The following is a 225035-nucleotide window of genomic DNA, read 5'->3' as shown; positions in this document are numbered from 1 at the left end:
TCGGGCAGATTTTCGGCCTGCCGCTGACCATGTTCCTGTTCGCTGCACTGGGCGTGATCATGACCGCCGCGTCGGTGAAGCTGGTGGGCGTCAGCGTCTCCGACCCGGTGACCCTGATCGGGCATATCCAGAGCCCGGTGTGGGTGGCGGTGGCGATGGCGTTGATCATCGTTGCCACACTGTCGACCAACACGGCAGCGAATATTGTCTCGCCCACCAACGACTTCCAGAACATCGCCCCCAAGCTGATCAACCGCACCACGGCGGTGATTCTGACTGGCCTGGTGGGGTTGGCGCTGATGGCCCATGAACTGCTGAAAAAGCTTGGCCTGATTGTTTCCGATGTCAGCCTGGAAACCGTGTATTCCAACTGGTTGCTCGGCTATTCGAGCCTGTTGGGGCCGATTGCCGGGATCATGGTGGTGGACTATTTCCTGATCCGCCGCCAGCAACTGGACCTGGCGGGGCTGTACCGCGATGACGTGTACCCGGCGTGGAATGTGGCGGGATTTATCGCGTTTGGCGTGCCGGTGGTGCTGACCCTGTTGTCGCTGGGTAGCGATGCGTTCAGTTGGTTCTACAGCTACGGCTGGTTCACTGGGTCGGCGTTGGGCGGGTTGTTGTATTACGGCCTGTGCAGCAAGCGTAAAACCAGTCCGGTCGCTGCCAAGACATCCCTGTAAGCGATGTGGAATGCAATCAACTGTGGGAGCGGGCTTGCTCGCGAATGCGCTGTATCAGTCAATACATCCATCACTGACCCACCGCCTTCGCGAGCAAGCCCGCTCCCACAGTTGGACCGCGTCAATCATAAGAAATATTGCCTGAGGAGATCACTATGAACGCTGCCATCGACGTTCTGCAATCCACCCATCAGCACGTCAACCGCGACCGCCTGTGGCAGTCGCTGATGGACCTCGCCAAGCTTGGCGCTACCCCCCAAGGGCGGTGTCTGCCGCCTGGCCCTGACCGACCTCGATCGCCAGGCCCGCGATCTGTTTGTGCAGTGGTGCGAGGCGGCGGGTTGCACCGTAACGGTGGATGGGGTGGGCAATATCTTCGCCCGTCGCCCGGGGCGCAACCCGGCGTTGGCACCGGTAATGACGGGCAGTCATATCGACACCCAGCCGACGGGTGGCAAGTTCGATGGCTGCTTTGGCGTATTGGCGGGCGTCGAGGTGTTGCGCACGCTCAACGACCTGAAGATTGAAACCGAAGCGCCGCTGGAGGTGGTGGTGTGGACCAACGAAGAGGGCTCGCGCTTCCCGCCATGCATGATGGGTTCCGGGGTATTTGCCGAGAAATTCACCCTGGCAGATACCCTGGCCAAGACCGACGCCGAGGGCATTACCGTGGGCGATGCGTTGAATGCGATTGGCTATGCGGGCACCCGGCGGGTCAGCGGGCATAAGGTGGGGGCTTACTTCGAAGCCCATATCGAACAAGGCCCGATCCTTGAAGATGAACGCAAAACCATCGGCGTGGTGCTGGGGGCACTCGGCCAGAAATGGTTCGACCTGACCCTGCGCGGCGTCGAGGCCCATGCCGGGCCGACGCCGATGCACCTGCGCAAGGACGCCCTGGTCGGTGCCTCGGCGGTGGTTGCTGCGGTCAATGCTGCTGCCCTCGGCCATCAACCCCATGCCTGTGGCACGGTGGGTTGCCTGCAAGCCTATCCTGGCTCGCGCAATGTGATTCCTGGCGAAGTGCGCATGACCCTGGACTTCCGGCATCTGGAACCGGCGCGCCTGGACTCGATGATTGCTCAGGTGCGCAAGGTGATTGACGACACCTGCGCCAAGCATGGCCTGACCTTCGAGATGGTGCCGACTGCCGATTTCCCACCGCTGTATTTCGACAAGGGCTGTGTCGATGCCGTGCGAGAGGCGGCCACGGGTCTAGGCCTGTCAAACATGGATATCGTCAGTGGCGCTGGGCACGATGCAATCTTCGTCGCCGAATTGGGACCGGCGGGGATGATATTTGTGCCGTGTGAGGGCGGGATCAGCCATAACGAAATCGAAAATGCGGCACCCGATGACCTGGCGGCAGGGTGCGCGGTGTTGCTGCGGGCGATGCTGGCTGCCTCGGCAACGGTCGCCCGCAAGCAGGTGGCGTAGATCGGTCGGAGCCGGCTTGCCGGCTCTTGGCTTTGCTCAGGCGTGATGCGCGACAGGCTTGTGGGCTTTGGCCCGTATAGCGGTCTTTGACTGCGGGTGATGATGCCGGCGCGTCACGCGCAACACCCCCCACAACATGGCGCCGGCTACGGCCAGCCAGCCCAGTACCAGCAGGAAAATCGTGGTTGTCAGGCTCATGAGTGCCTCCTTTTGCCCTATACAGGGCACACACTGTCTTTGCAATGGACAGTCTAGCTGCCTCCCGGTTGCGTGCTATTGACCAATGGTCGTGTGCGTCCAACTTGTTTGCTCTATGCCGGGCTTTTTACTGCTGTCCAAGGCTATACCGGCGTCCAAGAGCACCCTATGATCAACGCCCCAGCCCGCAGATGATCAAGAGAGTGAAGAAGTTGCGTTTACGGTCGAACCTCAAAAAAACCTTGCTGGTGGCTGCCTGCATCCTCGGAGTGGCCGCATGTGCCGGGCATCCCACACCTTCGAAAATCCAAGGCCTGCCCGAGCGCGTAGAGCTCAACGGTGTGCCGGCGTTTCGTGGCGACACCTACCAGGGTGGCCCGGCGGCCTTGGCCAGCATGCTGTCGCAACAAGGCATTGTGATTACACCGGGCTTGCTGGATAAACCCTTGCACCTGCCGGGCGGTGAAGCCGACCTTGAGCGCAACATGCAGGGACTGGCGCGTGAGTACGGGATGCTGGTGTACCCGCTGGATGCCAAGCTGACGGCGCTGTTGGCGCAGGTGGCGGCGGGGTACCCGGTGATGGTGCGGATCACCGAGGGCTCGACACTGTGGGCTGAGCCGCGTTATGCGGTACTGGTGGGTTTCAACCAACAAAACAGTACGGTGCTGTTGCGAGTGGCAAGGGATCGGCGGCGCCCGGTGGCCTTCAGTGATTTTGAGTCCACCTGGAAAAGCGCCGGGCAGTGGGCGGTGTTGGTCCAGCGCCCGAGCCAGTTGCCGGCCAGCCTGGATGCGGGGCGCTGGCAGCAGGCCGCCAACGCCACCGCCCAGGCCGGCCAGGAACAGGCGGCAGCCCAGGCCCTGAAGGTCATGGCCCAAAGGCAGAAGCAGCCATAAAGCAAACGGCGCCCGAGGGCGCCGTTTTTTATGCCTGCCAGTCGCGCATCAATGGGACTGGGCGACCCCGGTCTGGCGCGCCTTGAGGTTCTTGTCGGCCTTGTATTGCAGAGCAACGTCCGGCACCGAGCCGCTCTTGCCGGTTTCAATCCACTTGCGAATACGGCTGGCATCGGCAAAGTGTGTGAACTTGCCAAACGCATCGAGGATCACCAGCGATACCGGACGATTGCCCATGCTCGTCACCAGCACTAGGCAGTGACCGGCCTGGTTGGTGAAGCCGGTCTTGGTCAGCTTGATATCCCAGTTGGCGCGGTTGACCAGGTGATCGGTGTTGGAAAAGCCCAGGGTGTAGCTGGGCTTGCGGAACGACACGGTTTTTTCTTTGGTGGTGCTCAATTGCGTGAGCAGCGGGTATTTGTGTGCGGCCTGCACCAGCTTGCTCAAGTCGCGGGCGGTGGACACGTTATGGATCGACAGGCCGGTGGGCTCGACATAACGGGTACTGGTCATGCCCAGGGCCTTGGCCTTGGCGTTCATCGCGGCAATAAACGCTGCATAGCCACCCGGATAGTGGTGGGCCAGGCTGGCGGCAGCACGGTTTTCCGAGGACATCAGGGTGATCAGCAACATCTCCTTGCGCGGCATCTCGCTGTTGAGCTTGACCCGTGAGAACACGCCTTTCATTTCCGGGGTGTCGCTGATGTTGATGGAGATGTACTCGTCCATATTCTGCTTGGCGTCCAGCACCACCATGCCAGTCATCAATTTGGTGACGGACGCGATCGGCACGACTACGTCGGGGTTGCTGGCGTAGATCACCTTGTTGGTTTGCAAGTCCACCAGCATCGCGCTGCCCGAGGCGATGTGCAGTTGCGAGGTGTCCCGAGGGGCCAGGGTGGTTTCACTGGCGTTGGCGACAGTGCCTGCGAGTACGAAGAACAGGCTGACGAGAGAAAGACGAATATTCACGCGGATGAACTCGCTAAAAGGTAGGAAAATACCGGGTGCGACCGGCTTTGTGAAAAAAGACGTTACATATTATTAGTATGGATCAGAAACTGATAGAGAGCCTTTACATAAAGGCTATAAGCCGATGATTGGTTGGGCTTGTAGCGATTTTTTACCCCTCTCCCAGGACAGTTAGAACTCTTCGCGGGAGTAGGGCGTGAATACCGGGCGCTCGACGAGTCCCGATCGCGCATCCTGATCCCGCAAGACCCGGGCCGTCATGGTCGTGTTGCGTTTTAGTTGCGTGTCTACCTCGCCGGTTGGCGTGATTCGTTGATAGAAGTGAAGATCTTTTCGAGTTGGTTGTCAGGGAGAGAGGTAATGGCCAGTAAAAAGCTTGAAGCGTTCCGCGAGTGGTTCACGCCGCGTAAGCGGTTATGGGCAGGGGGCGCTTTGCTTGTCAGTGGGGTATTCGGGCCACTGTTCTATCCAAGCCTAAATGGTTATTGGGGTTGCTTGATTGGTCCCGGGGTCATATTTCTCGGCAGCACATGGAATCCCGAAGTTCACGATAAGCGTTGAGCCCCAATGGCCGTCTGGCGCTGTTCAGTGATATGGGGTATTGGTGGCGACCGGCATTGAGCCGGATCCAGGAGAATGCTAAGTAGGGCAGTTCGAAAAGGAGATTTTTATGTCCCTGATGGATCTTGATTTGATCGCGAAGGCCTTGCCTCAAGCTTGGACGTCCACCGTTCTAGGACAGGTAGGCGGCTCCAATATCAAAGTTCTGCGCATGGATGAAATGTCCGTTGAGGCAGAGGTGCATGATTACACTGAGGGCTTGTTGGTCATCTCAGGGCAACTCTTGCTGGGCGTCGGTGGTGAGTCCGTGCGCGTGGGAGAAGGGCAGATCTATCTTGCTCAAGCAGGTGTTGCGCATTCGGTTTTATCTGGAAGCTATGGGACGCTGGTCATCATTGATGTTTGAGGGATGCAGGTGCTCGGTATTGCCCGGACTCGTCAAGCCCAAGATGCACGTTAAAAACTGTGAAATGCTCTACTGAAACCAGGCGCAAGCTCTAAAAAACACAAAAAGCGATTTTTATGTGTGTCTAGTCCTGAAATAGGTTTACACCTGTTTCAGTCTCAAAACGCCCGATGCACCGCATCGGGCGTTTTGTATTTCAGGGACAGGTGTGGCCGTTCCCCGTTGTAGATCAGCACCGATTCATCCACCATTTTCACTGCTTCCGCCAGGTTTTTAGGGCGGCACAGCAAAAGCTCGGTCTTCAAGATCCCGTTTATCCTTTCTGCCAGAGCATTCTGGTAGCAGTCATATCCGTCGGTCATTGAGCATCTAACGTTATGGCTAGCGTGCAAGCGCTGGTAAAGCTCGGAGCAGTATTGGGCGCCACGGTCTGAGTGATGGATCAGTGGCAGCTTGCTTCGACGTTTGCTAATTGCTTTTTCCATCGCTTTGATCACCGACTCGGTATGCAAGCTCTCATGCACATGATGGCCTACGATCTTGCGCGAGTAAGCGTCTGTCACGAGGCTCACGTAGGCGACGCTTTCCTGTGTCGGCAGGTAGGTTATATCTGCGACCCAGACATGCTCGGGCCTGCTGGCAACGATTTGTCCTGGACCCTCTTTGAGCAAATTCGGATGGCGGCGAAAACGGTGATGGCTGTCCGTCGTTTTGTGGTAAGCCCGTTTGCGCACCACCAGTTCTCGAGCGTTGCGCAAGATGCTAAACAGGCGGTCTCTACCGACCCGCACTGGCGCGCCAACTTCGACGCTCATCAGGTAATGCAGCTTGCGCGTGCCTATCCTGGGCTGGCGGCGGCGCTTTTCAAGAACAAAGTCCATGACCTCTTGATCTTGACGAGTCCTTGCGTCAAAAGCTCGATTACGTTGGTAATACGCTTGGCGCGAAATGCCCATGAACAGGCAAGCCCTGGTGATGCTCAGGTCTTGGATTTGCCCTTGCGAGAGGACTTGCCGGGTCGCTTTTTTTACGACGCAAACACCGTAGTCATTCTTCAGAACATTCACGACGGCTTCGAAGAATTGCGCCTTCTGATTGCTTAGCGCCAGCTGTTCTTCGAGCTCTTTGATCCGCTGCTCGGGTGTCAGCGGGAGGGTTTGCTCGGTCATGGACCTGCTCCTCGGCTCTCGAATTGAGGCGCCTTGGCTCCAGTCCTGCCGGCCATGCTTGCGTAGCCAGACCAGTACCGTGGACCGGCCCTGAATGCCGTAGCGCCGTTGAGCCTCTTTATAACTCAACTCGCCCTTTTTCGACCTGGTCTACGACCGATAATTTAAAGGCTAGCGTGTAGTCACGCTGGCTCCGCCTTTGCCCGAATCCATTGGTTCCTCCTGAAGATAGGTCAGAAGGTGTAAACCTTATTCAGGACGGGACAGTGTGCAGTAAAAAGCCCCGCTATAAGGCAGGGCTTGTTCGGTGCAACGGATTATTAGCTGTGCAGGGTTTCGGCTGCGTACAAGGTGTTTTCCAGCAGGCAGGCACGGGTCATCGGGCCTACGCCACCCGGCACCGGGGTAATCCAGCCGGCACGGGGCAGGGCGGTTTCGTACACCACGTCGCCTACCAGCTTGCCGTCTTCCTGACGGTTGATGCCAACGTCGATCACGATGGCGCCTTCCTTGATCCACTCACCCTTGACCAGGCCCGGCTTACCGGCGGCGACCACGACCAGGTCGGCACGACCGACGTGGCCTGCCAGGTCCTTGGTGAAGCGGTGGGTGACCGTCACGGTGCAGCCGGCCAGCAGCAACTCCATGGCCATTGGGCGACCGACAATGTTGGATGCACCGACTACCACCGCATCCAGGCCATACAGATCGACGCCGGTGCTTTCCAGCAGGGTCATGATGCCCTTTGGCGTGCAGGGGCGCAGCAGGGGGATGCGCTGGGCCAGGCGGCCAACGTTATAAGGGTGGAAACCATCGACGTCCTTGTCGGGGCGGATGCGCTCCAGCAACAGGGAGGCATCCAGATGCTCCGGCAGCGGCAATTGCAGCAAGATGCCGTCGATGTTCGGATCGTCGTTGAGGCCGTCGATCAGGTCGGTGAGGGCCTGTTGGGTGGTGTCGGAAGGCAAGTCGTAGGCCTTGGAAATAAAGCCGACCTCTTCACAGTCTTTACGCTTGTGCGAGACATAAACCTGGGAGGCAGGATCGCTGCCGACCAGGATCACCGCGAGCCCCGGCGTGCGCAGGCCCCTGCTGGCGACGCTCGGCGACACGTTTGGCGATCTGCTGGCGCAGGCTGGCGGCGATTGATTTGCCGTCGATAAGTTGTGCAGTCATTACGCGTGATTAACCATCGAGAGGGGAGGAAAAGTGCGCGCATTCTCGCACGCCAGGACGTGAGGGCAAAGGCGCTTGGTCTGCAAATTCCCCTAACCCCTTAAATAAAATGAATTTTTTTTAAAAAAGATTTGACGGCCCCTGGGGGGCGTCTATACTATTCGTCGCACTTGTCGGGCACAGCCTAGCACTGGTTAAGAAGGTCGAGCGCAATAGTTGTTTTGTTGTGTGAGGCTGGAAGCATTTAGTTTGTAGTCCTCCAAGAGTACAGATTAATCAGGCGCCCGTAGCTCAGCTGGATAGAGCATCCGCCTTCTAAGCGGATGGTCGCAGGTTCGAGTCCTGCCGGGTGCGCCATTAGGCAGCTTTGGCACAAGTAGCGCAAGATGGTGGGCGTAGCTCAGTTGGTAGAGCACGGGATTGTGACTCCCGTTGTCGAGGGTTCGATCCCCTTCGTCCACCCCATATTTGAAAAGGCGCCAGATTTAATCGTCTGGCGCCTTTGTTTTAAAAGCTTCAAGCCGCGGATGTGGTGGAATTGGTAGACACACTGGATTTAGGTTCCAGCGCCGCGAGGCGTAAGAGTTCGAGTCTCTTCATCCGCACCAAATACAGCGTCACCCTTGCCATGGGCTAGGTTGGTGCTTAACAAAGAAGGCGATTGGCTTCTTTGTCACGCAATATGGTGGGCGTAGCTCAGTTGGTAGAGCACGGGATTGTGACTCCCGTTGTCGAGGGTTCGATCCCCTTCGTCCACCCCATATTCCGAAAGGCGCCAGATTTAACAGTCTGGCGCCTTTTTTTGTTTTAGCGGTTTGCGTATTCGGCGACTGCAGGTTTTGGGTCGCAGGGGTGGGGCGTTTCGTCGTATTTTTTGTTTCTCGATGATGCCGTGCTACCCGTCGGCCTTGTGTGCAAGGCCGGCAGCCAGGGAGATGGTTGGTGACTTCTTCTATATATAGAAGGGTTGGCACAGAGCCCTGGCGTGATTGGCTGTATTTGTCACTGGGGCGAGGAGCATTCGTGCATTCGTACCTGTAAAATGCCTGCTGTTTTTTAACCCGTTTTCAGTAGGGTGACTTCTTGAGTTTGACCCACTAGAATGCATGCCCTTGATTCTTGGGTCGGAAACGGCCGGCTAACGTCTGTGCAACGAGGAATATCCATGCAAGTTTCTGTTGAAAATACTACTGCTATCGAGCGCCGCATGAGCATCACCGTGCCGGCAGAGCGCATCGAGACTGCGGTCAACAAGCGTCTGCAGCAGACTGCCCAGAAGGCCAAGATCGCTGGTTTCCGTCCAGGCAAAGTGCCGATGAGCGAAATCAAGCGCCGTTTTGGTGCTGACGCGCGTCAAGATGCCGTAGGCGACGTGATCCAGGCTTCCTTCTATGAAGCTGTTGTCGAGCAAAAGCTGAACCCGGCTGGTTCGCCTTCCATCGAGCCTAAGTCCCTGGAAGCTGGCAAGGACCTGGAATACGTTGCCGTATTCGAAGTGTTCCCAGAGTTCACCGTCGCTGGTTTCGAAGGTATCGAAATCGAGCGCCTGAGCGCCGAAGTGGCTGATGCCGACCTGGACAACATGCTGGAAATCCTGCGCAAGCAGAACACTCGTTTTGAAGTGGCCGATCGCGCTGCCCAGAACGAAGACCAGCTGAACATCGATTTCGTGGGCAAGGTTGACGGCGAAGTCTTCGCTGGCGGCTCGGCCAAGGGTACCCAGCTGGTTCTGGGTTCCAACCGCATGATCCCGGGCTTCGAAGACGGCCTGGTTGGCGCTAAAGCTGGCGAAGAGCGCGTTCTGAACCTGACTTTCCCTGCTGACTACCAGAACCTGGACCTGGCTGGCAAAGCCGCCGAGTTCACCGTGACGGTCAACAGCGTTTCCGAGCCTAAGCTGCCAGAGCTGAACGAAGAGTTCTTCGCCCAGTTCGGTATCAAGGAAACCGGTATCGAAGGTTTCCGCGCCGAAGTTCGCAAGAATATGGAGCGTGAGCTGCGCCAGGCCATCAAGTCCAAGGTCAAGAACCAGGTCATGGACGGTCTGCTGGCTGCCAACCCTATCGAAGTGCCTAAGGCTCTGCTGTCCAACGAAGTGGATCGCCTGCGTGTACAAGCTGTTCAGCAGTTTGGTGGCAACATCAAGCCTGACCAACTGCCGGCCGAGCTGTTCGAAGAGCAAGCCAAGCGTCGCGTCGTGCTGGGCCTGATCGTGGCTGAAGTGGTCAAGCAATTCGACCTCAAGCCTGACGAAGACCGCGTTCGCGAAATGATCCAGGAAATGGCTTCGGCCTACCAGGAGCCTGAGCAGGTTGTGGCTTGGTACTACAAGAATGACCAGCAACTGAACGAAGTCCGTTCGGTTGTGCTGGAAGAACAAGTTGTGGATACTGTTCTGCAGAAGGCTAAGGTGACCGACAAAGCGGTCTCTTACGAAGAAGCAGTCAAGCCGGCTGAAGCAGCACAAGCCGACTGATTGTCCAACTCGTTTGAAAATACACCCATAAGCCAGCCTCGCGCTGGCTTATGCGTATTCAAGACATGACTATTTGGGAGTAACTGCAGAGCATGTTCCGTAATTCGTATATTCAGCAGAACTCTGATATCCAGGCCGCAGGCGGCCTGGTCCCGATGGTTGTCGAGCAATCTGCTCGTGGCGAACGCGCCTATGACATCTACTCGCGCCTGCTCAAGGAGCGAGTGATCTTTCTGGTTGGTCCGGTAGAGGACTACATGGCCAACCTGATCTGTGCGCAACTGCTGTTCCTTGAAGCGGAAAACCCGGACAAGGACATCCATCTCTACATCAACTCCCCAGGCGGTTCGGTGACAGCGGGCATGTCGATCTACGACACCATGCAGTTCATCAAGCCGAACGTATCCACCACTTGCATTGGCCAGGCCTGCAGCATGGGTGCATTCCTGCTGACAGCGGGTGCCGAAGGCAAGCGTTTCTGCCTGCCTAACTCGCGTGTGATGATTCACCAGCCATTGGGCGGTTTCCAGGGCCAGGCGTCGGACATCGAAATCCACGCCAAGGAAATCCTGTTTATCCGTGAGCGTCTCAACACGCTGATGGCCAAGCACAGCGGGCACACCCTGGAAGAAATCGAGCGTGATACTAACCGCGACAACTTCATGAGTGCCGAGGCCGCGCGTAAATACGGGCTGATCGACGCCGTGATCGACAAGCGCCCCGCTTAATATAAGCCGCTCAAAATAGGGCTGGTCGGCATGTCCGACCACTGGCGGGCTTGAAAAAGCCCGCATAAGCCTTCATCTTGTGTTGCAAGCCTATCGGATTTGGATCGAACGAATGACTGACACCCGCAACGGCGAGGACAACGGCAAGCTGCTCTATTGCTCCTTCTGTGGCAAAAGCCAGCATGAAGTGCGCAAATTGATTGCCGGCCCCTCGGTCTTTATCTGCGACGAGTGCGTCGACTTGTGCAATGACATCATCCGTGAGGAGGTGCAGGAAGCACAGGCCGAAAGCAGCGCGCATAAATTGCCTTCGCCTAAAGAAATCAGCGGCATCCTTGACCAGTACGTGATTGGTCAAGAGCGTGCAAAGAAGGTTCTGGCCGTAGCGGTGTACAACCACTACAAGCGCTTGAACCAGCGTGACAAGAAAGGTGACGAGGTCGAACTCGGCAAGAGCAACATCTTGCTGATCGGTCCTACAGGCTCGGGTAAAACCCTGCTTGCAGAAACCCTCGCTCGCCTGCTGAACGTTCCGTTCACCATCGCCGACGCCACCACCCTCACCGAGGCTGGCTACGTGGGTGAAGACGTCGAGAACATCATTCAGAAACTGCTGCAGAAGTGCGACTACGACGTAGAGAAGGCCCAGATGGGTATTGTCTATATCGATGAAATCGACAAGATTTCGCGCAAGTCCGACAACCCGTCGATCACCCGGGACGTTTCCGGTGAGGGCGTGCAGCAAGCCCTGCTGAAGCTGATTGAAGGCACGGTCGCCTCCGTACCGCCCCAAGGTGGTCGCAAGCATCCGCAGCAGGAATTCCTGCAGGTTGATACGCGTAACATCCTGTTTATCTGTGGCGGTGCGTTCTCCGGCCTGGAAAAGGTTATTCAAAACCGTTCCACCCGTGGCGGCATCGGTTTCAGTGCAGAAGTGCGCAGTAAGGAAGAAGGCAAGAAGGTGGGCGAGTCCCTGCGTGAAGTCGAGCCTGACGATCTGGTCAAGTTCGGTCTGATCCCGGAATTCGTTGGTCGTCTGCCGGTCCTGGCCACGTTGGACGAGCTGGATGAGGCTGCTCTGATTCAGATCCTCACCGAGCCGAAGAACGCCCTGACCAAGCAATACGCCAAGCTCTTCGAAATGGAAGGTGTAGACCTCGAGTTCCGTGCCGACGCGCTTAAATCGGTGGCCAAGCGGGCACTGGAGCGCAAGACTGGCGCACGCGGTCTGCGTTCGATCCTTGAAGGCGTGTTGCTCGACACCATGTACGAAATCCCCTCGCAGTCCGAGGTGAGTAAAGTGGTGATCGACGAAAGCGTTATAGAAGGTAAGTCCAAGCCACTGTATATCTACGAAAACAGTGAGCCGGCTGCCAAGGCTGCGCCAGACGCGTAAGCGTTTCGCAGTTTTGGTACAAACAAGGGGCCTCTAGGGGCCCCTTTGTTTTTCATAAGAATTTTTACTGTGTGTAACTGCCAGCATTGAGCTTGTTTTTTTTACACGCAGCCCCCATCTTGGTTTCAAGCTTACTTTCATCTGTCATAGAGGCGAAATCATGAAGACAACCATTGAATTGCCTCTCCTGCCATTGCGTGATGTGGTTGTGTATCCGCACATGGTTATCCCGCTGTTCGTGGGGCGCGAGAAGTCTATCGAAGCCCTCGAGGCCGCGATGACGGGCGACAAGCAGATCCTGCTGTTGGCCCAGAGAAATCCGGCTGACGACGATCCAGGCGAAGACGCCCTGTATCGCGTCGGCACCATTGCCACCGTTCTGCAATTGCTCAAGCTGCCGGATGGCACCGTCAAGGTGCTTGTCGAAGGTGAGCAGCGCGGTGCGGTCGAGCGCTTCATGGAGGTGGATGGCCACCTGCGTGCAGAAGTGGCGTTGATCGACGAAGTCGATGCGCCTGAGCGCGAATCCGAAGTCTTTGTGCGTAGCCTGCTGTCCCAGTTCGAGCAATACGTGCAACTGGGCAAGAAAGTCCCGGCTGAGGTCCTGTCCTCCCTCAATAGCATTGATGAGCCTAGCCGCCTGGTCGACACCATGGCCGCGCACATGGCGCTGAAGATCGAGCAGAAGCAGGACATCCTCGAAATCATCGACCTGTCGACCCGGGTCGAGCACGTCCTGGCGCTGCTGGATGCCGAGATCGACCTGCTGCAGGTCGAGAAGCGCATTCGCGGTCGCGTCAAGAAACAGATGGAGCGCAGCCAGCGCGAGTACTACCTGAATGAGCAGATGAAGGCCATTCAGAAAGAACTCGGCGACAGCGAAGAAGGCCACAACGAAATCGAAGAGCTGAAAAAGCGCATCGATGCCGCCGGCCTGCCAAAAGACGCGTTGACCAAAGCCACCGCCGAGCTGAACAAGCTCAAGCAAATGTCGCCAATGTCGGCCGAAGCCACTGTGGTTCGTTCCTACATCGACTGGCTGGTGCAGGTGCCGTGGAAAGCCCAGACCAAGGTGCGCCTGGACCTGGCGCGTGCCGAAGATATCCTCGACGCCGATCACTACGGCCTGGAGGAGGTCAAGGAACGCATCCTCGAATACCTCGCCGTGCAGAAGCGCGTGAAGAAGATTCGGGGCCCGGTGTTGTGCCTGGTAGGTCCTCCTGGCGTGGGTAAAACCTCGCTGGCTGAGTCGATCGCCAATGCCACAAACCGTAAATTTGTGCGCATGGCCCTTGGTGGTGTGCGTGATGAAGCGGAAATCCGCGGTCATCGCCGGACTTACATCGGTTCGATGCCGGGAAGATTGATTCAAAAAATGACAAAGGTTGGGGTGCGCAACCCGCTGTTCCTGCTCGATGAAATCGACAAAATGGGCAGCGATATGCGCGGCGATCCGGCGTCGGCTTTGCTGGAAGTGCTCGACCCCGAACAGAATCACAATTTCAACGACCATTACCTGGAAGTCGACTACGACCTGTCCGACGTAATGTTCCTGTGCACCTCCAACTCGATGAATATCCCTCCAGCCCTGCTGGACCGGATGGAGGTGATTCGTCTGCCGGGTTACACCGAAGACGAGAAGATCAATATCGCCGTCAAGTACCTCGCGCCCAAGCAGATTTCGGCCAACGGCCTGAAAAAGGGCGAGATCGAATTTGACGTCGAGTCGATCCGCGACATCATTCGTTACTACACCCGTGAGGCTGGTGTACGGGGCCTTGAGCGCCAGTTGGCGAAGATCTGCCGCAAAGCGGTCAAGGAACATGCCCTGGAAAAACGCTTCTCCGTGAAAGTCACGGCCGATGCCCTTGAGCACTTCCTGGGCGTGCGTAAATTCCGCTACGGCCTGGCCGAGCAGCAGGACCAGGTAGGGCAGGTGACTGGCCTGGCGTGGACTCAGGTCGGCGGCGAGTTGCTGACTATCGAAGCTGCGGTGATCCCGGGCAAGGGGCAACTGATCAAGACCGGTTCTTTGGGTGACGTGATGGTCGAATCCATCACCGCCGCGCAGACCGTGGTGCGCAGCCGCGCCCGCAGCCTGGGAATCCCCCTGGACTTCCATGAGAAGCACGACACCCACATCCACATGCCAGAAGGGGCTACCCCCAAAGACGGCCCTAGCGCTGGCGTAGGCATGTGCACGGCCCTGGTATCGGCCCTGACCGGCATTCCGGTGCGTGCCGATGTGGCCATGACCGGCGAAATTACCCTGCGTGGCCAAGTATTGGCCATTGGCGGCCTGAAGGAAAAACTGCTGGCTGCACACCGTGGTGGTATCAAGACGGTGATCATTCCGGAAGAGAATGTTCGCGACTTGAAGGAAATTCCTGACAATATTAAGCAGGATCTGCAGATTAAACCGGTTAAATGGATTGACGAGGTCCTGCAAATTGCGCTGCAATACGCGCCGGAGCCCTTGCCGGATGTGGCTCCCGAGATAGTCGCGAAGGACGAAAAACGCGAGACTGACTCTAAGGAAAGAATTAGCACGCATTAATACGTTTAAGCCTGGTGGCTTCCTTGACAGCTTTTTAGAGCCCTTGTTATAAAGCGGCTCTTATAAGTGCCTGTAGGCCATTCAGCACTGGTTTTTGCTTTCACCAAAAAACTTAGAATCATACTCAATAGATATAAGGGGACTTAAGAGTGAACAAGTCGGAACTGATTGATGCTATCGCCGCATCTGCTGATATCCCGAAAGCTGCTGCTGGCCGTGCGCTGGACGCAGTAATCGAATCCGTCACTGGCGCTCTCAAGGCCGGCGACTCCGTGGTACTGGTAGGTTTCGGTACTTTCTCTGTGACCGATCGCCCAGCTCGCACTGGTCGTAACCCACAGACTGGCAAAGCACTGCAAATCGCTGCTGCCAAGAAACCCGGTTTCAAAGCCGGTAAAGCCCTGAAAGAAGCCGTCAACTAAGCTTCGCTCAAGCCTTTGCCTATCCGGGCTGGACGCAGGTGTCTGGCCTGGCAGCGGAGCGGCAACTGACCCGAATATCCATCGGGTCGCTACGCCGGGGGGCGGGTTCAATACCCGTCCGTTCCGCCCGTTACGAGAAGGCGCATCCTCGGATGCGCCTTTCTTCTATCCGGATTCTACCCACGCTCCACGGTTGCCTAATTTTGAAGTTCAACCGTTTCTGGGGGACGCATGCTGCAGAATATCAGGGACAATTCACAAGGCTGGATTGCCAAGACCATTATCGGGCTCATCGTTGTATTGATGGCTTTCACCGGTATCGAGGCCATTTTTCCAGGCCACGACCAACAGCCAGGACGCGGCCAAGGTCAATGGTGAAGAAATCAGTCAAAACGAGTTGAGCCAGGCCGTCGACATGCAACGTCGGCAGCTGATGCAACAACTGGGCAAGGACTTCGACTCGTCCTTGCTGGATGAAAAAATGCTGCGCGAAGCGGCCCTCAAGGGCTTGATCGACCGCAAGCTGTTGCTGCAAGGCGCGGCTGATTCGAAGTTCTCCTTCTCGGAAGCTGCACTGGACCAAGTGATCCTGCAGACTCCGGAGTTCCAGGAAGACGGCAAGTTCAGCGCTGAGCGCTTCGACCAGGTGATCCGTCAACTGGGCTACAGCCGTATGCAGTTCCGTCAGATGCTGACCCAGGAAATGCTGATTGGCCAACTGCGCGCAGGCATTGCCGGCAGCGGTTTTGTCACCGATCAGGAAGTGCTGAACTTCGCGCGTCTGGAAAAACAGACCCGTGATTTCGCCACCGTCAGCATCAAGGCCGACCCGGCAGCCGTGAAACTTACTGACGACGAGGTCAAGGCTTACTACGACCAGCACGCCAAGGAGTTCATGACCCCGGACCAGGTCGTCATCGACTACCTGGAGCTGAAGAAGGCTTCGTTCTTTGATCAGGTAACGGTCAAGGACGATGAACTGCAGGCCCTGTACGAGAAAGAAACCGCCAACCTCGCTGAACAGCGTCGTGCCGCGCACATTCTGATCGAAGTCAACGACAAGGTCACCGAGGCGCAAGCCAAGGCCAAGATCGAAGAAGTCCAGGCGCGTCTGGCCAAGGGCGAGAGTTTCGAGGCCCTGGCCAAGGAGTTCTCCCAGGATCCAGGTTCGGCCAACAGTGGCGGCGATCTGGGTTTCGCCGGCCCTGGTGTCTACGATCCTGAGTTTGAAAGCGCCCTGTATGCCTTGAACAAGGACCAGGTCTCGGCACCGGTACGTTCCAGCTTCGGCTGGCACCTGATCAAGTTGCTGGGGGTTGAAGCGCCAGAAGTGCCTTCGTTCGCCAGCCTCAAAGACAAACTGACCCGCGAGCTGAAGACCCAGCAAGTGGAGCAGCGCTTCGTCGAGGCGACCAAGCAACTGGAAGATGCGGCTTTCGAAGCTTCCGACCTGGCCCAGCCAGCTTCGGACCTGAAGCTGACCGTACACACCTCCGCGCCGTTTGGCCGTGAAGGTGGCGAAGGCATCGCGGCCAATCGTGCTGTGATCCAGGCAGCTTTCAGCCCTGAAGTGCTGGATGAGGGTGCCAACAGCACCGCCATCGAGCTGGATCCGGAAACCATCGTCGTCCTGCGCGCCAAGGAGCACCGCAAGCCGGAGCAACTGCCGCTGGAAAGCGTGGCGACTGCCATCCGTGGCCAACTGACCAAGGAGCGTGCAAGCGCTGCGGCGAAGACTCATGCTGATGAGCTGATTGCCAACCTGCGTGACGGCAAGCTCGCGTTGGACCAGGCGGTTGCTGGCCAGGCCTGGAAAGTCACCGAAGCCGCTACCCGCGCACAGGAAGGCGTCGACCCGGCTGTATTGCAGGCATTGTTCCGTATGCCCAAGCCAGTGGCGAAAGACAAACCGACCTTTGCCGACGTGACCCTGCGTGATGGCAGCTTGATGATCGTGCGCTTGAACAGCGTCAACGAAGGGGCTGCGCCTACCGATGAAGAGAAGGAGCAATATCGTCGCTTCCTCGCTTCGCGGGTTGGCCAGCAGGACTTCGCTGCGTTCCGCAAGGAGCTGGAAGCCAAGGCTGATATCAAACGCTTCTGATGGTGTGATACTGCTTCAAAAAAAGACCCCGGCCTGAAAGTCGGGGTCTTTTTTTGCCTGCTCCTCAGCCCCGCCAAGCTTATGTAGGAGCGAGCTTGCTCGCGAAGAGCCCGAGAGCGCCGCGTATACCCAGCAAGCCCTCTTTATCGTTAACGTCTTTCGCGAGCAAGCTCGCTCCTACCTGATTGGGCGCTTCGGGTCTGTAAGGTTGCGATCAATGCCAACATGGCCAAACCAGCGACCGCCCAGGGAAACGACATCACGCCCCATCCCTGAAGCAGTACGCCGCCCAGTAGCCCGCCGCCGGCAATCCCCAGGTTCCATACCGTTACCAGCATTGACTGGGCGGCATCCGCCGAGTCCCCCGCCGATTTGGCCAGGGCGGTTTGCAGCAAGGCCGGCAAGCCGCCAAATGCCAGGCCCCAGACGGCCACTGACAGGTAGATGACTTCGGTAGAGGCGCTCCACAGTCCCAAGGCCAAGGCCGCAGCGGCAAACATCGCGCAACTGATCACCAGCAAGGCCGGTAGCAGGCGGTCAATCAACAGGCCGACGACCCAGATGCCCATCAGCGCGGCCAGGCCAAATACCAGCAACACCTGGTCAATGTCGGCGGTAAGTCCGGCGGGCATCAGAAACGGCGCGATATACGTGTACAGAATGTTATGGGCTAGCACGTAGGTAAAGGTCACCCACAACGTCGGACGCACCCCGCGCAAGTGTAAGACCTGACGTAAGCCCAGGCGTTGTTGCGCCCTTTGTCCGGCGAAGTCCGGTACCTGCCAGCGCACCCACACCAGTAGCAGCACGGTTAGCCCAGTCATGATGGCAAAGCTCAAGCGCCAGCCTACCACCGTGCCAAGAAACGTTCCGGCAGGCACGCCAAGGGACAACGCCAGCGGCGCGCCTAGCATTGCCACGGCAATCGCCCGGCCTTGCAGGTGCGGTGCCACCATGCGGCTGGCATATCCGGCCAGCAGTGCCCAGAGCAAGCCGGCGAACACTCCAGCCAGCAGCCGCGCGATGAGGGTCAGCCAATACAGGTCCGATAGCGCCGTGACACTGTTGACCAGCGCAAAGCCGCCGATCGCTATCAGCAGCAAGGGGCGGCGGCGCCAGCCACGGGTGGCGATCGTCAGGGGAATGGCCGCCAGCAACGAGCCAAGGGCATACACCGTGACGAGTTGGCCGACCAGCGCCTCGGAAACGCCCAGGCCGGCGCTTATCTGTGGCAGCAGGCCTGCTGGCATTGCTTCAGTGAGGATGGTGATGAAACCGGCGGTAGCCAGCGCGAGCAAGCCTGCCATGGGCAGTCGTTCACGCTGGCTGGGCAGGCATTGCGGTGTACTGCAGTCATTCATGTGGCTCGGCTCCGTATTCAAGGTATCAGGACATCGGGGCAGAGTAGGGGGCTGAACCCTTTGGAAAAATGGGCTAAGGTTCCGAACTTAGCGGACGTTCATGTCCGTAATCAGCAGGAAGGGACAATGGACAGCCTGGGCAGTATTTCGGTGTTTGTGCAGGTCGCGGAAACCCGCAGCTTTACTCAGGCCGGTCGCGTGCTGGGGGTGTCTTCCTCGGCCGTGGGCAAAAGCATTGCGCGCATGGAGCAGCGCCTGGGTGTTCGGCTGTTTCACCGCAGCACCCGCAGTATCACGCTGACGGCCGAGGGCGCGCTGTTTCTCGAGCGTTCGCGGCGCATCCTGGCCGAGGTTGAAGCGGCGGAGCAGGAATTGACTGAGGCGGCGGCCACGCCCCGTGGCAAATTGCGCGTCAGCTTGCCGCAAGTGCGGGGCCTGTTGATGCCGGTGCTGACCGAATTCATGCGCGCCTATCCAGAGATTGAACTGGATGTGGACTTCTCCGACCGCATGGTGGATGTAATCGAGGAAGGCTTCGACGCCGTAGTGCGCACCGGCAAGCCTGAGGATTCCCGGCTCACGGCTCGGCTTCTGGGGCACTATCGGTTGGTGCTGGTGGGATCGCCACAGTACTTCGCCCTGCACGGCACACCGGCTTGTCCTGCGGATCTGAACCACCACGCCTGCCTGCGCCACAAGTTCTGCGCCACCGGCAAGCTGGAAGCCTGGCCACTGCGCCATCTGCCGGGTGAACCCGAGCCGGTGTTGCGCGCTCCGCTGGTCAGTACCACCATCGAGTCCCTGAGCCATGTGGTGCATGAGGGGCTGGGGATCGCCTGCCTGCCGGACTTCATGGTCCGCGAATCCGTCGAGCAGGGCCGTTTGCAGCGGGTGCTGGACGACTACCTGGAGCACCGCGGCAGTTTCTGGATGCTCTGGCCGTCGAGCCGGCATGCCTCGGCCAAGCTGCGGGTGTTTGTCGACCATATGAGCGTCAGGCTTTTTCCCGCATCACGCGTCGAGCCGGTCGCTGGCGTTTTACCGACAGGAATTCGCGCGCGCACCCCGTGATCTGTTGCACAATACCGCCCTGACCGTTTTACTCAGGATGATCAATGTCGACTTCATTTCACTTGCGTGGCCTTGCGCTTGCGCTGGTGCTGGCAGGCGCCACGGGCTGCTCGTCGCCCAAGACCGCTATCTACGAACATGAGAACTTCGACGACTCCGGTACGTTTTCGCGCAATTACCCGGTCAGCGATATCGCGGCCTGCGAAGCGGCACGCCGGGCGTTGCTCAGCCAGGGCTACATCATCACCAGCAGCGACCCGAAGCTGGTGAGCGGTAACAAAAGTTTCCAGCAGACCGGTGAGACCCATCTGCAGATCAGTTTCAACGTGGTATGTGCCGAAGACGGCAGCGGCGAGCATCATGCGACCATGTTTGCCAATGCCCTGCAGGATCGCTACGCGTTGAAGAAGGTCAACAACTCCGCCAGCCTTGGGGTGGGTGTGCTCGGTTCGGTATCGATGCCGATTGGCTCCACCGACGACTCGATGGTCAAGGTGGCCAGCGAGACGGTCAGCTCGCCGAAGTTCTATGAGCGCTACTTTGCCTTGGTGGATGTGTTCCTGCCCCAGGAAGTGAAGGCCGCCGAGCACATTCCAGAAGCGCCCAAGGCTGACCTCGGTGTGCCGGAACCCAAGCCCGCGCCTGCGGTGGACAAGGTAGAAGCGCCGCAAGATGTGCCGACCACGCCTGTTGCACCGGCGGTCTCGGAACCGCTTGCACCACCAGTGGAGGCGGTGCCGATTACCCCACAGCCCGCGCCGCAGGAAGTGCCCGCGCCGACGACGCCTGCGTTGCCCGCGCCAACAGAGGTGATCCCAGCGTTGCCGGCCACCGGCCAATAACCCGGCCCCTTGAGTTCGGGGCGTTAAATCCATTGCTGGCTGCTACGTTTAATCTTGAAGTGCAGGAACGTCATGACCCTGTCTTTTTTTGGTCATGACGGCACTTTAGGCTGGTATTGCAGGTCATTTAAGCCACCTGCTTTGATTAAACAAGGAGTCGACGATGGACGATTATCAAGAAGAGTTGCTGGAGTACCAGGCCTTTGAACTGGACCCTCTGGACCCGGCCGATGACGCCACCGAACTCTAGGCAGGCGTCAGGCGGAATGCCGCTGACTGCGGCGAAATTCCCCTGGGGTCTGGCTGTTCCAGCGCTTGAAGGCCCGTTGAAAGGCTTCCGCTGAGGCAAAACCCAGTAGATAGGCGATTTCCCCAAACGCCAGTTCCGTATCGCGAATGTAGGTCATGGCCAGGTCGCGGCGGGTGTCGTTGAGAATCGCGCGAAACTGTGTGCCTTCCTCGGCCAGTTTGCGGCGCAAGGTCCACGTCGGCAGTTTCAGGCGCGCCGCCACTTCTTCCAGGTCGGGTTCCCGGCCGCCATTGAGCATCGGCCCCAGTAAGCGGGTGATGCGCTCGCGCAGGCTGCGGGTGCGGGTCAGTTGTTCCAATTCCCTTTCACACAGTTGCAATAGCAAGTGCCAGGTACTTGGGCAGTGCTGCGGGTTGCGCAGGGCCAGGCTGTGTTGGCTCAAGCGCAGTTGATTGAGCTCGGCGCCGAACTGGATCGGGCAATCGCCCAGCACGCTGTAGCTTGCACTGTAGTCCGGTGCGGCGAATTCGATCTCGATCCGTTCGGCCACTACCGGCTGCTGGCACAAGGTTGCCATCTGCTGCAGCCAACCGGCGAGAATCGAGTCCACGACAAAGCGGTTATAGGCGTTATAGGGGCTGATGGAATAGAACCGTAGCCAGGCGCCCCCGGCGTCTTCATGAAAGCTGGACTGGCCACGGTAGTTGGCACCGTACAGGGCCTCGAAACGCGTCATCGTGCGTGCGGCTTCGCGTACGTTGGGCGCCTGGGCGGCGGTGACACCGGCCAGGCCGAGTTGATTCATGCGGCTCAGTTGGCCCATGCGCAGACCCAGGCCGGGATCGCCGGTCAACTGGATGGCTGCGTAGCCCAGGCGCATATAGCGCGGGATTGACAGGCGCGCACCGGGTTCACTCAAGCGTGCCGGGTCCAGGCCGTACTGCAACAGCAGTGGCTGCGGGTCCAGGCCATGGCTGAGGACCGCGTCGGCGAGGGTGTGCACGATGCCCACTGATAAGTCACCGAGGCGCATCGGTGCCGGTTTCATGGGTTTACAGCCACACGTTCAGCAAGCGCGCACCACGCGCGTTGCCGTCGGCGAAGACTTGCCCTTGGGTACTGAGAAAACTCTGGCCGCTGGTGCCCTGGTCCCAGAACTGCCCGCGCATAAATACGCTCATGCCCGCACCGGCCAGGCTGATGGGGGCCTGGCTGATCAGGCTCAGGCGATGCCAGGCTTCGCCTTCGCTGAGTTCTTCGGGCTTGAGGCTGACTTCCGGCGGCGTGGATACGCTTTTGAAACCGCGCCATGGCTTGTCCCAGGTATCCCGGCCAATCACCAGGGCCGGTACCGCCACCAGTTGCGCGCCTTGTTCGTTGAGCTTGCGGTAGTTGTCCGGATACCAGCTGTCGCTGCCAATGAGGATGCCCAGGCGGCCGGCCGGGGTGTCGATTACGCTGATGGCGTTTTCGTCTCCAGGGGCGATAAAGCCGCGCTCATCGAAGATCGGGTAGAGCTGGCGCTGAGGTTGGCCCAGGGGCAGGCCGTCGCGGTCGAACACCAGGCTGGTGTTGTACAGCGCGCCATGGCCGACCTGCAATTGGCCCTGGCTGATGCTGGGGTTGGGCAGGGCGATGGAACCGGCCACCAGCGTCACCCCGAACTCCTTGGCCAGGCCGCCAAACAGCACTTGGTAATCGCGGGCCATGGCGGGCGCCTTCATGCGCAGGTACGCATCGTCGATACGGTTGTCGCCCTGGGCGCTGATCAGTGCGCGCATAAACAGCAACGGATTGCTGGCCGAAAACCAGTTCATCGCCTCCTTGAGACTGGTGGCCTGGTACAGCTCGTTCTTTTCGCCACTGACCATCAACCAGGTGCCGACATGTTCCGGCAGCACCACAATGGTTTTGTCATTGATCAGCCCCATGTCTCGCGCATTGCGCAGGTAGGCCGAGAGCTTCAGGTGTAAGCGCTCCAGGCTCTGGTAGTCGGCGGGGAACAGCTCCGGCTGGATACCCAGCAGATTGCCGTGATCGGCGGGGACGCCCTCGTTCACGGCCAGGTTGATCCGCAGGTCCGACAGGTAATGCCCCACAGGGCGCTCCTGGGTCCAGACCAGATAGGCGGAAACGGCGGCGACCAAGGCCATGGTGAGGGTCAAAGCAAATAATTTACGCATGGGGGAACAGACAACAGGCCGTATGCAGGGTTCGCCTCTAGGGTAGGGCGCGTCGCCACGCTTGCCAAGGGGCGTTGCGCATTTGGATCAATAACTTGTCAGTTACAGTCATTGAGCGGTGGGGGTATGGCTCTTAGTCTGTGGGACATAAACCGATGGCCGGCCATTCGAGCCTGCCACGTCCCGTGATGATCCGTTGTGGAGCTGTACCATGACCGCTGCTGCCTACCCGCACCTGCTGGCCCCGTTGGACCTGGGTTTTACCACCTTGCGCAATCGCACCCTGATGGGGTCGATGCACACCGGCCTTGAAGAGAAACCCGGTGGCTTCGAGCGCATGGCCGCGTATTTCGCCGAGCGTGCCCGTGGCGGCGTAGGCCTGATGGTTACCGGCGGCATTGGCCCGAACGATGAAGGCGGGGTGTATTCCGGGGCCGCCAAGCTGACCACCGAAGCCGAAGCGCTCAAGCACAAGATCGTGACCCAGGCGGTGCATGAGGCGGGCGGCAAGATCTGCATGCAGATCCTTCACGCCGGGCGTTATGCCTACAGCCCCAAGCAGGTTGCGCCAAGCGCGATCCAGGCGCCGATCAACCCATTCAAGCCCAAGGAGCTGGACGAGGAAGGCATCGAGAAGCAGATCAGTGACTTTGTGACCTGTTCGCTACTGGCCCAGGTCGCCGAGTACGATGGCGTCGAAATCATGGGCTCGGAAGGTTATTTCATTAACCAGTTCCTCGCCGCCCACACCAACCATCGCACTGACCGCTGGGGCGGCGCCTACGAAAACCGCATGCGCCTGCCGGTGGAAATCGTGCGCCGGGTGCGCGAAGCCGTGGGGCCGAACTTCATCATTATCTTCCGCCTGTCGATGCTCGACCTGGTCGAAGGCGGCAGCACCTGGGAAGAAATTGTCCAGTTGGCCAAGGCCATCGAGCAGGCGGGCGCGACGATTATCAATACCGGCATCGGCTGGCACGAAGCGCGTATCCCGACCATCGCCACCAAAGTGCCGCGGGGCGCGTTCAGTAAGGTCACGGCCAAGCTGCGCGGCGCGGTGCAGATTCCGTTGATCACCACCAACCGTATCAACACCCCGGAAGTCGCCGAGCAGATCCTCGCTGAAGGCGATGCCGATATGGTGTCCATGGCCCGGCCGTTCCTCGCCGACCCGGAGTTCGTCAACAAGGCCGCCGCTGGCCGTGCCGACGAAATCAACACCTGCATCGGCTGCAACCAGGCCTGCCTGGACCATACCTTCGGCGGTAAGTTGACCACCTGCCTGGTCAACCCCCGCGCCTGCTACGAGACCGAGCTCAATTACCTGCCGGTCAAGCAGATCAAGAAAGTCGCGGTGGTCGGCGCCGGCCCTGCGGGCCTGGCGGCTGCCACCGTGGCCGCCGAGCGTGGGCATCAGGTGACCTTGTTCGATTCCGCCAGCGAGATCGGCGGCCAGTTCAATATCGCCAAGCGCGTGCCGGGCAAGGAAGAGTTCTTCGAAACCCTGCGTTATTTCAAGCGCAAGTTGCAGACCACCCACGTCGAGCTGTGCCTCAACACCCGCGTGGACGTCGAGCAACTGGTGGCGGGCGGTTATGACGAGGTAATCCTGGCCACCGGTATCGCGCCCCGTACCCCGGCGATCCCGGGCGTCGAGAACCCCAAGGTGTTGAGTTACCTGGACGTGATCCTCGAACGCAAGCCGGTGGGCAAGCGTGTAGCGGTGATTGGCGCCGGCGGCATCGGTTTCGACGTGTCGGAGTTCCTGGTACACCAAGGCGTGTCCACCAGCCTGGATCGCGAGGCGTTCTGGAAAGAATGGGGCATCGACACCCAACTGCAAGCCCGTGGCGGTGTGGCCGGGATCAAGCCCGAGCGCCACGCGCCGGCCCGAGAAGTGTTCCTGCTGCAGCGCAAGACTTCCAAGGTCGGCGACGGCCTGGGCAAGACCACTGGCTGGATCCACCGTACCGGCCTGAAGAACAAGCAGGTGCAGATGCTCAATAGTGTCGAGTACCTGAAGATCGACGATGAAGGTCTGCATATCCGTGTCGGTGCCGAGGGCGAGCCCCAAGTGCTGGCGGTGGACAACATCGTCATCTGCGCCGGCCAGGACCCGCTGCGCGAACTGCAGGACGGCCTGGTCGCCGCTGGCCAGAACGTGCACCTGATTGGCGGTGCCGACGTGGCTGCCGAGCTGGACGCCAAGCGCGCCATCAACCAGGGCTCGCGCCTCGCTGCCGAGCTGTAAGACCTGGGAAGGGGCGGTGTTAAACTACCGCCCCTTTTTTATGCAGACATGCCCTGATGGGTCCTTTCGATTGGCTTCCCCACGCGTCCCTTGAACCCTTGCAGCTGGATTGGCTGAACGGGGTCGAGGTGGCTGTGCTGCGCCTGGACCTGATTGATCCACTGATCAGCGGCAACAAGTGGTTCAAGCTCACCGGGCACTTGGCCCAGGCGCGACAGGCCGGCGCTACAGGGATCATCAGCCTCGGCGGGGCCTACTCCAATCACCTGCATGCTCTGGCGGCGGCCGGTAAACGTTTTGATTTCCCGAGCGTCGGCCTGTTGCGCGGGCATCCCCAAGACACCCCCACGGTTCTGGACCTCAAAGCCTTTGGCATGCAACTGTATTGGCTGGGCTATGGCGGTTACCGCGCACGCCATGAGCCGGACTTCTGGTTGCCTTGGCGCGAGCGATATCCGCACCTGCATCCCGTGCCCGAAGGCGGCGGTGGGATGACGGGGGCGTTGGGCTGTGGGGTGCTGGTCGAGCAGGTGCGCATGCAGTTGCACACCCTGGGTTGGGCCGATTACGACGCCTGGTGGCTGGCAGCAGGCACTGGTACCACCCTGGCGGGTCTGGTCCTGGCGGAGGCGGGTGCCCATCCGGTGTATGGGGCAATGGCGGTGCCAGATGATCACGGTGTCGCGCAGAACGTGCGGGCCATCGTGCAGGGCGGGTATGAGCTGCTGGATGCCAGCCGTGGTGGTTTTGCCAAGGTCGACCCGCAATTGCTGGCTTTTATCGACACCACCGGGCAAACCAGTGGCTTGCCCCTGGAACCGCTCTATACCGGCAAGGCGCTGTTGGCGCTCAAACAACAGATCGAGGCCGGGGTTTTTGCCCCCGGCACTCGCCTGATCTTTGTGCACACCGGCGGCCTGCAAGGGCGCCGGGGTTTAGTGGATTAACGCTTGGGCAACATGCGCAATACGGTGTTATCACGCATGAAATAGTGGTGGTACAGACCCGCCGCCGCATGCAAACCGATCAGCCAGTATCCAATGGTGCCGCCCAGCACGTGCCAGCCTTCGATCTGCTTGGCCAGCTCTTTGTTCTCGCCGATCAACGGTGGCAACTCCAGCCCGTAGAACCACACCGAATGCCCTTCGGCACTGACGATCAGCCAGCCGAAGATCGGCATGCCGATCATGAACACATACAGCGCCACGTGCATCAGCGTCGCCAGTAAGGTTTGCCATTGCGGCGGGGCCGGCAGGATTTTCGGTGCCGCGCCCAGGCTTCGCGCGAACAGGCGCAGCCAGACCAGTACAAACACGGTCAGGCCGAACATGAAGTGCATTTCCTTGATCAGGGTGCGGCCGCCGCTACCCTTGGGGAAAATCCCGCGAAACTCAATGGTGGTGTAGACCAGCACCAGCAGCACTAGCATCAGCCAGTGCAGGGCAATGGACATGGTGCTGTAACGGGACTCGCTGTTTTTCCACGGCATCGCGTCTTTCCTCACTCATCAGGGGCAAACCTCCGTTCTTTGGCGACGGAGTCCCTTTAGCCTAAACCTGTTATGCAAGGTTTGCCCGAGTGAGGGGCGATGTATTGACGTCGATCAGGCGCTTTGTGGCATTTCACCACGGCCCAGGCGCTGATTGATGTCGGCGATCACGCCGGGCAGGTCGGTGATGGTGTCGATCAGGTAGTGCGGGCGCGAGCCGGCGAACAGCGTTTCGATGCGCTTGCGCTCGCTGGCCAGTGTCGCCGCGTCCAGGGCGCGGAACTGCTCGTAGGTCAGGCCCAGGGCGTTACCCGAGCAGGTCAGCGCCACCGTCCACATCCCGGCGCGGCGGCCTTCGAGGATGCCCGGCACGGTATCGTCGATCTTCACGCAGGCCGCCACGTCATCGATGCCCAGGGCGATCACGTTGGCCAGAGCCTGGGCGGGCCATGGGCGACCGTTGGGCACTTCGTCGGTGGCTACGACGTGGTCGGCGATGTAGCCGTTGGTGGCCGCCAGTTCGACCACTTTGTCCATCACTTGCTTGGGGTAGCCGGAGCAGGAACCGATCTTGATCCCCTGCGCACGCAGTGCGGCGATGGTCTCCAGGGCGCCGGGAATCAGTGCTGAGTGTTCGGCGATTTTCTCGATCTGCAACGGCATGAAGCGTTCGTAGATGGCGGTCACGTCATCGTCGGTCGGCGTGCGGCCGAAGGCTTTGCGATAGCGCTCGGCTACTTGCGGCTGATCACACAGGGTGCGGATGTGGTCCCACTTGCCCATGCCCATCGGGCCACGGGCTTCTTCGATGGAAACCTGTACGTCGAACTCGGCAAACGCCTCGACAAAAATCTGTGTGGGGGCGAAAGAGCCGAAGTCGACCACGGTGCCGGCCCAGTCAAGGATGGCGGCCTGCAGGGTGTTGGGGTTCTGATACTTCATGGTGAAAATCCTATAGGTAATGGGGCGTACGTTGTAGGAGCGAGCGTGCTCGCGAAAAACCTCGGGGCGCCGCTACCAACCAGGCCGCCCGCGTTATCGTTAACGATCTTCGCGAGCAAGCTCGCTCCTACAATTGGAATGGGGTGGGTTAGATATCGAGCACTTCCATCTCTTGCAGCGCCTGGGCAATCGCCGCCACTGCCGCTTGCATTTCGGCTTGGTTGACATGGCCGATGCAGCCGACGCGGAAGGTTTCGACCTGGGTCAATTTGCCCGGATACAGAATGAAACCCTTGGCCTTGACCCGCTCGTAGAAGTCCTTGAACTGGTAGCGCGGATCGCTCGGCGCGTGGAAGGTGACGATGATCGGCGCCTGGATCGCGGCGGGCAGGAAACTGCGCAGGCCCAGGTCGGCCATACCGTCCAGTAGTGTCTGGCAGTTGGCGGCATAGCGCTGATGGCGCGCCGGCAGACCGCCTTCTTCGTTGTATTGCAGCAGCGCTTCATGCAGGGCGGCCACTACGTGGGTCGGCGGGGTAAAGCGCCATTGCCCGGTCTTGGCCATGTAGGCGTGCTGGTCAAACAAATCCATGGCCAGGGAATGGCTATTGCCCTGGGCAGCGGCCAGTGCCTCTTTTTTCGCGAACACAAAACCCATGCCCGGCACGCCTTCCAGGCATTTGCCGGACGCGGCGATCAGTGCGTCGAACGGCACCTGGGCGGCGTCGATGGGCAGTGCGCCAAAGGAGCTCATGGCGTCGATAATCAAACGCTTGCCATGGCGCTGGATGACCTGGGCGATCTCCGGCAGCGGGTTGAGGATGCCGGTGCTGGTTTCGCAGTGGATCAGCGCGACATGGGTGATGCTGCTGTCAGCCTGTAACAGCCGATCGACATCGGCGGCGGTGGTGGGCTGGTCTTCGGCGGTTTCGAAGGTACTGAACGGTCGGCCCAGCACTTCGCAGATCTTCGCCAGGCGCTTGCCGTAGGCGCCGTTGATCAGCACCAGCACTTTGCCATCTCGAGGCACCAGGGTGCCGATGGCGGCTTCGACGGCGAATGTGCCGCTACCTTGCAGGGGCACGCAGTGATGGCTGTCGCCACCGTTGATGATCGCCAGCAGTTGCTCGCAGAGGCTGGCGGTCAGTTGGTTGAAGCGGTCATCCCACGAACCCCAGTCAACCATCATGGCCTGGCGGGTGCGGGCCGAGGTGGTCAAGGGCCCCGGTGTGAGCAGGATCGGCGCGGCAGTACTCATTCTCATGTCCTCGCAAAGCAGTGGGATGAAGCTACGGGACATAAATTGCAGTTTGGCTTGTCATCAATCAAATTGTTTGTTGTTATGCCAGCCATCAGTGAGGCCGATAGCTATGAATCTTTTTCAACTCCGCGCATTTGACGCCGTGGCCCGGGACGGCAGTTTTACCCGTGCCGCCGCGCGCCTGTTTATCAGCCAGCCGGCGGTGACCGGGCATATCAAGGCGCTGGAAGAGCACTACCAGATCACCTTGCTGCGGCGTACCGCGCGGCGCGTCGAGTTGACGGAGGAGGGCATCAAGCTGGCGGCCATCACCCGCAGTATCTTCGGCCAGGTGGATGAAGCGCAGGCCCTGCTGGAGGCCAACCGCCAATTGCTCACCGGGCGCCTGGAAGTGGCGGCGGATGGGCCGCATATGGTCATGCCCATGCTGGCAAAGCTGCGTGCGCGGTACCCGGGGATTACCGTCAACCTGCGCTTGGGCAATGCCCAGGAAACCCTGGCTGCGCTGTTGTCCGAGCATGCGGATGTGGCGGTATTGACTGAAGTGGAACCGCGCAAGGGCATGCATCTGCAACCCTTGAGCGAGTCGCGTATCTGCGCCTTGGTACCGGCTGGCCACCCGTGGCTGGCAGAGCCTGCGGGTATCCGCCTGGAGCAGTTGGACCAGGTGATCATGGTGCTGCGCGAGCCCAGTTCCATCACCCGCCGTACCTTCGACGACGCCTGTGCCAAGGCCAGTGTGCAGCCCAGGGTCTTGCTGGAACTGGACAGTCGCGAAGCGGTGACAGAAGCGGTGGCCGCCGAGCTGGGAGTGGGTGTGGTGTCTTCGGTGGAAGTCAGCCGGGACCCGCGGGTGCATGCGATTCCCATCCGGGGCGATGGACTGCTGAATCACCATATGCTCGGGTGCATGGAGCGGCGCCGGGAGTTGCGTTTGATTCAGGCGTTTTTCGAGCTGGCTTCCCATTGACCTGACGATGGGACAGGTACGCGTGTTGTGGCAAGAGGGCTTTTTGTGGCGAGGGGGCTTGCCCCGGTACAAACCGGGGACATCGTTTACATTTCTAACCGGGGACATGGTTTACAGGTTAATACGCATGGTCAGGAGGTATCTGATCATGCCCTGGAACCAAGAGTCCCCCCATGAACCAACGAATCAAACTGGTCGCTGACTGGCTTTCTGGCAACTACACGAAAACCCAGTTGGCACACCGATTCAATGTGAGTCGGCCTACCGTCGATAAATGGATTGCCCGGCATGACGGCGATTTGAAGTCGTTGTCCGAGCTCTCCCGACGACCTCATAACAGTCCAAACAAAACCGACGATGAGATCTTGGCCCGCGTGGTGGCCATGAAGGAAGCCCACGATAAATGGGGGCCGAAGAAGCTTCTCGAGCTATTGCGAATCGAGGATCCAACCATCACCTGGCCTGCCCCCCAGCACGGCAGGGCAATGGCTTGATCGGCTTGGATTGGTCAGCAAACGGCGCTTCAAGCGTCGACACGGCACTTCCCACGCCCCCAATGCGAGAAGCCAACGAGCCCAACAAGACGTGGTGTGCTGACTACAAAGGGCAGTTCAAGATGCTTAACGGGCAGATGTGCTTTCCTTTGACCGTGACTGACCACGCATCGCGCCTGATTCTGGCGTGCAGGGCCCACCCCAAGATCATGACACAGCCTGTAAAACAGGCATTTGAGAGGCTTTTTTCAGGAATACGGCATGCCGCAAGTCATTCGTTCTGACAACGGTGTTCCATTTGCCTCTCCTGGTCTGGCAAGAATGTCTACATTGGCGGTTTGGTGGATCCGTCTGGGCATCTACCCCGAGCGAATCATGCCTGGAAGACCCGCGCAGAACGGTCGCCACGAGCGAATGCACCGCAGCTTGAAATTCGAGTTGCCTTTAGGACGCGACTTGCTTGAGCAACAGCTGTTGCTGGAGCATTTCAGGAATGAATTCAATTATATACGACCACACGAAGCGCTCGGCATGAAACGTCCGGGAGAGTTGTATGTGCCATCTACTCGGCCTTACCCCGGATGCTTACCCGCCGTGGAATATCCGGCAGACATGCAGGTTCGAAGTGTCAGACAGGACGGCTCTATCTTGTGGAAGAACAAGCTGATATTTGTCAGCGAGGCTTTATCTGGAGAACGGATAGGGCTTAAAGAGGCTGAAGAGGATGTTTGGGATCTGTACCTATGTGACTATCCCTTAGGCAGACTTGGACGCGGCAAGAGCCGCATCCAAGCTTCAAATGTGTAAACGATGTCCCCGGTTTCAGATGTAAAGGATGTCTACGGTTCTACACCCCCGTTGGGCTGCGCAGCAGCCCCAAACCCTGGCGCTGCGGTCTATCTGATAAAACGCGGCGGTCTTATTGGGGCTGCTGCGCAGCCCAACGGGGGACGAGCCCCCTCGCCACACAGTTCAGTGATCAAGTATCCAGGCTCTCGCGGACAATCTCCAGAAAGGTCGCCACCACCCGTCGCGAGCTCTGTTCCTTCAGGCACACCAGCGTTTCCTTCATGCGCTGGGTGCAGTCGCGGATCGGCATGGCGTACACCCGCGAGTCTGCGCCGAATTCCGAGGCCGAGACCACGCCCACGCCAATCCCCACCACCACCGCTTCACGGGCGGCCTCGCGGCCTTCCACCTGTATCGCCGGGCGGATCCGCAGCCCGGCCTGGTGCATCTCGCGCTCCAGGGTCTGACGGGTCACCGAACCGGTTTCCCGCAGGACCAGAGGCGTGTCGTCCAGGTCCGCCAGGTCAATGGATTCGCGCCCGGCCCATGGATGGTTACGTGCCACAAAGGCCAGCATCGGGTCATCGCGCAGCGGGATCGAAAGCAGCCGCTCGTCGTCCACGTCACGCCCCACCAGCGCCAGGTCAGCCTGGTAGTTGTACAGGCGGTACAGTGCATCGTCGGTGTTGCCGGTCTCAATCTTCACCGTAATCCCTGGGTAGCGTTCGCAAAACCGCGCGATCTGCGGCAGCACGTGCACTGGCGCGTCCACGGCCAGGGTCAGGCTGCCTGTCTGCAGGGCCTTGGAATCCTGCAGCAATTCCTCGGCTTCGGCAGCAATCACAAACAGGCGCTGGGTGATACTCAGCAGGCGCTCCCCCAGATCGGTCAGGCGCACGGAGCGCTTGTTGCGATGGAACAGCAGCACTCCGAAACGCTCTTCGAGTTTGCGCACCTGGTCGGAAATGGCCGGTTGCGTGAGGAACAGCCGCTCCGCCGCCAGAGTAAAGCTGCCGTGGACCGCCACCGCATGGAACGCTTTGAGTTGGGCATGGGAAACCGACATGGCATGACCTCTTACAAGCTGAGCTTATATTTGAAATACGATAAATCGATTTTACCTATTAGTCAGCCATTGCTTTGATAGCCCTCAGTCGCCGTAGGTTGAGTCCTACAACTTCGGCGATCATGGGTCGTTGCGTGCAACCTTGCAGGACTCATCTGACCAGTACCGGCGCCCTGCGACCCGGTACTGCAGTGCAAAACAATAAAAACACAGGCAATTGCTTTTCGATTCTGCCGGCACACTCACACCTGAGGTCAGAACCACCATGAATATCCCTATGGGTAGTATCAAGCGTTGGCGCGTGCAGATTTTCGCCATCACCTGGCTGGCCTATGCCGCCTTCTATTTCACCCGCAAAGCGTTTTCCGTGGCCAAGTTGGGGATCGTTGACGACCCGAACTTCCCGCTGGACAAGATGATGATGGCCAATCTGGATGGCCTGTACTTGGCGGCGTATGCCGTTGGCCAGTTCACCTGGGGCATGCTCGCCGACCGTTTCGGCCCTAGGGTGGTGGTGTTGGGGGGGTTGGTGATTTCCGCGGCCGCCGCGCTGGTAATGGGTACGTTTGCCACCTTGCCGATCTTTGTCACGTGCATGTTGATCCAGGGCCTGGCGCAGTCCACCGGCTGGTCGGGACTGTGCAAGAACCTCGGCAGTTTCTTCCCGGCGCAACAGCGCGGGCGGGTGCTGGGGTTGTGGAGCTCGTGCTATGCGTTTGGCGGGTTGGTGGCGTCACCGTTTGCCGGTTGGTGGGCCTATACCCTGATCGGCACCTGGCACGCGGCCTTTATTTCCAGTGCCGCAGTGGTGGCGTTGGTGGCAGTACTGTTTTTCATCTTCCAGCGCAATACGCCACAGGACGTCGGCCTGCCGGAAGTCGAACCTGAGCCGGCAATGAGCGCCGAGGAGCAGGCGGCGGCCAAGAAAATCAGCATCCTTGAGCCGTTGCGCGAAATCTTGCGCAACCGCACGGTGCTGACCTTGGGCCTGGCGTACTTCCTGTTGAAACCGGCCCGTTACGCGATCCTGTTGTGGGGCCCGGTCATCGTCTATGAGCAGATGCCCTCGGTGGGCAAGGTTGGCGCGGCCATTGTGCCGACGGCGTTCGAGCTGGCGGGGTTGCTGGGGCCGATCATGATTGGCCTGGCGTCCGACAAACTGTTCGGCGCCCGGCGCATGCCGGCCTGCGTGCTCAGCCTGTTGGCGCTGACGGTGTCGCTGGCGCTGTTCATGGGGGCATTGCATACCGGCAGCGTGCTGTTGGTGATGGCCTTGCTGTTTGTCATGGGCCTGACCCTGTACGGGCCGGACTCGATGATCAGCAGTACGGCGGCGATCGACTTCGGCACGGCCAAGGCTGGGGCGACGGCGGCGGGTTTCGTCAACGGCTGCGGTTCGGTGGGGGCGATTCTCGGTGGCCTGTTGCCGGGCTATTTCGATACGGTGACGGTGTTTATCGTGTTCGCCGGCGCCGCGTTGTTTTCCTCGTTGGTGCTGATGCCCTATTGGAACGCCCGGCCTGCGGTTTTGGCGCAAGTGGGCGACTTTGTGCCGGATCGTTCAGTGGCGATCAAACCCCTGCGCACCTGAGGCACCTGCAACGCTGGCCGGTTTTTTGGTGGAACGAAGGGTTCTTGCCCTATAAACTCTGCGGCCAAAGCGCCGGCCAGTAGACGTCTCGGCGCCACGGATATCAAGAGAGTGAGTCATGGGCGCACAGTGGAAGGTTAAACATAAAGAAGCGGCATCCAATGCCAAGGGCAAGATCTTCGGCAAGCTGGTGAAAGAGATCACCATTGCCGCCCGCAACGGTGCTGATACCGCAACCAACGCCCACCTGCGTCTGGTGGTCGAGCAGGCCAAAAAGGCCTCGATGCCCAAGGAAACCCTGGAGCGCGCGATCAAGAAAGGCGCGGGCCTGCTGGGCGAGACCGTGCAGTACCATCGTGTGACTTACGAAGGGTTCGCCCCGCACCAGGTACCGTTGATCGTCGAATGCGTGACCGACAACATCAACCGCACCGTGGCGGAAATCCGCGTGGCATTTCGCAAGGGGCAACTGGGGGCTTCGGGCTCGGTGGCTTGGGACTTCAACCATGTAGGGCTGATCGAGGCCTCCCCGGATACCCCGGATGCCGACCCGGAAATGGCCGCCATCGAAGCCGGCGCCCAGGACTTTGAAGAAGGTGAAGAAGAGGGCACGACCCTGTTCATTACCGAGACCACGGACCTGGATGCGGTACAGAAAGCCTTGCCGGAGCAGGGGTTTACCGTGTTGTCGGCCAAGTTGGGCTACATCTCGAAAAACCCGGTCAGCGGTTTGAGCGACGAGCAGATGGCGGAAGTCGAAGCCTTCCTCGAAGGCCTGGACAACCATGACGACGTGCAGGATATGTTCGTCGGCCTGGCAGGCTGATACCGGCCTGGAACCACGGGCGCGGGCTTGTGTGGGAGCGGGCTTGCCCGCGATAGCGGTGTGACTGACCGACTGCTATCGCGGGCAAGCCCGCTCCCACATTTGCATGGCGTTTCAGAGTGAGGACAGCAGTGCCTCGATCTCTTGGAACGCCGGACGCGCCAGCACCTGCGGCTGGCAGCAGCTGCCGCGCAGCGCCTCCAGCACTTGGCGCTGTTCATCGCTCAACCCGCTATCAATGCGCTCCAGCAACTCCCCCAGCAACACCCCCGAACGCCCGCACTTCAATGCGCTGCAACGCCCTGGTCTCCAAGGTGTCGGCGGTGGCATGGAATGACGCCGCGCCAAAATCCCCGAGCAAACAATCGCCCTCGGCATTCCACAGGATATTGTGGCCATACAGGTCGCCATGGGTAATGCCGTGCCGGTGCAGGTGCGCGGCCACGGAGGCGATGCCGCGTGCCATGCGCAACGCCACTTCAAGGCTGAAACGGGTGGCAGGGTCGTAGACGTCCCGGGTGCAGGACGCCAGGCTGGGCAGGTCGGCGAGGTTGCGGTAGCTCGGGTCGATCAGGTCCATCACCAGGGCGGCCTGCTCAGTGGGGTGGCCGATCACGCGGCCTTGCACCTTGATCAGGTTGGGATGCAGCCCGGCGGCAATGCAGGCCTGCATTTCGTGCAGCGGCGAACCGTCGCTGGTGATGGTGCCCTTATAGAGTTTGACGGCGACAGGCGCGTTTGACGCTTGCCTGAACGCCTTGCGAATCACGCCTGAAGCGCCTTCGCCCAATACTTCGGCCAGTTGCAGTTCAGCCCAGGGAATGTTCGGCGTCGCGTCATCATTGGCCACTTGCACCGCGCTTTCTACCGGGTTGCCGGCATAGGCCAGCCAGGTCAGGCGCGGTAGCGTCAGCAGCCATTGCGGCAATTGCGTCAAGCGGTTGGAGGCGATGCGCAGTAGCTCGAGGTTATGGCATTGGGCCAAGCTCGCTGGCAGTTGCTCCAGGCGGTTGCCCGCCAGCATGAGCTTCTGTAGCAGGGGCCGCTCACCGAGTGCGTCCGGCAACTGGCTGATGCGGTTATCGGTGAGGATCAACCAGCGCAACTGCGACGGCAGCGCGGCGGCGGGCACGTGCTCGATCTGGTTGGCCTTGAAGCCGACCATGCTCAATTGCTGGCACTGGCCCAGGCATGCCGGCAGTTCGGTGAAGGCGTTGTCCGAGCAAAACAGCACACGCAGGTGGGGCAGGCGGTGCAAGTCGTCCGGCAGGCTGCTCAGGGCGTTGCCGCTCAGATTGAGGATTTCCAGGGAATCGGCCAGGTCGAAGATTTCCCGGGGGAACTGCGTCAGGCCGCAGGACAGATCCAGGCGCTTGATGCCAGCCAGTTGGCCAGCCTTGAGTTGGGCAAGGGTATCCATGAACAGCTTCGGTCACTCGACAAGGGCAAAGGCGCTCATGATAGCGATTTGAGCGCCGGCGAGCTGACTTGTTGTAACTGGCTGGGCCTGAGGGTGTAGCCCTGCTGCCGGGCCTTGTCCGCGAAGAGCCGGTGAATGGCTTGCGTCGCGGGTGTGGTAATCGGCTGTGCTCAGGGAGACGCCAGCCAGCAATGGATGTTCCATTCGTAGGAAAAATAAATCCTGTGAATGGCCTCGTTCCCTATCGTTTGTAGCCTCTCGCAAGTCTGTAATGTCGTGTCAGTTCCTCAATCAAGCGCCCCGACTGCCCGATCACTGTGGGCAGGAGCCAGATGAGGAGTGAGCCCATGATGTCGGCAACAGCAACGAGTAGCGGTTTTGTCAGTACCCAGGCGTTAGGTCATTTGCCCTCCCTGCAACGCGATACCCTCCAGGCCTGGGGATGCGGTGCGGTCAATCCACTGCCTTACACCTATATACACCAGGCTTTTGAAGCGCACGCGGCGGCAGCACCCGAGGGGATAGCCGCCCGCTGGCTAGACCAGAGCATCAGCTATCGGCAGTTGAATCGCCAAGCCAATCGGCTGGCGGCGCACCTGATCGAACAGGGGGTGGTGCCGGGCGACAGTGTGGCGCTGTTTGTCGAGCGGTCGATCCCCATGCTGGTGGGGATGCTCGCGGTGTTGAAAGTCGGCGCTGCATATGTGCCCCAGGACGCCAGAATTACCCCGCCGGCCCAATTGGCGATGATCCTTGAGTCGTTGTCGAGCAAGGTTGTGCTGACATTGTCGGGGTTCAAGGATCGACTGCCGCTGGCCGCCGATCAGCCGTGTGTGTGCCTGGATGAGTTTCTCGTGCAGGCACCGTGGCTGGTAGAGGAAGCGGACCCAAACGTCGCGGTGACCCGCCCCGGCGACTTGTGTTTTGTGCTGTTTACCTCTGGCACCACGGGACGGCCCAACGGGGTGCGGGTGACCCATCGCAATGTGTGCAACGTGCTGCTGACGGCGCCGGGAAACCTGGGCATTAGGCCGGGCATGATCGTCGGGCAGATTCTCAACATTGCATTCGACATGGCCGCCTGGGAAATTCTTGGCTGCCTGGCCCACGGCGCAACGTTGCATATCCGCACCCAGGATATCGGGCAGACCGCGCGCCTTTGCCACGTGCTGATCGCAACGCCGTCAATCCTTGGCACCCTTGACCCCCAGCAGTGCCCCGACCTTGAGACGGTAGCAGTGGCGGGCGAGCCGTGCCCACAGGCACTGGCGGACCGATGGGCGGCCCATTGCGTGTTCTACAACGGCTGCGGGCCCACCGAAACCACCATCGTCAACACGCTGCACCGGCATACGCCGGGGGCACCCTTGACCATCGGCACGCCTACGCCCAACAACACCGTGTATGTGCTGGATGAACACGGGCGTGCGTGCGCGCCAGGGGAGGTCGGTGAGATGTGGGCCGGGGGCGACGGGGTGACGGCGGGGTATCTGAACAACCCGCTGTTGACTGCGCAACGCTATCGCCCTGATCCGTTCCTGGGGGGCGGGCCGGATGATGTTTCGTACACGGGACCTGGGACGCTGGACGGGCAGCGGGGCACTGGAGCATCTGGGGCGAGTTGATGATCAGGTCAAAGTGCGTGGTTTTCGCGTGGAGTTGGATGCGGTTTCAACCACCTTGGAGGCGTGTGGTTCGTGTAGTCGGGCGGTGGCACTGAAGTTCGACAGTCAGCACCTTGTGGCGTTTGTGACGCCGGCCAGTGCGAATGTTCCGGCCGCCAGGCAGTACTGCGCGCAGCGCTTGGCGTACTACTGCGTTCCCGCGTTGATCTTTGCTGTGGAGAATCTGCCGCTGACGGCGCGCGGCAAGATCGACAAGACCCTTCTGCTGCAATGGGCTCGTGACAGCGTCGAGGGGCAGCAACTCGCCCGGCAAGAGGGTGGTCGCCCATGATTGACCGGCTGATGGAAACGCCATTGCCTGCGCGGCCTGGCGGGTGGAGACGCTGGTCTGGCGCGCCGTTGTTTTCCCATTACAACCGGCTGGTGGCGCTGGTGTTCGTCGCCAACGGCGGGTTTGCGCTGGCCTGCCTGGAGCTGCCAGGGGTGGATGTGCAGGTGGTGTCGCGGCTGGTGATGCTCAACCTGGCCCTGGCGATCCTGGTGCGCCAGCAGTACGTGATCAACGGGTTGTTCTGGCTGGCGACGCGGATCCCCGTGACGTGGCCGCTGTGCATCCGTCGCCATGCGGCCAAGGTCTATCACCTTGGGGGGCTGCACAGCGGCGGCGCGGTGGCGGCGACGTTGTGGTTTGCGGTGCTGGTCGGCAGCCAGGGGTGGCGTTACCTGCAACAGCCGCACAGCGTTTCGGCGGCATGGTTGCTGGTCAGTGGCGCATTGTTCGGCATCTTGGTGCTGATGGTGGTGATGGCGCAGCCGTGGATTCGCGGTCGCTTCCATAACGGCTTCGAGCGCGTGCATCGGTTTGCAGGTTGGGCGGCCTTGTTGCTGTTCTGGGCGCAAACGCTGCTGGCGTTACCCCAGAGCAGCCTGCTGCATGCAGTGGAGTTCTGGGTGTTGCTCCTGCTGAGCCTGAGTATTGCCCTGCCTTGGTTGCGCCTGAGCAGGGTGGCGGTCAGTCATCACCGACCTTCCGACCATGCGGTAGTGACCCGCCTGTTACACACCACGCCGTTTGCCGGCTCGTCCACTGCAATCAGTCTGCAGCCACTGCTGGAGTGGCATTCGTTCGCCAATATTCCCACTCCGGGCCAGCCGGGCTTTCGCCTGATTATTTCCCGAGCCGGGGATTGGACGGGGCGCTATATCGACCGCTTGCCGTCGCATGTGTGGGTCAAGGGGATTACTATCGCGGGCGTGGCCAACGTCGAGACCTTGTTCAAGTCAGTGGTGTACATCGCCACAGGGAGTGGTATCGGCCCGGTGATGCCGCATTTGCTGGCGGCGCAGGTGCCGATCCAGTTGGTGTGGTCTACCCGCAGCCCCGCCAAGACCTATGGCGCGGCATTGGTAGAGGAAATTGTGCGGGCACAACCCGACGCCGTGATCTGGGACACCGATGTGCGGGGCAAGCCTGACCTTGTGCAGTTGGCCTACGCTGCCGTGCAAGCGGTAGGGGCCGAAGCGGTGATCTGCATCGCCAACCAGGCGTTGACCCGCCGGGTGGTTCAAGAGATGGAAGCCCGGGGCATACCGGCTTACGGCGCGATCTGGGATTCCTGAGCAACGGTTTGGCACGAACAGAGGCGCGGGATGAATCCGAGCAATACCGCCATCTGGTACTTGTTCTGAAAACGCCTACAGCCTCTGGGGATTGCGATTTTGGCGATGGTGATCGAGCGTCTGCCGGTGTTGTGGCATTTGGCGGCGGCGTTGCTTCATGGCTGGGTGCGTCGTGATGACGTGTTACACAGCATGTTCGGCAAAGGCTGAGCACCGAGGGTAAACCGCCAGTAAACCAGGGCCAACAGGTTGATGGCGGCGCCCAGGGCGCACACGCCGAGCCAGCCGGCCCAGGCGTACATCATCGTGGCCAAGACCGAGCCCAGGGCGCTGCCTGCCGAATAGAACAGCATGTAGGCGGCCACCAGCCTGCTCTGGGCGTCGGGGCGCACGCTATAGATCAGGCTTTGGCTGGTGACATGCACGGCTTGCAGGCCGAGGTCGAAGGTAATGACGCCGAGCAATAACGCCCATAACGAGGACTGGGTGAAGGCGATGGCCAGCCACGACAGCAGCATCAGCAGCAGGGCGGCGCCGCTGGTCCATTGGGCCAGGCCGCGGTCGGCCAGGCGTCCGGCATGGGCCGCGCCCAGCGCGCCGGCGGCACCGGCAAGGCCGAACAGGCCGATCTGGGTGTGGGACAACGACAATGGCGGAGTGCTCAACGCCAACACCAAAGGCGTCCAGAGCACGGTGCCAGCGGCAAACGTCAGCAACGCCAGCACCGCACGATCTCGCAGGACTTTTTCCTCGCGCAAAAGGCGCAACACCGAGCCTAGCAACTGCCCATAGGAGCCCGGCGTGCGAGGCTGTTCGGCGGCAGGCAAGATACGCCAGAGCAATAGCGCCATCAGCAACGTCAAGCCGGCCGACAACAGGTACACCGAGCGCCAGCCGGCCAGGTCCGCCATGATCCCGGATACCGTGCGCGCCAGCAGCAGGCCGACCACGATGCCACTGGTCACCAGGCCTACCACATGCCCCCGTTGCTCGGGCCGCGCCAGGTTGGCGGCATAGGCCACCAACACCTGGGCCACCACGGCGAGCAGGCCCGTCAGCAGCAGGCCAGCCAGGAACCACGAGCTGCTGCTGGACAGCGCGACCAGCAATACCGCGCAGGTCGAGAGCAGCAACTGGCAGACAATCAAGTAGCGGCGATTGAGCAGGTCTCCCAACGGCACCAGCAATAACAGGCCGACGCCATAACCGACCTGGGTCAGGCTGATCACGATGCCGACGGTGGCGGGGTCCATGGAAAACGTCATGGCCATGGCATCGAGCAGGGGTTGGGCGTAATAGACATTCGCTACCGACAAACCACAGGCAATGGCAAACAGCAGCACGACCGCGCCACTCAAGGGGGATTTTGGCATATTGGATGCTCGTTATGGTTTTGAAATGAAACCAGTTGTACGGTAGGTATTCCGGTTTTATATTGCAACTACATTTCTGTCAGGCAGGCGTTACCCATGGTCAAACTCACCCGCTTTGAAAGTGCCGAATGCCCGGTGGCGCGCTCACTGGAGGCCATTGGCGATGGTTGGGCGCTGTTGATCATTCGCGATGCATTCGATGGCATCCGCCGTTTTGGCGAGTTCCAGCGCAGCCTGGGGATGGCCAAGAACATTCTGTCGGCGCGCCTGCGCGACCTGGTGGCCCACGGGATTCTCGAGGTCGTCCCGGCCTCCGATGGCAGCGCTTATCAGGAGTATGTGTTGACGGAAAAGGGCAGGGGGCTGTTTGCCGTGATCATTGGGTTGCGGCAGTGGGGCGAGGGTTTTTTCTATGCCGAAGGCGAGGCGCATTCGGTGATGCTGGACCGGGAGCACGGCCAGCCCCTGCAGCCCTTGCAGGTACGTGCAGCGGATGGCCGGGTACTCGAGCCGCAGGAATGCCTGCGGGTGTCAGCGCAACCCGGGGGCTGAATCGGCCCCCCCGGGTTGGCCAGGATCAGCGCAGTACGTCGACTATATCCGCCACGCTGCTCAGCACGTCCTTGCCCAGTTGCAGTGAGCGTTTGCCGGACCAGCCGGTATGAGGGTCGGGCGCATCGTCATTGTCCTTGAACGGCATTTCCAGGGTCAGGGACAGGCAATCGAACTGCTCGCCCACGCTGTTGCAGGCCAGGGTCATATTGGCCTGGCCTGGCAAGTCGCGGGTGTAGCCATGGGTGGTCTGGAAGTCGCGGGTCAGCTCGCTCAAGTGGCTGCGAAAGTGTTTTTCCAGGGCCTCGATACGCGGCGTATAGCCGGGGTTACCTTCACAACCTGCGGTGAACACGTAGGGAATTTCCTCGTCGCCGTGGATATCCAGGAACAGGTCGACGCCGTATTTTTCCATTTGCTGTTGGACGAACAGCACTTCCGGGCTCTGCTCCTGGCTTGCGCTTTGCCAGGCGCGATTAAGGTCCTGGCCCATGGCGTTGGTGCGCAGATGGCCGTGGAACGCACCATCCGGGTTCATGTTCGGCACCAGGTAGAGGTCGGCGGCGGCCAGCAGTTTTTTCAGCTCGTCATCACCGTCCTGTTGCAGGCGCTCGATGATGCCTTCCATAAACCACTCGGCCATGTGCTCACCGGGGTGCTGCTGGGCGATGATCCACACTTTGCGCTGCCCCGCGCCGCCCTTGCCACGGCGTAGCAGGGGAATATCACGGCCCTCGACGCTCTTGCCGGTCGCCAGCAATTGGGTGCCCGCGCGGTTCAGCGCCCGGTCGATCAACCAGGCGTGACGCTCGCGGCTGTAGGGTTCGAAGTAGGCGAGCCAGGCGTGCTTTTGCTCGGTCTTGAATTCGATGTGCAAGGTTTCGCCATCAAAGCGTGTAGGCACGCGGAACCAGTTGATATGGTCGTAGGACGCCACGGCGTTGTAGCCGCTCCAGGCATGTTTGTAGGAGGACTGACCGGCGTTGCTCAAGCGAAAGGTATGGGTATGACCAATGTGCATACCTTCGGCCTTGAAGTGGAACCATTGGAAGTGCTGGCTACGGGTATCGGGTTTGATCGCCAGTAACAGTTGATGGGCATCGCGGGTGTCGAGCACCTGGATATTGCCGCTGTCGAAATCGCTGGTGATTTTAATGGAGGTCAAGGCCACGGTCATAGTCTGGTTGCCTGAATATGAGAGATGTGACAGGCAGTTTACACAGGGGCGGGGTAAAGTTTGGGACGCAAATTGTTGCGAAAAAGGAGGGGGCGTCGTCCATGACGCAGCAGCAGCTTAGAGTCTATGAGATTGATTCTCAAGTGCTAATTTGGAAAGAACCGGGCCAGAGCGCTTTCTCGGCTTTCTTTCGCTGATGGTCTTTTGCTACCATGCGCGCCATCAAGCAACACACAGTCTTCATTAGCCTGAAGCCACGCCAGAATAACTGGCAAAAAAAAGACCCGGCCAAAGAGCCGGGTCAAAAACCGTGATTAGCCTGATGAGGAGATATTCCAAGAGTCCGACCTAAGGTCTCTTGGTCTATCGACTGATCTCGCGACCAGCTGCTTGCAATAATAATCATTATCATTTGCAAGTCAAATGTTTTTATCTGCCTGATAGAAATATTTTTCCTTCTGTTCCTGCACACCCGTCTGGTTACGAGGTTTTCCCGTCTGCCAGTTGCAGTGGACGCTCCAGCATGGCCTTGGCCATATCAATTAGATACACCACCGAAAACGCCAGGTCCCGGGTGCCTCCCAGCTTATTGTTCGCCAGCTCATACGCGATGGCGGCGGCGCTGCGCAGCAGGTCCGACGCGTGGATCAGGGCTTCCTCGCTGCTGACCGTGGGATTGGCCTCGAACCAGGTTTCATCGTCCGGTGTCGGGCCTGGATCTTCTTTCAAGTAGTAGTCCAGCGCACGACGGGCTGCGTCGCTGCCCTGTAAAAATTTTATTTCATCATTATCAGGTGTACCGGGCAGGTGATCCGGAGGTGTGGTCATGAGATCTGCGCTCTGGGTGGGAAGGTGAAGAGGTAAGCGTGATAATAATACGATCTGTATTTATGTCATTTGATTGATTACTACAAACTGTTTATTGTCGTCATCAATACACCCGGTATTGTCTGCCCCATGGATAAATGGATAGCGTTGGTCAAAGCCAACATGAAGGCCCGCAAGGTCACGCAGAATCAACTGGCGGCACGCATGGGCATGTCCCAGGGCGGCATTGGCCATTGGCTGGGCAAGCGCCGGGTACCGAGCCTCGCCGATATGAACCGGGTGCTCGAAGAGCTGGGCCTGGGTTATCTGGAAGCAGCGCTGGTGATCCGCGAGAAGGGTGACGGCCCGGGCGAAGATGAAGCCGCGCCGGCCCTTCAATACAACCCGTATTTTCGCTACCCGGTAAAAGACTGGAAACAGCCTTGCCAGGTCCACGAACAACGTCCGGCCTACGGTCCTGCGCGTTTTCAGGCGAGTGACTACGACGCCGACGGCGAGGCGTTCTGGCTCCAGGTGAGCGGCGATGCAATGACCGCGCCCAGCGGGCCAAGCATCGCCGACGGCATGATGATCCTGGTGGACCCGGCCCTCGACGCCGAGCCCGGCAAACTGGTGGTGGCCCAATGGGCGGGCAGCAGCCAGGCGACGTTTCGCAAGCTGCTGGAGGAAAGCGGCCAGCGTTATCTGGTGCCGCTCAACCCGACCTACCCAAAGGCATTGCTCACCGATGACTGCCGGATCATCGGCGTAGTGGTCCAGGCCACGGTGAAGTTCTAGGGCTGGGCCTCCAGTTCCACCAATGCACTCCCTTCACCGACCATTTCACCTTCCTGGCAATACAACGCCTTGACCACGCCGTTATGGGGCGCACGGATGCTGTGCTCCATCTTCATCGCTTCGAGCACCACCAATTGCGTGCCGGCCTCAACCGTCTGGCCGACTTCCACCAGCACCCGCACGATGCTGCCGTTCATCGGCGCAGTAAGGCCACCCTGATGCGCCTGCCCGGCATCGACGGCGGCGATCGGATCAAACAGCGTCACGCTGCGCATTTCACCCTGCCAGCGCAGGAACAGCGTCTGGCCATGGCGCACCGCCAGATGCGAGCGGCGTATGCCGGCGTCTTCGATCCACAGGTGTTCGTCCCGCAGTTGCGGCGCAGTGGTGGTTTGCAACGTCACCAGGCGGTCCTGGCCGTCGCAGCTCAAATGCAGTGACGTCTCGGCAGGCAGGCCTGTGCGAAAGCCCAGCGCCGCAGCCCACGGCGAGGCGGGGTCGTCGTTGCGCAGCCGAGGCAGTTGGCTTTGCATAAAGGCATGGCCGGCGGCCTGCCAGAACTCATCGCTCAACGCGCTGGCGACAGGCAGCAGTTGTTCCTGATAACGCGGGATAAACCCGGTATCCAACTGCGCCGCAGCGAACGCGGGATGGCCGATGATGCGCCGCAAAAAGCCCAGGTTGGTCTTCAAGCCGCCGACCGCAAACTCGTCCAGCATGCTCAAAAGGCGCAGGCGCGCTTGTTCGCGGTCCTCGCCCCAGGCGATCAGCTTGCCGAGCATCGGGTCGTAGAAGGGTGATACGTCGTCGCCTTGCTCGACGCCGCTGTCCACCCGGCGTCCCGGGCCTGGTGCCGACTCGCGGTACAGCGCCAGATGCCCGGTGGCCGGTAAAAAGTCATGGCTCGGGTCTTCGGCATACAGCCGCACTTCGATGGCGTGGCCGCGCAACGGCACTTGCTCCTGGGTCATCGGCAGCGGCTCACCTTGAGCCACGCGAATTTGCCAGGCCACCAAGTCCAGGCCGGTGATGGCCTCGGTTACCGGGTGTTCCACCTGCAAACGGGTGTTCATCTCCATGAAGAAGAACTCGCCGCGCGCATCCAGCAGGAACTCCACGGTGCCGGCGCCGACATAGCCAATCGCCTGGGCCGCGCGTACCGCCGCCTCACCCATGGCCTGGCGCAGGGCCGGGCTGAGACCGGGCGCCGGGGCTTCTTCGACGACCTTTTGGTGGCGACGCTGGATCGAGCAGTCGCGCTCATTGAGGTACAGGCAATTGCCATGCTGGTCGGCAAATACCTGGATCTCCACGTGGCGCGGCTTGATCAGGTATTTCTCCACCAACATCTGCGCGTTGCCAAACGACGACAGCGCTTCACGCTGGGCCGAGGCCAGGGCTTCGGCCAGTTGGCTTTCGTCCTCGACCACTTTCATGCCTTTGCCGCCGCCGCCAGCGGTGGCCTTGAGCAGCACCGGGTAGCCAATGCGCGCGGCGGCCTGGCGGAAGGTTTCCAGATCCTGCCCGGCACCGTGGTAACCCGGTACCAGCGGCACGCCGGCGGTTTCCATCAGCGCCTTGGCCGCGGATTTGCTGCCCATGGCATCAATGGCCGAAGCAGGCGGGCCGAGGAAAATCAGCCCGGCGTCTTCAATTGCCCGCGCAAAGCCCGGGTTTTCGGAAAGAAAGCCATAGCCAGGATGAATCGCCTGGGCGCCGCTGGCTTTGGCGGCGGCAATCAATTTGTCGATCTGCAGGTAGCTGTCGGCGGCCTTGCTGCCGCCCAGGTCCACGCGGATATCGGCTTCGCGGCTATGGCGCGCATCGCGGTCCGTGGCGCTATGCACGGCAACGGTGGTCATGCCCAAAGCTTTGGCCGTGCGCATGACCCGGCAGGCGATTTCGCCACGGTTGGCCACCAGCACGCAGGTAATCAACGGTGAACTCATGAACGATGCTCCTGGGACTGCCAGCTGGGTGCACGCTTTTGCAAAAACGCGCGCAAGCCTTCCTGGCCCTCGGCGCTGACGCGGATGCGTGAGATGGCGTTTTCGCAGTAACGGCGCAAGGCCGGGGTGAGCGCGCCGTTGCCGACTTCACGCAGCAGGTCCTTGCTGGCGCGCATGGCGGCCGGGCTGTTGAGCAGCAGATTGGCGGTCCACTGCTCGACCTGTTGATTCAGCTCATCGAGGGGATAGCTTTGCGCCAATAGCCCGATCGCCTGCGCCTGCTGGCCGTCGAAGCGTTCTGCGGTCAGGGCATAACGCCGGGCCGCGCGCTCGCCAATCGCCTGCACCACAAACGGGCTGATGACCGCCGGTGCGAGACCGATGCGCACTTCCGACAGACAGAACTGCGCGTCATCGGCGCCAATGGCCATGTCGCAGCAACTGATCAGGCCCAGGGCACCGCCATACGCTGCGCCCTGGACCACGGCCAGGGTCGGGATTTTCAGCTTGGCCAGGTTGTACATCAACTCCGCCAGCTCGCGGGCGTCGTCAAGGTTGGTGTGGTAATCCAGCTCGGCCGACTGCTGCATCCAGGCCAGGTCCGCGCCGGCGCTGAAATGCTTGCCGCGCCCGCGTACCACCAGAAAGCGCAGGGACGCATCGGCCTGTACCTGATCCAGGGCAATGATCAGCTCACGGATCATTTCGGCATTGAACGCGTTGTTTTTCTCTTCCCGGCTCAACCACAGCGTGGCAAAGCCACGGGGGTCGTTCACCAGTTCAACGGTGTTGAAATCGCTCATGGGTGCAGCTCCAATTACATGCGGAACACGCCGAAGCGGCTCGGCTCGATGGGGGCATTCAGTGCGGCGGACAAGGCCAGGGCCAGCACGTCACGGGTCTGCAAAGGGTCGATGACACCGTCATCCCACAGGCGGGCGCTGGAGTAGTAGGGGTGGCCCTGGGTTTCATACTGGTCGAGGATCGGCTGCTTGATCTGCGCTTCTTCCTCGGCGCTGAACCCCTGACCACTGCGTTCGGCTTGTTCGCGCTTGACCTGCACCAGCACGCCGGCCGCCTGTTCGGCACCCATCACGCCAATGCGTGCGTTGGGCCACATCCACAAAAAGCGCGGGTCGTAGGCCCGTCCGCACATCCCGTAGTTACCGGCACCAAAGCTGCCACCGATGATCACTGTGAATTTCGGTACCTTGGCACAGGCCACGGCGGTGACCAGCTTGGCGCCGTGCTTGGCGATGCCGCCGGCTTCGTATTTCTGCCCGACCATAAAGCCGGTGATGTTCTGCAAGAACAGCAGGGGAATCCCGCGCTGGCAGGCCAGCTCGATAAAGTGCGCGCCTTTTTGCGCAGCTTCGGCGAAGAGGATGCCGTTATTGCCAAGGATCGCGATGGGATAGCCATGCAAATGGGCAAACCCGCAGACCAGCGTGGTGCCGAACAGCGCCTTGAATTCATCGAAGACCGAGCCGTCCACCAGTCGCGCAATCACTTCGCGCACATCGAACGGTTGCTTGGCGTCGGCCGGGATCACCCCGTACAACTCGTCGCTGGCATACAACGGCGCGACCGGCGTGCGTTGTTGCAACTGCCCCTGTTTGCGCCAATTGAGGTTGGCGACGCTACGGCGGGCCAGGGCCAGGGCGTGTTCGTCGCTGTCGGCGTAATGGTCGGCCACCCCGGAGATCTTGCAGTGCACATCGGCACCGCCAAGGTCTTCGGCGCTGACCACTTCGCCCGTGGCGGCCTTCACCAGTGGCGGGCCGGCGAGGAAGATGGTCGCCTGCTGGCGCACCATGATCGCTTCGTCGGCCATCGCTGGCACATAGGCACCACCGGCGGTGCAGGAGCCCATGACCACGGCAATTTGCGGGATGCCTTGGGCACTCATGTTGGCCTGGTTGAAGAAGATCCGCCCAAAGTGCTCGCGGTCGGGAAACACTTCATCCTGGCGCGGCAGGTTGGCGCCGCCGGAATCCACCAGGTAGATGCACGGTAGGCGATTCTGTTCGGCGATGGTTTGTGCGCGCAGGTGTTTTTTCACGGTCAGCGGGTAATAGGAACCGCCTTTTACCGTGGCGTCGTTGGCGACGATCATGCATTCCACGCCTTCGACCCGGCCGATCCCGGCGATCACGCCAGCAGCCGGTACGTCTTCACCATAGACCTGATACGCCGCCAGTTGGCTGAGCTCAAGGAACGCCGAGCCTGGGTCAAGCAGGCGGTTGATGCGCTCGCGCGGTAACAGCTTGCCCCGGGACGTGTGGCGCTCCTGGGCCTTGCTGCCGCCGCCTTGCTGGACCTGGGCGAGCAGGGTGTGCAGGGCGTCGACCTGTTTGAGCATTGCCGCGCTATTGGCGGCAAATTCAGCCGAACGCGGATTGAGTTGGGTGTGCAGGGTGGCCATGGTGCACTCCCTCAGCGGGTTTCGTTGAACAGTTCGCGACCAATCAACATGCGCCGGATCTCACTGGTGCCCGCGCCGATTTCATACAGCTTGGCATCGCGCAGCAGGCGGCCGGCCGGGAATTCATTGATATAGCCATTGCCGCCGAGAATCTGGATTGCATCGAGGGCCATCTGCGTGGCGCGTTCGGCGCTGTACAGAATCACCCCGGCCGCGTCCTTGCGTGTGGTTTCGCCGCGCTCGCAGGCTTGGGCAACCGCGTACAGGTAGGCACGGCTGGCGTTGAGCTGGGTGTACATGTCGGCGACCTTGCCCTGGATCAGTTGGAACTCGCCGATGCTCTGGCCGAACTGTTTGCGGTCGTGGATATACGGCACGATCAGGTCCATGCAGGCCTGCATGATCCCGGTAGGGCCGCCGGAGAGCACCACGCGCTCGTAGTCCAGGCCGCTCATCAGCACTTTGACCCCGCCATTGAGCGCGCCGAGGATGTTTTCTTCGGGCACTTCGACGTCATCGAAAAACAGCTCGCAGGTGTTGGAGCCGCGCATGCCCAGCTTGTCGAACTTGTTGCTGCGGCTGAAGCCTTTCGAGTCGCGCTCGACGATAAACGCGGTGATGCCATGGGCGCCTTTTTCCAGGTCGGTCTTGGCGTAGATTACGTAGGTGTGGGCATCGGGACCGTTGGTGATCCAGGTCTTGCTGCCGTTGAGCACATACACGCTGCCGCGCTTGTCGGCGCGCAGCTTCATCGAGACCACATCCGAGCCGGCATTGGGCTCGCTCATGGCCAGGGCGCCAATGTGCTCGCCGCTGATCAGCTTGGGCAGGTACTTGAGCTTTTGCTCGTGGCTGCCGTTGCGGTTGATCTGGTTGACGCACAGGTTGGAGTGCGCGCCGTAGGACAGCGCCACCGAGGCCGAGCCACGGCTGATCTCTTCCATGGCCACCACGTGGGCCAGGTAACCCAGGCCGGCACCGCCGTATTCTTCCGGCACGGTGATGCCCAGCAGGCCCATGTCACCGAACTTGCGCCACATATCCACGGGGAACAGGTTGTCGATATCGATCTGTGCTGCCCGGGGCGCCAGCTCCTTGGCCACGAAGGCCTGCACCTGGTCGCGCAGCATGTCGATGGTTTCACCGAGGGCGAAGTTCAGGGTCGGGTAACTCATGGAGGGGCACCTATAAACATTATTGTTGTGGGGCTGGCGACGCCATTGGGCGATCACCTTTACGTTAACGTAAACTTGCGTTGCATGACTGTCAATCGTAGCTTACGTTAACGTCAAGCTCGCGCCTGACCGGCGCACCGTCCACCTACAAAAAAGACAATAGGGGTCGTCATGGATCAACCGAATCAGAGCTACAGCCGTGGCCCACAGAACAAGGCCCTGCTGGCCATGACCATTGGCCAGGCCTTTGACCGCACGGTGGCGCGGTACCCGGAGGGCGAGGCTCTGGTGGTGCGCCATCAGCAGTTGCGCTACACCTGGCAGCAATTGGCCGAAGCCGTGGACCTGCATGCCCGCGCTCTGCTGGCCCTGGGTTTGCAGATCGGGGATCGTCTCGGCATCTGGGCGCCGAACTGCGCCGAGTGGTGCATTAGCCAGGTGGCCAGTGCCAAGCTCGGGGTGATCCTGGTCAACATCAATCCGGCCTACCGCAGTAGCGAGTTGGAATACGTACTCAAGCAATCGGGCTGCCAGTGGTTGATCTGTGCCGGTTCGTTCAAATCCTCCGACTACCACGGGATGCTGCAGGCGCTGGTACCGGAACTGGCGGAGCAGGGCATCGGCCAATTGCGCTGCGAGCTGTTACCCGAGCTGCGCGGGGTAATCAGCCTGGATGCGCGACCGCCCTCGGGGTTCCTGCCCTGGTTGCAATTGTCGGCCCTGGGTACGGGCATTCCCCCGCAACAGCTGCATCACCGCGAGGCCAGCCTGCACTTCGATCAACCCGTCAACATCCAGTACACCTCCGGCACCACGGGCTTCCCCAAGGGCGCCACCCTCAGTCACCACAACATCCTCAACAACGGCTACATGGTCGGCGAAAGCCTGGGCCTGACCGCCCAGGACCGCCTGGTGATCCCCGTGCCGCTCTACCATTGCTTTGGCATGGTCATGGGCAACCTGGGCTGCATCACCCATGGCACGACCATGATCTATCCCAATGACGGTTTCGACCCGCTGCTGACCCTGGCCGCCGTGGCCGAAGAGCGTGCCACTGGCCTATACGGCGTACCCACGATGTTTATCGCGGTGCTCGATCATCCGCAGCGCGGTACGTTCGACCTGTCGACCCTGCGCACCGGGATCATGGCCGGCTCCACCTGCCCGATCGAGGTGATGCGCCGGGTGATCAGCGACCTGCATATGAGTGAGGTACAAATCGCCTACGGCATGACCGAGACCAGCCCGGTGTCGCTGCAGACCGGGGCCGATGACGACCTGGAGCGGCGCGTGACCACCGTCGGGCGCACCCAGCCCCAGTTGGAAAGCAAGATCATCGACGAAGCCGGCAACACCGTAGCGCGCGGGCAGATCGGCGAGCTGTGCACCCGTGGCTACAGCGTGATGCTCGGCTACTGGAACAACCCCGAGGGCACCCGCGAAGCCATCGACGAGGCGGGCTGGATGCATACGGGCGACCTGGCGAGCATGGATGAGCAGGGTTACGTGTGCATCGCCGGGCGCAACAAAGACATGATCATTCGCGGCGGCGAGAACGTGTACCCACGGGAGCTGGAGGAGTTCTTCTTCACCCACCCGGCGGTGGCCGATGTGCAGATTATCGGCATCCCCGATGAGCGTTACGGCGAAGAGATCGTGGCCTGGATCAAGTTTCATCCGGGGCAGGTCGCCAACGAACTGGAGTTGCAAACCTGGTGCAAGGGGCGCATTGCGCACTTCAAGACGCCGAAGCATTTCCGGTTTGTTGAAGAGTTTCCGATGACAGTGACCGGCAAGGTCCAGAAGTTTCGTATGCGCGAGATCACGATCGAGCAACTGCGTAGCGAAACCTGAGGCCTGGCCCAAACCTGATGTGGGGCCTGGCTTGTGTGGGAGCGGGCTTGCTCGCGATAGCGGAGTATCAGTCAAGTATTTATCAACTGACCCACCGCTTTCGCGAGCAAGCCCGCTCCCCACAGGGGATAGAGGGTGATTCACAAAATTCATTTCACCCAGGCAGCACAAAGGGGAGCCGAAGCTCCCCCTTTAATTTGTTGTTACGTGCTCTTTTTTTTATTATTGAGGGGCGGTCTATTGTTGTTTTTGGCAACCGTGGCCCTTTACCGCTGTTTTGGCGACCCCCATCCGGGGTCAAGAGCAAACGTATTTTTTTGAGCGCTGATCTGCTTCTTCGCATGCGATCCAACCAGTGGGTAGCTACCTTGGGGTAGTTTTATTGTTCTCTGCCCGGTTGCGAGTGGCGGCTTGCGCCGTACCCTGCGAAGCACATCTTCTCCAAAAAAATCTGTTAGCTGCGTCTCTGCCGTGTTGTTTTTGTTATGTCAGAGTCGGTACGTCTTATTTTTTATTAGGTTTGGCGCTTTTTTATTCTTGTTATGCCATAGAGATAGCAGAAGCCGTGCCAACTTTTGAAAGTCCTTTAAAATCAATGGCTTGATTTTTAAGTAGGAAATTTACTTCAGAGAATGCGACAAAATATGTTCCCGTGTTACCCGATGTGTAGCCGTGAGGTAACACATCGTCACGGTTACGCTACTCAACTGGCGCTACGGGCCCTGGCCACGCGTGAGCCGGTGGCGCGGCCGAGGACCGTACAGATCTGCTGGCCCGCCGCCACCAGCTTGTCCATGTCGATACCGGTCTCGATGCCCAGGCCATTTAGCAGGTACAGCACATCCTCAGTGGCCACGTTACCGCTGGCGCCCTTGGCGTAGGGGCAGCCGCCGAGGCCGGCGATAGAGCTGTCGAACACCGCGATACCTTCCAGCAGGCTGGCATACAGGTTGGCGATGGCCTGCCCGTAGGTGTCATGGAAATGCCCGGCGAGCTTTGCCCGTGGCACGTCCTTGCCCACCACCTCAAACATACGGCGCGTGGCGCCGGCGGTGCCGGTGCCGATGGTGTCGCCCAAAGACACCTCGTAGCAGCCCATGGCATACAGCTCTCGGGCCACGGCGGCCACTTGTTCCGGCGCCACTTGGCCTTCATAAGGGCAACCCAGCACGCAGGACACATAGCCGCGCACACTCACGCCATGTTGCTGCGCCGCCGCCATGATCGGCGCAAAGCGCTCCAGGCTCTCGCTGATGGAGCAATTGATATTGCGCTGGGAAAACGCCTCCGACGCCGCGGCAAACACCGCAACCTCCTTGACCCCGGCCGCCAGCGCGTCCTCGAACCCGCGCAGGTTCGGCGCCAGCGCGCCGTAGATCACGCCCGGCTTGCGCTGGATCTGTGCAAACACTTCGGCTGAGCCGGCCATCTGCGGCACCCACTTGGGCGAGACAAAACTGCCGACTTCGATGTAACCCAGGCCTGCCGCACTGAGGGCATCGACCAGTTGCACCTTGTCGGCCACGCTGATGGGCTGTGCTTCGTTTTGCAGACCGTCGCGCGGGCCGACTTCGACCAGGCGTACATGAGAGGGGAGATACATGGGATCTACCTTTTTATTGGGGTTGGCCGACCTGGCTCTGGATCGTCTGTTCCAGGGCCTGGGTGCAACGTTCTTCGGCGGTGTCCAGTTCCAGCTTCATCTGTTCGATGTCCAGCAACTGTTGTTCCAACTGTTCACGGCGTTCGCTGATCTTCGACAGCATGCTGTGCAATTGCTTTTGATTGCCGCTGGTGGGGTCGTAGAGTTCGATCAACTCGCGGCATTCGGCCAGGGAAAAGCCGATGCGCTTGCCGCGCAGGATCAGCTTCAGGCTGACTTTGTCCCGGGGCGAATAGATACGCTCCTGGCCTCGGCGTTCGGGGCTCAGGAGGCCTTGTTCTTCATAGAAGCGAATGGCCCGGGTGGTGATGTCCAACTCGCGGGCCAGGTCGGAGATGCTGTAGGTCGTGCTCATGGTGGCGCTCAAGGAGGGTCTTGGCGCTACGCTAATGGCTGCTTGACGTAAACGTCAAGCGAATCGCCATCTAAGCGTTATCCAACTTCTTCTCACGCGCCGTGACCTGCTGGCACAGTTCGATCATCTGCTCGCGCATCCAGCGGTTGGCCGGGTCCTGGTCGGTGCTTTCATGCCAGTACAGGTGAGTTTCCACTGGCGGCACATCATTGACCGGCAGGTAGAACGAGTGCAGGTCGTTACGCCTGGCAAAGCGCTCGGGCACGGTCATCACCATATCGGTCTGCTGCAATACCTGGGAGGCCATCAGGTAATGCTGCGAACGCAGGGCGATCTTGCGCTGGATCCCCATCTTGCCCAGAGCCAGGTCGACGTGGCCCAGGCCATTGCGTCGGCTGGAAATATGAATATGGGTCAGCGAGAGGTAGTCATCCAGGCTGAACTTTTCCTTGCCCGCCATCGGGTGGCCCTTGCGCATGGCACACACATAGCGGTCTTCCATGAGCTTGACGTGGCGCACTTGCGGGTCGGTGTTCAGGGGCGCGTCCACCGCAAAATCCAGGCGGCCGGCGGCCAGTTCCTTGGTGGTTTCACGGCGCTTGGACAGGAAACTTTCGATGATCACCGTGGGCGCCAGGCGGCGCAGGCGCTGGAACAGCGACGGCAGGATCACCGCTTCAGTGAGGTCGGTCATGCTGATGCGGTAGGTCTTGGCGGCCTGCAAGGGGTTGAAGATCCGGCTCTCTTGCACCGACACCCGCAACAGCGACAGGGCGTTGCGCACGGGGCCAATGATGTTCTGGGCCATGGGGGTCGGCACCATGCCCTGGGCGGTCCGCACGAACAGCGGGTCGTTGAAGGTCTCGCGCAGGCGCGCCAGGGCGTTTGATACCGCCGGCTGGGTAATGCCGACGATCTGCCCGGCGCGGGTCAGGTTGGCTTCGGTGTAGATCGCGTCAAAGACGATGAAAAGATTGAGGTCGACCTTGCTCAGATTCATTTCGTTGCGCTCTTCTTGTTAGGTGTTCATACGCCGATCATATATCGGTGATGAATGTTAATACACGCCGAGAATAGGCTAGGTAAATTATCAGCGCTGTTCTAGCATCGATTGCATGACCTAAACAACCTCTCAAAGAAGGGAGCTGCTCATGGATTTTGCCTATTCGCCCAAGGTTCAGGAACTGCGTGAACGCGTCACCGCGTTTATGGATGCTTACGTTTACCCAGCCGAACCGGTGTTTGAGCGCCAGGTCAGCGAAGGTGATCGCTGGCAGCCCACCGCCATCATGGAAGAGCTCAAGGCCAAGGCTAAGGCCGAAGGCTTGTGGAATCTGTTCCTGCCGGAGTCCGAGCTGGGCGCCGGCCTGACCAACCTGGAATACGCGCCGCTCGCAGAAATCATGGGTCGCTCCCTGCTTGGCCCGGAGCCGTTCAACTGCTCGGCACCCGACACCGGCAATATGGAAGTGCTGGTGCGCTACGCCAACGAAGAGCAGAAACAGCGCTGGCTGGAGCCGCTGCTGCGCGGCGAGATCCGCTCGGCGTTCGCCATGACCGAACCGGATGTGGCGTCCTCCGACGCCACCAATATGGCCGCCCGCGCTGAACGCCAGGGTGACGAGTGGGTCATCAACGGCAAGAAATGGTGGACCTCCGGCGCGTGCGACCCACGTTGCAAGATCCTGATCTTCATGGGCCTGAGCAACCCGGATGCGCCGCGCCACCAGCAACACTCGATGATCCTGGTACCGGTGGATGCGCCTGGGGTGAAAATCGTCCGGCCGCTGCCGGTGTTCGGCTACGACGACGCGCCCCATGGGCATGCCGAAGTACTGTTCGACAACGTGCGCGTGCCGTACGAAAACGTGCTGCTGGGTGACGGCCGTGGCTTTGAAATTGCCCAGGGTCGCCTTGGCCCGGGCCGGATCCACCACTGCATGCGCTCCATTGGCATGGCTGAACGCGCCCTGGAATTGATGTGCAAACGCTCGGTCAGCCGCACCGCGTTTGGCAAGCCGCTGGCGCGCCTGGGTGGCAACATCGACAAGATCGCCGACTCGCGGATGGAAATCGACATGGCACGCCTGCTGACCTTGAAAGCGGCGTACATGATGGACACGGTCGGCAACAAAGTGGCGAAAAGTGAAATCGCCCAGATCAAGGTCGTGGCACCGAATGTAGCGCTCAAGGTAATTGACCGGGCGATCCAGATCCACGGCGGTGCCGGGGTATCCAATGACTTCCCGCTGGCCTATATGTACGCCATGCAGCGCACCCTGCGCCTGGCCGACGGCCCGGACGAAGTGCATCGGGCGGCGATTGGCAAGTTTGAGATTGGCAAATATGTGCCTAAAGAGCTGATGCGCAGTGGTCAGTAACACCACGCCGGACTTATCGCGGGCGAGTCCGCTCCCACATTCAGTGTAGGAGCGGGCTTGCCCGCGATAGCGTTGGGCCAGTAACCACCCGTTTTCAGGCTTCAATAAACCCAGACCTCCACCCGGCGATTCTTGATCCGGCCCTCATCCACGGTATTCGTCGCCACCGGCATCTCGGCGCCAAAGCCGCGGATGTCGCGTAACACCACGCCACTCTTGACCAGTTCCCGGCGCACCGCCATCGCCCGCAACTTCGACAACAGGGCAGCGCGCTGCGGGTCATCCTTGGCGTCACCAAACCCCACTAGCGTGACCCGTTTGTTACGTTTGTCGTGGCTGTTTATATAAGCCACCACCCGCGCCAGGTCCTGGCGTGCCTTGTTGTCCAGGCTGGCGCTGCCTTCTTCGAAGCGAAAATTCACGCTCAGACGTTGTGCCTCGCGAGCGATGGCCTGGTAGGCGTCCGGCATCGGTGGCCGTGGCTGCACGCTGATGGCCTGGACCTGTTGGGCGATAAACCCGTTGGCGGCAACGATGGCCTGGCCCTGGGCGCTCTGGGCAAAGTCCACCAGCGCCTCGGCCCAGGGATTGGTGTTAGCGGGCGGCAGGTAGAAAAACAAGCGCCGCGACAGAGGGTAGTCCTCGGTGGCGATCAGGCTGTTCGCCGGCAACATCGCTTGGGAATCACCATCACTGATGGCCACGGCCTTGGCCTGGCGCACATAAGGCAGGCCGATGAAGCCAATACCCTGCGGGTCGTGGCTCACCGCATCGGACAGTTGCTCGCTGGACTCAAAGCGTTTGGCCGCGCTGTCGAGGGTTTTGCCGCGACGGTTGAGCACCAGCTCCTTGAAGGTGTCGTAGGTTCCGGATTGATCATCGCGGGCATACAACCGTATCGTCCCGCCGGCGCCGCCCAAGGCTTCCCAGGTGCTGACTTCGCCACTGAAAATCCTCGCCAGTTGTTCGGTCGTCAAGGTCTGCAAGGGGTTGCGTGGATGCAGGATGATCGCCAGGCCATCGATGGCGATCACCTGTTCGGCGCCGGGGCTTTTCAGGTCGCCCAGGGGTTCGAGATCCACCAACTCGCGGTCCTTGATCGGGCGCGATGCGGCAGCCAGATCGGCCTCGGCCTTTTTCAGCGCGGCAAAGCCGGTGCTGGAACCGTGGGCGGCGATTTCTACCAGGACCCGTTTGCCTTGGGGGCTCGTGCCGACGAGGCGCTGCTCATTGGGGCGTTTCGTCGGTTCACTGTGTACGGTCTTCAGGCCCTGTTGCTCCATCAAGCCCTTTACCAGCGCCGGGCCCAGCGCCGCGCCAATGGTGTTGGAGCCCTGGATGCGCAATGCCGGACCGTGTTCGGGAAAGGGTAGGGGCGTTGCCAGGGCCGCAAGAGGGAACGTGCTACAGAGAACCAGCAGGTACAGAACGCGCAGCATCATGCCGCCACCTTCTCAAGCCAAAGGAAGTGCGGGCAGATTAAGTCAGTAAGGTTGCCAGAATATGACTGAGGGCCAACTGAACCCAATGTGGGAGCGGCTTGTGTGGGAGCGGGCTTGCTCGCGAATACGGTGTGTCATTCAACACATCCAGCGACTGATTCACTGCTTTCGCGAGCAAGCCCGCTCCCACATTTTTTGACAGTGTTGCCGCAAAACTCAGCTCAGTTCCAGCCAGATCGGCGCATGGTCCGACGGCTTTTCCAGGCCGCGCAGTTCGTAGTCCACGCCCGCATCCTTGACCCGTGGCAACAGGCCATTGGAGGCCATGATCAGGTCGATGCGCAGGCCACGCTTGGGTTCATCTTCAAAGCCGCGGCTGCGGTAATCGAACCAACTGAAGCGATCCGCCACATCCGGGTTCAGGTGCCGGAAGCTGTCGGTCAGGCCCCAGTTTTTCAGGCGCGCCATCCATTCGCGCTCTTCCGGCAGGAAGCTGCATTTGCCGGTCTTCAGCCAGCGCTTGGCGTTGTCGGCACCGATGCCGATATCGCAATCCTCAGGGGAAATGTTCACATCACCCATCACCACCAACGCCTGGTCATTGCTGAACTGGGTTTCCAGCAACTGTTGCAGGTCTTCGTAGAAGCGCTGCTTGGCCGGGAACTTGGTGGGGTGATCGCGGCTTTCGCCCTGTGGGAAATAGCCGTTCATGATGGTGATCGGGTTGCCGTGTTCATCGGCAAAGGTGCCCCAGATAAAACGGCGCTGGGCATCCTCATCGTCGCTGGCAAAACCCTTGTGCAGGGCCAGTGGCTCCTGGCGCGAGAGCAGGGCGACACCGTAGTGGCCTTTCTGCCCGTGGTAGTACACGTGATACCCCAAGGCCTGGACTTCAGCCAGCGGGAACTGGTCGTCGTGGACCTTGGTTTCCTGCAGGCCGATCACGTCCGGTTGATGTTTGTCGATCAGGGCCGCCAACTGGTGAGGCCGGGCACGCAGCCCGTTGATATTGAAGGAGACGATTTTCATGGTCGGCAGTCCAGTCTGGCAAAAGGGCGATGCTAGCCGACAAGTCGGACGGGGGCCAGCGTGGCGGTAGGACAGATGCACTGCTAATGTCTCTCAAGGAGCCAATGGCACGGAACGACTCAGTTGCCCCGGGCTCGTAACAATAAGAGCGTGACCTTTTGAGTTGCGCCCAGGGAGATATAACTGATGCCCGACACTTCCACTGCCATTGCCCAGGTTCACTTGCTCGATAGCGGCTATTCCCGCGAAGCGCGCTCGTTGCTGTACCACGCCTATCGCCATGAGCCGACCTTCGCCTATCTGTTTGAAGCTGAACGTTCCGGTTATGAGCAGCGGGTCAGGGCTACCGTGCGTGAGCTGGTCAAACAGCACTTTCTCCAGGAACTGCCGGCGATCGGCCTGCTGGTCAATGACCGGCTGATCGGCATTGCGCTGATTGCTCCCCCGCAACGGCGTCTGGGCATCACCGAAAGCTGGGCCTGGCAATTGCGCATGTGGTTGAGCACTGGCTTGAGGTGTACCCGGCGTTACCTCGAATACCATCAGGCGGTGTTGGCGTGCCTGCCGTCCGAGGCGGTACACGTATTGCCGCTGTTGGGGATTCACCCGCAATTCCAGGGCAAGCATTACGGTGAACAACTGCTGGAAGCCGTGCATAACTGGTGTGCCGAAGACCCGCATTCACAAGGGGTGGTGCTGGACACCGGCAATCCGCTCTACCTGGAGTTCTACAAGCGCCAGGGCTATGAAGAAGTGGGCGAGGTGGCTGTAGGACCTATCCTGGAGCATGTGTTTTTTCACCCGAATCCCCAAGTGTTACAACCTGCAACGCCTTAACACAGAATTATTCAGACAATTCCCGGTTCTAAGGTGCTCCCCAGCTCGTGTAGCATCCGCGCCTATGAAGTTTTCCAATAGATTTACCAGCGGCTTGATTCTGCTGTTCACAAGCTGCGGCGCCTTGGCGCAAAGCGAATTGGACGTACGGGTCAAGCCTTCAAACGATGCGCTGAAGGCCAATATCGAAGGCTATATCGGCGGGGTTGGCGAGCGTGATGAGGAGGCCTTGCTGCGCTTCAGTCGCGGTGCCGAGGAGCAGGCGCGCAAGGCCGCCCAGGCATTGGGCTTTTATCAGCCGCAGATTGCCAGTGAGGTAAAGGCCGGCAAGAACCCGCGCCTGATCCTCAGCATCGACCCTGGCGAGCCCGTGCATTTGCGTAATGTCACGATTCGGGTGGATGGCCCGGCGGCAGAGCTCAAATCCTTTCGTGTGCCCGACAGCCAAGACCTCAAGTCCGGCGCCGTACTCAACCATGGTCATTATGAAGACGCCAAGCGCCTGATCCAGAATCAGGCCTCGCGCTTCGGCTATTTCAGTGGCCGTTTCACCCAGCAGAAACTGTCTGTCGATCCCCAGGCGGGCGTGGCCGATATCGAGCTGGTCTACGACAGCGGCCCGCGCTACGCCCTCGGCAAGGTCAACTTTGCCGGCGATACCCCCTTTGATGAAGAACTGTTGCAACGCATGGTGCCGTTCAAGAGCGGTGCTCCCTACGATTCCGAACTGATTGCCGAGCTGAACCAGGCCCTGCAATCGAGCGGTTATTTCGAGGGCGTGCGGGTGGACGCGGCCCCGGCCGCAGCGGCCAATGATGTGATCCCGGTGGCGGTCCAGCTGCAAACCCGCAAACCGCGGACCATGGGCCTGGGCCTGGGTTTTTCCACCGACGTGGGCCCGCGCGGCAAGGCCAACTGGACGCGGCATTGGGTCAACCCCCAGGGGCATAGCTATGGCTGGGAGGCGGAACTGTCGGCGCCCCGGCAGAACGTCGGCCTGTGGTACGACATTCCCCTCGACCCGCCATTGACCGACAAGCTGCGCTTTGCCGGCGGCTACCAGAACGAAGAACTGGCCAACACCGACACCCTCAGCAAACTGCTCACCCTCGGCCCGGAATGGCACACCAAGTTGCCCAGCGGCTGGACACGGGTGATCTCGCTCAAGTTGCAGCGCGAAGAATATCGCCTGGGGGATGACTCTGGCTTGAGCAATTTGCTGATGCCGGGAATCAGCTATTCCTACCTGCGCAGCGACAACCGCATCGACCCCCATAACGGCTATCGCCTGCAATTCGATACCAAGGTGGCCAAGGAAGGGCTGGGCTCGGACACCAACTTGCTGTACGGCACCGCGATGATCAAGGGCTTGACCACGGTGTGGGACAAGCACCGCTTCCTCGGCCGCGCGCAGTTTGGCGGCAGCGCCACCAACGGCTACAAGTCGGTGCCACCGTCCCTGCGCTTTTTTGCCGGTGGCGACCAGAGCGTGCGTGGCTACGAGTACCAGACGCTGTCCCCGGAAAACAACAAGGGCGACCGTATCGGTGGCCGCTATATGGTGGCCTTGAGCGCCGAGTATCAGTATTCCATCGCCGAAAAATGGCGGATCGCGACCTTTGTCGACCAAGGCAACTCCTTTAACACCCTTGAATTGCCGAGCCTGAAAACCGGGGTTGGCGTCGGCGTGCGCTGGGTGTCGCCAGTCGGCCCGATTCGCCTTGACCTGGCCCATGCCCTGGAAGATCCGGGCGGTATTCGTTTGCACTTTTCCATGGGGCCTGAGCTGTGAAGCGTGGTTTGAAAATAGCGGGTCTGAGTGCAGTGGCGCTCGTCGCCTTGTTGCCCCTGGCGGTATGGAGCGTACTGGGTACGCAAGTCGGCAGTCGCTGGGCCCTTGGCCAAGTGCCGGGGTTGAGCGTGGACAATTTCCAGGGCCGCCTGGGCGGGCAATGGAGCGCCGACCATCTACTGTGGCAACAAGACAGCAGCCGCGTGGAGCTCAAGGCGCCGAAATTCGATTGGTCGCCGGCGTGCCTGCTGCGCATGACGTTGTGCATCCGGCAACTGGACGTGGAGCAGGTCAGCCTGCAATTCCCGGCCAGCACCGAAGAAAGCAGCGGCCCGATTACCCTCCCAGACTTGAACCTGCCCCTGGCCATCGAACTGGGCGACGTGCGTGTAGGCAGCCTGCTGTTCAACGGCAGCGAAGAACTCCAGGGCCTGCAACTGGCAGCGCACTGGACCGCCGAGGGGATGAAGATCGACGCGGTGCACCTGCAGCGCGAAGGCCTGGTGCTGGACCTCAGCGGTATGTTGCAACCCACCGGTGACTGGCCGCTGACGGCGACCGGTAACCTGAGCCTGCCCTACGCCCCGGGTGGCGCGCCATGGGCCGTGGCGCTGAACGTCACGGGTGATTTGCTCAAGACCCTCAAGCTCGACGCCGACAGCACGGGCTACCTGCCCGCCAAGCTCAAGGGCGAACTGCAACCTCTGGTCGAGAACCTGCCGGCGCAACTGCAGATCACCGCCGATGGCTTCAAGCCCGCCGCCGACTTGCCGGACACCTTGCAGCTCAACCAACTGGACCTGACGGCCAAGGGCGACCTGGGCAATGGCTATCAACTGCTGGGCAAGGCCGTATTACCCGCAGAAAAGGGCCCGGTTGACCTGTTGCTGCAAGGTCGGGTCGACGCCAAGGGTGCGCAGATCGCTGGCCTTGACCTGACTGCCGGGGACAAGCAGAGCCTCAAGCTCAGTGCCCAGCTGGATTGGCAGCAAGGCTTCAGCGCGGATGCAAAAATCGACTGGCTGGACTTCCCCTGGCATCGCCTCTATCCGCTGATTGACGAGCCGCAAGTGGTGTTGCGTACCTTCAACGGCGAAGTCTCCTATAAGGACGGTAACTACCTGGGCAATCTCAAGGCCGACCTCGATGGGCCGGCCGGCAAGTTCAGCCTGGTCACGCCATTGAGTGGCGACCTGACCCAAGTGTTCCTGCCGGAACTGAAACTGGTTGCCGGCCAAGGCAAGGCCGAAGGCCACCTGAACCTGCAATTTGCCGATGGCATCGCCTGGGATACGGCGCTTGACCTGTCGGCGATCAACCCGGCGTACTGGGTCGCGGAGCTACCGGGCACGCTCGCCGGGCCGCTGCGCAGCCAAGGTGAAATGAAAAACGATCAACTCAAGCTCAACGCTGACCTTGATCTGAAGGGCCGTTTACGCGGCCAGCCCGCCCTGCTGGCGGCCAAGGCCGAAGGCGCGGGTGAGCAATGGACCCTGGCCAACCTGGATATCCGCCTGGGTGACAACCGCATCAACGGCAGTGGCAGCCTGCAACAGCGCTTGGCCGGGCAGATCGACATCAAGCTCGCACGCCTGGCCCAACTGTGGCCGCAGTTGCGTGGGCAGATCAATGGCCGGCTCGATGTGGCCGGCACTTTAAAAGCCCCCCAAGGCAAGCTCGACCTCAAGGGCCAGCAGTTGGTGTTTGAAGACAATCGCCTGCAAGCCCTCAGCCTGGACGCGACACTTGATAGCGCACAACGGGCGAAGATCGACCTCAAGGGCAGCGGTATCCAGGCCGGTGACACCCAGGTTGGCACCCTGACCGCCAGCGCCCAGGGCGATATCCAAAGCCAGAAAGTCCAACTGGACCTGATGGGCCCGCTGGTCAAGCTGGCCCTGGCCTTGGACGGCACGCTCGACAAAGGCAACTGGCGCGGACGCCTGGCCAGTGGTGACGTACAGGCCGGTGGCCAGGACTGGAAACTGCAGGCCCCGGCAAAAATCGAGCGCATGGCCGACGGCAAGCTGACCTTCGCCGCCCATTGCTGGGTTTCCGGGCCCGCCAGCCTGTGTGGCGAAGACCAGCGGCTGATGCCCGATCCCAAGCTGCGCTACCACCTCAAGCAATTCCCCATCGACAGCCTGGCGCAATGGTTGCCCAAGGATTTTGCCTGGCAGGGCAAGCTCAACGCCGATATCCAGCTCGACCTGCCGGCCAGCGGCCCCAAAGGCCTGATCGCGGTGGATGCCAGTGGCGGCACGCTGCGGGTCAAGGACAAGGACCAGTGGCTGGATTTCCCCTACGACACTCTCAAGCTGGAAACCAAACTCAACCCTACGCGCATCGATACCCAGCTGAATTTCCGCGGCGGCAAGCTCGGTGAGTTGTTGTTGCAGGCACAGCTCAACCCATTGGCGAAAAACAAGCCGATCTCCGGCAACTTCAGCCTCACCGGTCTGGACCTGGCGGTAGCGCGACCGTTTGTGCCGATGGTGGAAAAACTCAGCGGCAAGCTCAACGGCAGCGGACGTATTTCCGGCGGGCTGCTGGCGCCGCAGGTCAACGGCAATATCAACCTGATCGCGGGCGAGATTTCCGGGCCCGAACTGCCGATCAGCCTTGAGGGCCTGAACGTGCAGGCACTGATTGCCGGTGAAAGCGTACAGCTCAACGGCGGCTGGCGCAGCGGCAAGGCCGGGCAGGGCAGCCTCAAGGGCCAGATCGACTGGGGCCGGGCCCTGGTCGTTGACCTCAGCCTGCAGGGTTCGCAATTACCGGTTACGGTCGAACCCTACGCCAAGCTGGAAGTGGCGCCCGACTTGAAGATCAGCCTCAAGGACGACAAGTTGGCGATCGCCGGTAATGTCCACATCCCGCGCGGCGATATCACCGTGCGCGAATTGCCGCCTTCGACGGTCAAGGTCTCGGATGACACGGTGATCGTTGGCAGCCAGACCGAAGAAGGCAAGCCGCCGATGTCCATGGCCATGGATATCAACGTGGTGGTGGGCGAGGATCAACTCAACTTCGCCGGCTTCGGCCTCACGGCCAAGGTCCAGGGCCGGGTGCATATCGGCGATAACATGGACACCCGTGGCGAACTCTGGCTCAACGACGGCCGTTACCGTGCCTACGGCCAGAGACTCGATGTGCGCCGTGCGCGCCTGCTGTTCGCCGGGCCGCTCGACCAGCCGTACCTGGATATCGAAGCCATCCGTAAGACCGACGACGTGATCGCGGGTATCCGCTTGAGCGGCAGTGCCGAGCAACCCACCACGCAAATCTTCTCGGAACCGGCCATGAGCCAGGAGCAGGCGCTGTCCTACCTGGTGCTGGGGCGTCCGTTGAGCACCACCGGTGAAGACAACAACATGCTGGCGCAAGCGGCGCTGGGCCTGGGGTTGATGGGCAGTGCCGGGGTGACATCGGATATTGCCAAGAATCTGGGGATCCAGGACTTCGAACTGGACACCCAGGGCAGCGGCAACAATACGGCGGTGGTGGCCAGCGGCAAGATCACCGAAAAGCTCAGCTTGCGTTACGGCGTGGGGGTGTTCGAACCGGCCAGCACCATCGCCTTGCGCTACCTGCTGAGCAAGCGGGTGTATCTGGAAGTGGCCAGCGGCGTGGCAAGCTCCCTGGATATCTTCTACAAACGGGATTTCTGACGTTTAAACGTCAATCAAATTGTGGGAGCTGGCTTGCCTGCGTTAGCAGTGGTTCAGTCACTATTTCTAGTGGCTGACACACCGCAATCGCAGGCAAGCCAGCTCCCACATTTGTTTTGTCGTGGATTCAGAACCTTCCGATGGCTCCAGTCATCGCCTGATTACCAAGCAGCCTAACTATTTATTTGACATTCGCTGCCTAGGCAGTAATATTTGGTCACATATTCACTGCCTAGGCAGTAATAAGGTGACTTTCGATGAAACACTTCACCCCGGAAAACTTCCACAACTGCCACCTCGGCCTGTTGCTAGGGCGTGCCGCGATTCTCAAAGACCGCATTATCGACACCCATATGGAACCCCACGGCATCACCGCCGCGCAGTTCAAGGTGTTGATCATCATGGCCCAGTTCGGCGTCGATACCCCGGCGGAGCTGTGCCGCAATCTGTCCCTGGACAGTGGCTCGATGACCCGCATGCTCGACCGCCTGGAGCAAAAACACCTGCTGGCACGCAAGCGTTCCGAGCAGGACCGGCGCCAGGTGCAGCTTGTGTTGACCGCCGACGGCCAGCGCCTGGCGGACATGTTGCCGCAGATCGGCGCCCAGGCCCTGAACCAACTGGCTGGCGTGCTGGAGCCGGGGGAATTGCAGACCCTGGAATACATCCTCAAGAAAATCCTGGTCGCTGCGGGTGACCCCATCACCCTGCAACGGGTCGGGACTCAATGAACACGCCAGTCACGCGCGCTGAATAACGCAAGGTATTTGTCATGGCTACTGCCCAAGCAAACAACACCGCACCCTCCCAACCCGACGACAGCAACCCGCGCAAACGCAAGATCATGTTGCTGGGCCTGGCGCTGATCGTCGTGCTCTGCGTAGTGGGCGTCTGGGGCTGGCACGAGCTCTATGGCCGTTGGAGCGAAAGCACCGACGACGCCTACGTGAACGGCAACGTGGTGGAAATCACCCCGCTGGTCACCGGCACTGTGGTCAGCATTGGCGCCGATGATGGCGACCTGGTCCACGAAGGTCAGGTGCTGATCAACTTCGATCCCAACGATGCGGCCGTCGGCTTGCAAAGTGCCCAGGCCAACCTGGCACGTACGGTGCGCCAGGTGCGCGGCCTGTACAGCAATGTGGATGGCATGAAAGCCCAGGTCCAGGCACAAAAAGCCCAAGTGCAAACCGCCCAGGACAACTTCAACCGCCGCAGGATCCTCGCCCAGGGTGGCGCGATTTCCCTGGAAGAACTGTCCCACGCCCGTGACGCCCTGAGCGCGGCGAGCAACTCGCTGGCCAACCTGCAACAGCAACTCAATACCTCCACCGCGTTGGTGGATGACACGGTGATTTCGTCCCACCCGGATGTGCAGGCCGCTGCCGCGCAATTGCGCCAGGCCTACCTGGCCAATGCGCGCAGCACCCTGATCGCACCGGTCACCGGCTACGTGGCCAAGCGCACCGTGCAACTGGGCCAGCGAGTCGAGCCGGGTACGGCGTTGATGGCGGTGATTCCCCTGGACCAACTGTGGATCGACGCCAACTTCAAGGAAACCCAGTTGCGCCAGATGCGCATTGGCCAGCCGGTGGACATCGAGGCCGATATCTACGGCAGTGATGTGAAATACAGCGGCACCGTCGACAGCCTCGGCGCCGGTACCGGCAGCGCATTTGCCCTGCTGCCGGCGCAGAACGCCACGGGCAACTGGATCAAGATCGTGCAACGGGTGCCGGTGCGCATCCATATCAATGCCCAAGAGTTGGCCCAGCACCCGTTGCGAGTGGGTTTGTCGACCCAGGTTGAAGTCAACCTGCACGACCAGAGCGGCCCGGTGCTGGCGCAGCAACCGCCGCAAAAGGCTTCGTTCAGCACCAATGTGTACGACCGCCAGTTGGCCGAGGCCGACGCGATGATCACCCAGTTGATCCATGACAACAGCGTGGCCGCGCCCAAGGCAGCACAACGCTGATGAGCAATAACGCCTCCTTCACGCCGCCCAGCTTGCTGATGGCCACCATTGGCCTGTCCCTGGCGACCTTTATGCAGGTGCTCGACACCACCATCGCCAACGTGGCGCTGCCGACCATTTCCGGCAACCTGGGGGTGAGTTCGGAGCAGGGCACCTGGGTCATCACCTCATTTGCCGTGAGCAATGCCATTGCGCTGCCATTGACCGGCTGGTTGAGCCGGCGCTTTGGCGAGGTGAAGCTGTTTTTGTGGGCCACCATCCTGTTTGTGCTGGCTTCGTTCCTGTGTGGTATCTCCACCTCAATGCCCGAGCTGATCGGTTTTCGGGTGCTGCAAGGTCTGGTGGCGGGGCCGTTGTACCCAATGACGCAGACACTGTTGATCGCGGTCTACCCACCTGCCAGGCGCGGCATGGCCCTGGCATTGCTGGCGATGGTCACGGTGGTCGCGCCGATTGCAGGTCCCATTCTTGGCGGCTGGATCACCGACAGCTACAGCTGGCCGTGGATCTTCTTTATCAACGTGCCCATCGGGATCTTCGCGGTGATGGTGGTGCGTTCGCAGCTCAAGAAGCGGCCGGTGGTCACCAGCCATCAGCCGATGGATTATGTCGGCCTGTTGAGCCTGATCGTCGGGGTCGGGGCCCTGCAGATCATCCTCGACAAGGGCAACGACCTGGACTGGTTCGAATCCAACTTCATCATCATCGGCGCGGCCATCTCGGTGATCGCCCTGGCGGTGTTCGTGATCTGGGAAATGACCGACAAGCATCCGGTGGTCAACCTACGCCTGTTTGCCCACCGCAATTTCCGCATCGGCACCATTGTGCTGGTGCTGGGCTATGCCGGGTTCTTCGGGATCAACCTGATCCTGCCGCAGTGGCTGCAGACGCAGATGGGCTACACCGCCACCTGGGCCGGCTTGGCCGTGGCGCCGATCGGCATCCTGCCGGTGCTGATGTCGCCCTTTGTCGGCAAGTACGCACACAAGTTCGATTTGCGGCTGCTGGCCGGCCTGGCATTCCTGGCGATTGGCCTGAGCTGCTTTATGCGCGCCGGCTTCACCAATGAAGTGGACTTCCAGCATATCGCCCTGGTGCAGCTGTTCATGGGCATCGGTGTGGCGCTGTTCTTTATGCCGACCTTGAGCATCCTGATGTCCGACCTGCCGCCGCACCAGATCGCCGACGGTGCGGGCCTGGCGACCTTCCTGCGAACCCTGGGCGGTAGCTTTGCGGCATCGTTGACCACCTGGATCTGGATTCGCCGGGCTGACCAGCATCATGCCTACATGAGCGAGAGCATGAGTGTGTACGACTCGGCCACCCGCGATGCGCTGACACCCTGGGCGGCGCGGGCCACAAGGCCTATGCGCAGCTCGATCAGGTGCTCACCAGCCAGGCATACATGATGTCCACCGTGGACTATTTCACGTTGCTGGGGTGGATGTTCATGGGTTTGATCCTGCTGGTGTGGCTGGCCAAGCCACCGTTTGCCGCGAAGGCTGGTCCGGCGGCGTCAGGTCACTGATCTTGCAGCGCACGCAGTGAAAAATGTGGGAGCGGGCTTGCTCGCGAATGCGGTGTGTCAGTCGACATCTTAGGTGACTGACGCACCGCATTCGCGAGCAAGCCCGCTCCCACATTTGCTTCGCGTTGTTTGTAAGTCAGGCGCCAGGCAACGCCAACTGCGGGTTGACGAAGTCAAACGCCGCCAATTGAAACCCTTGCTCATCCACCTGCAACGCCCAACCCTGCTTGTCCCAATCCCCCCCAGCACAATGCGCTTGGCCGCCTGCTCGCCAATCTGCAATTTGTGAATGGCCGGGCGGTGGGTGTGGCCGTGGACCAGGGTGCGCACGCCGAGCTGCTGCATCACCCGTGGCACTTCCTCGGGCGTCACATCGACAATATCGTTGGCCTTCATGCGCGTCTGCGCACGGCTTTCACTGCGCAGCTTGCGCGCCAGTTTATGGCGAGTGCGCAAGGGCAGGTGGCGCAGGATAAACAACACAATGGGGTTACGCAGGATGCGCCGCAGCTTCATATAGCCGAGGTCGCGGGTACACAGGCTGTCGCCGTGCATCAACAGCACGGGTTCGCCATACATCTGCACGACGCTGGGGTCCTTGAGCAAAGTTGCGCCTGCTGCTTTGCAGAACGCCTTGCCGATCAGGAAATCCCGGTTGCCATGCATCAAAAATAGTTGGGTGCCACTGTCGCTCAGCTCACGTAGAGCGGAGCAAATCGAACGCTGGAACGGGGTCATGCCATCGTCGCCAATCCAGGCTTCGAAAAAGTCCCCCAGGATGTACAACGCTTGCGCGCCACGGGCGCGGCCGTGGAGTAAATCCAGAAACGCCCGGGTAATATCCGGGCGCTCCTCTTCCAGATGCAAATCTGAAATCAGCAATATCACGCAATGATCTCGGCTTTCTCGATGATCACGTCTTCTGCTGGTACGTCCTGGTGACCGCCTTTCATGGTGGTGGAAACACCCTTGATCTTGTCCACGACGTCGGTGCCTTCGGTGACTTTACCGAATACCGCGTAGCCCCAGCCCTGTACGGTCTTGGCGCTGTGGTTGAGGAAACCGTTGTCGGCCACGTTGATGAAGAACTGCGCGGAGGCCGAATGCGGCTCCATGGTACGGGCCATGGCGACGGTGTACTTGTCGTTGGAAAGACCGTTGTCCGCTTCGTTCTGGATGCTTGGGCGCTTGTCTTTCTTTTCTTTCATGCCCGGCTCGAAACCGCCGCCCTGGACCATGAAGTTGCCGATGACACGGTGGAAAACGGTGTTTTCGTAGTGGCCGGCTTTAACGTATTCGATGAAGTTGGCGACCGTGAGCGGCGCTTTCTCGGCGTTCAGTTCGATGACGATGTCACCGTGGTTGGTGGTCAGTTTGACTTGAGTCATGTTCACTACTCTTTCAAGGAATTCGTGGGTTCTGGCGCGTTACACGCCTGCACCTGTCTGGCAAAACGCTGCCAAGGCGCGCAGTTTAGCGTGCCCGGCAGGAATTTCGAGGTGGTTTTTTACCGCCCGTGCAATAAATGCAGCAGTTTTTGGCCATGCCCTGTCAGGTGCTTGACAGCATCGGCTATGATAAGCCCTTTGTTTGTCTGGCCTGACCCGGCCACGTACCTGTCTGTTCAAGGATCCTATGAGCAAGCCCACTGTCGACCCTACCTCGAATTCCAAGGCCGGACCTGCCGTCCCGGTCAATTTCCTGCGCCCGATCATCCAGGCGGACCTGGATTCGGGCAAGCACACGCAGATCGTCACCCGTTTCCCGCCTGAGCCCAACGGTTACCTGCACATCGGCCACGCCAAGTCGATCTGTGTGAACTTCGGCCTGGCCCAGGAGTTCGGTGGCGTCACGCACCTGCGTTTCGACGACACCAACCCGGCCAAGGAAGACCAGGAATACATCGACGCCATCGAAAGCGACATCAAGTGGCTGGGCTTTGAATGGTCCGGTGAAGTGCGCTATGCCTCCAAGTATTTCGACCAGTTGTTCGACTGGGCGGTGGAGCTGATCAAGGCCGGCAAGGCCTATGTCGACGACCTGACCCCGGAGCAGGCAAAGGAATACCGTGGCACCCTGACCGAACCGGGCAAGAACAGCCCGTTCCGCGACCGTTCGGTAGAAGAGAACCTGGACTGGTTCACCCGCATGCGCGACGGCGAGTTCCCGGACGGCGCCCGCGTACTGCGCGCCAAGATCGACATGGCCTCGCCGAACATGAACCTGCGCGACCCGATCATGTACCGCATCCGCCATGCCCACCACCACCAGACCGGTGACAAGTGGTGCATCTACCCCAACTACGACTTCACCCACGGTCAGTCGGACGCCATCGAAGGCATTACGCATTCCATCTGCACCCTGGAATTCGAAAGCCATCGCCCGCTGTATGAATGGTTCCTCGACAGCCTGCCGGTACCGGCGCACCCGCGTCAGTACGAATTCAGCCGCCTGAACCTGAACTACACCATCACCAGCAAGCGCAAGCTCAAGCAACTGGTCGATGAAAAGCACGTGTTCGGCTGGGACGACCCACGCATGTCGACCCTGTCGGGCTTCCGCCGTCGCGGTTACACCCCGGCTTCGATCCGCAATTTCTGCGAGATGGTCGGTACCAACCGCTCCGACGGCGTGGTCGACTACGGCATGCTGGAATTCAGCATCCGCCAGGACCTCGACGCGAACGCCCCGCGCGCCATGTGTGTGCTGCGTCCGTTGAAAGTCGTGATCACCAACTACCCGGAAGGCCAGATCGAGAACCTCGAACTGCCACGTCATCCGCAGAAAGAAGAACTGGGCGTGCGCAAGCTGCCGTTCGCCCGTGAAATCTACATCGACCGCGACGACTTCATGGAAGAGCCGCCAAAGGGCTACAAGCGCCTTGAGCCCAACGGCGAAGTGCGCCTGCGCGGCAGTTACGTGATCCGTGCCGACGAAGCCATTAAAGACGCCGATGGCAACATCGTCGAACTGCGTTGCTCCTACGATCCGGATACCCTGGGCAAGAACCCGGAAGGCCGCAAGGTCAAAGGCGTGGTGCACTGGGTGCCGGCTGCTGCCAGCGTCGAGTGCGAAGTCCGCCTGTACGATCGCCTGTTCCGCTCGGCCAACCCTGAGAAGGCAGAAGACAGCGCGAGTTTCCTCGACAACATCAACCCTGACTCCCTGCAAGTGCTTACGGGTTGTCGTGCCGAGCCATCGCTTGGCGACGCACAGCCGGAAGACCGTTTCCAGTTCGAGCGCGAAGGCTACTTCTGCGCAGATATCAAGGACTCGAAACCTGGTCAGCCGGTATTCAACCGTACCGTGACCTTGCGTGATTCGTGGGGCCAGTGATCAAGTCTTAAGGGAAACATCGTGCTAACGATCTACAACACGCTCAGTAAGACCAAAGAAGTCTTCAAGCCGCTGGATGGCAACAAGGTGCGCATGTACGTGTGCGGCATGACCGTGTACGACTACTGCCACATCGGCCACGGCCGCAGCATGGTTGCCTTCGACCTGGTGACCCGCTGGTTGCGTTTCAGCGGCTACGACTTGACGTACGTGCGCAACATCACCGACATCGACGACAAGATCATCAATCGCGCCAATGAAAACGGCGAGTCGTTCGACGCGCTGACCGAGCGCATGATTGCGGCCATGCACGAGGATGAGGCGCGCCTGAACATCCTCAAGCCGGACATGGAGCCGCGTGCCACTGACCACATCCCTGGCATGCACGCGATGATCCAGACCTTGATCGACAAGGGCTACGCCTACGCCCCGGGCAATGGCGACGTGTACTACCGCGTCGCCAAGTTCATGGGCTACGGCAAGCTGTCGCGCAAGAAAATCGAAGACCTGCGCATCGGTGCGCGCATCGAAGTGGACGAAGCCAAGCAAGACCCGCTGGACTTCGTGCTGTGGAAAGGCACCAAGCCCGGCGAGCCGAGCTGGGAGTCGCCGTGGGGCGCCGGGCGTCCGGGTTGGCACATCGAATGCTCGGTGATGTCCACCTGCTGCCTGGGCGAGACCTTCGACATTCATGGCGGCGGCAGCGACCTTGAGTTCCCGCACCACGAAAACGAAATCGCCCAAAGCGAAGCGGCCACTGGCAAGACCTACGCCAACGCGTGGATGCATTGCGGCATGATTCGCATCAATGGCGAGAAGATGTCCAAGTCCTTGAACAACTTCTTCACCATCCGCGACGTGCTGGAAAAGTACCACCCGGAAGTTGTGCGTTACCTGCTGGTATCGAGCCATTACCGCAGCGCCATTAACTACTCGGAAGACAACCTCAAGGACGCCAAGGGCGCCCTGGAGCGTTTCTACCATGCGTTGAAAGGCCTGCCGGTTGTCGCGCCGGCCGGTGGCGAAGCATTTGTCGAGCGCTTCACCACCGTGATGAACGACGACTTCGGCACCCCCGAAGCCTGCGCCGTACTGTTCGAAATGGTCCGTGAGATCAACCGCCTGCGCGAGAGCGATCTGGATGTAGCGGCAGGTTTGGCGGCCCGTTTGAAAGAACTGGCCAGCGTGCTGGGCGTGCTGCAAATGGAAGCCGACGACTTCCTGCAAGCCGGCGCCGAAGGGCGTGTGGACGCAGCCGAAGTCGACGCACTGATCCAAGCCCGCTTGAATGCCCGTGCCAACAAGGACTGGGCAGAGTCCGACCGCATCCGCGACCAACTCACCGTCATGGGCGTGGTGTTGGAAGATGGGAAGGGCGGGACGACGTGGCGGTTGGCTGACTGACGGCTGATTGTTTCAAGCTGAATAAAAACGCCCCGACTGGTTCGGGGCGTTTTTGTGTGTGGAGGTTTTGCGATTCAACACTGCTCGATCGCATACCGGCTTTGGACAAACCCATTGTCCGAGGCCCAGGTATCGATGTGGCGAAGCTCACATTCATGCCCGACTTGACTGAACAACGGAATCCCCTGACCTAGCAGAATCGGAATACGGGTGATGATCAACTCATTGAGCAGGCCTGCTTCAAGAAATGCCTGAATGGTCTGGCCGCCATCGATATAAAGATGCTTCATGCCGCGCTCGGCCAGTTGCTCGACGAGTGTGCTCACGTCGGCTGCCAAGACCTCCACCTTGCCCTGTAGATGCGCCGGAATCTGCAAGGTCTGGTGAGACAGCGCTATGACCGGTGTGCCCTCATAGGGCCACTCTGGAAAGGACAGTACTTTTTCCAGGGTCTTACGCCCCATGACCAACCCGTCAACCGTTGCGATGAAACTTTCATACGTGATGCCGTTCAAGCCCGAACTCTCATATTCCGGTCGGTGCAGCCACTCGATATCCCCATCTGGCCGGGCAATAAAACCGTCAATGCTCGCTGCGATAAAGACGGAACATTTGATCCTCATCGGCGGTAAAACTCCTTTTTTATCAAGTGGGATCGAGAAGGTATCACTTTAGCGCCTGCACGTTGGCGGCGAATGGGAACGACGTGGCGGTTGAGCCGACGCAAGATCCTCCGAAGCGTTGATCAACAACGTCTTTGCATCTGTTCCTTTGCGCACGATGAAGATGCCATGGTCTTCAGCAGACCACTTTGTTTCAGTAGGAGGGTTCAGCGGTGAGCAGTTGCGTGAAGCGAGGTTGAGTCTAATGGCGGGTTTGGACTGTGTTTGATCATGGCAAAGCTCCTAGAGTTATGGAGCTACTACCCATCGCTGCGAAACGATACCGGGTGGTAGCTGTACGCAGGTTCGCAGACCGGGACTCTAGGAACCCGGCATACCCGAAGGTATCCCGCGCACAGCCGCCATAACATTAGGCATAAAAAAGCGCCCGCTATCTTGTGGGGGACGCTGTGCGTCTAGAGTTTAACCGGGCTGCGAAACCCGGTCGCTGAATTTGCAGCGACTGCCGAAGATTATTGGGGCGTCTTCCGAGTGGTAACCCTAAAACGCTGTCGGAAATATCTGAGAGGGGATTGATGTATAAACCTTCCAGTAGTTGGTTAAAGGAGCGGATCTATTTAGCACCCTGCGCGAGCAATGGCCGCAAGTGTTTGCCGCCGCTCAACGCGTTTTGGTGTTGATTCATAGTGGGCAATAGTGGGCCTATTACTAAATTTACTTGCGATTAAATAGGTTCGTTCCTTTTGTTCCGATTTTTTTATCAAGGTTTCTGGAAAAAATAAGTTGGAAATTGAACCCTGAATTTTCTTTGCTTTTCCTTTTTCTACGTACTCGCTGAACTCTCGCTCGATCGTCGTCTTGTTAGTGTATTTTTTGTATTTTTTTTGAGCTTCGCATGCGTAAATGTAAAGTCTCCATGAGTCGAAGCCATCAATTCGACCGTCGGGGCCGTAATCGAAGTCAATACATTTCTCGGATATATAAACCCTGCAGCCGATTCCATGTAGTTCGTACGTTGCGTCATCGCTGAGCTTTCCGCGCTGCGGGATTTGTTTTGAACGCCACAGTCCTAAGATATTTTTTGTACCAAACGATAATTCAAGTAAGTTGGTTGCCTTTTCAACTTCCTCTAAGTATTCGCTGATTAGATCTTCTAGCGTCTGAGTTTTCATTTTCTTGACCTTTCTAGCCTATCTGGTCCAGCGGTTTTTGAAGAGCTCACTACGTCATTGATGCTGCTAAATGAGGTATCGTGGTTTTCTATATTGTCAATCAGTCTTATGGTGACAAGTGTATGTGTTCGCCTTGCTGCAGACGCCCGATGGTGCCCATCAATAATATAACGCTGCTCGTTATATTCGATTACGTCAATAGGGGTGTTTTTGTTGTACCCATTGCTTCGCATGTTACTAGAAATCTCCTCAACTCGTTTGGTTGACCGTCTTCCCTCAATACTGTGCGTACGATTCAGAGTTCGGGCATCAACTTCGTGAATTAGAGGCAGTGAGGGTAAACCCTCATCTATTGCTGCATTGTGGGGGGAGTCGGCGCTACTTCCCTTCGGCTTGCACCCATCCCCACCCGGACACGCATTCAACCCCAACGGATCCACCCACCCCGTTGGGTTGGGCACATACAAATACCCGTTCACCCCACCCGCCAACTTCACCGGGTCGGGGGTCAGGTAGCGTCCGTTGTCCGGATTGTAGTAGCGATGCCGGTTGTAATGCAGCCCGCTTTCCCGGTCGTAATACTGCCCCTGAAAGCGCAGTGGGTTGTCGACCGTGCCTACATCCAACCGGGTGATTTTCCCGTAGGCCTGGTAATGGGCAGACCAGACGATTTTGCCGTCTGCGCTGGTCAGTTCCTGCGGTGTGCCCAGGTGGTCAAGTTGGTAGTGGAAGACCTGTGTATTGGCCGGCCCGAAACCGTCTAGCAAGGCCAGCGGCCTGAAGCTGTCCGGCTCGTAGAGATAGCTACGGTGCTGGCCATGTGTGTGCTCGGCGATAACCTTGTCGCCTTGCCAGAAAAACTCTGTCGTCTTGCCCGCCACGGTTTTGCTGATGCGCCGGCCAAATGGGTCATAGCGATAGCTGGCCTGGCTGCCGTCTGGTTGGGTGATGCCGATCAGGCGGTGCTGGCAGTCGTAGCGGTATTCGGTGACCCGTTGCTGTGCGCGGCCACGGCGTTCGCGTATGAGGTTTCCGAAGGCGTCGTAGTCGCAATGCCGGTCGCCTTGTAGTAACAGGCGGTTGCCGACGACGATGCCGGGGCCTGGGCGGTCTTGCATCAGCAGGTTGCCCGCCGGGTCGTGGGCGAAGCGTTCTTGCACGTCTTGCGAGTGGTCGGCGCGGGTCAGGCGGTCGAGGGGGTCGTAGTGGTAGTCGTGCTGGCCCTTGCGGGTGTCGAGCAGGCGGGTGAGGTTGCCGCTTTTGTCGTAGGTGTAGTGGCGGTGTTGGTGTTGGGTCAGGCGGCCCTGGTCGTCGTAGTGGTAGTGGCTGAGCAGTTGGCCCTGCTGGCGCTGTTGCTCGCGCCCGGCTTTGAACAGGTGTGAGGTGAGTGTGCGGCCATTGAGCTCAACGGTGGCGAGGTGGCCGCCCTTGTCGTGGTTGAAGGTCAGGTGGTTGTTGTCGGGCAGGCGCAGGTGGTCGAGTTGGCCGCAGCTGTCGTAGCCGTAGCGCAAGGTGCCCCAGCCCTGGTGTTCGGCGGTCAGGCGGTTTTGGCGGTCGTATTCGTAATGCAGCGGCCAGTGGCCGTCGTCGACGCTTAAGAGATTGCCGAGGCGGTCGTAGGTGTAATCCACCGTGCTGCCATCGGGCAGGGTTTTTCTTATAAGGCGGCCGGCGTTGTCGCGCTGGTAGGCGGTAATCAGCTGACGGTCATCGTCGCCGAACTCGGTTTTTTCCTGCAGGTGGCCGTTGAGGTCGTAGACGTAGGTGGTGCGTTTGCCGTCGAAGCCGGTTTCCTGTTGGATCAGGCCGTTGGGGTGGTACGCCAGTTGATAGCGCTCGCCTGACTCGTTTTCGATTTCGGTCAGCAGCAGGCGGGTGTTGTCGTAGCGATAGCGCAGCGCCGTGCCATCGGGGTTGATCCGGCGACTGATCAGGTGCAGTCCGTCGGCATATTCATACCGGGTCACACGGCCCAGTTCATCGCGCTCGGCGATGATTTTTCCGTAGGGGTTGTAGCTCAATTCGCGGGTGGCGCCGCCCGGCAATACCACCTTGAGCAGTCGGCCTACCGCGTCCCAGTGATAGTGGGTCAGGGCGCCATGTTCATCTTCACGGGCAATCTGCCGGCCCAGGTCGTCATAGCGATAACGCCGCACGCCGCCATTGGGCAGTTGCTCCCCAACCAACTGCCCAAGGTCATTCCAGGTCAGGCGCTGACAGCTGTGGTCCGGATACCAAACCGCTAAAAGCTGCCCACGTTTGTCATAGCTGTACTCAGTAACGTTGCCATCAGGATCAGTCTGGCGGGTGATATCGCCCTGATCGTTACGCTGGTACTTCCAGACCGCCGCACCCCGACGCATGACCCGTACGAAGCCATGCTCATACTCGTAGGCGGTAGGCTCGTCATCCCCCGGAAACAGCGCCACCAAGCGCCCAGCCTCGTCGTACTGATAGGCTGTAATCGCCCCAAGGGGATCCTGTTCAACCGTCAGCCGACCCTGGGCGTCGTAGGACTTGAAATGCTCGCCGCCGTCCGGGTCGACCCGCTGCACCAGCCGTGCGCGCGGGTCATGCACGTAGACTTCCTGGCTGCCATCGGCGTTAAGCAGGGTGACGCGGCCGTCGTCATCCCAGACATAGCGCGTATCCATCTGCGCAAAACTGGCCCAATGCCGCACACAGCGCGCTGCCTTGCCAGACCGTTCCCACGCCCAGAAGAAACTCGCCCCACCGGCCAACTGCCGTTCAGTGATTACCGCAAGGCTGTCGTACTGATAACGCTCGCTTTCGCCTACAGCATTGGTCGCCTCAACCAGTCGCCACTGTTCGTCATAGCGGTAGGAAACGACGTTCTGCTCAGTCACCCAGGCGTCATCCGCTTCGCTTTCCACGCGAAACACCTGATAGTCCACCGCCACGATATGCCCGCGGTCATAGCGCAACAGCAGCGCCCGCCCGGCATCGTTATCCAGGCGCAGAATCCGCCCCGATACATCGCGGGAAATACGCAGGCGGTTGTCATACCCATCGCTGATCGCCGTCAGCACACCGTCTTGAAAGTGGTAGAACCGTGCCCCCTGCGCCAGCACCAGTTCATCCGACGCCGCCCCCAGATAAATCGCTGCCTCGGCCAGGCTATTGCTGATGGCCGGGCGGGCAGCGGACGGCAGGGGAAAGGTGGTACTGCGGTTCTCGTGATCGGTCCACACCACCGACTCACCGACCACCACCAGCCGCTGGGCCAGGGAATGGCTCCAGCCAAACCCCAGCCCGCAATCCACCTCCACGGCACTGGTGCGATACAGCCGTGTCCAGGCAAACGGCAGCACGCCCTGCAACTCGCCATCGGTCAGGGTCAGCAGTTCTTCGCCAGTGACCATGGACACCGGGCAGCCATGGGTCGCGGTTTTATCGGCGCTGGCGCTGGCTGCGCCGTTGGGGTTTTTCGCGGAGGAGGGCGCGTCATCCACCGCCTCAAGTTGCTTGAGCGTGGTATTGCGCCGCGCCCCCCAGTGCATCTGCAGGCCGCCTTTTTGTAAGCCGCCGACGACGCCGCGCACGGCCACCGCCTTGTAGCGATCCACCGCCGCCATAAAACGCTTGAGGATGTCGAACACGCCTTTGACGAAGCCCACCGCAAGCTCAACCACCTGCGATCCATACTTCGCCAGCCGCAGCCCCAGATACGCGATCCCGGCACCTTGCAGGGCAATGGTCAGCACCAGCGCAATCAGCAAATCAATGAGCAGCGACACGGCAAGCCCGGTAATCACCTCGGCGGTTTTCCCCGCCACCTGGCTGGGCGGCAACGCCGACAGCCAGATCATCGCCGTGCGTAACATCAGGTACAGCGCTGCCTCGTCGCTGGCCAGCAGCATCGCCTGTTCCATCACTTGGGGCGCTTCACGCGCCAGGGCTGCCAGCTCGGCGGCCTGGGTGCCGAGGCGTTCGATGTGCTGGGCCGGGTCCTTGAGGATGTCCTGCACCAGCGACACGCTGTCCCACACCCCGGAAATGGCTGACCAGGTCCCGGCCAATATCCCACTGCCAATGGCGCTCGCGCTGGAGGCCTGCCAGTGCGGTTTGAACCCACTCCACTCCTTGCGCAGCCAGGCTTGCAGCTCAACGGTCAAACCGTCGTAGGACGCAAACAGCGCCTCCACCTGCGCCGGCGACACCCCGCCCTGCACACGCACCTGATAGCGCCCGCCGGCCACGCAGTGATGGGAGGCCTGACCCTGTTCATCCAGTTGGATAAACGTGGAACTGCCGTCATCCAGGCCAAGCACCTGCACCTGGAGATTGCCCAGCGGCACGTCATACACCGACTCGAATTTGCTCTGGATCTTCAGCTCGCCGCCTGCCGGGCACACGGCAACACTGGAAGCAAAATCGGTGTCGGTCATGCTCACCGACACTTGGGAGTCGCCGACCCGCAGCACTCGCTCCATGCCCAGCAACGACGGCAAATCCGTGGCATGGCTGGCCTTGTCCAGGGCTTGCGCGTACCAGCTGGTTACCTGCTGGCGATACACCGCCAGGCTCTGGTGAAAGCCGTTCAGCTCGTATTCGATCAGGTCGAGGGGGGATGAATCAGGGGCAGGAGCTGGCATCCATGACGTCTCTGCAAAAGAAAGGCGTCGGAGAATGCCGCAGGAAAAGGGTGGTTGGAGGTGTGGTCTGTTAAATCAGAATGGGCTTACGTGCAGGCAGAATTTACTAGGTGGGATCGCCGCTTATGCCCACATCAACTAGCGATCAGTCTTAAGGAAAAACGCAGGATTTACGGCTATGGCGCGGCGCGTAATCGTTTGTATAAGGTATTGCGGCTGACCCCCAGCTCCCGCGCCAAGTGGGAGATATTGCCGCCGACCGCTGCCAGTTGTTGCTGCAGATTTTGGCTATCGTCCAGATCGCCCATGACGAGCGGTGTGGGGGGCGAGGCTTGCCCCAGGTCGACAAAAAAATCATCTGGCAGGTGCTCCGGGCGGATCGGCTGGTCTTCGGCCATGGCCAGCGCCACCTGCATCACGCTGCTGACCTGGCGCAAGTTGCCTGGCCAAGGGTGTTGCTCGAATAACGCCAGCACTTCAGCACTGAGGCCGGCCCACTGCGTGGGGTCGCGGTGCTGTTGCCACAGTTGCTTGAATAGCGCCTGTTTGTCACTGCGCTCGCGCAGGGGTGGCAGTTCCAGGGTCAGGCCGCCGATGCGGTAGTACAAGTCCTCACGAAACCGTCCGACCTGCACCCTGTTCGCGTAGCGAACGGTTGGTGGCCGAGATAATTCGCAGGTCTACCGGGAACAATTCGCTGCTGCCCACCGGCTGCACGCAGCGCTCCTGCAATACCCGCAGCAGCCGGGCCTGGGTCGGGAGGGGCATGTCACCGATCTCATCGAGAAACAGCGTGCCTTTGTCAGCCTTGCGGATCAAACCGATGCTGCCCTTTTGATTGGCGCCGGTGAACGCGCCTTTTTCGTAGCCAAACAGCTCCGATTCCACTAACTCGGCCGGAATTGCCGCACAGTTGACCGCGATAAAAGCCTGCTGGCTGCGGGAACTGGCCTGGTGCAGGGCTTTGACGAAGACTTCCTTGCCCACGCCGGTTTCGCCATGGATCAGCAACGGGATGTCTTTTTCCAGCAGGCGTTCGGCCTGGCGCACGGCTTTTTCCACGCGGCTGTCGCCAAAATGCAGGGTCTTGAGACCGATGGGCACGGCGGCCGGCTCGCTGAAGACCCTGGCCTGCACCGGCGCCTGCTTGGGGCGTTTGAGCAGGCACTGGAAACGGTTGCGTCCCGCAGCTTGCAGGGCGAAGGGCAGGCCTTCGGGTTGGTTGAGCAACTCCAGCAGCGAGACCTTGAACAGGCTGTCGATCATCACCCTCGACAGGCTGATGCCCAGCAGGTTGTCGGCGCGGCGATTGGCTGACAGCACCTGGCCACTTTCATCGAAGATCAGCAGGCCGGCCCATTGGCTGTCGAGGTTGTTCAGGCCGGTGTTGAAGGTCAGTTGGAAGTGGTCACCGCCAAACAGGTTGAGGATCAGCCGGTTTTCCACGGTCTGGCTCATCATCTTGACCATACCCAGGGTGTGGGAGGGTGGCAGGTAGCTGTCGCTGGACACATCCAGCACCGCAATGATTTCGCGGTTGGCATCAAAGATCGGCGCAGCAGAACCGGTCATGAAACGGTTGGCCTTGAGGAAGTGTTCGTCATGCTCGATGTGCACCGCCTGGGCGCAGGCCAGTGCGGTACCGATGGCGTTGGTGCCGGTAGAGCGCTCCCGCCAACTGGCCCCTGCGCTGAAACCACGGGCCAGCTTGGGTTCGATAAAGCGCTGGGTGCCCCAGGAGGTCAGGACCTGGCCCTGGTTGTCGGCAAGCATGATCAGGCAGTTGGAATTGCTGAGGATGTTCTCGTAGTAGGGCAGCACTTCTTGGTGGGTGGTCTGGACCAGCGCGTGCTGGCTCTCTAACAACTGGCTGATGCCCTCGGCGGGCAGTTGGTCGAAGCTGGGGGCGCTCTGGTGATCCAGGCCAAAGGCACGGCAGCGGCGCCAGGAGTCCTGGATGATGGTGTCATGGGGCAGCAATGGGGGCAGGTGCGGTCATGGGGTGACCTTCTTTTATTGTTGTTATGAACCGTGCACCGCTCACCTTGTGGGAGCTGGCTTGCCTGCGATGGCGACTTCACAGACGCCATCGCAGGCAAGCCAGCTCCTACAGGTTGAACGGTTTTGCTGAGCTTATTCAGTGTTGTTCAGAACTGTTCATTGTCAACCCGGCGGTTGTTCAATTGTTCAGTTGTGAATGTTCATTTCTGTTCAGTACTGAGCAGCAGTTCTACCTAAGTCTCTGGTAAATAAATACTTTTTGTTATTGGCACGAAACTCGCTCTGACCTTGGCAGAACAATTCCAATAAGAAAAAGGGTGTGTCATGTCATTGACCCTGGAACATGTGACCCGCGTTGTCGAAGGCCAGACCTGGATCGACGACGTCAACCTGCGCTTTGAAGCCGGCTCCTTCAATGTGCTGCTGGGCCGTACGCTGTCTGGCAAAACCAGCCTGATGCGCCTGATGGCCGGCCTGGACAAGCCCGACAACGGGCGCATCCTGATGAACGGCGTCGATGTCACCCACAGGCCGGTGCGCTTGCGCAATGTATCGATGGTGTACCAGCAGTTCATCAACTACCCGACCATGACGGTGTTCGAAAACATCGCCTCGCCTTTGCGCCAGGCCGGGGTGTCCAACGAACTGATCCGCAGCAAGGTGCTGGAAACCGCGAAGATGCTGCGCATCGACAAGTTCCTGCAACGTCATCCCCTGGAGTTGTCCGGTGGCCAGCAGCAACGCACGGCCATGGCCCGGGCGCTGGTCAAGGATGCCGAATTGATTTTGTTCGATGAGCCTCTGGTGAACCTGGACTACAAACTGCGCGAAGAGCTGCGTCAGGAAATGCGCGAGCTGTTCAAGGCCCGCAACACCATTGCCATTTATGCCACCACAGAACCCAACGAAGCCCTGGCGCTGGGCGGCACCACGACCATCCTCCACGAAGGCCGGGTGATCCAGAGCGGCAAGGCCGCCGAGGTCTATCACCAACCGCAGACGGTATTGGCAGCCGAGCTGTTTTCCGAGCCGCCGATCAACCTGATGCCGGGGCGCATCAGTGGCAATGAAGTCAGTTTCGCCAACGATGTGCACTTTCCGTTGAACGTGGACCTGCGCCCGATTGGGGAGGGCGAGTTCCGATTTGGCGTGCGCCCCAGCCATATCAGCCTGGTGCCCAGCAATGACGATGATCTGGAGCTGGCGGTGACCGTGGAGGTGGCGGAGATCAGCGGCTCGGAAACCTTCTTGCATGTGCGCAGCGAGCATTTCCTGCTGGTATTGCACCTGCCGGGAGTCCACGAGTACGACGTGGATGCGCCGATCCGGATCTATATTCCGACCCATAAACTGTTTGTGTTCGATGGTCAGGGCCGTTTGGTCCAAGCCCCCGGGCGCCGTGTCGCGAGGGTTGCCTGATGGCCGAGATCCATTTGCAGAACCTGGCGCATAGCTATAGCCCTACACCCGCAGGGCCTGAAGACTACGCCATTCGCGAAATGAACCACATCTGGGAGCAGGGCGGCGCCTACGCATTGCTCGGCCCCTCGGGTTGTGGCAAGTCAACCTTGCTCAACATCATCTCCGGCCTGCTCAGCCCTTCGGAAGGCCAGGTGCTGTTCGACAGCAAGGTGGTGAATGACCTGACCCCGGAAAAGCGCAATATCGCCCAGGTGTTCCAGTTCCCGGTGGTGTACGACACCATGACCGTGTTCGATAACCTGGCATTCCCCCTGCGTAACCAGGGTATGGCTGAGGCGAAAGTGCACAGCAAGGTGCAGGAAATTGCCGAGGTGCTCGACCTGCAGAGCCTGCTGGGCAAAAAAGCCCGCAACCTTAGCGCCGATGAAAAGCAAAAGGTCTCGATGGGCCGTGGCCTGGTGCGCGATGACGTCTCCGCGATCCTGTTCGACGAGCCGCTGACGGTGATTGATCCGCACCTGAAGTGGAAGCTGCGGCGCAAGCTCAAGCAGATCCATGAGCAGTTCAATATCACCATGGTCTACGTCACCCACGACCAACTGGAAGCCTCGACCTTTGCCGACAAGATCGCGGTGATGTACGGCGGGCAGATTGTGCAGTTCGGCACTCCGCGGGAGTTGTTCGAGCGCCCCAGCCATACCTTTGTCGGCTATTTCATCGGTAGCCCGGGGATGAATCTGATTGAGGTGCAGGCCGATGCCGGTGGGGTACGGTTTGCCGGGACGCATCTGGCGTTGTCCGAGGTGCAGCAACGGCAGCTCGCAGAAAAGGACTACAAGAAACTGCAGGTCGGTATTCGTCCCGAGTTTATCCATGTGTGGGACGAGCCCAATCCCGACGCGTTGCAGGCCGACGTCACACATGTCGAAGACCTGGGCACCTACAAGATCCTGACCCTTAACCTCGACGGCGCGCCGTTGAAAGTGCGCCTGGCCGAAGACAAGCCAGTGCCCGAGGGCCACGCATCCATCAGCTTCCCGGCGCAATGGCTGATGGTGTATGCCGACGATTACCTGCTGGAGGTGCGGCCATGAACAAGGTGCAGAACAACAAAGCCTGGTGGCTGGTGTTGCCGGTGTTCCTGCTGGTGGCGTTCAGTGCGGTGATCCCGATGATGACCGTGGTCAACTACTCGGTGCAGGATATTTTCGATCAGTCCAGCCGCTATTTCGTCGGGGCCGACTGGTACAAACAGGTGCTGCTGGACCCACGTCTGCATGACTCGCTGCTGCGCCAGTTCATCTATTCGGCATGTGTGTTGCTGATCGAGATCCCCCTGGGCATTGCCATTGCCCTGACCATGCCCACCAAAGGCCGCTGGTCGTCCCTGGTGCTGATTGTGATGGCCATCCCGCTGCTGATCCCGTGGAACGTAGTCGGCACCATCTGGCAGATCTTCGGCCGTGCCGATATCGGGCTGCTGGGTTCGAGCCTGAATGCCATGGGCATCAACTACAACTACGCCGCCAACACCATGGACGCCTGGGTCACGGTACTGGTGATGGATGTATGGCACTGGACTTCCCTGGTGGCGCTGCTCTGTTACTCGGGGTTGCGGGCCATACCGGATGTGTACTACCAGGCGGCGCGGATTGATCGGGCGTCGGCCTGGGCGGTATTCCGACATATCCAGTTGCCAAAGATGAAGAGCGTGCTGCTGATCGCCGTGATGCTGCGCTTCATGGACAGTTTCATGATCTACACCGAGCCTTTCGTACTGACCGGCGGCGGGCCGGGGAATGCGACGACCTTCCTCAGTCAGACCTTGACCCAAATGGCCGTAGGCCAATTCGACCTGGGTCCGGCGGCGGCGTTTTCCCTGGTGTATTTCCTGATCATCCTGTTGGTGTCCTGGCTGTTCTACACCGCCATGACCCACTCCGACGCCAACCGCTGAGGCCGCCAACATGAGCAAGCGCAAGGTCATTCCGCTGCTGATCTACATCCTGTTCCTGCTGGTGCCGATCTACTGGCTGCTGAACATGTCCTTCAAGAGCAACACTGAAATCCTCGGCGGCCTGACGCTGTTTCCGCAGGATTTCACCTTGGCCAACTACAAGGTGATCTTCACCGATCCCAGTTGGTACACCGGGTATCTCAACTCGCTGTACTACGTGAGCCTGAACACGGTTATTTCCCTGACCGTGGCGCTACCGGCGGCCTACGCGTTTTCGCGCTATCGCTTCCTTGGCGACAAGCACCTGTTCTTCTGGCTGCTGACCAACCGCATGGCGCCGCCGGCGGTGTTCCTGTTGCCGTTTTTCCAGCTGTATTCGTCCATCGGCCTGTTCGATACGCATATTGCTGTGGCCCTGGCCCACTGCCTGTTCAACGTGCCGTTGGCGGTGTGGATCCTGGAAGGCTTTATGTCAGGGGTGCCCAAGGAAATCGACGAAACGGCCTACATCGATGGCTATAGCTTTCCGAAGTTTTTCGTGAAGATCTTTATCCCGCTGATTGGCTCGGGGATCGGTGTCACGGCGTTTTTCTGCTTTATGTTTTCCTGGGTCGAACTGCTGCTGGCGCGCACCCTGACGTCCGTCAATGCCAAGCCGATTGCCGCCGTGATGACCCGCACCGTGTCAGCGTCGGGGATTGACTGGGGCGTGCTGGCGGCTGCTGGGGTGTTGACCATTTTGCCGGGCATGCTGGTGATCTGGTTTGTTCGCAACCATGTGGCCAAGGGCTTTGCCCTGGGCCGGGTCTGAGGAAACGATGATGGAATGGATGGCCTGGACCACCCCGACGGCACTGTTTTTTGCGGCGATTGCCCTGTTGCTGGCGGGCATGACCACGTGGGAGCTGCGTTCTCCGAGTATTCCCCGGCGCGGCTTGTTACCGATCAGCACCACCCGTGGTGATCGCTTGTTTATCGGTCTTCTCGGGAGCGCCTACCTGCATCTGCTGGTGATCGGCGTTACCGGCTGGAGCATCTGGGTGGCGTCCGCGCTGTCTGTGGTGTGGCTGTTGTCTGTGATGCGTTGGGGCTGAGGTGGTCCCCATACCCCTGTAGGAGCGAGCTTGCTCGCGAAAGTCGTCAACGATAACGCAGGTTGTCTGGATTAACGCGGTGTCTTGGGGTTTTTCGCGAGCAAGCTCGCTCCTACACGGGGCGGGGCATCTGTCGGACCCGTTTGAAATCAACCAGGAGGTCTCTATGTTCGATAAAAAACAATAAGCTGCGACATAGCATTTCATTGGCCGCGGTCTTGGCCCTCAGCGGTTTGAGTGCTGCGGCCTGGGCCGATGCGTACGAAGATGCCGCGAAAAAGTGGATCGGCAGCGAGTTCAAACCGTCCACCCTGACGGAGGCCCAGCAGCTTGAAGAGCTGAAGTGGGTTTATCAAGGCCGCCGAGCCGTTTCGTGGGATGAAGATCAATGTGGTGTCGGAAACCCTCACCACCCACGAGTACGAATCCAAGGTGTTGGCCAAGGCCTTCAGTGAAATCACCGGGATCAAGCTGACCCACGACTTGCTGCAGGAAGGCGACGTGGTGGAGAAACTGCAAACCCAGATGCAGTCGGACAAGAATATCTATGACGGTTGGGTCAACGATTCCGACCTGATTGGCACGCACTTTCGCTATGGCAAGACCGAATCCATCACCGACCTGATGGCCAATGAAGGCAAGGACTTCACCTCGCCGACCCTGGACCTCAAGGACTTTATCGGTATCTCGTTTACCACCGCGCCGGACGGCAAGATCTATCAGTTGCCCGACCAGCAGTTCGCCAACCTCTACTGGTTCCGTGCCGACTGGTTCGAGCGCGCCGACCTCAAGGCCAAGTTCAAGGAAAAGTACGGCTATGAGCTGGGCGTGCCGGTGAACTGGTCGGCCTACGAGGATATCGCCAAGTTCTTCAGTGAAGACGTCAAGGAAATCGACGGTAAGCGCGTGTATGGGCATATGGACTACGGCAAGAAGGATCCTTCCCTGGGTTGGCGCTTTACCGATGCCTGGTTTTCCATGGCTGGTGGCGGCGACAAGGGCCTGCCCAACGGCTTGCCGGTGGACGAGTGGGGGATACGGGTCGAGGACTGCCACCCGGTGGGGTCCAGCGTGACCCGTGGCGGCGACACCAACGGCCCGGCTGCGGTATTTGCCACGCAGAAGTATGTCGACTGGATGCGCGCCTATGCGCCACCGGAAGCGGCGGGCATGACTTTCTCCGAGTCCGGGCCGGTGCCGTCTCAAGGCAACATCGCCCAGCAGATCTTTTGGTACACCGCCTTTACCGCTGACATGACCAAGCCCGGCCTGCCGGTGATGAATGCCGACGGTACGCCGAAGTGGCGCATGGCGCCGTCGCCACGCGGGCCGTATTGGGAGGAGGGGATGAAGCTGGGGTATCAGGACGTGGGGTCCTGGACGTTCCTCAAGTCCACGCCTGAAAAAACAAAAACTCGCGGCTTGGCTCTACGCGCAGTTCGTGACGTCGAAAACCGTTTCCCTGAAAAAAACCATCGTCGGCCTGACGCCCATCCGCGAATCCGACATCAACTCCCAGGCCATGACCGACCTGGCCCCCAAACTCGGCGGACTGGTGGAGTTCTACCGCAGCCCGGCGCGGGTGCAGTGGACACCGACCGGCACCAACGTGCCGGATTATCCGCGCCTGGCCCAACTGTGGTGGAGCCACATTTCGGAAGCCGCCAGCGGCGAGAAAACCCCGCAACAAGCGCTGGATGGCCTGGCCAAGGACCAGGACGCGATCATGACGCGCCTGGAGCGCTCCAAGGTGCAGCCGATCTGCGGACCGAAAATGAACCCCGAGCGCGATGCCCAGTACTGGTTCGACCAGCCGGGCGCACCGAAGCCGAAACTGGCGAACGAGAAGCCCAAGGGTGAAACCGTGAACTATGCGGACTTGCTCAAGTCGTGGGAGGCGGCGCGCAAGTGAGGTAGGGCGGATAGCAAAACGGCACCGTGAGGTGCCGTTTTTGCTGATGTGCGAAAGATCGCTTCACCTACGATCAGCTAAGCAACGCCAGGCGCTCCACCGTATCCGGAAATTTTGATACCAGACGAATCAGCGTGGCTGCCTGGGCATTGGGGCGTGCGCGACCTTGCTCCCAGTTTTCCAGGGTGCGTGTATTGGTGCGTAGGTACATGGCAAATACAGCACGGGAAAGATTGAGTTGTTGTCGTACTGCAATCACGTCTTCAGCGGTAAGAGGGGCCAGTTTGTTTTGCTGCACGGTATGAGTACGTAGGGTGACCTTGCCTTGGCGCTCGTTGGCCAAGGCATCGAAGCCTTCGACCAGTTCGGAATAAATGTCACGTTTCATGTGAATCCTCTCGCGTTGATTTCCCTGTCCAGCAGTTGCTTGAGGGCTTTTTTGTGTTGTGGGCTCAAGTCGCTTTGCTCGTGCTTGCCGTACAGCGTGAACAACCAAAATTGAGTGCCGCCTGACCACCAGTAGTAGATGACGCGTAATCCACCCCGTTTGCCTTTGTTTCGTCGTTCATCGACGAAGCGCAGCTTGCGTAACCCACCGGTGCCTTCCATCACGGCTCCCGCTTCGGGGTTCTTCATTAGCTCTTGTTGAAAGCCGTGAAACAGTTCGTCAGTCAGGTAGTCCTTGCGGTACCGCTCAAAGGGCGGCAGTTCGATAAATAGAGCATCCATGTTCTGTACGTAGCCTGCGTATAGTTTGGTGGCCCATCTGCCAGGGGTCAAGTGAACCTGGCGTGGGATTCTTCCTAAAGCGCATACACCATACGAGCGGCTCTGGCAGGTAGATGCCAGACACGGAGGCATTTCAGTAAGGAATATTCCTTGAGCTGGGCAGGGAGCTTGAACCTTTCCCAGAAACGCAAAACGGCACCCTAAGGTGCCGTTCTGTTTACTGCTTGAGCTTAAGCGATCAACCTGCCATCACCGCATGCTGCACCAGGGTGAGCAACGGTTGTGGGTACACGCCCAGGAAGAATGCCAGCAGGGCGATAGCCAGCAGCATCACGCCGCCTGCTTTCTGTTCCCAGTGCAACTCGGCATCCACACGGCGCAGGTTTGGCTCGATCAGGTACAGGGTGACCATCACGCGCAGGTAGTAGAACACGCCGATGGCACTGCCCAGCACCAGGGAGGCAACCAGCCACCACTCGTGGGCTTCGACACCGGTTGCGACGATGTAGAACTTGCCGATAAAGCCTGCGGTCAGCGGGATACCGGCCAGGGACAGCATCATCACGGTCAATACGGCGGTCAGGTACGGACGGCGCCAGAACAGGCCGCGGTATTCGTACAGGGCGTCGGCGTCACGGCCTTTGTAAGGCGAGGACATCAGGGTGATTACGCCGAACGCGCCGAGGCTGGTGATCACGTAGGTGACCAGGTACACGCCGATGGCTTCCACGGCCAGGCCTTTGCTCGCCACCAGGGCGATCAGCAGGTAGCCGAAGTGCGCGATAGACGAATAACCCAGCAGACGCTTGAGGTTGTTCTGGGTCAGGGCCAGCAGGTTACCGAACAGGATCGACGCGATGGCGATCACGGTCAGCACATCACTCAGCACGCCGGTGTTGGCGGCAGGGGAGATCTGGAACAGACGCACCATCACCGCGAACACAGCGACTTTCGAAGCGGTAGCCAGGAACGCGGCTACCGGCGCCGGGGCGCCTTCGTACACGTCTGGGGTCCACAGGTGGAACGGTACCAGCGACAGCTTGAACGCCAGGCCAATCAACATCATCGCCAGGCCGAGTTGGGCGATGGGCGCAGGCATGCTGGTGGCGGCCAGGGCGTGGCCGATACCGCTGAAGCTCAGGCTACCGGCTTCGGCGTAGAGCAGGGCCATACCGAACAACAGGAACGCGGAACCGGCGGCCGACAGCACCATGTACTTGATGCCGGCTTCCAGGGAGCGCTTGTTGAAGAAGGCGTACGCCACCAGGCCGTAGGTCGGGATCGACAGCAGTTCCAGGCCGATGAACAAACCGGCCAGGTGCTGCGCGCTGACCAGCACGATACCGCCGGCCGCAGCCAGCAGGATCAGCAGGTACAGCTCTTCGCGGTTGCCCGGGTAGCCAGTGCCGCCTTCGCCGAGGTAAGCGTGGGCGAGGGTGACGCAGGCCAGTGTCGCAACGAGGATCAACGCGGTGTACAGCAGCGCGAAGTCATCGATCATGACCAGCGGGGTCACCGCCAGTGGGGCGACCTTGAGTGCCGGGATAATCGACAGCAAGGCCAGGTTCAGACCTGCGGTGGACAGCAGGAACGTCTGCGAGTGATTGCGGCGCCAGGCGATTGCCAGCATCACCACCACAATGGTGAGGCTGGTAATCAGCAGCGGCGCAAGCGCGATAAAGTGTTGGATCGTGAATTCCATAGCGCTCTTACCGGGCCGAAGCGAGTTGAGTGAAGGCGGTGCTCAACCACTGCTGCACGCCATGCATCGTGGCGGCAGAGGTGTCGAGGAACGGTTGCGGATACACGCCGATGTACACCAGCAGTACCGCAAGGCCGAGCACCATGATCAGTTCGCGAGCATCCATCCCTTTGAGGACGGCGTCCGACTTGGTCGGGCCGAAGTAGGCGCGGTGGATCATGATCAGCGAGTAGACCGAACCGAACACCAGGCCGGAAGTGGCAATCGCGGTGATCCATGGCGCACTGACGAAGCTGCCCATCAGGATCAGGAACTCACCGACAAAGTTACCCGTACCCGGCAAGCCCAGAGACGCGGCGGCAAAGAACAGGCTGATCGCCGGCAGGTACGCGATACGCGACCAGATGCCGCCCATCTCACGCATGTCACGGGTGTGCAGGCGCTCGTACAACTGGCCACTGAGGATAAACAGTGCGGCTGCCGAAACACCGTGAGCCAGCATCTGGATCACCGCGCCTTGCAACGCCAGTTGGCTGCCGGAGTAGATGCCGATCAATACGAAACCCATGTGGGAAACGGACGAGAAGGCAATCAGACGCTTGATGTCGGTTTGCGCGAAGGCCAGGAATGCACCGTAGAAGATCCCGATCAGACCCAGGGTCATGGCGATCGGCGCAAACTCGGCCGAAGCATTCGGGAACAGCGGCAGGGCGAAACGCAGCAGGCCGTAGGCCGCCGTCTTCAACAGGATACCAGCCAGGTCCACGGAACCTGCGGTTGGTGCCTGGGCGTGAGCGTCAGGCAGCCAGGAGTGGAACGGTACAACCGGCAGCTTCACTGCGAAGGCGATGAAGAAACCGAGCATGAGGATGTACTCGGTGGTCATCGACATCTTGGTTTTCAACAGGTCGGCGTAGTTGAAGGTAATCACGCCGGTGTTGTTGAAGTTGACCAGGACCAGGCCCAGGATCGCCACCAGCATGATCAGGCCGGAAGCCTGAGTGAAGATGAAGAACTTGGTCGCCGCGTAGATCCGGGTTTTCTTGCCGTCCGAAGAACTGTGACCCCAGAGCGCGATGAGGAAGTACATCGGCACCAGCATCATTTCCCAGAAGAAGAAGAACATGAACAGGTCGAGGGCGAGGAACACGCCGACCACGCCGCCCAGGATCCACATCAGGTTCAGGTGGAAGAAGCCCACGTGACGCTGGATTTCTTTCCAGGAGCAAAGTACCGAGAGGATACCTAGCAGGCCGGTCAGCAGGATCATCAACAGCGACAGGCCGTCGAGGGCCAGGTGCACGTTGATGCCGAAGCGTTCGATCCAGACGTGCTTGAATTCAAGCGCGAAGGTTGGATCGACACCCGGTGCCGGAGCAAATGAATAGTCGCCGTGGGCCCACAGCCAGAGGCCGAGTGCGAGTTCCAGGGACATGGTCAGCAACGCAATCCAGCGGGGCAGGGTGGCGCCGAAGCGTTCACCCATCCAGCAGAGCAGGCCGCCGATAAAGGGGATCAGGATTAGCCAGGGCAGAATCATGACGGGCTCGTTTCCTTTCGCAAGTTCGCAAAGTACGCAGTGCACTTAAACATAGTCAGACCGCAACCACGACGATGGCGCCGATCACCAGCACGGCACCAGCAGCCATGGAAGCTGCATACCAACGCAATTGGCCGGTCTCGGTGCGGCTCAGGGCGGAGTGACCGGCCTTGGCAGCACGCGGGATCAAACCAATGGTCTGGTCGAGCGGGTCTTTGCGCAGTACATGGCTGATCGCAAGGTAAGGCTTGACGAACAGTTTGTCGTAGATCCAGTCGAAGCCCCAGGCGGCGAACCACCAGGCCGAAAGGAAGCGGCCAATGCCACTGTTGGCCACGGCAGTCACGAAGCGACGCTTGCCAAGGAACAGCATGGCCGCCAGCAGGATACCGGCGATGGCGATGGCGCCCGAGGCGATTTCCAGGCTGTGCTTGGCGTCACCGCCAGCATGTCCAACGCTTTGTGGCAGTACGCCAGCCAGTGGCGGGGTGATCATGGCGCCGACGAAAGTCGACAGGATGATCAGCACCGACAGCGGCAGCCAGTGGGAGATGCCGTGGCCTGCGTGGGCTTCAGTCTTGGCTTCACCGTGGAAGGTGATGAAGATCAGGCGGAAGGTGTACAGCGAGGTCATGAACGCACCCACCAGGCCGGCGTACAGCAGGCCTTGGTTACCGCTGGCAAAGGCTTCCCAGAGGATTTCGTCTTTGGAGTAGAAACCTGCGGTCACCAGTGGCAGGGCTGCAAGCGCGGCACCACCGACGATGAAGCTGGCGTAGGCCAACGGCAGTTTCTTCCACAGGCCACCCATCTTGAAGATGTTCTGCTCGTGGTGGCAGGCAACGATCACCGCACCGGAAGCGAGGAACAGCAGGGCCTTGAAGAAGGCGTGGGTCATCAGGTGGAAGATCGCGCCGTCCCAGGCGCCGACGCCCAGGGCCAGGAACATGTAGCCGATCTGGCTCATGGTCGAGTAGGCGAGGATCCGCTTGATGTCGGTCTGCACCAGCGCGGCGAAGCCGGCCAGTACCAGGGTCACGCCACCTACCAGGCCCACCAGGTGCAGAATCTCTGGCGCCAGGGTGAACAGGCCGTGGGTACGGGCGATCAGGTAGACACCGGCGGTCACCATGGTGGCGGCGTGGATCAGTGCCGACACCGGGGTAGGACCGGCCATGGCGTCTGCCAGCCAGGTTTGCAGTGGCAGTTGTGCCGATTTACCCACAGCGCCACCCAGCAGCATCAGGGTCGCCAGGGTGATCCAGAAGTCGCCGACCTGGAATTTCTGTGGTGCCAGCACCAGCAGTTCCTGGATATTGAGCGTGCCCACCTGTTGGAACAGGATGAACAGGCCGATGGCCATGAACACGTCGCCGATCCGGGTCACGACAAAGGCTTTGAGTGCCGCGTTACCGTTGTTGCGGTTGCTGTAGTAGAAACCGATCAACAGGTACGAGCACAGGCCCACGCCTTCCCAGCCGAAGTACAGGAACAACAGGTTATCGCCCAGCACCAGGAACAGCATGCTGGCGATAAACAGGTTGGTGTAGGCGAAGAAGCGCGAGTAACCGGCCTCACCGCGCATGTACCAGGACGCGAACAGGTGGATCAGGAAACCCACGCCTACCACCACGCCGAGCATGGTGATCGACAGGCCGTCGACGTACAGGGCGAAGTCAGGCTTGAAGCCCTCGACCGCCATCCACTGCCACAGCACCAGGGTGTAGTGACCGGCTTCTGGCGGCGCCACGTTGAATTGCCAGATGACGTAGGCCGCGACAATCGCCGACAGGCCAATGGAACCCACGCCGACCAGGGCCGAGAGGTTTTCCGACCAGCGTCCACGGGAGAAGGACAGCAGCAGGAAACCGATCAGGGGGAATACGAAAGTCAGAAAGATCATGTTCATCCGCGCATCTCACTGGCAGCGTCGATATCAAGCGTGTGGAAGCGACGATACAGTTGCAGCAGGATCGCCAGGCCAATACTGGCCTCGGCGGCTGCCAGGCTGATCACCAGGATGAACATGACTTGTCCATCCGGCTGGCCCCAACGCGCACCTGCCACGATGAACGCCAGTGCTGCAGCGTTCATCATGATTTCCAGGCTCATCAACACGAACAGAATGTTACGGCGAACCATCAGGCCGACCAGGCCAAGGCAGAACAGGATGCCGGCGACCGCCAGACCATGCTCCAAAGGGATAGCAGGCATCGTCATTGCTCCTTGGCTTCGTTGCGGCCCAAGTGGAAGGCCGTGATGGCTGCAGCGAGCAGCAGCATCGAAGCCAGTTCGACCACCAGCAGGTACGGGCCGAACAGGCTGATGCCCACGGCCTTGGCGTCTACGGTGGTGTGGCCGATGGCCTGGCCGCTCTGGTGAGCGAACAGTACATACAGCAGCTCAGCCAGCAGCAGCGCTGCCAGGATCACCGGGCCAAGCCAGATGCCGGGCTTGAGCCAGACGCGCTCCTGGGCGACCGAAGCCGGCCCCAGGTTGAGCATCATCACCACAAACACGAACAGCACCATGATGGCGCCAGCGTAGGCGATCACTTCCAGGACACCGGCAAACGGTGCGCCGAGGCTGAAAAAGGTCATGGCCACGGCGATCAGCGAAATGATCAGGTAGAGCAGGGCGTGCACGGGGTTGGTGTTGGTGATCACGCGAAGCGTGGACACCACTGCAATACCCGATGCGAAATAGAAAGCGAATTCCATCTTTCTTCCTTAAGGCAGCAAGCTCTTCACGTTGATCGGCTCGGCTTCGTTTTGTGCGGCGCCCTTGGGCTTACCGGCAACGGCCATACCTGCAACACGATAGAAGTTGTAATCAGGGTTTTTACCGGGACCAGAGATCAAAAGATCTTCTTTCTCGTACACCAGGTCCTGACGTTTGAACTCGGCCATCTCGAAATCCGGTGTGAGCTGGATCGCGGTGGTCGGGCAAGCTTCCTCGCAGAGGCCGCAGAAAATGCAGCGCGAGAAGTTGATGCGGAAGAAGTCCGGGTACCAGCGACCGTCTTCGGTTTCAGCTTTCTGCAGGGAGATACAGCCAACCGGGCACGCCACGGCGCACAGGTTGCAGGCTACGCAACGCTCTTCGCCATCGGGGTCGCGGGTCAGCACGATACGGCCGCGATAGCGCGGCGGCAGGTACACCGCTTCTTCCGGGTATTGCAGGGTGTCGCGTTTGCGAAAGCCATGGCCGAAAACCATCACCAGGCTTCGCAACTGGGTACCGGTACCCTTAACGATGTCGCCAATATATTTGAACATGGGTCAAATCCTCACTGAACCGCGCCCGCTGGCGTGTTCAACAACACAACGGCAGCAGTCACCAGCAAATTGATCAGGGTCAGCGGCAGGCAGAAGCGCCAGCTGAAATCCATCACCTGGTCGTATCGTGGACGCGGAATGGAAGCGCGCAGCAGGATAAACAACATGATGAAGAACGCGGTCTTGAGGAAGAACCAGAAGAACGCCAACTGCGGCAGGATGCCGAACGGACCGTGCCAGCCGCCGAAGAACAGCGTGACCAGCAGGGCCGAGATCAAGATGATGCCGATGTACTCACCGACGAAGAACATGCCCCATTTCATGCCGGCGTATTCAATGTGGTAACCGTCGGCCAGTTCCTGTTCCGCTTCCGGCTGGTCGAAGGGGTGACGGTGAGTCACGGCCACGCCAGCGATGAAGAAGGTACAGAAGCCAAAGAACTGCGGAATGATGAACCACAGGTTCTGCGCCTGGTACTCAACGATGTCGCGCATGTTGAACGAGCCAACCTGCACCACGATGCCCATCAGCGCCAGGCCCATGAACACTTCGTAGGACACAGTCTGGGCCGAGGCCCGCAAGCTGCCCAACAGAGCGAATTTGTTGTTACTGGCCCAACCGGCGAACAGCACCGCGTAGACCGACAGGCCGGCCATGGCGAAGAAGAACAGCAAGCCGATGTTCAGGTCCGCCACGCCCCAGGTCGGGGTGATCGGGATGATCGCGAAGGCGATCAGCAAGGCGCTCATGGCCACGACCGGTGCCAGGGTGAAGATCACCTTGTCGGCAAACGGCGGGGTCCAGTCTTCCTTGAAGAACATTTTCAGCATGTCGGCAGCGATCTGGAACATGCCGAATGGGCCAACGCGGTTCGGACCGTAACGGTCCTGCCACCAGCCCAGCAGGCGACGTTCGACGAAGCTGAGCAGGGCGCCCGCGACGACCACGGCCAACAGGATCACGATGGCCTTGACCACCGAGATGATCACGTCGATCACTTCAGGAGTGAACCAAGTCATTGCGCTGCCTCCTGCAGACCGTCAACGGTTTTGCCAAAGATTGCCGGTGGAATCCCGGCGAGGCCTTTGGCAGTGCAACCAGGCCAGCACCCAGCTCATCGTTGATGCGCAGCGGCAGACGCAGGGTCTGGCCGGCTACGTTCAAGCTGAGCAGGGCGCCGTCGTTGACGCCCAGGCGATCGGCTTCGGACTTGGCCACGGACACGTAGGCTTGTGGAATGCGCTCTTGCACCGGTGCGGCTTTGGAAGAGGTCTCTTCGCTGCCGAACAGATGGAAGAACGGCACAACCTGCCAGGTGCCCTGGGCCGGGTTGAACGGACGCGGTACGGCCGCGAACCAGTTCAGCGAGTCGCCGGTGCTTTCGATCAGGCGGGTGCCCGGGTCGCCAGCGCGGATATGACCACCGACTTCGTCCTGGAACTTGTTCCAGGCCTGCGGCGAGTTCCAGCCCGGCGACCAGGCAAATGGCACCTGCTGACGCGGCTCGACCGAACCCGAGTAACCTTCCATGGAGAAGGCAAACGCGGTGTCGTTGTCTTGCGGGGTACGCGGTTCGTGCACGCTGATGTCAGCGCGCATGGCGGTACGCCCGGAGTAACGCAGCGGCTCACGGGCCAGCTTCATGCCCTTGATCCGGAACGACGCGGACGGTGCAGCATCGACGATACGCGCCAGTTGCGGTGCGCTCGCGGCGACGGCTGCGGTGACGTGGTCAAGTTGGGTCCAGTCGATCGGCTGGTTCAGCAGGGTTGCGCGCAGGGCATGCAGCCAGCGCCAGCCTTCATGAACCAGGATGCTGGCGTCCATGTACTTCGGATCGAACACCTGGAAGAAGCGCTGGGCGCGGCCTTCCTGGCTGACCAGGGTACCGTCGCCTTCAGCGAAGGTAGCGGCTGGCAGTACCAGGTGGGCACGGTCGCTGGTGGCAGTCTTCTGGTGATCGGCGACGATCAGGACTTTGGCGGCATTTAGTGCAGCGTCAACCTTGGCGGCATCGGTGCGGGTGTACAGGTCGTTTTCCAGCACCACGATGGCGTCGGCATTGCCGTCGATCACCGCTTGCAGGGCTGCGTCCACGGAATCTCCGCCGAGCATGGCCAGGCCAAGGCTGTTGGCTTCCGGTACGACCAGGCTGATGGAACCGTTCTTCTCGCGCAGCTTCAGGGCTTTGGCGATGTTGGCGGCGGCTTCGATCAGCGCTTTGGAACCCAATGAGGTACCGGCAATGATCAATGGACGCTTGGCCGCCAGCAGGGCGTCGGCGATGCGCTGGGCCAGGGCCACGGCTTCTGCGTCCAGGCCTTCGACGGCAGGTGCGCTGGCGTCAAGGGCGTGGGCCACGGCGAAACCGATGCGGGCCAGGTCGTCTGGTGCTGCGTGCACGCATTCTTCGGCGATATCGTCGAGCTTGGTTTCAGCCAGGCTTGCAATAAACAGCGGGTTCAGCGCGTGCTGGCCGATGTTTTTCACCGCGGCGTCGAGCCAAGGCTGCACGCGCATGGCGTCGGCCATTTCTTCGGCCTTGCCTTTGACCGACTGGCGCAGGGACAGGGCGATGCGGGCAGCGGTCTGGGTCAGGTCTTCACCGAGCACGAAGATTGCGTCGTGGTCTTCGATGTCGCGCATGTTCGGCACGGGCAACGGGCTGTCGTTCAGCACCTGGAGGACCAGGCGGATGCGCTCCAGCTCAGCGGCTTCGATACCACTGTAGAAGTGCTCGGCACCGACCAGCTCGCGCAACGCGTAGTTGCTTTCGAGGCTGGCGCGTGGCGAACCGATACCGACGATGTTACGGCCGCGCAGCAGGTCGGCGGCTTTATCCAGCGCGGCGTCCAGGCTCAGCTTGGCGCCATCGGCCAGCAACGGTTGGCGCGGACGGTCTTCGCGGTTGACGTAGCCATAGCCGAAACGGCCACGGTCGCACAGGAAGTACTGGTTGACCGAACCGTTGAAGCGGTTTTCGATGCGACGCAGTTCACCGTAGCGCTCGCCCGGGGAGATGTTGCAACCGCTGGAGCAGCCATGGCAGATGCTCGGCGAGAACTGCATGTCCCACTTACGGTTGTAGCGCTCGGAGTGAGTCTTGTCGGTAAACACACCGGTCGGGCAGACCTCGGTGAGGTTGCCGGAGAACTCGCTTTCGAGCACGCCGTCTTCAACGCGACCGAAGTACACGTTGTCGTGGGCGCCGAATACGCCGAGGTCGGTGCCGCCGGCGTAGTCTTTATAGAAGCGTACGCAGCGATAGCAAGCGATGCAGCGGTTCATTTCGTGGGAAATGAACGGGCCCAGTTGCTGGTTCTGGTGGGTACGCTTGGTAAAGCGATAACGGCGCTCGTTATGGCCGGTCATCACCGTCATATCTTGCAGGTGGCAGTGACCGCCTTCCTCACAGACCGGGCAGTCGTGGGGGTGGTTGGTCATCAGCCACTCGACAACGCTGGCGCGGAACGCCTTGGATTCTTCATCGTCGATGGAGATCCAGGTGTTGTCGGTGGCTGGCGTCATGCAGGACATGACGATACGACCACGGGTGTCGTTTTCATCGGTGTACTGCTTGACCGCACACTGGCGGCAGGCACCGACGCTACCAAGCGCGGGGTGCCAGCAGAAATAAGGGATGTCGAGGCCTAGTGACAGACACGCCTGTAACAGGTTGTCTGCCCCATCGACTTCGAGCGCTTTGCCGTCTACGTGGATAGTGGCCATGGTTCAAAGTTCTTCGTTGGCCCGTTGTCAGCGGGCGTGGCTAATGGAATCTTGTTATTCATGTGCATCAACACAGCCTTCAAGGCGTCAGCACATGACAAAGCGAAGGGCACGGACCCTTCGCTTATTGAAGCGTTACGCGCCGACTACGATCGGCTTTGCCAGAGGCGGGACGGCGGCGCTTTTTGGCGCGATGCCGGCTTCGAACTCCGAGCGGAAGTACTTGATTGCGCTGCCCAGTGGCTCCACGGCGCCCGGTGCGTGAGCACAGAAGGTCTTGCCCGGGCCGAGGAAACCGACCAGGCCCAGCAGGGTCTCGATATCCCCCGGCTGGCCTTCGCCTTTCTCGATAGCCATCAGAAGCTTGACGCTCCACGGCAGACCATCGCGGCACGGGGTGCAGAAACCACAGGATTCACGGGCGAAGAACTGCTCCATGTTGCGCAGCAGCGAGACCATGTTCACGGTGTTGTCCACCGCCATCGCCAGGCCGGTACCCATCCGGGTGCCCACCTTGCCGATGCCGCCGGCATACATCTGTGCATCCAGGTGCTCGGGGAGCAGGAAGCCGGTACCGGCGCCGCCTGGCTGCCAGGCCTTGAGGGTGTAGCCGTCGCGCATGCCGCCGGCGTAGTCCTCGAACAGCTCGCGGGCGGTCACGCCGAATGGCAGTTCCCACAGGCCAGGGTTCTTGACCTTGCCAGAGAAGCCCATGAGCTTGGTGCCCATGTCTTCGCTGCCTTCGCGGGCCAGGGATTTGTACCAGTCCACGCCGTCGGCGATGATCGCCGGCACGTTGCACAGGGTCTCGACGTTGTTGACGCACGTCGGCTTGCCCCACACGCCAACGGCGGCGGGGAAGGGCGGCTTGGAGCGCGGGTTGGCGCGGCGGCCTTCGAGGGAGTTGATCAGGGCGGTTTCTTCACCGCAGATATAACGCCCGGCGCCGGTGTGCACGAACAGCTCGAAGTCGAACCCCGAACCGAGGATGTTCTTGCCCAACAAGCCTGCGGCCTTGGCTTCTTCGACGGCACGGTTCAGGTGCTTGGCGGCGGTGGTGTATTCGCCACGCAGGAAGATGTAGCCACGGTAGGTTTTCAGTGCGCGGGCACTGATCAGCATGCCTTCGATCAGCAGATGGGGCAGTTGCTCCATCAGCATGCGGTCCTTCCAGGTATTGGGTTCCATTTCATCGGCGTTACACAACAGGTAACGGATGTTGATGGACTCGTCTTTCGGCATCAGGCCCCACTTCACGCCCGTGGGGAAGCCAGCACCGCCGCGACCTTTAAGGCCTGCGTCCTTCACGGTCTGGACGATATCGTCCTGGGCCATGTCGGCAAAAGCCTTGCGTGCTGCGGCATAGCCGTTCTTGGCCTGGTACTCGTCAAGCCATACAGGCTCGCCGTCGTCACGCAGGCGCCAGGTCAGCGGGTGGGTTTCGGCCGAACGCTTGATCAGGTTGGCCGGGCCAAAGGAAGTCAGGGTCATGGGTAGCCCTCGAGCAATTGGGTGACGCCAGAAGCCTGGACGTCGCCGAATGTGTCGTCGTCGATCATCAACGCCGGCGCCTTGTCGCAGTTGCCCAGGCAGCACACCGGCAGCAGGGTGAAGCGGCCGTCTGCAGTGGTTTGGCCCAGGCCGATGCCCAGCTTGCTCTGGATCGCGTCGACTACCGACTCATGGCCACCGATGTAGCAGACCATGCTGTCGCACACGCGAATGATGTGGCGGCCGACCGGCTGGCGGAAGATCTGGCTGTAGAACGTCGCCACGCCTTCCACATCGCTGGCCGGGATGCCGAGGATCTCGCCGATGGCGTAGAGGGCGCCGTCGGGCACCCAGCCACGTTCCTTCTGGACGATCTTCAAGGCTTCGATCGACGCCGCGCGCGGGTCTTCGTAGTGATGCAGCTCGTGCTCGATGGCCGAGCGCTCGGTTTCACTCAAGGTGAAACGGTCTGTCTGGATAAGCGTGCTGTTCATGCTTAGCGGTCCACGTCGGCCATAACGAAATCGATACTACCCAGGTACGCAATCAAGTCCGCGACCATCTCGCCTTTGATCACCGAAGGGATCTGCTGCAAGTGCGCGAAGCTTGGGGTACGAATCCGGGTGCGGTAGCTCATGGTGCCGCCATCGCTCGTCAGGTAATAACTGTTGATACCCTTGGTCGCTTCGATCATCTGGAAGGACTCGTTGGCCGGCATCACCGGGCCCCACGAGACTTGCAGGAAGTGCGTGATCAGGGTTTCGATGTGTTGCAGGGTGCGCTCTTTAGGCGGCGGCGTGGTCAGCGGGTGATCCGCCTTGTACGGGCCTGCCGGCATGTTGCGCATGCACTGCTCGATGATTTTCAGGCTCTGGCGCATTTCTTCGACACGCACGATGCAGCGGTCGTAGGCATCGCCATTGGCCGCCAGCGGCACTTCGAACTCGAAGTTCTCGTAGCCGGAGTACGGGCGCGCCTTGCGCAGGTCGAAATCGCAACCGGTCGAACGCAGGCCAGCACCGGTGACGCCCCATTCCAGGGCTTCCTTGGTGTTGTACTGTGCGACGCCGATGGTCCGGCCCTTGAGGATGCTGTTGTCCAGGGCGGCTTTCTGGTACTCGTCCAGACGCTTGGGCATCCAGTCGATGAACTCCTTGACCAGGCGCTCCCAGCCGTTCGGCAGGTCGTGGGCCACACCGCCGATGCGGTACCAGGCCGGGTGCAGGCGAAAGCCCGTGATGGCTTCGATGACCTTGTACGCACGCTGACGGTCGGTGAAGGTGAAGAACACCGGGGTCATGGCGCCAACGTCCTGGATATAGGTACCCAGGAACAACAGGTGGCTGGTGATCCGGAAGAACTCGGCCATCATGATGCGGATGGTATCGACGCGGTCTGGCACCTTGATACCGGCCAGCTTCTCGACCGAGAGCACGTACGGCAGGTTGTTCATCACGCCGCCGAGGTAGTCGATACGGTCGGTGTACGGGATGAAGCTGTGCCAGGACTGGCGTTCGGCCATCTTCTCGGCACCACGGTGGTGGTAGCCGATGTCGGGCACGCAGTCGACGATTTCTTCGCCGTCCAGTTGCAGGATGATACGGAACGCACCGTGGGCCGAAGGGTGGTTCGGGCCCAGGTTGAGGAACATGTAGTCCTCGTTGGTGCCGGAGCGTTTCATGCCCCAGTCTTCCGGGCGGAAGCGTGCGGCTTCTTCTTCAAGCTGCTGCTTGGCCAGGTTCAGGCTGAACGGATCGAATTCGGTGGCGCGCGCCGGGAAGTCCTTGCGCAGCGGGTGACCTTCCCAGGTCGGCGGCATCATGATGCGCGTCAGGTGCGGGTGGCCCGGGAAGTCGATGCCGAACATGTCCCAGACTTCGCGCTCGTACCAACTGGCGTTCGGCCAGATACCGGTCACGGTCGGGATGCTCAGGTCGCTTTCCGAGAGGGCAACCTTGATCATCACGTCGCTGTTACGTTCCAGCGACATCAGGTGATAGAACACGGTGAAGTCGGCGCCGCTCGGCAGCCCCTGGCGCTTGGTGCGCAGACGCTCGTCCACGCCATGCAGGTCATAGAGCATGACGTACGGCTTGGGCAGGTTGCGCAGGAAGGTCAGGACTTCGACGAGTTTGGCACGCGCCACCCACAGCACCGGCATACCGGTGCGTGTGGCCTGTGCGGTGAAGGCGTCAGGGCCAAAACGGTTGTTGAGTTCGACGACCACATCCTGGTCGTCTGCCTTATAAGGCGGGATGTACAGAGCACTGCCTGTAGTCATGGTTTTTTATCGCTTTCGGTCAACGTAAAGAATGAAGCCAGGTTTTCGTTCTATAAAAGAAGCGGTTCTGGATCAGACTTCGTCGGGGCTGCGCAGGTTGGTGACTGCGATTCGCTGTTCGCGGCGCTGTTCCTTTGTGACGGCATCTCGGCGCGGTACACGCCCTGATCTCCGACAACCCAGGAAAGTGGGCGACGCTCCTTGCCAATCGATTCCTGCAGCAACATCAAGCCTTGCAGGAATGCTTCAGGGCGAGGCGGGCAGCCAGGCACGTAGACGTCCACGGGCAGGAACTTGTCCACCCCCTGAACCACGGAGTAGATGTCGTACATGCCACCGGAGTTGGCGCACGAACCCATGGAGATAACCCACTTTGGCTCGAGCATTTGCTCGTAGAGACGCTGGATGATCGGCGCCATCTTGATAAAGCAGGTACCGGCGATAACCATGAAATCCGCCTGGCGCGGCGATGCCCGGATAACTTCGGCGCCAAAGCGCGCGATGTCGTGGGGCGCCGTGAAGGCGGTGGTCATTTCCACGTAGCAGCACGAAAGGCCGAAGTTGTACGGCCACAGGGAATTCTTGCGCCCCCAGTTGACCGCGCCACTCAGCACGTCTTCCAGCTTGCCCATGTAGATGTTTTTGTGGACTTGATCTTCTAACGGATCGGAGACGGTTTCCCGTTCGCCGATGGGGTACTGATCGTTAGGAGCATCCGGGTCGATCCTGGTGAGATTGTATTGCATCGCCAAAGCCTCATTGTTTCAGCTTCGCTTGCCGCTTGCGACGAGCTTCCGGAGCCCAGTCAAGGGCGCCCACTCGGAACAGGTAGACAAGACCTGCCAACAGAATTGCTATGAAAACGAGAGCTTCGACGAATCCGGTCCAGCCGCTTTCGCGGACGGACACAGACCAGGCAAAGAGAAAGAGGGCTTCGATATCGAAGATCACGAACAGCATCGCGACCAGATAGAATTTGGCTGAGAGCCGCAAGCGGGCGCCACCTGTAGGTAGCATGCCGGACTCGAACGGTTCGTTTTTGCTGCGGCCCCAGGCTTTTGACCCGAGGAGGCTGGAAACGCCAAGCATGAAGGCACAGAGGCCGACAACACCGAGGAGGAAAATGGCAAAGCCCCAGTTGTGGGCCATGAGTCCTGTCGCTTCGGTCATGCTGGAAATCCTTAACAGAGAGCAAAGGTCTCTGAGCTCGAAAAAGTAACGACGCAGTGACGATATGTCGCAGCGCAATCAATCGCGGTGATTTTATGGCTAAACACCTAGCAAGTAAAATTCCTGTAGCTAAATTATTCGCCGAAAGAAGGACATAGTGCACCTTTATGGGGCTGTAGCCCAGACGCTGCGGGCATTAGCTTGATTTTCATCAAATATGTTTTGTTTGCTGTGTAACGATGTTTTGTTGCTCTAAATGATAATGAATACTGTTTGCGGGAGTTTTAAGCGGGTGTTGAGTGCGTCGCGGGGGAAGTTGCTGTTACTTGCCCGTTTGGCGCAAGTTGCCAGCGCGCAACTTTTAACTGATTTTTCCTGAACGAATACCGCTCTGGATCAAGGTTTTGCGCAAAAAACATCAGGCTAGCCGCATTTTTATTGTGGGAGCGGGCTTGCTCGCGAAAGCGGATCATCAGCCAAGAAACGGTTGGCTGACACACCTTTTTCGCGAGCAAGCCCGCTCCCACATTTTGATCTTCGCAGGGACGGGAGGGTTTTCTCAGGGGCAAAAAAACGCCCCGAACCAGTCGGGGCGTCAGATCGTGCGGCACTGCGGTTAGCTTTCTATCGGACCCGCAATGGCCGTGTACTCAGTGACTTAGTGAAACTGTTCTTCTTCGGTCGAACCGGTCAGCGCGGTCACGGACGAGGTGCCGCCCTGGATCACGGTGGTCATGTCGTCGAAGTAGCCAGTGCCCACTTCCTGCTGGTGCGCCACGAAGGTGTAGCCTTTGGCGGCGTCAGCGAATTCCTGCTCTTGCAGCTTCACGTAGGCAGTCATGTCGTTGCGGGCGTAGTCGTGCGCCAGGTTGAACATGCTGTGCCACATGTTGTGAATGCCGGCCAGGGTGATGAACTGGTGCTTGTAGCCCATGGCGGACAGTTCGCGCTGGAACTTGGCGATGGTCGCGTCGTCCAGGTTTTTCTTCCAGTTGAAGGAAGGCGAGCAGTTGTACGACAGCAGTTGGTCCGGGTATTCCTTCTTGATCGCCTCGGCGAAGCGACGGGCTTCGTCCAGGTCTGGCTTGGCGGTTTCGCACCAGATCAGGTCGGCGTACGGCGCGTAGGCCAGGCCGCGGGCAATTGCTTGGTCCAGGCCTGCACGAACCTTGTAGAAACCTTCCTGGGTGCGCTCGCCAGTCACAAACGGCTGGTCGTACGGATCGCAGTCCGAAGTCAGCAGGTCAGCGGCGTTGGCGTCGGTACGGGCCAGGATGATGGTCGGCGTACCGGCAACGTCAGCGGCCAGGCGGGCAGCGGTCAGCTTCTGTACGGCTTCCTGGGTCGGAACCAGTACCTTGCCGCCCATGTGGCCGCATTTTTTCACGGAAGCCAGTTGGTCTTCGAAGTGCACGCCGGCGGCGCCTGCCTCGATCATGCTTTTCATCAGCTCGTAGGCGTTCAGTACGCCACCAAAACCAGCCTCAGCGTCGGCCACGATTGGCGCGAAGTAGTCGATGTAGCCTTCGTCGCCCGGACCTTTACCGGCTTTCCACTGGATCTGGTCGGCGCGGCGGAACGAGTTGTTGATGCGCTTGACCACGGTTGGCACGGAGTCCACTGGGTACAGCGATTGGTCGGGGTACATGGACTCGGCGGAGTTGTTGTCCGCAGCCACTTGCCAGCCGGACAGGTAGATCGCCTGGATACCGGCCTTGACTTGTTGCACCGCCTGGCCGCCGGTCAGGGCACCCATGCAGTTGACGAAATCTTTCTCGGGACGGAAGGACGGCTTGGCGCCCTGGGTAACCAGCTTCCACAGCTTCTCGGCGCCCAGTTTTGCAAAGGTGTGCTCAGGTTGAACCGAGCCGCGCAGGCGGACGACGTCAGCAGCGGAGTAAGCGCGAGTCACGCCTTTCCAGCGTGGGTTTTCAGCCCAGTCTTTTTCAAGGGCTGCAATTTGCTGTTCGCGTGTCAGTGCCATGGGGAAAAACCTCGTCGCGTCTTTTGTGGAAAAACTACTGGGTTGAAAATTCCGTTTGCCAGCCACGTATTCAGTGCGTGGGATTGGCTGCTCGCTGACCAGAAGCTTAGGCGGTCAAGGTGGGCTTGGCGGGGAAGGCGACGGGATGAACGATAGGCTCAAGGGAGAAAGTGAGCAGGTAGAGGCGAACCGAGAACAGTCTTCGGGCGTCGTGGGCCTTGGTACGATCCATCAGTGTGTTGCCGGGTTACCTGGTTAGCTTCCGTCCCTCGGGACAACTTCGTTCCAGTCGCAACCTCGTCAAACACGCCTTGTGGGCAGTACAGACACGAATCGGCTCAGGTGGGTAGCTTAGAGCGACGATCCGAAGGCCCTTGCCAGGGCCCCTGATTAGCGGGAGCGAGGCCATCATGCCCATGCTTTTTTGGATCGTCAAATGTTTTGTAGTGCTTTTTTTATAGCACTACATCTTTGGTCTAATACGACTAATCAGTCAGTTTTTGGTGCTTCAGTTCATGGTGTCGACTTTGACACGCAAAGTCAGGTCATCCCGGCCCTGGGTCGAGTAGGTGCGGGTAGCGCCCTGTTTGTCGGCCTGGGTCTGGCGATTGATACCGGCCAAGGTGATCCACTCGCCCAGGCGTCCGCTGACGGTTGTGTCGGTACTTTGCACATTCACTACATCGGGACGCTCCTGGCTCATACGGTCACGATTGGTGCTGATGCTCAGGTGCACGGTCTCGCCGGTGACGCTGGCGGTGACGTAGAAGCCCTGGGTGACGTTGCGGTACTGGGTCTGGTTCTGCGGGCGGCCGTAGGCGTCGGGTTGGGTGGTGGTCAGTGGCACGCTTTGGCCGACCTGAATCAGCGCGGGCACACCTTCGCTGGCCTGGATCTGCTGGATCCCACCGTCTCGGCTTTCGGTGCTGTAGGTGATGACCTGACGGTTGGTCTGCTGATTGTTTTCGTTGGTGTCGACAGTGATCAGCAAGCGCTTGGATGGAGTGTCCAGCTGTGCGAGCAGGGCGCGCAGGCCCTGGATCTTGTCGGGCTCGGCATTGACGATCAGTTGATTGCCGTAGGCGCTGACAGTGCCGTCCTTGCCAATGAAATTCTGCGCGACCGGCAGCAGGTCGGCGCTGGTGCGGTTGTTCAGGGGGAGGACTTCGGTGGCTGCCATCGCCGTGAAACTGGCGGATAGCAGTAGGGCGGTGAGCAGTGTGCGTAGGGACATGTCCGTTATCTCTGCGAGTCATTTGGGCTTGATGGTGCCAGTTTATCGTCCTGGCTGGCAGCAGATTGTTGTGATGAGTGGGTATGGAGTAGGGGCCAGCATGCAGTAGGGTGCCGGCTTGTTGTGGCGAGCGGGCTTGCCCCGCGCTGGGCTGCGTAGCAGCCCCAATAAAAACGCCGAGTTCTTTCAGGAAGAACTCGGCGTCTGTTGAGGGGGGGCTGCTACGCAGCCCAGCGCGGGGCAAGCCCGCTCGCCACAGCAAGCCCGCTTGCAATACCAAGCCCGCTCGCCAGCTCCCACAGGAATCTACATTCCAAGTGTGGGAGCAGCGACTCGGACTCGGATCAGCCCTCGCGCTCCATATCCACATGGGGAATCCCGACTTCCAGGAATTCCTCGCTGACAATCTTGAACCCCAGCCGCTCATAGAACGGTGCGGCATACACCTGCGCGCTGAGGAACTGGCGGCTCTGACCGCGTTTCTCGGCCTGGCCAATCACCGCTTCCATCAGCTTGTCGCCGACCTTCAGCCCGCGCCAGTCCTTGAGGACCGACACGCGCCCGATCTCGCCGCTGGGCAGCAGGCGCGCAGTCCCAATGGGAAAGTCGCCTTCGAACGCGAGGAAGTGCATGGCTCCGGCGTCGTCTGCGTCCCACTCCAGCTCAGGTGGAACCGATTGCTCAGCGATAAATACCGCTTCACGAATGCGCCGGATCTCGGCGATATCCTTTTGCCAGTCTGCGACACTTACGTGAATTTTATTCATCGGCAAACCCCAGGCTTCCTTGCTTGACCAGTTCGCACAGCAGGTCGCGGCCATCTTCATCGGCCAGCCACGGACCCAGGTTGTCGACGTGCAGGGCATCGGCCGCGCAGATCAACTTCAGCAGTTCGCGCAGTTTGCCTGGCAGGTAACGGCTCTGGCCGCTGGCGAACAGCAATACGTCGTCGTCCACTTCCGACCAGGCCAGGCGCGCGCTCGGATTGCGGATCAGCACTGCACCGTCTTCCAGGCTGCTGATCACTTCATCCTGCGCCAGTTCTTCGGGGCCAGCGACCAGTTCCGGGTAGCGCGGCTCGGTCATGAATTGGCCGAACCAGGTCAGCAGCATGCGCTCGTCGCTCATGTGCTCGGCCAGCAGGCTTTTCAGGCGGTCGAGGGCATCGCTCTGGATTTGGTGCGGGTCGCTGACAGGCTGGGCGTCGGCGTCGGTGTAGCGCTCTTCATCCGTCAGGTACTGGCTGAGGAAGTCGGTGAAGTGGGTCAGCACTTCGGCGGCGCTCGGCGCGCGGAAACCTACCGAGTAGGTCATGCAGTCATCTTCAGCGATGCCGAAGTGTGCCAGGCGCGGCGGCAGGTAAAGCATGTCGCCCGGTTCCAGCACCCATTCGGCGCTCTCTTCGAATTCGGCGAGGATGCGCAGATCCGCGTGCTGCAGCATCGGGCTTTCCGAACTGCACATCTGGCCGATCTTCCAGTTGCGCTTGCCCTGGGCTTGCAGCAGGAACACGTCGTAGTTATCGAAGTGTGGACCTACGCTGCCGCCGGGGGCGGCAAAGCTGATCATTACGTCGTCGATGCGCCAGCTGGGCAGGAAGCGGAACTGCTCCAGCAACTCGGCCACTTCCGGTACGAACTGGTCGACTGCCTGTACCAGCAGGGTCCACTCGCGCTCGGGCAGGGTGCTGAAGGCATCTTCGGCAAACGGGCCGCGGCGCAGTTCCCATGGGCGCTCGCCGTGCTCGATCACCAGGCGCGACTCGACTTCTTCTTCCAGCGCCAGGCCGGCCAGTTCGTCGGCATCGATCGGGCTTTCGAAATCAGGGATGGCCTGGCGGATCAGCAGCGGTTTTTTCTGCCAGTAGTCGCGCAGGAATTCCCGTGCCGTGATGCCGCCCAGAAGTTGAAGAGGAATATCAGGATTCATGTGTAACCTATTGAAAAAAAAGCACTTTTCAGACGGGAATGAAAACGCCCGGCGCTGCCGGGCGTCTCAAGGGGTCAAGCCGCAATCAGATACGTTTGGCTTGGTCTACAGCGTTGCCGATGTAGTTGGCCGGGGTCAGCAATTTCAGCTCGGCCTTGGCCGCGGCTGGCATGTCCAGGCCGTCGATGAAAGTTTGCAGCGCCTCGGGGCTGATACCCTTGCCGCGTGTCAACTCTTTCAGCTTTTCGTACGGGTTTTCGATGTTGTAGCGGCGCATTACGGTCTGGATCGGCTCGGCCAGGACTTCCCAGCAAGCGTCCAGGTCAGCGGCGATTTTCTGCGCGTTGAGTTCCAGTTTGCTGATGCCTTTGAGGCTAGCTTCGTACGCGATCACGCTATGGGCAAAGCCCACGCCGAGGTTGCGCAATACGGTGGAGTCGGTCAGGTCGCGCTGCCAGCGGGAGATCGGCAACTTGCTGGCCAGGTGCTGGAACAGAGCGTTGGCGATACCCAGGTTGCCTTCGGAGTTTTCGAAGTCGATCGGGTTGACCTTGTGCGGCATGGTCGACGAGCCGATTTCGCCCGCAATGGTGCGCTGCTTGAAGTAGCCCAGGGAGATATAGCCCCAGATATCGCGATCGAAGTCGATCAGGATGGTGTTGAAGCGCGCAATGGCGTCGAACAGCTCGGCAATGTAGTCGTGGGGTTCGATCTGCGTGGTGTACGGGTTGAAGCCCAGGCCCAGCTCGTCTTCGATGAAGGCGCGGGCGTTGGCTTCCCAGTCGATCTCAGGGTAGGCCGACAGGTGAGCGTTGTAGTTGCCTACGGCGCCGTTGATCTTGCCCAGCAATGGCACGGCGGCCACTTGAGCGATCTGACGCTCCAGGCGGTACACCACGTTGGCCAGTTCTTTGCCCAGGGTGGTCGGCGAAGCCGGTTGGCCGTGGGTGCGCGACAGCATCGGCACGTCGGCGAAGCGGATGGCCAGTTCGCGGATGGCGTTGGCGGTCTGGCGCATCAGCGGCAGCATCACGTCATCACGGCCTTCACGCAGCATCAGGGCGTGGGACAGGTTGTTGATGTCCTCACTGGTGCAGGCAAAGTGGATGAATTCGCTGACCTGGGCCAGTTCCGGCAACTTGGCCGCTTGCTCTTTGAGCAGGTACTCGATGGCTTTGACGTCGTGGTTGGTGGTGCGCTCGATCTCTTTCACACGCTCTGCGTGCTCCAGGGAGAAGTTTTCCGCCAGGGTGTTCAGTACAGCGTTAGCCTCGGCGGAGAACGCCGGCACTTCGCTGATGGCAGGGTGAGCGGCCAGGCGCTGGAGCCAGCGCACTTCAACCAGTACACGAGCACGGATCAGGCCGTATTCGCTGAAAATAGGGCGCAGGGCCTGGGTTTTGCCGGCGTAGCGGCCGTCAACAGGGGAAACCGCAGTGAGCGAAGAGAGCTGCATGGGGTGTTCTCGGACAGTCGGGCAACGAAATGGGGCGCGTATCATACATGAAAAAATCCGCCGGTCCGTTGCCAACTGACCGGCGTATTACGCGTAACGGCTTGAAAATAGCCCGTGGCTGCGACTTATTCGTTGCGCATCAACGGGTAAAGCTCTTTGAGCAATTTGCGACGGCTGATGACCAACTGCCAACGATGACCGCCCAACTGGCGCCATAAGCGCGCCGAACGAATACCGGCCAGGAGCAGGGCACGGATTTTCGAGGCGTTGTTGGGTTGTTGCAGGTTGCGCATGTCGCCGTGGACTTGGATCCGTTGGCGCAGAGTGCTCAAGGTGTCTTGGTACAAGGCGCCACAGGCGGCGATCACGTTCTCGTGGGCCGGGCCGAAGTGCTCGACCTGGGACTGGATCTGCGGCAGGCGCTTGCCGATGGTTTCCAGCAGGTCGCCGCGCTTGGCCAGTTGCCGCTCAAGGCCGAGCATCGACAAGGCGTAGCGCAGCGGCTCACGCTGCAAGGTGCTGGGGTCGCGCTCGAGCGCACCGATCAGGGCCCGATAACCTTCGCGCAGGCTCAGGTCGTCGCCGCCGTACACGTCCAGGGTGTCCTTCGGATCAACCACCAGCAGGCTGCCGAGCATGCAGGTCAGCCCAGCCTCGGTCACCTGGCCGGTCTTGGCGATTTTGTCTACTAGCACTGCGGCGAGGAAGACCCCGCCCAATGCCGTCAATTGCTCCTGGGTCGGGTTCATGCCGGGTTGCTCCAGGGTTCGGCGACTTCAATCACGCCGCCCCCCAGGCAGATCTCACCGTCGTAGAACACCACGGACTGGCCGGGCGTGACCGCACGTTGTGGATCATCGAACGTGGCACGGTAGCCGCTGGCAGTCCTTTCCAGGGTGCAGGGCTGGTCGCTTTGGCGATAGCGCACCTTGGCGGTCAGGCGGCGCGGGGTGCTCAGGTCGATCGGGTTGACCCAATAGATCTCCGAGGCCAGCAGCGCGCCGGAGAACAATAACGGATGCTCGTTGCCCTGGCCGACGATCAGCACATTATTTTCCAGGTCCTTGACCAACACGTACCACGGCTCTTCACCGGCGTCTTTCAGGCCGCCGATGCCCAGGCCTTGGCGCTGGCCGATGGTGTGGTACATCAGGCCGTGGTGACGGCCGATGACTTCGCCTTCGGTGGTCTTGATCTCGCCCGGCTGGGCCGGCAGGTACTGCTTGAGAAAGTCGCTGAAGCGACGCTCGCCGATAAAGCAGATCCCCGTGGAGTCCTTCTTCTTGGCGGTGGCCAGGCCGTGTTTCTCGGCGATCTTGCGCACTTCGGGCTTTTCCAGTTCGCCTACCGGGAACAGGGTCTTGGCGATCTGTTCACCACCGACGGCATGCAGGAAGTAGCTCTGGTCCTTGTTTGGGTCCAGGCCCTTGAGCAATTCGGTGCGGCCATCGATATCGCGGCGGCGCACATAGTGGCCAGTGGCAATCAGGTCGGCACCGAGGATCATGGCGTAGTCGAGGAACGCCTTGAACTTGATTTCCCGGTTGCACAGGATGTCCGGGTTCGGCGTGCGGCCGGCCTTGTATTCGGCCAGGAAGTGCTCGAACACATTGTCCCAGTACTCGGCGGCGAAGTTGGCGGTGTGCAGCTTGATGCCAATCTTGTCGCAGACGGCCTGGGCATCGGCCAGGTCGTCCATGGCGGTGCAGTATTCCGTTCCATCGTCTTCTTCCCAGTTCTTCATGAACAGGCCTTCCACCTCATAACCCTGCTCCATGAGCAGAACGGCGGAAACGGAAGAATCCACGCCGCCGGACATACCGACGATGACGCGCTTCTTTTGTGTGTCAGAAGGGGCTGGATCACGCATAGGATTTCAACGGGTGTCTTGAAAAAGGACGCGATTCTAGCAGGCTCGCGCCCTCAAGGCTAAAGAGAAGGGCGGATCAGTTCGAGACTGTGGCGCTGGCCGGCCAAATAGTCATCGATACAGCGGATGATCAGCTCGCTACGCCAGTCGTCGCGTGCAGCCATCAGTTCGTCACGGGTCAGCCAGCGAGCGCGCACGATGCCTTCGTCGAGCTGATAGTCCGGGTGGTGTTTCAGGGCTTTGGCAATGAAGCAGACTCGCTGGTAAGTCACGCCATTGCTGGGGGCGGTGTACAGGTAGATACCGACGATGCCGGTGGCTTCGACGTCCCAGCCGGTTTCTTCAAGGGTTTCGCGCACGGCGGCTTCGGTCAGGGTTTCGTGCGGGTCGAGGTGCCCGGCGGGCTGGTTGAGCACGGCGCGGCCGCCCTTGAGCTCTTCGACCATCAGGAAGCGACCGTTGTCTTCGACGATGGTGGCGACGGTGATGTGGGGTTGCCAGGTCATTTGAACGCCTCGATTCAGGGTGTGACGCGGTCAGTGTGGGAGCGGGCTTGCTCGCGATGGCGGTATTTGAGCCGCCGGATGTATTGGCTGAGCTAGCGCTTTCGCGAGCAAGCCCGCTCCCACATTTTGATTGGGTTTCTTCAGTGAAAACGGTGCTGGCACAAAGAGAAACCCCGGCGCGGGGCCGGGGTTTCTTTATATCCTTACAGCCTTACTTCAATGCAGCAATCGCGGCATTGAGGGTAGTGCTCGGGCGCATAGCCTTGCTGGTCAGCTCTGGGTTCGGCGCGTAGTAGCCGCCGATGTCCACTGGCTTGCCCTGTACGGCGTTGAGTTCGGCAACGATGGTTGCTTCGTTCTCGGCCAGGGTTTTTGCCAGTTGAGCGAACTGCGCCTGCAGCGCGGTATCTTCAGTCTGGGCGGCCAGGGCCTGTGCCCAGTACAGCGCCAGGTAGAAGTGGCTGCCGCGGTTGTCGATGTTGCCGACTTTGCGCGATGGCGACTTGTTGTTGTCGAGGAACTGGCCGGTGGCCTGGTCCAGGGTCTTGGACAGTACCAGGGCTTTCGGGTTGTTGTAGTTCACACCCAAATGCTCAAGGGAGGCGGCCAGGGCCAGGAACTCGCCCAGGGAGTCCCAACGCAGGAAGTTTTCTTCCAGCAGTTGCTGCACGTGCTTTGGAGCCGAGCCGCCGGCGCCGGTTTCGAACAGGCCGCCACCGTTCATCAGCGGCACGATCGACAGCATCTTGGCGCTGGTGCCCAGTTCCATGATCGGGAACAGGTCAGTCAGGTAGTCGCGCAGTACGTTGCCGGTCACCGAGATGGTGTCCAGGCCCTTGCGGGTGCGTTCCAGGGTGAACTTCATCGCGTCGACCGGCGACATGATGCGGATATCCAGGCCTTCGGTGTTGTGGTCTTTCAGGTAGGCCTGAACTTTCTCGACCACTACGCCGTCGTGGGCGCGCAGCGGGTCCAGCCAGAAGATGGCTGGCGTGTTGCTGGCGCGGGCGCGGTTGACGGCCAGTTTGACCCAATCCTGGATCGGCGCGTCTTTGGTCTGGCACATGCGGAAGATATCGCCGGCTTCAACCGACTGTTCCATCAGCAGGTTGCCCTTGCTGTCGGTGACGCGGACTACGCCGTCAGCCTTGATCTGGAACGTCTTGTCGTGGGAGCCGTACTCTTCGGCTTTCTTCGCCATCAGGCCAACGTTTGGCACGCTGCCCATGGTGGTTGGGTCGAAGGCGCCATTGGCCTTGCAGTCTTCGATGACCGCCTGGTAGATGGTGGCGTAGCAGCGATCCGGGATCACGGCCTTGGTGTCATGCAGTTGGCCGTCGGTGCCCCACATCTTGCCGGAGTCACGGATCATGGCTGGCATCGAGGCGTCGACGATCACGTCGCTCGGCACGTGCAGGTTGGTGATGCCTTTGTCGGAGTTGACCATCGCAAGCGATGGGCGAGCGGCGTAGACCGCCTGGATATCCGCTTCGATCTGCGCTTGCTGATCGCTAGGCAGGGCCTTGATGCGAGCGTACAGGTCGCCGATGCCGTTGTTCAGGTTGAAGCCGATCTGTTCCAGCACGGTAGCGTGCTTGGCCAGGGCATCTTTATAGAACTCGGCAACGATCTGGCCGAACATGATCGGGTCGGAGACCTTCATCATGGTGGCTTTGAGGTGGACCGACAGCAACACGCCTTGTTTCTTGGCGTCTTCGATCTCGGCGGCAATGAACGCGCGCAGGGCGTTCTTGCTCAGCACGGCGCTGTCGAGGATCTCGCCGGCCAGTGCGGAAGTCTTTTCTTTCAGGACGGTGGTGCTGCCATCCTTGCCGACCAGCTCGATTTTGACAGCATCGGCTGCTTCGATCTGCACGGCTTTTTCGCTGCCGTAGAAGTCGCCGTTGCTCATGTGAGCCACGTGGGACTTGGAGTCAGCAGCCCAGGCGCCCATTTTGTGCGGGTGCTTGCGAGCGTAGTTCTTGACCGACAGTGGGGCGCGGCGGTCAGAGTTGCCTTCGCGCAGGACCGGGTTTACGGCGCTGCCCTTGACCTTGTCGTAACGTGCACGGGTTTCTTTTTCCGCGTCGGTGGTTACGGTTTCCGGGTAGTCCGGCAGGGCGTAGCCCTGGGCCTGCAGTTCCTTGATCGCGGCTTGCAGCTGCGGGGTCGAGGCGCTGATGTTCGGCAGCTTGATGATATTGGCTTCAGGGGTAACGGCCAGGGCGCCCAGTTCGGCGAGGTGGTCCGCAACAGCCTTGGTGCCCAGTTGCTCGGGGAAGCTTGCGAGGATGCGCCCTGCGAGGGAGATATCGCGGGTTTCCACTTCAATATCAGCGGAAGCGGTGAAAGCCTCTACGATAGGCAGCAGTGAATAGGTGGCGAGGGCTGGAGCTTCGTCGGTGAAGGTATAGATGATCTTCGAGCGGGTGGGCATATTCGGATTAACTCTCTTCTTTGCTAAAAGCGTGCGCGGAAACTCGAGATGCGCCGGGTAGAGCGCGTTCGTTCAAAGTCATCCATGAGCCGAATGTCGATGTTTCTTCGCGGTGATGTTGGGTTGCATCAGTCGAGCGTCAAGCGGGTGGGTTGCTGTGGCAACCCGGCTTTTTCGGGCGCAGGTGCTCGATATAGAGCGGTCGGCCGTCGTGACTCTTTGGTCAGCGGCGGCATTATACATAGGTCGCTATGCTTACGCCGAGCCTTCATACAAAAGGTGGGTCGTCCATTGGTCTAAAGGTCGCAGGTACCTGATTGCGCCTAAAGTCGCAGGTAGTGCTCAAGTTTGGCGTTTTTCCCTTTTGTTTCAAGGTTGTAGGCGACTGAATCTACGGTTTTCGCAGCAAATGTACCGGGCGCAAGGTTCCAGTCCACATTCAACTGGAGTAGGCTCGGGCACAGCCAGATGTTCAATCCACAAACGGAGTTCAGCATGGGATACAAGAAGATTCAGGTTCCGGCAGTCGGCGACAAAATCACCGTCAACGCAGACCATTCTCTCAATGTTCCTGACAACCCGATCATTCCCTTCATCGAAGGTGACGGTATTGGCGTCGACATCAGCCCGGTGATGATCAAGGTGGTCGATGCAGCTGTTAACAAGGCTTACGGCGGCAAGCGCAAAATCTCCTGGATGGAGGTGTATGCCGGCGAGAAGGCCACTCAAGTTTACGACCAGGACACCTGGCTGCCCCAGGAAACCCTGGACGCGGTCAAGGACTACGTGGTTTCCATCAAGGGCCCGCTGACCACGCCGGTCGGTGGCGGTATCCGCTCGCTGAACGTGGCCCTGCGCCAGCAACTGGACCTGTATGTATGCCTGCGCCCGGTGCGTTGGTTCGAAGGTGTGCCAAGCCCGGTCAAGAAGCCTGGCGATGTGGACATGACTATCTTCCGTGAGAACTCCGAGGATATTTACGCCGGCATCGAATGGAAGGCCGGTTCGCCGGAAGCCATCAAGGTCATCAAGTTCCTCAAGGAAGAAATGGGCGTCACCAAGATCCGTTTTGACCAGGATTGCGGGATTGGCGTCAAGCCGGTTTCCAAAGAGGGCACCAAGCGCCTGGCGCGTAAGGCCCTGCAATATGTAGTGGATAACGACCGTGAATCGCTGACCATCGTGCACAAAGGCAACATCATGAAGTTCACCGAAGGTGCCTTCAAGGAGTGGGCCTACGAAGTGGCGGCCGAAGAGTTCGGCGCGACCCTGCTCGATGGCGGGCCGTGGATGCAGTTCAAGAACCCGCGTACCGGCCGCAATGTGGTGGTCAAGGACGCGATTGCTGATGCCATGCTCCAGCAGATCCTGCTGCGTCCGGCCGAATATGATGTGATCGCCACCCTGAACCTCAACGGTGACTATCTCTCTGACGCTTTGGCGGCAGAAGTGGGCGGCATCGGTATTGCTCCGGGCGCCAACCTGTCCGACACCGTGGCGATGTTTGAAGCTACCCACGGGACAGCGCCGAAATATGCGGGTAAGGACCAGGTCAACCCAGGTTCGCTGATCCTGTCGGCGGAAATGATGCTGCGTCATATGGGCTGGACCGAGGCGGCCGACTTGATTATCAAGGGCACCAACGGGGCGATTTCGGCCAAGACCGTGACCTATGACTTCGAGCGCCTGATGGACGGCGCCAAGCTGGTGTCGTCTTCGGGCTTTGGCGATGCGTTGATTTCGCATATGTAAGTCGAAGGCTATAAAAAACGGCCATCCTGATGACTCAGGGTGGCCGTTTTTTTATGTGCTGTATCTGCTCAGTGGCGGATCAGGCCGTTTGTTCCTTTTTGGAATGAGCGGATTTAGCTGTCTTGTCGTGCTTGTCTTCGTGGGGCTTTCCAGGGGCGGCGGCACACGCTGCGTGGATGTTGGTAGCATGCAGCCCCTTGGGTCCCTGGGTAATCTCAAAGAACACTGCTTGGCCCGCTTTCAGCGTTTTGTAACCCTCCATGGTAATTGCTGAGTAATGCGCAAAAAGGTCTTCATCCTTACCGTCTTCGATAATGAAGCCGTACCCCTTGGCATTGTTGAACCATTTGACCTTGCCACTGATCTTGCTGCCAGACATACCCATATCCCTCTGCACCAGACTCCATCACTGGAGTATCATCCAGTTTATCCGTCCTAACCCGAATAAATAAGGTTGACTGCGCGGACCTTTTTTACCCACTGTGGGTTCTATTGGTTGTAACACCGTTTTGCCGATAGTCAAGGCGGCCAGTCGGTCGGAGTTGAATTTCTGACAGGTCGCCCCCATCACTGTAAATGCACAACAGACGAACCTTTCTTTCCATGCATGCATTCAGCCAGATTCGACTAACATTCAATCAGGATCGCCCGGATCATCTCGAAGACGATGACGGTTCTGCAGGCATCGCTGTTCAGGAGGCCAAGCCTGCTTTACAGGCGCCGCCGATGTACAAGGTGGTTTTGTTCAATGATGACTACACGCCGATGGATTTCGTCGTCGAAGTACTCGAGGTGTTTTTTAATCTGAACCGCGAGTTGGCGACCAAGGTAATGCTGGCCGTTCATACAGAAGGACGGGCAGTATGTGGAGTGTTTACCCGCGACATCGCCGAGACCAAGGCTATGCAGGTCAACCAGTACGCCAGGGAAAGCCAGCATCCGCTACTCTGTGAAATCGAGAAGGACGGTTAACTCCGACCACTTGGGTATGAGGTGAAGCTATGTTAAACCGCGAGCTCGAAGTCACCCTCAATCTTGCCTTCAAGGAGGCCCGTTCGAAGCGTCATGAATTCATGACCGTCGAGCACCTGCTGCTGGCACTTTTGGATAACGAAGCTGCCGCCACCGTTCTGCGTGCGTGCGGCGCCAACCTCGACAAGCTCAAGCATGATCTGCAAGAGTTTATTGACTCCACCACGCCACTGATCCCCGTGCATGACGAGGACCGTGAGACCCAGCCAACCCTGGGCTTTCAGCGGGTGTTGCAGCGTGCCGTCTTCCATGTGCAGAGCTCCGGCAAGCGTGAAGTGACGGGCGCCAATGTATTGGTTGCCATCTTCAGCGAGCAGGAAAGCCAGGCGGTGTTCCTGCTCAAGCAGCAGAGCGTTGCCCGCATTGATGTCGTCAACTACATCGCCCATGGCATCTCGAAAGTGCCAGGGCATGGCGATCACTCCGAGGGTGAGCAGGATATGCAGGACGAAGAGGGTGGTGAGTCTTCTTCTTCAAGCAACCCGCTGGATGCCTATGCCAGCAATCTCAATGAGTTGGCGCGCCAGGGGCGGATCGATCCGCTGGTTGGGCGCGAGATGGAAGTTGAGCGTGTTGCGCAGATCCTGGCTCGTCGTCGCAAGAACAACCCGCTGCTGGTGGGTGAGGCTGGCGTGGGTAAGACCGCGATTGCCGAAGGCCTGGCCAAGCGCATTGTGGACAACCAGGTGCCTGACCTGCTGGCCAACAGTGTCGTCTACTCCCTTGACCTGGGGGCGCTGCTCGCCGGGACCAAGTACCGTGGCGACTTCGAGAAGCGTTTCAAGGCGTTGCTTGGCGAGCTGAAAAAGCGTCCCCAGGCGATCCTGTTCATTGATGAAATCCACACCATCATTGGCGCCGGTGCGGCTTCCGGTGGGGTGATGGACGCGTCCAACCTGCTCAAGCCGCTGCTGTCTTCCGGTGATATCCGCTGCATCGGCTCGACTACGTTCCAGGAGTTTCGTGGGATCTTCGAAAAAGACCGCGCCCTGGCGCGTCGCTTCCAGAAGGTCGACGTGTCCGAGCCATCGGTGGAGGACACCATTGGTATCCTGCGTGGGCTCAAAGGCCGTTTCGAAGCGCACCACGGCATCGAATACAGTGATGAGGCGCTGCGTGCGGCCGCTGAGCTGGCGTCGCGCTATATCAATGACCGGCATATGCCGGACAAGGCCATCGACGTGATCGACGAAGCAGGGGCCTACCAGCGCCTGCAGCCGGTAGAGAAGCGTGTGAAGCGCATCGAAGTGGCTCAGGTCGAGGATATCGTGGCGAAAATCGCGCGTATTCCGCCAAAACACGTCACCAGTTCCGACAAGGAGCTGCTGCGTAACCTGGAGCGCGACCTCAAGTTGACGGTGTTTGGTCAGGATGCGGCGATTGATTCGCTGTCGACGGCGATCAAGCTGTCCCGGGCCGGCCTCAAGTCGCCGGACAAACCGGTGGGTTCGTTCTTGTTCGCCGGTCCTACCGGCGTCGGCAAGACCGAAGCTGCGCGGCAGTTGGCCAAGGCCATGGGCATTGAGCTGGTGCGGTTCGACATGTCCGAATACATGGAGCGGCACACCGTGTCGCGCCTGATCGGTGCACCTCCGGGTTATGTCGGCTTCGACCAGGGCGGCCTGTTGACCGAGGCGATCACCAAGCAGCCTCACTGCGTATTGCTGCTCGATGAAATCGAAAAGGCCCACCCGGAAGTCTTCAACCTGCTGCTGCAGGTCATGGATCACGGGACCCTGACCGACAACAACGGGCGCAAGGCGGACTTTCGCAACGTGATCGTGATCATGACCACCAACGCGGGTGCCGAGACGGCTGCGCGGGCTTCCATTGGCTTTACTCATCAGGATCACTCTTCCGACGCCATGGAAGTGATCAAGAAGAGCTTCACGCCGGAATTCCGTAACCGTCTGGACACCATTATCCAGTTTGGTCGCCTTAGTCATGAGGTTATCAAGAGCGTGGTGGACAAGTTCCTTACCGAGCTTCAGGCGCAGTTGGAAGACAAGCGCGTACAGCTGGAGGTGACGGAAGCGGCACGCAGTTGGATCGCCGAGGGTGGCTACGACGCGGCAATGGGCGCCCGCCCAATGGCGCGCCTGATCCAGGACAAGATCAAGCGGCCGCTGGCCGAAGAGATCCTGTTTGGCGAGCTCTCCGACCATGGTGGCGTGGTGCATATCGACCTGAAGGATGGCGAGCTGACCTTCGAGTTCGAGACCACGGCCGAAATGGCCTGACCGCTGTAAACCTGTAGGAGCGAGCTTGCTCGCGAAGATCGCCAACGATAACGCATGCTTCCTGATTCGGTGCGTTGTCCTGGGGTTCTTCGCGAGCAAGCTCGCTCCTACAGTTGTTTTGCGACCTCTATAAAACCCACGCACACAAAAACGCCCGGCATAACCGGGCGTCTTGTATTGACTTGTTTAGCGAGCGCGGTAAGTGATGCGCCCTTTGCTCAAGTCATAGGGCGTCAGCTCGACGCGCACTTTGTCACCGGTAAGAATACGAATGTAGTTCTTGCGCATCTTGCCGGAGATATGCGCGGTTACGACGTGCCCATTTTCCAACTCCACACGAAACATGGTGTTGGGCAGGGTGTCGACGACAGTGCCTTCCATTTCGAAGCTGTCTTCTTTCGACATGCAGTAAAGCCCTCGGTATCCAGTGAATGGCCCGGTGCAACTGCGCCAGGCAAAAGCGGCGTGCATTGTGCCCGAAAAAGGGTGTTTAAGCCAAGGGGTTCTAGTTAAGCGTGACCCATCTTTGATTAATTAGCAGCTCAATGGGCCGATATTGGGTCTTGTAGTTCATCTTTTTGCAGTTTTTGATCCAGTATCCGAGGTACACCGCCTCCAGGTTTTGCCTGGATGCTTCACTGATCTGCCACAAGATGGCGAAGCGTCCGAGGCTGCGGCGCTCTTCGGCGGGCTCGTAAAAGGTGTAGACCGCCGACAAACCATTGGGTAGCAGGTCGGTGACCGCGACCGCCAGCAGCCTTCCTTCAAGCCGGAACTCGTAGAAGCGCGAGAACGGCAGATCGCGTACCAGGAACGTGGAAAACTGGTCGCGACTGGGTGGGAACATGTCGCCGTCGGCGTGGCGCTGTTCGATGTAGCGCTGGTAAAGATCAAAGTACTCCTCGCTGAAACCCGGCTTGGCTGGGGTCACGATCAGGTCGGCATTACGTTTGAGGATGCGTTTTTGATTGCGGTCCGCTAAAAACTGCGCCACAGGTATGCGTGCCGGCACGCAAGCATTGCAGTTCTGGCAGTGCGGCCGATACAGGTGGTCGCCACTGCGCCGAAAGCCCATCTCTGACAGATCGGCATACACATGCACGTCCATCGGCTGGCTGGGGTCGAGGAATAGCGTCGTCGCCTGTTCCTCGGGCAGGTAGCTGCAAGAGTGGGGTTGAGTGGCATAAAACTTCAAGCGCGCCAACTCGGTCATGATCAACCCTCGGATAAGCTTTGAAATAAGTGTAAGCCAGGTGTGCGCATGTCGCCTAAGAAACCCACGGCCCACTGCTGGCTTGATCAAGATGGTCGCGCAGGTAACCGGCAAAGTCGCTGCGGGGGATGGCGCGGGCGCCGAGGCTGTGCAGGTGATCGGTGGGCATCTGGCAATCGATCAGTACAAAGCCCCAGGCCTGCAATTGCCTGACGAGCGTGACAAAGCCGAATTTCGAGGCGTTGTCTGCGCGGCTGAACATCGATTCGCCAAAGAACAACTGGCCCATGGCCAGGCCGTACAGACCGCCAACCAGCTTGCCCTGGTCCCACACCTCGACAGAATGGGCATAGCCCCGTTGGTGCAGTTGCAGGTAGGCGTTCTGCATGGCGTCGGTGATCCAGGTGCCGTCTGCATAGCTGCGAGGTGCAGCACAGGCCTGGATGACGGCGGCGAAGTCCTGGTCGAAGGTCACCTCGTAGCGTTGCTGACGCAGCATCTTGGCGAGGCTGCGTGATACGTGCAGCTCAGCGGGGAACAACACGGTGCGCGGGTCTGGCGACCACCACAGGATGGGCTGGCCTTCCGAGAACCAGGGGAAGCAGCCATGACGATAGGCCTGGACCAGGCGGTCAGCAGACAGGTCGCCACCGGCAGCCAGCAGGCCGTTGGGTTCACGCATGGCTTTGGCCAGCGGTGGAAAAGTCAGGGTGTTGCGTTGCAACCAGGTGAGCATGGGTAGTCAGGCTTACGGAAGGGGAGGGCGGTGACAGGCCAAGGCCCGCCGCGTAGGCAGTGATTATTGTCGACCCGGCGCCACTCGGCCAGCCCGATCGCGCAATCAGTGCCCGGATGCGTGAGCGAGTGTTTCTGCAACTCTATAGCGGTGATGCGGTCGTAATCGCGTCATGTCGCCATCCGTTGGGCGGGAATGCTGGGTAAAGCTTGTCCAGTCTGATAAAAACAGCTCATAAGCCTTTGTCAGTAAAGACAATGCATGCTCAAATTGAAACGTATGGGCAATGCGCTTGTGTATGCTTCAGGAGCGAGGCCGGCAGCGTGGCAACGGGCACACAAACCCGTACAATGGCGGCACTATGTCCTTGTGGGCCGGCGTTAACGCCTGTTCATGACGGAGTCACAGAGTGTTAAAGGACGCTTGACGACGCTCGTTCACTTTTCACCTGCCCGGGTTGGGCAGTATTTTTATAGTCATTCAACTGTTGGACGCGCTTAAGGCGCAGGAAAAGACCCGTTTTGAAGAAATCCGCCGCAGCACCCAAAACAGCAGTAGTACCGGCTTGGCGCCAGCACCTGCACTATCGGCTCAAGGAAGGCGCGCTGATTGCCATCGGTGCTCTATGCCTGTTCCTGATGATGGCCTTGCTGACCTACGGCAAGGACGACCCGGGCTGGAGTCACAACAGCAAGATCGACGATGTACAGAACTTCGGCGGGCCTGTGGGCTCCTACAGCGCCGATATCCTGTTCATGATCCTCGGTTATTTCGCCTATATCTTCCCGTTGCTGCTGGCGATCAAGACCTGGCAGATCTTCCGTCAGCGTCATGAGCCGTGGCAGTGGAGCGGCTGGCTGTTCTCCTGGCGCCTGATCGGCCTGGTGTTTTTGGTGTTGTCGGGCGCGGCGCTGGCCCATATCCATTTCCATGCACCGACCGGCCTGCCGGCGGGTGCGGGCGGCGCCCTGGGCGAAAGCCTGGGTGACCTGGCCCGCAAGACCCTGAATATCCAGGGCAGCACGCTGATGTTCATCGCCCTGTTCCTGTTTGGCCTGACGGTATTTACCGATTTGTCGTGGTTCAAGGTCATGGATGTGACCGGCAAGATCACCCTCGACCTGTTCGAGCTGTTCCAGGGCGCCGCGAACCGCTGGTGGGCGGCCCGCGTTGACCGCAAGCGCATGGTTGCGCAATTGCGTGAAGTCGATACCCGGGTCAACGAAGTGGTGGCTCCGAGTACGCCGGATCGCCGTGAGCAGGCCAAGGTCAAGGAACGCCTGATCGAACGCGAGCAGGCCCTGACCAAGCACATGTCTGATCGCGAGAAACAAGTGCCGCCGGTCATCGCTCCCGCACCGGTCAAGGCGCCCGAGCCAAGTCATCGTGTGCAGAAGGAAAAACAGGCGCCGCTGTTTATCGACAGCGCCGTCGAAGGCACCTTGCCGCCGATCTCGATCCTTGACCCGGCGGAAAAGAAACAACTCAACTATTCCCCGGAATCCCTGGCGGCCGTCGGCCATCTGCTGGAAATCAAGCTCAAGGAGTTTGGCGTCGAAGTGTCGGTGGACTCGATCCACCCAGGCCCGGTGATTACCCGTTACGAAATCCAGCCGGCCGCGGGGGTCAAGGTCAGCCGTATCTCCAACCTGGCCAAAGACCTTGCGCGCTCCCTGGCCGTGACCAGCGTGCGCGTGGTGGAAGTGATCCCCGGCAAGACCACCGTGGGCATCGAGATTCCCAACGAAGACCGCCAGATCGTGCGCTTCTCCGAAGTGTTGTCGACCCCGGAATACGACAACTTCAAGTCGCCGGTCACCCTGGCCCTGGGTCACGACATTGGCGGCAAGCCGGTGATCACCGACCTTGCGAAAATGCCTCACCTGCTGGTGGCCGGTACTACCGGTTCCGGTAAGTCGGTAGGTGTGAACGCGATGATCCTGTCGATCCTGTTCAAGTCCGGCCCGGAAGACGCCAAGCTGATCATGATCGACCCCAAGATGCTGGAGCTGTCGATCTACGAAGGCATTCCGCACCTGCTGTGCCCAGTGGTAACCGACATGAAGGACGCCGCCAATGCCCTGCGCTGGAGCGTTGCCGAGATGGAGCGGCGCTACAAGCTGATGGCGAAGATGGGCGTGCGTAACCTGTCCGGCTTCAACGCCAAGGTCAAGGAAGCCCAGGACGCCGGTACGCCGCTGACCGACCCGCTGTACAAGCGTGAAAGCATTCACGATGAAGCGCCGCTGCTGACCAAGCTGCCGACCATCGTCGTGGTGGTCGATGAATTTGCCGACATGATGATGATCGTCGGCAAGAAGGTCGAAGAGCTGATCGCCCGTATCGCGCAGAAGGCCCGTGCGGCGGGGATCCACCTGATCCTCGCGACCCAGCGGCCGTCGGTGGATGTGATCACCGGCCTGATCAAGGCCAACATTCCGACCCGGATGGCGTTCCAGGTGTCGAGCAAGATCGACTCGCGGACCATCATCGACCAGGGCGGCGCCGAGCAACTGCTGGGCCATGGTGACATGCTCTACATGCCACCCGGCACCAGCCTGCCGATCCGCGTTCACGGCGCCTTCGTTTCCGATGACGAGGTGCACCGCGTGGTCGAGGCGTGGAAACTGCGTGGCGCGCCGGAATACAACGACGATATCCTGGCGGGTGTCGAGGAGGCCGGCAGCGGCTTCGATGGCGGCAGCGGTGGCGGCGACGATGATGCCGAGACCGATGCGCTGTACGACGAAGCGGTGGCGTTCGTGCTGGAAAGCCGTCGCGCCTCGATCTCTGCGGTGCAACGTAAACTGAAGATCGGCTACAACCGCGCCGCGCGTATGATCGAATCCATGGAAATGGCCGGCGTCGTCACGGCCATGAACACCAACGGCTCGCGCGAAGTGATCGCGCCAGGGCCGATGCGCGACTGACCTCGTGCCGCGTGGCAGCACGCGGCGCGCCTTTCACATCATTCTATGAGGACTCCCATGCGTCTTATCCGCATGCTGTTGTTGCCGGCATTGGCCTTGACCGCGTTTTCGGCCCACGCTGACCAGGCATCCGTCGCGAGCCTGACCAACCTGCTGGACAAATCCAAGACCCTGACCGCGCGCTTCTCCCAGTTGACCCTGGACGGCGGCGGCACGCAGTTGCAGGAAACGGCCGGTGAAATGGCGGTGCAGCGCCCAGGCCTGTTTTTCTGGAAAACCGATGCACCCAACGAGCAGACCATCGTTTCTGATGGCAAGAAAGTCACGCTGTGGGACCCGGACCTGGAGCAGGCGACCATCAAGACCCTCGACCCGCGCCTGAGCCAGACCCCCGGCCTTGTTGCTGTCCGGTGATGTGTCGCAGATCAGCGAGAGTTTCGAGATCACCTCCAAGCAACAGAGCAACGTGATCGATTTCACCCTCAAGCCCAAGTCCAAGGACACGTTGTTCGACAGCCTGCGCTTGTCGTTCCGCAACGGCGTGATCAACGATATGCAACTGGTCGACAGTGTCGGCCAGCGCACCAATATCCTGTTCACCGGGGTCAAGGCCAATGAGCCTGTTCCAGCCTCGACGTTCAAGTTCGACATCCCCAAGGGTGCCGATGTGATCCAGGAGTAAATCGCTGCCCATGGACCTGTTTCGAAGTGACCCGATTGCCCAGCCTTTGGCAGCGCGTTTGCGCTCGACCAATCTGGATGAGTATGTCGGGCAAGAGCACTTGCTGGCTCGCGGCAAGCCCCTGCGCGAGGCCCTGGAGCAGGGTGCCCTGCACTCGATGATTTTCTGGGGCCCGCCGGGCGTGGGCAAGACCACCCTGGCGCGGCTGTTGGCGAAAGTCTCGGATGCACACTTTGAAACGGTCTCGGCGGTGTTGGCCGGGGTCAAAGAGATCCGCCAGGCAGTGGAGGTTGCCAAGCAGCAGGCCGGGCAGTACGGCCGGCGCACCATCCTGTTTGTCGACGAAGTACATCGCTTCAACAAATCCCAGCAGGATGCATTCCTGCCTTACGTGGAAGACGGCACGCTGATTTTCATCGGCGCCACCACGGAAAAACCCCTCGTTTGAACTGAACAACGCCTTGCTCTCGCGGGCGCGAGTGTATGTGCTCAAGAGCCTCGATGAAGCCGCAATGCAGAAGCTGTTGCAGCGGGCGCTGGGCGAGGACAAGGGGCTGGGCAAACGCCATTTGAGCCTGGGGGGAGGAGGGGTTCAAGATTCTGCTGGCGGCGGCTGACGGTGACGGTCGACGTTTCCTCAACCTGCTGGAGAACGCCTCTGACCTGGCCGAAGACAACAGTGAGATTGGCGTCGACCTGCTGCAAAGCCTGCTGGGTGATACCCGGCGGCGCTTCGACAAGGGCGGCGAAGCCTTTACGACCAGATTTCCGCGTTGCACAAATCTGTACGCGGCTCCAACCCGGACGGCGCGTTGTATTGGTTTGCACGCATGATCGACGGCGGTTGCGATCCACTGTACCTGGCCCGGCGCGTGGTGCGCATGGCCAGCGAGGACATCGGCAACGCCGATCCCCGCGCCCTGAGCCTGTGCCTGGCGGCATGGGAGGTCCAGGAGCGCCTGGGCAGCCCGGAAGGTGAGTTGGCGGTGGCACAGGCCATCACCTACCTGGCCTGTGCGCCGAAAAGCAATGCGGTGTACATGGGCTTCAAGTCGGCATTGCGTGCAGCGGCCGAGCACGGCTCGCTGGAGGTCCCGCTGCACCTGCGCAACGCGCCCACCAAGCTGATGAAACAATTGGGTTATGGCGACGAATACCGTTACGCCCACGATGAGCCGGATGCCTATGCAGCCGGTGAAGACTACTTTCCCGACGATCTGGAGCCGCAACCTTTCTACCAGCCGGTGCCCCGTGGCCTGGAGCTGAAGATCGGAGAAAAGCTCAATCACCTGGCGCAACTTGATCGCTTGAGCCCTAAACAGCGGAGAAAACCATGATTCCCTTGGTCGTTGCAGTCTCCGTTGGCGGTGTGGCCGGTACTTTGTTGCGCTTTGCCACCGGCAATTGGATCAACGCCAATTGGCCGAAACACTTCTATAGCGCGACGCTGGCCGTTAATATCGTGGGCTGCCTGCTGATCGGCGTGTTGTACGGCCTGTTTCTGTTACGCCCGGAGGTGCCTGTTGAGGTGCGCGCCGGGTTGATGGTGGGCTTCCTTGGCGGCCTGACTACCTTTTCATCCTTTTCACTGGATACCGTGCGCCTGCTGGAAAGCGGGCAAGTGCCGCTGGCATTAAGCTATGTGGCCATCAGTGTATTCGGCGGGCTGCTTGCCACCTGGGCTGGCCTGTCCTTGACCAAACTTTGATAAACGAGAGACCGACATGCTCGATTCCAAACTGTTACGTAGCAACCTTCAGGACGTAGCGGACCGCCTGGCATCCCGTGGCTTTGCCCTGGATGTTGCGCGCATCGAAGCGCTGGAAGAACAGCGCAAGACCGTCCAGACCCGCACCGAAGCACTGCAGGCTGAGCGTAATGCACGTTCCAAATCCATCGGTCAGGCCAAGCAGCGTGGTGAAGACATCGCGCCGTTGATGGCGGACGTCGAGCGCATGGGCAGCGAGCTGTCCGACGGCAAAGTCGAGCTGGACAAGATTCAGTCCGAGCTGGATTCGATCCTGCTGGGCATTCCCAACCTGCCGCACGAGTCGGTGCCGGTTGGCGAAGATGAAGACGGCAACGTCGAAGTGCGCCGCTGGGGCACGCCAAAAACCTTTGATTTCGAGATCAAGGACCACGTCGCCCTGGGCGAGCTGACCGGTGGCCTGGATTTTGAAACCGCCGCCAAAATGTCCGGTGCGCGCTTTGCCTTGCTGCGCGGCCCGATCGCGCGCATGCACCGTGCCCTGGCGCAGTTCATGATCAACCTGCACACGGGCGAACACGGTTACGAAGAGGCTTACACCCCGTACCTGGTGCAGGCGCCGGCACTGATGGGCACCAGCCAGTTGCCGAAGTTCGAGGAAGACCTGTTCAAGATCAGCCGCGATGGTGAAGCCGATCTGTACCTGATCCCGACCGCCGAAGTGTCGCTGACCAACATCGTGGCCGGCGAGATCCTCGACGCCAAGCAACTGCCGATCAAGTTCGTTGCCCACAGCCCGTGCTTTCGCAGTGAAGCCGGCGCATCGGGCCGAGACACCCGCGGCATGATCCGCCAGCACCAGTTCGACAAGGTCGAGATGGTGCAAGTCGTCGAACCGTCGACCTCCATGGAAGCCCTGGAAGGCCTGACTGCCAACGCCGAGCGCGTCCTGCAACTGCTGGAGTTGCCGTACCGCGTATTGGCGCTGTGTACTGGCGATATGGGGTTCAGCGCGGTGAAGACCTACGACCTGGAAGTATGGGTGCCGAGCCAGGACAAATACCGTGAGATTTCCTCGTGCTCCAACTGCGGTGATTTCCAGGCCCGGCGCATGCAGGCGCGTTTCCGTAACCCGGAAACCGGCAAGCCGGAATTGGTCCATACCCTCAACGGTTCGGGCCTGGCCGTAGGCCGTACCCTGGTCGCGGTGTTGGAAAACTACCAGCAAGCTGACGGTTCGATCCGCGTGCCTGAAGTGCTCAAGCCGTACATGGCGGGCGTTGAGGTCATCGGCTAAATGGAATTTCTGCCGCTGTTTCATAACCTGCGCGGCAGCCGTGTGTTGGTCGTCGGTGGCGGGGAGATTGCCTTGCGCAAGTCCCGGCTACTGGCCGACGCCGGCGCGTTACTGCGGGTGGTTGCTCCCTTGATCGAAGACCAGTTGCGTGAACTGGTGCAGGGCAGTGGCGGTGAACTGATTGTGCGTGGTTACCAGGAGGCAGACCTTGATGGCTGCACCCTGATCATCGCGGCAACCGACGACGAGCCGCTGAATGCGCAAGTGTCCAGCGATGCCCGGCGCCGGTGCGTGCCGGTCAATGTGGTGGACGCTCCGGCCTTGTGCAGTGTGATCTTCCCGGCGATTGTCGACCGCTCGCCCTTGGTGATTGCGGTGTCCAGTGGCGGTGACGCACCGGTCTTGGCGCGCTTGATCCGGGCCAAGCTGGAAACCTGGATTCCGTCCACCTACGGCCAATTGGCCGGGCTGGCCGCGCGCTTTCGGGCGCAGGTCAAAGGTTTGTATCCGGATGTACAACAACGCCGGGCTTTCTGGGAAGAGGTTTTCCAAGGGCCGATTGCCGATCGGCAACTGGCTGGGCAAGGCGATGAGGCCGAGCGTTTGCTGGTGGAGAAGGTCAATGGCAAGCCGCCCCATGCGCCTGGTGAAGTGTATTTGGTCGGTGCGGGCCCCGGTGATCCGGACCTCCTGACCTTTCGCGCCCTGCGCTTGATGCAGCAGGCCGATGTGGTGCTATATGACCGCCTGGTGGCACCAGCGATTCTTGAGTTGTGCCGGCGCGATGCCGAGCGCGTGTACGTCGGTAAGCGCCGCGCCGATCACGCGGTGCCGCAAGAGCAGATCAACCAGCAATTGGTGAAACTGGCCAAGCAGGGCAAGCGCGTGCTGCGCCTCAAGGGCGGCGATCCGTTTATTTTCGGGCGTGGCGGTGAAGAGATCGAGGAGCTGGCGGCTAATGGCATCCCGTTCCAGGTGGTGCCGGGGATTACCGCTGCCAGCGGTTGTGCAGCTTACGCCGGCATTCCCTTGACCCACCGTGATTATGCGCAATCGGTGCGTTTCATCACGGGGCACCTGAAAAATGGGACCTCGGATTTGCCCTGGAATGACCTGGTGGGGCCGTCGCAGACGTTGGTGTTCTATATGGGCTTGATTGGCTTGCCGATCATCTGCGAGCAACTGATCCGCCACGGCCGCTCGGCGGATACCCCGGCTGCGCTGATCCAGCAAGGCACCACGTCGAACCAGCGCGTGTTTACGGGCACCCTGGCCGACCTGCCGCGCTTGGTGGCGGAGCATGAAGTGCATGCGCCGACGCTGGTGATCGTAGGAGAAGTAGTGGTGTTGCGTGAGAAGTTGAAGTGGTTTGAAGGCGCTCAGTCCCAGGTGTGATAACCGGCACTCACATCCATTGTAGGAGCGAGCTTGCTCGCGAAGAACTCAACTGCGCCGCGTTCCTCCAGAATGCCAGCGTTATCGTTGACGATCTTCGCGAGCAAGCTCGCTCCTACAGTTTTTGCTTTAGCTCCAGACGCCCTTGCTGCTCATGTTCTGTCGGTCATGTTTGCTATCAAACGCCTGCAATGGCCCCTTCGGCACAATCCCTGTGGGGTTGATCGTCCGGTGGCTGGCATAGTAATGCCCCTTGATGTGGGCAAAATCCACCGTCTCGGCCACGCCCGGCCATTGATACAGTTCCCGTAGCCAATTCGACAGATTCGGATAATCCGCAATCCGCCGTAGGTTGCATTTGAAGTGGCTGTAATACACCGCGTCAAAACGAATCAGCGTGGTAAACAGCCGCACATCGGCCTCGGTCAGGTATTCACCCGCCAGGTAGCGATGCTTGGCCAGGTGCTGTTCCAGGTGATCCAGTTCGGCAAACACATCATCAAACGCGTTTTCGTACGCCTGCTGCGAAGTGGCAAAGCCTGCGCGGTACACGCCGTTGTTTACCGCAGGATAGATCCGCTCGTTCAACGCATCGATGGTCGGGCGTAGCGGCTCAGGGTAGAAGTCCAGGGTGTTGCCGGTCAGCCCGTCGAACGCGCTGTTGAACATGCGGATGATCTCCGCCGACTCATTGCTGACGATGCGATTGAGCTGCTTGTCCCACAGCACCGGCACCGTGACGCGCCCGGTGTAGTCGGCGGTATCGGCGGTATAGCGCTGGTGCATGAAAGCAAAGTCGTCGAGCCTGTCGCCGGTAGAGCCATGGGCCTTATCGAAGGTCCAGCCGTTTTCCAGCATCAGCCAACTGACCACCGACACGTCGATCAGGCTTTCCAAACCCTTGAGCTTGCGCAGGATCAGGGTGCGGTGCGCCCAGGGGCAGGCGAGGGAGACATAGAGGTGGTAGCGGCCGGCTTCGGCTTTGAAGCCGCTGTCGCCGCTTGGGCCAGCTTGGCCATCTGCGGTGACCCAGTGCCGGCGTTGCGCCTGTTCCCGTTGGAAGGCGCCATCTGCGCTACTTTCGTACCACTGGTCATGCCAGTGTCCTTCAATCAGCAAACCCATGACTGACTCCTTGGCTATTAAGCGTTGGAGTGCAGTCTAATCGTCTGGGTTCGAACAAATAGCGCAAAGGCTCGGGGTTAATGATCGATTAAATCGATTTGTCCCGCGCATCCCAATACTGCTGGGCCAGTTCGAACGCCTGTTCCCGTGGGTGTCCAAGGCCGCGCAGGGCCAGGGCCATGGTTGCGATCAGCGCCAACTGCGGGTAGCTGTCCTGCACTTCACCGCGCCACAGGGCCTTCAAATGCCCGGGGTCGAGGCTGGCCGGCTTGACGTGGCGCTGGGCAGAGAGGGCAGGCCACTCCTCATCCCAGCTTGCGCCACCGGTGGTGCCATATAAGTGGCTGGCGGAGTCGGGATTGATCTCGATCTCGCCGCCATCGCCCTTGATCACAATGGTGTTGTCACCCAGCAGGCCACTGGCATCGCGATGTACGCCCTGGTAACCGGGATGGAAGATGCTTTGCAGGCCGCAGCGTGCGCCCAGCGGGTTGAGGATGCGCGCCAGGGAATGGATAGGTGAGCGCAGGCCAAGGATGTTGCGCAGGTCAATCATGCGTTGCAGTTGCGGGGCCCAGTCACCCAGGGGCATAAACGCCAGGTTGCCTTGCGCAAGGGCGGTCTCGACCTGTTGCCAGTTGCGGCACAGTGGAATCTGCAATTCACCCAGCAACTGTTCGGTGTACAGCCGGCCCGCCGTGTGGGCGCCGCCGCCATGCATGAAAATTCGCACGCCGTTCTGCGCCAGGCACTTGGCGGCCAGCAGGTACCACGGCAGGTGGCGTTTTTTTCCGGCGTAGGTAGGCCAATCGACATCCACCTGCAGCGCCGGCGGGTTCAGGCGTTCGCGCAGGGCCTCGGTGAAACCGGCGAGTTCCTCGGGGCTTTCTTCCTTGTGGCGCAGCAGCATCAGGAACGCGCCGAGCTGGGACTCCTCAACCTTTTCGTCGAGCAGCATGCCCATGGCTTCCCGCGCTTCTTCGCGCGTCAGGCTGCGGGCACCGCGCTTGCCTTTGCCGAGGATGCGCACAAACGGCGCAAAGGGATGTTCGGCGGGAGTTTCGGTGATCAGCGGGGCAAAGTCGGTCATAAGCAATTCGTCGGTCTGGGCAGGCCCGCCAGCTTGGCGGCAAGTTTGGCGGGAGTGCCTTTGAACAGTCGGTTGAGGTGCAGGCTGTTGCCCTTTTCCGGGCCCAGCTTCAAGGCGGTGTACTTGATCAGCGGGCGGGTGGCCGGTGATAACTGGAACTCCTGGTAAAAAACCCTGAGCAGTTCGAGGATTTCCCAGTGTTCGTCGGTCAATTCCAGATCTTCGGCGCTTGCCAGGGCGTTGGCCACCTCGGTGGACCAGGCATTGAGGTCAACCAGGTAACCGTCCTTGTCCAGCTCCAGGGTGCGCGCGCCTACGGTCAGAGTGTTCATAGCCAGCTGTTGACCTTGTCATGGTCGATCGACAACTGCACAAAACCCGGGTAGTCGACACTCTTGGCCCAGTCCGGCAACGACAGGCCGCGGGCCTGGGCGTCTTCGACAAGCACGAAGATGGATAAGGCCTTGCCTTCCAGGGCCTTGAAGGGCGCGCTACCGGCTTGCAGGGCATAGGTTGCATCGCCGCACAGCAGGATCGCGTCTTGTGCGCCACACAGGCGTAGGCAACTGTCTAGTCTGCTGTCGGAAAAAGGGGAGTGGGACAATACATGCAAGGTCGACATCAGAGGGTCATCACCTGATCGTAACGGTCAATCATCTGGGAAATCTGCTCGCTGCTCAGTGGCTGCGCGTTGTCAGGGACGGCCAATCCACGCTCGGCCAGGCTGTGGCTGCATGCGAATACCTCATCGATGCCGAACAGCGAGAGTGCCTGCAGGTTGGCAGTCACATCCTTCTGCTGCACCGCTTTGGCATTCTGTGCGGGGGCCAGTTGAAATACCCCGTCATCCAGAAACAGCAGCCCAATCGGCAAGTCGAATGCGCCACCGGCCAGTACCACATCCAGCGCTTCCCGCGCACTGGGCCCGGACCACGGCGCCTGGCGACTGATTACCAGCAAGGATCTGGACATTTCATGGCCCTCCAAAGCAGATCAGACGGTCGGCGTCCTGGATTGCATCGTGCAATTGCCCAAGGCCTGACAACGCCCAGGGCGCATCGAGGTTCACCGCACTGCGCTGGTAGCGCGCGGCCTCCTCGCCGTTGAGCACACCGCGCCGTAACGCGGCAGCGATGCATACCACGCCATCGAGTTGATGCTCGCTGACCAGGGCGCGCCATTGTTGGGCGATATCCTGCTCGTCCTGCGGCGTGACCACCGAATTGGCGGCGCTGTAGACGCCATCCTGATAGAAAAACAGCCGCACAATCTCATGCCCGCCGGCCAGTGCAGCCTGCGCAAACAGCAGGGCACGGCGCGAGGAGGGCGCATGGGCGGCGGAAAACAGCGCAATTGCGAACTTCATGGAACACTCTGTAGGTAAACCTTTGCCAATGATAAAGCCGCAGGTAACAAAAAGCCCGCCGAAGCGGGCTTTTTGATAAGGCTGGGATCAGTCGTCGCGGCTCATGATGCCGAAGATTTGCAACAGGCTGACAAACAGGTTGTAGATCGATACATACAGGCTGATGGTCGCCATGATGTAGTTGCGCTCGCCGCCATGAATGATGGCACTGGTCTGGAACAGAATGCAGACCGAGGAAAACAGCACGAAACCGGCGCTGATCGCCAACTGCAGGCCGCTGATCTGGAAGAACATGCTCGCCAACACGGCTGCCAGCAACACGAAGAAGCCAGCCGTGATGAAGCCGCCGAGGAAGCTCATGTCCTTACGGGAGATCAGTACATAAGCCGACAGGCCACCAAACACCAATGCCGTCATGGCAAACGCCGAGCTGACCACTTCCGCGCCGCCCTGCATGCCCAGGTAACGGTTAAGGATCGGGCCCAGCAGGAACCCCATGAAACCGGTCAGGGCAAACGCCGACACCAGGCCCCAGGCCGAGTCGCGCAGCTTGTTGGTGAGGAAAAACAGGCCGTAGAAGCCGATCAACACCACGAAGATATTCGGGTAACCGACACGCATCTGCTGCGCCACATACGCCATCACGCCGCTAAATGAGAGGGTGAGGGCGAGCAGGCCGTATGTATTGCGCAGGACGCGGCTAACCTCTAGCTGCTCAGCCTGCACGTTGCTATTAACTGCGTAATCCTGTTCGCGCATGGCGACACTCCTTCAGTTTTGAAACGTTCAGTCGCAAAGATCATAACAGACGCTCTGTAACAAGCTATGCAGAGAGTTTGACAGTGTGTTTCATTCGGGTATTATGGCGCCCGCTGAGACAGGATGGACTACTATAATCCTGTGTTGCACAAGGGAAATTGGCAGAGTGGTTGAATGCACCGGTCTTGAAAACCGGCGAACGTTAATAGCGTTCCCAGGGTTCGAATCCCTGGTTTCCCGCCAAGATTCATACGAAAGCCCCGCGATTGCGGGGCTTTTGTGTTTCTGGCGTTCGATAATTGGACAGGGTTTTAAACTAACAGTTTCCGCATCGTTTAAGACGCTTTCCGCAACTACTGTCAGATCCTCTATCAACGGGTTGGCTTTACGATCTCACCAACACGTCTATAAACCGTCTCGGTTATCCGTTTATCCGTGTGCCCAAGCAGGCGACTGGCATCGCCCAGGTCCAATATCTCACTGGCTGCTTTTGGTCGGATGTCGCGGAACTGGAACTGCCGGATGCTCGCGGCAAGTACGCCGTCTCCCGCTTTGTTAGCAATGGCAATTGCCTTGTTCCTGGCATCGTCAAAGCGTAGGCGTAGCATCGGCTTGGTCACCTGCCGGCCATCTTCAGTGATTATTAGGTATGGAGTCCGTACTCCACGCGAGCGCCGCTGCTCTATCAGTCGTTCGACCAGTGTGCCCAGATCATTAAGGTTTCCGGCAGCGGTAAGGCGGATCCGGAGCTTCTTGGCCGTTTTGCCTTGCGACACCTGCAGGAATTCATTTACCGCATCAGCCTCTCGCATCGAAAGCACATCAGCTGGGCGCTGTCCCGTCAGGTAGGCCAAGTCCATAGCATCGCGAAGCTCCGAGGCTGCGACTGCGTATACGGCGCTCCAGATCTCCTCAGTTGCGTAGAAGTCCCGAGGGGCTTCCTTGTTCTTGCGCACGCCGGCGGCAGGGTTGTTCTCGGTGAGCCCCCACTCCCGCGCAATGTTGTAGATGTGCGACAACAGTGATATTTCCCGGTTGGCTCTTACCTTGGCGGTCCGGCTATCCCTGTACTGCGCGATGATCTGTGGCGTAACCGCATCAATAGGGGCGTCGCTGAACGCTTTGCGCAGTTGCTTCAGGCTCAGGAGATTATCGCTCTGCGTCTTGGGCGCTTTGCCTGGGATGATCTCGCGCTCATAACGGTCAAACACCTGGCCCAGCAGGGCTCCTTTCTTCGGTACCGGCTTGCAGTCGAGCTTTGCCCATTCAGCCTTCGCAATTTCCAGGTCACCCCCGAGCGGAATCTCCACTCGCTTCCCGTCTTCATTCCTCCCATCGTAGTAATACCCAACCCACTCTTTTCCGCCTTTCAGCGTGCGTACACGCCGAATCATTCGCGGCGGCAGGTCCCTGTTTGCCGCCTTTTTTGCTCGCATGTCTTTATCCTACGTTTGAAAGATTCAGTGACCAGGCTTCGGCCGCGACGTTTTCTGCTGATGGCTTCACTCCGGCCAACTTCATCCGGGCGTAAACGCGGCCCACCACTGGACGGCGCGAGCGAGTCAGTACGTATTTCCAGCCGTTTTTGTTGAGCCACTCGATCTGCCTGGATGGGATCATGTAGCCCGTTATTGCCGCGATCTCTTCCTCGGCAAGCGTTTCGCTTTGCATTTCCATGGTGTGCACCTCTATGCCCGGGGATTGTCATGCGGGCCAGCAGGCCGCGCTGTCTTGATGATGTGGATGATGAAACCGAAGGTGAGCAGCATCCAGGCGACGGTGCCTGCGAATGCTGCGACCAGGGTTTGGTCGGTACCGGTGGAGAGCAGCTCCGGCACCTGCCAGAAAAACCAGAAGGTGGACCCCGCCACGTACAACACGATGGCCGTTATGAGCAGGGTGAGTTTCGTTGCGTACATGGGGTGTCCTTGCCGCGCTGGGCGGCAGAAGTTGATAGCTAAGTGCCTCGATGGCGAAGGGTGCAAAAAAGAGCTACAAATACTGTGCAACTTGCTCATGTGTCAGGGAGGGCGCGTGTCACACAATCTCGATGTTCCAGTCGTTCATGCCTATCGGGGGCATACGTTGTTTCTCAAGTTCGAATGGAGGCGGCCAAACGATGACGTACCCGCATTTGCGAGAATCATTGAGCCGGCATCTGTTGATGGGTTGGGCGAAGTCGCCGCCGAGCTGACTGGTCCATGGCCTGACTATCCGGCGGCACTGGGTGACGCAATGGCAGCAGCGGAGCGATGGATCGACAGCCAGTTATCGTGAGTTCGCTCACCGGCAGGCATATAGGGGGATTGGGGTTAGGCTTGTTTGGTGCGGAGGAAGCGCCGGCACTGGCATTGCGCATGTTCGCAGTGCAGCTCGCCAACCCAGTCTGGCAATTGATCGCCGTCGTAACGCTCAATGCGAGAGTGCTTAAGGCCGCTCCGCTTCACATCTTTCACAAAACGCTGCAGGTCTTTGGCGTTGTCATCGCGATCCGGGCTATCCCATCGACTCATTACCAGGAGGCCGCAATCTGTCTTTCCGTGGTCCATCCAGCCGAGGCTATTCGGGGAATCGCTCATGGCGTCACCCGCTTGAACTCGACCACCCATACCCACGGGTTGGCGTTCCAGTCGCCGCCGGTGGACTCCCACAGCTCCCTCCAAGCCGCCGGGTACCAGTCTCGGTAATTCGGTGAAACGTCATCGCTTGCCAGCTCCGGCGGACATTGCAGGCCTTCCGCCCGGATATCGGCGCGGCTGATGTCCTGCAACCGCTCGACGCGAACTTCGGTGATCTCCAGCAGGATGCGGCAGGCAGCGCGAGGCATGTGGATGCTGGGTTTGTACTTCAAACCGAAGTCTTTCCTTGCCTCGTCGCTGTGTGAACCAGGGCGGCAGTCGGCAGCGTAGGCGTAGCGCTGGAGCGGGCCGTCCGGGTCTGGGCGATGCTCAACACCGGTGCCGCGCAGATCGATGAAAGTCTCGCGCACCCACAGGCGATCGCCTCTTTGGCCATACGGGCAGCCGCCGTACATGGCAAGCTCAGCGGCGCATTCTTGCTCAGTCGCGCCGAAAGCGGCGAAACCCCAGCGTGGATGGTCTTGAACTACGGCAATCCACTGATGTTCCGGGGAATCGGATTTGCTACGGCTCGGGATCTGATTGCCTTTGACCAGGCGGCGCGTGACGGTCTTTTGTCCGGACAGAATCGCGCGAACCATTGCACCGTTAAAAAGAATGGGCCGCTCTTTATGGAGTGGCTCCGGCGCCGGACGCGGCTTGGCCATTTTCGCTTGGCACCGCTTGCAGCTGACAAGGCTGCGCTTGTGGGTGCCATCCCACGACACCTCGGAATCTTCGTTAAGCCCGCAGACGGAGAGCGACCAGCGCTCATTATCCTGGGTGCAACCTGAGTCGACGATCAGGTGGTTTTTTCTGGCCATAGGTCGTCCTTGCCGCTATAGCGGCTGACTTTGAAGGGGGGATTACATTTCAGTAACAACTCGAGAAGTGACACTGCTAAATCGACTTGCCGATAATCGTTCGTTCGTTCGTTCGTTCGTTCGTTACTTGCTTGCGAGATGTCCACCCCTCTGGTTGGCAGCTTTTGCTGCTTGAGCGGCGGCGGCGTTTAAAAGTTCAGCCAATTTAGTCGGCTCGCTAAAAGAGACATCTTTTGAAATTGCTTATGAGATACAGCGCGTTATCGTTGGTCGTGGTCTTATCGACCATGGTTGTAGCGGATGAATTACCGGATAGCCCTTTACTTGAGCGCTTTGGCGAAGCTATCAATCAGTTGCCTAAACCCGCTTCTCCTCCAGAGGCGAAGCACGTTCCGCGTGTCTTGGGCGCGCAGGAGCTTGATGCGCTGAATTATCCCGGCACTCCGGTTAGGCCAGAGCCCAATACCACCGGCAATCCGACTATCGACAATATGGAGGCCCGTGATAGAGCTGCGTGCATCAGGCAAAGTAGCGGCTCTGCTTTTCACTGCAGATAGTATTGGTGAGAGATTTGCGCAGGTAGATCATTTTTCCACTACCTTGTTACCAGGTCATGGGCATTCACAACCGCCTTCGGTGTATAGGTCAGAGTGCCGTCGAGGATCGCTTCCTTGATGGCGTTGAACTCCCAGGCGTAATACTGGGATTCGACGTAGACCCGCATGCCTTTGCCATAGTCGTGCTTCTTGCGCCGGATGAATGCCTCGGCGGCGTCTTTGGTGAAGTGCGCGTTTATGTACTCCCAGTTTTCGCACCAGCCAGTGACCGCATGTCCTTCCAGCTCGCCGAGGACGTACCACTGATCCGACTCGTCCGCCTTCATGAACTGGCATCCTGACCAAACCTGCATAGCCTTGTTCAAAGAGGCCCGCTCATCTTCGTCTTGTTCGTCCCAGTAATCCTTTGGCGAGAACCACTCACCCTCAGTGCAGTGATTGATAAGCAAGCGGTTGTCGCTGTAGTCGGTGTCTATCCCGTAGACGATGCGTCTGGCCTGGACGATGAAGATCGCTGCAGAGGTGCAATGATCATTCACACCAGCACCAACGCAGTCATGGCGAAGGCGGGTCACGAAGTCGGCCCAGGTCGCAGTATCCAGGTCGTGGCCGGTAGCAAGGCTCGGTGCGGGCTTGGGGATTTGATTATCTGTAGGCATGGGGAGTCCTTGCCGGGCCATGCCCGGGCGGTGGAGTGGGGGAGCGGAAAAAACCCAAGAGGAAAGCTAGGGGTAAGCGGCAGAACATCGAGCATTACCGTCAGCGCACCGTGTTCTGGCTGACCAATATCGAGGGCTCTACCGCATGAAACGACTGACCGATTGGATAAACCTGTTCGCCGCCATCCTTCGCCTGATCGCCGTCATCATCCGTACCGGCTGGCTTTGAGCTACGATGGCCCCTTCCTACAAATGGGCAGGACCATGACCAAGCACGATATTTACGAGGAGATCGAAGGCTTTCAGGTTTGGAACTACATGGAGTGCGACAAGGACGAGGAAGGCCGGGAGACCTGGCGTATCAACGTCGAGATAAAGCGCGGTGGTGAGGTGGTAGTGCCGGTTGTTGCGGGTGACCGAACCTATGTTGACCGTGGCCTGGCTCAGGTTGCTGGGCGTGAGGTCGGTGCCAAGCTGATTGCTGATTGCTGATTGCTGATTGCTGAGCGCGTTTAAGCCGCAGCCGCCTGACGCTCGGCGATTCTCCACGGGTCATTGGCCCGCGCCAGGGCAGCCATCGGCGGCGGGCTGACGCTGTTGCCGCACATGTGCACCTGCTGGGTGATGGTGAAGGGCTTGCCGTCGGCGCCGTGGGTGATGATGTAGTCGGCTGGGAACCCCTGGGCCTTGTACAGCTCAACCGGCTTGAGCATCCGCAGGCAGGTGTCGACGATCACGTAGGGCGTGCCCTGAGCCATCACCGTGACCAGGGCCAGGTGGTCCAGGGTTGTGATAGTGCCACTCAGATGTTCCAGGCTGCAGCCCTGCTGATTCGTAAGCCTTCAAGACTTCGGCTCGATACTAGCGACGTAAGTTTTCAACGCTTCGTTCTTCACCTTTCCGTGTAATCCGTGGTGGATTTCGCGGTGGCAGGCGGGGCAGATGGCACCTATGTAACGTGGATGGTCTAGGCCGCCATCTGATAATCGATTTACGTGGTGCGGCTCTAGGTATGGTGAGCCGTTTGCCTTCATGAAAGGGGCCGCTTTCTTACAGCTCTCACAGTTCCCGGCTGCCCTCTTTAAAACGTAATTGGAGATTGTTCTGCTGCGACGATATACGGTCCTGCGTGCCGATCCGCTCTCTCCAGCGGATCCTGCTTCCGCAGCCGCAAGAGCGCGCTTTCTCGCCTCTGCAAGTGACATAGTTGGATCTGGGCCTTCGTCTTCTCCTGAGAACGTAGGGGAGTCGAGCTCAAGCCCTACGGGGACTAGGTTGAACACAACTATTGCCCTGTCGTTGCCAAGCTTGTCAGGGCCGCGGCGCCATTCATGGCTCGCACACGTGTATTCGCCGAGGTACTTCTGGCCTAAACTTTTGCCGACAATCTCGAAAACATGCAGTGCTTTCCCCTGCTTCGAGTGCTCGAGAATTGCCAGGTTTCCTTTAGTCAGCGTCATATCATCGAGCTGGCCTTCGCCTGTATAACTGAAAACCTTCTCCTCGCTATGAGAGTCGGTGTATCCGTACTGACCACCTGAGTCGCCGGTGAAAATGAATACCGCTGGGGCCTGCGCTGACGGGGCAATTCCACTCTGGCGACTGCCTCCGAACAAATCGTGAATCTCAGTTTGCCGGTCATAAACCTGACCCGCCACAAAGCGCAGCTCTGGATCAGTTGACCGTTGCAGCTCAACGATTGTGAATCCGTGCCGCTTCAAATATCCGTTTGTGGGCTGACCACCTGAAAAAAGTCCTACAGGGGTTCCAGTGGCCAAAGAAACTATTTTTTTTGCAGGGTATAAAGTGCTGTTCGCACTGATTGCGTAGCGATGCGCTTGGTTTTCAGTCCAGCCTTTCCACTCGAGGGCGCGGCGAAACTTTTCATCGAACTGTTTTAGAGCTTGGTCTAGCTTTTCTTTTTTTACCGCGGGGATCTTCAAAGAAACGTCCTTGTGGGCAGCAGCATTCATCAGATGGTGAATGCTCGCCCGTCCAGCAGTATGACGCAACAGCGATATAGTGGCTCAGGCGCACCGAACCAGGCGGCGGGCATGCCCAGCGGGTGCCAGGTCTGTGTCGCGGCTTCGATGCCGCTGCACACGCTTCCGTAGTGATGGCCATATGGTATATCCTTTTAGATTTAAACTCGGGCTAAGATATGGAACTACCTAGGTCATTTGAACTAAATGCTGCTGATATCAAGTACGAGGGGCGAGTATTGAAGAATCAAGTTGGCACTGAGATTGGCCTTAAAGATTCGCCAATATATATACATGTCGACTCAGACACGGATTGGGCAACAGTTGTCCCGGCTGCAGCCGGAGTGGTAGTAGCGCTTTTAGTGGCGTGGTTAACGATTGGTGTTCAGAGAAATCAAATTCAAGGGAATTTGAGTAATTTCAGACATCATTGGATGGCCGAGCTGAGAGAGGCGGCCGCAGAATTGATTTCTCTTATGACATATATTGTCAATATGAACTCAAAGCAAGAAGGTTTCAAAGGCTCCGATGACTACTACAAAGCATGCGCTAGAATGTCGCAACTGCGCGCTAGAGTTAATCTTCTTCTAAGTCGAAATGATGAGCGTTCTAGAAAACTAATAAAATTCGGTGGTGATGCTAACAGGCTGGCGATCAGAGTCGAGTATGAAAGTCCTACAGATAAGCCGCTTCAAAAAATAAAAGAATACCGCGATTTGCTAAGGGCGGAACTCGAACAGGCTTGGCTGGATACTAAAAATGACCTTGGCTTCGGCCGAAGATTGATATTCCCAAAACTGTCGTGGTTGCTGAAGCGAAAAAAGGCGAACGGTGCGTAAATGCTCGTAAGCGTTGGATAGGCATAGGGGATCCTCACCGGCTGGCGTGAAGTGTATTCGTGGGCTATTGCTTGATGATTCGGCATACCGTCGAACCAAGGAGAAAGCAGATGAGCAACAAGCTAACGCTGAAGGAGATCGCTGAAGGCACCGGACTTACGATTGACCAGGTCGGTGCGTACTACGCTGATTGCGAGCAAAGACCCGATGGGACGTGGGCCATTTACTTTGACCCTAAAATCCCAGAGGGCCTGCTGAAGGGGCTGAAGGGGTTCTACACCTTCGACCTGCCTGCCAGGCCATCAGCACAATAGGCGAGGGCGGCTCATGCCGCCTCTTCCTGCTGCACATGCGGCTTCGGTGGCCATTCCGAAAACCCAATGCGTGGAGCCTTCGTCTTCGGGTTGATGATCGGCTTGCCCTTGGCGTCCACCAGCACCGCCTTGGCCCTGATCTGCATGTCGCGGCATCTCAAGGTCCTACGGGCCAGCTCAATGAACTGCTCGGCGTACTGCGGCGCATCGAACAGCGGCGAGAGCTGGCGAACCGCCCCCCCCCCATGATCTTTTCGGTGCGCTTGGCGACCAGCTCCAGCCATTCAGCTTCCGGGATCGGCTCGACGCCGCCAGGAGCCTTCGGGTTCTTCCGGGTGCCGGCTGTTTTCTTGCGAGCCTCGGTCTTGGCGACATCGAGGGTCATTCCAAACACTGCAAAGGTGCTCATGGGTTATCTCCAAGCGTGCGCCTGCCTCGCCGGCTGGCGTGATTCGTTGATATGGGGTATTACGGGTGACCAGCGCGTGGCTGGCTTTTAGGAGGTGATATGGGTATCTCGATTGAAACGGCTCACAAGCTTTTAACTGCTGTTGAAAGCTTGGCCACCTCTGCTGAGGGGTTGGAGCGTAGAGCTGTTATGGCATCTCATAGCTTGATAGGGATTAGTGCGGAAGACTTTCCAGAAGGGCCTCGTACTTACTGGAACGATGTTTCTGCAAACTCCGAATCTATTCGTGCTGGATCAGCGAGCGAGCAAGTTGTTAAAAAGTACGTCAGTTCGATCTGGCAGCTTTTCGAAGCTTGTCGCCCGAAGCACTGAATCTCAGCGCAAAAGGCGAGTGCGGGTCAGGTGGCTGACTGCTCAGCAATGAAGTAGTCCCAGGCCGCTTTATCGCCTTGGGCCACATACCATTTCAGCTCAGTGCTTTCTTCCGAATCGGACACTGAGCCGCCGTATTGGGCGCCGGGGAAAGTGAACAGCCCTTTGTTGCCGCACCATGGGTATCCGCCGGTAAACTCGGTGAATGTGACACCTGGGCGCTCCGCTGCTACCCGAACCTTGAATTCTTCAAATCTGGCATTGCGGGCCGTGACCTCGGCTTCGTGCCCGGCCTTGCAGTCCGCAGAGCAGTAGACCACGCGACCATCGAACACCAGGTCCAATGCGATATCGGTTTCGGTCTCTTCATCCCAATAACTGGCATCACTGTCGCACCTGGCGCCGCAGTGGTTGCATCCGAACCACCAGCCAGCATCGATGTAGGCTTTCGCTGGGATAAAGCGCTGGCCGGCATACTGGTCGGCCCAGTGGGCACGGCGGCAAGAAACCGAGCCAAAATCAGTACCGATATTGTCTGCGCCCTGGCGGCGAGCTGCAGCGTTCGAGGTGGCGAACTGAATGTTGGATTCTTCGGGGTCGTTGGTCTCTACGGAGTAGGCCAGCACCTTACGCGATGCCGGATCGACTTTTGGCTTGCTCATGGACTTTCTCCAGTCAGGCGCCGCCCTCCGGTGTCCGGTGGTGGCTATTTGGTTTGGATTGGTGTTTTATACTCAAAAAACAGGTCAAGGATGTTTAGTTAATGAAACCCGTAGGCGTAAGAGCCGTAGGTATAAAAAAAATGGAAGATGACTGGTCGCACATTGACTATGTCGATAAAGTGACGGGCAAATTCCATAGAATCTACAAGTTTAAAAACAAGCCATGTAAAAGCGTTTATCTTAAGTCTAGATTTAGCGAGCATCTTGCTGGCTATGCACTTATCGAGAAGGATATTCGCAGTGCACTGATTTGGCTTCGAAAGATTAAAGATCTCGTCGGTGATTTAGATGAGAAGAAGGAGGGTGCTTTTAGTGTAGCTCGAGATAGGGAGAGATATAGTATCGTTAAAGGTCTGTTTGTGGCGTCACTTACCTTTTACGGCAAAGGCTTTTCTAAGTGCGATGGCCGTCCTGTGAAGCTTGAAAGAACCCAGTTAGATGAAAGATTTACTGAGATTCACGATATTGCTATGTCTTATAGGCATAACTTTGCGGCGCACAGTGGCGCCAAGCGACTAGAGTTTGCATCTGTTGCCTTGGTTATTCCCGCAAAGGTTAAATATGGGAAAGACCTTCCGATGAATCTCTATACAGAAATCAATCAGCCTGATTTGCTGTGGCATGGCAATGGTGGTGAAGTAGGATTTATTCAACTTTTTGAACATGTTCAAACTGTAGTCAAAGGCAAGATTAAGTGGTTGACCGAAAAAATATACAATGAGGAGGTTTTGCCTAAGGGGCCGGCACATTTCTTCAAGTGATTTTAAGTATTTCTTCGCTATCTCCTCCTTGAATCGCGCAAGGTTTTAATCATTGTCGCCATCGTCTATGGCGTTCATCTGGAGTGATTCGGCAAATCCTGCTTGCCGTAATTTGCGCGCCACGTTTTCAGTTATCTCGTAACCGTGGCGCTTAATTTTGAAGAGGGCTGCGGATTTCTTGGGGCCCAGAGAGTGGGCATGCGCGATCAGTCTCCAGATGGTAGCCCGGTCCTTCGTCTCGCCCAGTTCGGCGGTGAGCGCTGCCAACCGGTCACGCATTCCCTGGCGGAAGTAGTGGCGGATGATGTCGGACGGCCCTTTGACCTTCTGCGGCGCCGGCGACAGATCCTCGGCCCGGCCATTCAGCACCAGCAGTTGCACCGCCTCGCTGACTTCCTCGACCTTATGCCAGAGCATCAACTCGTCGAGCATCTGCCGGGTGCCGTGCGGTACCGTGTGCCGCAACTCCTGCTCGCCCAGTTCCTGCCGCTTCTCGGCAAGCTTTGCCGTGCGCTCCTTTTGTTGGGCTGCCATGGCCTGCCTCTTCTATTCCGCTGGCCGGCAATGCGAGCCAGGTTTGACGTTTGCGTTGCTGGATGCGGGTTATGCGGCGCATGCTCAGGCTCCCAGGCGGTGGGCTTGCGCCCGTGCCTTGTCTGCGACCTCGTCGACCATGCGATTTAGCTCCAGGTTGAACTGGACCAGCTCCTTGTGAAGGTTTGCGATGTAGTCCTCGTCGCGGTAAATCGTCTCGATATAGAGCTGACACTCTTCATCTTGGCGAGAATCGAACGAAATAAAGTCCCACCACTTGCGACCCGTAACGAACATGCATCCCTGAATCTGCGGGATGTGTTCTTCGGGCATGCCTTCGAGCCAGGTCCTGATGTGAATTGCTTCGTTGAAAGGGCACTTTGATTCAGTGCCGCCGTCATCGTTGATCAGGCCGTCGGGAGAGCAGCCAAGCCAGTCGTACTTGGGGTGGACGATAAATTCGGAGGGGACGACGATGTTGCCGGTCAGCATTTCGTAGGCGTCCTGGGCCTTTTGTTCTTCGGCGTGTCCCCATTTCAGGGAGGCGCTGCTAACGTTGTGTTTGGACTTCTTCGCCAGCCGCTCGAAGCACAGTTCGCGCATGTATGAGGTGCGCGCGCCCATCGGCTCGCGCTTCCCATGTTTGTCAGGCTTTCCCCAGGCCAACACGTCTTTAAAGCGGCTGGCTGTCACGCGACCAGATCGGTCTGCATGCCACTTGTCCGTGCCCTGAAGCTCAGTTCTCACTACGCGGCCTCCTCTGAATGGGGCTGGTCTGCGTTGGAGCCGCTCATGTCGGTGAAGTCAGCATCAACGGTCGCCGCCATGCTCTTGAGTGCTTCGTGGCATTCCAGACCGATTGCCGCTCGCTGCTTCGGCTTGAGGCCCGCCCAAGCTGCTGCGTAGGCTTCGATGTCCTGGCGCTTCGCGACGACCAGAAGGTCAGCAAATACTCCGTCGATGTCAGGCGATGGAGATTTAGGCCCGAACGACACGCCTGCCGCGGCAGCGGTGTTCGCAGTCTGCTGGGCGGGGGTGATGTCGATTTCGCCGCCGTACGAATCCTCGAATTCGTCAGGGGTGTAAACACCAAGGATCACGTCAGGGCAGAAGAGTCGCGCCCATTTTTTGGTGACCAGGTATGCGATTTGCTGCTTCGGGTCTTCCGCCCAGAGCGTAGAGTTACGTGTGCGAACCTGGGTCAGTAACAGCTCAAGAGTGCGCGGTTCGTCTTCGCCTTTGAAGGTTGCCCAAACCTTGATCCCGAGGCCTTTCTCATCATCAAAGCTCCAGGCCGGGACACGATACTTTTTGGGCTCGCCTGTATCCTCGTCCTTCTTGGTCTTACTGGTGACTTCGCGCATCTTCCCGATGACGTTTTCCCAGGAGCCGAACCACTCAAAGTTCAAGCGACCTTTGACCGGCGCCTTGGCGGTGATCACTGCGTTCACGAGCTGGGCCTCATAGCTCAATGCGCCACCGTTGACGATAAACGTCTTCTGAGCCACCGCGAATGGGTTCATCTGCCATTGCATCGCTTGCAGCACTACCGCCATGCAGTCAGCCTGGTTGCCCTTGAGGTGCTTAGGGACTGTTGTAACGCCCTTTGACATCATCATCGCGAGATCGCTCATCGACTTCATGGTGCCCGGGTCGAGGATGAGTGCTGCAGCGTTGTGCGATGGGTCGTGGTAGGTGGCGAGGCCGGTTTGTGCTTGGGGGTCTGTATCGGTCATAGCGCTCTCCGTAGCCAGCATGGGATTTGCTGGATGTGAGATGGAAAGGGTGGTTAGAAGCGGATGGCACGAAGCCAGGCGTGAGCAGTTTCGAGGTCTACGTCAAAGCCCAGCGCTACAACCTCGATAATGTCGTCAACTGCCGGTGCGGACGTAGTCAAATCGTCCTGTTCAGCGCCGGTCGTCTGTGAGCTGACTGGTGCGACCTCGGCCTTCGCTTCGATCGACGCAGGAGCCGTAGCAATGACCGGGGCCGGCGCGGCAGCTTGGGCGCGAAGACGGGCCAGCTCTTCCTGATCTCGCTGATACTGGGCATCGCGCTCGCCCTGCTGGCGCTGCTGCTGTTCATGCTGCTCACGCTGTTGTCGTTGCTGTTCTTCCATGTCGCGGCGCTGCTGGTCCAGCTCGTCCTGCTGCTTCTTTAAGCGCTGACGATCTTCCTCGGCGCGTTGTTTGCGCAGCTCTTCAGCCTCGGCGTCGGCGATTCGCTGTTTCTCTCGCAGCTCATCAAGCTCCTTTTGCTGGGCCAGTAGCTTTTCGGCGGCCGCTTCGCGCTCCAGGGCAGACTTGTGCAGCACTTCCAGCTGATCAATCGCGTTGTCGCGAGCGATGGTGGCTTCAGCTTCAAACTCGCCATACTCCTCGGGCAGGATCACCGCTTCCTTGACGCCTTGCAGGATGTTAGAAACGTCGGCTGCGCTTCGGCTTGCATAGGCGGCAGCGACAGCGCTGAAGCGGTTGATTTTTGCCCGGATGGCTTCGATGCGCTCTTGTTCAAGGCGCTCCTTCTCGGCCTTCGCGTCGGCAATACGCTTTTCTTCGGCTTTGATGGCTTCATCAACTGGCTCTTCGAGCACCAAAACGCGGGCCTTCAACGCCTCGCCAAAATCCTTGACCTGATTAACTCGGGCCTGCGCTTCTTTCACCTTCTGCTGGTATGGCACCAGTGCTGTCTTGGTAGTGTTCGCCAGGGCATAGCGCACGTCGCGGATGTCGACGCGAACCTCTTTGGCATTTGCCAAACCTTCGCTCGTCGAGCAGTCAACGATCAGCTTCGCGTAGGTGGTCTCCAAGCGAACGATCTGCTCTTCATGCGGTTGATATTCAACAATGTCGGTGATCGATACGGCAGGCGTTACAGATTTTTTCACTTCTGGGGCCTCAGATGTTTCGAGTGATTCTTGTGCGAGTACTTGGTTGGCATTTTTGGACATGACGATCCCTCGCCGCGCTTGACGCAGCATTGAAAGTGGTGTGGGTCAGAAGAGTTATGCGGCGGAAACGATGGAGGCGTTGTGCTTGGCGTAGATCTGGTCGATGCGCGCCTGGTAATGACGGTGCTCAGCCTCGTCGATGGCTCTGAGCATAAAAGCCAGGGTTATGCATGACCGCGCCGCGGCGCTGGCATTTTCCTTACCCAGATCCCGGATCAGGTTTTCTATCTCGGCCTCTATCCAGCCCACGGCTATCTGGTGGTCTCGCTGGGCGATGTTCATTCATCACCCCTTACTGGCGGGCAGATCAGTTCCATCTGCCCCATAGCCACGCTGATACGCAGCTTTAGGCTGGCGCGCTCTTTGAGACGACGCGCCTCACGCTCTGCCAGGTCATCTGCCGTGTACTCGTGGAACAGATCGATATGCTTAGCCCTTCCGAAGTTCGGCAAGTCCCAGCGCCTGTCGGATTCGCGGGCCTGGGCGCTATCCGCGTAGCTTGTTTGCATGACGAGACTCCAGGAACCGGGCAAGGGCACAGGCTTCATTGTGGTCTTGCCGGAACCCCTTCACCTTTCCGGTGGAGGCCTCGACGACGTGGAAGAACTCGTGGCCCGCTGGAACTACACGGTAGCGGGGGGAGCTCTTTGGCGTACTGGAGCTGACCATGCCCAGACAAAGGGCTAGAGACATATTGCGGCGCTGGTTCATTGCAAGTGCTACATCGCAGTGAGCTTGGTGACTTTGGATCATGGTCGCCTCCAGATTGGCGGGTTGTTCACCTGTATTCGTCAACACTCATGCCTCCCGCTGGTTGCCGATGGGTGCGGGGGGAGTGCTGACGTAATAGAGGTGGGGAATGGTGCCCAGGCCCGCTACTGGCGACGGCCTGGGTTTGTTGCGTCAGCGGTGGCTCCCTCTTCGCTAGGGCGGCGCCGCGTATCCCGCTGCTGATTGCAGGTCGGCGGTTCGTTATGGGTGCGGGCTTCGAGCTTCCTACTCACAGCGTCAAACAGCATCTGTTCGCCGTGGATCACAGGTCCTTACAACATGCACGCTACAGCTCTAAGTGCCCTGATTGAGTGGGGCAGGGTGCATGAGGTCCGGCGTTCCCAGCCGATGCTATCGGGATCGCTAATTCAAATCTTTTGGAGCTGGCCGAGACCCGCTACTGGCGTCGGTCACCGGCTTGAATCGAATGTCACTCCAGCCGCGGGCCTTTCGGCTTGTTCTCCCGCTGGAAAACTGTTCTTGGCGCTTTACGCTGCACGCCCGGGTCAGTTGCCAACCCTCTGAACCGTTTAGGCCGGTTCATCGCTGCCTTTGAATCTGGGCCGGTGGTGATCCGGCAAGGGGTAAAACCAAAGAGCGGTGGGCGGATGCCCTTCGCAGTGGCTGTGTGTCGCTGCGATGGGGTTAATTTAGCCCCAAGCTAAAATATCGTCAATAGCTCCAAGCTAAATATTTAGCGGTGGGCGAAATTATCGCGATCCGCCAGGCTTCTCCGAGCCGATGGCTGAGGTCCACAAACGCTTTACGCGCCCATTAGCAGTGAGCTATGATTTTTCAATTAGCTGTATGGATATACAGCATTTAGTTGGGAGGGAATTTCATGGCGAAGAAGAATGTGGCACCGGTAGCACGACAGGAAATGAGCGGCATGGAGCGCTTGGCGCTGCGCGTCTCATCCATGATTAACCACCCGGTGGCACAGGCTCAGCGCTGGGTGACGATCCATCGCCTGGACACGGACGGGGAACGGGAATGGGAAGAGGTGCTGGGCGTGATCGCCGATACGGACGAGCTTGAGTTGACGCTCAATGACGACGGTAGCGTGACGGTGAGATGGGAACAGCAAGAAGTCGAGGTGGAGGGCGGGGGAGAGGTTGAGTTTGAGCAGGAAGAAGAGGCGTCGCCTTTCTGACAGACATGAAAAAGCCCGCTCAATGGCGGGCTACGGACTCAGATCAGGAAGGGCAGATACAACAAGCCCGGCGCATGGTCGGGCGCTCAATAATTGTTTTATCTTGGCTTACTCGCCTCTGAAATTTTTTTCCATGACTTCAATAGATAACTCGAATTTAGCAATCGCCCCGAAGCTAATGCTATGTTCGAAACTCTCGGCGAAGTGGGGCTGATCGGCCGTTTAGCTTGTTCAAAGTCTAGAGTGGAGTGCTTTCTTAAGTCAGAAATATATTGGACAGGCAGGTCTTTTTCGCTTAACTCAGACACTTGCTTGAAGGCTACAACCAATCGTCTATGCAATGCAAGGACATGATGCTGAGAGTGCTTTGTATCCTTATCGATCCAGAAACTGAGCGCACAATCCTCAAAGTCTACTAGGGATTTGATTGCGCGATCAATGGCGTCATGGACGTCTTTTTTCTTTGCTAGCCATCTTTGTTGTTGGCCTCGCACATACCAGCCAACTAGTGTTGCGACAAGTCCGACGATGGCGAACGTCCAACCTACAATTGAACCTATATCTAGTCCAGTATTAGATTCTGTTGCCATTAAAAGCTTCTCCATGGGCTATGGCCTCGTTAACCCATTGAGTTACCTCTAGCTTTAAGGAAGGGTCATCATTAGAGATTAAGTTGTCACATATTTTTAAAACTATCTCTTTTGGTACTCCATCACGAATTAAACCACCAAAAGCCTCATCCAAGAACGAAGACCCATATCCGAATGCCCCATCAAGCACAACAGTGATTTCGCCTTTGTTGGCTTCGATTTCAGGTAGCAAAACTTTTTTCCTGAATAACTCTCCAGAAAAAGGACCTAAATCAATATATCTAGGCCCCGGAAATTCTGAGAACGATGTAACAAATATACTTTTCATGCTTCTAAATCCTTCAAGGACACAGTCCACTCAATCATAGTACCATGAATAGATCCATTGTAGCTCGCAGACCACTCGCGACCCTGTGCATCCGGGATCTCCTTATACCCGCCCGAGACAATGCCTGGGTGGTCGAGTCCAGCTACCACGTAGCACCCCCTGTTGCTCCGGATAGACAGCAGCGCAGAAGGAAAGTGCTCTGTGATCGATCTTATGTCCGCGCCTCCTTTGCCTCTATATGGGAGATTTGTTCTAGACCTTTTTATAAATGTTGAAGCATGTATCAATTCAGCATCGCCACTACCTAGTATTCCTATTGCCCTAAAAATAGTAGTGAGTGTACTTTCTTCGTGTTTTTTCGGCAAAGTTACTGGTATACCAACACCTAGGTCGCAAATGATCTGGGTTATGCTGTTTTGTTTTTTTCCTACTAGCATCCACCACCTGTTCTCGGTATTAGAGCTTTCAATCTCTTCTGGAGGGTAGGCGTGATCTACGCTATTGGCCATCGCTTCAATCGCCCCCTTATATAAGTGGGATTTAGATATTTTTGATATTGAACTAGGTAGATTGTTGAGCAGACTTGCAGCTAAACTTCCATCAGCAAGATTTCCGGAAAGTTGTTGCCATACCGCAACCCCCTCGCTGCGTGAGGGCAAAAAATTAGGCTGTCGAATGGCATCAAAAAAGCCTATTTCCTGCAATGCTTTTTCTATCTGGTTATCATTTTTTTTATTTCGGTTACGCCGCTTCTTCGCAAATGAGCAACCAAAGGAAAGTGTTGGGTGAATTTTTAATAGGTGAGAAACTTCGGCTAATAGACGAAGCCCTGCGCATGCGGTTATTTTGTTGGTTCCTTTAAATGAAATAATCACATGGTTATTGTATTTTGAACTAAGTCTAAGGTTTTCAAGAAAGTTTGAAAACAGCTCGAGATTGGAGCGCGCATACATATCAAGCTCAGGTGGTGAATATACTGTCGGATTGAATGAGTTGTAAGTAAATTTTAGGTCTTTGAACTTTGGCTTTAAGTATCTAAGGCTGACATATCCTAAAACCCCTGGGCCTTTAACTCTCAGTGCTCGGCGATTTCGCTTATTAGCTGCGCGCAGCCTGTGAGCTGAGTTTATATCAAGGTTTTTTTTCATTTAAAATTATACCTTCCATGTATTACTTTTTGTTCGTTCCTAGATTGACTTGATCAGGAAAAAGCACAAATATTTTGAGTCCACATCTCGCCTCAGACTCTCTGATTTAGTCATCACGTCATCCGCGCTCTATTCCGCCAATCTTTACCTCTTCCGCATACCCCGCCAGCTTGTCCTCAGTTTCCTGAAAACTCAGCGCGATCTTCATCATATCGTTAGCGCTTTGCTCGTCCCCTGCCGCCAGAAGGCATTTGGCAAAGACACACAAATCAACGCCAGACCACTTGAGTAGGGCTGCAGCCTCTTTCAGTTCGCGGCGCAGCTGCTGGTTGGGTTTGGTCAGAGCCATGGCGTTATACCGGCTGTCCGTTCCATACATAAAGCACCCGGGCCAGGATGTGGGTGTCGTCCACCCGGATGTCCTCGGGATCATGGTGCTTGTTGTCCGAGATCATCTTGAAGCGGTCCTTCCCTTTCTTCTGCAGGCGCTTCACGTACAGCATTTCGTCGTGGGAGAAGAGGTAGATACCGTCGCCTGTAAACTCCCGGATCGTGATGTCCACGAGCAGGGGGTCGCGATCCTTGATCGTCGGGGCCATCGACTGACCCCATCCGGTGATCATCTTGAGGTGGAAGTGCTCTTTGAAGGTGACGCCCAGGTCACGCAGGTGCTTGGGGCTGACCCGTATGTCCTGGAGCATTTCCGGGTATTCGTGCGGGATCTGGCCTCCGCCCATCGCTGCGCGTACATCATAGTGAGCGATCCACACTTCATCGCCGACCTGGCCTGGGCGAGAGAAGTCAACGGTTATGACGTTACTCGACTCGTCAGCGGCCGCAATGATCCTGTCACGAGCGGTGCTCGATAACCCTTTGACCTTCGAAAGCATCTGCTTTATCTGGTCAGCCGCTGTCTGTACGGATACCTCGCCTAAGTGAGCGCCTGTGGTCGGTTCTTCGTCTGGTGATACGGAGTCAAACCAACCTCTAGGTAGCCCCTCGATCGACTCGATTCTCCGCGCTACGTCGTCCCCCAAATTCTTCGCCGTCTTGTCCGACAAAATCTGACTCAGGTGCGCAGGCGCCATTCCCCAGCGCTCGGCGCACGCGCCTTTTCGCTGGCTGCCTATAAGGCTGATCAGTTGCTGTTTACGAATCGCATAAATATCCATGCGGGCAAGAATGCCAGCGTTTAGCTCAATGCTAAATGTGCTCAAAGCTAAATATTCCTTGCTACGACATTAGCCGTAAGCTAAATTTCTCCCATGTTTAAGGAGAGATCCCATGAATGACCACCTGCGTGACTGGCTCGCCAGCGCTTCAAACGAACGGCGCCAGTCAGTGGCTGCCGCTGCCAAGACAACTGTAGGGCACCTGTGGCAGCTGGCAGGCGGTCACCGAAAAGCCTCGGCTGACCTGGCAGAGCGCCTTCAGGACGCATCAGGTGGAGAGATCACCATCGCAGGTTTGCGACCGGATCTTCTCGACCTGGCGCACAAAGTGCTACGCGGCGCCGCCTGACATCCCTGTCCGCCGTTCCATTAAAGCCAGATTAGAAGAGAACAGTCCCCATGCAAACGTCCAGTTCCAGACACACCGTACAAACCCGTGATCAGGTGCTGGTCGCCCACGCTGCAAACCAGATTGCGCGCACCAGCCTGAGCCAGGACGACTTCGCCCAGGCGTTGAGCCGCGAGCTGCATCTGTCGTGCCCGCAGAAAGCTATCGCCAAAGAGGTGCCGGACTTCGCCGCGCTTACCTTGCAGAACGACGTGTCCGACTTTGTGAGGGCGACCGGGCGCTGGCTCAAGCGTGTTCAGCGCTGGCTGTCCGGCGATCAGGAAATGCCGTCCTGGCTAGAAGAATCGTGGGTGAACGCTCTTGAGCCTGAATTCCGCGACCACTGCTTGAACGAGCTGGCGAGCCGCCACGGCTTGACTGGCGCCCGCCAGATGACCAGCGACCAATGCGCGAACAAGAGCTTCGGCGCACTGATCCGCGCCTTGGGGGACGTGATCGACACCGGCAGCGAGGTGTTTGACGACCAGGTGATGTGCGAGCAGGACCTGCCGCACTTACCGGCGTTCGTTGAACAGTGCCGCCAGGTTGAGGCGAAAGCGGGGGAGTTGGGGCGAAAGGCTGAGCAGTTGATCAAGGACGCACGGCCAAGTCTGAAATCCATCGCTTGAAATTTTTTTGGTGTGCGCGGGTTTTTATGCCGCGATTTGGGGGCTCGGTGCCTGCACTAGTAAAAGAAGCCCCCGAAAACTCCAGGCACCAAAAAGCCACCGGACGAGGGTGGCTAATTCGATAACACTTTGTGAGGCCGATTATATGCAAACCCAGTCACATATCAATACCCCTACAAATCTCGCGCCACGTTTTCCGCAATCTGAAAACGTGGCGCGATTTCGCGAAGGAAAGGTTTACGCGGTCTTGTTCTCTGATGGCTGGCTTAAGGTTGGCCGGGGCCGGGACGCGCAGTCACGAATCAATTCTCACATCGGCACCTCGTCAATGCGATGTGCAACGTATGACCGGTCAGTAATTTCCGGGGTGCTGGCCGATTCTGGTGCAGCCGAGAATGCACTCATCGCGTACTGCTCTGAGCGTGGAACCAGCGTTCACGGGCGCGAATGGTTCACTGGTGTCGATTTTGAAGGTGTATCCGAGCTGTTCGGCACTCACTTCATGGGCGACACAGCGGATTACCTTACCGCAGCGCGGGAGGCTCAATCGCGGCGCGTGGAAACCATGCTGCATACGGTGTTTGCTCGCCCAGGGCCAAATCCGCCATCAGCCACTAAAGATGCGGATGATCTGGCCCGGTGGGTTTCCTCGGTGACGCACGCCCGAATACTGGATCGTCTTTACCGCGATGATTTGTACGGCGGCTGGCTCTTCGAGACCAGCGCTTCAGGCATGACCAACTTCTTCAACTATGCCTCCCTCGCCATAAACACGCTCGATGAAGGTCAGATTGCAGGCCTTTTCTATAGCGCATCAACGAATCCTGGCGAAGCACTCGAGCAAATCGCATGCACTGCTCAGGCACTGATTGCTGCTTACGCCGCCGAGGTGAATCAATAATGGCCCGCGCACGCAACATTAAACCGGGCCTGTTCAGCAATGAGCTGCTTGTCGAGCTTCCAGCATTTGACCGGCTGGCTTTCATTGGCCTGTGGTGCCTGGCGGATCGGGAAGGGCGCCTCGAGGATCGCGTGAAGCGAATCAAGATCGAGTTGTTCCCGTGCGATGACTACGACGTGGAGGAAGGCCTGGCACGCCTTGCCGCCGCCGGGTTCATTTCCCGCTACCAGGTGGCAGGATTCTCGGTTATTGAAATCATCAACTTCCAGAAACACCAGAGCCCGCATGGTTCGGAAAAGGACAGCACTCTCCCGGACGTTAACGGTTATCTCACTGTTTACGAACGTAAAAAGAACGTTGTAGTCGCAGGCTCTCAACGTAAGGTTCTCGTTGGTGAACAGGTTTTTAACGTTAAAGAACCGTTAGAGCCTGTTAACCCACCGTTCGATAACGCCCTGATACCTGATTGTGGAATCCTGATTCCTGATACCGGATTCTCTGATTCTCCGAATCAAGATCAACACCACTCTCTCACCGCGGGCGAAGAAATTCCGGGCTCAAGCTTCGAAGGCTTCGATGATCTAGAAGACCTTCCACCGGAAGACGCTAAGCAGCCTGTAGACCCAAAGGCTCCTGTCGAGATGACCCTGGATTGGATGCCTGACGCCAATCTGCTGAAGACCTACTGCGCTCACTTCGGCGTCTCGACTGACCTGTTCACCAAGGACGCCGTGGCCCCGTTCACCGCGCACCATGAGACAACTGGCCTCCTGCAAACCCAATCCAAATGGGTGTCACTGCTGGTCAAATGGGTGAAGGACGACAAGAACAGAGCGAGCAATATCCGCCCATTCCCGAAACCCCAAGCCATTGCAAGGCATACCCTGACCGGTAGCCGCGATTACAAAGCAGGCACCAAGGAGAACGCCAATGGCACGTTCCGTCTCTGACCTTGGCCCGCACCTGGATCGCAAGTTCGGCGTCATTGGCCGTCAGCCGGCGCGATGTGACACTCACGGCGAATACTCGGCGGTGATGCTCAGGGCTGGCGGTGTTTCTGGTTGCCCGATCTGTGCCAGCGACAAGCGCGACATGGAAGAGCTTGAGCTCAAGCGTTTTCAGTTCCGGATGGTGCAACACGACGCAGCAAAAATCCCAAAGCGTTTCGCTGATAAGTCGTTCGCCGACTTCGTGGTGTCATTGCCTGCCCAGCAGGTAGCTCTGGACGCCTGCATGGAGTACGCCGACAACTTCTCGAAACACAAGCGGGAAGGGCGGTGCATGCTGCTCCTTGGCAAGGTCGGCACCGGAAAGACGCACCTAGCCACATCCGTAGCGAGCGTTCTGATCAACGAGCACATGGTCAAGGCGATCTACCGCACTGTCGGCTCGGTCATCGGCGATATCAAGGCGACCTTCAGCGACAAGTCTGGCGAAACCGAGGCCCACATCATGCGTGAGCTGATCGGCGCTGACTTGCTGGTATTGGACGAAGTGGGGGCTACCAAGCAAAGCGAGTTCGAGCTGGCCACGCTTTTCAGCATCATCAACGGCCGGTATGAGCAGGGGCGCCCGATGATTATCGTCAGCAACCTTTCGCCCGGTGAACTGAATGATGCCCTGGGCGTGCGCTGTGTCGACCGTATCCGCGAAAACGGCTGCATAGGCGTGGCGTTCGAGTGGGAATCTCATCGCGGCAAGGAGGGCTTCTGATGGCTAATCCACAAGCAAAACTCGCATCCACCGAAGATCTTGTGCGTCTGCGCGATGAGATCGCCATAAACGCCATGAACGCGATGGTCATCGCCAAGGGCTGGGGCTACACCGACGGTGATGGAAAACGCCACAGCTGGACGACGATGCGTGAGTACTCAAACGCCGCCTATCACTTCGCTGATGAAATGCTGGCTGCAAGGGAGCGCAAGTGATGGATATCGACAAGGAAAAGTTGAAGGGATTGCTCTGGGCCGAAGCCACGTCATATCGGGCTGACTGTGCAGGTTGGAAAGGCAACACCGAGGCTCTGGATGAGTTCCTGGGTGATAAGACCGTGGTGGAGGTCGCGCTGGAGCTGCTCGCCGAGAACGTGCGGCTATGTGAAGGCGCGCACATGCGGGCCATCCGTTCGCTGCGTGGCGACTGCGCTGACCTGATTGCAGAGCGTGACCAGCTAAAGGCCGAGAACGAGGCTCTACTTTCAGCCCTGAAGGGCATGACCTCGATGTACGGGCACTGCTGGGATCTTGTTGATGGTGGCCTGCTATGCATGCAGGACAATGTTCAGCGCTTCGAAGACGCCCATGAGGTAGCACAGAAAGTGATTGCCATCACGGGCAAGGGAGATCAATGCCATGGCTGAGCTCGCCCTTATCCGTACCGTCCAAGGCCTTGTGCCGGCGACCGAGGCCGACCGCGAATTAACCCAAAAATGGAAGCTGGGCCAGGTGGTCCACGGCAAGTTCACAAAAATGCGCAACGCAAAGTTCCACGGCAAATTCTTCTCGATGCTGGATCTGGCGTGGGAGTACTGGGAGCCGGTAGGCGGCTTGGTTCCTCGCCAAGAGATGCGTGGTATCCGTGGTCTGGCCAAGTTCTTCGAGGCGCAGAGCGGAAAGCCTGGGCAGTTGTCGCATGCAGTTGATGCGTACATCGTCGGTCTGGAGTTGGCCAGGGCCGAGCGCTTTCCGGCGGTGGACAAGTCCCGCGAGGCATTCCGTGAATGGGTGACGATCGAGGCCGGTCACTTCCACCTGGTGCGAACTCCCGACGGCGTGCGCAAGGAGGCCAAGTCAATTAGCTGGGCCTCCATGGATGACACGGCCTTCGAGCCGTTATATCGCGACGTATTCAACGCCTGCTGGCGCCTGGTCCTGTCCGCCCACTTTGAATCGGAAGAGGCGGCATTGAACGCTGCTGACCAAATCGGGAGCTTCGCATGAAGCGCACCCCATTACAGCGCAAAACCCCGCTTAAGTCCGGCGGCGCACGCCGCAAGCGCTGCCCAGTGTGCCGGGTGATGTTCACGCCGGCCCGCGCTGGGCAATCGGTTTGCGGGGCTATCGAGTGTGCCATCGCACACGGTAAGTCCGAGAAAGGGCAGGCGAGCGCCAAGAAGGCCCTGGCGGATGTCGGTCGCCGCGAGATCAAGGTGCGCAAAGAGGCGCTGAAGACCCGGGCGGACCACATGAAGGACGCAGAGAAGGCCGTGCGCGACTACCGGCGCACCTACGAGTTGAGCATTGGTAGCGGCTGCATCAGTTGCGGCGAGTCGCAGGAATCAATCCTCAGCGCCCAGGGTTGGAAGACCGGCGGTGCTTTCGATGCAGGCCACTTCCTCGGTAAGGGCGCCCGGCCAGAGTTAAGGCTGGTGCCCAGCAATATCTGGCTCCAGTGCAAGAGCTGTAACGCAGGGTCGTCCAAGTTCGCCCGCAAAGGCGAGACGGTTTCCCAGGGTTTCCGCACCGGCCTTATCGCCCGAATCGGCCTGGAGGCTGTCGAGGCGATGGAAGCCGACCACACGCCACGCAAAGAAACAGTAGAGCAATTGAAAGCCATCACCGCCGAATACCGGGCAAAGACCAAAGAACTTAAGAAGGGGCTCGCAGCATGAAATTGATCAACGCAAGGCAGGTATGGACTGAGGCTCAGCACGAATCGAACGCGTCGATCAGCGCTGTGGCCATCGACAAAGCGCAGTCGGCACCGATCAAGAAGGGCCAGCGCATGCGCCGCGCCGAAGCGGTGTTCGCTGCGCTGGGGGATGACAAGGAGGAGCGCATTCAGGTTGTGCGCCAGAAGATCAGCATCAGCGAGACGCGCGGCACCCCCGCAGGCAGGTCCACCGCCCGGGCTGCACACCTGGCCACCATCGGCAAAGTGTTGCGCGCCATCGACACGCTGCCGTTCCAGGTGCAGCAGTTCGGGCACTACCTGTACCACCCGGCGATGAACATGAAGCACCTGTTGAACGCGGTGCTGCTGATCACCGCTAAAGCGGCGCTGCCTGACCTGACATCGGCCAAGCGCGTGAAGGCGCAGTACCTGGTTACCCTGGCCCTGCAATCGTATAAAGGGGAGGTCGCCGGATCGGCAGAGTGGGGCCCGGCGCGGATAGCCGCCGAGATGAACACGTTCTTCGGCGTGACCATCGACCCGAAGAACTGGACGCGTGACTGGCTCGACCTGTGGGAGTCCCTGAAAAAAATGATCGAGGAAGTGGATATTCAGGCTCAACAACCACTATGGCAGGTGATCCACGCGGAAAAAGATCAAGATGCGGCATAATAATATTGACATGACGGGGTTTCGCGCGTACTTTTCCCATAGTGCACAAGTAACGCGAAACGCACAGAGCTAAAGAAAGTCCGGTTTCTGCCGGGCTTTTTTATTTCCACAAAACAGTATTAGCTCTCTCTTTTTAGCATTTTGGAATAGAAAGCTTTATGAGTCTTAGTGGTATTGCTGACCAGATGAGCGCGCTTGGTGCGCAGTTTCCGATGACAATGGTAGTCGCGGGCGTTTTAACCTATGCATTGTTGGCAGGCTACAAGCGCAGCTACGCCAGTGACGGAAAGTGGATAGTAGCTTTGCTGGTTTTGTTAGCCCTATGGGCCTTTTTTCCGCATGGCTACAACGCTTTATTTGCATCGAGCATGCCTGAGCGGCTTTTTGAAGAGTCAATCAAGGCGCCTTCGCAGAAGGCTCTTTTCTTTGCCGATATCTTCTGGACGGTGTTAGGTGCGCTTATCGGTTGGTTCGGATCCAGTAAATTTGACCATCATTGATGTTCATTGCCGTCAGCATCACCAATTGAGGCTGTCGTAATGGTCCAAAAAAAGCCCCGCCTAGAGCGGGGTTTTTTGTTGCCCACGGAAAGGGCGATTCAGCAAAAGGAATTTGCAGATGTTGAAAGAATTCAGATGCGGTAACTGCAAAAGACTTCTCGCCCGTACGGGTGGGTTTACAGAGCTCCAGATCAAATGTTCCCGATGCGGGACGTTGAATCATGTGAAGGCCGCGAGCCTCGAGCAATCGCCTTTGAGCGACATGAAAGCGGAATTCTCCGCGAACAATCATTCAATTCAAAGGTGAAAAATATGAACGCAGTAAAAGTTGGTAAACACTTCGGCAATCTGTTTCCGAAGGGTGTTGTTCAGATCGTCTCGCCAGCCGAAAACGTGAACGGTCTGACCATCCAGACAGCCTCCATCGACCCAACCAGCGGGTACGTCAATCTGTACGCCTCGGAGACAGCGCCTAGCATTACCGGTGACGCCAGTACTCGCATGATTTTCAATGGCAATGGCCCGGCTGTTGCGAACAGCCATTCCCAAGTTCTCCTTCCGGCTCCACTTTTCGTACCTGCTGGTATGGGGCTTTGGGTGACCGCTGGCTCCTGGATCCCAGGTATTACCGCTACTGGATCTCTGGCCATCACCTGGGACCTGGTTGCATAAAGGCTATCTGTAGCCACTGACCCGGCCATGTGCCGGGTCTTCTATCTAGTGATTTTTATCTTAGGGCTTCGCCCAGACCGGCAAAAGCCTTTTTGATCATGCCCAGGGAGTCGAGCGCATGGAGTATCTACAGCGCCTGCTCGACAAGATCGACAGGTTCGAATTGCTGATCGCGGGCCTTGTTGGAGCTGTGATCGCCAGTTGGTGGCACAAGGACGACTTGAACGACTGGCGTGCCTGGATGATCTTCCTCATCACCGGCATGGCCTGCTCGATCTACCTCACGAGCATGGTTAGCACCTATCTGGGTGTGACCGAGCCGAAGATCGTCGCTGGCATCGGCTTTCTGCTGGGGGCATTTGGCGGTTCGCTCCTGGCGGCCATTAATCGAGCCATTAAATCCGCTGATCTCTGGGCGCTCATTCGCCAGCGGTTCGGGGGAGGCAATCCACCATGAATCTTGAACTGATCAACTCCATCGCCTGCGGCCTGATCGCCGCCTGGGCGACCTGGTGCGTACTGAGCGGGAAGGTGAGGGACGGCATCCTCGGGAAGCTGATCTACACCACGATCGCCATCACTGGTTTCGTCGTGTCGGTGCGTAGTCAGAACATCTTCTTCGGTCCGACCACGGCTGGCCTGACGCTGCATGTCGCCCTGGCCCTTGCCGGTGCCCGGCACATCTTCATGGTCACTTACTGGCAGCGGGTGAAGGTCTGGTTATGCCGGACGCTGAACTGCGAGCACTGCATGAGCTGTGACAAGGCGCCAGGTGGTGTCGAGCGCCGAGGCAAGTAACAGACGCGCTTCACCCACAATCAGCCTGTGCGCAGGCCGGAGGCTTTATGAGTACTGAATACCAAGTTCGCCCGGTGACCCGATACATCGTCACTTGCTACACCCAGGAGTCGCCAAGCGACAGCGGAGGGTGTGGCGCCTCGTCGATCACAGTCGGTGAGTTCAGCAATTCTCAGCAGGCTGACATCGTCGCGGATGCAATGGTCGCCAAGGATTCTGCGGCGGGCATCAAATCTCACCGTAGCCGGCATGGACTGACGCTCGGCGAGGTGATCTCCGGTCAGCGCGTCGGGTAACGGTAATCCGCGCCACGTTTTCGAATGCGCCAAATCGTGGCGCGAGGTTTTGCAGATGAGCAACGTCACCCGCCTGTACCACGCGCTCCCGATGAGCCCGGAAATCAACTGCGCGGTGAGCGCTATCGACAAGGCCATTGCCGATGCCGTAGACGCCGCCAAGGCCGCCGGACTTCCCCAGGGCCTGATCGTTGGATTGCTCCACGGCCACGCCCATGCACAGACACACCAGATGGTGACGCAATGACCGCGACCATCCACGACATCGCCGACCAGCGCCCGCACCTGATGGTGGTAGCCAGTGATGCCGTCCACGTAGTCCCGCACGCTTTGGTTCAATCGGTGATCGCCGGCGACAAGCCTTCCTCGATCCTGACTGAGCCCGTGGTGCAGCGGATCATTGAAGAGTGGCTGCAGCAGGTGACCAAATGACCATCAAGGTTCTGGAGTTCAAGCGGGAGGACTGGCGCGATGCTGCCAAGACCCTGCGCAAGATCGCCGATGACCTGGATGCCGGTGAGCATCCAGAGTGCACCGTAGGTGCCTTGACGCTGATCGGTGCGAAGGGAGAGGTAACCGTGTTCGGCCTCGGTCCAAAGTGCGATGACCTGCAATGCCTGGGTGCGATGCGCCTCGGTGAGCAGAAGCTGATTGATGTACTGCTGGACATCGGGGAAGGGTAGGTGTGCCGCGCGGGAATGCGGCACTCATTAATTTATCAGCCGACGAGTCGGAACGCCTTTGCGAGAGCTTGACTCAATTCGGAGCGCTCCCAGATTCCGGGTTCAAATTGGGTTGAGTGCATCTTGATTGTGCCTGTATCAATTTCGGACTGACTCCCGGATCTTTCTGCAACGATCTTAGAGAAGTGCTCCCTTCCTCTTATGACATCCTGGTTCGCCGGAAGCTGTACTTTTGATCCGGTCTCAGTGATGGCAAAAACGGCTATCGCGTGTTTCTTTAGGACATCCCCGCAATTAGCTGCCAGCTCTCTCGCTAGCGGTAGGTCGCGATTATTAGGGGCTGTCATCCCTTCTTCCATAGAGAGGCACGCTGCAGACAAAACCTGCGCTATGAGCCAAAGGGCACCGTCGTTATCCATTACTTTTTCTCCTGTGATTGAAAACATCGTTTGCCGGGCTAGGTCTCACTATGCCATTCCACAGATGATACTTGCACCAAAGAGAATCCACACTCATGACAACCAAGCAACCCGACTGGGAGGCAATCGAACGTGCCTACCGGGCCGGTTCGCTTTCCATCAGGACTATCGCAGAGCGCCAAGGCGTGAGCGACACCGCAATCAGGAAGAAAGCCAAAGTCCAAGGATGGGCGAGAGACCTTTCTGACCAGGTGCGCAAAGAGGTTCGCAGCAAGCTGGTTCGCGGAGAGGTTCGCAACGACCAAGGCGCGAACTGCGAACTTGACGCTGAGATCATCGAGGAGGCCGCAGAAGAAGGGGCTCGGGTGGTTCGCAGCCACCGTCGGGACATTCGCAAGGCCACGAACCTTGCGAACCTGCTGATGGATGACCTGCTCAATACCATCCAGCGCCGCGAAGAGATCGAAGACGCGATCATCGACGAGACTGACGAGGACAACAACGGTATGCGCCGGGCCTCGATGCTCGCTGCTGTTGCGCTGCCCAGCAACTCCAAGACCTTGTTTCAGCTTTCCTCTGCAATGAAGAACCTGCAAGTCCTTGAGCGGCAGGCATTCAGCCTGGACGAGAAGGAGAAGACGGACGACGCCGACGAGATCTCGAAGATGATGGACGAATTATCACAGGACGCCTGATATGAAACCCGAGCACATGAAACTGCTTCGGGACCGATTCTGGCGACTGAACAACCTTTACTTCATCACCGACAAGCAGGGGAAGAAGGTTCGCTTCCGCATGACGCAGGAGCAGATTGATTACTTCCAGGGGATGCATACCCGGAACATCATCCTGAAAGCCCGCCAGCTGGGCTTTACGACGCTGGTGTGCATCGTCCAGTTGGATGCAGCGTTGTTCGAGGCTGCCAAGTGCGCCCTGATCGCTCACACACTGAACGACGCGAAGCGCCTGTTTCGTGAAAAGGTCAAGTACGCCTACGACAACTTGCCGAAGGAGCTGCGCGCTGCCAACCCAGCGAGAAACGACGCTGCCGGTGAACTGGTTTTCAGTAAGGGCGGCTCGCTTTACGTCTCTACCTCGTTCCGGGGCGGGACGCTGCGCTACCTGCACGTATCTGAGTTCGGGAAGATCTGCGCCAAGTTCCCACACAAGGCACGTGAGATCGTCACTGGTGCTTTCGAGGCTGTCGCTGCTGAGTGTTTCGTCACCATCGAGTCGACGGCCGAGGGCCGGGCAGGGTATTTCTTCGATTACAGCCAGTCAGCAGAGCGACAACAGCTTTCTGGTGTGCCGCTGGGCCTGCTCGACTGGAAGTTCTTTTTCTTCAGTTGGTGGAACAACAAGGCCTACAGCCTGTATTCCACCGACGTAGTGCTGCCGCAGCGTCTGACCGACTATTTCAACGACCTGCACGCCAAGCACGGGATTGTCACCAATGACGGCCAGCGCGCTTGGTACGCGGCCAAGGAAAAGACGCTCGGCGACGACATGAAGCGGGAATACCCGTCTATCCCTGTCGAAGCCTTCCAGCAGTCGGTCGAGGGTGCCTACTACGCCAAGCAGTTCACCAAACTGTATGCAGCTCAGCGTATCGGCGCGCTGCCGGACAACAGCCACCTTCCTGTTCACACGATTTGGGATATCGGCGTTGGCGACTCGACGGCCATCTGGTTTGTTCGGATCGTTGGCGAGGAATATCACGTCATCGACTTCTACGAGAACAGCGGTGAAGGCCTTCGGCACTACATGAAGGTGCTCAAGGATCGCAAATACACGTACGGCGATCACTGGGGCCCCCACGACATCGATAACCGCGAATTCGGCAGCGATGGCAAGACCCGCCGTGAACTGGCCCGTGAGGGCTACGAGATCGACGGGCAAAAATACAGCCTCAAGTTTAGCGTTGTTCCGAAGCTCGGCATCGACGAAGGCATTGAGCAGGTGCGGGAGATCCTTCCGGCCTGCGCCTTCGATGAGTCCAAGTGCGAACTGGGCATTTCCTGCCTGGAGAACTACCGCAAGGAGTGGGACGACAAGCGCGGCTGCTGGAAAGACAAACCACTTCACGACTGGTCATCGCACGGCGCGGATGCCTTCCGCTACTTCGCCGTATCGATGGGCCGACGCAAACGCACAGGCGGAACACGCCGAATTGGAGGCTTGGCCTGATGCCAGTGCAATCGACAAACCCCGACTACGACGCTCACATCGCCGAGTGGGAGATGATGGACGACGCGCTCGAGGGTGAGTGCGCCGTGAAGCGCAACGAGCGCAACCTGCCCAAGCCGAGCGGTATGGTTGAGGCTGAAAAGCTGGATGGCGCGGGTAACAAGTACCTCTACGAGAACTACACGAACAGAGCGCAGTACGAGCACTGGGTGCGCGACTCGCTGCGTTCGATGATGGGCCTGGTCTCCCGACTGATCCCGGAGATCGAGCTGCCCACAGGCCTTAAAGGGCTGGAGGACAACGCCACGGCCGACGGCTTCGGCCTGAAGCAGCTTTTCTTCCGCATGGTGCGCCAAGCGATCTCCCACGGCCGGGTGCCGCTAGTGGTGAACATCGATGACCGCGGCGAGCCGTACTTCTCGACGTACGCCACACGCAACGCCATCAACTGGGACACCGCTGATCAAGGCGGTCGGCAAGACCTGGTCCTTTCGGTATTCCGGGAATTCCGCAAAAAGGGCGGGGACCGATACAGCCATGACTGCGACACGGTGTTCCGTGAGTTCTTTATGCTCAACGAGGTCTGCTACACCGCCGTGAGGAATGAAGGCGGTGAGCTGGTCGAGGACGAACGCCCGCTGGGCACCACCGGTACCGACAACCGTCTCGTCAAAGGCCTGGCCTATTTGCCCGTCATCTACTGCGGCTCGACCGACAACTCGCCGGACGTCGACGAGGTGCCACTGCTAACCATGGCGCGGGCCGCGCTGAAGTCCTACCAGTTGAGCGCTGACTACTTCACTTCACTGCACCAGACCAGCCACCCGCAACCCTGGGTGTCTGGGATGGATGAATCGGTAGAGTTGAGCGTCACGGGTCCATCAGCGGCTTGGGATCTTGGGCCTAGCGGGTCCTGTGGCTACCTGGAGTTCCAGGGCGCCGGTATTGAAGCTGTCCGCAAGGCCATGGATGACCAGAAGAACGCCGCGCTTGAGGCCGGTGCCAAGGTCATGGACGTGGGTGGCACGGAGTCGGGTGAGGCGCGCAAAACACGCCAGAACGACCAGCATGCCACTCTACACAGCATCGTAATCACTGTGGCCGAGGCGGTGGAGCAGGGCCTGCGATACGCCGCCGAGTGGAAGGGCTATGACCCCAAACAGGTCAAGTTCAAGGTGAAACCTGAGTTCGTGACCCCGGTGGTCGACGCCCAGGTGCTCGCCGAACTGCTCAAGGGTGTGATGGCCGGCACGCTCAGCGCCGACACCTACTGGCAGTATCTCACCACCGGCAAGCTGCCGGACCGCCCATATGACGAAGAGGCCGACCTGATCAGCGATGAGCGCGAGTCGGCCGGCATCAACCTGGACAACGACGATGTCATCGACAAACCTGGTGCAGGCGGACAGCCAGCTGCTGGAGCAGACGACCCGCCACTCGGTAATGCTGGAGCGGCTTAAGGCCGGCGAGGTCAAAAAGTTCGAGAAATACCTGCGCCAGATAGACACACTTGTGCGGGAGCAACTGACACGCAAGGAACTGACGACCTACAGCCGGAGCCGGCTCGAGCAGTTCCTGGCCCGGGTGGACGGTAAGCTGCTGGAGATCTACAAGGCCTATGGCGACCTGGTGCAGGCCGACTTAGTCGACATCGCTCTGTATGAGTCAACATTCGAGGCGAACAGCCTGAGCAATGCGCTCTCCATCGACGCGGTGGTACCGACAAATACGGTGATCCGTGCGGCGGTGCTCTCCTATCCGCTTCAGGTAAAGGGCATCGACGGCGGCAAGCTGCTGAAGAGCTTCGTCAGCGGCTGGACGCGTACCGAGACGATGCGTGTCACGAACACGATCCGGCTCGGCTTCGGCCAGGGCCATACCAATGCCCAGATCACCCAGGCGATTCGCGGCACCGCGGCGCAGAACTTCACGGACGGCGTCCTGGCGGTGAGCAACCGCAATGCTGCCGCCGTTTTGCAGACGGCAATCCAGCATGTGGCCACCACGGCGCGAATGGAGACGCTGAAGGCCAACAGCGATGTGGTGCAGGGCTATCGCTGGGTATCGACGCTCGACCGCAAGACCTCGCAGCAATGCAAAGGCCTGGATGGCATGCGCTTCGACCTGGGCAAAGGCCCGCTGCCTCCGGCGCACATCAACTGTCGGTCAACAACGGTGCCGACCACCAGGCTTACGGAGATGTTCGCCAAGGACGCCACTCGCGCCTCGGTGGGCGACAACGGCGGGGCCCAGGTCGATGCGGAGTTGAACTACTACGAATGGCTGGCTACACAGCCGGCGACTTTCCAGGATCATGCCCTCGGGCCAGTCCGAGGCAAGTTGTTCCGCGATGGAGGGCTAACGCCGGAGAAATTCGCCAAGTTGCAACTTGATAAATCGTTCAAGCCGTTGACCCTGGCGCAACTGAGGGCTGCCGAGCCAGACATGTTCATCCGCGCGAATCTATAGGCGTCAGCCTAAGATGCTACCTGGCCAATCACGCGATACGTTATTGAGCATGGGAGGTTCTTTCCCGATAAAAATTCGTAGGGATCCGACTTTGTAATCTCCGGGAATGTCAGAGCGCATCAGTACGTGCGGGTCTTTTCCTTCTTGGAACTCGTAAGTAGCAATTCCAACCTCGCACTGTGCCTCATTCAGAATGAGCGGCAAACACTCTTCAGTAAGCTGAACCACTACAGGGGCGCTTGACTGTGTCAAGACGCCTTGGAATCCGATGAGAGTTTTCAGGCCGGATTTGTGGCGTATGCAGAAAAGAAGTGCGCCATCTTCACAGCCTTTTGTGGGGTAAAGTTCGCTTAAGACAAAGCGGTACATTTTTCTTCCTTAATTGAGTATTTTGGCGAGATGCTTATATCTGAACGAGTGCTGGTAGTCGAGCATGGTCAGGGGAGTAGGTTTTCCAATAGCTTCGTTGCGCTGGAGAAGCTGACCTTCTACCGCGACTACTACGGGTTCCGGATACCTGAAGCTGAGGCTGAGCAGGTCGAACTGCTCCTGCGCGCCGCTGCTGACATCAACGGTCGTCAGTGGAAGGGCCGAAAAGCCAAGCCTGAACAGGCAATGGCCTGGCCCCGGCGTGACTGCAAGATCGAATACCAGACGCTGTCCGAGACGTTCGTGCCCTTTGAGCTTGAATGGGGTCAGGTGCGGCTGGCGGTCGAGCTATACGCTGACGAGCAGGGCTTCCAGATCGAGGAGCCGACGCATTGCACTGAGCCAAATGGCCGGCGCACGCGGCTCCAGCGAGACACTCCTGGCCTGCGCATGCGCCCGCCGCCATATGCGCCAAGCAGGACACAGTTCGCTGACTTTCTCGTAATGCGAGGCCTTCTATTGGTTCACGGAAGGGGCGCGCTTAATTAATCCAGAAATATTGGTTAATTTTGTTGAACAGCGGGAGTTTCCGGCCGCGCATGAATTCGTCCCCCTGATCTGCAATGAAATCCAGTGCAAGGACCGGACGGTAATAACCTGGAAAGTCGCGCTTAGAGCGACGGAAAATGCCTGTTTGCTCAAGCGCATCAATCACATCGGACGTTGCTTGCATCGTGTTTTTGTATGGCGAATCTTCTTGTAGAAACTGTGTGCGCAACAAATATTCAAGGGAGCCCTTTTGTTTGTCTTCAAATTTATCCAAGGCTTGCTGTCGAGCATTTATCGACATGCTGAACATGGAGCACCGACGGCAATAATCGACCAAACGGATAAGATCGATTTCGGCGCCTGGACCGCCGTATGGAAGACGAATTTTGAGTCCGTCAGAGCTGATCAGGCTAGAAGCAACGGTCAACTCAGCAGGAATATCTTTGTCCTTTATTAGGTCAAGGTATGCCTGGTAGGGAAGCACAGCAAAAACCGGTTTTTCCTGATCGTTCAGTATGAATTGGATATTTTTTGCTCATTGGGATTTCCTTTATTTGGTTTATTGAAATAATATAAATCAAATAAATTAAATTGGCCATAGGTATGGCTAAATGTTTTTCTTCCGTCTTCAAACCTCGGCCGTGCCGGGGTTTTTTTTATGCCTGCAAAGCGGGCCGACCAAACCCAAGGGGTGCACCAAGTGGCAGACGAAAACCAGATTGATCTTGAAGACCCGGCAGTTCAGACAGCCATTGCTGCCGCCGTTGAGGCTGCAACCCTGGGCCTCAAGAACAAAAACACCGAGCTACTTGGCTCGCTCCGGGCCACCAAGACCGAGTTGGACGGCTTCAAGACCCAGTTCGAAGGCCTGGACATCGCAGCCGTGAAGGGCCTGCTGACCAAGGTTGGCCAGGATGAGGAGACCAAGCTGATTGCCGAGGGCAAGCTGGACGAGGTCATCACTCGCCGTACCGAGCGCTTGCGCACCGACTACGACACCAAGTTGGCCGCTGAGAAAGCTCGCGCCGACAAGGCCGAGCAATTCGCAGCCAAGTACAGCGATAAGGTGCTGGCCGATTCCATTCGCGCTGCCGCCATCAAGGCTGGCGCGCTGCCTGAGGCTGCCGAGGACATCATCTTGCGCGCCCGGGGCACTTTCAAACTCAGTGAAGACGGCGAGGCGATCGCCACCGACCGTGACGGCGAGGTCGTTTACGGGAAGGACGGGAAGACCCCGCTGTCGCCGCTCGAATGGGCGGAATCTCTGCGTGAAACAGCAACACACCTGTGGCCAAGGGCTCAGGGTGCCGGGCAGACCGGCGACAACGGTGGCAAGGCCACGAAAAAGTGGGGTGAGTACGCGGAAACCGAGCGCGCAGCGATCGCCCGTGACAACCCCGAGCTCTTCAAGAAAATCCAGGCCACCAAAGGAACCTAACTCATGCCAACTACCCAACTGACCGACATTTTCGTCGGTGACTACTACGCCTCCCTGGCACCGGTTAACAGCCCGGAAAAGACCGCTGTGTACGAGTCCGGCATCGTGACTCGCTCCCCTGTGCTGGACGCCATCGCCTCCGGCAGCCAGGGCACCGCCGAGATCAGCTACTGGCAGGATCTCAACGCTGATGAAGCTCCGAACATCAGCAACGATGACCCGAACGACCAAGGCGAAGTCGGCAAAGTCACCCAGGACAGCATGCGTGCCCGCGTCCTGTACCTCAACAAAGGCTACGGCGTCACCGATCTGACCGCTGAGCTTGCGAACAGTGAGCCTCAACAGCAGATCCGCAACCGTTTCGGCACCTACTGGACTCGCCAGTGGCAGCGCTACACCCTGGGCGCGTCTCGCGGCATCATCGCCTCGAACATCGCGAACAACGGCGGTGACATGGTCATCGACGCGGGCGCAACCATCAGTGCGAACGCCTTCCAGGATGCCGCGTTTACCGCCGGTGACGCAGCCGACCAGTTTGGCGCGATCGGTGTGCATTCGGTGGTGATGAACCAGATGGTCAAGCAGGATCTCATCGAGTATCTGCGTGACTCCGACGGCAAGATCATCCTGGCCACCTACCTCGGCAAGCCAGTGTTCATGGACGATGCCCTGGTGTATGGCGCGGGCAAGTACCTGTCCGTGTTCTTCGGCCAGGGCGCTTTCGGTTACGGCGAAGGCACGCCGAAGGTGCCGGTAGAGCTGGAGCGTAAGCCTGGCGGCGGTAACGGTGGTGGTGCCGAAGTGCTGTGGGAGCGGAAGACCTACATCCTCCAGCCTGCCGGCTTCAGTTGGAAGGGTTCCGAAGCTCAGAACCTCAGCCCAACCGCGACTCAGTACGCCTCCGCAGGCAACTGGAAGCGTGTGTTCAGCCGCAAGCAAGTCCCGTTCGCCGCTGTCATCAGCGGTACCACCACGCCGTAATCCGGCCCACACAAACTGGCGTCTTTATGGGCGCCGGGGTGCTTTTGAGGTGACTCATGAAAGTGATCTACACGGACAAGCCGGGCAAAGAGCGCGGCGTGTGCTACCGCCTGCTGAGCGAATTCTTCGGTGTCATCGGCGCCGCTACCGAGGTGGTGGTCGATGGCGATGCCCCGGACATCTACGACGCCTACCAAGCGGCCGGCATTAAGGTGTCCGACGGCAAGGAGCCAGAGAGCAAAGAAACCGACCCTCTGAAAATGAAGGTCCCCGAGCTGAAAGAATGGCTGACCGCCAAGGGCATTGCCTTCGACGCAACCGCCAAGAAAGAAGACCTGCAGGCCCTGGTGCCGGCAGAATAAGGACAAGCACATGACCGACTTCATCACCGTTGCCGATGTTGACGCCCAGCTCGGTCCTGACTGGGCCGGCACCGGTGATCCGGTCCTTGCTGTGGCCATGGCCAATGCCTGGCTCACAGCCAAGATTAAGCGGGCTGTTCCCGATCCGGTCCCGGCCGAGATCAAAACAGCCGGCGCCCAGGTCGCCAAAGAGGCAGCGGCGGGCAAGCTGTACACTGCTACGCAGAGGGAAGTGCAGAGCAAGACGGTATCGGCTCAGTCCGGCACGTCTGTGAGCAAGACCTACGTGGCAGGCTCTACCGATCAGTCGGCGGGCGTGAACTTCGCCCTTGCGCTGCTTACGCCGTGGATCACGCGCTCCGGCGTGATCATGCTGAAGAGGGTCTGACCGTGGGCATGCGTGAAGAGATCCAGGCCGAACTGGCCGAAGCGTTCGACGATCCTGATGGCTTGGCCGACGCAGTCAAGTCGGTCACAGGTGTGCGCAAGGTTACGGGCGAGTATGACCCCGACCTGGGTGGCGAAACGCCTGAGACCACCGTGACGTACTCGGGCCGCGGCGTTCTTGGCAGCTACCTGTCCAAAGAAATCGACGGCTCCCTCATCCAGACCAGCGACAAGAAGCTGCTGGTGCTGCAAAACGAGCTGTTCGTGTCGGAGGCCGGCGTTCCGACGGCGGTACCGGCTGCCCCGGCCATTGGCGATATCGTCAACGGGCTGCGGGTGATGAATGTGTCTGCGGACCCTGCTGATGCAACGTGGACAGCGCAACTGAGGAAATGACATGGCGACCCAATCCGGCAGCTTCGCCCTGAGCCTGGCCGAGTTCGCCGCCCAGACCAGCGAAGCCATTGACGCCAGTGTGCGCGAAATCATTATCGAAGTCGGCAGCAGCCTGATTCGCATGTCTCCCGTGGGTAACCCGGAGATCTGGGCACAGAACGCTGTGGCGACCCAGTACAACAAGGCCGTCGACGATCACAACAGCGCACTGCGCAGTGCTCCGGCCAACCTCACGAAGGCCGGAAGGCTCAAGAAAGGCCGCAAGCTCAACGACGGCATGGACATCAAGGCGCCCGAAGGCTACGTCGGCGGCCGGTTCCGCGCGAACTGGCACATCTCGCTGGGCGTGGTCGAGAGCGTTACCTTCGACGAGGTGGATCCGAGCGGTGCCGAGACTACCGCGGCGCTGGTCGCAGCAATGAGCGACTTCACCGCCGGCCAGATGGCCTACATCGTAAACAACTTGCCCTACGCGATCCCGTTGGAGTTCGGCCATTCCACCCAGGCCCCCGGCGGTATGGTCCGGGTAACCGTGGCTCGCTTTCAGCAGATCGTGCTGGAGGCCATCAGGAACAACCAGGTATGAGTCACGCAATCATCGCTTCGATCTACGAGGCCAAGCTCATCGCTTGGAGCGCTGCCAGGTCGGAGAAGCTGAAGATCGTCTTCGAGAACACGGCCTACACGCCGGCGGCGGGCGAGACCTACCTGCGAGCCTTCACGATCCCGGGCGACACCGCGAGCAACACGCTTGGCGGTGATCACCGGCTGTTCACCGGTGTGTTCCAAGTGAGCATCATCGCGCCGGCGGGCACCGGCAAGACCAAGACGAACCCGATAGCAGCTGAACTGACAGATCTGTTCCCGCTGTACGCCAGGGACACCAAGGGCCCGGTCACCGTGGTGACGATGTCGCCGGTCGACCAGGGCCCCGGTATTACCGGCGATTCCACCTATACCGTCCCGGTCTCGTTCTTGTACCGAGCCGACACGAACTGATCCCGCCCATTGGGCAAACCCACGAGCCCGCCATTGAGCGGGTTTTTTCATATCTGCAAAGAGGAAATACCCATGGGCTACAAAATCCCGAATGGCGGCACCTTCCAGCACGCTGCAACCTATGCAGCTGCTCTGGCGTTTGCCACCATCACCAACGCCGCTGAGGCCGTGGCCACCGTTGTCGGCGGCACCCTGGCTGCGGGCGACATCGTCCTGCTCACTTCTGGCTGGAGCAAGCTGGATAGCAAGGTCGTGCGCGTGAAGGCGGCGACTGCTACTGCAATCACCCTGGAAAGTATCGACACTACCGACACCCAGGCCTTCCCTGTCGGTGGTGGTGCCGGGACCATGCGCAAGGTGCTGACCTGGGTTCAGATCCCGCAAATCTCCGATGTGGCCTTCTCCGGTGGCGATCAGAACTACCTCGACGTGGTTTTCCTCGAAGACGACCAGGGCAAGCAGATTCCCACCGATAAGTCGGCTGCCAGCATGGTACTTACCCTCGCCGACGATCCGATTCAAGACTTCAACAAGGTGTTGATGAAGGCCGATGCGGGCAAACAGGTCGAGGCCGCACGTTTGAACCTGCCGGGCAATGACACGCTGCTGTACGGCGCCTACACGTCGTTCTCCAAACAGCCGGCGGTGTCCCGTAACAACCTGCTGACCCGTACCGTCAACCTGGCACTGCAGGCCGAGCCGACTCGCTACCTGACTGCGGTGGTGTAACCCATGGCCAAGATCCGTATCGCGCAGAACGCCACTTTCGCTGCGCCAGTGCTGATTCCAATCGTCGGCAGCGCGCCTGAGAAGGTTGAGTTCACTTTTAAGTATCGGGATCGCGCCGAGCTTGCTGCTCTGTTCGATGAATGGAACGAGAAACGGAAGAAGGCGCAGGCCGCATTGGGCGATAAACCGTCATGGTCAGAAATTGTGGCCGTGGATACCGAGCAGCAAACCCAGCAGATCAAGGATCTGGTAGTAGGCTGGGGCTTCGACGACGAATACAACGACGACAACATCGTTGCCTTCGTGAAGTCCTGCCAGGGCGCTGCCGAGGCGGTCGTTAAAGCCCATGAAGGCGCATACAACCAGGCCCGCCTGGGAAACTGACTGACGCCGCCCGTGCGATGTACTCGCCGAGCGTGCCCGACGCGATTATCGGCATGTTCGGCCTTGCCCCGGGAGATCTGGTTGAGGAGGTGGAGGTCTGGCCCTGTAACTGGCCGGCCTTCCTCCTTTTCAACCGCATGTCCACCCAGTGGCGAGCAGGCGCCGGCGGCGCGATCGGTCTCGACTACAGCTGCATCCGCGACGTGGCCGGGTTCCTCGGCATCAAGAAAAAGAAGCTCCCTGAAATCTTCCCTGACCTTCAAGTCCTGGAAGGCGAAGCCCTGCGCGTCATGGCGGAGGAAAGGGAAAACAGCCCGTAACCACGGGCACTTATTCAAGGTGAGTCGATGAACATTGCAGAACTCGGCGTCAAGATCGACTCGGCCGATGCGATCCAGGCAAAAACGAGCCTGGATGAAATGGCGAAGGCCGGCGGCCGGGCCGAGCAGTCCGCCGTTTCGCTGATGAACGAAATGCAGGCGCTGGAGAAATCGCTTTCCACCAGTGCCAAGACCACACAGGACCTGGCAAAGCAGCGTGAGGCACTCGCCAAGCTGACCAAGAATGGCGTCTATGGCGAGGCCGAGGCGGCGAAGATCTCCGCGCAGCTCGACAAGCAGCAGGTGGCTCTGGCCAAGTCTGCCCTGGATGAGCAGAAGGCCCTGAACAGCCTTCTGGGTGCCATCGACCCGGCCCGCGCTGCTCTGGCGAAGCTGGATACTCAGGTCGAGCAGCTTGGTAAGCATCTGGACGAGGGGCGCCTGAGCCAGGAGGACTACAACAAGGCCCTGGGCAAGATCGACAAGGATTACGCCAAGCTCGAAAAGACGGCTACCGGTTTCGACAAGCTGCGGCTCGGCACGCGCCAGGCGCAGGAAAACGTTGTTCAGCTGGGCAACGCGCTGTCGTCTGGCGACTGGGGTAGCGGCGTACGCGCCGTGGCTCAGTTGGGCGCGGGCGCCGGGGCGGGTGCAGCGGGGTTGCTTGCCATTCTGGGGCCGCTGGCCCTGGCCACAGCAGCCGTTGGCGGCCTAGCTGTTGCCTACTACAAAGGTAGTGAGGAGCAGGACCGCTACAACAAATCACTGATCCTCACCGGTAACTACGCCGGCATCAGTGCTGGGCAGCTTGGCGATATGGCCCGGCAGGTGAGTGCCACTGTCGGCACGACCGGGCAGGCCGCCGAAGTTTTGGCCCTGCTGGCTGGTAACGGAAAGATCGCCGGCGAGAGCTTCACCGGCATCACCCAGGCTGCCGTTTCGATGCAGGAAGCCACCGGCAAGGCGGTGAGCGAGACGGTCGCCGAGTTCTCCAAGCTGGCAGACGACCCGGTAAAGGCATCTGCTGCACTAAACGAGCAGTATCACTACCTGACGGCCTCGGTTTACTCGCAGATTGCCGCACTGGAAGAGCAAGGTGATCACGCCGGCGCGGTGAAGCTGGCCACAGAGCAGTACGCCGATGCCATCAATGAGCGCACACCGAAGATCCTGGAGAACCTCAGTTTTTGGGAGAGGGCTTATAACGCGGTTGCTCAGGCAGCCGATGGCCTCAAAAATGCCGGCCGCCGAGATATCAACGCGGACATCGAAAATGCCCGCGCTGGCTTGGCTGAAGCCCAGGGCATGGATGGCCTATTCCAAAACCAAAAGTCCAAGGATGCATTGATCGAGTTCCGGCAAAACCGCCTGAACATGCTGGAAGATGAGAAAGCCGCCCAGGAAGATATCGCCAAGTGGGAGGGCGAGCAGGCCAAGGCACAGGGTGCGGCCGTTACTGCCATGACCAAAGTTGACGCGCTGACCAAGTCGTCGTTAACCAATGAGCAAAAGCGGACCAAAGAGCTTGAGGACTACAAGCAGCAACTGGCTGATATCCGAAAGGTTTCGCCAAACGATCCGCGCCTACAGCAGGACGCTGTCGATAAGAACATAGCGAACATCAACGCCAAGTTCAAAGACCCCAAAGCGCCCGGCACCCAGGTCGACCTGACCAGCTTCAACAGCGCCAAGAACGACCTGGCTGCCATCACCGACACCTACAAAAAACTACCAGAAGGAACTGGACGCGGCGCAGAAGGCCGGCCTGCTTTCAGAGGCTGATTACCTGCTGCGGCGCCAGGCGCTGATCGGCAATCAGCTCGACCAGACCACGGCAGCGTACGAGGCCGAGATTGCGGCGTTGGAAGCCGCCAAGGGCAAGAAGACCACATCGGCAGCGCAAAGCATCCAACTCGACCAGAAGATAGCCGACGCGCGCGCAGGGATGGTAAAGGCGCAGAAGGACGCCGACAGCCAGCTAGAGGTGTTGGCTACCAATGAGACCGGGCGACTCGCTAAGCAGGAGCGGGCGATCAGCTCGTACGTGCAGGCGCTAGGGCAGCAGCAGCGGGCCCTGGAGCTTGCGGGGCAGCGGGCGGTGCTCGGCGTTGGCCAGGGAGATCGCCAGAACGCGCTCAACGCGCAGTTGAACAGCCAGCAAGACCGGTTTGCTCAGCAATCGCTGGAACTGGAAAACCAGCGCTCCGATCCGTCGCGCAAGATGTCGGACGAAGAGTTCACCCGCAAATCGCAGGCGCTCGCCGACGCGAACAAGAAGGCGACCGACCAGATCCGGCAAAACTACGCGGATGTGGAGGCCGCTCAGGGCGATTGGACGAAGGGCGCGACAGCGGCCTGGGAAAACTATCTGGATTCGGCGCAAAACATCGCAGGGCAGACCAAGAGCCTGTTCGGCAACGCGTTCAGCTCGATGGAGGATTCAATCGTCAACTTCGCCATGACCGGGAAGCTCTCGTTTGCTGACTTCACCAAGTCGATTTTGGCGGATATGGCTCGCATCGCGACACGACAAGCAGCCTCTGGCCTTCTCGGGTCCCTCGTGGGCATGGGGGTCTCTGCTGCTGGTTCGTACTTTGGCGGCGGCGCCGCGACATCAGCAGGGTCGACAGCGGCCGGGTATAGCCCTGAAGTATTGGCTGGCTGGTCCGGTGTGACCCAGGCAAAGGGTGGCGCCTGGTCTGGCGGCATTCAGATGTTCGCCGACGGCGGTGCGTTCACCAACTCCATTGTCAGCAAGCCGACGGCCTTTGGTATGGCCAACGGTAAGACAGGGGTAATGGGTGAGGCAGGAGAAGAGGCAATTATGCCGCTGACCAGAACCTCCAGCGGCAAGTTGGGTGTAATGGCAATGGGCGGCGGCGGGTCGGGCGTTACCCAGATCAATGTCGAGGTGCACATCGATGGCGATGGCAACGCGTCGTCCTCTTCCGACGACCCTGGCTACGACCTGTTCGGCAAAGAGCTGGCAACGTTCGTCGAGCAGAAGTACCTGGAGCTGCGGACGAAGGACATGCGCCAAGGCGGCGTCATCAACAAAGCAATCAAGGGGCGCTGATGGCCATCGAACGATTCATCTGGGAGACGGAGAAGGGCGCGGAAGGGGATGTCGCCCAGCGCGTCCGCACCAAGCAGTTCGGGGACGGGTACGAGCAGTCGGTCGAGGACGGCCTCAACAACCAGTCCCAGTCCTGGCCGCTCACCTTCACCGGTGCCAAGCCCCGGGTTCTGTTAATCAAGGCGTTCCTTGATCGGCACAAGGGGGCAAAGGCGTTCCTCTGGACGCCGCCCCTAGGTGAGCTTGGCCTCTACAAGTGTAACGGCTACAAGCCTGTGCACCGCGGCGGCCAGGTCTATGCCATCACCGCCACCTTTCAGCAAACCTTTCACCCCTGAGATAACCGCCCATGGCACTGATCACGGACATCCAAAAACTGGAGCCTGGCGGCGAGATTCGCCTGTTTGAAATTGACGGGACCGAGTATGGCGCGGATTACCTGCGCTTTCACGGGCACGCTATTCCGCACACGCCCGAAGAGCTGGTGGCCTACGAGCATTCTGGTGAGGATCTGCCGGCCAAGTCGATTTGGTGGCAGGGCGAGGAGTACGCGGCCTGGCCGGTACAGATTGAGGGTGTTTCCTCGAGCAGCGATGGCACAGCCTCTCGACCGACTTTCGCCGCTGGCAACGTGAATGGGCGGGTCACCGCGCTATGCCTCGCCTTCGAGGACCTGCTCAAGTTCAAGCTGACGGTTCGCGAGACGCTGGCCAAGTACCTGGATTCAACGAACTTCCCAGAGGGAAACCCGACAGCCGATCCGACCCAGGAAGCGCTGGAGATCTGGTACATCGACCAGAAAACCAGTGAGGACGGCGAGGCCGTGGTCTGGGAGCTGTCTTCCCCTGGCGAGATCGACAACCACGGTCTGCCCGGGCGCCAAATGACGACGTTCTGCCACTGGGCCATGACCAATGGTTACCGGGGGCCAGACTGTGGCTACACCGGTGCGGCGATGTTCGACGACGAGGACAACCCCACGGACGACCCGGCCCTGGACCAGTGCAAGGGCTGCTTGTCGTCTTGCAAGTTGCGCTTCGGCGAGAACAACGAACTGTCCTTCGGTGGATTCCCCGCCGTTTCCCTGATTGCCCGGAGCTGACCATGCGCAAGCACATCATTGCGGCTATCCAGGCGCACGCGGCGGCGGAATATCCGAAAGAGTGCTGTGGCCTGCTGCTCGCCATCGGGCGCAAGCAGAAGTACTTCCCGTGCCGAAACATCTCCACGGAACCGAGCGAGGAGTTCAGGCTCGACCCCGAGGACTACGCTGCGGCGGAAGACCTGGGTGAGGTTATCGGCATCGTTCACTCGCACCCGGACGCAACCAGCAGGCCGTCACCTCATGACTTGGCAATGTGCGAGGCCACAGCCTTGCCCTGGCACATCCTGAGTTGGCCTGAGGGCGACCTACGCACGATCACGCCGACCGGTCATACACCATTACTCAATCGTCCGTTCGTACACTGCGCCTGGGACTGTTGGCAGGTCTGCGCTGACTGGTACCAGCGCGAATGGGGTTTGGCGTTCGACACCTTCCAGCGCGCCGATGGATGGTGGGAGGGCGCCGACAACACCAGCTTGTACGAGGCGAACTACGAGGAGGCAGGCTTCGTGCGCGTAGACAGCCCTCAGCGCGGCGACATGATCGTTATGCAGGTCGGGCGCACGGTTCACCCGAACCATGCCGGCATTTACCTGGGTACCGATCCGGCGCTACCAGAGGAAGAGTCGGGCACCTTCGGGCCTGGCCCCTTTTTGCTGCACCATCTGTACGGCAGGCCGTCCGAGATCATTGTCTACGGCGGCCCATGGCATGACCGGACACGCCTGATCCTCAGGCACAAAGATGCGAGATGCCGCGCAGAGTCTTAAGAGGATGATTCAAGTGAACGAAGAAAAATCACCATGTACTCAGCAAGAGTTCGATGATTCGCTTCATCCGGCGCGCGATGGTAGACGGTTATCAGATGTTGCGGCTCGTTTCCACGGAGTGAAAATGTGCGAGTTTCCCATACCGAATGTTCACGAAGAGATTTGGCAAAGCCTGGGTGTTTCGCGTCCACCTCGTTTTGCCAATCCAGCCAGCGAGAGTAAATTGACTCAAGCTCATTCTGGTTTATCGCAAGTGAATGGTCTCGAAGTGTGAACTCGACATACGAGTCATAACTTCCATCCAATCCCGATGCGCAGCCGAGAGACATGAGTCTTCCATCAGGCTTGTTCAGCTCAACGAGTAGAGGGCGAAGTCCGTTTTCTTCGGTTGCCTCGTGGATGAGCGCAATGTTATCTGGGTTTTCGATTAGATCTATGCCGCCATTGTTTCGGTCTCCGTCATCGCGTAGCTCTGGAATATATGGCCAGCGATTGAAGTGGTTCGAATCAATATCTTGTTTCATGCTCAGTCCCTTGAGAGGTTATTGACGGGCGAGCCTACTATCGCGAGCCGTAGCACTGCCACTGGCATTCCATCCACACTGGATGCCTGGACAGGATCAAGCTACTCTCGGTTTTTTCGTGGCGAGCAATGAGATGGTCAAGACAATAACTTCGAACACTTTTTCAGAAGAGCTGAAAGCCAGTATTTCCATGACTGGAAGCCTGAAGCCCTCAGGATCCATTAAAATTGATGATTTGGTTGGTGCCAAGTACCTAATCCTATGCGAAAAACAAGAGCCGAAACTGGTAGCTAAGATCCGCGAGGTGGTAATAGATCCAGACGGTGATGGATCAGTGATTGTTAGACTTCAAAGCGCGAAGTCACTGGACTGCATAAGCCAGGAGTATGAAGCCGCTTACAAGGCTTATGAGAGTGTACGACGGGAAGGGAGCTGGCCGTTCGTACATGAGTTTGAAAGTGACGATTTTTTTGAAGTCGGCAACCCTGTACGCATAAGGCCTCAGAGTGAAATTGATGGCTTATTCTCTATGGAGAAAGCAATCGATGAGCTCGCTAAGGCTTATCGCGTGGATGCTGATCAGATTGAGGTGATCATCAAGTCTAAGCCTCGAAAATCATCAGTAAAGAACACCGAAAGTTAAGTGTGTAGAGCCCATCCCAACGCTACGCTTTTTGCATCTGGTCTCCCAGTGCTACAGTCCCGCCAAACCAAAGAGGGAACGACATGCGGATTTTGATAGCGGCGGTAGCGGTGGCGATGTTGGCGGGGTGTGCCAGCGTTGGCGATACCAGAAGCAACCCGCCACTTTTGTCCCTGAAATCAAGCAAGCCAGCGAAGGCGGTTGCTGAGTGCATTCGAGATGGATGGCAGGGCACCACGGTGCTTGGCGCGGGGATCGGTGGAACTTTGCAAACATCAGGTGATAACTACACGATCCTGGCCCCGGATGCGCAGGCGCCGCTGCATCTGGTTGATGTGACTCCCAGCAAAAACGGATCAACCGTGCGCTACCACTTCTATAGAACCTGGCAATCTCCGCTCGAGAGAGTCACCGATGTAGTGAGGTCTTGCGCTAGATAGGCAAGGCATACCAACAAACCACCTACGGGTGGTTTTTTTACAGCTGGAGAAAGGTAATGGCCGCATTAGCTATCGAATATCAACCGATGACCACGATTTTGCTTTACGGACAACTTCGGCAGTTTGGCCGTTCGTTCAGGCTATCTGTGCGCTCGCCAGCAGAGGCTATCAAGGCACTCTGCGTGCAGATCCCTGGATTCGAGCGATTCCTGTCGAACGCAAAGTCTAGAGGTATCGAGTTCGCGGTTTTCAGGGGAAGTAAAAACCTTGAAGAGAAAGAGCTCGGCTACAGCGGCTCCGGCGACATTCGTATAGCTCCAGTGATTTGTGGCAGCAAGCGCGCTGGGCTTCTTCAAACCATCATTGGTGTTGTGATTGTGGCGCTGGCGTGGTGGAACCCGCTTGGGTGGTCAGCCGCTACGGCGCTCGCGGTCGGCATGGGAGGCGGCTCAATGGCTATTGGGGGCGCGATTCAAATGCTCAGCCCTCAGGCCGGCGGCCTCAAGACCAGCGCAGCCCCAGAGAACACCCCTGGCTACGCATTCGGCAGTGCCAAGAACACCACTGCATCTGGCAACCCGGTACCGCTCTGCTACGGCAAGCGTCGGGTGGGCGGGGCGATCATCAGCGCCGCAATCTATGCCGAAGACCAGATGTAGCCAGAAACTGAAGCACCGCAGCCGCCCATGAGGCGGCTTTTCATTACCTGGAGGAAAGCATGGGCGCAGCACGCAAGATTGATATCCACGGCGCCAAAGGCGGCGAAGATAAGCCGAAAACGCCAACTGAAGCTCCGGATAGCCTGCGCTCTGTCGCAATTGCCAAGATGCTGATCGCTGTGGGCGAGGGTGAGTTTGAAGGCACGCCAACGGCGCGAGACATCTTCCTCGACAACACACCACTGCAAGACCCGCAGGGGAACATGAACTTTCCCAACGTGAAGTGGGAGTGGCGCACCGGTGCGGTGGATCAGATCTATATCCAGGGCATTCCATCTGTTGAGAACGAAACCACCATCAGCACCGAGCTGCGTAGCGGTACGCCGTGGGTTCGGGCAATCAGCAACACTCAGCTTTCAGCGGTGCGCGTTCGTTTTGCTTGGCCGATGCTTCAGTCCATTGACGCTGGTGGCAACATCAACGGATATCGGATCGCCTACAAAGTTGAGGTGGCCACTGACGGCGGCGCGTATCAGGAAGTCCTGAGCGAGGCTGTCGACGGCAAAACCACCAGCACCTACGAGCGTACCCGACGAATCAATTTACCGAAGGCGACTACGGGCTGGCTGCTAAAAGTTACTCGGCTGACCGCCAATCAGAACAACAACAAAATCGCCGACACCATGCAGATTACTGGTTTCACGGAAGTGATCGACGCAAAGATTCGGTACCCGAACACTGCGCTGCTCTATATCGAGTTTTCGGCTGAGCAGTTCCGTAGCATCCCGGCGGTGACCGTTGAGACCAAGCTGAAGAAGATGCAGGTCCCGAGCAACTACGACCCTGTGGCTCGATCGTACACGGGGATTTGGGACGGCACATTCAAGCAAGCTTGGACCGATAACGCGGTTTGGATGACCTACGACATCACCACCGCTGACCGCTTCGGTCTCGGCCGCCGTATCAAGCCGTGGATGGTGGACAAGTGGGAGCTCTACCGAATTTCCCAGTACTGCGACCAACTGGTGCCGGACGGGAAGGGCGGCCAGGAGCCGCGCTTTATCTGCAACCTGAACCTGCAGAGCAAGGCCGATGCCTGGTCGCTGTTGCGCGATATCTCGGCAATCTACCGAGGCATGACCTATTGGGCCCAAGGCCAGGTGTTTACCCTCTCGGATATGCCACGCGCCACTGACTTTGACTTCGCCTACACCCGGGCGAACGTCATCGACGGCAAGTTCACTTACTCCAGCGCGTCGGAGCGCACCCGCTACAGCCGCGTGCTGATCAGCTACGACAATCCGGCGAATAACTACGACACAGACGTCACCGCGGTTACTGACCAGAAGCTTCAGCGACGCTACGGCGATAACCCGCTGGAGATCAGTGCAATCGGGTGTACCCGCGAGTCGGAGGCCCAGCGCCGCGGTAAATGGGCGCTGCTCACAAACTCCAAGGATCGGGCGGTCACCTTCAAGGTCGGCCTCGACGGGCGCATTCCGCTGCCTGGCTACGTGATCCCGATCGCGGACGAACTGCTGGCCGGTCGGCCGGTGGGCGGGCGCATCTCGGCGGTGAACGGCAAGGTCATCAAGTTGGACCGCGACACCCAGGCCAAGCCCGGTGACCGATTGATCCTCAACCTGCCCGACGGTAAGTGTGAGGGGCGCACCGTGCAGTTAGTCAGCGGCCGGCAGGTCACCGTGACTGTTGCTTACTCCGTGGTGCCGGAACCTGAGCTGGTGTGGGCGCTGGATGCCGATGACCTCGCAATCCCGCTGTACAGGGTGGTGAGCGTGGCCCGGCCGGAGCCCGGCGTCTTTGAAATCTCGGCCGTGCAGTACGACCCGAGCAAGTTCGCGCACATCGACACCGGCGCGCGCCTAGAAGAACGGCCGATAAGCGTTGTGCCAATCACCGTGGTTCCGGCGCCGGCGAGCGTCAACATCACGTCGAACGTCGCGATCGACCAGGGCCTGGCCATCAACACCATGAACATCTCGTGGCCCGCCGTTGCTGGCGCTGTCGCCTATGACGTGGAGTGGCGCAAGGACAGCGGCAACTGGATCAAGCTGCAGCGCACTGGCTCGACGAGCGTGGACGTTACGGGCATCTACTCGGGCGCCTATCTGGCCCGGGTACGTTCAGTGAGCGCATTTGAGATCTCTTCGATTTGGAAGAGCTCAAACCTGACCAACCTGGAAGGCAAGGTTGGCCTACCGCCGGCGGTCGCGTTCCTGACCACCACCAGCCTGGTCTACGGCATCGGCATCCAGTGGGGTTTTCCACCAGGTGCAGAGGACACCCAGCGCACGGAGCTCTGGTATAGCGAGTCGCCGGACCTGACTACGGCGATCAAGCTGAGCGACTTCAGCTACCCGCAGGCCACGCACGAAATGCACAGCCTGCTGGCGGGGGCGAGTCTGTTCTTCTGGGCGCGGCTGGTGGACCGTACCGGCAACGTCGGGCCGTTCTTCCCGATCCCTGGTGCGGTCAATGGCCAGGCCAGTTCGGACCAGACTGAATACGACAAGTATTTCGCGGAGAAGATCGGTAAGGGGGCGCTGTACCAAAGCCTGCGCGAAGAGATCGACCTGATCACTGGTGATGGGCCTGGGTCTGTGAATGACCGTCTGGAGCAGGCCAAGCAGGAGCTGGAAGACCTGATCTCGGAAGTAGTCGATGCCCTGGAGTATGTGTCCACAAAGACCTACGCCAAGGGCGACATGGTGCGAGCAGGGCAGCAACTGTTCCAGGCAACTACGGCGGTACCGGTCGACACCTCGCCGCCGAACGCCAACTACTGGTTCAACTTGGGCACCATCGCCGAAACCAACGCGGCCATGGCTCTGGAGATCAGTAAGAACAAGGCCTCTATCGAGGAAGTGGATGGCAAGGTCACGGCTACCGCTGAGAAGCTGGACGGGGTTTATGCGTTGGTGAAGTCTGACTCTGCGGGTTCGGAGGAGGGCAGCGCAGGCGACAGCACTTCATCTGCCGGAGCCTGGTCTTTGATGTCTGCTATTGCCGAGCGCGACTTTGCACAGTCCGTCAGATCCGACGTGCTGGAGGCCAAAATAGGGCAAAACGCCGCGAGCATTCTCGACGTGTCCACGGCCTCTGCAACAGCCACCTCGGCCTTGGCTGAAAGGGTTACGACGATGGGGGCCAAGGTTGCAAGCAATGAAGCGGCCTTCAAGTCTGAAACGACTGCGCTGGCCAATGCGGATAAAGCTTTGGCTGAAAAGGTTGAAACTGTTCAGGCGGTCTCGGGCGAAAACACGGCGGCGATCCAGGAGACAAACCGAGTCCTGACCGAGACCGACGGAAAGGTCTCGGCCATGAAGACGCTGAAGGTCGAAACCATCTCCAACGGCAAGAAGGTTATGGCTGGGCTTTCTATGGGCTCCGACGGCGACACATCGGAGATCATCGCGTTCGCTCAACGCTTCGCCATTGTCGATGAGGCCAGCGGGCAGTTGATCCTGCCGTTTGTGGTTTCCGGGGGGCAGGTGTTTATCAATTCTGCCGTAATTCAGACAGGCATGATTACCAACGCAATGATCGGTAACTACATCCAGTCGAACAACTACGTGGCCGGCGTTTCTGGTTGGAGGTTGTCTTTTGATGGGACATTTGAAATGAACGGAAATATTGCAGGGCTCGGAACAATGAGGCTTACGAATACATTCCTGAAGTTTATTTACTCCAACGGTGTCGTTGGCATCGACCTGAGTCTTTGACATGGTGGGACTAGTAATAAGGGATAAAGAGACTGGCCTAATAAAGGTAGATATGACCAGCTTCATCAGTCAGGAGATAGGCAGCGTTGATACTGGCGGGCAGAATGGGTCTATTCAGATCCCGGATGCGCCGCTAGGTCGGCACTTGTTCTTTTCCGTTCGCCCGCTCGTTGATTTGCAGGTGGAAAAAGGGAAGAGGCCCGGCGTTACTCTTGTTGGAACCACTCTGTCTTGGGCCTATTCATATAACACGGCTGGCTGGGGATTCTTCTCGGCCAATTGCCGTATCTCTTACGGGTACTATTAGATATGGCAGGTCTTGTCGTTGGGCTAAGTGATTCCAGTCTTCTTTATGACACAAATAAAATTAGTTTCGGGTTGGTAAAAGCTGGGTACTTGTCATATGTAGAGAACTGGCGTCGGTTGAGGTTGAGAGGAGTAAACGTCGATCCAAATATTGGTAGTAGCTGGGTCGAGCAAGGTATTCCGGGTGACGACCAGTTTGGGTTTTCAATTGTCAGTCCGGTCGCTCCGATAGTTTTCTTGAGTGGTCGAGGAGTGGTTACTGGTTTAAAGGTCAACGGGAATACCTGGACCTACCTGTTCGCCGGAGCCAGCGCATCGACCAAATACTACTGTTTTGATTTGATGAGGGATGATGGTCTGCCGGGCCCTTATTTAAAAACTAGGGAGGCGAGCAATGTCTTTACCTTTAACTCCAACCAAATACCGCTGAACATTGTTTCTTCGATCGTTGCTCCAGATCGTGGTCCTCTGGACAGGCACGGCCGGCCTTTCACCACTTATCTCGGCGGAAGAAATGAGCGGATTTCCTACCAGTCCACATCGCGCTCGGCCTCTGTGCACAGCCTTGTCGACATCAATATCGAAAGCGGCACTGAGTACGCGGCTTTCCTCTCGTGGAGCAGATCGTGCGGCATCGTTGATCCGGACACAATCCCGGGTGCCTATACAACAACTTACGGTATGGCTGAAGGGGCTTTCGGGAGGTCTGGTGGTATCTCATTTATGTTTGCCCCGCCGGGCAGAACTACGAGTCAGGATTGGCCGCCCGATGGTACTGCGTCTATTGGCTATCACTCTCTTCCTGTTGATCGGCGACCGTCTGCACTTGTTATAAAAACTGGCGGCCTCCCATTTCCGTTTAATTGATTTTCTTGAACGTTCACGACCCGCTAAGTGCGGGTGTTTTTTTGCTTGGAGAAATGTATGGCAAGACAAGAAATTATTCTGGGTACGCCGCCTCAGGGCCTTGGCGGTGATCCGCCGCGAACGGCAAGCATGAAGATCAATGCGATGATGGCTGAGCTTTATGCTGCGATAGGGGAGTTGGTTAAAGTTGACTCAGCCACTGACACCAATCCTGACCGGCTTGTGACACCGGGGTGGATGGGGTTGGGAGCATCACCTATAGTAATGACAAATTCCGCAAGCGCAGACACCCTACCCGCAATAAACGCTCGTTTCGTGTTTGGTAACGGCGGTGGCAACCTTCCAGATTCTTATGTCTATATTGATCAGTTTACTAGTGGTTCTGGAACTTGGACTCGCCAACTTGCGTACTCCATTAACTCGGATGGAATGTGGGAGCGTTTTTTTGTATCGGGGTCGGCTGCCGGGAAGGCGTGGGTCCCAGTGTATAACGGGGTTAACGCGCTTGTAGATCCAGCTAGCGGCGGGCTAATGTCTTACACCACTATTGGTGGGGCTAATATTTTCAAATACGCAAACGGCCTTATGGTGGTCATGCAGCCATGGGGGTTGAGTGGTATTTTGCCGGCCAATTCCACCAACTACTACAACGTTACTATTCCTAGCGTAGGATTTATTACCACCAACTATTTATTTGCCTCTGCTAACGTTGTGCCGCAGAGTGCATTCAATTTACCTGGCGCTCCAGAGTGCATGATGACCTCCCTTACAAACTTTCGACTGTGCATTAGACTGGGTCCAGTCGCGCAGGATACTTACACCACCCTAAAAATCGAAGGGCGATGGAAATGAAAATAAAACTTTGGCCGGACCTTATGGCTGATTTTTTGGTCGCGACGGTTGATAAAGACAAGATTACAATCAACGGTGAAACTATTGATCTATCTGGGATTCTAGATGGGTATCGACTACCCGGTGCTGCCATTGGTAACAAATTTTTTGTGGAGTCTGAATATGTTGAGCGCGTGAACGGCGTTCTGCATATCACTCTGAGGTTGCCCGTTGATTGGGATAGTCCAGAGGAGTACCGCAATCCGCCCGAGCCAATCATCCTTGATGTGGGTGCCGGACAGGTCAACTTCCCGAACACTACCCCGCCAGCACCTCCGGTGTTTGAGTTGCCAATAATCGAGGAAGCTATTCAGGAGGAACCAGAACATGGTTGATTGGAGTCAGCTTGAAAAGATCCAAACGCCCCAGGATCTGACCGATCAGATTAGCTTGGACCAAGCCCGCGCATATCTGAAGGAAACCGACTGGTACGCCTTTGCTCTGCTGGAAGACGAGACGCCCATCCCCTCGGACGTCAAGGTAGCGCGTACCGCCGCACGGGCAACTATCAACCAACTGGCCCCGTCGCCCGCATCCTGAGTTCTTCCCGAACACCGACACCCGCCTTGAGCGGGTTTATTTTTGCCTGGAGAAAAGCATGACCACTTCCGATAAAGACCGGGACATCCTGGCGCGCACGCTGTGGGGGGAGGCCCGTGGCGAGGGGCTGGCCGGCCAGATCGCCGTGGCCTGGACTATCCGCAACCGCGTGTTCGACGGCAAGGCCAAGTCCTGGTGGGGGGAAGGCTACGCCGGCGTGTGCCTGAAGCCCTGGCAGTTCAGTTGCTGGAACCAGAACGACCCCAACTACGCCTACCTCAGCGGTGCGAAGCCGATCCCGGCCGCGCAGTTCGCCCAGGCCCAGCGCGCTGCTGACCAGGTGATGGCCGGTGCGGTACCGGATCCAACCGGCGGCGCCACGCACTACTACGCAACCACGATGCCCAAGGCCCCGGCCTGGGCGGCGAAGGCCAAGCAAACGCTGCGCCTCGGGCATCACGTCTTTTTCAAGGATGTGCCGTGATGACGCCCGTGCAGAAGCTGGCCGGGCTGGTGGCGCTAATCCTGGCGCTGCTGGTCAGCGCTGCCGGCTTCACCTGGCAGGTTCAGGAGTGGCGCATGGGCAACATGCTGGCCGAGCAGGACGGCCTGCACCAGGGCGAGCTGGACAGGATCAGCGCGGTGGCCATCAAGCAAGTGCGCGACGAGCAGGACAGGCGCCTGGGCCTGGAGAAGACGCTGGCCACCTCCGATCAACAACACACCCGAGAACTTTCCGATGCTCAACGCAACCAGGCACTGCTGCGTGACCGCCTTGCTACTGCTGATGTGCGGCTGTCAGTCCTTCTCGACGCCACGGATTCAGCCAGTGGCTGCAACGTGCCTGCCGCCTCCGGCTCCGTCGGCGTGGTTCATGCAGCCCGTCGAGCCCAACTTGACCCAGCGCATGCTCAACGAATTATCGCCATCACAGATGCCGGCGACCAAGGACTGATCGCGCTGCGGGCGTGTCAGGCCTACGTAAAAGAGGTTTCTACACCGAAGTAAAAGGAGCGGCCGGGCAGGATGCGTCAACATCCACCCTGCCACCTTCCCCGCAGCAGGTCCCTGCAAGTCCAGCCAAGGTCCCTACTTCGTGCGCAAGGCGGATCGAGCCTAGCACTGTTTATCCATTAGGCTTTATTGAGATAAGTGTTTTTTTTAGCAAGAGATTGATATTCGTTGACATTGTTCTTAGTCATATTAAATGTTGCAACTATCAGATTATTATCTGATAGCATATATAGCTGCATATTCAATATATCAGTATCGAGCGCCTTTGATGTAAATGTTATAATCCATGCTTTATAGCCCCCAACCTCGACCTGTGATGCTTGAGGTGCTACGTTGTACCGCTCAAGCCGTGCCTCACCCACTGAGTTTGCCAGGGCGTTGGGCATGCTCAGTACCGCAACGAAGTCATGAATTCCGCTGTACTGTGAAAGTCTTCCGCACATCGGCAAGCCCTCGGTAGAAACGTCAGCTTAGATCGCTCGGCAGAATCTTCATGGGGGTGCTTCCCCAGGCCCCGTTTGTAGCCCGCGCAAGCGCCCATTCAAGTGAATTGAGCTTGCTTGTGACAAAACCCAGGTCTGTATTGCAGCTAGAAAGAGCGCTATCGGACGCCTTGAGCTCTGCCCGAAGCTTGTCGCGTTCGATAGATAGCTCAGCGTGCATTCGCACTAGGCCGTAGATGTCCTCTCGGGCCTTGCGAAGCTGCAGGTGCAGTTCTTGAATCTCGTTCTCCAAGAGCAGCGCGTGTTGCTTGTGCATTTCTAGAGGCGTAGGGCATCCAAGCCACTCGCAGGTGTCTTCATCGATGTTCATGGTTGGGGAATCCGAAACTGTATATACATACAGTAATCGAGATTCGTGCGGACTGAGGTTGCGAGGCGACGAGCTGCAGGTGTTCCCGACGATCAGTTAGGGAGCATTGAGAACGGCTAGGGTTAGCTTGATGAACTCTTCGTTGCGGTCGATGGTGTCTAACGCGCCGCGAACGTTGTCGGCTACTTCGGTGCCGCCCTGCTGCTCAACCCAGTTCGTAAGCTCCATGATGGCCGCTTCAAGGGCGAGTTGGTTTTCGTTGATTTTGGACAGTAGGGAAGGGAGCAGGTCAGAGTTCGGCATCGGTGTTTCTCCTTGGAGTGAACAGCGTAGCAGTTGGGTTGCTTGGTGGTGGATTGTGAGCGGTCGGCAGGACGCCGGGGGAGGGGCAAATCATTTCCGCAACCTGATGCGCACCCCTTGAGTTATGGGTCTTTCAGCGCGTCGAAAAATGGAGTGGTGCGGAAATGATAGAAGGTTAACTTGCTGTATTTAAAGGAAAAATCGCCAGTCTTGAAAACCGGCGAACGTTAATAGCGTTCCCAGGGTTCGAATCCCTGGTTTCCCGCCAAGATTCATACGAAAGCCCCGCTTATGCGGGGCTTTTGTGTTTCTGGGGTTTGAGAAGGTTTCTCCTGCTTTTGGCTGGAGTTCCGAAACTTTCGGGTAGGAGTTCCGAAACTCTGCCTATTTGGAGGGTTTCGCGGTGGCGCCAATCCTCCTGTAAACCCGCTTTGTGATCTCCTGTTTGCTGTGTCCCAGCAGCAGGCTGGCATCCCCGATATCGATGATTTCCGACGCGGCCTTCGGCCGGATGTCGCGGAACTGAAACCCTCCAATCTTGGCAGCGAGCAGCGGGTCGCCTTGTTCGATGGCGTTCTGCTTGGCTTTTTTCCCGCGCCTTGTCCCAGCGCAAGCGCAACATCCCCTTCGTCATCCGCTTTCCGTGTCTGTTGATCAACAGGTACTTGGACGAATGACCGACATTCCTTTCGCTGATCTCCCTAACCAATCTCCCTAAGCTGTTTTCCCCGGCTTCCGTACGCATCAGGATTCTGAGCTTCTGACCTGTCTTGCCCTGCGTTACCAAGAAGTAGTCACCCTCGGTATGGCGTGCAGTCTGTGAGCCGTCCAATTCGAATTCAGGGCTTTGGTTTACAGTGGTCATGACTTCGTCCTTGCCGCTATAGCGGCTGACTTTGAAGGGGGAGGGGTTACAGGTTGCGCGGGTGGAGTACGGATGTGCTCCTATTGAGGTTTGGTTGATCAGTCAATCGGTGGAGGCCTGTCGATGTGATCAACTCAGCGCTGCTCTAGGTAGGTGATGCCGTTCGTGGTGCTTTATCTCTGATCGATTCCGCAAGAGGCGTCATGAGCGCGCCAACTCGTGATGGCTTTTTGCTTTTTGTTGGTGTCTTATATCGCCCGCATATCACGCACATGCATAGCGGAGGGAGAGGGAATGAGTTGGTTTGAACTGCGAGCAGCTGATCTTGACTATAGAAATCTCATGGGTTCATGGCGTTATGGAGAACTCACGCCCTACGGATGGCTTGGGTTTTCTTTTTCAGATATACCTTGGTTTTTTTATGCTCTATTTTTCGGATTTAGCCTGTTTTGTGCAAAGTTATTATACGCGCGAGCCAGTATGTCGGAGGACCGGATAGCGGGTTATTGTAGAGTCGCTATAGTGTTGTTTTCTGTCCTTTTTTTATATGGTTGTTATTTGGTTGGGTTGTTATGGGATACTCCATTTGTAAGTGTTCCTGGGCAGGTGCGAGAGGGTGTTTTTGGAGACAGTTTTGGCACACTTAATGCCTTGTTTTCAGGCTTGGCGTTCTCTGGTGTGCTAATAACCCTTTTGTTTCAACGCAAAGATCTTTCTGAAACGCGGAGCCAAATTGCAAGGCAGCAAATTGAATCTCAGTTTTATAACATGCTAAATCAGCAGCAAGAAATCGTTAGAAACCTAGACTTGCAGAAAATAGATACTGATGAGGTTTTCGCTCGCGGCCGAGATTGTTTTCGGGAATGGGCAGCCATGTTGGACGAGATACATAAAAATTGTGTTAAAAAATAAAGTGGACAATCCAAAGAGGATGGCTTATCAGGCAATCTATCATATCGGCAGGACGGATCTAGGATTGTACTTCCGAAGTTTGTACTCCGTGTTTCGCTTTGTTGATGAGTCAAAACACCAAGATTCAGATAAATTCGGCGTGGTGGTTCGATCTCTAATTTCAGACTATGAGTTGGTTCTGATATTTTATAATTGTCTTTCGGAAAAAGGGGGTGGGTTTTAGTAAGTATGTCTATCGCTTTGGTCTGTTTGATAATTTGGATGACAGTCTTCTTTTGAGTTCTGAGGATATAAATCTTTTTACTTACGAAGCTTATGGGAGTAATCAATATATAATTGGAAGGTTAAAAAGTGGGCCGCCCGATAGAAACGAATAATTACCTTGGCGGAAAGAAACACATCGTTAAGCATGGAGATAGGCCGGCGATTAACACTGTTCCGTGTACCAGCCGCGCAGCGTTTTCGTGCGAGCATCCCACGGCTGATCATGCAGATCCCGGTCTTCGTCCGACCGCATGATGTGGTGCACGCGGAACGACCACAGGTGCCACCACAGCACTGGCTTGAACGTGTCTTGGGAGTAGGGGTTGAACAGCCACCAGCGACCCATGTTGTACATCTCGGCGCCGTCGGCGGACATGATGTGTTGGTACGGGGTGCGCTGGGCGCGGCTGATGAGCCAAGCGTCAACCGCCGGGCAAGCAAGCGGCTTAGCGACTATGCGCCAGAAGAGATTTATTATGTTGGCTCCTTGTCATGCCCTGGGCAGCCGCCGCCGGCAAAGTCGAGTCCCTCAAACGGCGCCCCGAATGGAAGCATCTCTTTTTGCCCTTGGCCAGCGCTTCGAGCAGATGATCCTTCGCCTCGTCAGCGGTGCATTCAGGTCCATCAACTCGGAACATGCCTTTGAGCTGGCGCCTGCGAAATCGCGAATTGCACCGCGTACGCTCAGATGAATGTGAAAGGTTCGACCGTTCGGGCCGGTTTTGTTTTTTGTAGACAGCAAGAGTACTTGCCGGGCCATGTCCGGGCGTGGGGCGATAGTTGCGTGATGAAATTGTCGCTTGATATCAGTGTTGATCAATGATATTTAGCGTGCCGTAACGCTTTGTTTTCAAACGTAATGCTAAATTTAAGCAATGTAGGAAAGGAATAGTAATGTCTTCTAAACTTCGTCAGTCATTAATGAGGTTCGATGGGTATCAGGAAATTGAACAGGAATGTAATAAAGAGAAGGATGAAATAATAAAGTCAAGTGGGGCAGGTGTTGAGGAAGTTGAATTTAAATTAGGGGCGGCGATATTTCATAGTCTGCAAATTAGCACGGCTGTTCTTACTGTTAATAATATAAGTGTGTCATTTCGATTTCCTACAGCGAAAAAGCCAGAGCGTTCAAAGTTATATGCCATGATTAATTCTTACAATAAGTCCAGGATTGCGCTTAAGGCGGTACTTGGTGACGTGCAAAAGGACTATTTTGAGGCTAAGTTTAGCTTGGAGTTTATTTGTCCAGATGCATTGTTGAGTGATGAAATTATTCATCCTGCAATAAAGGTGCTTAAAACTAGCGGGAGACTGCTTGTCGGGAGTTTAGGGGGGCATGGTATAACGATAAAAGACGCCAAGTATAATGACTAAAATCCTTCTGATAGTATATACGCTGGTTACGTCTGTAGCTTATACATCACTAGTTGTATATTTTAGTACTCAGGCTTCAGGCTTGAGTATGAGCTACATAGGCGCAATTTTACTCGCCGCCACAGCGCTGGTAGCTGTAGGGCGTGAAAAAAATATCCGGTGTTGATACTAATAAAAAAAATTAAAGAAAAAAACAGATGAGATAGACGCTTTAAAGGAATTATTAAAGCAAAATCAGGCGATGTTGCATTCTGTAAAGCCAAACGTGATTCATAATGTGATTAATGTGAGTGGCGCGGACGAGTTTTTTAAGCACTATGAAAGGTCTCGCGACTTTTCATAACGAAAGCCTAGTCATCAATAATATTGATCTTGGTAGTGATCTGGATGGCGGCGAGTACCTCGATATCCTAAAAGTTAAGGTTAAAGCTAAGTGAGGGATGTAGATTAGTCTGGCAGTTAAATTTTAACTCGGTATGCCAAGATATGCCGCTCATACAACTTTGAGTTTTTCGATTTCCGCCCCCTCCGCGCAAAACCGGAGAGGCTGAAAACTGCTGTAAGGGTCTCGGATCCTCGCCGGCTCGCGTGATATCGTTGATATAGGATATTACGGGTGACCGGCATGGAGCCGGACCAAGGAGAGGGAAATGTTTCCAAATGCATGCTGCGAAAAATCAATGCACTCTTATGATGGCGAGGATGATCTCGGACTTTTCTTAGTAATCGGTGGTCGTGATGCGGTTGATGAGGAACTGCTCATTAAATGTAAGGACTGCGAAGACGAATGGACCAGGAAGTATCAGAAGGGCGGAACGCTGATCTGGATGAAAACAAAACATGTTTCTCTGCCTTCAGAGCCCGCCGATCCAAACTGATTTAGGCCGTAGCGCGCTTGAGCTGTTCCGTGAGCTGGGTTGGTAACCCGCGCATCGTCAGTGTGCCGTCGGCCGGATTGAACTTGATCTTGTCACCCAGTAGGTGCGCTTCGAAGCTGATCGATAGACCCTCGGCCCGGCCGGTGAATCGCCGGAATTTGTTGAGGGTCTTCTTATCTGGCGGCAGAGTCTCGGAAAGCCCGTAGTCCTTCGCCTTGATGAAGTCATAAAAGCTCTTTGGGCGGTCTTCGTCGATCAGTCCTGACAGCTCGTCGAGGGTGATCGGCTCGCCCAGCTTGGCCTGGGCCATGGAATAGCTGACCAGCGCGTGTGTTTTCTCGCGTGCTGACTCTTCTGGCAGATCCTCGCTTTCAACAAAGTCGCTGAACGCCTTGAGCAAGGTCCGGGTTTCGCTTGGGCCGTCGATCCCTTCCTGGGAACCGATGAAGTCGCGGAAGTACTCATTGATCCTGCGGCCCTGTTTGCCCTTGATGTACGAGATGTATTGCTTCGACTGCGGATTGCCTTTCCATTCACTGAGGTTGATGCGCGCGGCCAGGCGGATGTGGTCCAAGTCGAGGCGCTTGATCGTCAGTAGGCTTAGCTCCTCGGTCATGGTCACTGCTTCGGTTTCCTGCACCAGGGCGATGATCAGGTATTCGGTCAGGCCTTGCTGATAGTGGCAGAAGAGGGCGTGCCCGCCGGTGGTCAGGTTCGACTCTTCCATCAGCCTAACCAGGTGCTCGACAGCGATGGTGCTGAATTTGAGGAAGTCACCGACTCCAGCCAGGTACTTACCGAGCCAGCCGCTGAGTGGGAAGGCCCCTGATTCAGCATGAAAGAACCCCCAGCCCTTGCCGGCGGTACCGTTGTAGCTTTCATTGAACTGGTGCATCAGGTCGTCGCGGGCTTGGCTTTCGACTTGCTCGGCGCCGCCAAGGAACAGAACGGCCGGGGTGCCGTCGGGCTTCTTGTCGATCTTGTGGATTGCGCTGTGAAGTACGGGCATTGCGTTTACCTCAGGTAGGCGCCGCCCTCCGGTAACGGTGGTGGCAATTTGGTTTGGGTTGGGGTATTACGGGTGACCGGCATGGACCCGGATCAAGGAGACGTTCGAAAATGCCAATAAAAATAGATCGCCGCGGACTCGACCAATTAATCAAGAATGCAAAGGAATTGGACGGCAAGCATCAGGTGAAGATGGTCGACATGCTGAGCCCCCAATTCGTATCGGCCCATAGCGAGTTTGACGACCTCGCGTCCCTTTTTGCTGCTTCCGGGTTCAAGATCGACGGTCCTGATGACTTCGCGGCAATACCCTACGATCAATGGGATGCGTTCATCGCAGCAAATACCGATTTCGAAAATTGGGCAGAGATGCAGAAGGCGGGTCACCTGCATTACGTGAAGGGCAGGCTTAATAAGGGGCTTTAGCGAACACTGTCCGGCTCGATGATCTCGTCGCCAGGGTCTTTCTGGATGGCGAGCAGGCTTTTATTGCGGAATTCCCGCGCCACGTTTTGCGATATCACGATTTCGTGGCGCGGAGGATTCAGCAGTGGCTGGCACTTTGCTGAGCCCATGGCGTGCAGGTGATGAATCACAGCGTCATTGCCTCGCCCTGCTCAGTAATGCCTGACTACTCCATCAGATCGACTAGGGTCTAGCGTATTCCAAGTCTCGGCATCGATGATGCAAAGTGCCACTGCTTATTCTTCCTTAAGACAGTAGGTGGGAGGCTGATCTTGGGGAGTGATTATGAACGAAGGGAAATCGGTAATTTTTACCGTCTTGTATAGCCTGAGATCGCTTCCAGTAGGAGGGAGAATACTGCGCATTTTGTTCGCCACAATGGACTCGCTGGCTGGATTTGCAGGGCTGAATGAGACAGTTAGGCTATCTGGGTCAATCTCAATTAACTCACCGTCATCTTCCATGGTTGCCCGCGACTGGTAATTCACGGTCATTGTGGTGGTTGCTGATCCCAGCGGGATAAACGTTACGCTCACATCAGTACGGGTTAGGTTCCCCGTTCTTTCTTTGATGTGTGCGCGAGTTTTCAGGAGCGTTGGCAATAAATTCTTCCCGTTTCCCTCAAGCTGCGTCTCACAGCTAACAATGCTACCGGGCGGGTAGGCGGCATTGAGCTTGAGCATCTCGTCCCGCGTTATCGCTTCGACATTCATCGAACACAACACCCCAATACCGATACCCGTAGGTAGTAGAAACGTTTTGTAGAAGTGCTTCATATCCCTATCCTTCGATATTGATGTTCTGGTGCTTAAATCCAGAAAAAGGAAATACGCGTCCGTGCCTTTCTGATTCAGAGCGAGCAGCGTCGGCGATGCAGTTTACCCGGACAGCAACTCTGCAGTTCTATAGAGGGCTCAGATTTCAGTTTGCGCCTTACCTTTCCCCTCTCTGCAATGATCATTTCCAGGGAAAGATCGCCCTCAAGATGCCGCGAGGAGGGTGGGTTATTCGCCGCCGTCGTCGTCGGCGTTCATCTGTAGCGATTCGGCAAAACCTGCCTGCCGTAATTTGCGCGCCACGGTTTCGGATATCTCGTAACCGTGGCGCTTAATTTTGAAGAGGGCTGCGGATTTCTTGGCGCCCAGAGATTGGGCGTGAGAGATAAGTCTCCAGATGGTTGCACGGTCTTTCGTCTCGCCCAGTTCATCGGTGAGCGCTTCCAGCCGGTCACGCATTCCCTGCCGGAAGTAGTGGCGGATAATGTCGGATGGCCCTTTGACTCTCGGCGGCGCCGGCGGCAGATCCTCGGCCCGGCCGTTGAGCACCAGCAGTTGCACCGCCTCACTGACTTCCTCTATCTCATGCCAGCGCATCAGCTCGTCGAGCATCCGCCGGGTGCCGTACGGTACCGTGTGTCGGAACTCCTGTTCGCCCAGCTCCTGCCGTTTCTCGGCAAGCTTTACCGTGCGCTCCTTCTGTTCGGCTGCCACGGCCTACCTCTTCTATTCCACTGGCCGGCAGTGCAAGCCAGGTCTACCGGTGATTCGGATGTTGATTCGGCGCTGGCAGTAAGACCCACCCCTGCCAGCGCGCAATGGATCACTAGGCCGTGGGTCTGACCCGGAAGGCCAGGAACACTGGGCCGAATGGGAAGGTACTGACTTCCAACTCATCTAGCGGGTTTAGCGTGCGCGTGCGACTCCCAGCATTGCTGTAGATCACATGGCTGCTTGATACGGCGATGTTGACCTTGCCGGCGGCCGCCTGGATCAGATTCACCTTGAACCCTTCAGTCACGTCATCATCAATGGTGAGCGTGACATCCGTATCGCTGATGACCAGGATCGACTTACCTGAGTCCGCCATAGTCAGTGGTCTGCTGCCGGTGATGGAGACGTTGGTGTGTACGTGGCCCCCAGCGTGGTAGCTGACCATTCGTGGGTCTGCGAAGACGCGGGCGAAGGCGCCGACATAATTGACACTGGCGCGCATGTCATCGAATTGCTCGACCACGTAGGTGCCGATGCTGCCTGATACTTCAGCGTTGGGATCCAGAACCCATTTGCGTCCTACCATCAGCCCGATCTGGGTGTTGGCGCGTACCCCGGCACGCATCTCTTCGAGAAACAACTGACTGATCTTGCCACCGCCTTTGCCCTGGACATAGGTGAATCGGGCGATGGAGTGGCTGTCTCCAGTAGGGCTGCCCTGGGAGGTGTCGACCTTGTAATCGACAAAGTCTGCAGAGACGGTGGTGGTCGTTGTGTTGGCGTTTGGCGCCCAGGTGAAATCCAATACCCTGCCGGTTTTAACCTGCTCTAACGAGGTGGTAGTTTGCGAGGTGGTAGTAGAGCCAGACTGCTTCAAATCATCGTTCATGATACTCATCCTTAAGTGAAGTGCGTATGAGTGCAGGTCGAATTGACCCGAAGTGCATGACCGCCGTCATAACGCCACTTTTTCTACAAAATCATGGTGTCTTACTTGATCCGTATGGAGCTGTCACCGCGCTCGAGGTGTGCCCAGATGGGCTCTTCGAGCAGTTCGTGCTCAGCATCTTCACCGGCGGCCATGCGTTTTCGTACGGCTACGTTCTGCTCTCGGATTTCCTTGAGCTTGGCCGCGATGGCGCGCTTGTCGGGAGAGAACACGGTTTTGGTGTCGATGAAGTCGTCCGGGATATCGTCCTCTTTATCGACGATGACCTTTTCGGGCGCTAGAGCCAAAGTGATCGTGAACAAGGGCCGCCTGATCGTTTTTATATCGGCGGCCTCCATGTTATTGCGCAGGTAGCCTCCTGCTTCCATGAGTGGATTGCTAATTGGCTTGCTGATCAATCCCGGCCTGTAACGCCTGGCTATCACTGTGCCCGCCGACCCTCAGCGGTCCAAGGTTGAAGGCTTGATCCTTACGTATGGCGTCGTCCTGTTTCTGGGTCAATTCGTCCTTGGCGCCCAGCACCAGGTTGACCGGTGACTTCGACAGGTTCAGCCCGACATCCGCTCGGTAATCGCTGCCGGCCAACGTCGTTGCCGTTACCTTGGAGCCACCCAGGTCGACCTTGCCCTGGTCCGCGCTGATCCGGGCGCCAGTCAGGTGGGTTTGGCCACTCACCTGCAGGTTGACGCCTTGCGTGCGGATGCCCGACGCTTGAGTGACGCTGTCTTTCACCACATGGCTGACGTCCAGGTTCAACGTCGGTGTGTAGGACGTGTTGCCGCTCTTGTCGCCGAACAGCACGTTTTCGGTGGTATTGGCCACCGAATTGCCGGTGGTGTTTTTGCCGTTGACGGCGTAGCTGTCAGTGGTTTTTGGCCAGACCTTTTCCTTGAGATCGGACAGGCGAGTGCCCACGGCATCCTTCTTGTCCGCCAGGTAAGCCTTGGCTTTGTCCACGTTCGTACCGAAGGCGCCGCGGGGCTCGGGGTTCACGTCGTAGCTACCGCTGCGAGTGAGTTTTTCGCCCAGGCGTTCCTTGGCGTTACCAACGCTGTTGACCACGCTGTCCTTGGCCGAGGCCAGGTGCTCGGTGCCCTTGTCCACGGCGTTCTCAAGCTTTTCGCGGTGCTTGTCAAACGCGCCCTCGGCCTTGGCTTGCACCTTGTCCTTGAGCGGGCCGCTGGCCTTGGCCAGTTTGTTGACCACGCCGGGCTGGTTTTTCTCGACATCAAGCTTGGCGTCGACGTTGACTTGGGTGCTGCTGACTTGATCCTTGCGGCTCTCAACGACGAGGTCGCCGCCGACATTGCCACTGACCTGCTCGGCTTCAATCCGCGCGCCGGCCAGATGGGTGTCACCGGCACTGTTGATCACCACCTTATTCGCCTTGATCAGGCTGTCGTGCTGGGTGGTGCCTTGCAGGTGATCAACGTCGACCTTGGCCCGCGCATTGATGCCGTGCTGGGTCTTGGGGGTGTCGTGTTCACCGGCGTCGGCCAGGGTGGTTTTGCCGCCGCTGCCGCCCGCGCCCAGGGTCACGCCCCAGCTGTTATGTGCCTGGGTCGATTGCGCCGACTCTTGCAGGATGCCGCCGTTTTGCGCATCCAGATTGACGCTGTCAGCCACCACCTGAGTGCCTTGCAGGTGGATGGCATCCGCCGCGTTGGCGCCGCTGGTGAGGCTCACCTTACCGTTGCTGTGCAACTGCCCGACGCTAACGCCTTGGTCGTTTTCGGCGACTTTGCCGATGTTGAAGTTGGCGCTCAGGCTGCCGGTGGTGCCGCTGCTTTCGGCGCTGCTGGTCTTGCCGGCACCGACCGTCAGGCCGCCGCCCAGGTTGCTGCCACTGCTCACGTGAGTATCGGTGGCTGCTTGCAGGTTCAGCTTGCCGCCAGCGTTGAGGCTGATGTCACCGGTCTTCGCGGTGCTGCTGCCGACCTGAGTGCCTTGCAGGGTCATGTCGCCACCGCTGCTGAGCTGGATCGGGCCGTTGCCCTGCAGCGTCGCGACACGCGCCTGGCTGTCCTGGGTGTTAAGGCGCTTGTCGTCCAGTTGCACACCGGCGCCGAGGTTGACGTTCGTACCGTTGCTGCCCGGCGCCGTGCCCACGGTCAATGAACCGCTGCCACGCAGGCTGTTATTGGTGTTGCTCTGGGTATCGCTGGCCCGGTTCAGCGCCAATTCGCCACCGCCTTTGAGGTTGACGCCCGCCTGGCCGCCGCTGAACTGGCTACCTTCATAACGCGCGTCGCCTTGGGTCTCGATGTTCACACCCTGGGCCCCGGCGTAGCTGCCGACCACCGCCGTGCTGCTGGATTCGCGCACATCGCTGCTGCCGCCTGCGCCATTGCCGCGCACGTTCAAGTCTTCACCGGTGGTGGTGTAGACGCGCACGCCCACTTTGGCGTCAACGCCTTGCTCGCTGCTGGTGTGGGTGTTGGCGGCGGCCGTGGCGAGGTGCTCGCCGGCATTGATCTTCAGCCCGCCCTCACTGGCGCGGTACTGGGTGCCTTCATCTTTCACGGTGTTGGCGACATTGACCTGCACCGTGCCACCGCTGAACTGGCTGACCACGGCGGTACTGTCCTGCTGTGTGCGGGTCTTGTTGGTATGGCCGACTTCCACATCGAGCCCGACATTCGGTTGCTCGAAGGCATCCAGCAGGCCGGGCTGATGGAATTTGGCCTGGGCCACGCCGTCGACGGCTTTTTCGATCGGCCGGGTGATGCCTTTGTATTCAACATTGGCGCCGACGTCGGCGGTCCAACCATTCTCTTTGTGGTTGCTGGTCTTGGTGTTATGCGCCGCCTGGTTATCGACCTGCGCCGCGTTGACCTGCAACTCAGAACCGGCCTTCACCTGCGCGCCCTGGCTGGTCAGGGTGTTGCCGGCGTTGATCGTCAGCGTGCCTGCCGACGCAATGCTGCTGGTTTGCGCGGTGGTTTTGAGGCTGGTGTCATTGCTGCTCTGGTGGCTGAACTGCGCACCATTGCCGGCTCGATCCAGGCCGCCGGTGTAATAGACGCCGCCAGCGGTGGTGGTGGTGTCGGTTTGGCTACGGGTGCTGTCATCGGTCGCCAACAGCTCGACGTTTTTGCCGCTCACGGTCGCATCGCCCTGGGCCGCCTTCAGCTCGGAACCCTTGATGCTCACGTCGCCACCGGCCGTGACGGCCAGGCTGCCGCCGCTGAGGCTGGAAGCTTGCTGCTGGGTAGTGTCGGTCTTGCTGGCGTGCTGCTGGTCTGCATAGTTCACACCCGCGCGGTACTGACGCGTGCCGTCGGCGGTTTCCCTTGGCGTAGCTATCGAAACCCCGCGTGTGAGTGCTGGTAGTGGTGTGAGAGGTGTTTTCAGCCGACGCGACGTTGATGTCACCCTTGGCATTCGCTTGCAGTTCGCCTGCCGCAGAGACCTTGGAGCCGCTGACGCTGATGTCTTTGGCGCTTTGCAGTTTGAGGTTGCTGTCCGAGCGCAGGTTGCTGGCGACGACGGTGCTGTCCTTGAGGTTCTTGCGGCTTTCATCCTTGGTGATACCAAAGAACTTGCTGTCATTGCTGTAGCTATTGTCGTGGGAGGTGTCTTGCACGCCGTCGATCACCAGCGAGCCTTTGTCGCTGATGACGCTGGCCTGTTGGCCGCCACGCGCCTGGCTGCCGCTGATGCGCACATCGTCCGCCTTGACGATCAGCTTGCCATCGGCGTTGACCTTGCTGCCGGTGTTCAGGGTCTTGCCCTTATCGCCATCGCCGTTCTTGCCGAAGAAACTGCCGCCAGTCAGGTCGCCGGAGTAAGCGTTGTCGCTGCTGCTCTGGGTACGGCTGGCGCTGGTGATGTCGACTTGCCGAGCGGCCAATTGAATATCGCCCGCAGATTTCAGTTCGGCGCCTTGCAGTTGCAGTTTTTGCTGGCTAGTCAACTCCAGGGCTTTGCCGGCCTTGAGGCTGCTGGTGACGCTGCGCTGTTCGCTGCTGGAATTGTCCCAGTTGGCTTTCCACAGGTGCTTGCGGTGGTTGCCCTGGTCGCGGGTTTCGTGGGTTTCGGTGGCGGCGCTCAGTTGCAGGTCGGCGCCGCTGTTGACGCGTAATGCGTCGCCTGCTTCGACCTTGCTGGCCTTGATCTCGGTGTTGGCGCCGGACAACAGCGTGGCAAGTTGTTGTGCGACGACGTTGTTGCCGTGCTGACGCGAGTCCTTGTCGGTGGTGGTGCGGTCATAGGTTTCGTAGGTGAACAGGAAGTTGCTGTTGTTCCACTGCTCACGTTTTTCCTGAAGTTTTTTGCTTTCCAGGCTGCTGAGGGTGAGGTTGCGGCCGGCGTCTAGCTTGACGTTGCGCCCGCCGACGTCGGTGGCGGCGAGGTTCAAGTCTTTGGCACTGTGCAAGTCGACATCGCCCTGGCGGCTCTGCACACCGGCGCGGGTGGCGTCGAGGCTGTTGGCGTAGACCTGGCCGCTGATATCGAGGTCGCCGGCCGAGCTGACCTTCACCCCATCACGACCCTCGACTTGCACCGCGCCCACGCGCACCCCGGCACCTTCGGCGGTGCTGATGATGTTGATACGGCCGGCCTGCATTGCTCCGAACAGTCGGGCGTCGATACGCTGGTCCTGGGTTTTGCTCGCCGGGTCGACCTGGCGCACCTGGCCGCTGGCGTAGTCGACCTGATTGCGGCCGACCGTGAGGTTCAATTGGTCACGCGCACTGAGGCGCCCATCGCTGTCAATACGCGGCGCGATCAGGTTGATCGAACCCGCGCCGTTTTGCAGGCCCTGGCCTTGCACCGTCAGTTGGCCGCTTGCATCGCGAGTGTTCAAGCCTTGCAGCTTGCCGTCGTTCAGTTCAGGGCGGCCCACTACCAGGTTGGCATTTGGGGTGTTGATGAAACTGGCGCCGTTGACGGAAATGCCATTGGGGTTGGCCAGCACATAATCGGCAGCCCGGCCAAAAATCTCCTGAGCGCCGTTGATGGCCGAGGCGTTGCGGCTCACCACTTCGTTGAGGATCACGCTCGCCGCCTGGCCCTGGAACTGCGGGTTGGCCGCCAGCTGCCCGGCGAGTTGCGATTGACCTGCCTGCAAGGCGTTGTTCAACACCACGCCCTGGCGGTCGACGTTGTAGTCCAGGAACTGGTTATGGGACAGGCCGCCGGCATTCGGCGCGACGATGTTGACGATGGGCACGCCGCCCTGGTTTTGCAGCTGCGGCGTACCGCCAGGCCCTTCGACGACGGTTAAGCCACCGGCCAGTACCAGCTGCGGCAGCAGGAACAGGCTGGCGATGGCCCAGCGCAGTTTGCCCTGGGGTGAAAGGTGAAACGTATGGGTGTCAGTCGGCATAAATAAATTCGCTCTGTGTTGGCTGATCCGCGACGTGCGTTGTTCGTTGCAACGCTGCTGTGGTGGTCAGGTACGGCGGTTAACTCAGGCTAAACAGGTGTTGCTCAAATCTGCACGCTAAGGCGCGTCAGCCAGACCTCCCGCTCCTGGCTAAACCCTGTGGGCGTGTTGAGGTTGCGTTGGTAATCGAGGTCCAGTTGCACGTTTTTCCAGCTCAGGTTGAGCCCTGCACTGGCACCGCTCAGGCGCTGGCTTTGAGCGCCGTGTTCGCGCTTGATCCAGCCGTTGTCCAGGCCCAGGCGCGGGGTGATTTTTACCGGCAGGTCGCTGGTGAGCGGCAGGCGCAAGGTGTTGCGCCATACCGCGCCGATGGCCCCGGACGCGATGTTGTCGCGGTAGCCACGCACCGCCGAATCGTCGGTGCCCAGCAGTTGTTCGATGGCAGGCAACGCATCCGGGCTGTATTGCGCCGACAGCTGGCTCTGCCACTGCCACGGTTGCCCCAGCCATTGGCCGTTGCGCCATTGGGTGAGGTTGGCGCGGTACTTATGGAATTGCGCCTGGGGCAGGTTTTTTTGCGTTTGGTCAGCATCACGGTCGGCGCCAAACCATGTCAGGCCTTGGGCGTAATTGACGTCGAGGTTCCACACTGCGCTGTTGAGCCAGAACAGATTCAGGCCAGCCTCGGCCACTGTCAGCGTCGGGCTCTGGATGCCTAAGCGAACCTTTTGCAGGTAGCTGTCGACGTCCTTGTAGGCCAGTTGCAGGTTGGCGCTGAGTTGATGGCCCTGGTCGCGCCACAGCACGCGGTCGGTGCGCAAACTGACCTGGTCGGTACGGCCGCTGTTGTAAAGCGTGGCGCGGCTGAGCTTGAACGGCGTGCGGTATTCGTTGTGGCTGGCGAACAGGCTGTAGGTCCAGTACCCGTAAGGGATGGAATAAAACAGGCTGTTGCTGCGGCTGTAGCGCGGCCCGTGGTTGAGCGTGTCGCTGAAGCTCAGGTTGAGCGAATCGTTGAGCTCCAGCGGGCTGTCCAGGCTCAGGTTGATGGCATTGCGATCACGCCCCGTGCCGGCACTGCCGAGGTTATCCACTCCAAGCCCCAGCCCCCAGCGTGACGCCGTGCTGCGCGAGCGCAGGATGATGCGCGAGGCGCCAGCTTCACTGCCAGGGGCGATGTCGGCGGTGAGGTCCACCGAACGCAGGCGGTTGAGCTGGTCCAGGCCTTGCTCCAAGTCGCGCAGGTTCAGCGGCTTGCCGAGCATCCCGGGGAACGCGCCGCCTAACGACACCGGCAGGCTCTGGTCGGCCAGTTCGATGGCTTCGAGGTAGCCCTCTTCGACGTGAATATCCAGCGACTGCCCGGCCGCCGGCGGGCTGATCAGGTACGGGCGGCTGGCGATATAGCCGGCTTGCACATACAGCTGGGTGATCTCGGCCAGCAGGCGGTTGATCTGGGTGACGCCCATGCACGGCGCCACGTAGGGTTCGATGCGTTTGTTCAGCTCAGCCTTGCTGAACAGCGTGACCCCGGCCAGGCGCGTGCCACTTAGCGGCCAGCAGCGTTCATCTTTGGCGATGTCTGTTGGCAAGGCCGGCGTGGCCGCTTGTGTACCGAAACTACCGCGTTGCAGCTGTCGTTGGCGTTGTTCCAGGTGTAATTGCTGCAAGTCGCGCTGCTGTTGTTGCTGCAAGCGCAGCGCTTCCTGGCCCGCTTGCCGCCCATCGGCGGCGGCCGGCAGCGCGCACAGGCAGAGCAGGGCGACGCCCAGGCTCTGGATACAACACAAGCGTTGGGTTGAGGGCTGATTCGGCACTCGACATCCTTAACGTAGAAATACGCACAATCCATACCCCTTGGCCAAAGGGTGAACTCAGGGACTTTGCACAGTTGAGCCATCATTAAACGGTTTGTTCATCAGTGGCAGGATTTTTTACGTAAAACGTGGGGAATGCCGCGTTATTCACAAAATAAATGCATAGAGGTGGTGCGGGAGGGCCAGGCGATAACTCCTTGGGCGTTTCATGAGGCGATTTCTGCCCTCATTCTGCTGACTCACCGATCAACCCTGCCTTTCAGACGTATTTACCCCTTTGCCTTTTACAAATGCGGCTGGGGGGGCATAGGACAAACGCCACGAATCGTGGGCTATTTGGTAGCTTGTGTGCGGTCGGCAGGCCGCCGGGGCGGGGAGTAATCATTTCTGCAACCTGATGTGCACCCCTTGAGTTATGGGGCTTTCAGCGCGTCGATATAAGGAGTGATGCAGAAATGGTAAAAAGGTTAACTTGCTGTATTTAAAGAAAAAATCGCCAGTCTTGAAAGCCGGTGAACGTTAATAGCGTTCTCAGGGTTCGAATCCCCGGTTTCCCGCCAAGATTCACACTAAAGCCCCGCGATTGCGGGGCTTTAGTGTTTCTGGGGTTTGGCTGCGGCGGGCTTGTACTTGCTCGGAGTTCCATAACTATTATGGAATCGTTCCAGAACTTTTCTATTTTTACGGCACCGCAGTGGCGCCGAGACTTCTGTAAACGCGCTTTGTGATCTGCTGATTGCTATGCCCCAGCAGCAGGCTCGCGTGGCCGATATCCACGATTTCCGACGCCGCCTTGGGTCGAATATCTCGGAACTGAAACCCACTGATCTTTGCAGGGAGTGTCGGCCCTTGTGGTACCAGTAGGTAGTCGCCTTCAACGTCATCAGTGCGCATGACAAAGCTCAGGTCAGTTTTGCAACTAGCAAGAGCGTTATCGGAGGCCTTGAGCCCTGTCCGAAGCTTGTCGCGTTCGATAGACAACTCAGCGTGCATTCTCACCAGGCCGTAGATGTCCTCTCGGGCTTTGTGAAGCTGCAGCTGCAGTTCCTGAATCTCACTCTCCAGGAGCTGCGTGTGTTGCTTGTGCATTTCAAGCGGCACAGGGCATCCAAGTCACTCCACCGCCGGCTCTCTTCTTTAAATGGATCTCTGCGTTACTTTCCTTAAAGCGAAAATCTTGCCACCAGTGTGCTCATGTCAACAGATAGGCGTAAAAGCTCAGAACTCGCAGCCGCAGTTTGGCGGGCCCCCGTTGCGCTCTGGATAGAAAGGTCGCGAATACTCATTAGGTTTCCGTCCACCGAACGGGCTACTTGGGCCTGCTGCTCGGAGGCAGTCGCTATCATCATGTTCATTTCGTTCATTTCGTTTATTTCGTTTATAGCTTTCGATATCAGGGTCAGCGCCGCGCCGGCTTCGTGAGCAATCGTCAGGGTTCCTTCCGCCTGTCCGCAGCTTTCACTCATAGCTTTCGTCGCCTGTGCTGTACCCTTGAGAATGCCGCCGATCATCTGCTCAATTTCTTGGGTGGATGTCTGAGTTCGATGTGCGAGAGCCCTGACTTCGTCGGCAACTACCGCAAAACCGCGTCCTTGCTCTCCGGCTCGCGCAGCTTCAATTGCTGCGTTCAAGGCCAGTAGATTGGTCTGCTCTGCAATCGTGCGGATAACTTCCAGTACCTTGCTTATGTCCTTGGACTGGACCGCCAAGCGCTCTACGTCGGCGCTGGTGTTCTGTATCGTCTCGCTAAGGCTTTCGATGGCGTGGACGGTGCTTGTCACCCTGGCGGCGCCAGTGCGTGTCGATTGGTCAGATGACTTAGCGGCATCGGATGCGGAGGCGGCATTACGAGCGACCTCATCAACCGCAGCGGTCATTTGGTTCACAGCAGTGGCCGCCTGATCGATTTCGTTGTTCTGACGCAGCAAACCTCGGCTGGACTCTTCAGTAGCGGCGCTCATCTCTTCAGAAGCTGATGCCAGTTGAGTTGATGAGTCGCCAATGAGCTTGATCGTATCGCGCAGATTACTCTGCATGATCTGTGTTGAGCGCAATAGGTCTGAAAATTCGTCATTGCCCGTCACCTTGATAGTGCTGCGGAGATCACCCTTGGCGATGGTCTCATTAATCAGCAACATTTCGCGCAATGGGGTGATAATGCTTTTGGTGAATAGCACAGCCAACACAATAGTCGCCAGTGCCGCTGTCAAGATGATAAAAACTACAAACTTCAAGCCGCTTTGATAGGTATCCTCGGAGACACGGCCAGCATTACCGGCCTCGTCTATATTCATTTTGACAAGCCCATCTGCTGCTTCTGAGAGACGCCTAGTGATAGGCGTAATATTTTCATTCGTAAATGTTTGTGCTTCCGAAAGAGCGTTGCGGTTGACGAGTGCGTTAACTTGATCAAGCGCTACAAAAAAATCTTCACCATTATCTGAAACGGCCTTGAACAATTGACCCTCTTTCTCGCTGGCGACAAAGTGTGCATAGGCTTGGATCTCGTTTTTTAAGTTGTCGCGCGCAGCTCTGATGGTTTTTAGTGTGTTGGTCAGGTCTTGCGGGTCAGTCTGATATATCAACCGCCGGTTTTCTAAGCGTAGCTGTAACGTGGCCACATTGATTTTTTCTGCAACGAGAATGCTTGCCAATGAGTCCTCTTCCAGACTCTTGGCGGTCTCTCGGATCTGCCCCATTTTCCAGACGGAAACACCGCCTAGCGTGACCAATAATAGAGCAATGAACGCAAAGCTGAGTATTGCGCGCACAGATACTCTTAAGTTTCTCATTTCACCACTCCAAAAATTAGCTTTCAATTAAGTATCGGCTTACGCAAGCGAAGCATGAGTGTGTGAGCAGTAAATGCCCGAATAAATTTCTGGACGAGCTTGGTGGCTATGGCTGAGTACAACGTTGGCAGTCCAATGCTAGGCCTGTATAAGTTCTCACTTAGGTTTGAGTGAATGCCTCGTCTTGAATTTACGGGGTTTGAAATATTTCTTTTCGGCTTTTTGACTAGATATCAAAATTGGTGCGCAAAAAATACTTAAAACTTAAGGTTTTCAAAAAAAACATTCATTTGGCCGCTTTTTTTCTATTTTTTTTAAAGTGGCACGCGAATGGATTGGCCTATAGGTATTTTAAGTTATATCTAAGTTTGCGGGTTGCGAGATTTGAGCAACGAACTACAGATATCAGGGCGCTCAATCAGGCTTATTGAGCACGGCTAAGGCTAGCTTGATGAGCTCTTCGTTCCGGTCGATGCTCAAGGTCCAGCAGGGAAATATAGGCCTCGATCACCCGAACCAAATGGTCTTCGGGAATGAGCTCGTCTGGTGAAACTGGAAATAGAGTGCCCATCACCAATGCCGGCGATAGAGAATTGATCGCGTTGCGGGCGTGCCAGGCGTATGTCAGGGCTCTCAACCGTTGCGGTCGTGAAAATTGGTACGGGCCAAAAAAGCCCCGAATTGGCCTATGATTCGGGGCTCCAGATTATACTTATGATATATAGGTTTTATTTGTAGGGTTTACTTGTTTTTTCGGGCGATTTCTATCATACTTTCCGTGGCTTTGTATGGTCAAGTAGGCCCTGATAGTGAGTAGTGCAAGGCAGAAAATCATGCCAAAGATAAATTGAAAAGTGGTCATGTGATTCCTCCAGAGCAACCAACCTTTGATTGTCTATTAAATGCGTAGTTTTTTTCTATTTATATAGTGTCTCTTATTGTTGCTAGTTGGCGATTTAATTTTTTTCGGTTGTGCTCGGCCGGCAGAACGCAGGGGTAGTGTTTTTTGCTGTCTAATTTTACCTAGTCGTACCGCGCATTCATTGGGCTTAAACGCGTTTAAATGTAGATAGAGTTTTAGGCGGAAAACTTATACGAGTCACGCAATGCGTGGATTATATACTGCTGCAGTAGCAGGCCTTTTCATGATGGTATTTGATGGGTATTGCATAACTTACTTCTGATGCATCTGATAGATCACTGCGCTCCAGTAGCGGTTTGCGTTACGCATCTGGCGAGTCCAGCCGCTAGCCTCTAGCTGCTTACCAATCATTCGATTCATGAAGCCATGGCCGAGCAACAAGACCGGCCCGGTGCTGGAAAGATCTTGAAGCTGTTGCGCGGCCTTGCTGGCCCGTAGCCTGGCCTGGCGGGCTGATTCGACCGTTCCTGAAAAACCACACAGCCATGAGATACGAAGGATAAATGCCCAGGTAAAGGGAGAGAGCCGCGGTAGTCTCCAGCGGCCATGGGGCAGTTGTGCTTCACAGAATACAGCGTCTACCACACTAGGCTGAAGGCACAGCGCCCTTACGGATGTCAGCGCTCGCGGGGCACTACTCGATACGATCACCTGAGCGCTCGCCGCCAGTTGCACGCTAGCCTGCGGCGCGGGCTGGTTGATGATTTCGGATAAGTTGTAATGCTCGATCCAGTGTTTCATTTCGGCTAATGAAACCTTGCCGCTCATTGTCAGTTTCGGCTGGCCATGGCGCATCAGGATGATCTCCCTGTTCACTGTGTTTACGTCCTTGTCTTGCGGATTTGTGCAGATGCAGGATGGGTTTTTTGGGTATTAGATACCAGGTGACTACTGAGTAGATAGCACATTGAGTCGAAAGGGTACCCTCTAGGCAATAGGCGCGGGAGCGGCATCTAAAAAAATAACCAGGGTGTTTTATAATAGGCAATGAGCCACTAGCCCATCTGTGCTAGTTCTCTCGTGAAGGGATAAGTGCTAACTTTTTGACTTTATTTTTGTAGTGAAAGAGGGTTCTGTGTTTAGTGCCTCCTTTAAGAGTCTATTGGTCGCGATAATTAATAAGCGCCCATTTCCCCATCGGAGCCAAAGTTAGGGCGCGCTTAACCATATTGGAACTCAGGAGAGTGATCATGAATTACCGATGCCTGCTGCCCATGCTTCTACTGGCTGGTTGTATTTCGCAACCCAATCATCAGGTTGTCAATTGGGGGGATGGGGCCTGTCCAAAGCCCGCCCCAGGGAGCATTTCGGCCACCAATCATCTGGTGATTGAAGATGGCAAGACGCTGAAATGCCAAATTCGCCCTTATGTCTGGAACATGGCTTGCCAAGGGATCGTCGACGGAGAAACGCAAGGCGTTATTTGTCAGGATAATGGTGGGGGGCAGATGATTTTCTTGTTTGACGACAAAGGAGTGTTGACTAACCATCGCAGTTTGAAGGCCGGCTAGGGATATTCAGGGCTGCTGCGCCTGGACCTCATCCCGCCAACGAGCATGAATGACCGATGCAGCGAGTAGCGTTGTGGCAATGTGGATTGCAATGGGTTATTAAAGCTGCCGACTATTCGCTGGGAAGCTATCAATGCGTTATTTACTGGGATGTATGGTTTTGCTGGCGTGCGCAACTGCGGTCGGGGATGACGCGCAACTGAAACAGTGGGAAAAGATGGACCGCTGCTCGACTGCCGCGTTTATCGCGGTGTCTATCCTTGAAGAAAGCGAGGACACCTACAAACAGGCAATCGCTCTACATGGGGCGATTAATGGGCTCAAGAACAATACAAAGCTGGAAGAGACAAACCCGACTGAGAACGAAATGACGGGCGCCTACAACATGGCGCTACGGATCTCCCACACGATGCCACGTCCCTTCGGCAACCGCGGTCATGATTGGCTCGTCGCCCAAGCTGCAACCGCATGCACCTTGTGGGTTCCTGAAGTCAAACCGCAGTAAGTGCTGCCGATGGCGCTGGGGCCCCGGGCTTACATGCCCAGGGTAGGAATGGTCACCTGGCCACATTCGATGAGTTGGCCTGCGGTTACTTGAAGCACATCATTGGGTTTTGCGGCGTACCCGGCAGAAAAGCCGATGGTCAGCAGCGCGATATAGAGCAGGGATCTTCTTAAAGTCATCGGGAATTCGCTGAGTCATGGGTATGAAAACATGCAGCACTGATTCCCGATTGTACAAAAGGTTCCTGGCGTGCGGGTTCTGCTAGGCGCGACCTACGAAAGCAGCACCACACGGGCGCTCTCGAATAGCACGGGCCGTACAAGAATTTTGTAGCTGTCAGCATCGAACGCCTGCGGTGGCAGGGCCGGCGCCAACCGGGCTTCGGTCTCCGAGGTGTAAGTCCCGATGTACCGCCAGTTGTCCACGACGTGGTATTGCTCCATCTGGCCATGGCGTTCATGCAGCGCAATGGCGGCGGGGTAAGGCCAGCGATGGACGGCCCAGTGCGCCAACGCCAGCAGCAAACGCTCGGTGTGGGCTGCATGGGTTTCATCGCCCCGGCATGCTCCGGCGCATTTACGGATCTGCGCGCGGAAACAGCCCTTTGCGCTGGGTGGTTCTATACCCAGCAGGCCATGGCAGAGACGGTGCTCGTCGGCGAGCAGCATCAACGCTTCGATTGCCATGCGTCGGCTGCGAAACAGCCCGTACAACTGTGGCCCCTCAGCCAGCGCGGTGGTGTCGATGATCTCGAGTTTGCCGTTGTGCAGGCGCAGCGAGCACAGGCGCCGCTGCCTGCGCAGGCGTTTGTTCTTCAGGGGCTGCATCTCTTTGATCAGGCGCGACTCCAGCAACAATGCACCGATTTCCCCTGCGGTCTGCTGGTACTCGATCCGCTGTGCCTGGCGCAACATGCGCGCTTCTTCTGGGTTGCGCAGGTGCGCCAGCAGGCGGCTGCGAAGATCGACACTTTTACCAATGTACAACGGCATCGACTCGCCTTGCGCGTAGAAGAAATACACGCCAGGTGCGCGCGGTGCCGCCTCGGCCTGGGCGCGAAGGTGGGCAGGGTACTCGAAGGGTGGGGCGGGGGAGAGTCGGGCGTAGAGGCATGCCCGATATAGTGCGGCATCATCTGGCGCAAAGGGTAGCCGCCGGTCGGTCCAGTCTCGCGGCAGTCAATAGGATTGCGGCGTCGGGGCCGCTTGCATTGTGCTGATCGCCAGTGCGAGAGGGGGCGTGATACCTTTGCGCGCAATGTGGCTAATCGGCATCAGGGAGTGATGGAATGGGAAACGTATACAACACGGCACTGCTGGTCGCTGCCGGGCTTAACCTGCTGGTGGCGCTGATGCATATCGGGGTCATCATCAAAGGGCCGTCCTGGTATCACCTGTTTGGTGCGGGTGAGCGTTTTGTACGTGCGGCCAAGGCCGGTCGCCGCTTCCCGGCCGTGGTGACGGCGGGGATTGCCCTCGTGCTCGCCGCGTGGTCGGCCTATGCGCTGTCCGGCGCTGGCGTGATCGATCCCTTGCCCCTGCTGCGCCCTGCGTTGTGCGTAATCACCCTGGTCTACCTGTTGCGTGGGCTGTTGGGCCCATTCGTGTTGGCCGGCACAGGCCGTAGTACGCGCTTTATTATGATTAGTTCGGGGATTTGCGTGGTGTATGGGCTGGTGCACCTGGTGGGGCTGGTGCAGGTGTGGAATACCCTGGCCTAGCGCTGGCAGTGCCTGGGCTATCGCAGCCTCGAGCTGCCACACGGTTCTTCAGACCCTGCAAGGTTACTGATCCAATTCCCTCCCCATCGATGCGCCTAAGGCCGGGATGACGACTTCCGATTCCAATGATCCGCCACATCCCCCATGGTCAAGGGCGCGCCACTCTTGATCCAGGCCATGAACGCCCGATCGAACTTGAACGACTCCCCGCACTCGCCGACGAGGAATCGGCGGACCTTCTGCGTATTCCTGTAGTGCGGGTCCAGTGGGGTGTCTCGGGTGATGGGCCCCGAGTGCCAGTCGAAGGTCATTGCCATTCCTTGGGTGATGGAGTTTTTTGATTCAACAATTGAAGACCGGAGCATAGCGCTCTTCACGTTTTTTGAAGTGAATCGGCGCCATCGGCACTTTTTCACCGTTTACGAATATAGCCGGGAAGGTGAGGGTGAAGTCATCCATATCACCCTTGCCCAACGCCGTCCCCTTGCGGCTGCTGCTGGATTGTTCCTTGGGGTCAAAACCGGTTTCCAATTGCTCGATACTGACTTGATAGGTTTCACCCGTCGCCAGCGTTACGGTGACTAGGGGTGAGGCGGCGCTGACCCACAGTGGCGGGTCGGTCTGTTGATAGGCCGCCCGGCGTTCATCCGGGGTGTTCAGGTTGCGCAGGCGCGGGGGGGTGTAAAGCCGACCAAACAGACGCAGTTCGGTATCGGTTGAGCGCAGCTTGTCTGGCCAGCTGGATGTTCCTGGCGGTGCTACATAGACCAATACGTGAACCCAATCGAGCGCTTCCGAGCGTGGGGCAAAGCTCATTGCGGCTTTCGGGCCGGGGCAGGTGCGTTCGAGTAGAGCCTGTGTACCCAGTGTCGATTGCGGATGCAGATACGGCCCGGTGCTGCATCCTGCAAGCAGCGCCAGGAGGAGATAGAAGATGTATTGCTTCATTGGGGCCAACTCCATTTGTCGTAAGCGCAACTATGTCATCTGCGCGATGAATTCTCATCAGCACTGTGCAGTATTCTCTGGCGAGAAAGATTATCGATTGCCAGGCTCTGAGATAAACTTCCCAGATTATTGAAAGGGACCATTGCGGCAATGGAACTGAAATCGTCGAGCAGAAGTATCCACGTTCTGGGCTACGGCATCCTGGCTGCCGGCCTGGTGTGCCTTATTCTTGCGCTGTTCAGCACACAAGGGCGCAAGTGAGCGGATGCGTAAATTTATGAAGTATCTCTCGACCTTGAATCTCGCAATGGAACGCTTTCTGAGTCGGTTTACCCGCACGCAGTTCCTGTGCGCCGCCATTGCGTTTACCGCGCTCAACTTCGGATTGGACTGCACCGTTGCTTCGTATAACGCTATCTACCTGTCCATGCTCAGCGGTTGGCTTTTTGCCATGGGTTTTGTGAGGTTCAGGTCTAGACCGTGATGGGTATGTTTGATCACTACTTGAAGCGATGGGACCTGGTTGTCGACGGTGACGCATTCGCCTCGCGCAACGGCATTCTACTGCCCGTTCGCCAGCACGGCATGCCTGCCATGCTCAAAATCTCTCAAATAGCCGAAGAGCAGGCCGGCAGTGTGCTGATGGCCTGGTGGGACGGCGAAGGTGCAGCCCCCGTACTGGCCCAGGACGGCGAGGCTTTGCTCATGGCGCGTGCGTTGGGCTCGGCCTCGCTTCTACAGATGGTCAATGACGGCCGGGATGAGCAGGCCACTCGCATCCTGTGTGGCGTAGCCGCGCGCCTGCATGCACCACGGGCCAAGCCGACTCCCGCATTGGTTGCACTGGAGCAGTGGTTCGCGGCGCTATGGCCTGCGGCGGCGAGGCACGGCGGCATTCTTGAGCATTGTGCGAGCACTGCACGCGAACTCCTGGCGGCCCCCCAGGATGTCACGGTACTGCATGGCGATATTCACCATGGCAATGTGCTGGATTTTGCCGCGTCCGGCTGGCTCGCGATTGATCCCAAGGGCCTCTACGGCGAGCGGGGCTTTGATTATGCCAATCTGTTCTGCAACCCCGATGAACGCGCCCTGGCCCCGGAGTGCTTTGCGCGGCGGACCGAAGTGGTCGCCAGTGTTTCGGGTATCGAGCGGCGCAGGCTCCTGCAATGGGTGCTTGCCTGGGCAGGGTTGTCATCAACCTGGATGCTTGAAGAGGGGGATGAGCCGGGAATCACCCTCGGCGTGGCGCAACTGGCGGCGGCGGCGCTGCGGTGATCAGTAAGCTGTCGCAATCGCCATCACACCCCCTGTTGGAGCTGGCTTGCCAGCGATAGCGCCGGACCGGTCGCCGACAAAGTGACTGACCCACCACCATCGCTGGCAAGCCAGCCCCTACATTTTTTGCGGCCCAGCAAAGCGCGCTGCCTGATCGAGATCCCTTTTGGGAGCGGATCAGTCGATCCGCGGATGCTGTTGCGCCAGGTTCTGGCGCTTGGCTTCCAGTTCGGCGATCTGCTCGTCGAGGTCTTCGATCTTTTGCTCGATATTGTCGTGATGCTCCTGCAGCAGTTCCCGCGCCTCTTCGATGTCCGACGCCGCCGGGGCCGCGCCGCGCAGGGGTTTGTTGGCGGTTTCCTTCATGGTCAGCCCGGTGACCAGACCTACCAAGGCAATCACCATCAAGTAATACGCCGGCATGTACAGGTCGTTGGTGCTTTCCACCAGCCAGGCAACGGCGGTCGGGGTCAGGCCGGCGATCAGCACCGAGATGTTGAACGCACTGGCCAAGGCGCTGTAGCGGATGTGGGTGGGGAACATTGCCGGCAGGGTGGACGCCATCACGCCGATAAAGAAGTTCAGCACCACCGCCAGCATCAGCAACCCGGCGAAGATCAACCCGAGCTTGCCGCTGTTGATCAGCATAAACGCCGGAATCGCCAGCGCCAGCAGGCCGATGCTGCCGGCGATGATGAAAGGCCGGCGCCCGACTTTGTCGCTGATAAAACCGATCATGGGTTGCACGAACAGCATGCCGACCATGATCGCGATGATGATCAGCACGCCATGGTTTTCGCTGTAGTGCAGGTTGTGCGTCAGGTAGCTGGGCATGTAGGTGAGCAGCATGTAATAGGTGACATTCGTCACGGCCACCACGCCGACGCAGGTCAGCAGGCTGCGCCAATGCTTGGTGGCGACTTCCTTGAACGACACGCGCGGGCCGCGGGCCAGGCCTTCGCGGTCCCCTTGTTCGAGTTTCTCGACATGTTGTTGGAAGGCCGGAGTCTCTTCCAGGGCGTGGCGCAGGTACAGGCCGATCATGCCCAGGGGCAGGGCGAGGAAGAACGGCAGGCGCCAGCCCCACTCCTGGAATTGCTCTTCGCCCAGCACGCTGGAGATCACCACCACCACCCCCGCACCGAGCACGAAGCCTGCGATGGAGCCAAAGTCCAGCCAACTGCCAAGGAAGCCGCGCTTGCGGTCGGGGGCGTATTCGGCGACAAAAATCGAGGCCCCGGTGTATTCACCGCCCACCGAGAAACCCTGGGCCATCTTGGCCAACAACAACAGGATCGGCGCCCAAATGCCTATCGAGGCATAGGAGGGAATCAGGCCGATGGCAAAGGTGCTGATGGACATGATCACGATGGTGGCCGCAAGGACTTTCTGCCGCCCGTACTTATCCCCCAGCGCACCAAAGAACAGGCCACCCAGGGGGCGGATCAGGAAGGGCACGGAAAAGGTCGCCAGCGCCGCGATCATCTGCACGCCGGGGTCGGCGCCGGGAAAGAACACCTTGCCCAGCACATAGGCCACGAAGCCATACACCCCGAAGTCAAACCACTCCATGGCATTGCCCAGCGCTGCTGCGGTGATCGCCTTGCGCATCTTGGCGTCGTCGACAATGGTGATGTCTTTCAACCCGATAGGGCTGACACTTTTCTTGCGCGATTTCATACAGGTCACTCTGTTGCTGATCGGTGTCGATGCCATTGTTTTAATGGCATGGTCTACTGGGTCAGATACATGAGGACACTAAATAATTCACCGCTTTATATTTTTTTTGCTAGGCCCCTGCAAGGGGCTGTCAGAAACGGTCCAGTCGATAGCGCTCCAGCGCGGGCAATCCCGCAGGTTGGGGCATGTAGACCGGTGAGAGCAGTTGCGCGATCAGCTCGGCAGTGACGGCCGCTTGCGTCAACCCCAGGTGTTGATGGCCGAAAGCAAGCAACACCTTGCCGCCGCACACTCGGTCGATGATCGGCAGCGAGTCTGGCAACGAGGGCCGAAAGCCCATCCACGGCGTGGCGTCCTCAGCGCTCAACTCATGACGCAACAGGCCGTGGCTCAGCCGATGCAACTGCCAGGCGCGCTGCATGTTCGGCGGCCGGTCGAGGCCGGCGAATTCCACGGTGCCAGCCAGCCGCAGGCCATCGGCCATGGGCGTCATGATGAACTTGCGTTCCAGTGAGGTGACGGCGAAGGGCAAGCGCTCTTGCTCATGGGGCAGCATCAGGTGGTAACCGCGCTCGGTGTCCAGGGGCACCTTTTTGCCGGTCAGCGCCTGGGTGAGCCTGGCCGAGTGGGCGCCGCAGGCGATCAACACCTGGCGGGCGGCCAAGCGGCCCAGGTCGGTGATCAATGTAACGCCCTGTGCCTGCAACTGGCCGTCCTGGACCTGTCGCTTGAGGAATGTCACGCCGCAGGCCTTGGCGGCCTCGACCAGTTCGCAAACCACGCGATATGGATCGAGGAAATGCCCGGTCCGGGGAAAGAACAATCCGCCCTGGATTCGTTCGCTCAATTGCGGTGCGGCCTTTCGCACGGCGTCCGCCGACCAGTAGTCCACCGGCACCTGTTGCTGGGTCATGCGCGCTTGCAAACCTTCAATCGCTTGGCGCGACTCGGCGCGCTCGAACACCAATAGCGAACCGTCCTCACGGAGCAATTCAGGTCGGGCCAAGGTTGCCAGCAAGCGCTGCCACGCACTCAGGCTGCTTTCATTGAGGGCACGGATGCCGGCAACCGAACGCTGGTAGGCGGTGGGGCGCAGGTTCAGCAGCAGGCGGGTAAACCAGGGCAGGGCCCGGGGCAGGTATTTCCAGTCCAGGCGCAGTGGGCCCATGGGGTCCATGAGCATGGCGGGCAGGCGCATCAGGATCGACAGGTCGGCGATGGGGAACACCTGTTCGGTCGCCAAATGCCCGGCATTGCCGAACGAAGCGCCCATGCCCGGTTCCTGCTGATCGATGACCACTACTCGGCGGCCCTGGCGCGCCAGTTGTAGCGCGCAGGCGACGCCGATAATGCCGGCGCCGACCACCGCAATGTCGATCTCGGGTTGAGGGTTTTCGAGCATGTTCAGGCTTCTCTCTGGCCGTCGAGCAAGCGCCGCAACGCGAGCGGATTGTCTTGTTTGAGGGCTTCGGGCAGCAGGCTGTCGGGGAAGTCCTGGTAGCACACCGGGCGCAGGAAACGCAGGATCGCGGCCGTGCCCACCGAGGTCGAGCGTGAGTCCGAAGTCGCGGGGAACGGCCCGCCATGCACCATGGCATCACACACCTCGACTCCGGTCGGCCAGCCATTGACCAGCAATCGGCCCGCCTTGCGCTCAAGGGTCGGCAGCAATCCCTGTGCTTGTTCAAGATCGCCCTCATCCAGGTGCAGGGTGGCGGTCAGTTGGCCTTCGAGGTGTTCGGTCACCCGGCGCATTTCCCCATCGTCGACACATTGCACCAGCAACGCGGCGGCGCCGAAGACTTCACCTTGCAAATGCGGGTTGGCGAGGAAGTCTTGCGCGTGGGTGCTAAACAACTGCGCCTGGCATTGGTTCGAGCCTTGCGCTGGCAACCCGCTGGCCACGGGGTGGGCATGCTCGGCCAGTGCGCCGACGCCTGCTTCATAGGCCTGGAAGATGCCAGGGGTGAGCATGGTCTGCGCCGGACTGCGTTGCAGCAGGCTGCTGGCAACGCTGACAAACTGCTCCAGCTGCGCGCCCTGGACCGCAATCACCAGCCCTGGGTTGGTGCAGAACTGCCCGGCACCCTGGGTCAGTGAGGTGACGAAGCCTTGCGCCAGCGCCTCGCCGCGTGCCTTGAGGGCGGCAGGGAACAGATACACCGGATTGATCGAACTCATTTCCGCATACACCGGGATCGGCTCCGGGCGTGCCTGGGCCGCCTGGCATAAAGCGATGCCACCACTTTGCGAGCCGGTAAAGCCTACCGCCTTGATCCGTGGGTCGGTGACCAGGGCAATCCCCACTTCACGGCCAGAGCCGTATAGCAGGGAGAATACGCCTTCGGGCAGGCCACACTGCTTCACGGCACGGGCCAGCGCGCGGCCTACCAGTTCGCTGGTGCCGGGGTGGGCACCGTGTGCCTTGACGATCACCGGGCAACCGGCGGCGAGGGCTGAAGCGGTGTCACCACCGGCCACCGAGAACGCCAGCGGGAAGTTGCTGGCGCCAAATACGGCCACCGGCCCCAACGGCACCTGGCGTTGGCGTAGGTCGGCACGGGGCAGGGGCTGGCGGCCTGGTTGCGCAGTATCGATTCGCACGTCCAGCCATTCGCCGGCGCGTACGGTCCGGGCGAAGGTGCGCAGTTGCTGGCAGGTGCGCCCCCGTTCGCCCTGGATCCGCGCGTGGGGCAAGCCGGTTTCAGCCACGGCGCGCTCGATCAACTCATCGCCCAGGGCCTCGATTTCGTTGGCGATGGTTTCGAGGAATTCAGCGCGGGCCAGCAGCGATGTCTCGCGGTAGCTGTCGAAGGCTGACCACGCCAGCGCGCAAGCCTGGGCCACGTGTTCGGCCGAGCCGCCGGGATAGGCCGGCTCCAGCGCAGCGTTGGTGGCCGGGTTGAGGGCGCGCAGGGCAGCGCCGGTGCCGGGAATGGAGTGCTGACCGATCAGCATATTGCCTGTCAGAGTCATGGCCTGTTCCTGAAAAAAGAAGAAACGCCGCTGTGCACCAGCGGCGTACGAGCAGTCAGTCGACGTTCTGTTCTGCCGACCAGTTGGCGTACCACTGGCGGAACAGCGCGTACTGGTTCTCGGCATAGCGGCGCTGGGCATCGCTGAGCACATCGCTTGGGTTGAAGTGCAGGCTGTATTCCAGATCGCCATTGAGCACCATCAAGTGCTTGTAATAGAGCACCAGGTCGCAGCCTTCATCGAAGGACGACAGCACCGCCAGCGCGGCTTCCAGTTCACGGGCCTGGCGCCGCGCCTTGGCATCGCCCTTGGCGGCTTTCTTGCTCAGGGCCACCAGTTGCAGGACTTCCCGTGGCAGGGCGTTGCCGATACCAGTGATGGCGCCGGTGGCGTTGCAGTTGACGAAACCGTGCACCACTTGGGTATCCACACCCACCATCAGGGTCACGTCATCGTCCTTGGAGGTGATGTGTTCAGCGGCGTAACGCAGGTCTGCGCCGCCACCGAATTCTTTGAAACCGATCAGGTTCGGGTACTCGCGGCGCAGTTCAAAGAACAGGTCGGCGCGGGTGGCAAAGCCGTAGTAGGGGCTGTTGTAAATCACTGACGGCAGGTTCGGCGCGGCGCTGAGGATCGCCGCGAAGTGGGCCTTTTGCGCGGTGGCCGAGGCGCCACGGGACAGCACGCGCGGGATGACCATCAAGCCATGGGCGCCGACCTTGGCCGCGTGGGCCGCATGGGCGACGGCCTCACGGCTGTTGACCGCACCGGTGCCGACGATGGTCGGGATACCCGCCGCCACCAGGCGCGCCACGCCTTCCTGGCGCTGGGCTTCGGTGAGCAACGGCCAGTCGCCCATGGAGCCGCAATACACCACGGCGCTCATGCCGATATCGATCAGCTCGCGGCCCTTGGCGACCAGGGCGTCGAAGTCCGGCTGGCGCTCGGCGGTGCAGGGGGTCATCAGGGCTGGGATGCAGCCGGTGAAGATGTTATCGCTCATGGTTTTATCTCCTTGGAAGGGTCTGTTTAGAAGGTGCCGGGTGCTCAAATGCCCCAGGCGAAGGGATCCTGTTCGTCGATCAGCAAGGTGCTGTCGGCGGTCATGTAGGCGCGGCCGGTGATGAACGGGCGGATGCGTTCGCCCTCCCATTCAAAACGGCCTTCGAATTGGCTGGCGGTGATGCTGGCTTGTACCCATGGCTCGCCGGCCTGAAGCTTGCCATCGGCGGCCAGGCACGCCAGCTTGGCGCTGGTGCCGGTGCCGCAGGGCGAGCGGTCGTAGGCTTTGCCGGGGCACATGACGAAGTTGCGGCTGTCGGCCTGGTCGTCATCGGCGAACAGTTCGATATGGTCGATCAACGCGCCGTCTTCGCCATGGATGCCTTGGGCTTCGAGGGCCTTGAGCATGGCCCAGGTGAAGTCGGTGAGGGCATCGACATTGGCCATGTGCAAATCCTGGCCGTGCTCGGACACCAGGAAAAACCAGTTGCCGCCCCAGGCAATATCACCGTAGACACGGCCATACCCCGCCACATCCACCGGCACCTGCCGGCGATAGCGATAGGCGGGCACATTGCGCAAGGTCACGGCGCCATCCGCATGCAAGGTGGCGCTGACCGGGCCCACCGGCGTGTCGATGCTGTGTACCCCCGGCGCGATGTGCCCCAGGTAGTGCAACGAGGCGACCAGGCCGATGGTGCCGTGGCCACACATGCCGAGGTAGCCGGCATTGTTGAAGAAAATCACCCCGCAGGTGGCTCCCGCAGAGACCGGCTCGCAGTACAGCGCGCCGACCAGTACATCGTTGCCACGGGGTTCCAGCAGGCAGGCGCGGCGCCAGTGGTCGTGTTCGCTGCGCAGGTTTTCGAGCTTGTCGGCGATGCTCTGGCCGGCAAGCTGCGGGAAGCCATTGAGGATCAGGCGCGTCGGTTCGCCGCCGGTATGGGAGTCAATCACGTGCAATCGTTTCATCCAGATACTCCTTGGTGATTGGCCCGTTATGCGTTCGCCGGATGCATAACGGTAGCGGGCAGCACGGCTTCGCTTTCATCGTCTTCGTGTTCCAGTTCCACCAGGTGCGCCGGCACGCCGGTGGCGGCGCCCCAGTAGTAGATGCCCAGCGCGCAGGCGGCGACGACCAGGGTGTCGAAGGGATGGCTGAGCACGCCCAGGCCACCAAAACTGCCGAGCTTGGATAGCACCATGGTTACCGCGTAGAAGCCGATCAGCCACGCGCTGGAACGCACTTGCTGGGCGAGGTTCAGGTGCTGGGTCGGTACCAGGCGGCGGCACAGCAGGTACACCACAAACATCACGATTTGCAGGCCCAGCAGCCATGACACGGTGTTCCAGCCTGACCAGTAGACGATCAGCGCGGCGATGATGAACGACAGCGGGCCCAGCACATTCATCCACTTGACCCGGAACGGGCGCGGCATGTCGGGGGCATTGCGTCGCAGTGCGGCGACGCACACCGGGGCCACCGCGTAGCTCAACACCAGGGCGGCGGAGACCACGTTGATCAGCGCTTCCCAGGACGGGAACGGCAAGGTCCAGAACACTGACAAGCCAAAGGTCAGCCACAGCGCCGGGCGTGGGATACCGGACTTCTCATCAATGCGCGTAAAGATCTTGAAGAAGGTGCCAGTCTGCGCCCAGCCGTAGATCACCCGTGGCGTGGCGTTCATGTAGATGTTGCCGCAGCCGCTGGGGGAGATCACCGCGTCGGCCACCACCAGATAGGCCAGCCAACCCACACCCAATGCCAGGGCGATATCGCGATAGGGCAGCGCCAGTTCCTTGCTGATCCCGGCCCAGCCGTTGGCAAGCATTTCGGTGGGCACGCCGCCGAGGAAGGCCACTTGCAACAGCACATAAATCGCTGTGGACAGCAGCACCGAAAGAATCAAGGCAATGGGAATGGTGCGTTGCGGGTTTTTCACTTCGCTGGCCACCGAGATGATCGGCGTCAGCCCCAGATAAGCAAAAAATCACCCCGCCGGCGGACACCGCCATTTCAATCCCCGACAGGCCGAAAGGCGCAAAGCCCTGGGAGTGAAAGTTGGCCGGTTTGAAGAAGGTGAACAGCACGCCGATCACCAGCAGCGGCACGATGAACTTGAATACGCTGACCAGGTTATTGGCGATGGCGAACGTCTTGACGCTGCGGTAATTGAGCACGAAAAACAGGCAGAGCAGGCCGAACTGCACCAGCCAGCCGAGGGTGGTGGGGGTCGCTGGAGCCGGCCTTGGTCAACTCGGGAAACCAGGCGGCGGCATATTGCCTTGAGGCGACCACCTCAATCGCCACCAGGCTGGAAAACGCGATCAGTGTGATAAAGCCCATCAGGTAGCCCAGCAGCGGGCCGTGGGAATACACCGGGTAGCGCACCACGCCACCGGCACGGGGCAGGGCCGCGCCTAATTCGCAATACACAATGCCCAGCAGCAGCACGGCAAAACCGCCGAGTAACCAGGAAAAAATCCCGGCAGGACCTGCGATGGACGACACGTGACTGGCGGCAAACAACCAACCGGAACCGAAGATGGCTCCCAGTCCGATAAAGGTGAGGTCGATCAGAGACAGCTGTTTCTTGAACTTGCCTTGGGCTGACATAGCGGCGCCTTCTTGTGGGTTATTGGATAGGCATGCAGTGGCGCTACAGTGAACCCATCAGCCCGCTGGCGATTGATGTTTTGCGCGGCTATCAATGACGAATTCAGCACAATTTCCGCAGGCGCAGCCGCACTCGACAGGGCCCTGGCCATCGGGCAATCTGCGGGCTCAGCGAGGCGATAAACGAGGCAGTGAACGGCATGATGCACAACGCGTTTGCAACCCTGTGCCAGGGCGGCGAGCAGCGCCCACACAGCCTCGAACAGATGCTGGCGGGCGTGGCCATGCTGTTGCCGATGCTCGACGTGATTCCCAATGCGACGATGTTTATCAAGGACGTGCAGGCGCGCTACGTCATGGCCAACCGCACCCTGGTGCAGCGCTGCGGCTTGAAAGATCGGCGCCCGTTACTGGGCAAGACCAGCGCCGAGGTGTTTCCCGCGCAGTTGGGGCCGGGTTACACCGAGCAGGATCGGCGCGTGCTGGAGCAGGGCCTGGTGCTGGAGGATCAACTGGAGTTGCACCTGTATGGCAGCCGCGAACCCGGTTGGTGCCTGACCCACAAATGGCCGTTGCACAACCACGAAGGCGCGATCATCGGCCTGGCTGGGATTTCGGTCGACCTGCAATCCGCCAGTGAGACCCACCCGGCCTATCAGCGCCTGGCGGCCGTGGACGAACACATCCGCGCCCACTTCAACCAGCGCGTGACCCTCGGAGAACTGACACGCATCGCCGGCATCTCGGTGGCGCAACTGGAGCGCTACTGCAAGCGCGTATTCCACCTGACGCCCCGGCAGATGATCCAGAAAGTGCGCCTGGAACATGCCCATCGCCTATTGCACACCGACCTGCCGATCACCGATGTGGCGTTGCAATGCGGCTACACCGACCACAGTGCATTCACCCGCCAGTTCAAGGCGTTGACCGGCTTTACGCCGCGTCAGTATCGCCAGGCCACCAGCTAATGAGTGGGCGCTGTGTGCCACCCCAAAACTCCGTGCCCGCTGCCACTCACTTGTGGGAGCGGGCTTGCCCGCGAAGGCGATGGTTCAGCCAGGTAGGTATCGACTGACCCACCGCCATCGCAGCGGTGCGGCGATCCGACAAGCCAGCTCCCACATCTGATCTTCATTGCTGCAACTGAAGGGCCTCCCGTTTGAAAAAACGCTTCTGCGCAAACGGTATCTCTTCACGGTCGCCATAGGGCGCGCTGTACCAGTTGCCGTAGGTTGGATTCGGTAGCAGGAACCAGCGCTGGCCAAACCAGCCCACATAAGGCTCCACCGCCTGGCGTTGGGCGGCCAGGGTGTTGTGTTCGGCCTGGACGAAATCCCCCAGGGAATCACCAGCCATCAACAGCACCCGCGCCTGGCTGGCGACCCATTGGCGTCGGCAGTTCTTGCCGTAGCCCGCCTGTTCACAGTGGCCGGTCGGGGTAGCGGCTGCCAGCACCTGCTCATTGCTTTCTACCGGGAAACCGCGCAAGCGCAGGTTGTCGACGGTGGCCTGGACCTGGCTGTGCTCACGGTTGGTCAGGTAATACACCTTGATCCCCCGTTGCTTGGCTGCCTGTAAAAACGCCACGGCACCGGGCAGGGCCTGGGCCTTGGCCTGGTCGACCCAGGTGTTCCAGCGGTCATAGGAGTAGACCTGGTTGCTGACGATGTCCCGGGCATTGAGCGGCACGTTGTCCAGGAGGGTTTCATCGATATCGACGATCACCGCCGGCGGCAAGCCGCTCAGGTTGCGCGGGGCAAAGGGCAGGGCGTCCCAGTCCTTGGTGGCCAGGGCCACGTCGAGTTGGCGGGTGGCGTCGGCGAACACCTGGCGATAGATCAACTCATGCTCGATGGAGGTTTGGGTCCAGAGCACCGCATCCAGTTGGTCGTTGGCCGGTGGGTGTTGTTGGCAACCGACCAATAGTGAAGAGAACAGGCAGATGCTGGCGAAGGTGAGATTGCGCATGAAAGGCTC

The 225035-nt window shown here is 58.8% G+C and carries 209 protein-coding genes, 6 tRNA genes and 22 pseudogenes (1 of these 237 running past the window's edge); 116 read left to right on the top strand and 121 right to left on the bottom strand.

All coding sequences use genetic code 11. The features are described from left to right. On the top strand, positions 1-683 hold the end of the coding sequence (locus JTY93_RS16255) for an NCS1 family nucleobase:cation symporter-1 (protein ID WP_205480527.1). Its footprint begins 805 nt before the window's first position; the window shows 683 of its 1488 coding nt (coding positions 806-1488); its start codon lies off the left edge, out of view; the stop codon is at positions 681-683. A gap of 155 nt (positions 684-838) precedes the next feature. Beyond that, positions 839-2120: pseudogene (locus JTY93_RS16250) on the top strand (Zn-dependent hydrolase). Positions 2121-2156: 36 nt separating this feature from the next. On the opposite strand, the gene JTY93_RS16245 reads toward JTY93_RS16250, so the two are convergent. Further along, positions 2157-2318 carry a hypothetical protein gene (locus tag JTY93_RS16245; RefSeq protein WP_205480522.1) on the bottom strand — a complete coding sequence of 54 codons (162 nt, stop codon included), beginning with the start codon at positions 2316-2318 and terminating at the stop codon, positions 2157-2159. Between the two features lie 212 nt (positions 2319-2530). Between JTY93_RS16245 and JTY93_RS16240 the strand changes: the two genes are divergently transcribed. Further along, on the top strand, positions 2531-3217 hold the full coding sequence (locus JTY93_RS16240) for a peptidase C39 family protein (protein WP_205480529.1): 687 nt from the start codon (positions 2531-2533) through the stop codon (positions 3215-3217). A 48-nt stretch (positions 3218-3265) separates the two neighbouring features. Here JTY93_RS16240 and pbpG read toward each other — a convergent pair whose 3' ends face one another. Further along, complete coding sequence (gene pbpG / locus JTY93_RS16235; RefSeq protein WP_205480520.1) at positions 3266-4189, bottom strand: D-alanyl-D-alanine endopeptidase; 924 nt, start codon at positions 4187-4189, stop codon at positions 3266-3268. Between the two features lie 670 nt (positions 4190-4859). On the opposite strand from pbpG, the gene JTY93_RS16230 reads away from it, so the two are divergent. Then, positions 4860-5156, top strand: coding sequence for a cupin domain-containing protein (locus JTY93_RS16230; protein WP_205480517.1), 297 nt, complete (start codon positions 4860-4862; stop codon positions 5154-5156). Between the two features lie 158 nt (positions 5157-5314). On the opposite strand, the gene JTY93_RS16225 is transcribed toward JTY93_RS16230, so the two are convergent. Beyond that, a protein-coding gene (locus tag JTY93_RS16225) for an IS3 family transposase (protein ID WP_205519037.1) occupies positions 5315-6578 on the bottom strand; the annotation gives its coding sequence in 2 pieces (ribosomal slippage) (positions 5315-6463 and positions 6465-6578; 1263 coding nt in all). Between the two features lie 67 nt (positions 6579-6645). Beyond that, a pseudogene (folD, locus tag JTY93_RS16220) lies at positions 6646-7501 on the bottom strand (bifunctional methylenetetrahydrofolate dehydrogenase/methenyltetrahydrofolate cyclohydrolase FolD). A gap of 280 nt (positions 7502-7781) precedes the next feature. Between folD and JTY93_RS16215 the strand changes: the two are divergent. The 10 genes and pseudogenes from JTY93_RS16215 (at position 7782) to JTY93_RS16170 (ending at position 17184) form a co-directional block, all read left to right on the top strand. Continuing rightward, a tRNA-Arg gene (locus JTY93_RS16215) sits at positions 7782-7858 on the top strand. Between the two features lie 32 nt (positions 7859-7890). After that, positions 7891-7966 (top strand) — tRNA-His (locus tag JTY93_RS16210). A gap of 58 nt (positions 7967-8024) precedes the next feature. Next, positions 8025-8109 (top strand) — tRNA-Leu (locus JTY93_RS16205). 77 nt (positions 8110-8186) lie between these two features. After that, a tRNA-His gene (locus JTY93_RS16200) sits at positions 8187-8262 on the top strand. Positions 8263-8666: 404 nt separating this feature from the next. After that, positions 8667-9977, top strand: a complete 1311-nt coding sequence (tig, locus tag JTY93_RS16195; RefSeq protein WP_029298423.1) for a trigger factor — start codon at positions 8667-8669, stop codon at positions 9975-9977. A gap of 92 nt (positions 9978-10069) precedes the next feature. Further along, entirely contained in the window at positions 10070-10705 is a 636-nt protein-coding gene (gene clpP / locus JTY93_RS16190) for an ATP-dependent Clp endopeptidase proteolytic subunit ClpP (RefSeq protein ID WP_205478639.1), read from the top strand. Between the two features lie 112 nt (positions 10706-10817). Continuing rightward, entirely contained in the window at positions 10818-12101 is a 1284-nt protein-coding gene (gene clpX / locus JTY93_RS16185; protein ID WP_029298419.1) for an ATP-dependent Clp protease ATP-binding subunit ClpX, read from the top strand. A 160-nt stretch (positions 12102-12261) separates the two neighbouring features. Next, positions 12262-14658 (top strand): endopeptidase La, encoded by a 2397-nt coding sequence (lon, locus tag JTY93_RS16180; protein ID WP_205478631.1) that lies wholly within the window; start codon positions 12262-12264, stop codon positions 14656-14658. Between the two features lie 149 nt (positions 14659-14807). After that, a complete protein-coding gene (locus JTY93_RS16175; protein WP_003174819.1) occupies positions 14808-15080 on the top strand; it encodes an HU family DNA-binding protein in 273 nt (90 codons plus the stop codon). Between the two features lie 231 nt (positions 15081-15311). Then, a pseudogene (locus JTY93_RS16170) lies at positions 15312-17184 on the top strand (SurA N-terminal domain-containing protein). Positions 17185-17333: 149 nt separating this feature from the next. Here JTY93_RS16170 and JTY93_RS16165 read toward each other — a convergent pair. Beyond that, on the bottom strand, positions 17334-18545 hold the full coding sequence (locus JTY93_RS16165) for an MFS transporter (RefSeq protein WP_205478624.1): 1212 nt from the start codon (positions 18543-18545) through the stop codon (positions 17334-17336). Positions 18546-18671: 126 nt separating this feature from the next. Here JTY93_RS16165 and JTY93_RS16160 point away from each other — a divergent pair, with 126 nt between their 5' ends. Together JTY93_RS16160 and JTY93_RS16155 are read left to right on the top strand one after the other, a co-directional pair. Next, positions 18672-19616, top strand: a complete 945-nt coding sequence (locus tag JTY93_RS16160) for a LysR family transcriptional regulator (protein WP_169999198.1) — start codon at positions 18672-18674, stop codon at positions 19614-19616. Between the two features lie 44 nt (positions 19617-19660). Next, a complete protein-coding gene (locus JTY93_RS16155; RefSeq protein ID WP_205478623.1) occupies positions 19661-20458 on the top strand; it encodes a DUF2242 domain-containing protein in 798 nt (265 codons plus the stop codon). Between the two features lie 257 nt (positions 20459-20715). Here JTY93_RS16155 and JTY93_RS16150 read toward each other — a convergent pair whose 3' ends face one another. Together JTY93_RS16150 and JTY93_RS16145 are read right to left on the bottom strand one after the other, a co-directional pair. Then, complete coding sequence (locus JTY93_RS16150) at positions 20716-21756, bottom strand: AraC family transcriptional regulator (protein WP_205478622.1); 1041 nt, start codon at positions 21754-21756, stop codon at positions 20716-20718. A gap of 4 nt (positions 21757-21760) precedes the next feature. Next, positions 21761-22891, bottom strand: a complete 1131-nt coding sequence (locus JTY93_RS16145) for a carbon-nitrogen hydrolase family protein (RefSeq protein ID WP_169999195.1) — start codon at positions 22889-22891, stop codon at positions 21761-21763. A gap of 211 nt (positions 22892-23102) precedes the next feature. Between JTY93_RS16145 and JTY93_RS16140 the strand changes: the two genes are divergently transcribed. Both JTY93_RS16140 and JTY93_RS16135 read left to right on the top strand, forming a co-directional pair. Next, on the top strand, positions 23103-25142 hold the full coding sequence (locus tag JTY93_RS16140) for an NADPH-dependent 2,4-dienoyl-CoA reductase (protein ID WP_205478621.1): 2040 nt from the start codon (positions 23103-23105) through the stop codon (positions 25140-25142). 56 nt (positions 25143-25198) lie between these two features. Beyond that, positions 25199-26089: a 1-aminocyclopropane-1-carboxylate deaminase/D-cysteine desulfhydrase gene (locus JTY93_RS16135; protein WP_205478620.1), complete on the top strand. Its 891-nt coding sequence runs from the start codon at positions 25199-25201 to the stop codon at positions 26087-26089. Here JTY93_RS16135 and JTY93_RS16130 read toward each other — a convergent pair. The 3 genes from JTY93_RS16130 to JTY93_RS16120 form a co-directional block, all read right to left on the bottom strand. Then, complete coding sequence (locus JTY93_RS16130) at positions 26086-26631, bottom strand: cytochrome b (RefSeq protein WP_205478612.1); 546 nt, start codon at positions 26629-26631, stop codon at positions 26086-26088. The two genes, JTY93_RS16135 and JTY93_RS16130, sit on opposite strands and share 4 nt — an antisense overlap. A gap of 114 nt (positions 26632-26745) precedes the next feature. Continuing rightward, positions 26746-27573 carry a phosphonoacetaldehyde hydrolase gene (gene phnX / locus JTY93_RS16125; protein WP_205478610.1) on the bottom strand — a complete coding sequence of 276 codons (828 nt, stop codon included), beginning with the start codon at positions 27571-27573 and terminating at the stop codon, positions 26746-26748. Positions 27574-27721: 148 nt separating this feature from the next. Beyond that, positions 27722-28831, bottom strand: a complete 1110-nt coding sequence (locus tag JTY93_RS16120; protein ID WP_205478608.1) for a 2-aminoethylphosphonate--pyruvate transaminase — start codon at positions 28829-28831, stop codon at positions 27722-27724. 112 nt (positions 28832-28943) lie between these two features. Between JTY93_RS16120 and JTY93_RS16115 the strand changes: the two genes are divergently transcribed. Then, a complete protein-coding gene (locus JTY93_RS16115; protein ID WP_205478606.1) occupies positions 28944-29804 on the top strand; it encodes a LysR substrate-binding domain-containing protein in 861 nt (286 codons plus the stop codon). Between the two features lie 148 nt (positions 29805-29952). Next, positions 29953-31105: pseudogene (locus JTY93_RS29980) on the top strand (integrase core domain-containing protein). Positions 31106-31277: 172 nt separating this feature from the next. Here the strand turns inward: JTY93_RS29980 and JTY93_RS16105 are convergent. Then, positions 31278-32153 carry a LysR substrate-binding domain-containing protein gene (locus JTY93_RS16105; RefSeq protein WP_205478060.1) on the bottom strand — a complete coding sequence of 292 codons (876 nt, stop codon included), beginning with the start codon at positions 32151-32153 and terminating at the stop codon, positions 31278-31280. A 265-nt stretch (positions 32154-32418) separates the two neighbouring features. Here JTY93_RS16105 and JTY93_RS16100 point away from each other — a divergent pair, with 265 nt between their 5' ends. Continuing rightward, a complete protein-coding gene (locus tag JTY93_RS16100) occupies positions 32419-33744 on the top strand; it encodes an MFS transporter (protein ID WP_205478061.1) in 1326 nt (441 codons plus the stop codon). A 118-nt stretch (positions 33745-33862) separates the two neighbouring features. After that, positions 33863-34570, top strand: coding sequence for a YebC/PmpR family DNA-binding transcriptional regulator (locus JTY93_RS16095; RefSeq protein ID WP_029298387.1), 708 nt, complete (start codon positions 33863-33865; stop codon positions 34568-34570). Between the two features lie 114 nt (positions 34571-34684). Here the strand turns inward: JTY93_RS16095 and JTY93_RS16090 are convergent. After that, a pseudogene (locus JTY93_RS16090) lies at positions 34685-35990 on the bottom strand (protein kinase). Between the two features lie 350 nt (positions 35991-36340). On the opposite strand from JTY93_RS16090, the pseudogene JTY93_RS16085 reads away from it, so the two are divergent. Both JTY93_RS16085 and JTY93_RS16080 read left to right on the top strand, forming a co-directional pair. Further along, positions 36341-37946: pseudogene (locus JTY93_RS16085) on the top strand (amino acid adenylation domain-containing protein). Next, positions 37943-39235, top strand: coding sequence for an FNR domain-containing protein (locus JTY93_RS16080; protein WP_205478063.1), 1293 nt, complete (start codon positions 37943-37945; stop codon positions 39233-39235). The pseudogene JTY93_RS16085 and the gene JTY93_RS16080 overlap by 4 nt, the downstream one beginning before the upstream one ends. Positions 39236-39390: 155 nt before the next feature. Here the strand turns inward: JTY93_RS16080 and JTY93_RS16075 are convergent, their stop codons facing one another. Continuing rightward, entirely contained in the window at positions 39391-40608 is a 1218-nt protein-coding gene (locus tag JTY93_RS16075; protein ID WP_205478064.1) for an MFS transporter, read from the bottom strand. A gap of 96 nt (positions 40609-40704) precedes the next feature. On the opposite strand from JTY93_RS16075, the gene JTY93_RS16070 reads away from it, so the two are divergent. Beyond that, on the top strand, positions 40705-41160 hold the full coding sequence (locus JTY93_RS16070; RefSeq protein ID WP_169999182.1) for a winged helix-turn-helix transcriptional regulator: 456 nt from the start codon (positions 40705-40707) through the stop codon (positions 41158-41160). Positions 41161-41185: 25 nt separating this feature from the next. Here the strand turns inward: JTY93_RS16070 and JTY93_RS16065 are convergent, their stop codons facing one another. Both JTY93_RS16065 and JTY93_RS16060 read right to left on the bottom strand, forming a co-directional pair. After that, on the bottom strand, positions 41186-42337 hold the full coding sequence (locus JTY93_RS16065) for a M14 family metallopeptidase (RefSeq protein WP_169999181.1): 1152 nt from the start codon (positions 42335-42337) through the stop codon (positions 41186-41188). 480 nt (positions 42338-42817) lie between these two features. Then, positions 42818-43165 carry a DUF6124 family protein gene (locus JTY93_RS16060; protein WP_205478065.1) on the bottom strand — a complete coding sequence of 116 codons (348 nt, stop codon included), beginning with the start codon at positions 43163-43165 and terminating at the stop codon, positions 42818-42820. Between the two features lie 129 nt (positions 43166-43294). On the opposite strand from JTY93_RS16060, the gene JTY93_RS16055 reads away from it, so the two are divergent. Continuing rightward, positions 43295-43942, top strand: coding sequence for a LexA family protein (locus JTY93_RS16055; protein ID WP_205478066.1), 648 nt, complete (start codon positions 43295-43297; stop codon positions 43940-43942). Here the strand turns inward: JTY93_RS16055 and JTY93_RS16050 are convergent. From JTY93_RS16050 to JTY93_RS16035, 4 genes are read right to left on the bottom strand one after another with little or no spacing between them, the layout of a single operon-like run. Then, positions 43939-45891: an acetyl/propionyl/methylcrotonyl-CoA carboxylase subunit alpha gene (locus JTY93_RS16050; protein ID WP_205478067.1), complete on the bottom strand. Its 1953-nt coding sequence runs from the start codon at positions 45889-45891 to the stop codon at positions 43939-43941. The genes JTY93_RS16055 and JTY93_RS16050 overlap by 4 nt on opposite strands. Next, on the bottom strand, positions 45888-46694 hold the full coding sequence (locus tag JTY93_RS16045) for a gamma-carboxygeranoyl-CoA hydratase (protein WP_205478068.1): 807 nt from the start codon (positions 46692-46694) through the stop codon (positions 45888-45890). The genes JTY93_RS16050 and JTY93_RS16045 overlap by 4 nt, the downstream gene beginning before the upstream one ends. A gap of 14 nt (positions 46695-46708) precedes the next feature. Then, positions 46709-48316, bottom strand: a complete 1608-nt coding sequence (locus JTY93_RS16040; RefSeq protein WP_205478069.1) for a carboxyl transferase domain-containing protein — start codon at positions 48314-48316, stop codon at positions 46709-46711. Between the two features lie 11 nt (positions 48317-48327). Further along, positions 48328-49491: an isovaleryl-CoA dehydrogenase gene (locus tag JTY93_RS16035; RefSeq protein ID WP_029298352.1), complete on the bottom strand. Its 1164-nt coding sequence runs from the start codon at positions 49489-49491 to the stop codon at positions 48328-48330. Positions 49492-49662: 171 nt separating this feature from the next. Between JTY93_RS16035 and JTY93_RS16030 the strand changes: the two genes are divergently transcribed. Next, a complete protein-coding gene (locus JTY93_RS16030) occupies positions 49663-51345 on the top strand; it encodes an AMP-binding protein (RefSeq protein ID WP_205478070.1) in 1683 nt (560 codons plus the stop codon). Between the two features lie 703 nt (positions 51346-52048). Here the strand turns inward: JTY93_RS16030 and JTY93_RS16025 are convergent. The 3 genes from JTY93_RS16025 to JTY93_RS16015 form a co-directional block, all read right to left on the bottom strand. Next, on the bottom strand, positions 52049-52948 hold the full coding sequence (locus JTY93_RS16025; protein WP_205478071.1) for a hydroxymethylglutaryl-CoA lyase: 900 nt from the start codon (positions 52946-52948) through the stop codon (positions 52049-52051). Positions 52949-52961: 13 nt separating this feature from the next. Continuing rightward, positions 52962-53363 carry a MerR family transcriptional regulator gene (locus JTY93_RS16020; protein ID WP_205478072.1) on the bottom strand — a complete coding sequence of 134 codons (402 nt, stop codon included), beginning with the start codon at positions 53361-53363 and terminating at the stop codon, positions 52962-52964. 70 nt (positions 53364-53433) lie between these two features. Then, positions 53434-54363 carry a LysR family transcriptional regulator gene (locus tag JTY93_RS16015; RefSeq protein ID WP_205478073.1) on the bottom strand — a complete coding sequence of 310 codons (930 nt, stop codon included), beginning with the start codon at positions 54361-54363 and terminating at the stop codon, positions 53434-53436. 151 nt (positions 54364-54514) lie between these two features. On the opposite strand from JTY93_RS16015, the gene JTY93_RS16010 reads away from it, so the two are divergent. Continuing rightward, positions 54515-55744 (top strand): acyl-CoA dehydrogenase, encoded by a 1230-nt coding sequence (locus JTY93_RS16010; protein ID WP_205478074.1) that lies wholly within the window; start codon positions 54515-54517, stop codon positions 55742-55744. A gap of 101 nt (positions 55745-55845) precedes the next feature. Here the strand turns inward: JTY93_RS16010 and JTY93_RS16005 are convergent, their stop codons facing one another. Next, a complete protein-coding gene (locus JTY93_RS16005; RefSeq protein WP_205478075.1) occupies positions 55846-57186 on the bottom strand; it encodes a substrate-binding domain-containing protein in 1341 nt (446 codons plus the stop codon). Positions 57187-57402: 216 nt separating this feature from the next. Continuing rightward, on the bottom strand, positions 57403-58215 hold the full coding sequence (xthA, locus tag JTY93_RS16000; RefSeq protein ID WP_029298338.1) for an exodeoxyribonuclease III: 813 nt from the start codon (positions 58213-58215) through the stop codon (positions 57403-57405). Positions 58216-58401: 186 nt separating this feature from the next. Here xthA and JTY93_RS15995 point away from each other — a divergent pair, with 186 nt between their 5' ends. The 6 genes and pseudogenes from JTY93_RS15995 (at position 58402) to JTY93_RS15970 (ending at position 68018) form a co-directional block, all read left to right on the top strand. Beyond that, positions 58402-59052 (top strand): GNAT family N-acetyltransferase, encoded by a 651-nt coding sequence (locus tag JTY93_RS15995; RefSeq protein ID WP_205478076.1) that lies wholly within the window; start codon positions 58402-58404, stop codon positions 59050-59052. A gap of 64 nt (positions 59053-59116) precedes the next feature. Then, positions 59117-60844, top strand: a complete 1728-nt coding sequence (locus JTY93_RS15990; protein WP_205478077.1) for an autotransporter assembly complex protein TamA — start codon at positions 59117-59119, stop codon at positions 60842-60844. Then, positions 60841-64515, top strand: coding sequence for a translocation/assembly module TamB domain-containing protein (locus JTY93_RS15985; RefSeq protein ID WP_205478078.1), 3675 nt, complete (start codon positions 60841-60843; stop codon positions 64513-64515). Before JTY93_RS15990 ends, JTY93_RS15985 begins: the two co-directional genes overlap by 4 nt. 257 nt (positions 64516-64772) lie before the next feature. After that, positions 64773-65246 carry a MarR family winged helix-turn-helix transcriptional regulator gene (locus tag JTY93_RS15980; protein WP_205478079.1) on the top strand — a complete coding sequence of 158 codons (474 nt, stop codon included), beginning with the start codon at positions 64773-64775 and terminating at the stop codon, positions 65244-65246. 41 nt (positions 65247-65287) lie between these two features. Next, a complete protein-coding gene (locus JTY93_RS15975) occupies positions 65288-66490 on the top strand; it encodes an HlyD family secretion protein (protein ID WP_092239067.1) in 1203 nt (400 codons plus the stop codon). Next, positions 66490-68018, top strand: a pseudogene (locus JTY93_RS15970) (DHA2 family efflux MFS transporter permease subunit). The gene JTY93_RS15975 and the pseudogene JTY93_RS15970 overlap by 1 nt, the downstream one beginning before the upstream one ends. A gap of 136 nt (positions 68019-68154) precedes the next feature. On the opposite strand, the pseudogene lpxH reads toward JTY93_RS15970, so the two are convergent. Then, positions 68155-68906, bottom strand: a pseudogene (gene lpxH / locus JTY93_RS15965) (UDP-2,3-diacylglucosamine diphosphatase). Beyond that, positions 68903-69406: a peptidylprolyl isomerase gene (locus tag JTY93_RS15960; RefSeq protein ID WP_205480711.1), complete on the bottom strand. Its 504-nt coding sequence runs from the start codon at positions 69404-69406 to the stop codon at positions 68903-68905. The pseudogene lpxH and the gene JTY93_RS15960 overlap by 4 nt, the downstream one beginning before the upstream one ends. Before the next feature lie 247 nt (positions 69407-69653). Here JTY93_RS15960 and JTY93_RS15955 point away from each other — a divergent pair, with 247 nt between their 5' ends. After that, positions 69654-71354 carry a glutamine--tRNA ligase/YqeY domain fusion protein gene (locus JTY93_RS15955; protein ID WP_205480708.1) on the top strand — a complete coding sequence of 567 codons (1701 nt, stop codon included), beginning with the start codon at positions 69654-69656 and terminating at the stop codon, positions 71352-71354. A gap of 21 nt (positions 71355-71375) precedes the next feature. Then, a complete protein-coding gene (cysS, locus tag JTY93_RS15950) occupies positions 71376-72758 on the top strand; it encodes a cysteine--tRNA ligase (protein ID WP_205480706.1) in 1383 nt (460 codons plus the stop codon). 74 nt (positions 72759-72832) lie between these two features. Here the strand turns inward: cysS and JTY93_RS15945 are convergent, their stop codons facing one another. The 4 genes and pseudogenes from JTY93_RS15945 to JTY93_RS15930 all read right to left on the bottom strand — a co-directional run bounded on the left by JTY93_RS15945 (position 72833) and on the right by JTY93_RS15930 (position 81158). Continuing rightward, entirely contained in the window at positions 72833-73381 is a 549-nt protein-coding gene (locus JTY93_RS15945) for a dihydrofolate reductase family protein (protein ID WP_205480698.1), read from the bottom strand. A gap of 617 nt (positions 73382-73998) precedes the next feature. Beyond that, on the bottom strand, positions 73999-74553 hold the full coding sequence (locus tag JTY93_RS15940) for a DUF6896 domain-containing protein (protein WP_240357220.1): 555 nt from the start codon (positions 74551-74553) through the stop codon (positions 73999-74001). After that, positions 74550-79169 (bottom strand): RHS repeat-associated core domain-containing protein, encoded by a 4620-nt coding sequence (locus JTY93_RS15935; protein ID WP_205518883.1) that lies wholly within the window; start codon positions 79167-79169, stop codon positions 74550-74552. The genes JTY93_RS15940 and JTY93_RS15935 overlap by 4 nt, the downstream gene beginning before the upstream one ends. Positions 79170-79345: 176 nt before the next feature. Then, a pseudogene (locus JTY93_RS15930) lies at positions 79346-81158 on the bottom strand (sigma-54-dependent Fis family transcriptional regulator). 336 nt (positions 81159-81494) lie between these two features. Here JTY93_RS15930 and JTY93_RS15925 point away from each other — a divergent pair. From JTY93_RS15925 to JTY93_RS15900, 6 genes and pseudogenes are all read left to right on the top strand, one after another. Further along, positions 81495-82589: an ABC transporter ATP-binding protein gene (locus JTY93_RS15925; protein WP_205478266.1), complete on the top strand. Its 1095-nt coding sequence runs from the start codon at positions 81495-81497 to the stop codon at positions 82587-82589. Beyond that, positions 82589-83686, top strand: coding sequence for an ABC transporter ATP-binding protein (locus JTY93_RS15920; RefSeq protein ID WP_205478267.1), 1098 nt, complete (start codon positions 82589-82591; stop codon positions 83684-83686). Before JTY93_RS15925 ends, JTY93_RS15920 begins: the two co-directional genes overlap by 1 nt. Further along, entirely contained in the window at positions 83683-84549 is an 867-nt protein-coding gene (locus JTY93_RS15915) for a carbohydrate ABC transporter permease (RefSeq protein WP_029293322.1), read from the top strand. Before JTY93_RS15920 ends, JTY93_RS15915 begins: the two co-directional genes overlap by 4 nt. Before the next feature lie 10 nt (positions 84550-84559). Further along, positions 84560-85360 (top strand): carbohydrate ABC transporter permease, encoded by an 801-nt coding sequence (locus JTY93_RS15910; protein ID WP_017735079.1) that lies wholly within the window; start codon positions 84560-84562, stop codon positions 85358-85360. A 10-nt stretch (positions 85361-85370) separates the two neighbouring features. After that, positions 85371-85643, top strand: coding sequence for a DUF2160 domain-containing protein (locus JTY93_RS15905; RefSeq protein WP_029293327.1), 273 nt, complete (start codon positions 85371-85373; stop codon positions 85641-85643). A gap of 173 nt (positions 85644-85816) precedes the next feature. After that, a pseudogene (locus tag JTY93_RS15900) lies at positions 85817-87555 on the top strand (ABC transporter substrate-binding protein). Positions 87556-87628: 73 nt separating this feature from the next. Here the strand turns inward: JTY93_RS15900 and JTY93_RS15895 are convergent. From JTY93_RS15895 to JTY93_RS15775, 25 genes and pseudogenes are all read right to left on the bottom strand, one after another. Then, the gene (locus tag JTY93_RS15895) at positions 87629-87943 is read right to left on the bottom strand and encodes a helix-turn-helix domain-containing protein (protein ID WP_070995473.1); all 315 of its coding nucleotides are present in this window, start codon (positions 87941-87943) and stop codon (positions 87629-87631) included. Continuing rightward, positions 87940-88284 carry a type II toxin-antitoxin system RelE/ParE family toxin gene (locus JTY93_RS15890; protein WP_070995472.1) on the bottom strand — a complete coding sequence of 115 codons (345 nt, stop codon included), beginning with the start codon at positions 88282-88284 and terminating at the stop codon, positions 87940-87942. Before JTY93_RS15890 ends, JTY93_RS15895 begins: the two co-directional genes overlap by 4 nt. Positions 88285-88522: 238 nt before the next feature. Further along, entirely contained in the window at positions 88523-89986 is a 1464-nt protein-coding gene (gene nuoN, locus JTY93_RS15885) for an NADH-quinone oxidoreductase subunit NuoN (protein WP_065944419.1), read from the bottom strand. Positions 89987-89993: 7 nt separating this feature from the next. Continuing rightward, positions 89994-91526, bottom strand: a complete 1533-nt coding sequence (nuoM, locus tag JTY93_RS15880; protein WP_205478268.1) for an NADH-quinone oxidoreductase subunit M — start codon at positions 91524-91526, stop codon at positions 89994-89996. Between the two features lie 55 nt (positions 91527-91581). Further along, complete coding sequence (gene nuoL / locus JTY93_RS15875) at positions 91582-93435, bottom strand: NADH-quinone oxidoreductase subunit L (protein WP_205478269.1); 1854 nt, start codon at positions 93433-93435, stop codon at positions 91582-91584. Next, positions 93432-93740 (bottom strand): NADH-quinone oxidoreductase subunit NuoK, encoded by a 309-nt coding sequence (gene nuoK, locus JTY93_RS15870; protein ID WP_003174727.1) that lies wholly within the window; start codon positions 93738-93740, stop codon positions 93432-93434. The genes nuoL and nuoK overlap by 4 nt, the downstream gene beginning before the upstream one ends. 2 nt (positions 93741-93742) lie before the next feature. Beyond that, positions 93743-94246, bottom strand: coding sequence for an NADH-quinone oxidoreductase subunit J (gene nuoJ, locus JTY93_RS15865; protein WP_017476146.1), 504 nt, complete (start codon positions 94244-94246; stop codon positions 93743-93745). Positions 94247-94255: 9 nt separating this feature from the next. Further along, positions 94256-94804 carry an NADH-quinone oxidoreductase subunit NuoI gene (nuoI, locus tag JTY93_RS15860; RefSeq protein ID WP_003174725.1) on the bottom strand — a complete coding sequence of 183 codons (549 nt, stop codon included), beginning with the start codon at positions 94802-94804 and terminating at the stop codon, positions 94256-94258. 11 nt (positions 94805-94815) lie between these two features. Continuing rightward, a complete protein-coding gene (gene nuoH / locus JTY93_RS15855; RefSeq protein WP_017737147.1) occupies positions 94816-95823 on the bottom strand; it encodes an NADH-quinone oxidoreductase subunit NuoH in 1008 nt (335 codons plus the stop codon). Continuing rightward, positions 95820-98533, bottom strand: a pseudogene (gene nuoG, locus JTY93_RS15850) (NADH-quinone oxidoreductase subunit NuoG). Before nuoG ends, nuoH begins: the two are co-directional and overlap by 4 nt. Before the next feature lie 135 nt (positions 98534-98668). After that, on the bottom strand, positions 98669-100024 hold the full coding sequence (nuoF, locus tag JTY93_RS15845) for an NADH-quinone oxidoreductase subunit NuoF (RefSeq protein ID WP_029293356.1): 1356 nt from the start codon (positions 100022-100024) through the stop codon (positions 98669-98671). Continuing rightward, on the bottom strand, positions 100021-100518 hold the full coding sequence (gene nuoE / locus JTY93_RS15840; RefSeq protein WP_029293358.1) for an NADH-quinone oxidoreductase subunit NuoE: 498 nt from the start codon (positions 100516-100518) through the stop codon (positions 100021-100023). Before nuoE ends, nuoF begins: the two co-directional genes overlap by 4 nt. A gap of 2 nt (positions 100519-100520) precedes the next feature. Further along, entirely contained in the window at positions 100521-102305 is a 1785-nt protein-coding gene (gene nuoC, locus JTY93_RS15835) for an NADH-quinone oxidoreductase subunit C/D (protein ID WP_033896875.1), read from the bottom strand. Positions 102306-102377: 72 nt separating this feature from the next. After that, positions 102378-103051: pseudogene (locus JTY93_RS15830) on the bottom strand (NuoB/complex I 20 kDa subunit family protein). Positions 103052-103061: 10 nt separating this feature from the next. Then, a complete protein-coding gene (locus tag JTY93_RS15825; protein ID WP_003219575.1) occupies positions 103062-103475 on the bottom strand; it encodes an NADH-quinone oxidoreductase subunit A in 414 nt (137 codons plus the stop codon). Positions 103476-103759: 284 nt separating this feature from the next. Next, the gene (locus JTY93_RS15820; protein ID WP_205518882.1) at positions 103760-103990 is read right to left on the bottom strand and encodes a hypothetical protein; all 231 of its coding nucleotides are present in this window, start codon (positions 103988-103990) and stop codon (positions 103760-103762) included. Positions 103991-104133: 143 nt separating this feature from the next. Next, complete coding sequence (aceA, locus tag JTY93_RS15815) at positions 104134-105459, bottom strand: isocitrate lyase (protein ID WP_003219577.1); 1326 nt, start codon at positions 105457-105459, stop codon at positions 104134-104136. A gap of 508 nt (positions 105460-105967) precedes the next feature. Further along, positions 105968-106693 carry a secretin N-terminal domain-containing protein gene (locus JTY93_RS15810; RefSeq protein WP_205478271.1) on the bottom strand — a complete coding sequence of 242 codons (726 nt, stop codon included), beginning with the start codon at positions 106691-106693 and terminating at the stop codon, positions 105968-105970. Between the two features lie 344 nt (positions 106694-107037). Then, a complete protein-coding gene (locus JTY93_RS15805; protein ID WP_205475750.1) occupies positions 107038-107460 on the bottom strand; it encodes a GNAT family N-acetyltransferase in 423 nt (140 codons plus the stop codon). Next, a complete protein-coding gene (locus JTY93_RS15800) occupies positions 107453-108622 on the bottom strand; it encodes a ribosomal protein uL16 3-hydroxylase (RefSeq protein ID WP_205475752.1) in 1170 nt (389 codons plus the stop codon). The genes JTY93_RS15805 and JTY93_RS15800 overlap by 8 nt, the downstream gene beginning before the upstream one ends. An 85-nt stretch (positions 108623-108707) precedes the next feature. Then, complete coding sequence (purB, locus tag JTY93_RS15795; RefSeq protein WP_029293372.1) at positions 108708-110078, bottom strand: adenylosuccinate lyase; 1371 nt, start codon at positions 110076-110078, stop codon at positions 108708-108710. 125 nt (positions 110079-110203) lie between these two features. Next, the gene (hflD, locus tag JTY93_RS15790) at positions 110204-110827 is read right to left on the bottom strand and encodes a high frequency lysogenization protein HflD (RefSeq protein ID WP_169993193.1); all 624 of its coding nucleotides are present in this window, start codon (positions 110825-110827) and stop codon (positions 110204-110206) included. Beyond that, complete coding sequence (gene mnmA / locus JTY93_RS15785; protein WP_205475754.1) at positions 110824-111948, bottom strand: tRNA 2-thiouridine(34) synthase MnmA; 1125 nt, start codon at positions 111946-111948, stop codon at positions 110824-110826. Before mnmA ends, hflD begins: the two co-directional genes overlap by 4 nt. Positions 111949-112007: 59 nt before the next feature. Beyond that, positions 112008-112454 carry an NUDIX hydrolase gene (locus JTY93_RS15780; RefSeq protein ID WP_205475756.1) on the bottom strand — a complete coding sequence of 149 codons (447 nt, stop codon included), beginning with the start codon at positions 112452-112454 and terminating at the stop codon, positions 112008-112010. 211 nt (positions 112455-112665) lie between these two features. Beyond that, complete coding sequence (locus JTY93_RS15775) at positions 112666-114891, bottom strand: NADP-dependent isocitrate dehydrogenase (protein ID WP_205475758.1); 2226 nt, start codon at positions 114889-114891, stop codon at positions 112666-112668. A gap of 495 nt (positions 114892-115386) precedes the next feature. On the opposite strand from JTY93_RS15775, the gene icd reads away from it, so the two are divergent. Continuing rightward, positions 115387-116643, top strand: a complete 1257-nt coding sequence (gene icd, locus JTY93_RS15770; RefSeq protein WP_169993185.1) for an NADP-dependent isocitrate dehydrogenase — start codon at positions 115387-115389, stop codon at positions 116641-116643. Between the two features lie 79 nt (positions 116644-116722). Here icd and cspD read toward each other — a convergent pair whose 3' ends face one another. Then, positions 116723-117022 carry a cold shock domain-containing protein CspD gene (gene cspD / locus JTY93_RS15765; protein ID WP_205475760.1) on the bottom strand — a complete coding sequence of 100 codons (300 nt, stop codon included), beginning with the start codon at positions 117020-117022 and terminating at the stop codon, positions 116723-116725. A 224-nt stretch (positions 117023-117246) separates the two neighbouring features. Between cspD and clpS the strand changes: the two genes are divergently transcribed. Both clpS and clpA read left to right on the top strand, forming a co-directional pair. Next, positions 117247-117615, top strand: a complete 369-nt coding sequence (gene clpS / locus JTY93_RS15760) for an ATP-dependent Clp protease adapter ClpS (protein WP_029293391.1) — start codon at positions 117247-117249, stop codon at positions 117613-117615. Between the two features lie 29 nt (positions 117616-117644). Further along, positions 117645-119915 (top strand): ATP-dependent Clp protease ATP-binding subunit ClpA, encoded by a 2271-nt coding sequence (clpA, locus tag JTY93_RS15755; RefSeq protein WP_169993181.1) that lies wholly within the window; start codon positions 117645-117647, stop codon positions 119913-119915. A 186-nt stretch (positions 119916-120101) separates the two neighbouring features. Here clpA and infA read toward each other — a convergent pair whose 3' ends face one another. The 3 genes from infA to aat form a co-directional block, all read right to left on the bottom strand. Further along, positions 120102-120320, bottom strand: a complete 219-nt coding sequence (infA, locus tag JTY93_RS15750; protein ID WP_002553999.1) for a translation initiation factor IF-1 — start codon at positions 120318-120320, stop codon at positions 120102-120104. A 100-nt stretch (positions 120321-120420) separates the two neighbouring features. Then, positions 120421-121128 carry an arginyltransferase gene (locus tag JTY93_RS15745; protein WP_205475762.1) on the bottom strand — a complete coding sequence of 236 codons (708 nt, stop codon included), beginning with the start codon at positions 121126-121128 and terminating at the stop codon, positions 120421-120423. Positions 121129-121183: 55 nt separating this feature from the next. Next, complete coding sequence (gene aat / locus JTY93_RS15740) at positions 121184-121864, bottom strand: leucyl/phenylalanyl-tRNA--protein transferase (protein ID WP_205475765.1); 681 nt, start codon at positions 121862-121864, stop codon at positions 121184-121186. Between the two features lie 521 nt (positions 121865-122385). Between aat and JTY93_RS15735 the strand changes: the two genes are divergently transcribed. The 6 genes and pseudogenes from JTY93_RS15735 to cysG all read left to right on the top strand — a co-directional run bounded on the left by JTY93_RS15735 (position 122386) and on the right by cysG (position 129876). Further along, positions 122386-124794, top strand: a complete 2409-nt coding sequence (locus tag JTY93_RS15735; protein ID WP_205475769.1) for a DNA translocase FtsK — start codon at positions 122386-122388, stop codon at positions 124792-124794. A gap of 57 nt (positions 124795-124851) precedes the next feature. Continuing rightward, positions 124852-125476, top strand: a pseudogene (lolA, locus tag JTY93_RS15730) (outer membrane lipoprotein periplasmic chaperone LolA). 10 nt (positions 125477-125486) lie between these two features. Continuing rightward, positions 125487-126813 (top strand): annotated as a pseudogene (locus JTY93_RS15725) (replication-associated recombination protein A). Then, positions 126810-127184 (top strand): fluoride efflux transporter CrcB, encoded by a 375-nt coding sequence (gene crcB / locus JTY93_RS15720; protein ID WP_029293568.1) that lies wholly within the window; start codon positions 126810-126812, stop codon positions 127182-127184. The pseudogene JTY93_RS15725 and the gene crcB overlap by 4 nt, the downstream one beginning before the upstream one ends. A gap of 16 nt (positions 127185-127200) precedes the next feature. Then, a complete protein-coding gene (serS, locus tag JTY93_RS15715; protein WP_169993165.1) occupies positions 127201-128481 on the top strand; it encodes a serine--tRNA ligase in 1281 nt (426 codons plus the stop codon). Continuing rightward, on the top strand, positions 128482-129876 hold the full coding sequence (gene cysG, locus JTY93_RS15710) for a siroheme synthase CysG (protein ID WP_169993163.1): 1395 nt from the start codon (positions 128482-128484) through the stop codon (positions 129874-129876). On the opposite strand, the gene JTY93_RS29605 is transcribed toward cysG, so the two are convergent. The 8 genes from JTY93_RS29605 to JTY93_RS15675 form a co-directional block, all read right to left on the bottom strand. Next, positions 129861-129983 carry a hypothetical protein gene (locus JTY93_RS29605; RefSeq protein WP_275899044.1) on the bottom strand — a complete coding sequence of 41 codons (123 nt, stop codon included), beginning with the start codon at positions 129981-129983 and terminating at the stop codon, positions 129861-129863. The genes cysG and JTY93_RS29605 overlap by 16 nt on opposite strands. Before the next feature lie 22 nt (positions 129984-130005). Continuing rightward, the gene (locus JTY93_RS15705; RefSeq protein ID WP_205475770.1) at positions 130006-131001 is read right to left on the bottom strand and encodes a glutathione S-transferase family protein; all 996 of its coding nucleotides are present in this window, start codon (positions 130999-131001) and stop codon (positions 130006-130008) included. A gap of 88 nt (positions 131002-131089) precedes the next feature. Next, positions 131090-132091: a glycosyl transferase family protein gene (locus tag JTY93_RS15700; protein WP_205475771.1), complete on the bottom strand. Its 1002-nt coding sequence runs from the start codon at positions 132089-132091 to the stop codon at positions 131090-131092. Further along, positions 132088-132423, bottom strand: a complete 336-nt coding sequence (locus JTY93_RS15695; protein WP_205475772.1) for a TusE/DsrC/DsvC family sulfur relay protein — start codon at positions 132421-132423, stop codon at positions 132088-132090. Before JTY93_RS15695 ends, JTY93_RS15700 begins: the two co-directional genes overlap by 4 nt. Beyond that, positions 132420-132713 (bottom strand): sulfurtransferase complex subunit TusB, encoded by a 294-nt coding sequence (gene tusB / locus JTY93_RS15690; protein ID WP_205475775.1) that lies wholly within the window; start codon positions 132711-132713, stop codon positions 132420-132422. Before tusB ends, JTY93_RS15695 begins: the two co-directional genes overlap by 4 nt. Further along, the gene (gene tusC / locus JTY93_RS15685; RefSeq protein WP_169993153.1) at positions 132713-133063 is read right to left on the bottom strand and encodes a sulfurtransferase complex subunit TusC; all 351 of its coding nucleotides are present in this window, start codon (positions 133061-133063) and stop codon (positions 132713-132715) included. The genes tusB and tusC overlap by 1 nt, the downstream gene beginning before the upstream one ends. A 1-nt stretch (position 133064) precedes the next feature. Beyond that, entirely contained in the window at positions 133065-133457 is a 393-nt protein-coding gene (gene tusD, locus JTY93_RS15680; protein WP_169993151.1) for a sulfurtransferase complex subunit TusD, read from the bottom strand. Positions 133458-133544: 87 nt separating this feature from the next. Further along, positions 133545-134216, bottom strand: coding sequence for a Bax inhibitor-1/YccA family protein (locus tag JTY93_RS15675; protein WP_205475777.1), 672 nt, complete (start codon positions 134214-134216; stop codon positions 133545-133547). Positions 134217-134368: 152 nt separating this feature from the next. Between JTY93_RS15675 and JTY93_RS15670 the strand changes: the two genes are divergently transcribed. Next, positions 134369-134459 (top strand) — tRNA-Ser (locus tag JTY93_RS15670). 128 nt (positions 134460-134587) lie between these two features. On the opposite strand, the gene JTY93_RS15665 is transcribed toward JTY93_RS15670, so the two are convergent. The 6 genes from JTY93_RS15665 to JTY93_RS15640 form a co-directional block, all read right to left on the bottom strand. Beyond that, complete coding sequence (locus JTY93_RS15665; protein WP_205475779.1) at positions 134588-135652, bottom strand: tyrosine-type recombinase/integrase; 1065 nt, start codon at positions 135650-135652, stop codon at positions 134588-134590. A 4-nt stretch (positions 135653-135656) separates the two neighbouring features. Then, positions 135657-135893, bottom strand: coding sequence for a DUF4224 domain-containing protein (locus JTY93_RS15660; protein WP_057441436.1), 237 nt, complete (start codon positions 135891-135893; stop codon positions 135657-135659). Between the two features lie 11 nt (positions 135894-135904). Continuing rightward, entirely contained in the window at positions 135905-136135 is a 231-nt protein-coding gene (locus JTY93_RS15655) for a hypothetical protein (protein WP_205475782.1), read from the bottom strand. Between the two features lie 393 nt (positions 136136-136528). Then, positions 136529-136795 carry a hypothetical protein gene (locus JTY93_RS15650; protein ID WP_205475786.1) on the bottom strand — a complete coding sequence of 89 codons (267 nt, stop codon included), beginning with the start codon at positions 136793-136795 and terminating at the stop codon, positions 136529-136531. Beyond that, positions 136792-137658 carry an ASCH domain-containing protein gene (locus JTY93_RS15645; protein ID WP_205475787.1) on the bottom strand — a complete coding sequence of 289 codons (867 nt, stop codon included), beginning with the start codon at positions 137656-137658 and terminating at the stop codon, positions 136792-136794. The genes JTY93_RS15650 and JTY93_RS15645 overlap by 4 nt, the downstream gene beginning before the upstream one ends. A gap of 595 nt (positions 137659-138253) precedes the next feature. Further along, positions 138254-138874, bottom strand: coding sequence for a hypothetical protein (locus JTY93_RS15640; RefSeq protein WP_205475788.1), 621 nt, complete (start codon positions 138872-138874; stop codon positions 138254-138256). 264 nt (positions 138875-139138) lie between these two features. Here JTY93_RS15640 and JTY93_RS15635 point away from each other — a divergent pair, with 264 nt between their 5' ends. Beyond that, complete coding sequence (locus JTY93_RS15635) at positions 139139-139366, top strand: hypothetical protein (RefSeq protein ID WP_205475790.1); 228 nt, start codon at positions 139139-139141, stop codon at positions 139364-139366. Positions 139367-139386: 20 nt separating this feature from the next. Here the strand turns inward: JTY93_RS15635 and JTY93_RS15630 are convergent. Next, a pseudogene (locus tag JTY93_RS15630) lies at positions 139387-139671 on the bottom strand (DNA cytosine methyltransferase); the annotation flags it as partial. Between the two features lie 45 nt (positions 139672-139716). Continuing rightward, positions 139717-140817, bottom strand: a complete 1101-nt coding sequence (locus JTY93_RS15625; protein ID WP_205475957.1) for an HNH endonuclease — start codon at positions 140815-140817, stop codon at positions 139717-139719. A 278-nt stretch (positions 140818-141095) separates the two neighbouring features. Between JTY93_RS15625 and JTY93_RS15620 the strand changes: the two genes are divergently transcribed. Both JTY93_RS15620 and JTY93_RS15615 read left to right on the top strand, forming a co-directional pair. Then, complete coding sequence (locus tag JTY93_RS15620) at positions 141096-141695, top strand: hypothetical protein (protein WP_205475792.1); 600 nt, start codon at positions 141096-141098, stop codon at positions 141693-141695. A 110-nt stretch (positions 141696-141805) separates the two neighbouring features. After that, positions 141806-142009 carry a hypothetical protein gene (locus JTY93_RS15615; protein ID WP_205475794.1) on the top strand — a complete coding sequence of 68 codons (204 nt, stop codon included), beginning with the start codon at positions 141806-141808 and terminating at the stop codon, positions 142007-142009. A gap of 11 nt (positions 142010-142020) precedes the next feature. Here JTY93_RS15615 and JTY93_RS29600 read toward each other — a convergent pair whose 3' ends face one another. Together JTY93_RS29600 and JTY93_RS15610 are read right to left on the bottom strand one after the other, a co-directional pair. Beyond that, complete coding sequence (locus JTY93_RS29600; RefSeq protein WP_275899786.1) at positions 142021-142155, bottom strand: hypothetical protein; 135 nt, start codon at positions 142153-142155, stop codon at positions 142021-142023. 11 nt (positions 142156-142166) lie between these two features. Next, a complete protein-coding gene (locus tag JTY93_RS15610) occupies positions 142167-142418 on the bottom strand; it encodes a hypothetical protein (protein WP_205518881.1) in 252 nt (83 codons plus the stop codon). Between the two features lie 99 nt (positions 142419-142517). On the opposite strand from JTY93_RS15610, the gene JTY93_RS15605 reads away from it, so the two are divergent. Further along, positions 142518-142790: a hypothetical protein gene (locus tag JTY93_RS15605; protein WP_205475796.1), complete on the top strand. Its 273-nt coding sequence runs from the start codon at positions 142518-142520 to the stop codon at positions 142788-142790. Positions 142791-142816: 26 nt separating this feature from the next. On the opposite strand, the gene JTY93_RS15600 is transcribed toward JTY93_RS15605, so the two are convergent. Further along, positions 142817-143452 (bottom strand): hypothetical protein, encoded by a 636-nt coding sequence (locus JTY93_RS15600; protein WP_205475797.1) that lies wholly within the window; start codon positions 143450-143452, stop codon positions 142817-142819. A 101-nt stretch (positions 143453-143553) separates the two neighbouring features. Here JTY93_RS15600 and JTY93_RS15595 point away from each other — a divergent pair, with 101 nt between their 5' ends. Further along, a complete protein-coding gene (locus JTY93_RS15595; RefSeq protein WP_205475798.1) occupies positions 143554-144273 on the top strand; it encodes a hypothetical protein in 720 nt (239 codons plus the stop codon). 45 nt (positions 144274-144318) lie between these two features. Here JTY93_RS15595 and JTY93_RS15590 read toward each other — a convergent pair whose 3' ends face one another. The 7 genes from JTY93_RS15590 to JTY93_RS29135 all read right to left on the bottom strand — a co-directional run bounded on the left by JTY93_RS15590 (position 144319) and on the right by JTY93_RS29135 (position 148450). Then, positions 144319-144807, bottom strand: a complete 489-nt coding sequence (locus JTY93_RS15590) for a hypothetical protein (protein WP_205475799.1) — start codon at positions 144805-144807, stop codon at positions 144319-144321. Positions 144808-144891: 84 nt separating this feature from the next. Continuing rightward, positions 144892-145554 carry a lambda exonuclease family protein gene (locus tag JTY93_RS15585; RefSeq protein WP_205475800.1) on the bottom strand — a complete coding sequence of 221 codons (663 nt, stop codon included), beginning with the start codon at positions 145552-145554 and terminating at the stop codon, positions 144892-144894. Beyond that, on the bottom strand, positions 145554-146543 hold the full coding sequence (locus tag JTY93_RS15580) for a RecT family recombinase (protein WP_205475801.1): 990 nt from the start codon (positions 146541-146543) through the stop codon (positions 145554-145556). Before JTY93_RS15580 ends, JTY93_RS15585 begins: the two co-directional genes overlap by 1 nt. 53 nt (positions 146544-146596) lie before the next feature. Next, entirely contained in the window at positions 146597-147757 is a 1161-nt protein-coding gene (locus JTY93_RS15575; RefSeq protein WP_205475802.1) for a coiled-coil domain-containing protein, read from the bottom strand. Positions 147758-147811: 54 nt separating this feature from the next. Further along, positions 147812-148039 carry a hypothetical protein gene (locus JTY93_RS15570; RefSeq protein WP_198792948.1) on the bottom strand — a complete coding sequence of 76 codons (228 nt, stop codon included), beginning with the start codon at positions 148037-148039 and terminating at the stop codon, positions 147812-147814. Continuing rightward, positions 148036-148266 (bottom strand): hypothetical protein, encoded by a 231-nt coding sequence (locus tag JTY93_RS15565; protein WP_205475803.1) that lies wholly within the window; start codon positions 148264-148266, stop codon positions 148036-148038. The genes JTY93_RS15570 and JTY93_RS15565 overlap by 4 nt, the downstream gene beginning before the upstream one ends. Continuing rightward, positions 148244-148450 (bottom strand): hypothetical protein, encoded by a 207-nt coding sequence (locus tag JTY93_RS29135; RefSeq protein ID WP_240344164.1) that lies wholly within the window; start codon positions 148448-148450, stop codon positions 148244-148246. The genes JTY93_RS15565 and JTY93_RS29135 overlap by 23 nt, the downstream gene beginning before the upstream one ends. Before the next feature lie 919 nt (positions 148451-149369). On the opposite strand from JTY93_RS29135, the gene JTY93_RS15560 reads away from it, so the two are divergent. Then, positions 149370-149681 (top strand): DUF1654 domain-containing protein, encoded by a 312-nt coding sequence (locus JTY93_RS15560; RefSeq protein WP_205475804.1) that lies wholly within the window; start codon positions 149370-149372, stop codon positions 149679-149681. 98 nt (positions 149682-149779) lie between these two features. Here JTY93_RS15560 and JTY93_RS15555 read toward each other — a convergent pair whose 3' ends face one another. The 5 genes from JTY93_RS15555 to JTY93_RS15535 form a co-directional block, all read right to left on the bottom strand. After that, complete coding sequence (locus tag JTY93_RS15555) at positions 149780-150271, bottom strand: hypothetical protein (protein ID WP_205475805.1); 492 nt, start codon at positions 150269-150271, stop codon at positions 149780-149782. Then, the gene (locus tag JTY93_RS15550) at positions 150255-150599 is read right to left on the bottom strand and encodes an STAS-like domain-containing protein (RefSeq protein WP_205475806.1); all 345 of its coding nucleotides are present in this window, start codon (positions 150597-150599) and stop codon (positions 150255-150257) included. The genes JTY93_RS15555 and JTY93_RS15550 overlap by 17 nt, the downstream gene beginning before the upstream one ends. Then, positions 150596-151747, bottom strand: a complete 1152-nt coding sequence (locus JTY93_RS15545) for a hypothetical protein (protein WP_205475808.1) — start codon at positions 151745-151747, stop codon at positions 150596-150598. The genes JTY93_RS15550 and JTY93_RS15545 overlap by 4 nt, the downstream gene beginning before the upstream one ends. Positions 151748-151865: 118 nt before the next feature. Then, positions 151866-152096, bottom strand: a complete 231-nt coding sequence (locus tag JTY93_RS15540) for a hypothetical protein (RefSeq protein WP_205475810.1) — start codon at positions 152094-152096, stop codon at positions 151866-151868. A gap of 4 nt (positions 152097-152100) precedes the next feature. Continuing rightward, positions 152101-152919 (bottom strand): S24 family peptidase, encoded by an 819-nt coding sequence (locus JTY93_RS15535; RefSeq protein ID WP_205475959.1) that lies wholly within the window; start codon positions 152917-152919, stop codon positions 152101-152103. A 112-nt stretch (positions 152920-153031) separates the two neighbouring features. On the opposite strand from JTY93_RS15535, the gene JTY93_RS15530 reads away from it, so the two are divergent. From JTY93_RS15530 to JTY93_RS15440, 19 genes are all read left to right on the top strand, one after another. Beyond that, positions 153032-153268 carry a helix-turn-helix domain-containing protein gene (locus JTY93_RS15530; RefSeq protein ID WP_017479602.1) on the top strand — a complete coding sequence of 79 codons (237 nt, stop codon included), beginning with the start codon at positions 153032-153034 and terminating at the stop codon, positions 153266-153268. A 50-nt stretch (positions 153269-153318) separates the two neighbouring features. Further along, positions 153319-153936, top strand: a complete 618-nt coding sequence (locus JTY93_RS15525; RefSeq protein WP_205475812.1) for a DUF8585 domain-containing protein — start codon at positions 153319-153321, stop codon at positions 153934-153936. 145 nt (positions 153937-154081) lie between these two features. After that, on the top strand, positions 154082-154837 hold the full coding sequence (locus tag JTY93_RS15520) for a hypothetical protein (protein WP_205475815.1): 756 nt from the start codon (positions 154082-154084) through the stop codon (positions 154835-154837). Continuing rightward, positions 154837-155787: a DnaT-like ssDNA-binding domain-containing protein gene (locus JTY93_RS15515; RefSeq protein WP_205475818.1), complete on the top strand. Its 951-nt coding sequence runs from the start codon at positions 154837-154839 to the stop codon at positions 155785-155787. The genes JTY93_RS15520 and JTY93_RS15515 overlap by 1 nt, the downstream gene beginning before the upstream one ends. Then, the gene (locus JTY93_RS15510; RefSeq protein WP_205475820.1) at positions 155768-156550 is read left to right on the top strand and encodes an ATP-binding protein; all 783 of its coding nucleotides are present in this window, start codon (positions 155768-155770) and stop codon (positions 156548-156550) included. Before JTY93_RS15515 ends, JTY93_RS15510 begins: the two co-directional genes overlap by 20 nt. Further along, positions 156550-156765 (top strand): hypothetical protein, encoded by a 216-nt coding sequence (locus JTY93_RS15505; RefSeq protein WP_205475823.1) that lies wholly within the window; start codon positions 156550-156552, stop codon positions 156763-156765. Before JTY93_RS15510 ends, JTY93_RS15505 begins: the two co-directional genes overlap by 1 nt. Next, positions 156765-157196, top strand: coding sequence for a hypothetical protein (locus tag JTY93_RS15500; protein ID WP_205475826.1), 432 nt, complete (start codon positions 156765-156767; stop codon positions 157194-157196). Before JTY93_RS15505 ends, JTY93_RS15500 begins: the two co-directional genes overlap by 1 nt. Further along, positions 157189-157776, top strand: coding sequence for a DUF1367 family protein (locus tag JTY93_RS15495; RefSeq protein WP_205475828.1), 588 nt, complete (start codon positions 157189-157191; stop codon positions 157774-157776). Before JTY93_RS15500 ends, JTY93_RS15495 begins: the two co-directional genes overlap by 8 nt. Then, positions 157773-158447, top strand: coding sequence for a recombination protein NinG (locus JTY93_RS15490; RefSeq protein WP_205475829.1), 675 nt, complete (start codon positions 157773-157775; stop codon positions 158445-158447). Before JTY93_RS15495 ends, JTY93_RS15490 begins: the two co-directional genes overlap by 4 nt. Further along, a complete protein-coding gene (locus JTY93_RS15485; protein ID WP_205475833.1) occupies positions 158444-159121 on the top strand; it encodes a bacteriophage antitermination protein Q in 678 nt (225 codons plus the stop codon). The genes JTY93_RS15490 and JTY93_RS15485 overlap by 4 nt, the downstream gene beginning before the upstream one ends. A gap of 158 nt (positions 159122-159279) precedes the next feature. Next, on the top strand, positions 159280-159621 hold the full coding sequence (locus JTY93_RS15480; RefSeq protein ID WP_205475835.1) for a hypothetical protein: 342 nt from the start codon (positions 159280-159282) through the stop codon (positions 159619-159621). Between the two features lie 112 nt (positions 159622-159733). After that, a complete protein-coding gene (locus tag JTY93_RS15475; RefSeq protein WP_205475840.1) occupies positions 159734-159928 on the top strand; it encodes a zinc finger domain-containing protein in 195 nt (64 codons plus the stop codon). 5 nt (positions 159929-159933) lie between these two features. Then, on the top strand, positions 159934-160293 hold the full coding sequence (locus tag JTY93_RS15470) for a hypothetical protein (RefSeq protein ID WP_170045127.1): 360 nt from the start codon (positions 159934-159936) through the stop codon (positions 160291-160293). Between the two features lie 118 nt (positions 160294-160411). Further along, positions 160412-160750: a hypothetical protein gene (locus JTY93_RS15465; protein ID WP_003218335.1), complete on the top strand. Its 339-nt coding sequence runs from the start codon at positions 160412-160414 to the stop codon at positions 160748-160750. Further along, the gene (locus JTY93_RS15460) at positions 160747-161091 is read left to right on the top strand and encodes a hypothetical protein (RefSeq protein ID WP_205475841.1); all 345 of its coding nucleotides are present in this window, start codon (positions 160747-160749) and stop codon (positions 161089-161091) included. The genes JTY93_RS15465 and JTY93_RS15460 overlap by 4 nt, the downstream gene beginning before the upstream one ends. 47 nt (positions 161092-161138) lie before the next feature. Further along, complete coding sequence (locus JTY93_RS15455; protein ID WP_205475843.1) at positions 161139-161387, top strand: hypothetical protein; 249 nt, start codon at positions 161139-161141, stop codon at positions 161385-161387. Between the two features lie 55 nt (positions 161388-161442). Then, positions 161443-161634, top strand: a complete 192-nt coding sequence (locus JTY93_RS15450; RefSeq protein WP_205475845.1) for a hypothetical protein — start codon at positions 161443-161445, stop codon at positions 161632-161634. Continuing rightward, the gene (locus tag JTY93_RS15445; protein WP_205475847.1) at positions 161631-161819 is read left to right on the top strand and encodes a hypothetical protein; all 189 of its coding nucleotides are present in this window, start codon (positions 161631-161633) and stop codon (positions 161817-161819) included. Before JTY93_RS15450 ends, JTY93_RS15445 begins: the two co-directional genes overlap by 4 nt. Further along, entirely contained in the window at positions 161816-162070 is a 255-nt protein-coding gene (locus JTY93_RS15440; RefSeq protein WP_205475849.1) for a hypothetical protein, read from the top strand. Before JTY93_RS15445 ends, JTY93_RS15440 begins: the two co-directional genes overlap by 4 nt. A gap of 35 nt (positions 162071-162105) precedes the next feature. Here JTY93_RS15440 and JTY93_RS15435 read toward each other — a convergent pair whose 3' ends face one another. Further along, entirely contained in the window at positions 162106-162489 is a 384-nt protein-coding gene (locus JTY93_RS15435) for a hypothetical protein (protein ID WP_205475851.1), read from the bottom strand. Positions 162490-162584: 95 nt separating this feature from the next. On the opposite strand from JTY93_RS15435, the gene JTY93_RS15430 reads away from it, so the two are divergent. The 4 genes from JTY93_RS15430 to JTY93_RS15415 all read left to right on the top strand — a co-directional run bounded on the left by JTY93_RS15430 (position 162585) and on the right by JTY93_RS15415 (position 167145). Next, positions 162585-163184 (top strand): hypothetical protein, encoded by a 600-nt coding sequence (locus tag JTY93_RS15430; protein ID WP_069022855.1) that lies wholly within the window; start codon positions 162585-162587, stop codon positions 163182-163184. A 1-nt stretch (position 163185) separates the two neighbouring features. Continuing rightward, positions 163186-164676, top strand: coding sequence for a terminase large subunit (locus JTY93_RS15425; protein WP_205475853.1), 1491 nt, complete (start codon positions 163186-163188; stop codon positions 164674-164676). Between the two features lie 125 nt (positions 164677-164801). Further along, positions 164802-166136 carry a DUF4055 domain-containing protein gene (locus JTY93_RS15420; protein ID WP_240357219.1) on the top strand — a complete coding sequence of 445 codons (1335 nt, stop codon included), beginning with the start codon at positions 164802-164804 and terminating at the stop codon, positions 166134-166136. Further along, positions 166054-167145 (top strand): minor capsid protein, encoded by a 1092-nt coding sequence (locus tag JTY93_RS15415; RefSeq protein ID WP_240344156.1) that lies wholly within the window; start codon positions 166054-166056, stop codon positions 167143-167145. The genes JTY93_RS15420 and JTY93_RS15415 overlap by 83 nt, the downstream gene beginning before the upstream one ends. A gap of 3 nt (positions 167146-167148) precedes the next feature. Here the strand turns inward: JTY93_RS15415 and JTY93_RS15410 are convergent, their stop codons facing one another. Then, positions 167149-167514: a hypothetical protein gene (locus JTY93_RS15410; protein WP_205475857.1), complete on the bottom strand. Its 366-nt coding sequence runs from the start codon at positions 167512-167514 to the stop codon at positions 167149-167151. A 30-nt stretch (positions 167515-167544) separates the two neighbouring features. Here JTY93_RS15410 and JTY93_RS15405 point away from each other — a divergent pair, with 30 nt between their 5' ends. After that, complete coding sequence (locus JTY93_RS15405) at positions 167545-168063, top strand: DnaT-like ssDNA-binding protein (protein WP_205475859.1); 519 nt, start codon at positions 167545-167547, stop codon at positions 168061-168063. Here the strand turns inward: JTY93_RS15405 and JTY93_RS15400 are convergent. Further along, a complete protein-coding gene (locus JTY93_RS15400; protein ID WP_205518880.1) occupies positions 168056-168547 on the bottom strand; it encodes a hypothetical protein in 492 nt (163 codons plus the stop codon). The two genes, JTY93_RS15405 and JTY93_RS15400, sit on opposite strands and share 8 nt — an antisense overlap. A 216-nt stretch (positions 168548-168763) precedes the next feature. Between JTY93_RS15400 and JTY93_RS15395 the strand changes: the two genes are divergently transcribed. The 14 genes and pseudogenes from JTY93_RS15395 (at position 168764) to JTY93_RS15330 (ending at position 179010) form a co-directional block, all read left to right on the top strand. After that, positions 168764-169501: a hypothetical protein gene (locus tag JTY93_RS15395; protein ID WP_205475863.1), complete on the top strand. Its 738-nt coding sequence runs from the start codon at positions 168764-168766 to the stop codon at positions 169499-169501. 3 nt (positions 169502-169504) lie between these two features. Further along, positions 169505-170482 (top strand): major capsid protein, encoded by a 978-nt coding sequence (locus JTY93_RS15390; protein ID WP_205475864.1) that lies wholly within the window; start codon positions 169505-169507, stop codon positions 170480-170482. Between the two features lie 56 nt (positions 170483-170538). Beyond that, positions 170539-170844: a HeH/LEM domain-containing protein gene (locus JTY93_RS15385; protein WP_205475866.1), complete on the top strand. Its 306-nt coding sequence runs from the start codon at positions 170539-170541 to the stop codon at positions 170842-170844. 10 nt (positions 170845-170854) lie between these two features. Beyond that, on the top strand, positions 170855-171232 hold the full coding sequence (locus JTY93_RS15380) for a hypothetical protein (protein ID WP_120731885.1): 378 nt from the start codon (positions 170855-170857) through the stop codon (positions 171230-171232). A gap of 2 nt (positions 171233-171234) precedes the next feature. After that, positions 171235-171627 carry a hypothetical protein gene (locus JTY93_RS15375; protein WP_120731887.1) on the top strand — a complete coding sequence of 131 codons (393 nt, stop codon included), beginning with the start codon at positions 171235-171237 and terminating at the stop codon, positions 171625-171627. Position 171628: 1 nt separating this feature from the next. Then, positions 171629-172213 carry a hypothetical protein gene (locus JTY93_RS15370; RefSeq protein ID WP_120731889.1) on the top strand — a complete coding sequence of 195 codons (585 nt, stop codon included), beginning with the start codon at positions 171629-171631 and terminating at the stop codon, positions 172211-172213. Further along, positions 172210-172626: a phage tail terminator-like protein gene (locus JTY93_RS15365; RefSeq protein WP_120731892.1), complete on the top strand. Its 417-nt coding sequence runs from the start codon at positions 172210-172212 to the stop codon at positions 172624-172626. The genes JTY93_RS15370 and JTY93_RS15365 overlap by 4 nt, the downstream gene beginning before the upstream one ends. 72 nt (positions 172627-172698) lie before the next feature. Further along, the gene (locus tag JTY93_RS15360) at positions 172699-173355 is read left to right on the top strand and encodes a phage tail protein (protein WP_032880701.1); all 657 of its coding nucleotides are present in this window, start codon (positions 172699-172701) and stop codon (positions 173353-173355) included. Positions 173356-173358: 3 nt separating this feature from the next. Continuing rightward, on the top strand, positions 173359-173739 hold the full coding sequence (locus tag JTY93_RS15355; protein ID WP_032880702.1) for a phage tail assembly chaperone: 381 nt from the start codon (positions 173359-173361) through the stop codon (positions 173737-173739). A 17-nt stretch (positions 173740-173756) separates the two neighbouring features. Beyond that, positions 173757-174059 carry a DUF1799 domain-containing protein gene (locus JTY93_RS15350; RefSeq protein ID WP_170058753.1) on the top strand — a complete coding sequence of 101 codons (303 nt, stop codon included), beginning with the start codon at positions 173757-173759 and terminating at the stop codon, positions 174057-174059. 27 nt (positions 174060-174086) lie between these two features. Continuing rightward, positions 174087-177135: pseudogene (locus JTY93_RS15345) on the top strand (phage tail tape measure protein). Continuing rightward, a complete protein-coding gene (locus tag JTY93_RS15340) occupies positions 177135-177473 on the top strand; it encodes a phage tail protein (RefSeq protein WP_205475871.1) in 339 nt (112 codons plus the stop codon). Before JTY93_RS15345 ends, JTY93_RS15340 begins: the two are co-directional and overlap by 1 nt. Positions 177474-177484: 11 nt before the next feature. Continuing rightward, on the top strand, positions 177485-178237 hold the full coding sequence (locus JTY93_RS15335; protein WP_205475873.1) for a phage minor tail protein L: 753 nt from the start codon (positions 177485-177487) through the stop codon (positions 178235-178237). A gap of 2 nt (positions 178238-178239) precedes the next feature. Beyond that, positions 178240-179010 carry a C40 family peptidase gene (locus JTY93_RS15330; protein ID WP_205475875.1) on the top strand — a complete coding sequence of 257 codons (771 nt, stop codon included), beginning with the start codon at positions 178240-178242 and terminating at the stop codon, positions 179008-179010. On the opposite strand, the gene JTY93_RS15325 is transcribed toward JTY93_RS15330, so the two are convergent. Next, a complete protein-coding gene (locus tag JTY93_RS15325; RefSeq protein WP_205475877.1) occupies positions 179007-179534 on the bottom strand; it encodes a hypothetical protein in 528 nt (175 codons plus the stop codon). The two genes, JTY93_RS15330 and JTY93_RS15325, sit on opposite strands and share 4 nt — an antisense overlap. Before the next feature lie 133 nt (positions 179535-179667). On the opposite strand from JTY93_RS15325, the gene JTY93_RS15320 reads away from it, so the two are divergent. The 9 genes from JTY93_RS15320 (at position 179668) to JTY93_RS15280 (ending at position 188631) form a co-directional block, all read left to right on the top strand. Then, positions 179668-180177, top strand: coding sequence for a hypothetical protein (locus JTY93_RS15320; RefSeq protein ID WP_205475879.1), 510 nt, complete (start codon positions 179668-179670; stop codon positions 180175-180177). A 496-nt stretch (positions 180178-180673) separates the two neighbouring features. Beyond that, positions 180674-181276 (top strand): tail assembly protein, encoded by a 603-nt coding sequence (locus JTY93_RS15315; RefSeq protein WP_205475881.1) that lies wholly within the window; start codon positions 180674-180676, stop codon positions 181274-181276. Between the two features lie 59 nt (positions 181277-181335). Continuing rightward, complete coding sequence (locus JTY93_RS15310) at positions 181336-185019, top strand: TipJ family phage tail tip protein (RefSeq protein ID WP_205475883.1); 3684 nt, start codon at positions 181336-181338, stop codon at positions 185017-185019. 309 nt (positions 185020-185328) lie between these two features. Next, positions 185329-186192, top strand: coding sequence for a hypothetical protein (locus tag JTY93_RS15305; RefSeq protein WP_205475885.1), 864 nt, complete (start codon positions 185329-185331; stop codon positions 186190-186192). Positions 186193-186249: 57 nt separating this feature from the next. Beyond that, on the top strand, positions 186250-187044 hold the full coding sequence (locus tag JTY93_RS15300) for a hypothetical protein (protein WP_205475886.1): 795 nt from the start codon (positions 186250-186252) through the stop codon (positions 187042-187044). Continuing rightward, positions 187041-187418 (top strand): hypothetical protein, encoded by a 378-nt coding sequence (locus tag JTY93_RS15295; protein ID WP_205475888.1) that lies wholly within the window; start codon positions 187041-187043, stop codon positions 187416-187418. The genes JTY93_RS15300 and JTY93_RS15295 overlap by 4 nt, the downstream gene beginning before the upstream one ends. Next, positions 187411-187623: a hypothetical protein gene (locus JTY93_RS15290; protein WP_205475890.1), complete on the top strand. Its 213-nt coding sequence runs from the start codon at positions 187411-187413 to the stop codon at positions 187621-187623. The genes JTY93_RS15295 and JTY93_RS15290 overlap by 8 nt, the downstream gene beginning before the upstream one ends. A 58-nt stretch (positions 187624-187681) precedes the next feature. Continuing rightward, the gene (locus JTY93_RS15285; RefSeq protein ID WP_205475892.1) at positions 187682-188107 is read left to right on the top strand and encodes a cell wall hydrolase; all 426 of its coding nucleotides are present in this window, start codon (positions 187682-187684) and stop codon (positions 188105-188107) included. Further along, positions 188107-188631, top strand: coding sequence for a lysis system i-spanin subunit Rz (locus JTY93_RS15280; RefSeq protein WP_205475894.1), 525 nt, complete (start codon positions 188107-188109; stop codon positions 188629-188631). Before JTY93_RS15285 ends, JTY93_RS15280 begins: the two co-directional genes overlap by 1 nt. 329 nt (positions 188632-188960) lie before the next feature. Here JTY93_RS15280 and JTY93_RS15275 read toward each other — a convergent pair. The 3 genes and pseudogenes from JTY93_RS15275 to JTY93_RS15265 all read right to left on the bottom strand — a co-directional run. After that, positions 188961-189080, bottom strand: a pseudogene (locus JTY93_RS15275) (DUF159 family protein); the annotation flags it as partial. Positions 189081-189102: 22 nt separating this feature from the next. Then, positions 189103-189450 carry a hypothetical protein gene (locus JTY93_RS15270; protein WP_205475964.1) on the bottom strand — a complete coding sequence of 116 codons (348 nt, stop codon included), beginning with the start codon at positions 189448-189450 and terminating at the stop codon, positions 189103-189105. A 96-nt stretch (positions 189451-189546) separates the two neighbouring features. Continuing rightward, positions 189547-189753: a hypothetical protein gene (locus tag JTY93_RS15265; protein ID WP_169391005.1), complete on the bottom strand. Its 207-nt coding sequence runs from the start codon at positions 189751-189753 to the stop codon at positions 189547-189549. A gap of 160 nt (positions 189754-189913) precedes the next feature. Here JTY93_RS15265 and JTY93_RS15260 point away from each other — a divergent pair. Next, positions 189914-190017: transfer RNA gene (locus JTY93_RS15260), tRNA-Ser, on the top strand. 25 nt (positions 190018-190042) lie between these two features. On the opposite strand, the gene JTY93_RS15255 is transcribed toward JTY93_RS15260, so the two are convergent. Beyond that, complete coding sequence (locus JTY93_RS15255; RefSeq protein ID WP_205518878.1) at positions 190043-190618, bottom strand: site-specific integrase; 576 nt, start codon at positions 190616-190618, stop codon at positions 190043-190045. Positions 190619-190912: 294 nt separating this feature from the next. Here JTY93_RS15255 and JTY93_RS15250 point away from each other — a divergent pair, with 294 nt between their 5' ends. Further along, positions 190913-191530 (top strand): hypothetical protein, encoded by a 618-nt coding sequence (locus JTY93_RS15250; RefSeq protein ID WP_205518877.1) that lies wholly within the window; start codon positions 190913-190915, stop codon positions 191528-191530. Continuing rightward, a complete protein-coding gene (locus JTY93_RS29975) occupies positions 191445-191753 on the top strand; it encodes a putative phage abortive infection protein (RefSeq protein ID WP_375373777.1) in 309 nt (102 codons plus the stop codon). Before JTY93_RS15250 ends, JTY93_RS29975 begins: the two co-directional genes overlap by 86 nt. Positions 191754-191963: 210 nt before the next feature. Here JTY93_RS29975 and JTY93_RS15240 read toward each other — a convergent pair. Then, positions 191964-192272 (bottom strand): annotated as a pseudogene (locus JTY93_RS15240) (hypothetical protein); the annotation flags it as partial. A 416-nt stretch (positions 192273-192688) separates the two neighbouring features. On the opposite strand from JTY93_RS15240, the gene JTY93_RS15235 reads away from it, so the two are divergent. Together JTY93_RS15235 and JTY93_RS15230 are read left to right on the top strand one after the other, a co-directional pair. Then, positions 192689-193168, top strand: coding sequence for a hypothetical protein (locus tag JTY93_RS15235; RefSeq protein WP_205475902.1), 480 nt, complete (start codon positions 192689-192691; stop codon positions 193166-193168). A gap of 650 nt (positions 193169-193818) precedes the next feature. Then, on the top strand, positions 193819-194046 hold the full coding sequence (locus tag JTY93_RS15230; protein WP_205475912.1) for a hypothetical protein: 228 nt from the start codon (positions 193819-193821) through the stop codon (positions 194044-194046). A gap of 1 nt (position 194047) precedes the next feature. On the opposite strand, the gene yejK is transcribed toward JTY93_RS15230, so the two are convergent. After that, positions 194048-195055, bottom strand: a complete 1008-nt coding sequence (gene yejK, locus JTY93_RS15225; protein ID WP_205475913.1) for a nucleoid-associated protein YejK — start codon at positions 195053-195055, stop codon at positions 194048-194050. Between the two features lie 110 nt (positions 195056-195165). On the opposite strand from yejK, the gene JTY93_RS15220 reads away from it, so the two are divergent. After that, positions 195166-195480 carry a hypothetical protein gene (locus tag JTY93_RS15220; protein ID WP_205475916.1) on the top strand — a complete coding sequence of 105 codons (315 nt, stop codon included), beginning with the start codon at positions 195166-195168 and terminating at the stop codon, positions 195478-195480. Here the strand turns inward: JTY93_RS15220 and JTY93_RS15215 are convergent. From JTY93_RS15215 to JTY93_RS15170, 10 genes and pseudogenes are all read right to left on the bottom strand, one after another. Continuing rightward, positions 195477-195650 carry a hypothetical protein gene (locus tag JTY93_RS15215; RefSeq protein ID WP_240344160.1) on the bottom strand — a complete coding sequence of 58 codons (174 nt, stop codon included), beginning with the start codon at positions 195648-195650 and terminating at the stop codon, positions 195477-195479. The genes JTY93_RS15220 and JTY93_RS15215 overlap by 4 nt on opposite strands. Positions 195651-195755: 105 nt before the next feature. After that, a complete protein-coding gene (locus JTY93_RS15210; RefSeq protein ID WP_205475918.1) occupies positions 195756-196295 on the bottom strand; it encodes a hypothetical protein in 540 nt (179 codons plus the stop codon). Between the two features lie 228 nt (positions 196296-196523). Beyond that, positions 196524-197009 carry a hypothetical protein gene (locus JTY93_RS15205; protein WP_205475920.1) on the bottom strand — a complete coding sequence of 162 codons (486 nt, stop codon included), beginning with the start codon at positions 197007-197009 and terminating at the stop codon, positions 196524-196526. A 112-nt stretch (positions 197010-197121) separates the two neighbouring features. Continuing rightward, on the bottom strand, positions 197122-197898 hold the full coding sequence (locus JTY93_RS15200) for a hypothetical protein (RefSeq protein ID WP_205475921.1): 777 nt from the start codon (positions 197896-197898) through the stop codon (positions 197122-197124). Positions 197899-197999: 101 nt separating this feature from the next. Continuing rightward, a pseudogene (locus JTY93_RS15195) lies at positions 198000-198314 on the bottom strand (siphovirus Gp157 family protein); the annotation flags it as partial. Positions 198315-198336: 22 nt separating this feature from the next. Beyond that, positions 198337-203290: pseudogene (locus tag JTY93_RS15190) on the bottom strand (hemagglutinin repeat-containing protein). 104 nt (positions 203291-203394) lie between these two features. Further along, positions 203395-205107 (bottom strand): ShlB/FhaC/HecB family hemolysin secretion/activation protein, encoded by a 1713-nt coding sequence (locus tag JTY93_RS15185; protein WP_205475930.1) that lies wholly within the window; start codon positions 205105-205107, stop codon positions 203395-203397. 681 nt (positions 205108-205788) lie between these two features. After that, positions 205789-205950: pseudogene (locus tag JTY93_RS15180) on the bottom strand (integrase); the annotation flags it as partial. Positions 205951-206270: 320 nt separating this feature from the next. Next, complete coding sequence (locus tag JTY93_RS15175) at positions 206271-207899, bottom strand: methyl-accepting chemotaxis protein (protein WP_205475931.1); 1629 nt, start codon at positions 207897-207899, stop codon at positions 206271-206273. Positions 207900-209073: 1174 nt separating this feature from the next. Continuing rightward, entirely contained in the window at positions 209074-209616 is a 543-nt protein-coding gene (locus tag JTY93_RS15170; protein ID WP_205475962.1) for a histidine phosphatase family protein, read from the bottom strand. Between the two features lie 395 nt (positions 209617-210011). Between JTY93_RS15170 and JTY93_RS15165 the strand changes: the two genes are divergently transcribed. After that, entirely contained in the window at positions 210012-210332 is a 321-nt protein-coding gene (locus JTY93_RS15165; RefSeq protein ID WP_205475932.1) for a hypothetical protein, read from the top strand. A 133-nt stretch (positions 210333-210465) separates the two neighbouring features. After that, positions 210466-210837: a hypothetical protein gene (locus tag JTY93_RS15160; protein ID WP_240344161.1), complete on the top strand. Its 372-nt coding sequence runs from the start codon at positions 210466-210468 to the stop codon at positions 210835-210837. A gap of 29 nt (positions 210838-210866) precedes the next feature. On the opposite strand, the gene JTY93_RS15155 is transcribed toward JTY93_RS15160, so the two are convergent. After that, positions 210867-211016, bottom strand: coding sequence for a hypothetical protein (locus tag JTY93_RS15155; RefSeq protein ID WP_205475933.1), 150 nt, complete (start codon positions 211014-211016; stop codon positions 210867-210869). A 93-nt stretch (positions 211017-211109) separates the two neighbouring features. Next, on the bottom strand, positions 211110-211859 hold the full coding sequence (locus tag JTY93_RS15150) for an endonuclease (protein WP_511218626.1): 750 nt from the start codon (positions 211857-211859) through the stop codon (positions 211110-211112). Positions 211860-212125: 266 nt separating this feature from the next. On the opposite strand from JTY93_RS15150, the gene JTY93_RS15145 reads away from it, so the two are divergent. Then, complete coding sequence (locus JTY93_RS15145) at positions 212126-212557, top strand: hypothetical protein (RefSeq protein ID WP_205475936.1); 432 nt, start codon at positions 212126-212128, stop codon at positions 212555-212557. 95 nt (positions 212558-212652) lie between these two features. Here the strand turns inward: JTY93_RS15145 and JTY93_RS29130 are convergent, their stop codons facing one another. Beyond that, on the bottom strand, positions 212653-212868 hold the full coding sequence (locus tag JTY93_RS29130; protein ID WP_222933912.1) for a DUF6434 domain-containing protein: 216 nt from the start codon (positions 212866-212868) through the stop codon (positions 212653-212655). A gap of 31 nt (positions 212869-212899) precedes the next feature. Continuing rightward, complete coding sequence (locus tag JTY93_RS15140) at positions 212900-213505, bottom strand: hypothetical protein (protein ID WP_205475938.1); 606 nt, start codon at positions 213503-213505, stop codon at positions 212900-212902. Between the two features lie 489 nt (positions 213506-213994). Here JTY93_RS15140 and JTY93_RS15135 point away from each other — a divergent pair, with 489 nt between their 5' ends. Further along, complete coding sequence (locus JTY93_RS15135; RefSeq protein ID WP_205475940.1) at positions 213995-214783, top strand: aminoglycoside phosphotransferase family protein; 789 nt, start codon at positions 213995-213997, stop codon at positions 214781-214783. 177 nt (positions 214784-214960) lie between these two features. Here the strand turns inward: JTY93_RS15135 and proP are convergent, their stop codons facing one another. The 6 genes and pseudogenes from proP to JTY93_RS15105 all read right to left on the bottom strand — a co-directional run bounded on the left by proP (position 214961) and on the right by JTY93_RS15105 (position 223058). Next, entirely contained in the window at positions 214961-216463 is a 1503-nt protein-coding gene (proP, locus tag JTY93_RS15130; protein WP_205475941.1) for a glycine betaine/L-proline transporter ProP, read from the bottom strand. Positions 216464-216593: 130 nt separating this feature from the next. Beyond that, a complete protein-coding gene (locus tag JTY93_RS15125; RefSeq protein WP_205475944.1) occupies positions 216594-217865 on the bottom strand; it encodes an NAD(P)/FAD-dependent oxidoreductase in 1272 nt (423 codons plus the stop codon). A 2-nt stretch (positions 217866-217867) separates the two neighbouring features. Next, positions 217868-219439 (bottom strand): aldehyde dehydrogenase (NADP(+)), encoded by a 1572-nt coding sequence (locus JTY93_RS15120; protein WP_205475945.1) that lies wholly within the window; start codon positions 219437-219439, stop codon positions 217868-217870. Positions 219440-219494: 55 nt separating this feature from the next. Next, complete coding sequence (locus tag JTY93_RS15115; protein ID WP_205475947.1) at positions 219495-220442, bottom strand: dihydrodipicolinate synthase family protein; 948 nt, start codon at positions 220440-220442, stop codon at positions 219495-219497. 44 nt (positions 220443-220486) lie between these two features. Continuing rightward, positions 220487-221413: a 4-hydroxyproline epimerase gene (locus JTY93_RS15110; protein ID WP_205475949.1), complete on the bottom strand. Its 927-nt coding sequence runs from the start codon at positions 221411-221413 to the stop codon at positions 220487-220489. Positions 221414-221439: 26 nt separating this feature from the next. Then, positions 221440-223058 (bottom strand): annotated as a pseudogene (locus JTY93_RS15105) (APC family permease). A 200-nt stretch (positions 223059-223258) separates the two neighbouring features. On the opposite strand from JTY93_RS15105, the gene JTY93_RS15100 reads away from it, so the two are divergent. Next, on the top strand, positions 223259-224026 hold the full coding sequence (locus JTY93_RS15100; protein ID WP_205475952.1) for an AraC family transcriptional regulator: 768 nt from the start codon (positions 223259-223261) through the stop codon (positions 224024-224026). A gap of 163 nt (positions 224027-224189) precedes the next feature. On the opposite strand, the gene JTY93_RS15095 is transcribed toward JTY93_RS15100, so the two are convergent. Then, positions 224190-225026, bottom strand: a complete 837-nt coding sequence (locus JTY93_RS15095; protein ID WP_205475953.1) for an HAD family acid phosphatase — start codon at positions 225024-225026, stop codon at positions 224190-224192. Positions 225027-225035: the final 9 nt, after the last annotated feature.

This window comes from Pseudomonas hygromyciniae, assembly GCF_016925675.1.
Classification (GTDB): domain Bacteria; phylum Pseudomonadota; class Gammaproteobacteria; order Pseudomonadales; family Pseudomonadaceae; genus Aquipseudomonas; species Aquipseudomonas hygromyciniae.
The sequence above is the reverse complement of the archived record's forward strand: the minus strand, read 5'-3'. Positions and strand labels throughout refer to the sequence as shown.

What these genes read in the sequence shown, in the direction of transcription:
- JTY93_RS16075 (WP_205478064.1), bottom strand. Translation starts at nt 40,608, where the DNA reads ATGCCAAAATCCCCCTTGAGTGGCGCGGTCGTGCTGCTGTTTGCCATT.
- JTY93_RS16105 (WP_205478060.1), bottom strand. Translation starts at nt 32,153, where the DNA reads ATGTCGGTTTCCCATGCCCAACTCAAAGCGTTCCATGCGGTGGCGGTC.
- JTY93_RS15360 (WP_032880701.1), top strand. Translation starts at nt 172,699, where the DNA reads ATGGGCTACAAAATCCCGAATGGCGGCACCTTCCAGCACGCTGCAACC.
- JTY93_RS15645 (WP_205475787.1), bottom strand. Translation starts at nt 137,658, where the DNA reads ATGGCCAGAAAAAACCACCTGATCGTCGACTCAGGTTGCACCCAGGAT.
- JTY93_RS15100 (WP_205475952.1), top strand. Translation starts at nt 223,259, where the DNA reads ATGATGCACAACGCGTTTGCAACCCTGTGCCAGGGCGGCGAGCAGCGC.
- JTY93_RS16080 (WP_205478063.1), top strand. Translation starts at nt 37,943, where the DNA reads ATGATTGACCGGCTGATGGAAACGCCATTGCCTGCGCGGCCTGGCGGG.
- JTY93_RS15435 (WP_205475851.1), bottom strand. Translation starts at nt 162,489, where the DNA reads ATGGATAACGACGGTGCCCTTTGGCTCATAGCGCAGGTTTTGTCTGCA.
- JTY93_RS16230 (WP_205480517.1), top strand. Translation starts at nt 4,860, where the DNA reads ATGTCCCTGATGGATCTTGATTTGATCGCGAAGGCCTTGCCTCAAGCT.
- JTY93_RS16055 (WP_205478066.1), top strand. Translation starts at nt 43,295, where the DNA reads ATGGATAAATGGATAGCGTTGGTCAAAGCCAACATGAAGGCCCGCAAG.
- JTY93_RS15565 (WP_205475803.1), bottom strand. Translation starts at nt 148,266, where the DNA reads ATGCAAACAAGCTACGCGGATAGCGCCCAGGCCCGCGAATCCGACAGG.
- JTY93_RS15980 (WP_205478079.1), top strand. Translation starts at nt 64,773, where the DNA reads ATGAAACACTTCACCCCGGAAAACTTCCACAACTGCCACCTCGGCCTG.
- JTY93_RS15155 (WP_205475933.1), bottom strand. Translation starts at nt 211,016, where the DNA reads ATGACTTTAAGAAGATCCCTGCTCTATATCGCGCTGCTGACCATCGGC.
- JTY93_RS15230 (WP_205475912.1), top strand. Translation starts at nt 193,819, where the DNA reads ATGTTTCCAAATGCATGCTGCGAAAAATCAATGCACTCTTATGATGGC.
- JTY93_RS15390 (WP_205475864.1), top strand. Translation starts at nt 169,505, where the DNA reads ATGCCAACTACCCAACTGACCGACATTTTCGTCGGTGACTACTACGCC.
- JTY93_RS15655 (WP_205475782.1), bottom strand. Translation starts at nt 136,135, where the DNA reads ATGTACGCAACGAAACTCACCCTGCTCATAACGGCCATCGTGTTGTAC.
- JTY93_RS15170 (WP_205475962.1), bottom strand. Translation starts at nt 209,616, where the DNA reads ATGCGCCATGGCCAGCCGAAACTGACAATGAGCGGCAAGGTTTCATTA.
- JTY93_RS15590 (WP_205475799.1), bottom strand. Translation starts at nt 144,807, where the DNA reads ATGGCAGCCCAACAAAAGGAGCGCACGGCAAAGCTTGCCGAGAAGCGG.
- JTY93_RS15270 (WP_205475964.1), bottom strand. Translation starts at nt 189,450, where the DNA reads ATGAACATCGATGAAGACACCTGCGAGTGGCTTGGATGCCCTACGCCT.
- clpX (WP_029298419.1), top strand. Translation starts at nt 10,818, where the DNA reads ATGACTGACACCCGCAACGGCGAGGACAACGGCAAGCTGCTCTATTGC.
- JTY93_RS16165 (WP_205478624.1), bottom strand. Translation starts at nt 18,545, where the DNA reads ATGAATGACTGCAGTACACCGCAATGCCTGCCCAGCCAGCGTGAACGA.
- JTY93_RS29135 (WP_240344164.1), bottom strand. Translation starts at nt 148,450, where the DNA reads ATGTCTCTAGCCCTTTGTCTGGGCATGGTCAGCTCCAGTACGCCAAAG.
- JTY93_RS15805 (WP_205475750.1), bottom strand. Translation starts at nt 107,460, where the DNA reads ATGAATAAAATTCACGTAAGTGTCGCAGACTGGCAAAAGGATATCGCC.
- JTY93_RS15290 (WP_205475890.1), top strand. Translation starts at nt 187,411, where the DNA reads ATGGTTGATTGGAGTCAGCTTGAAAAGATCCAAACGCCCCAGGATCTG.
- JTY93_RS16115 (WP_205478606.1), top strand. Translation starts at nt 28,944, where the DNA reads ATGAATCTTTTTCAACTCCGCGCATTTGACGCCGTGGCCCGGGACGGC.
- nuoM (WP_205478268.1), bottom strand. Translation starts at nt 91,526, where the DNA reads ATGATTCTGCCCTGGCTAATCCTGATCCCCTTTATCGGCGGCCTGCTC.
- JTY93_RS16160 (WP_169999198.1), top strand. Translation starts at nt 18,672, where the DNA reads ATGGACAGCCTGGGCAGTATTTCGGTGTTTGTGCAGGTCGCGGAAACC.
- JTY93_RS15905 (WP_029293327.1), top strand. Translation starts at nt 85,371, where the DNA reads ATGGAATGGATGGCCTGGACCACCCCGACGGCACTGTTTTTTGCGGCG.
- JTY93_RS16070 (WP_169999182.1), top strand. Translation starts at nt 40,705, where the DNA reads ATGGTCAAACTCACCCGCTTTGAAAGTGCCGAATGCCCGGTGGCGCGC.
- JTY93_RS15295 (WP_205475888.1), top strand. Translation starts at nt 187,041, where the DNA reads ATGAAAATAAAACTTTGGCCGGACCTTATGGCTGATTTTTTGGTCGCG.
- serS (WP_169993165.1), top strand. Translation starts at nt 127,201, where the DNA reads ATGCTCGATTCCAAACTGTTACGTAGCAACCTTCAGGACGTAGCGGAC.
- JTY93_RS15935 (WP_205518883.1), bottom strand. Translation starts at nt 79,169, where the DNA reads ATGCCAGCTCCTGCCCCTGATTCATCCCCCCTCGACCTGATCGAATAC.
- JTY93_RS15440 (WP_205475849.1), top strand. Translation starts at nt 161,816, where the DNA reads ATGACCATCAAGGTTCTGGAGTTCAAGCGGGAGGACTGGCGCGATGCT.
- JTY93_RS15305 (WP_205475885.1), top strand. Translation starts at nt 185,329, where the DNA reads ATGGCAGGTCTTGTCGTTGGGCTAAGTGATTCCAGTCTTCTTTATGAC.
- JTY93_RS15555 (WP_205475805.1), bottom strand. Translation starts at nt 150,271, where the DNA reads ATGGCAACAGAATCTAATACTGGACTAGATATAGGTTCAATTGTAGGT.
- JTY93_RS15825 (WP_003219575.1), bottom strand. Translation starts at nt 103,475, where the DNA reads ATGACCGAAGCGACAGGACTCATGGCCCACAACTGGGGCTTTGCCATT.
- JTY93_RS15220 (WP_205475916.1), top strand. Translation starts at nt 195,166, where the DNA reads ATGCCAATAAAAATAGATCGCCGCGGACTCGACCAATTAATCAAGAAT.
- aceA (WP_003219577.1), bottom strand. Translation starts at nt 105,459, where the DNA reads ATGGCACTGACACGCGAACAGCAAATTGCAGCCCTTGAAAAAGACTGG.
- JTY93_RS16135 (WP_205478620.1), top strand. Translation starts at nt 25,199, where the DNA reads ATGGGTCCTTTCGATTGGCTTCCCCACGCGTCCCTTGAACCCTTGCAG.
- JTY93_RS15605 (WP_205475796.1), top strand. Translation starts at nt 142,518, where the DNA reads ATGGGTATCTCGATTGAAACGGCTCACAAGCTTTTAACTGCTGTTGAA.
- JTY93_RS15810 (WP_205478271.1), bottom strand. Translation starts at nt 106,693, where the DNA reads ATGTCCCTACGCACACTGCTCACCGCCCTACTGCTATCCGCCAGTTTC.
- JTY93_RS15335 (WP_205475873.1), top strand. Translation starts at nt 177,485, where the DNA reads ATGGCACTGATCACGGACATCCAAAAACTGGAGCCTGGCGGCGAGATT.
- nuoN (WP_065944419.1), bottom strand. Translation starts at nt 89,986, where the DNA reads ATGGAATTCACGATCCAACACTTTATCGCGCTTGCGCCGCTGCTGATT.
- JTY93_RS15165 (WP_205475932.1), top strand. Translation starts at nt 210,012, where the DNA reads ATGAATTACCGATGCCTGCTGCCCATGCTTCTACTGGCTGGTTGTATT.
- JTY93_RS15925 (WP_205478266.1), top strand. Translation starts at nt 81,495, where the DNA reads ATGTCATTGACCCTGGAACATGTGACCCGCGTTGTCGAAGGCCAGACC.
- JTY93_RS15145 (WP_205475936.1), top strand. Translation starts at nt 212,126, where the DNA reads ATGGGAAACGTATACAACACGGCACTGCTGGTCGCTGCCGGGCTTAAC.
- cspD (WP_205475760.1), bottom strand. Translation starts at nt 117,022, where the DNA reads ATGTCTGGCAGCAAGATCAGTGGCAAGGTCAAATGGTTCAACAATGCC.
- JTY93_RS29130 (WP_222933912.1), bottom strand. Translation starts at nt 212,868, where the DNA reads ATGACCTTCGACTGGCACTCGGGGCCCATCACCCGAGACACCCCACTG.
- JTY93_RS15120 (WP_205475945.1), bottom strand. Translation starts at nt 219,439, where the DNA reads ATGACTCTGACAGGCAATATGCTGATCGGTCAGCACTCCATTCCCGGC.
- JTY93_RS15110 (WP_205475949.1), bottom strand. Translation starts at nt 221,413, where the DNA reads ATGAAACGATTGCACGTGATTGACTCCCATACCGGCGGCGAACCGACG.
- clpS (WP_029293391.1), top strand. Translation starts at nt 117,247, where the DNA reads ATGCATGCATTCAGCCAGATTCGACTAACATTCAATCAGGATCGCCCG.
- xthA (WP_029298338.1), bottom strand. Translation starts at nt 58,215, where the DNA reads ATGAAAATCGTCTCCTTCAATATCAACGGGCTGCGTGCCCGGCCTCAC.
- JTY93_RS15600 (WP_205475797.1), bottom strand. Translation starts at nt 143,452, where the DNA reads ATGAGCAAGCCAAAAGTCGATCCGGCATCGCGTAAGGTGCTGGCCTAC.
- crcB (WP_029293568.1), top strand. Translation starts at nt 126,810, where the DNA reads ATGATTCCCTTGGTCGTTGCAGTCTCCGTTGGCGGTGTGGCCGGTACT.
- JTY93_RS15650 (WP_205475786.1), bottom strand. Translation starts at nt 136,795, where the DNA reads ATGAGCGATTCCCCGAATAGCCTCGGCTGGATGGACCACGGAAAGACA.
- JTY93_RS15975 (WP_092239067.1), top strand. Translation starts at nt 65,288, where the DNA reads ATGGCTACTGCCCAAGCAAACAACACCGCACCCTCCCAACCCGACGAC.
- JTY93_RS15480 (WP_205475835.1), top strand. Translation starts at nt 159,280, where the DNA reads ATGAGTCTTAGTGGTATTGCTGACCAGATGAGCGCGCTTGGTGCGCAG.
- JTY93_RS15960 (WP_205480711.1), bottom strand. Translation starts at nt 69,406, where the DNA reads ATGACTCAAGTCAAACTGACCACCAACCACGGTGACATCGTCATCGAA.
- JTY93_RS15610 (WP_205518881.1), bottom strand. Translation starts at nt 142,418, where the DNA reads ATGAGCACCTTTGCAGTGTTTGGAATGACCCTCGATGTCGCCAAGACC.
- tig (WP_029298423.1), top strand. Translation starts at nt 8,667, where the DNA reads ATGCAAGTTTCTGTTGAAAATACTACTGCTATCGAGCGCCGCATGAGC.
- JTY93_RS15550 (WP_205475806.1), bottom strand. Translation starts at nt 150,599, where the DNA reads ATGAAAAGTATATTTGTTACATCGTTCTCAGAATTTCCGGGGCCTAGA.
- mnmA (WP_205475754.1), bottom strand. Translation starts at nt 111,948, where the DNA reads ATGCGTGATCCAGCCCCTTCTGACACACAAAAGAAGCGCGTCATCGTC.
- proP (WP_205475941.1), bottom strand. Translation starts at nt 216,463, where the DNA reads ATGAAATCGCGCAAGAAAAGTGTCAGCCCTATCGGGTTGAAAGACATC.
- JTY93_RS16065 (WP_169999181.1), bottom strand. Translation starts at nt 42,337, where the DNA reads ATGACCGTGGCCTTGACCTCCATTAAAATCACCAGCGATTTCGACAGC.
- JTY93_RS15355 (WP_032880702.1), top strand. Translation starts at nt 173,359, where the DNA reads ATGGCCAAGATCCGTATCGCGCAGAACGCCACTTTCGCTGCGCCAGTG.
- JTY93_RS16005 (WP_205478075.1), bottom strand. Translation starts at nt 57,186, where the DNA reads ATGATGCTGCGCGTTCTGTACCTGCTGGTTCTCTGTAGCACGTTCCCT.
- JTY93_RS15535 (WP_205475959.1), bottom strand. Translation starts at nt 152,919, where the DNA reads ATGGATATTTATGCGATTCGTAAACAGCAACTGATCAGCCTTATAGGC.
- purB (WP_029293372.1), bottom strand. Translation starts at nt 110,078, where the DNA reads ATGCAGCTCTCTTCGCTCACTGCGGTTTCCCCTGTTGACGGCCGCTAC.
- JTY93_RS16035 (WP_029298352.1), bottom strand. Translation starts at nt 49,491, where the DNA reads ATGAGTTACCCGACCCTGAACTTCGCCCTCGGTGAAACCATCGACATG.
- tusC (WP_169993153.1), bottom strand. Translation starts at nt 133,063, where the DNA reads ATGTCCAGATCCTTGCTGGTAATCAGTCGCCAGGCGCCGTGGTCCGGG.
- JTY93_RS15420 (WP_240357219.1), top strand. Translation starts at nt 164,802, where the DNA reads ATGGTTGAGGCTGAAAAGCTGGATGGCGCGGGTAACAAGTACCTCTAC.
- JTY93_RS15430 (WP_069022855.1), top strand. Translation starts at nt 162,585, where the DNA reads ATGACAACCAAGCAACCCGACTGGGAGGCAATCGAACGTGCCTACCGG.
- nuoI (WP_003174725.1), bottom strand. Translation starts at nt 94,804, where the DNA reads ATGTTCAAATATATTGGCGACATCGTTAAGGGTACCGGTACCCAGTTG.
- JTY93_RS15200 (WP_205475921.1), bottom strand. Translation starts at nt 197,898, where the DNA reads ATGAACGATGATTTGAAGCAGTCTGGCTCTACTACCACCTCGCAAACT.
- JTY93_RS15595 (WP_205475798.1), top strand. Translation starts at nt 143,554, where the DNA reads ATGAAACCCGTAGGCGTAAGAGCCGTAGGTATAAAAAAAATGGAAGAT.
- JTY93_RS15460 (WP_205475841.1), top strand. Translation starts at nt 160,747, where the DNA reads ATGAATCTTGAACTGATCAACTCCATCGCCTGCGGCCTGATCGCCGCC.
- JTY93_RS15470 (WP_170045127.1), top strand. Translation starts at nt 159,934, where the DNA reads ATGAACGCAGTAAAAGTTGGTAAACACTTCGGCAATCTGTTTCCGAAG.
- JTY93_RS15500 (WP_205475826.1), top strand. Translation starts at nt 156,765, where the DNA reads ATGGATATCGACAAGGAAAAGTTGAAGGGATTGCTCTGGGCCGAAGCC.
- icd (WP_169993185.1), top strand. Translation starts at nt 115,387, where the DNA reads ATGGGATACAAGAAGATTCAGGTTCCGGCAGTCGGCGACAAAATCACC.
- JTY93_RS15365 (WP_120731892.1), top strand. Translation starts at nt 172,210, where the DNA reads ATGAGTCACGCAATCATCGCTTCGATCTACGAGGCCAAGCTCATCGCT.
- hflD (WP_169993193.1), bottom strand. Translation starts at nt 110,827, where the DNA reads ATGAACCCGACCCAGGAGCAATTGACGGCATTGGGCGGGGTCTTCCTC.
- nuoE (WP_029293358.1), bottom strand. Translation starts at nt 100,518, where the DNA reads ATGAACAGCACGCTTATCCAGACAGACCGTTTCACCTTGAGTGAAACC.
- JTY93_RS15310 (WP_205475883.1), top strand. Translation starts at nt 181,336, where the DNA reads ATGGGCGCAGCACGCAAGATTGATATCCACGGCGCCAAAGGCGGCGAA.
- JTY93_RS16150 (WP_205478622.1), bottom strand. Translation starts at nt 21,756, where the DNA reads ATGAAACCGGCACCGATGCGCCTCGGTGACTTATCAGTGGGCATCGTG.
- JTY93_RS16020 (WP_205478072.1), bottom strand. Translation starts at nt 53,363, where the DNA reads ATGAGCACGACCTACAGCATCTCCGACCTGGCCCGCGAGTTGGACATC.
- nuoL (WP_205478269.1), bottom strand. Translation starts at nt 93,435, where the DNA reads ATGAACATGATCTTTCTGACTTTCGTATTCCCCCTGATCGGTTTCCTG.
- JTY93_RS15380 (WP_120731885.1), top strand. Translation starts at nt 170,855, where the DNA reads ATGACCGACTTCATCACCGTTGCCGATGTTGACGCCCAGCTCGGTCCT.
- JTY93_RS15320 (WP_205475879.1), top strand. Translation starts at nt 179,668, where the DNA reads ATGGTCAAGACAATAACTTCGAACACTTTTTCAGAAGAGCTGAAAGCC.
- JTY93_RS15160 (WP_240344161.1), top strand. Translation starts at nt 210,466, where the DNA reads ATGCGTTATTTACTGGGATGTATGGTTTTGCTGGCGTGCGCAACTGCG.
- yejK (WP_205475913.1), bottom strand. Translation starts at nt 195,055, where the DNA reads ATGCCCGTACTTCACAGCGCAATCCACAAGATCGACAAGAAGCCCGAC.
- JTY93_RS15340 (WP_205475871.1), top strand. Translation starts at nt 177,135, where the DNA reads ATGGCCATCGAACGATTCATCTGGGAGACGGAGAAGGGCGCGGAAGGG.
- JTY93_RS15575 (WP_205475802.1), bottom strand. Translation starts at nt 147,757, where the DNA reads ATGTCCAAAAATGCCAACCAAGTACTCGCACAAGAATCACTCGAAACA.
- JTY93_RS15495 (WP_205475828.1), top strand. Translation starts at nt 157,189, where the DNA reads ATGGCTGAGCTCGCCCTTATCCGTACCGTCCAAGGCCTTGTGCCGGCG.
- JTY93_RS15325 (WP_205475877.1), bottom strand. Translation starts at nt 179,534, where the DNA reads ATGAAACAAGATATTGATTCGAACCACTTCAATCGCTGGCCATATATT.
- infA (WP_002553999.1), bottom strand. Translation starts at nt 120,320, where the DNA reads ATGTCGAAAGAAGACAGCTTCGAAATGGAAGGCACTGTCGTCGACACC.
- JTY93_RS15350 (WP_170058753.1), top strand. Translation starts at nt 173,757, where the DNA reads ATGTACTCGCCGAGCGTGCCCGACGCGATTATCGGCATGTTCGGCCTT.
- JTY93_RS16010 (WP_205478074.1), top strand. Translation starts at nt 54,515, where the DNA reads ATGGATTTTGCCTATTCGCCCAAGGTTCAGGAACTGCGTGAACGCGTC.
- JTY93_RS15660 (WP_057441436.1), bottom strand. Translation starts at nt 135,893, where the DNA reads ATGGAAATGCAAAGCGAAACGCTTGCCGAGGAAGAGATCGCGGCAATA.
- JTY93_RS15370 (WP_120731889.1), top strand. Translation starts at nt 171,629, where the DNA reads ATGGCGACCCAATCCGGCAGCTTCGCCCTGAGCCTGGCCGAGTTCGCC.
- JTY93_RS15415 (WP_240344156.1), top strand. Translation starts at nt 166,054, where the DNA reads ATGTCATCGACAAACCTGGTGCAGGCGGACAGCCAGCTGCTGGAGCAG.
- JTY93_RS15695 (WP_205475772.1), bottom strand. Translation starts at nt 132,423, where the DNA reads ATGAACACTCTGACCGTAGGCGCGCGCACCCTGGAGCTGGACAAGGAC.
- JTY93_RS15115 (WP_205475947.1), bottom strand. Translation starts at nt 220,442, where the DNA reads ATGAGCGATAACATCTTCACCGGCTGCATCCCAGCCCTGATGACCCCC.
- JTY93_RS16030 (WP_205478070.1), top strand. Translation starts at nt 49,663, where the DNA reads ATGGATCAACCGAATCAGAGCTACAGCCGTGGCCCACAGAACAAGGCC.
- JTY93_RS15895 (WP_070995473.1), bottom strand. Translation starts at nt 87,943, where the DNA reads ATGAAACGTGACATTTATTCCGAACTGGTCGAAGGCTTCGATGCCTTG.
- JTY93_RS16015 (WP_205478073.1), bottom strand. Translation starts at nt 54,363, where the DNA reads ATGAATCTGAGCAAGGTCGACCTCAATCTTTTCATCGTCTTTGACGCG.
- JTY93_RS15530 (WP_017479602.1), top strand. Translation starts at nt 153,032, where the DNA reads ATGAATGACCACCTGCGTGACTGGCTCGCCAGCGCTTCAAACGAACGG.
- JTY93_RS15425 (WP_205475853.1), top strand. Translation starts at nt 163,186, where the DNA reads ATGAAACCCGAGCACATGAAACTGCTTCGGGACCGATTCTGGCGACTG.
- JTY93_RS15485 (WP_205475833.1), top strand. Translation starts at nt 158,444, where the DNA reads ATGAAATTGATCAACGCAAGGCAGGTATGGACTGAGGCTCAGCACGAA.
- tusB (WP_205475775.1), bottom strand. Translation starts at nt 132,713, where the DNA reads ATGTCGACCTTGCATGTATTGTCCCACTCCCCTTTTTCCGACAGCAGA.
- JTY93_RS15990 (WP_205478077.1), top strand. Translation starts at nt 59,117, where the DNA reads ATGAAGTTTTCCAATAGATTTACCAGCGGCTTGATTCTGCTGTTCACA.
- JTY93_RS15315 (WP_205475881.1), top strand. Translation starts at nt 180,674, where the DNA reads ATGGCCGCATTAGCTATCGAATATCAACCGATGACCACGATTTTGCTT.
- JTY93_RS29600 (WP_275899786.1), bottom strand. Translation starts at nt 142,155, where the DNA reads ATGCAGATCAGGGCCAAGGCGGTGCTGGTGGACGCCAAGGGCAAGCCG.
- JTY93_RS16040 (WP_205478069.1), bottom strand. Translation starts at nt 48,316, where the DNA reads ATGGCCACCCTGCACACCCAACTCAATCCGCGTTCGGCTGAATTTGCC.
- phnX (WP_205478610.1), bottom strand. Translation starts at nt 27,573, where the DNA reads ATGAAGTATCAGAACCCCAACACCCTGCAGGCCGCCATCCTTGACTGG.
- JTY93_RS15745 (WP_205475762.1), bottom strand. Translation starts at nt 121,128, where the DNA reads ATGACCGAGTTGGCGCGCTTGAAGTTTTATGCCACTCAACCCCACTCT.
- JTY93_RS16025 (WP_205478071.1), bottom strand. Translation starts at nt 52,948, where the DNA reads ATGTATCTCCCCTCTCATGTACGCCTGGTCGAAGTCGGCCCGCGCGAC.
- JTY93_RS15915 (WP_029293322.1), top strand. Translation starts at nt 83,683, where the DNA reads ATGAACAAGGTGCAGAACAACAAAGCCTGGTGGCTGGTGTTGCCGGTG.
- JTY93_RS15455 (WP_205475843.1), top strand. Translation starts at nt 161,139, where the DNA reads ATGAGTACTGAATACCAAGTTCGCCCGGTGACCCGATACATCGTCACT.
- JTY93_RS16095 (WP_029298387.1), top strand. Translation starts at nt 33,863, where the DNA reads ATGGGCGCACAGTGGAAGGTTAAACATAAAGAAGCGGCATCCAATGCC.
- JTY93_RS15800 (WP_205475752.1), bottom strand. Translation starts at nt 108,622, where the DNA reads ATGAATCCTGATATTCCTCTTCAACTTCTGGGCGGCATCACGGCACGG.
- JTY93_RS15775 (WP_205475758.1), bottom strand. Translation starts at nt 114,891, where the DNA reads ATGCCCACCCGCTCGAAGATCATCTATACCTTCACCGACGAAGCTCCA.
- JTY93_RS15255 (WP_205518878.1), bottom strand. Translation starts at nt 190,618, where the DNA reads ATGACCACTGTAAACCAAAGCCCTGAATTCGAATTGGACGGCTCACAG.
- JTY93_RS15445 (WP_205475847.1), top strand. Translation starts at nt 161,631, where the DNA reads ATGACCGCGACCATCCACGACATCGCCGACCAGCGCCCGCACCTGATG.
- JTY93_RS15700 (WP_205475771.1), bottom strand. Translation starts at nt 132,091, where the DNA reads ATGACCGACTTTGCCCCGCTGATCACCGAAACTCCCGCCGAACATCCC.
- JTY93_RS15405 (WP_205475859.1), top strand. Translation starts at nt 167,545, where the DNA reads ATGCTTATATCTGAACGAGTGCTGGTAGTCGAGCATGGTCAGGGGAGT.
- clpP (WP_205478639.1), top strand. Translation starts at nt 10,070, where the DNA reads ATGTTCCGTAATTCGTATATTCAGCAGAACTCTGATATCCAGGCCGCA.
- JTY93_RS15175 (WP_205475931.1), bottom strand. Translation starts at nt 207,899, where the DNA reads ATGAGAAACTTAAGAGTATCTGTGCGCGCAATACTCAGCTTTGCGTTC.
- JTY93_RS16130 (WP_205478612.1), bottom strand. Translation starts at nt 26,631, where the DNA reads ATGCCGTGGAAAAACAGCGAGTCCCGTTACAGCACCATGTCCATTGCC.
- nuoF (WP_029293356.1), bottom strand. Translation starts at nt 100,024, where the DNA reads ATGACCCTGACTTCCTTTGGCCCGGCCAACCTGATCAAGCGTTCGGCC.
- JTY93_RS15675 (WP_205475777.1), bottom strand. Translation starts at nt 134,216, where the DNA reads ATGCGCGAACAGGATTACGCAGTTAATAGCAACGTGCAGGCTGAGCAG.
- JTY93_RS15640 (WP_205475788.1), bottom strand. Translation starts at nt 138,874, where the DNA reads ATGCCTACAGATAATCAAATCCCCAAGCCCGCACCGAGCCTTGCTACC.
- JTY93_RS15780 (WP_205475756.1), bottom strand. Translation starts at nt 112,454, where the DNA reads ATGACCTGGCAACCCCACATCACCGTCGCCACCATCGTCGAAGACAAC.
- JTY93_RS15890 (WP_070995472.1), bottom strand. Translation starts at nt 88,284, where the DNA reads ATGGATGCTCTATTTATCGAACTGCCGCCCTTTGAGCGGTACCGCAAG.
- cysG (WP_169993163.1), top strand. Translation starts at nt 128,482, where the DNA reads ATGGAATTTCTGCCGCTGTTTCATAACCTGCGCGGCAGCCGTGTGTTG.
- JTY93_RS15095 (WP_205475953.1), bottom strand. Translation starts at nt 225,026, where the DNA reads ATGCGCAATCTCACCTTCGCCAGCATCTGCCTGTTCTCTTCACTATTG.
- tusD (WP_169993151.1), bottom strand. Translation starts at nt 133,457, where the DNA reads ATGAAGTTCGCAATTGCGCTGTTTTCCGCCGCCCATGCGCCCTCCTCG.
- JTY93_RS16100 (WP_205478061.1), top strand. Translation starts at nt 32,419, where the DNA reads ATGAATATCCCTATGGGTAGTATCAAGCGTTGGCGCGTGCAGATTTTC.
- JTY93_RS16050 (WP_205478067.1), bottom strand. Translation starts at nt 45,891, where the DNA reads ATGAGTTCACCGTTGATTACCTGCGTGCTGGTGGCCAACCGTGGCGAA.
- JTY93_RS15265 (WP_169391005.1), bottom strand. Translation starts at nt 189,753, where the DNA reads ATGCCGAACTCTGACCTGCTCCCTTCCCTACTGTCCAAAATCAACGAA.
- JTY93_RS16155 (WP_205478623.1), top strand. Translation starts at nt 19,661, where the DNA reads ATGTCGACTTCATTTCACTTGCGTGGCCTTGCGCTTGCGCTGGTGCTG.
- JTY93_RS15125 (WP_205475944.1), bottom strand. Translation starts at nt 217,865, where the DNA reads ATGCTCGAAAACCCTCAACCCGAGATCGACATTGCGGTGGTCGGCGCC.
- JTY93_RS15515 (WP_205475818.1), top strand. Translation starts at nt 154,837, where the DNA reads ATGGCCCGCGCACGCAACATTAAACCGGGCCTGTTCAGCAATGAGCTG.
- JTY93_RS15300 (WP_205475886.1), top strand. Translation starts at nt 186,250, where the DNA reads ATGGCAAGACAAGAAATTATTCTGGGTACGCCGCCTCAGGGCCTTGGC.
- lon (WP_205478631.1), top strand. Translation starts at nt 12,262, where the DNA reads ATGAAGACAACCATTGAATTGCCTCTCCTGCCATTGCGTGATGTGGTT.
- JTY93_RS16060 (WP_205478065.1), bottom strand. Translation starts at nt 43,165, where the DNA reads ATGACCACACCTCCGGATCACCTGCCCGGTACACCTGATAATGATGAA.
- JTY93_RS15545 (WP_205475808.1), bottom strand. Translation starts at nt 151,747, where the DNA reads ATGAAAAAAAACCTTGATATAAACTCAGCTCACAGGCTGCGCGCAGCT.
- JTY93_RS15210 (WP_205475918.1), bottom strand. Translation starts at nt 196,295, where the DNA reads ATGAAGCACTTCTACAAAACGTTTCTACTACCTACGGGTATCGGTATT.
- JTY93_RS15510 (WP_205475820.1), top strand. Translation starts at nt 155,768, where the DNA reads ATGGCACGTTCCGTCTCTGACCTTGGCCCGCACCTGGATCGCAAGTTC.
- JTY93_RS15945 (WP_205480698.1), bottom strand. Translation starts at nt 73,381, where the DNA reads ATGAGGATCAAATGTTCCGTCTTTATCGCAGCGAGCATTGACGGTTTT.
- JTY93_RS15580 (WP_205475801.1), bottom strand. Translation starts at nt 146,543, where the DNA reads ATGACCGATACAGACCCCCAAGCACAAACCGGCCTCGCCACCTACCAC.
- JTY93_RS15285 (WP_205475892.1), top strand. Translation starts at nt 187,682, where the DNA reads ATGACCACTTCCGATAAAGACCGGGACATCCTGGCGCGCACGCTGTGG.
- nuoJ (WP_017476146.1), bottom strand. Translation starts at nt 94,246, where the DNA reads ATGGAATTCGCTTTCTATTTCGCATCGGGTATTGCAGTGGTGTCCACG.
- clpA (WP_169993181.1), top strand. Translation starts at nt 117,645, where the DNA reads ATGTTAAACCGCGAGCTCGAAGTCACCCTCAATCTTGCCTTCAAGGAG.
- nuoH (WP_017737147.1), bottom strand. Translation starts at nt 95,823, where the DNA reads ATGACTTGGTTCACTCCTGAAGTGATCGACGTGATCATCTCGGTGGTC.
- JTY93_RS15560 (WP_205475804.1), top strand. Translation starts at nt 149,370, where the DNA reads ATGGCGAAGAAGAATGTGGCACCGGTAGCACGACAGGAAATGAGCGGC.
- JTY93_RS16140 (WP_205478621.1), top strand. Translation starts at nt 23,103, where the DNA reads ATGACCGCTGCTGCCTACCCGCACCTGCTGGCCCCGTTGGACCTGGGT.
- JTY93_RS15570 (WP_198792948.1), bottom strand. Translation starts at nt 148,039, where the DNA reads ATGAACATCGCCCAGCGAGACCACCAGATAGCCGTGGGCTGGATAGAG.
- JTY93_RS15465 (WP_003218335.1), top strand. Translation starts at nt 160,412, where the DNA reads ATGGAGTATCTACAGCGCCTGCTCGACAAGATCGACAGGTTCGAATTG.
- JTY93_RS15995 (WP_205478076.1), top strand. Translation starts at nt 58,402, where the DNA reads ATGCCCGACACTTCCACTGCCATTGCCCAGGTTCACTTGCTCGATAGC.
- JTY93_RS16145 (WP_169999195.1), bottom strand. Translation starts at nt 22,891, where the DNA reads ATGCGTAAATTATTTGCTTTGACCCTCACCATGGCCTTGGTCGCCGCC.
- JTY93_RS15540 (WP_205475810.1), bottom strand. Translation starts at nt 152,096, where the DNA reads ATGGCTCTGACCAAACCCAACCAGCAGCTGCGCCGCGAACTGAAAGAG.
- JTY93_RS15330 (WP_205475875.1), top strand. Translation starts at nt 178,240, where the DNA reads ATGCGCAAGCACATCATTGCGGCTATCCAGGCGCACGCGGCGGCGGAA.
- JTY93_RS15520 (WP_205475815.1), top strand. Translation starts at nt 154,082, where the DNA reads ATGCAAACCCAGTCACATATCAATACCCCTACAAATCTCGCGCCACGT.
- JTY93_RS29975 (WP_375373777.1), top strand. Translation starts at nt 191,445, where the DNA reads ATGAGGTTTTCGCTCGCGGCCGAGATTGTTTTCGGGAATGGGCAGCCA.
- JTY93_RS15490 (WP_205475829.1), top strand. Translation starts at nt 157,773, where the DNA reads ATGAAGCGCACCCCATTACAGCGCAAAACCCCGCTTAAGTCCGGCGGC.
- JTY93_RS15525 (WP_205475812.1), top strand. Translation starts at nt 153,319, where the DNA reads ATGCAAACGTCCAGTTCCAGACACACCGTACAAACCCGTGATCAGGTG.
- JTY93_RS16045 (WP_205478068.1), bottom strand. Translation starts at nt 46,694, where the DNA reads ATGAGCGATTTCAACACCGTTGAACTGGTGAACGACCCCCGTGGCTTT.
- JTY93_RS16245 (WP_205480522.1), bottom strand. Translation starts at nt 2,318, where the DNA reads ATGAGCCTGACAACCACGATTTTCCTGCTGGTACTGGGCTGGCTGGCC.
- JTY93_RS15505 (WP_205475823.1), top strand. Translation starts at nt 156,550, where the DNA reads ATGGCTAATCCACAAGCAAAACTCGCATCCACCGAAGATCTTGTGCGT.
- JTY93_RS15250 (WP_205518877.1), top strand. Translation starts at nt 190,913, where the DNA reads ATGAGTTGGTTTGAACTGCGAGCAGCTGATCTTGACTATAGAAATCTC.
- JTY93_RS15410 (WP_205475857.1), bottom strand. Translation starts at nt 167,514, where the DNA reads ATGTACCGCTTTGTCTTAAGCGAACTTTACCCCACAAAAGGCTGTGAA.
- JTY93_RS15635 (WP_205475790.1), top strand. Translation starts at nt 139,139, where the DNA reads ATGACCAAGCACGATATTTACGAGGAGATCGAAGGCTTTCAGGTTTGG.
- JTY93_RS15920 (WP_205478267.1), top strand. Translation starts at nt 82,589, where the DNA reads ATGGCCGAGATCCATTTGCAGAACCTGGCGCATAGCTATAGCCCTACA.
- JTY93_RS15705 (WP_205475770.1), bottom strand. Translation starts at nt 131,001, where the DNA reads ATGGGTTTGCTGATTGAAGGACACTGGCATGACCAGTGGTACGAAAGT.
- JTY93_RS15940 (WP_240357220.1), bottom strand. Translation starts at nt 74,553, where the DNA reads ATGAAAACTCAGACGCTAGAAGATCTAATCAGCGAATACTTAGAGGAA.
- JTY93_RS15135 (WP_205475940.1), top strand. Translation starts at nt 213,995, where the DNA reads ATGTTTGATCACTACTTGAAGCGATGGGACCTGGTTGTCGACGGTGAC.
- JTY93_RS15385 (WP_205475866.1), top strand. Translation starts at nt 170,539, where the DNA reads ATGAAAGTGATCTACACGGACAAGCCGGGCAAAGAGCGCGGCGTGTGC.
- JTY93_RS15665 (WP_205475779.1), bottom strand. Translation starts at nt 135,652, where the DNA reads ATGCGAGCAAAAAAGGCGGCAAACAGGGACCTGCCGCCGCGAATGATT.
- JTY93_RS15450 (WP_205475845.1), top strand. Translation starts at nt 161,443, where the DNA reads ATGAGCAACGTCACCCGCCTGTACCACGCGCTCCCGATGAGCCCGGAA.
- JTY93_RS15955 (WP_205480708.1), top strand. Translation starts at nt 69,654, where the DNA reads ATGAGCAAGCCCACTGTCGACCCTACCTCGAATTCCAAGGCCGGACCT.
- nuoK (WP_003174727.1), bottom strand. Translation starts at nt 93,740, where the DNA reads ATGCCTGCTATCCCTTTGGAGCATGGTCTGGCGGTCGCCGGCATCCTG.
- JTY93_RS15910 (WP_017735079.1), top strand. Translation starts at nt 84,560, where the DNA reads ATGAGCAAGCGCAAGGTCATTCCGCTGCTGATCTACATCCTGTTCCTG.
- aat (WP_205475765.1), bottom strand. Translation starts at nt 121,864, where the DNA reads ATGCTCACCTGGTTGCAACGCAACACCCTGACTTTTCCACCGCTGGCC.
- JTY93_RS15615 (WP_205475794.1), top strand. Translation starts at nt 141,806, where the DNA reads ATGAGCAACAAGCTAACGCTGAAGGAGATCGCTGAAGGCACCGGACTT.
- nuoC (WP_033896875.1), bottom strand. Translation starts at nt 102,305, where the DNA reads ATGACTACAGGCAGTGCTCTGTACATCCCGCCTTATAAGGCAGACGAC.
- JTY93_RS15280 (WP_205475894.1), top strand. Translation starts at nt 188,107, where the DNA reads ATGACGCCCGTGCAGAAGCTGGCCGGGCTGGTGGCGCTAATCCTGGCG.
- JTY93_RS15235 (WP_205475902.1), top strand. Translation starts at nt 192,689, where the DNA reads ATGTCTTCTAAACTTCGTCAGTCATTAATGAGGTTCGATGGGTATCAG.
- JTY93_RS15140 (WP_205475938.1), bottom strand. Translation starts at nt 213,505, where the DNA reads ATGAAGCAATACATCTTCTATCTCCTCCTGGCGCTGCTTGCAGGATGC.
- JTY93_RS16120 (WP_205478608.1), bottom strand. Translation starts at nt 28,831, where the DNA reads ATGAGTACTGCCGCGCCGATCCTGCTCACACCGGGGCCCTTGACCACC.